Raw genomic sequence first — 230,686 nt, forward strand, 5'->3', positions numbered from 1 at the left:
AGGGCGTAGATCACTGCTCTGGCGCCGTGGATTAACAACGTCCGAAGATAACAGTCTCCCCGCTTGCTAATTCCGAGCAATGTCGGCTTGCCTCCGCTTGAATGCTGTTTTGGCACCAAGCCCAGCCAAGCTGCGAGCTGACGCCCGCTGTCGAAACTCTTGGCATCGCCTACCGCTGCGACCATTGCACTAGCGGTGAGCGGTCCGATACCAGGGATTTTTTCCAACTTGCGCGACAGTGGATTGCAACGATGCCACAACTGGATCTGCAGTTCCGTCTCATCGACTTGCCGATCAAGTACTTTCAGATGCGCCAGGAGTCGTTGCACCAGATTCTGGAAAACGCCACGTAGTTCGTCTTTCGCTTCCTCAAGCAGCAATGGGACACGTTGATATAGATGTGTGATTCCCTGCGGAATAACCAGGCCAAACTCAGCTAGAAGACCGCGGATCTGATTCGCTTGTGCCGTGCGTGCGCGAACCATTCCCAGCCGAGCTCTATGCAACGCCAACACCGCTTGCTGCTCGACATGTTTGATCGGCACGAAACGCATCGTCGGGCGCGTTACCGCTTCACAAATCGCTTCCGCATCTGCCGCGTCATTTTTATTGGACTTCACGTAGGGCTTGACGAATTGCGGCGCCATGAGCTTGACAGTGTGCCCTTGGCGCTGCAGCTTACGAGCCCAATAATGAGCGCTGCCACATGCTTCCATACCAATGAGACACGGCGTCAGATTGGCGAAGAATACTGCCATCTCATCCCGTTTGATCTGCTTTTCAGTACTGCCTTGCCATGGTCATCGATCCCATGAACTTGAAATACGTTTTTTGCCAGATCGATGCCAATAGTTGTAACCATCATGATGGACGCCTCCCTCGATAAGTGGTTCCTCGACACGTCCACTTTGGAACATCTGATGCCGATACGGGTGGGGGCGTCCATCCCATTGAAACCAGTCTATCACTGAGTTTCCAAGGCGCATTCATTGTCGGTGCACACGCCATCTCTGGCCGAATCGACTGAACGCCACTCCCGCGACGACACCAACGCAGGGTCCAAACGTCCAGATCAACAGTGTCACTGTTGATGCATGAAGCGGAAACTGTTCAAAGAACGTCGTCAGCAAACTCAATAGGGCAAGTCCAAAGGCGAGCGCACGGTACCTTCCGCCGGACAAGAATCCGCCGAGCGCGCCAGCGCAAAACGAACTGAGACCGATCGACAATTGAAGTGCGTACCACAGCGGATGACTGCTGTCGAAAGGCGCCTCCAGCCATCGTCCGGGATTCTCGCTCTGGCGTGACAGGAAGCTAAAACCGACCAGCACGAGCAGCGGGACAATCGTCTTCAGGCCGAGTTGCGCAAGCCATCCGACCGTGAGGCCCAACCATAGTTTCGCTTTTTTGGGCGGCTCTGCCGGAGGTGATTCGCGCATCTTGTGGGTGGCTGGCCTTGGTGAAAGAACGGGTGGTGTGCTTGTGCGCTGCTGGCTAAAAACAGTCTCGACGTCAGATCATGTACGGGGGCCGTTCTGCGCGAACGGGGATTGCCAAGCGTCCGCTTTTTGCCGATCACGGCCGCTGCATGGCCCAGTGTACGAGAATGTTACTATTCATGCAATCTTTCACGTTTCGGCCGTGTTTTGCAAGCCCCGCTAGCGGGAGAAGATGTCGGTAGCGCGGTGCTGGTTCGCCCCAGTTCGCGTTTTTACACAGCCTGGACACGGTGCGGACAGCCATCTCCATCTGGCGCCAAAATTTCACGCCGGTTTCACCGTCGCCATCCTATCCTGCGCCCTGGTCCACCTTTTCATCGCAAACACATTGAACAAGATCATCGCGTCACTGGGACTGCTTCTGAGCCTGTCAGTCATCGCCAGCCCGCTACAGGCAGCGCCGGATGTTGGTGCGGAAGTCGCCAGGCTCTTGCGTGAGCAGGGACTGCAGGGCGCGGTCTGGACGACGCTGGACCGGCAAGGTGCTGCTGGCGTCAGCAACGCACGGACCGGCGCACCGATGGCTGTCACTCAGGCGGTGCAGGTCGGTTCCATTGCCAAGACGGTGCTCGCCGTCGGCATCCTGCGCCTGGTCAGCGAAGGCCGCCTGTCCCTCGATGCACCGGTCGCGCAACTGCTGCCTGGCATACGGTTCGACAATCCCTGGGAAGCGAGCGACCCGGTGCGCGTGCGCCACTTGCTCGATCATACGGCCGGGCTGGACGACGCGCGTCTGTGGCACGTGTTCAGCATGCGCGCCGCCGCCGATACGCCACTCGCCGCGGCCTTCCCGCCCGACACGGGTTTGCTGCGTGTGCGGCAGCGTCCCGGCACGCGCTGCTCGTACTCGAACCTGGGCTACACGCTGCTCGGCATGGTCGTCGAGGCCGTCGCCGGCCAGGCCTACGAGTCCTATCTGGACCTTGTACTGCTTGCGCCACTGGGAATGCACGACAGCAGCTTTGCCTTCCATACGCAGGAGCGTGAGCCGCGCCTGGCCATGGGGCACTTCGAGCATGGCGTCGCGCATGCGGCGGTGCCTACTTACGTACGGCCAGCCGGCCAGTTCACCACCACCGCCGCCGACATGGGCCGCCTCGCGCGTTTCCTGATGAGCGATGGCCGGCTTGCGGGTCAACCGTTTATCGATGCGGCGCTGCTGCGGCAGATGGGCGAGCCGCTTACTACCGAAGCGGCCCGCGCGGGCTTGCGCGCGGGCTTTGGCCTGGGCTTGCGCCGCGTCGATCGGCACGGTGTCCTGGCCAAGTGCCACGGTGGCAGTACGGTCGGCTTCCGCGCCATGCTGTGCCTGTTTCCGGATACACAGCAGGCATTCTTTATCGCCATCAATTCCGATAGCGAAGTCGCCGACTACGCGAAATTCGACGCCATGCTGATCCGCGCGCTCATGCCCGCCGCGCCGCGCACGCCGCCGCTTGCTGCGCCGCGCTTCGCGAACGGCGCACGGGACGGCTGGTATGTGGCCACGCCGAATCGTTTCCACACCTTCCGCTTCATCGATACGGTGTTCAACCCGGTTCACGTCAGCAGCGACAGGCAGTCGCTCACGCTCGTGTCACCGCAGTCCGCCGCGCTCACGCTGCAGCACGTGGAAGGCGGGCTGTTTCGTGCGCCTGACAAGCAGCAGGCATCGCACGCCTTCATGATCGCACCGGCAGGACCGGCAGTCATGAGCACCGGGACCCAGAGCTACGAGCAGGTGCCGCCGTGGTATCTGCCCTTGCTGTGGTTCAGCACAAGCGCCGGCGTGCTCGGGCTTGCCTATATTATCGTCACGCCGCTCCTGCGGCTTGCCAGGCGCCGCATGGCGTGGCGCGATCCCCTGTTGGCGCCCTTCGTCGGCGTGCTGGCCCTGCTGCTGCCGCTTCCCTTGTTCTATCAGCAGTCCTTCCTGCAGCTGGGAGAGCTCACCGCTGCCAGCGCGCTGCTCGCTGTCGTTACCGCGGCGCTGCCTGCGACGATGCTCGCCGGGCTGGGGGGCGTGCTGCGGCGGCGCCACAGTGCGCGCGCGGACGCGATCGCGATGCTGGCGGTTCTGCAGTTGAGCGTGCTGCTCGCATGCTGGGGCCTGCTGCCGCTGCGCCTGTGGGTATGAGTACCAGCGCCACGCCGACGCGGGCTATACTGGCGCGCATTGCTCCGTGCGAGCAGCCCTGCGGCCAGTCGAACCGCCTTTTTTGCAGCCGCAGCCGAAGCTGTCTGTCCGTCCTGGCATGGGAACCATGAACCGTAGCGCCTTGAGCATCCTGGTGGTGGAAGACCACCCGACCATCGCGCGCCAGATCGTCGATTTTCTGGACGGTCTGCGCTGGCACACCGATCACGCCGCCACCGGCCGCCTCGCCATCGATCTGGCCACGCGCGAGCACTACGACGTCGTCCTGCTCGACCTGAACCTGCCCGACATCGACGGCGTGGAGGTTTGCCGCGCGATCAAGCAAAGCGCGCACTGCAACGTAGCGATCCTGATGCTCACGGCGCGCGACGCCTTCGAGGACAAGGCACGCGGCTTTCATGGCGGCGCGGACGACTACCTGACCAAGCCTTTCGATTTGCGCGAACTGGCCCTGCGCTGCGAAGCGCTGGCCAGGCGCCGACAACGCCATGTCAGCGCGACGATACGCGTCGGTGATCTCACGCTCTTGCCGCGGGAAAGGCGCGCCCTGTACGGCGAGCTGCCACTGGCGCTGACGCAGACGGGCTTCAGGATCCTGGTGTTGCTGGCTTCCGCCTACCCGCATGCGCTCTCCCGCTCGGCCCTGATGCACGAGCTTTGGGGGGCGCAACCGCCTGACAGCGACGCCCTCAAATCGCATATCTATGCGCTGCGCAGGCAGCTCGACCTGGCGGGCGGCTTGAACATGATCGCCACCATCCCCCAGCTGGGCTATCGACTCATGGCGCCAGCGGCCGACCATGTTTAGGTCGATTCGCCATGGCCTGTTTGCCGCACTGGCCGGCTTTACCGTATTGATCTGCGTGTGCTACACGGGGCTGATCCTGGTCATCGCGTATGTGACCGAAGACATGCTGATCGACCGCCTCCTGCAGCGCGAGGCCGACACGGTCATTGCGCACGCGCGCCAGCACGGCACGGCCGGCCAGCCATCGAACGAGATGATCCGCGCGTATGCCAGCGTGGCGGCGCTGCCTCTCCCGGTGCGCGAGGCGGTGCGCTCTGGTCGCCGGCGTGCGGAGATCTTCACCGATACCGGCCGCCACTACCATCTGCGCACCATCGTCCTGGCAGCGGGTTCTGGCACGCAAAGCCTCTACCTGGTGGCCGATGTCACGCCACTGCTGGTGGTGTCGAAACTCGTGCGCGAAGTCGGGGGCGTGCTGGCCGCCGTGGCGCTTGGCCTGATTGGCCTGGCCTTGTTGCTGGCCTACCTGCTTTCCAGGCGCCTGGTCGCGCCCCTGCAGCGATTGGCGAGCGAGGTACGCGACATCCGGCCGGGAGCGCCAATCGAACTGGGCGCCCGCCGGCGCCGCGATGAAATCGGCTACCTCGCAGACCGACTCGGTAGCACGATCGCGGAACTGCACGCCGCCCTGGCACGCGAACAGGCATTTACGCGCGATGTCAGCCACGAGCTGCGTACACCGCTGACGGTGATGAAGAATACCTTCGTCCAGTTGGGCGTCCAGCCGCCTGGCGAACGCGACGTGGCGCAGCTGCGTGCCGGCGTCGATGCCATGGCCGATACCGTCGGCGTGCTGTTCGCCCTGGCGCGCGCCGAGCATATCGCGGACCAAACGTTCGACCTGCGCGGATGTATCGAGGAATGCCTGTTGCGCCTGGTCGATGACGACTGGACCGGCGAACGCCTGCTGCTCGATCTGCCGGATCGCCTGCAGGTGACCGGCAACCGCCATCTATCGACCCTGCTCATGAATAATTGCCTCGGCAATGCACTGTTTCATGGCGGGCCAGCCTCCAGGCTGGAACTGACGTTTGCGCAAGGGCGGCTGACCGTGAAGAACAGCGTGGATCCCTGCGCGGGCGGCGCGATGCAAGGCTTCCTGCACGGCCAGAATCTGCTGCTGCGCATTGCCGCCGCCATGGACTGGGACGTGTGCCTGCATGCCGGTGTGCGGGACTACCGGGTGGAGATCGTGCCCCGGCGCGATAGCTGAGCATCGAACGATTTCCCCTTGCATGAGAACCTTGCGATCCATGCAGGTAAGGCGATCCTGAGTCCGACAGGCTGCTAGGCGTCGGCGGCCACCAACTGCTCGAACTGCGCCAGCGGCATCGGCCGCGCCAGCAGATAGCCCTGCAGCGCGGTGCAGCCGGCCGCGTGCAGCACGGCCAGTTGCGATTCCGTTTCCACGCCCTCGGCGGTGCTTTGCAGACCGAGCTTGCGGGCGAAGGCGATGATGATTTCGACGATGGCGGCCGATTTCGGGTCGCTGTCGCAATCGCGCACGAAGGACTGGTCGATTTTCAGGCTGACCAGGGGAAAGCGGTGGATGTAGCTGAGCGAGGAAAAGCCGATGCCGAAGTCGTCGATGGCGAAGTGCAAGCCGCCCCGCTGCAGCGCAAGCATGGTCTGCAGGGTCTGTTCCACGTTGTCCACCAGCGCGCTTTCGGTCAGCTCCAGCACCAGCCGGCGCGGGTCGGCGCCCGCTTCGGCCAGCAGCGCCAGCGCGTGGCGGGCGAAGTCCGGCTGGCGCAACTGGTGCGCGCTGACGTTGATCGACAGTGTCAGCAGCGACAGCCGGGGATCGCGCGCCCACTGCGCCAGGCACGCGCTGGCCTGGCGCAGCACCCAGTCGCCGATCGGCACGATCAGGCCGGTCGCTTCGGCCACCTCGATAAACGCGCCGGGGCTCACCAGGGCGCCGCGCGGATGGTGCCAGCGCAGCAGCGCTTCGGCGCCCACCACGTGGCGCTGCAGGTCGAACTGGGCTTGAAAGTACAGCTCGAACTGCGCCGCCTCGATCGCCGTACCGAGCTGCGTGGTCAGTTCGGCGCGCCGCTCGACAGCCTGCTGCATCGACTGGTCGAAAAACCGCACGGTGTTGCGCCCGGCCGCCTTCGCTTCGTACAGGGCGATATCGGCTTGCTTGAACAGGCTGTCGGGCGAGGACCCGGCCGCGCCGTCGAACAGCGTCACCCCCATGCTGGGCGTGATGCTGTGGCTATAGCGGTCGAGCCGGTAGGGGGCGCTCAGCACCGCCGTCAGGCTGGCACACACGCGGGCCGCCTCGGCGCGCGCCTCCTCCAGGCAGGACCAGGCGGCGTCGAGGATGACGATGAATTCGTCGCCGCCCAGGCGGCCGACGAAGGCGCTGGCGCCGACGCTGGCGCGCAGGCGCTGCGCCACTTGCTGGAGCAGCAGGTCGCCCACGTCGTGACCCTCGGTGTCGTTGAGGGTTTTGAAGTAATCGAGATCGATCACCAACAGGCTGCCGCAGTGCCCCGTGCGCGCGCCGGCGGCCAGCGCCAGCGCCAGCCGGTCCTGCAGGAAGCGGCGGTTGGGCAGTCCCGTCAGGTAGTCGTGGTTGGCCGAGGCGGTCAGGCGCCGCTCGAGGTCCTTGCGCTCGGTCAGGTCGGTATTGGTGCCGGCGACCCGGGTGGCGGCGCCGGCGCCGTCACGCACGATGAAGCCCTTGCTTAGCACTGGCACGTAATGGCCCTGGCGATGGCGCATCGAAAATTCGATGGCGTAGCTTGATTCACCACTGGTCAGGATGTTTTTGAGAAAACTGTCGACCCGGTCGCGGTCGCCCGCGTGCACCAGCGAGGACCACAACTGGGGGCTGGCCGGCAGCGCGTCGGCGGGGTAGCCCAGCATGTCCCACCAGCGCGGCGAGTAATACAGCTGCTGTGTCACCAGGTCCCAGTCCCAGCTGGCCTCGTCGGAGCCGCGCAGCACCAGTTGCAGGCGCTGTTCGGACCGTTGCAGGGCCTGCTCGGCGGTTTTCAGCGCCGTGCAGTCGGTAAAACACACCACCGCCGAGTGCAAGGCGCCGTGGGCGTCGAACACGGGATAGGCGTTGCAGATGAGCCAGCGGATGGCCCCGCCCTGGCGTACGCCCAGCACCAGGTCGGTGACGGCGCTGCGCTCGCGCAGGGTGCGGGCGGCGGGAAATTCGTCCACCGCCATCGGCGTGCCGTCGGGGTGGATGAAGTGCCACACGGGGTCGCGCGTCACTTTGCCGCGCAGCTCGGCGGCGCCACGGCCCAGCAAACGCTGGGCAGCCAGGTTGGCCGCCACGATGGCCGAATCCTTGTCGTGCACCACCACGCCGGCTGGCAAATGGTCCAGTAACATCGTATCAAGGACGATGGTGGTCGATGTCTGCAAAGACCTCCCTGCGTAAAGGTGAACTATTTACCAGGGTCTATTTTGCCATTGCCTTGGCGCGGCGGGCGCACTGCTGCGGCAGCGGCCGCGGGGATGGTTCAATGGGCCGGCGCCAGCCTGGCTGGCGCGGCGTCCGCCAGCACCGCCTTGTTCTCTTTGACCAGGCACCACAACAGCGCCGAGACAGCCAGGCAGGCGCCGCAGATATAGAACAGTACGTTGGTGTCGGCGGCGTCCCTCATGACGTAGCCCACGCCCGTCGACAGCAGTTGCGGCAGCACCACCGACAAATTAAACATCCCCATGAAAAAGCCCATGCGGCGCTTGTCGACCTTTTCGCTCATGATGGCGAACGGCAGGCTGACCACGGCGCTCCAGCCGATGCCCACCAGCGCCATCAGCGCGTACAGGCGGTGCGGCGTGGTGGCCATGGTGGCGATGGCGAAGTAGGCGGCGGCCATGATGGCCATGCAGGCGACCTGGGTGCGCACGCGGCCGATGCGGCGGGCGACGGGCGCCAGCACCAGCGCCGGCAGCACGAAGCCCACCACGTTCATGACGGCGAACGAGATGGCGATCACGTGGCCCGACTGGGCGGCGATGCTGGCCGGGGCGACATCGCGCACGACGATGTGCTGCTGGATAAACGCGATGATGTAGACGAACATCGACTGCACCCCCAGCCAGGCGAAGCCATGGGCAAAATAGATGCGCCACAGCTGGCCCCATTCGGTGGGCGTGGCGACGATGGCCTCACCCTGGTTCTCGATACGCAGCGCGCGCGGCTCCGTCACGAACCACATCGGCAGCACCGAGAACGCCAGCACCACCACCACGCCGATCGAGATCAGCGCGTAGTTGTCGATGAAGGCGCCGATCAGGTAGGCCAGCACGCCAAAAAAACCGGAGATGGTCTGCATCCAGGTAAAGCCGCGGGTGCGGGCGTCGCCCTCGGGGGTGACGTCGGCAATGAGGGCGCGGGTGGGATTGAAGCCGATATTGATCGACAGGTCCAGCGTGAGGGCGACGATCACCGCCACCACCAGCAGGTTGCCGATGCCGAGCAGGCTGGCCACCTGGTCGATGCGGGGCAGCAGAAACACCATCAGCGCCGCCAGCACGCCGCCGACCACGATGAAGGGGCGGCGGCGGCCCCCCCAGAACCACACCTTGTCGCTGATCAGGCCGATAATGACCTGGCCGAGGATGCCGGCCAGCGGACCGGCCGCCCAGACGATGCCGATTTCGTGGATGTCGAGGTGGTACTTGGTCGAGAGCAGCCAGCTCAGCGCCGAGATCTGGATGCACAGGGCGAAGCCCATCGCCGTCGACGGCAGGCTGATGATGGCGTTGAAGGCCGGCGTCAGGCGCCGTTGCATGTCCAGCATGGTGTCTCCAGAAAGAAGGGTGTGTCTGTTCTTTGACTACAAAAGTATTGCTGTCTTTGCAGCAGTGCCGGCGATTCTACTATGGAACGGTTTAGATTGACACTCAGAAAAGCCCATGTTACTTTCCTACAAATATTGGCCCATCCTGCCTGCTCGCGCGTTCGCGGCGGCAGCGCACAAGGCCGCCAGGCCGGCGCCAAGTCCGGCTGGAACACTCCCGGAGACCCGATGGACCAGCACGCCGTTCTTTCCCCCCTTGCTCGCAAGCCGCGCCTGACATTCTGGCAGCTGTGGAACATGAGCTTCGGCTTTTTCGGCATCCAGTTCGGCTTCGCGCTGCAAAACGCCAATACCAGCCGGATTTTCTCCACGCTGGGCGCCCAGCCCGACGACCTGGCCCTGTTCTGGCTGGCCGCTCCCGTCACCGGCCTGCTGGTCCAGCCCATCATCGGCTACCTGAGCGACAACAGCTGGCACCCCACCTGGGGCCGGCGCCGGCCGTTCTTCTTCGCCGGCGCCGTCGCCGCCTCGATTGCCCTGGTCCTGATGCCCAATTCGCCGGTGCTGTGGATGGCGGTGGCGGTGCTGTGGCTGATGGACGCGGCGATCAACGTGTCGATGGAGCCGTTCCGCGCCTTCGTCGGTGACAAGCTCGATCCGGCCCAGCAGACCGCCGGCTACGCCATGCAGACCTTTTTTATCGGCTGCGGCGCCGTCATCGCCTCGCTGCTGCCGACCATTTTCTCGGACGGCTTCGGCGTCTCGAACGTGCCCGTCAACGGCATGATCCCCGACACCGTGCGCTTTTCCTTTTATGTGGGCGGCGCCGTGTTCTTCCTCGCCGTGCTGTGGACGGTGCTGACGGCGCGCGAAACGCCGCCCGCCGACCTGGCCGTCTTCCGCGCCCAGCGCCAGCGCAACCGCAGTTTCGGCGGCGCCGTGCGCGGCATTTTCGGCGGCCTGCTGCAGATGCCCAAGACCATGCTGCAACTGGCGCTGGTGCAGTTCTTTACCTGGATCGCCCTGTTCGCCATGTGGATTTACACGGGCACCTCGATCGCCGATACCGTCTTCGGCAGCAGCGACCCGCAGTCGCCTGCTTACCAGGCGGCCGGTAACTGGGTCGGCGTCATGTTCGGCGTCTACAACGGTGTCTCGGCGCTGGCCGCCTTCATCTTGCCCGTGCTGGCCAGATGGACCAGCCGCAAGGCGGTGCACGCGGTCTGCCTCGTCATCGGCGGCGCCAGCCTGGCCAGCCTGTTTTTCATCACCACCAAGACCATGCTGCTCGTGCCGATGGTGGGCGTGGGCATCGCCTGGGCCAGCATCCTGACCATGCCCTACGCGATCCTGGCAGGCGCGCTGCCGCCGGCGCGCATGGGCTATTTCATGGGGCTGTTTAATATTTTCGTCGTCATCCCGCAGATTCTGTCGAGCCTGCTGCTGGGCTGGATGACCACCCACGCCTTCGGCGGCCACAGCGTCAAGACGCTGGTGCTGGGCGGCGCCTGCATGGCCATCGCGGGCGGCTTGACCTTGTTCGTGACGGACCGCGCCGACCCGGCCGCGTGAGGGGAAGGGCACAGCGGAACACCTCGACGCGCCCGCGTGTGATAGCGTATTGAACTTACGACAACTCATTCACAGCGAGACCCCCGATGTCCATCCTCACCGTCGCCACCGTTCCCTTCGCCGGCCAGCGCCCCGGCACCTCCGGCCTGCGTAAAAAAGTCACCGAATTCCTGCAGCCGGGCTACCTGGAAAACTTCGTCGAAGCGATTTTTAATACGCTGGGCGACTGCCGCGGCAAGACCCTGGTAGTGGGCGGCGACGGCCGCTATTTCAACCGCACGGCCACCGGCATCATCGTGCGCATGGCCGCCGCGCACGGCTTTGCCCGCGTGCTGGTGGGGCAGAACGGCATCCTGTCGACGCCGGCCGTGAGCTGCGTGATCCGCAAGCACGGCGCCTTCGGTGGCCTGATCCTGTCGGCCAGCCACAACCCGGGCGGCCCGGACGGCGACTTCGGCATCAAGTACAACGGCGACAATGGCGGCCCGGCGCCGGAAAAATTCACCGACGCCGTGTATGCGGCCACCGGCACGCTGGCACAGTACCGCATCAGCGACGCCGCCGCGCCAGCGCTCGACGCCATCGGCAGCACGCAGTTCGACGGCATGCAGGTCGAGGTGATCGACTCGGTGGCCGACTACGCCGCGCTGATGGGCGAATTGTTCGACTTCCCCGCCATCGCCCGCCTGTTCGCCAGCGGTTTTACCATGCGCTACGACGGCATGCACGCCGTCGGCGGGCCGTACGCCCACGCCATCTTCGAGTCAATGCTGGGCGCACCCGCCGGCACCGTCATCAACGGCACGCCGCTGGAGGATTTCGGCGGCCACCATCCAGACCCGAACCCCGTCAGCGCCGCCGAACTGATCGACATCATGTTCGGCGCCGACGCGCCCGACTTCGGCGCCGCCTCCGACGGCGACGCCGACCGCAACATGATCGTCGGCCGCGCCCTGGCGGTGACGCCCTCGGACAGCCTGGCCATCCTGGCCGCCAACGCCACCATCGCCCCCGGCTACCGGGACGGTTTGCGCGGCATCGCCCGCTCAATGCCGACCTCGACCGCCGCCGACCGCGTCGCCCGCGCGCTCGGCATCCCCAGCTACGAAACCCCCACCGGCTGGAAGTACTTCGGCAACCTGTTAGATGCCGGCATGGCCACCCTGTGCGGCGAAGAGAGCTACGGCACCGGCTCGAACCACATCCGCGAGAAGGACGGCATCTGGGCGATCCTGTTCTGGCTCAACCTGCTGGCGGCGACCAACAAGCCCGTCGACACCATCGTGCGCGAACACTGGGCGCGCTTTGGCCGTAACTATTATTCGCGCCACGACTACGAGGCGGTCGAGGTGGCGCCGGCCGAGGCAATGATGGCGCAGTTGCGCGAACGGGTGGCCACGCTGGCCGGCACGCAACTGGGCTCCTTCACCGTCGCGCTGGCCGACGATTTTGCGTACACCGATCCGGTCGATCATGCGCTCGCCACCGGCCAGGGCATCCGCATCGTCATGACGGACGGCTCGCGCATCGTGTTCCGCCTGTCCGGCACCGGCACCGAGGGGGCGACGGTGCGCCTGTACCTGGAACAATACGAAGCCGACCCGGCCCGCCACGAGCGCGATCCGCAGCAGGCGCTGGCGCCGCTGGCGGCGATCGCCGAGCAGCTCTCGCAACTGCAATCGCGCACGGGGCGCAGCACGCCCACCGTCATCACCTGATTATTTACTTTACCGGATCACGCATGAAACTACACGCACTTGTCCTCTCACTGCTGGGTTTTGCCACCGCGCTGCCCCTTGCCGCGGCCCCCGCCAGGCCTTTTTCATGGGACAACGCGACCGTGTATTTCGTGCTGACCGACCGCTTCAACAACGGCGACCCGTCCAACGACCACGCCTACGGCCGCAAGGACGACGCGGCGCCCCTGCGCGGCTACATGGGCGGCGATTTTGCCGGCATCACGGCGAAAATCCGCGCGGGGTATTTTACTGACCTGGGCGTGGACGCCATCTGGATCTCGCCCCCCGTCGAACAGATCCACGGCGCCACCGACGAGGGCAGCGGCAAGTCCTACGGTTTTCACGGCTACTGGGCGCGCGACTTCACCAGCATCGACGCCAGCCTGGGCAGCGAAGCGGCGCTGCACCAACTGGTCGACAGCGCGCACGCGCGCGGCATCCGCGTGATCCTCGACGTGGTGATGAACCACACCGGCCCCGTCACCGCCGAGGACCCCGTGTGGCCCGCCGACTGGGTGCGTACCAGCCCCACGTGCACTTACAAGGATGCCGCCAGCACCATCGACTGCACCCTGGTGAGCAATCTGCCCGACATCCGCACGGGCAGCAAGCAGGCCGTCAAGTTGCCGCCGGCGCTGGTGGCGAAGTGGAAGCGGGAAGGGCGCTATGACCAAGAGACGGCGCAGCTGGACGCGTTTTTCAAGCGCACCGGCTACCCGCGCACGCCGCGCTATTACCTGGTCAAGTGGCACGCCGACTGGATCCGAAAATACGGGTTCGACGGCCTGCGCGCCGACACCGTCAAGCACACCGAGCCCGATGTCTGGGCCGACCTGAACCGGGTCGCCAGCGCCGCCTTCGAGGACTGGAAGAAGGCCAATCCGGCCAAGCGCATCGACGACACGCCGTTCTTCAGCACGGCCGAAGTGTACAACTACACGATCGGCCATGGCCGCAGCTTCGACCTGGGCGGCGGCACCCTCGTCGATTACTACGGGCAGGGCTTCCACAGCATGATCAACTTCGGCATGAAGCAGGACGCGCAGCAGGATCTGGAACCGCTGTTCGCCAGTTATGCGCAGGCGCTGGGCGGCCCGCTGGCGGGCGTGTCGGTGCTCAACTACCTCAGCTCGCACGACGACGGCGAGCCCTTCGACGCCGCCCGCGTGCGCGCCATCGATGCCGGCACCCGCCTCTTGCTCACCCCCGGCGCCGCCCAGATTTACTATGGCGACGAAAGCGCGCGCCGGCTCGACATTGCCGCCGCCAGCGGCGACGCCAGGCTGCGCAGCTTCATGAACTGGGACGAACTGGCCCGCAACGACGCGCGCGGCGCGGTCGGCGTGGCCGACGTGCGCCGGCACTGGGCCACGCTGGGGCGCTTTCGCCAGGCCCACGTGGCCATCGGCGCCGGCCAGCACCAGATGCTGCAGGCCTCACCCTACGTCTTCAAGCGCAGCTACGACAAGGCGGGGCTGCGCGACACCGTGGTGGTGGCGCTGGGCCTGCCGCCGGACCAGCGCACGGCCATTCCCGTGCGGGGCGTGTTCAAGGACGGCCAGCGGCTGCGCGACGCCTATTCGGGCACCAGCGCCATCGTCGCCAATGGCGTGGTGGCGTTCCCCACCGCGTCGGCCATCGCCCTGATTTCCGAATAAACCCATTTTGATGTAATAGATGCAATGGGGTATGCTACGCCGACCCCGCAACCGCCCCACCACTGATGAGCAAACCTATCGACGCCGAACAGAAGTACAGCCGCACCGCCTACGCCGACGGCCCCCGCCTGCTGGCCGATATCGGCGCCACCCACGCCCGCTTTGCGCTCGAGACGGCGCCCGGCGTGCTGCGCGCCGTGCGCGTGCTCATGTGCGACGATTATTCGGGCATCGTGCCGCTGCTCCATTCCTACCTGGCCGACCATGCCGGCACGCGCATCCATCACGCCGCCTTCGCGCTGGCCAATCCCATCAGCGGCGACCTGATTCGCATGACCAACCGCGACTGGCAGTTTTCCACCGACGAGGTGCGCCGCGAACTGGGCCTGTCGACCCTCCTGATCGTCAACGACTTCACGGCGCTGGCGATGTCACTGCCGGTGCTGTCGGGCGACAGCCTGCTGCAGGTGGGAACGGGCGCGCCGGCCGCCAACGCCGTCGTCGGCGTGCTGGGGCCGGGCACGGGCCTGGGCGTGTCGGGCGTGATTCCCACGCTCGACGGCTTCGTCACGCTGGGCAGCGAAGGCGGCCACGTCAACTTCGCCCCGGCCGACGAGCGCGAGTTCGCGATCCTTCAATTTGCCTGGAAGGAGTGGCCGCACGTGTCGAACGAGCGCCTGATCTCCGGTCCCGGCATGGAAATCATTTACCGGGCGCTGGCCGAGCGCAATGGCGTGGCGGCGGCGCCGCGCACCTCGCCCGAGATCATCAGCGGCGCGCTCGAGCAGCATGACGCGCTGTGCCTGGAAACGCTCGAGTGCTTCTGCGGCATGCTGGGCGGCGCCGCCGCCAACCTGGCCGTGACGCTGGGCGCCTTCGGCGGCATTTTTATCGGCGGCGGCATCGTCCCGCGCATGGCCGAGTGGTTCGCCAGTTCGCCGTTCCGGGCCCGCTTCGAGGCCAAGGGGCGCTTCACCGATTACCTGGCGCAGATCCCCACCTACGTCATCATGACGCCCAACCCGGCCTTCTACGGCGTCGCCACGATCCTCTCCGAGCACCTGCGCGGCCGCAGCGGCGCCAACACCCTGATGGAGCGCGTGCAGCACCTGCAGCACGAACTGTCGCCCGCCGAACAGCGCGTGGCGACCTTGGTGATCGAGCATCCGCGCAAGGTGCTGGGCGAGCCGATCGCCGAAATCGCCCGGCTGGCCGAGGTCAGCCAGCCCACCGTGATCCGCTTCTGCCGCTCGCTGGGCTTTCTGGGCCTGGCCGACTTCAAGCTCAAGTTCGCCAGCAGCCTGACCGGCACCATCCCCGTGCGCCACAGCCAGGTGCGGGTGTCCGACAGCACCCACGACCTGTCGGCCAAGGTGATCGATAATACCGTTTCCGCCATCCTGAAATTTCGCGACCAGCTCGACGTGCTGTCGATCGACCGCGCCATCGGGCTGCTGCGCAAGGCCAAGCGCGTCGAGTTTTACGCGATGGGCAATGCGCGCGTCGTCGCGCTGGACGGCCAGCACAAATTTTTCCGCTTCCGCATTCCCACCGCCGCCTACGGCGACTCGCACCTGTTTCAACTGGCCGCCGACCTGCTCAAGCCGGGCGACGTCGTCATCGCCATTTCGACCTCGGGCCAACTGCCCGAGCTGCTGGCGGCGGTCGACACGGCGCGCGCCGCCGGCGCCGACGTCATCGCCATCACCAGCAGCAAATCGGCGCTGGCGAAAAAGGCCAGCATCTGCCTGGCGGTCGACCACAGCGAGGACAGCACCACCTTCCTGTCGATGATTTCGCGCATCCTGCAGTTGCTGCTGATCGACATCATGTCGGTCGGTATCTCGCTGGGGGCGCCCGAGGAGGGCCAGGCCGAGCAGAGCCGGCTGCTGATCTCGCACCTGGACAGCTGATCGGTTTACGGCCATCAATGCGAATGATTCTCGTTTACTTATCCTGAATCGTTCGCTATACTCGTTTCATCCAGCGCCGCGCTGGTTCAATGACACGGGAGGGCTGGATGGAAGACCGGGACGGGCAGCATTGTCAACACGTGGGCGTGGCCAGAAATGGCGCCGGCCGCATCACCGTTTGCTGCGAATGCAATGTGGTCCATGTCGAACTCGACTGCCTGACCCTGCGCTTTACGCCGGCCTCGTTTCGCGCCGTCGCCCAGTTGCTGGCGCACGGCGACGCGACGCTCGAGCAGGCGCGCCATGACGCCCGCGGCGCCGAGGGCGGCGCCATCAGCGGCGCCGTGGCCGACGGCCCGCGCCTGCACTAGGGGATCGCCATGTGCACATCGCCAGCGACGCAGACGCCGTCGGAGCAGGCGGCCATCGCGGCCGACATCGACAAGGCGCGCAGCAAGCCGAAACCCACCCAGCGGCGCCACCTGTGGGAGCTGCCCGCCAATGCCCATTGCCCCGTGATTGGCCTGTGCCTGCCCTTGTCGCTGTTGCGCCGGCTGGTCAACAAGGGCCTGGGCGGCAAGGCGCTGGCCGAGGACTACGACCTGCACGTGGGCGCGGTGGCCGAGTGCAAGGCGCGCAGCCGCGTCTCGGTGCTGCTCGAAGACGCCCTCGATCAGCGTTACTGCGTCATGCTGCACAAGTTCAAGGGCGCCCACACGGCGCTGGCGCTCAAGCAGTTGTGGCAGGCGGCCAGGGGCGGCGACGACATGGCCGGCGCTTTCTGGGCGGCGCTGACCCATCCGGCCTGCGACCATGCACAGCAGGACGCGCTGCTGCGCGAGGTGCACATGCTGCACCACCAGGCCTGCGCCGCCCCGCGCACGCCGCCGGCGCACAAGCTCGACGCGGTGCTCGCCCTGGCCGAACGCCGCGCGCAGCAGCTGGCCGAGAAGGCGGGCGAGCTGGCGCAGGCCAGGCTGCTGCTGGCGCACGCGCGCGCCGAGCTGGTGGGCAGGGACGCCGTCATCGCCCGCCTGGACGCGCAGTTGCGCGAGCAGGGCGCCGCCATGCACGACCTCGACGCGCGCGTGCGCCTGCAGGACAAATTGGACCTGCTCGAAGCGCGCGAGCGCGAGCGCCAGGCGCGCATGGCGCAATTGCGCGGCGAACTGGCCGCCGCCCGCCAGCAGCTGGCAGCGCGCGCGGGCGAACTCATCGACGACATGGAAGGCGACGCGCAGGTGGTGGCGCCGCCCGTGCGGCTCGACGACAAGACCGTGCTGTGCGTGGGCGGGCGCCACCGCAGCGTGGCCAGTTACCGCGGCATGACGGAGCAGACCGGCGCCAGTTTCGCCCACCACGACGGCGGGCTGGAAGACAGCGCGGCCATGCTCGACGCCAGCCTGGCCGCCGCCGACCTGGTCATTTGCCAGACCGGCTGCATCAGCCACAGCGCCTACTGGCGCGTGAAAAACCACTGCAAGCGCACCGGTAAGCAGTGCGTGTTCGTCGACAATCCCAGTGCCAGCAGTTTTTCCTTCGGCTTGCAGAAAATCGCCGTGCGCGTCGAGTAGCCGCCGTGCGCGGTGCTACTCGACGAACACCACGGCGGTCCGGGGCGGTATCAGGAAGCGGCCCGTGGCAGGGTCGAAGCGCGCCTGGCGCACCCGCGCGTCGGCCTTCTGGGCCGGGTGCAGCCGGTAGCGGCGCCCCTGTTCGCCCTCGGCCCGCACGCTGTGGGCGACCTTGTCGACATTGATGAAGTAGGCCAGCGTGCGAAAGCGCGCGCCCGGATAGCCATCGCCGTCGATGCGGGCGGCGATCAGCGGCGCCGCGCTGGGCAGGAAGTGCAGCCGTTGCTGCACGTCGGCGCTGCTGCGCATGCGCAGCAGGGTGGTGCTGGCGCGCACCGCCAGCAGATCGCGAAACACGTCGCGGGCGAAGCCGATGTCGGCGGCGGCGGGGCGCAGGCGGGCGTCGGCCAGCAGCGGCTTGATCAGCGCGTAATCCTTGCCGTTGTCGGGCGCCGGTGGCAGCCCCGTGCCAAAATAATTGCTCCGGTACGTCCAGTCGAGGCGGTTGAACCAGTCGCCCGAATTAAAACTGTTGCGGTCGAGGGACTTCGAGCGCAGGGTGTCGATGCCGGCGTGGTAGTAGGCCACGCCCTGGCTGAAGGCGACGATGGCGGCCCCCAGCATCTGCACGCGGGCGCGCTCGGCGGCCGAGGTGGCGCGCGGCAGCTTGAAGGCGTTGATGTCGTAGAGGGTCTGGTTGTCGTGGTTTTCCACGTAGTTGACCGCTTCGCCGGGGGCGAGGGCGTAGCCGGCCGGCTGGCCGTTGTAGTCGATCTCACCCAGCGTCCTGTCGGCGCCGTCCCAGGTGCGCAGGCGGTAGTCGCGCAGGGTGCCGGCCAGCCCCACCTTGACCAGGTCGGCGGCGCGCGCCAGCGCGCTGGCGGGGTGGCCGCCACCGAGCGCGTTGGGGTCGGTGACGAGGCCGTTGATGAAGCCCTGCTCGCTGATCAGGCGGGCTCCGCTGTCGCCGGCGGCGCCGCCGCGCACGGCGTCGCGCCCGCGGTCGCTGAAGCTGCCGATGCCGCTGCCGCCCAGCGACAGTTGCGCGGCCTGCACGAAGCGCGCGCCGTTTTCCACTTCGCCGAAATTCCAGCCTTCGCCGATCAGCTGCACGGGGTGGCCGACGGCCGCATCGACGCGCGCCTGCAACTGTTCCATCACGGCGCGCGGCTGGTGGCCCATCAGGTCGAAGCGGAACGAGTCGATCCGGTACTGGGTGGCCCACAGCAGCACCGAATCGATCATCAACTTACCCATCATGGCGTTTTCCGTCGCCGTGTTGTCGCAGCAGGTCGACTGGGCCACCGCGCCGGCGGCGTCGAGCCGGTGGTAGTAGCCGGGCACGATACGGTCGAGCACCGAGCGGGGGTGCTGGCCCGCGCGGTAGGTGTGGTTGTAGACGACGTCCATGCCGACCCGCAGGCCGATAGCGTGCAAGTTCGCCACCATGGCGCGCAGCTCGACGATGCGGCGCGCGCCATCGGCGGCGTCGCTGGCGTAACTGCCTTCGGGCGCGTTGAAGTGGAAGGGGTCGTAGCCCCAGTTAAAACAGTCGCGTTCGGCGAAACGCATCACCAGCGCCTGCTGCGTTGCGCTGGCGCGGCCGCCACGGGGCCGGGGCACGGCGCAAGCCTGTTCGGGCACGCTGGCGATGTCGTAGACGGGCAGCAGGTGGATGTCGGTCAGGCCCGCGCGCGACAGGGCGGCCAGGTGGCGCATGCCGTTCGAGGCGGTGTCGCCGAAGGCGGCATATTTGCCCCGGTGGGCGGCCGGCACGCTGGCGTCGTTGATGGAAAAATCGCGCACGTGCAGTTCGTAGACCACCATGTCGGTCAGCGCGGCGACCCTGGCGGGCGCCTTGCCGGCGTCCCAGCCGGCCGGCTTGAGCGCGGGCGCGGCCAGGTCGGCGACGTAGCTGCGCGCCGAGTCCAGGCTCAGGCTGACGGAATACGGGTCGGTGACGAGATTGCGCACCAGGCCCGTGCCATCGGCCACCACGTCGACCAGGTAAGTATAGTAGGCAGCGCTGGCGGCCGGCGCGGCGGCGCGCCACACGCCGGTCCCTTCGTCCCTTTGCATGGGCGCGATCGACGCAGCGGGGCCGGCGCCGCTGTCGTACAGGCACAGCGCGACCGCCTGCGCGGTGGGCGCCCATACAGTGAACACGCTGGCGCTGGCGCCAACCGTCACGCCCAGGTCGGCAGTGGCCGCCGTCGCATACAAGCGGTCGAGCGCGCCGGCGGCCTGGATGCGGGTGGCCGCCAGCACGCGCCCGGCGGCGTCCTCGCGCACCAGCACCAATTGGCCCCGGTGCAGGCTGCGCAGGGTGGCCAGGTCGGCGTCGAGGCGCAGTTCGGCGCCGGTTCCCACGTAGGCAAAGCGGGGCGCGGCGGCAGCGGCGGCGGCGCGCAGGGGCAGCGCGCCGTCGGCGCCGCGCACGGCCTGACCGGCATGGGCGACGATCGAGGCGGCGCTGGCGTGGTACAGCTTGAACACGCCCGTGTCGGCCATGCCGGGCCAGCGCAGCGATGCCTCGTCGAGCCAGACGGCGCGCGCTTCCAGGGTTTCCGTCGACCCGTGCAGGACCGTTTGAAACGGCCCGTCGCAGGCGGCCAGCGGCGCCGGCGCCGCCTGGGCCGCGCCGAGTGACAGGGCGCAAAACAGGGCGCTCACGCCCGCTACAACAAGGCCGGCGTGGCGCCCGTGGATGCTCATGGTGTTCCTGTACAGGGTAAACTTAATCGCGGTAGTTGTCGGTGAGGCGGTAGCGGGTGGCGTACCAGCCGAAGATCAGCGCGGCGACGAAGGCGAAGGCGGCGAAGAAAATCATCTGGGCGGCGATCACGCCGAAGCCGGTGCTCTTGATCCAGGCGACGACGGTGTCGTTCTTGACGCTGGCGTTGACGATCAGCACCCACAGGCTGCCCACCGTCACGGCCAGGCTCCAGAAGGCCATGATGATGCCCTTCATCGCTTTCGGCGCCTGGCTGTAGGCGAACTCCAGGCCGGTGGCCGAGACCAGCACTTCGCCCAGCGTCAGGATGGCGTAGGGCAGGATCTGCCAGGCCATCGAGGTGGGGCTGCCGCTGTCCATGTGGACCTGGATGGCGCCGATGACGACCCAGGCCAGCGCGGTGAACACGATGCCCGCGGTCATCCGGCGCAGCGCGGTCGGCTCGATGCCCAGCGCCCGGATCAGGGGGAACAGCGCGAGGTTGTTAAACGGGATCAGGATCATCACCAGCAGGGGATTCAAGGCCTGCATCTGCGCCGGCTGGAAGGTGAACTCGCTGCCGAACCAGTGCAAGGTGGGCTGGGTCATGGCGTTGGCCTGCACGATCCAGGTCGAGGCCTTCTGGTCGAACAGCGACCAGAACGGCGTCACCAGCGCGAACACGATCAGGATGCGCAGCACGGCGCGCACGCCGTCGACCGCTGCGGCCGGGTGGGACGCGCGCGCCCGTTCCAGTTGCAGCGACACGCCGACCCCGCCGAAAGCCAGCACCAGCACCAGCGCCAGGCAGGCGGCAATCACGAAGCCCCATTGCAGCGACATGGCCAGCGAGGCCAGCGCGCCGGCGGCGCCGATGGCGGCGACGATCAGGCCGGGACGGCCCTGGCCGGGCGCTTGTGCCAGCAGCGCCGTGCGCGCCACCCGCATGAACGAATCGGGATCGGCCGGCGCCGGTGCGATGTGCACGTACTTTTTGCGGCCCGACCAGAACACCACGGTGGCGATGAACATCAGGATGCCGGGAATGCCGAAGGCGACGGCGGGACCATACTGGCGCAGGAAAATCGGCATCAGCAGGGAGGCGAAGAAGGAGCCGAAATTGATGATCCAGTAAAAGGCGTCATAGACCAGCTTGGCCTTGTGCTTGTTGGTCTGGTCGAACTGGTCGCCGACGAAGGTCGACACCAGCGGCTTGATGCCGCCCGAGCCCAGCGCGATCAGGAACAGGCCGAAATAAAACCCGTTCAGGCTGTTTTCAAAGATGGCCAGGCAGGCGTGGCCGGCGCAGTAGACCAGGCTCAGCCACAGCACCGTGTTGTACTTGCCGAAGAAGCGGTCGGCCAGCCAGCCGCCCAGCAGGGGGAAGAAGTAGACGCCGATGACGAAGGTGTGGAACACGTGCTTGGCTTCGCCGGCGCGCTCGGCCTCCGGCAGGAACAGCAGCAGGGTGCTGATCAGGAAGGGCGTGAGGATGTTGCGCATGCCGTAAAAGCTGAAGCGCTCGCAGCCCTCGTTGGCGATAATGTACGGTATCTGGCGCGGCATGCGCCCCGTCCCGGTGCTGCTGACTGCTTGCGCGTCCACGGTTGCTGCCTGCGACATGGAATCCCCCTGTATTGACCAGACGCGATACTAGAATGAAGCTGCCGAACTGGCAACTGCTAATTGATCGGTGTGCGCCATCATGTAGTTTGACTACCGCAGCTGTGTCCGGTAGCTGCCGGATCGGTGCTAAGCCGTTGAAAAGACGGGTATTGAGCGGGGCTCCAGCGATTGTCGCGCGCCGGTCTCTGCTGTATATTATCTACAAATCCTTCATTCAGCGGAACTTTTCATGATCATCAACGACACGCCGTGGTGGCGCGAAGCCACCATTTACCAGGTTTATCCCCGCAGCTTCCTCGACACCAACGGCGACGGCGTCGGCGACCTGGCCGGCATCACCGAAAAACTGGGGTATATCGCCAGCCTGGGCGTCGATATCGTGTGGATTTCGCCGTTTTTTACCTCGCCCATGAAGGACTTCGGCTACGACGTGTCTGACTACTGCGACGTCGATCCTTTGTTCGGCACCCTGGCCGACTTCGACGCCCTGGTGGCGAAGGCGCACGGCCTGGGCCTGAAAATCATGATCGACCAGGTCTGGTCGCACACGGCCGAAGCGCATCCGTGGTTCACCGAGAGCCGCGCCAGCCGCGCCAATCCGAAGGCCGACTGGTACGTCTGGGCCGATCCGCGCGACGATGGCAATCCCCCCAATAACTGGCTGTCCGTGTTCGGCGGCTCGTCATGGCAGTGGGACAGCCGGCGCAAGCAGTACTATCTGCACAATTTCCTGGCCAGCCAGCCGGACATGAATTTTCATCATCCCGAGGTGCAGCAGGTCCACCTCGACAATCTGCGCTTCTGGCTCGAGCGGGGAGTTGACGGCGTGCGCATGGATGCCTGCAATTTTCACTTCCACGACACCGAGTTGCGCAGCAATCCGCCGGCCCTCACGCGCGACACCGCCACCGTCACCGATGTGAACCCGTACGGCATGCAGGCGCACGTCTACGACAAGACCCGGCCCGAGAACATCCCCTACCTGCTGCGCGTGCGCGCGCTGCTCAATGAATACGACGCCATCGCCATCGGCGAAGTGGGCGCCGACGATGCGCTCGGCGTGATGGCGGCCTACACGGCCGACGGCGACAAGCTGCACCTGGCCTACAGTTTTAATTTGCTCACGCCGCAGTTCTCGGCCGCGCACATCCGCACCCAGGTCGAGCAGTTCGAGGCGCGCGTGACGGGCGGCTGGGCCTCCTGGTCGGTGGGCAACCACGACAGCATCCGCGTGATGACGCGCTGGGGCGGCGAGCAGCCGTCGCCGGCGCTGGCGCGGGTGGTGCTGGCGATGCAGCTGGCCTTGAAAGGCACGCCCTGCCTGTACCAGGGGGACGAGCTGGCGCTGACGGAAGCCGATGTGCCGTTCGAGCTGCTGCAGGACCCGTACGGCATCACCTTCTGGCCCGAGTTCAAGGGCCGCGACGGCTGCCGCACGCCGATGCCGTGGACGAACGCCGCCCCGAATGGCGGTTTTACCACCGGCACGCCGTGGCTGCCGCTCGATCCGGCGCACATCGCGGCGGCCGAATCGGTCCAGGACGGCGACGCCGCCTCGCCGCTCAACGCGGCCCGCCGCCTGATCCAGTGGCGAAAAGCTCAGCCGCAGCTGACCCGCGGCGACATCGTGTTTTTTGACGCGCCCGAGCCGATCCTGGCGCTGCGCCGCGACCTGCCGGGGATGGCGTCGATGCTGGCGATTTTTAACCTGGGGCCGGCGCCGGTGACGTTCGACTGGGCCGCCGCACGGGGCGCCAGCGCCGTCGACGGGCACGGCCTGGCGGGCCAGGTCACCGATGGCCTGGTCAGCTTGCCGGCCTTCGGCGGCTGGTTCGGCGTGCTGCAGGCCTGAGCGTTCACAGCGCCGCCGGCTGACTCAATGCGTGCGCTCCAGCGGGCGCTTGTTGCTTCTCCACTGCGCCAGGCTCAAGGGCTTGTCGCCGGCGCCATCCTCGACCAGGATGGTGCCGCCTTCTTCCGCCACCAGGAAATCCTCCCAGCGGTGCACGGCGTCCTTGCCGTTCTCGACAAAACTGAGCTGGTAATACCGTTTGCCGTCGATCAGGCGCGGCGCGGCATCGTATTCGATGACGGCGCCACGGGCGCTGCCGCCCGAGGATTTTTCGATCGCGCTCGACCAGGCTTTCAGTTCCGGTAAGGCCATCAGGCTGGCGATGGCCTGCTGGCGCGCGTCGGCCGTGGCCACGCCGCTGGTGGGGGCCTGGGTTGGCGCGGGCGTTGGCGCGGCCTTTTCGCGGCAACCCGACAGGGCAAGGACAAGCGCGGCCGCAAGCAGGGCGCGGTGATGAAGAGGTCGGGCGAATGGGGTCATGGTGTCGATGGATGAGTTCATCGCAGTCTACGCCAAGCCTGGCATGCGGGCAATATTGGTGTCGCGGTGCGGACGCCTGGCGGCGCGCGCTTCGAGCACCATCAGCGACAGCAAGGCCGGTGGCCCCAGCAGCAGGCAGGCGGCCAGCCAGCCGCCCCGGCGCCGCGGATCGATGCGGGCGCGGCGCAGCCACAGATGGGCGCCCACGGCCGACAGCAGGCTGGCCGCGAGCGCCGCCAGCAGCACCGTCGGCGGGCGTGCCGAGGTGGCGGGGAGGACGTCGGCCACGGCGCCGCCGTCGAGCAGGCGTTCGGGCAGCGACACCAGCGTCTCGAGCACGGGCGAGAGCCACCAGGCGCGGTGCTCGAACAGGGTGCTGAAATCGTGGCCCACGGCGCGCTGCGCCACCACCTGCGCCGCGCCCGTCGCATCGACGAAGACCAGCGTCTGCCGCGCCGCCGGCCCGCCTTCGCCCATGCCGCGCCCCTGGTTGAACGACAGCAGCATGCCGTCGGGCAGTTCGGCGATATCGACGCGGTCAAGCTCGCTCAAGGGGCCGGGCAGGTCGACCCCAAACTGCGCCGCCAGGGCGCCGCGGGCACCGGCCGGCACGGCGCAGACGATCAGGCGGCGGTTGGTGAGCAGGTACTGGTGCTGTGCCAGCGCCTTGGGCGGCCCCGTCAAGGTCTCGGCGCCGCCCAGTTCTATCAGACGGTGCAACTGCTGCCCCTGCGCTTCGATCAGATACAGCGTTTGCGGGGTGAGCAGGTACGGTGCCGCCACCAGCGGCACGGACGAAAACGGCGCGCTATCGCCGGCACCGCCGGCGCCGAACCAGCCGCGCGAGCGGCCGGTGAACATGTCGCGGCCCCTGAATCGCATGGCGTCATGGCTGAACGTCCATTCGATCTTGTGCGTGCCATCGCCCCACTGCAGGCTCTTGCGGTTGCTCGACTGCTGGCGCACGGGGAAGTTGCGCGCCAGCGGCGCCAGGCTGGCTGCCGGTGCCCCTGTCAGCTGGCGGCGCCACTGGTCGGCGCGCGCATCGGTGGAGCGCGCCAGCACCGCCTCGAATGCCGCCCCGCTGCCCATCCGGGTCAGCGCGACGTAGCTGCCGGCGATCGGCAGCGCGCGCTTGGTCGGGTGCAGGTCGGCCGCCATCAATACCGTCTGGTAGAGCGTGGCGCCACTCCACAGCAGGGCAAAGTACAAGCCCAGTTGCAGGGGCAGTGCGGTCGCAATCAGTGCCGCCGGGCTGTCCGGTGGCGCCATGCGGTTCGGCTTGAAGCTGGAGTAGGCGACCCAGGCGAGCAGCACGATGCACAGCAGCGCCGGCGCCAGCATGGTCGCGCCCGAGGCCAAGTGCGCCATCAGCAGTGCCGGCAGCACCATCACGACGATGGCGGTTTTGGCGCGGCTGGTGACGGCGATGGCGCCGGCCAGCCAGGCGGCGAAGGTGATCAGCACGATGTGCAGTGCGGCCAGGTAGTGGCGCGCGTCGACGGTGCGTTCGCTGACGGCGCCGATGCCGGCCAGCGTGGCGACGGCGGGCAGCCCGACCGCCAGCACGATCAGGGTCAGCGAGGCAAGGGCGATGGCGCCGAAGATGCGTGCGCGCGAGAGGGGGCGATGGTGCAGCCATAGCCAGCGGCTGGGCTGGCTGTAGCCGAGCAGCTGGAACACGGCGAAGCCCGCCCCGGCCAGGCAGTAGAACGTCAGCAGCACGGCATGCACCTCCCAGCGCTGCTGCTGCAGGTCGAACAGGCGGTTGACGAACAGCAGCGCCAGCAGGTGCGCCGCCGTGAACAGCAGCGCGCCATTGCGAAAGCGCCGTAGCTCGCTCAGGTACAGGTCTTTCATGCGTGGCTTGCCTTGCGTTCAGTGCCGATATGGCTGTTGGACAAAAAGGCGTTGACCGCCCGTTCCAGGCTGACCGCCATCGACTGCGCCGAGCGCGCTCCCAGCAGCTTCAGGCGCGCGCCAAAATCGTCGCCCTGGTCGAACACGGTGAAATGGCTCAGGCCATCGATGCGGTCCTGTTGCAGCACGCCGGGCAGCTGTCGGCGGTCCGGGGCGCTGAAGGGAAATTCGGCGATCCACAAGCGCACCTTTTCGCAGAACGCGAACGGGGTGGACAGGTGGCGCAGCTGGCCTCGTTCGAGTATCACCAGTTGGTCGGCGAGCCGTTCGACTTCTTCCATCTGGTGCGAGCAGTAGACGATGGTGGCGCCGTCGTCGAGCGCGCTGGCCATCAGCGCTTCCAGGAAGGCGCGCTTGGCGACAACGTCCAGTCCCAGCGTCGGTTCATCGAGAATGAGCAGTTGCGGGCACTGCGCCAGCGCCAGCGCGAGGTTGACGCCGGCCCGTTCGCCGCGCGAGAGTTCGGCGATTTTCTGGGTGGGCAGCACATTGAAGTTGCTCACCACGGCCGCATAGCGCTCCCCGTTCCACGAGGGGTACTGGCGGCGCTGCATGGCGGCGAGCTCGCTTACCCGCATCCAGGCCGGCAAGGTATGTTCCTCGTTGACGAAGCCGATGCGCGCGCGCAGTGCCGGTGTCAGGCGGGCGCTGTCGCAGCCGAGGATGGTGGCAGTGCCGGCACTGGGCGACTCGAAGCCCAGCAGCAGTCGAAACAGCGATGACTTGCCGGCGCCGTTGGCGCCGACGACGGCGTGAATGCCGCCATCGGCGATCGCCAGCGTCAGGTGGTCGAGCGCCAGCTTGCCCCGGTAGTGCAGGCACAGGTCGCGGGTGTCGATGACGTTCATGCGCTTTTGCGCGCCGGTTCGGGATGCGGCAGGACCGCCTCGAGCGCGCTCGCCGCGCGCGACAGGATGTCCTGCGCGGAGTAGTCCAGGCCGATCACGTCGCCGGCGAAGCGCTGCACGGCGTCGTCAAGGCGGCGCGTGCGCTCGGCGTCCGCCAGGCGCTGGCGCGGCGCGGCCACGAACAGTCCCAGGCCGGCGCGGGCATCGAGCCAGCCTTCGGCCGTCAGTTCCGCGTAGGCCCGCGCCACCGTGTTCGGGTTGATGGTCAACTGCTGCGCCAGCCCGCGCACGCTGGGCAGGGCGGCGCCCAGCGGCAGCGCGCCGCTGGCGACCAGGCGACGCACGCCATCGACGATCTGGTGGTGGATCGGGCGGCTGTCGCCGGCGACGATGTGCAGCATTAGCGGGGTACGGCGGCTCATGGCGGCTCCTGGGTAACTGTACTATTTTAATTAGTACAGTAGCAGCGAGCCGGCGGCGCCGTCAACAAGATCCCGATACATATGTCGCCGCGCCGCGCCCATAAAAAATGGCCACCCGAAGGTGGCCATTGTTTTTCAGCGATGGGGTCCGCGGACCCCGGGGCTGGCAATTACATCATGCCGTCCATACCGCCCATGCCGCCCATGCCGCCCATACCGCCGCCCATGCCGCCGCCAGCCGACTTGTCGTCAGCCTGTTCGCAGACCATGGCGTCGGTGGTGAGCATCAGGCCAGCGATCGATGCGGCGTTTTGCAGCGCCGAACGGGTCACTTTGGCTGGATCGAGCACGCCCATTTCGACCATGTCGCCGTAGGTGCCATTGGCGGCGTTGTAGCCGTAGTTGCCGGTGCCGGCCAACACAGCGGCGACGACCACCGACGGCTCTTCGCCGGCGTTTTGCACGATCATGCGCAGTGGCTCTTCCATGGCGCGCAGGACGATCTTGATGCCGGCGTCCTGGTCAGGGTTGTCGCCCTTGACGTTGATGTTGGCGCGCGCGCGCAGCAGGGCAACGCCGCCGCCTGGCACGATGCCTTCTTCAACGGCAGCGCGGGTGGCGTGCAGTGCATCTTCGACGCGGGCTTTCTTTTCTTTCATCTCGACTTCGGTGGCAGCGCCAACCTTGATCACGGCAACACCGCCGGCCAGCTTGGCCACGCGCTCTTGCAGTTTTTCACGGTCGTAGTCCGAGGTCGCTTCTTCGATCTGCACGCGCACTTGCTTGACGCGCGCTTCGATCGCTTCGGCTTGACCGGCACCGTCGATGATGATGGTGTTTTCCTTGCCCACTTCGATACGCTTGGCCTGGCCCAGTTCGGCCAAGGTCACTTTTTCCAGCGTCAGGCCGACTTCTTCGGCGATCACCTGGCCGCCGGTCAGGACAGCGATGTCTTCCAGCATGGCTTTACGACGGTCACCGAAGCCTGGCGCTTTGACGGCGCAGGTTTTCAGGATGCCGCGGATGTTGTTGACCACCAGGGTGGCCAGCGCTTCGCCTTCGATGTCTTCGGCGATGATCAGCAGCGGACGGCCCGCTTTGGCAACTTGTTCCAGGATCGGCAGCAGATCGCGGATGTTCGAGATTTTTTTGTCGCACAGCAGGACGAACGGGTTGTCCTGGATGGAGACCTGTTTTTCCGGGTTGTTGATGAAGTACGGCGACAGGTAGCCGCGGTCGAACTGCATGCCTTCGACGATGTCGAGTTCGTCGTTGAGCGACTTGCCGTCTTCGACGGTGATGACGCCTTCCTTGCCCACTTTTTCCATCGCTTCAGCGATACGCTCGCCGATCGATGCATCCGAGTTGGCCGAAATCGAGCCGACCTGGGCGATTTCCTTGGTGGTGGTGCATGGCTTGGCGATGATCGCCAGCTGTTCGACGGTGGCAGCGACTGCCTTGTCGATGCCGCGCTTCAAGTCCATCGGGTTCATGCCGGCGGCAACGAACTTCATGCCTTCGCGCACGATGGCCTGGGCCAGCACGGTGGCGGTGGTGGTGCCGTCGCCGGCGTTGTCGCTGGTGCGGGAAGCGACTTCCTTGACCATCTGCGCGCCCATGTTCATCAGCTTGTCTTTGAGCTCGATTTCTTTGGCAACCGAAACACCGTCCTTGGTGATGGTTGGCGCGCCGAACGAACGCTCGATGACGACGTTGCGGCCTTTCGGGCCCAGGGTGACTTTGACTGCGTTGGCGAGGATATTGACGCCTTCAACCATTTTCGAACGGGCGCTGTCGCCAAATACTACGTCTTTAGATGCCATGTGTGTTTCTCCGGTGAGGAATGATTAGGGTGAGACAGTGGCTGCTGATTACTTGACCAGCACGGCCATGATGTCTTCTTCGCGCATGACCAGCAGCTCTTCGCCGTCGACCTTGACGGCTTGGCCCGAGTATTTGCCGAACAGAACGCGGTCGCCGACCTTGACTTCGAGGGCGCGTACTTTGCCGTCGTCCTGGACCTTGCCGTTACCGATGGCGAGCACTTCGCCCTGGTCCGGTTTTTCAGCGGCTGCATCTGGAATGATCAGGCCGGACGCGGTTTTGGTTTCCTGGTCGAGACGTTTGACGATGACGCGGTCGTGCAAAGGGCGAAGGTTCATATAAGACTCCTTAAAAATCAATGGGTTGACTGACGTTCCCGGATAATTCCGGCGCCGGTCGGGTCGTTCGGATTGCGGCACCCTGGGGATGCAGCTTGCTTAATTCAGTAAAACTTCTGTTAGCACTCTCTGCCAACGAGTGCTAATTATAGGGACGATACCCCCCTATTTCAAGCTCTCGTTCTGAACTATTTCGCCATTTACCCCCGCGCGTGGCGCTGCGCGAGCCCGCTGCCGGGCAGCGCCGAAGCAGGGCGGCGTGCCGATCCTGTCAGTTTGAAGGGGGTCGGCGTACTGATTCGATTGACTGCGGTTCACCCCGGGTTCTATAGTGACGGGATGATTTCTGAATTCCAAGACCTATCCCTCAAGATCGACCAGCTTGCCGACCTGACGGCGGCGTTGCGGCGTGAAAACGCCTCGCTGCGCCAGACCAATGTCGAGCTCGCCGCCGAAAACGCCACTCACCGCCAGCGCCTGGCCGAAGCGCGCCAGCGCATTGGTGCGCTGATCGCACAGATCCCCGTGCCCGTCAGCGCCGCGCCCGCCGCCAGCGCCGCCGACGCGGTGAGCGCCGCCGTGGAGGTGGCCAAATGATCCAGCTCGACGTGAGCATCATGGGCCACCCGTATCGGCTGGCCTGCCGCGAAGGCGAGGAGCACGCGCTGAAAGAAGCGGTCAGCTACCTCGACGGCAAGATGAGCGCCCTGCGCGACTCCGGCAAAGTCAAGGGCAATGACCGCATCGCCGTGATGGCGGCGCTGTCGGTGGCCGCCGAACTGCTGTCGACCAAATCGGGAGAAGGACCGTTTTCGGGCCTGTCGCTGATGGAAGTCAAGCAGAAAATGGAAGCGATGAACACGGTCCTCGATGGCGCCCTGACGCCGCAAGAAAATCTGTTTTGACGGCCAAATTCGTTTGACTTGTCGGTGTATCGGAGTAAACTTCGTTCCACCCTGCGGTGTTCGCGATTGCCATATATTCCTTGAACCATTTATGTGCACCGGTTGCGGGATTATGTTTGATGGGAGTGAGCGTCGCTAGTCCGACGAACCCGAAATTGAACTAACTGTGACCACCTTGAACCGTTTGGTTCGGGATGCCGGCAAAGACGGCACAGGCGGGGTAATAACAATCGAATAAAAGCGGCAAGCGGCTTTTATTTGGGAATGACAGCTAAAAATCACTGGTCCCGCCAGAGGATTTTTAGAGGTCCATGCAATAAAAACAGGCAGTTGCCCGGCCTTGCCTGCACTCCTTCTCTCTTCTTATTTTTTTCCGCATGCCTTACTGGTTAATGAAATCCGAGCCGGACGAGCTCAGTTTTGACGACCTGCTGGCGGCCCCCGATCGCACGCTGGCCTGGTGCGGGGTGCGCAATTATCAGGCGCGTAATTTCATGCGCGACCAGATGAACGTGGGCGATGGCGTGCTGTTTTATCATTCCAGCTGCGCCGTTCCCGGCGTCGCCGGGCTGGCCGAAGTGGCCTCCGTGGCCTATCCGGACGCCTCCCAGTTCGACCCTGCCAGCCCGTATTTCGACCCCAAGGCCAGTCCGGCCACACCGCGCTGGGTGTCGCGCGATATTCGTGCGCTCGAGCGGGGACGCCTTGTGCCCCTCACCGCTTTGCGCGCCATGGCGTCCCTCGAGGCCATGGTGCTGCTGCAAAAAGGCAGCCGCCTGTCCGTCTCTCCCGTCAGTGCGCCCGAATGGCACGCCGTCGTGGCGGCGCTGCGGGCCGGCGACGGTCTGCCAGGTGCGCCATCGACGGCACGCTAGACAAATACATGGCGCGCCAACCCACGCCGTCAAAACAAGAATAATGAAGCGGTCAATATGTCAAATTAACTATTGCTGCAAGAAAACATCACGCCTACTATCGGGTGTCCGACGGTCGCGAGCGCAAGCTGCTGCCCGATCGCTCAGCCATGGTCACCGCGTCGCCGCTGCGGTTGGCGCGCGCCGAATCTCATCTTGTAGGAATCGACATGTTTTCAAAAAATCTTATGATCGGCCAGCGTCTCGGGCTTGGATTTGGTGCCGTCATCGCGCTGCTGTTGCTGATGGGGACCCTGTCGTATCTGCGCATGGGAGCACTGTTCGACGACATTCGCCTGACCAACGAGGACCGTTTTCCCAAGACCGAACTGCTGCACCAGGTCAAGGACGAGCTGAACGAAACGGCGCGCAATATGCGCAACCTGCTGCTGCTGAGCGACCCCGAGATACTCAAGGGCGAATACGCCAACATCGAGGAATCGTCGCGCGCCATTAGCGCCGCCCTCGACAAGCTCGACAAGATGATCAGCGCGCCGGAGGGGCGCGCCCTGTTTGCCGAGATCAGCGCCAGGCGGGCCGATTTTGTGAAGGAGCGCACCGCCTTCCTCGAGCTGACGAAGGCGCAGAACAAGGACGAAGCGCTCAAGCACCTGAGCGACAAAGTGCGCCCCGCCAATCTGGCCTATTTTGCCGTCCTCGACAAGATGCTGGCCTTTCAGACCAAGCTGATGGTCGACTCGGCCCAGGAGTCCGAGCGTGAGGCTACCAACTCGAAAATCGTGCTGCTGACCCTGGCGGCATCGGCGACCGTGATCGGCGCGCTGATCGCCTGGCTCGTCACGCGCAGCATCGTGCGCCCCATCGCCGAAGCGGTGGTGGTGGCGCGCCGGGTCGCCGACGGCGACCTCACCAGTACTTTCGTCGTCACCGGCCGTGATGAAACGGGCTTGCTGCTGCAAGCCCTGTCGGACATGAATGACGGCTTGCACAAGATCGTCGGCGAGGTGCGCCTTGGCACCGACACCATCGCCACCGCCTCCTCGCAGATCGCCGCTGGCAACCTCGACCTGTCGGCGCGCACCGAGCAGCAGGCCGCCTCGCTGGAGGAAACCGCCTCGTCGATGGAGGAGATGGCCGCCACCGTCAAGCAGAACGCCGACAACGCGCGCCAGGCCAATCAACTGGCCATTTCCGCCTCGCAGACGGCCGTCAAGGGGGGCGACGTGGTGGCGCAGGTGGTCGGCACCATGGGCTCGATCAACGATGCCTCGCGCAAGATCGTCGACATCATCGCCGTCATCGACGGCATCGCCTTCCAGACCAATATCCTGGCCCTGAACGCCGCCGTCGAGGCGGCCCGCGCGGGCGAGCAGGGACGCGGCTTTGCCGTGGTGGCCTCGGAGGTGCGCAACCTGGCGCAGCGTTCGGCCACCGCCGCCAAGGAGATCAAGGGCTTGATCGACGCCTCGGTGGCCCAGGTCGACATCGGCCAGGGGCTGGTGGAGCAGGCTGGCAGCACCATGACGGACCTGGTCTCGAGCGTGCAGCGGGTCACCGACATCATGGGCGAGATCAGCTCGGCCAACCACGAGCAGGAAGCGGGCATCGCCCAGATCAACCTGGCCATCACCGACATGGACGTCGTCACCCAGCAGAACGCGGCACTGGTGGAAGAAGCCTCGGCCGCCGCCGCCTCGCTGCAACAACAGGCGGCGCAACTGGCCGGTGTGGTGAGCGTATTCAAAACGGCCGCTGGCAGTGCGCCTGCGCCGCTGCGCCCCGCCGCCCGCGCACCGGCGCCCCGCGCCGCCGCCGCCAAGCCACGCCCAGCGGCGGCCACCCCACGCCTGGCCAGCGCCGCTGCGACCGATGAATGGGAACAGTTTTAAGGTGACCGACGGGGGCGCCTGCCCCCGTTTTCTCAGCGGCCCCGTGTCGCCAGCGCCGTTCCCCACCCACACAATTGCGTACAGCGCAAGCGAACCTCGTGCGGCGCCCGTACTTACAACAGATCGCATCACTACGCCGATCTAACTATTGCCCTAGATAAACATGCGGCCTACTATCGTCGCATGGATGTGTTCGAGCGTGCCTGCTGCGCGCCACCCGCGCGAGCGTTCGCGGTGGCAGGGAGGCTGACCGAATGACGCCATTCGCCACGACGGGGCCGCGGCCCCTCCACCGCTGTTGACGCATGATATAAATGAGATTCCCATGAAAAATTTCACCATCGGCCGCCGTCTCGGACTCGGTTTCGCCGTTGTTATCGCGGTGATGCTGCTGATGGCGGGGCTGGCCTACCTGCGCATTGGCGAAGTCACCGCCGAGATCCATATGAGCAATGCCGACCGTTTTCCCAAGACCGTGCTGGTGCACAAGATCCGCGACGAGCTCAACGAAACGTCGCGCAATATGCGCAACCTGCTGCTGCTGTCGGATGTGTCGACCCTGAACCAGCAATACACGAGCATGGAAAAGAGCTCGCGCGTGATCACCGCCACGCTCGCCACGCTGGACAAGACAGTCACTTCGGCGGAAGGGCGCGCCATGCTGGCCGACATCGCCAAGCAGCGCGCCGCCTTCATCAAGGAGCGCGACATCCTCATCGAGCTGGCCCAGGGCTGGCGCAAGGAGGAGGCGATGAAGCACCTGGCCGAAAATGTGCGGCCGGTGAACCAGGCCTATTTTGACGCACTCGACAAATTGTCCGACTTCCAGGCCAAGTTGATGCTGGCCTCGGGTGAACACGCCGAGGCGACTGCCCGCGCCACCCGGCTGATGGTGCTGGTGCTGGCCGGTGTCGCCAGCGTGCTGGCCGCCGCCGTCGCTTTCCTGGTCAACCGCAGCATCACCGGCCCCATCGAGCAGGCGGTGGCGGTGGCGCGCATGGTCGCCGACGGCGATCTGACCAGCACCATCACGGTCGACCGCGGCGACGAAACGGGCAGGCTGCTGCAGGCTTTGTCGGACATGAACGGCAACCTGCAAAAAATCGTCGGCGATGTCCGTACCGGCACCGACACCATCGCCACCGCCTCCGCGCAGATCGCCGCTGGCAACCTCGACCTGTCGGCGCGCACCGAGCAGCAAGCCGCCTCGCTGGAGGAAACCGCCTCGTCGATGGAGGAGATGGCCGCCACCGTCAAGCAGAACGCGGACAATGCGCGCCAGGCCAACCAGCTGGCCATCGCCGCCTCGCAGACCGCCGTCAAGGGCGGCGCGGTGGTGGCCCAGGTGGTCGGTACCATGGGCTCGATCAACGATGCCTCGCGCAAGATCGTCGACATCATCGGCGTCATCGACGGCATCGCTTTCCAGACCAATATCCTGGCCCTGAACGCCGCCGTCGAGGCGGCGCGCGCGGGCGAGCAGGGACGCGGCTTTGCCGTGGTGGCCTCGGAGGTGCGCAACCTGGCGCAGCGTTCGGCCACCGCCGCCAAGGAGATCAAGGGTTTGATTGCCGCCTCGGTGACCCAGGTCGACATCGGCCAGAGCCTGGTGCAGCAGGCCGGCAGCACCATGACGGACCTGGTGGCGAGCGTGCAGCGGGTCACCGACATCATGGGCGAGATCAGTTCGGCCAACCACGAGCAGGAAGCGGGCATCGCCCAGATCAACCTGGCCATCACCGACATGGACGCGGTGACGCAGCAGAACGCGGCGCTGGTGGAACAGGCGGCGGCGGCGGCGGCGTCGATGCAGGATCAGGCGGCCCACCTGGCCGAGGCGGTCAGTGTCTTCAAGCTGGCGGGCGGCCACGTCCAGCCGGCGGCGGCTGCGCCGGCGCGGCCGGCGCAGCCGCCCACGCTGATGGTGGTGCCGAAGGCGCAAGGGGAGGCGCAAGGCAAGCCGCCAGCGGCGCCGGCGAAAGCGGGCGCGCCGCGCCGGCTGGCCGCGGTCAGCGCGGCCGACGAGTGGGAGCAGTTCTGACCGCATTGCCCCATTTGCACGGTTGATCGGCAGCGGGCCCGGGTCGAGCGTAAAATGCGCTCACCCGGGCCTTGCCCGTCAACGACCCGCGATGCGGTCACATGTCAAAATGAGTATGCAATGAGCTGGACCCTGATAGCGGCCCTTTGTGCAATGGGCGTGTTCGGCGGCTTCGCCGCCGGTTTGCTGGGCATCGGCGGCGGCATGATCCTGGTGCCGTTCATGACGATGGTGTTTACGTCGCTGGGTTTTCCGCCCGCGCTGATCGTCCACATGGCCATCGCCACCTGCCTTGCCACCATCGTGTTTACGTCGATTTCCTCGGTGCGCGCCCATCACCTCAAGGGCGCGGTGCGCTGGGATATCGTGCGCCAGTTCACCCCCGGCATCCTGGCCGGCTCGTGGATCGGGCCGTGGATCGGCAAGCAGATGAACCCGATGGTGATGGCGCTGTTCTTCGGCGCCTTCGTGGCGGTGGCGGCGACCCAGATGCTGATCGATACCAAGCCGGCTTCGCAGCACCCGCTGCCGGGCAAGCCGGCCATGTTCGCCGCCGGCGGCGGCATCGGCATCCTGGCCGGCCTGGTGGGCGCCGGCGGCGGCTTCGTCTCGATTCCCTTCATGAGCTGGTACAGCGTGCGCATCCACAACGCGGTGGCCACCAGCGCGGCGCTGGGCTTTCCCATCGCGCTGGCGGGGACGCTGGCCAACATCTGGTTCGGCCTGGGCGAGGCGACGCTGCCGGCGCACTCGCTGGGCTTTATTTATGTGCCCGCGCTGGCGATCATCGCGACCGCCAGCGTGTTGATGGCGCCACTGGGCGCGCGCACCGCGCACCGCTGGCCGGTGCGGCGCCTGCGCCGCTCGTTCGCATTCATCCTGTACGCGCTGGCGCTGTACATGCTGTGGAAGGGCGCGGTGCTGTACCGCGCCTGAAGGGGCAAGGCACGCGCCTCAGCGCGCTGCCTGCCCCGCGAAATGGGGATGCCGATAGGCCCAGGCCAGCATCAGCAGGCCGCCCACGATCATCGGCAGCGACAGCATCTGCCCCGAGGTGACGGGCAATCCCGCCACCGTCACCTGCCAGTCCGGCACGCGGAAATACTCGGTGAAAAAGCGCGCGCAGCCATACAGGGTGGTGAACAGCGCGCCCACCGCCAGCCGTGGCCGCGCCGAGCGCGAATACAGCCAGACGATGACGAACACCAGCAGGCCGTCGATGAGCATCTGGTAGATCGGCGATGGATGGCGCAAGCCCTCGAGGAACACGGGCGCGGGCTGCAGCGCATAGCGCGTGTCGGGCCAGCGCATCGCCCACGGCAGGGCGGCGTCGGCCACGCGGCCGGGCAGTTCGGCGTTGATGAAGTTGCCGAGGCGGCCGGCGGCGTACCCGAGCGGCACCAGCGGGGCGATAAAATCGAGCACGTCGAGCACATTGCGGCCCACCTTGCGCGACCACAGGGCCATCGCCACCAGCACGCCGATGAAGCCGCCGTGGAAGGACATGCCGCCGTGCCAGACCTTGAACACTTCCAGCGGATCGTTGAGGAACAAGCGGGGCGTGTAAAAGAACACCTCGCCCAGGCGGCCGCCGATGATCACCCCCAGCATGCCGTAAAACAGCATGTCGTCGAGGTCTTCCTTTTTCCAGCCCTGGGCGGCAATGTGCGGCTGGGCGATGCGCACGCGGCCCAGCGCCAGGAACAGGCCGAAGGCGAGCACGTACATCAATCCATACCAGTGCACCTGCACGGGGCCGAGCGAAAATGCCACGGGGTCGGGCATCGGGTGAGTGAGCATCAGTGTGTCTTTCTTAATAGTTCCAAAAATCCCTGCAGCACGGGCGAGCTGTTGTCACGGCGCCACGCGCAGCCCGTCTCGACCAGCGGCGTGGCATCGCGCAACGGGCGGTAGTCGACGCCGGGGCGCATCAGGTTCGACACGGATTGTGGCACAAGTGCCATGCCCATGCCCGCTGATACCAGGCTGACAATGGTTTGCATCTGGATCGCCTGCTGGCCGATGGCCGGCGTCAGACCGGCGCTGGCGAAGCAGCCGAGGATGGCGTCATGCAGGGCAGGGGCGATGGGGCGGGGGAAAATGATCAGTGGCAGGGACGGGGCCTCGCGCAGCGCCACCGGGCCGGCCGGCAGCAAGCCGGTCGGCAGCGCCAGGATCAGCGGCTCATCGAGCAGTTTCAGGTAATCGAGTTCGGCGCGGGCCTTGTCCGGCAAGGGCGGGATCAACAGGCCGACGTCGATGCGGTTGTGCAGCAGGTCGTCGACCTGCACATCCGAGGTCGCCTCCTGCAGCACGATCTGCACCTGGGGAAAGGCGGCCCGGTAGTTGCGCAGGAACGGCGGCAACACGCTGTAATCGGCCGAGGAGACGAAGGCCAGCGCCAGCCGGCCGCTCTCGCCGGCGGCGGCGGCGCGTACCAGTGCCGCCAGTTCGCCCGACTGGGCCAGCAGGCGCCTGGCCTCGGGCAGCAGGGCCGCACCGGCGGGCGTGAGCGCCACGCTGCGCCGGCTGCGCTCGAACAGCGCGGCGCCCAGCAGGGCTTCGAGCCCCAGGATCGCTTGCGACAGGGGTGGCTGGGTCATGTGCAAGCGCACGGCGGCGCGGCCGAAGTGCAATTCTTCAGCGACCGTGACGAAATAGCGCAACTGGCGCAATTCGAGGTTCATAGCGATGTCATTGGATGGAGCGGCAATCGGGATGCCGTATGACGCAAAACAGGAGCGCCATCATACCGCGCGCGGCCGGCGGTGTATTTTCAGCCTACTTGCGCTTTTTCTCGAACGACGCCGCCACCCGCGCCTTGCGGCGTGCCTCGTCGACGTCATGGGCCTTCTTTTTATCCAGGCCCAGCATTTTTTCGATGAATTCGAACCAGATGAAGGCCGCGCCCATCGCCCCGATCACCCACCACCACGACATGTCGGCGAACTTCCACACTTCGAAATAGCGCAGGGGGATCAACGCTGCAATGATGATGATAAGTGGCATGGGAACTCCTTGAATACGCCATCTTACAAAGGTTTTAGTGCAGCAGGGCAAATAAACGCACGGCGCGGGCGACTTGTGGTCAAGCCGCCTCTGCATAAAGCGTGTTCGAATGTAACGCTGACAAGGGCAGGGTGTAATCTTGTTAGAATATGCCATCTGGTCCTTACTTTTGGAGATTTGCAATGAAACGTTCGAAGATGCTGGGCATGCTGTTCACCGTTGTGGCGACCTCTCTGGCATCGACCAGTGCGATGGCCAACGCCGATCTGGCCAAGGCCAAAAATTGCATGGCATGCCACGCGGTCGCCACCAAGCTGGTGGGTCCCGCTTTCAAGGACGTCGCCGCCAAGTATTCCGGTCAGAAAGATGCTGAAGCTAAACTCGCGGCCAAGGTCTTAAAAGGCGGCAGCGGTTCCTGGGGTGCGGTGCCGATGCCGGCCAACCCGCAGGTGAGCGACGCCGAGGCGCATACGCTGGTCAAGTGGGTGCTGTCGCAGAAGTAAGCGAAGCGGACACAAAAAAACGCGCCGAGGGCGCGTTTTTTTATGGGGGACACGATGGGGGCTGGCAGCGCTTGCCAGCCCTTGCCGCGTTTAACGCACCACTTCGATCTTGGTTTTCTTGCCGCCCTTGTAGGTGAACAAGGTCAGCGCGCCATCCTTGATGTCGCCGAAGTTGTCGAACTGAATCAGACCGGTCACGCCCTGGTACTTGATTTTTTTCAGTTCAGGCAAATAGACGGCAGGATCGGCCGACTTGGCGTTTTGCATGGCGGTCGCCATCGTCATCACCGCGTCGTACACATACGGTGCGTAGATCTGCACGTCGGCATTGTATTTTTTCTTGTAGCGGGTCACGAAGTCGGCCATGACTTTCTCTTGCGCGCCCTCGACACCGCCCGCTTCGGCGCACACCATGGTGCCTTCGCCGATGCCGTCGCCGGCCAGGCGGGCCACCGCTTCCGTACAGACGCCGTCGCCACCCATGAACTTGGCGGTGATGCCCAGTGCTTTCATTTGCTTGAGCATGGGGCCGCCCACCGAATCCATGCCGCCGAAGAAGACCAGGTCGGGCTTTTTCGCCTTGATCGAGGTCAGGATGGCGGTGAAGTCGGTGGCTTTGTCGGTGGTAAATTCTTTGCCGACCATTTTGACGCCGGGGAACTTGGCCTTGGCGCCCTTGATGAATTCGTCGGCGACGCCCTGGCCGTAGGCGGTGCGGTCGTCGATCACGGCGATGCTTTTGGCGCCGAGTTTGTCGACGGCGTAACGGCCCAGCGTGCCGCCGAGCTTGTTGTCATTGGCGACGACGCGGAAGGCGCCCTTGAAACCTTGCTTGGTGTAGACGGGGATGGTGGCCGACGGCGAAATCTGCGGAATGCCGGCATCGTTGTAGATGCGCGAGGCCGGTACGGTGGTGCCGGAATTGAGGTGGCCGATCACGCCGTTGACCTTAGCATCGACCAGCTTCTGGGCCACGGCCGTGCCTTGCTTCGGATCGGCGCCGTCGTCTTCCGTCAGCAGTTGCAGGGTGACCTTCTTGCCGTTGATCGTAAAACCCTTGGCATTGAGTTCTTCAATGGCCATGCGGGCGCCGTTCTCGTTGTCCTTGCCCAAGTGGGCGCTGGGACCCGAGATGGGTGCGACGTGCCCGATCTTGACCACCTCTTGTGCGCTGGCGCTGCCGGCAAAGGCGAGGGCAATGGCGAGAGGAATCAGCTTGGTGGTGAACTGCATGGACATTCTCCAAAGGTTGTTGATCAGAATTTACGTAAGGGCAAACGGTACAACAAATTGTCGGCTTCGCAAAGTGGTAAACGCAGCCGTGCAGACCCGCTGCCCGGCGGGCCCGGCAAGTTTGTCAGCAGATGCAAGTGGCGCGGCGCGGGCGCCCCCGTCTACCCGTGCCCGACTTCGCGCGCGATGATTTCACGCACCGCCGCGCGCACGCCCTGGCGGATCTCGCCCATCGCCTGTTGCATGGCACGCTCGACGGCAGATTCGATCTGGCCGTGGAGGTTTTCCATCAGGTGCTCGAACAGGCGGCGTTCGAGCGCCTCCCAGTCGACCTGCGCTGCCGCGGGCGGCTCCTGGAACACTTCCGTGAGGACGGGAATGCCGGCATCGAAGGGGGGGGAATTGCTCATGGCTGGCCTGCAACAAAGTGGGTCAAGGGAAATGCCTGTTTTTTGTAGGCGACGTAGCGCTTGCGCCCTTCGGCAGCGTCGGCCTCGTCGAGGGAAATGATTTCAAATACACGCTGGAAACGCTCGACGCGCTGGGGCGTGCGGCGACTCAGGTTGACCAGCATGTCGCCATGGGGGAAATCGGCCCCATCGTCGTCGGTGACGAGTATCGGCGTCTGCGCCGCCAGCGCGTCACCGGCCAGCACGTGCGGCAGAAAATCGGTGTCGGACACGCTCCACAGGGCCGCGTCCAGCTGCGTCGCCTGGGCGGCGTCCTCGGTCAGCAGCACCAGCTTGCCGCCGGCCGCGTAGGCCTTGCGGGCCAGGCGGCAGGCGTAGGCGAGCTTGTCGGGGATATTGGTGTGAAAATCGATACGGGTCATGCGCGCCTTTGAAAGGAAAAGCTGACCATGGTCAGAATTGAAAACCGGGCGGCGCATTCTCGGCCGCCGGCTTTGGCGATGCTGGTGCCGGCGCCGGTGGCGCCATGACGGGATCGGGCGTTGGCGGCGGCGCCGCGGCCAGTGCCGGCGCCGCCCGCCAGCCCGCCGGCAAACGCGATTGCAGCGGATAGCTGGCCGCCGTCAGCGCTTCCTGCCAGGCCTGTGCTTCGAAGCCGATCTGCTTGCCCGCGCCGACCAGCAGCAGGGGCAGGCGGGCATCGCTGCCCGCCGCCTTGAGTTGCTGCTGGTCGTCGTTGGAGTGGACGGTTTTTTCCGTGAACGGCACGCCCCGCTGTTGCAACAGGGCGCGGCCCTGGTCGCAGGCCTCGCAGGACGAGGTGGTGTAGAGGACCACGGGATGGCGCCGCACCGCCTCGCTCAAGGCGTAGGGCAGGGACGGCAGGCTGGCGCCACCCCCGCCGGGCACGGCGGCGACGGCGGGCCGGGCAGGCGGCCTGGCGCCAGCGCGGGCGGGCGCCGGTTCAGGCGGCGGCTGGTCGCTGAAGTGGGTGACACCGTTGGCGTCTTTCCAGCGATACATTTGCGCACTGGCGCTCGCGGCCGCCAGCGCCAGCACCAGCGCGCACAGGCAGGCCGCCGGCAGGCGCTGCGCCCCCCGCTGCTTGCTGCCGGCTTGCCGCCTCACCCACGTCACCGTCATACCGTCTCCAAAAAACCCGGCCGGGGCCCGTCAGGAACCCATGCCGCTGTGGCGCAACAAGGCGTCGATGCTCGGTTCGCGCCCGCGGAAGGCCTTGAACGATTCGAGCGCGGGGCGCGAGCCGCCGACGGCCAGGATTTCTTGCTGAAAACGCTTGCCCGTATCGGCCGACAGGCTGCCGCCACCGGCCGCCACCGCTTCTTCGAAGGCGGCGTAGGCGTCGGCGGACAAGACTTCCGCCCACTTGTAGCTATAGTACCCGGCTGCGTAGCCGCCGGCAAAAATATGCCCGAACGAGTGTTGGAAACGGTTGAAGGCGGGCGGCATCATGACGGAAAACTTTTGACGGACGTCATTGATGAGTTCCTGCACGCTTTGCTCGCTGGCGGGATCGAAGTCGTAGTGCAAATGCATGTCGACCAGGGAAAACTCCACCTGGCGCAGCGTCTGCATGCCCGACTGGAAATTTTTGGCGGCCAGCATCTTGTCGTACAGGGCGCGGGGCAGTGGCTCGCCCGTCTTGACGTGGCCGGTCAGCTGTTGCAGTACTTCCCACTCCCAGCAGAAATTTTCCATGAACTGGGACGGCAATTCCACTGCATCCCACTCGACGCCGGAAATGCCGGACACGCCGATTTCATCGACTTGCGTGAGCATGTGGTGCAGGCCGTGACCGAATTCGTGGAACAGGGTGGTGACCTCGTCGTGGGTGAACAGCGAGCTTTGCTGCACGCCGTCGACGGTGGCGGGCGGGGTGAAGTTGCAGGTGAGATAGGCAATCGGCGTTTGCACGGCGCCGCCGATGTCGAGCCGGCGACCGCGCGCATCGTCCATCCAGGCGCCGCCGCCCTTGCCGGCGCGGGCGTACAGGTCGAGGTAGAACTGGCCGATCAGTTCGCCGTCGCGCTCGATGCGGAAGAAGCGCACATCGGGATGCCAGACGGCGGCCGTGTCAGGCCCAATCGACACGGAAAACAGTTGTTCGACCAGCTTGAACAGGCCGTCGACCACTTTCGGTTCGGGGAAGTACTGTTTGACTTCCTGGGCGGAAAACGCGTAACGCTGTTCCTGCAGTTTTTCCGAGGCGTAGGCGAGGTCCCAGGCTTCGAGCTGGGCGATGCCCAGGTGTTCGCTGGCGAAGGCGCGCAGTTCGGCCAGGTCTTTCTCGGCGTAGGGGCGGGCCCGGCGCGCCAGGTCTTCCAGGAATTCGATGACGTGCTCGGGGCTCTGGGCCATTTTCGGCACCAGCGACACTTCGGCGAAGTTGCGGTAATCGAGCAGTTTGGCTTCTTCGTCGCGCAGTTTGAGCAAGGTGGCGATGTTGGCCGTGTTGTCCCATTTTTCCAGCTCGGAAAACACGGTGCCCATTTCGGACGCCTTGGTGGCGCTGGCGCGGTAAATGGTTTCACGCAGGCTGCGCTTGTGGGCAAATTGCAGCACCGGGAAATAGCTGGGGTAGTGCAGTGTGAACAGGTAGCCCGTCTTGCCGGCCGCTTCGGCGGCGGCGTGCGCGGCCTGGCGGGCATCGTCGGGCACGCCGTCGAGGTCGGCCACGTCGGCCACCACGAGCTGGTAGTCGTTGGTGGCGTCGAGCACGTTTTCAGAGAAGCGGGTGCTCACGGCGGCGTGCTGTTCCTGGATGTCGGCAAAGCGCGCTTTTTTCGATTCGGGCAATTCGGCGCCGCCCAGGCGGAAGTCGCGCAGGGCGTTGTCGATGATTTTCTTGCGCGCCGGCGCCAGGTTGACGGTGTCGGGGTTGGCCTTTAATTGCTTGTACTTGGCGAACAGGGCCTCGTTTTGCGACAGCGCCGTCCAGAACTCCGTCACCTTCGGCTGGTTGTCGTTGTAGACGGCGCGCAATTCCGGCGTGTCCATCACGCTGTTGAGGTGGTTGACGATGCCCCAGGCGCGGCCCAGGTGCTCGGTGGCCACTTCCAGCGGGGTGACGAAGTCGTCCCAGCTGACGGTGTCGGCAGGCTGCTCGAGCCGGCTTACCACGGCGCTCGCCTCGGCGATGAGCGCATCGACGGCCGCGGACACGTGTTCTGGGCGGATGGCGTCGAAGCGGGGCAGGCCCGAAAAATCGAGCAAGGGGTTGGAAATGGTTTCAGTAGTCATGATGGGTGCTTTCCAATGTCAGATTCAGACGCCGACGAAGCGCACAGCGTGTGCGCCCCGGCCGGATTTTTTCGTGCCGTTCGTTCAGCCCGGCTCGCGCTCGGCCGCTTCCACGGTATTCATCAACAGCATGGTGATCGTCATCGGCCCGACGCCGCCCGGCACCGGGGTGATGAAGGCGGCCACCTGGGCCACCGCCGCGGTGTCGACATCGCCGCACAGCTTGCCCGCATCGTCGCGGTTCATGCCCACATCGATGACGATGGCGCCCGGCTTGACCATGTCGGCCGTCAAGGTGTTGCGGCGACCGACGGCGGCCACCACCACATCGGCTTGCCGGGTGTACAGGCCCAGGTCCGGCGTCGCACTATGGCAGATGGTGACGGTGGCGTTCGCTTGCAAGAGCAGCAGGGCCATTGGTTTGCCCACCGTGTTGCTGCGGCCAATCACCACCGCGTGCTTGCCGCGCAGGTCGACGCCGGTGCTCTCGATCAGTTTCATGCAGCCGTAGGGCGTGCAGGGGCGAAAGCCGGGCAGGCCCGTCATCAGTTCGCCGGCCGACAGCACCGAGTAGCCGTCGACATCCTTGGTGGTCGAGATCGCCTCGATCACCTTGTGCGGGTTGATGTGGCGCGGCAAGGGCATCTGCACCAGGATGCCGTGGATGGCGGGGTCGACGTTCAGGGCGGCGATGCGCGCCAGCAGGTCCGCTTCCGTCATTTCCGCTTCGTATTTTTCCAGCACCGAGTGAAAGCCCACGTCGGCGCAGGCCTTGACCTTGTTGCGCACGTAGACCTGGCTGGCCGGGTCGGCGCCCACCAGGATCACCGCCAGGCCCGGTTGCTTGCCGCGGGCGGCGAGGGCGGCGGCGCGACGGGCGATCTCGCTACGCAGGGTGTGGGAAAGGGCGACGCCATCGATCAGTTGTGCGGACATAGGGATATATAAGTAGAAGAAGCGGAGAGGAACCGCGATTATAAGGCGCACGCCAGGTTCGCGCCGCGCCCGTACGCACTGGCGCCGCGGGAAAAAGCGGTGTCGTTCCACAATATGAAATCATATATCGCCATTTGAGATATTTCAGAAGTGCTGTTAGAATCTTTATACTAGGATAGGCTTCCACTTTATGACCTGGTAAATACACCAGACAACCGTCCGCCGGCTGATGCACCGCATCGCCAGCCTGGTAGGGCGCCCACCACAAGGAGACGCATCAATGTCAGCTCAACTCGATCAGTTGACGGCCCAGGCCGCCAACGACCCGGACACCCTCGAAACCAAGGAATGGCTCGAAGCACTCGAAGCCGTGATTGAAAACGAGGGACCGGAGCGTGCCCATTACCTGATGGAGCGGCTGGTCGACCTGGCCCGTCGCCGTGGCGCCCACATCCCGTTTTCCAGCAATACCGCCTACGTCAACACCATTCCCACCCACCTGGAAACCCATTGCCCCGGCAACCTGGAATACGAAGAGCGCCTGCGCTCGTGGATGCGCTGGAACGCGATGGCGATGGTGGTCAAGGCCAACCGCGTCGACGGTGACCTGGGCGGCCACATTTCCTCGTTCGCCTCGCTGGCCAATATGCTCGGCATCGGCTTCAACCACTTCTGGCACGCCCCCACCGACACCCATGGCGGCGACCTGCTGTACATCCAGGGCCACTCCTCGCCCGGCGTGTACGCGCGCGCCTTCCTCGAAGGACGCCTGTCCGAAGACCAGTTGCTCAATTTCCGCCGCGAAGTCGATGGCAAGGGCCTGTCCTCGTACCCGCACCCGAAACTGATGCCGACCTTCTGGCAGTTCCCCACCGTGTCGATGGGCTTGGGCCCGCTGATGGCGATCTACCAGGCGCGCTTCCTGAAATACCTGCACGCGCGCGGCATCGCCGACACCGGCAACCGCAAGGTGTGGGTCTTCTGCGGCGACGGCGAGATGGACGAGCCCGAATCGATGGGCGCGATCGGCATGGCCGCGCGCGAGCGTCTCGACAACCTCGTCATGGTCGTCAACTGTAATCTGCAGCGCCTGGACGGTCCCGTGCGCGGCAACGGCAAGATCATCCAGGAACTCGAAGCGGACTTCCGCGGCGCTGGCTGGAACGTCGTCAAGGTGGTGTGGGGTCCCGGCTGGGACGCCCTGCTGGCCAAGGACAAGGACGGCATCCTGCAGCGCGTGATGATGGAAACCGTCGACGGCGAATACCAGAACTACAAGGCCAAGGACGGCGCGTACGTGCGCAAGCACTTCTTCGGCAAGCACCCGGAGCTGCTGAAAATGGTCGCCAACATGACCGACGACGACATCTGGCGCCTCACCCGGGGCGGTCACGACCCGCATAAAATCTACGCCGCCTTCAAGGTCGCGCAAGAGAACAAGGGCACCCCCACGGTCCTGCTGGTGAAAACCGTCAAGGGCTTCGGCATGGGCAAATCGGGCGAAGCGCGCAACACGGCGCACCAGACCAAGAAGCTCGACGACGACGCCATCCGCGAAATGCGCGACCGCTTCGCCATCCCGATCCCGGACGACCAGCTGGCCGACATCCCTTTCTTCAAGCCGGCCGACGACGCCCCGGAAATGGTGTATCTGCACGAGCGCCGCAAGGCGCTGGGCGGCTACCTGCCGCAGCGCCGCCCGAAAGCGGACGAGAAGCTGACCATTCCCCCCCTGTCGGCGTTCCAGAACGTGCTCGACGCCACCGCCGAAGGCCGCGAAATCTCCACCACGCAGAGTTTTGTGCGGATCATTTCGACGCTGCTGCGCGACCCGAGCCTGGGCCAGCGCATCGTGCCGATCCTGGTCGACGAATCGCGCACCTTCGGCATGGAAGGGCTGTTCCGCCAGATCGGTATTTTCAACCAGCAGGGCCAGTTGTACGAGCCGGTCGACAAGGACCAGGTGATGTACTACCGCGAAGACAAGGCCGGCCAGATTCTGCAGGAGGGTATCAATGAAGCGGGCGGCATGAGCTCGTGGATCGCCGCGGCGACGTCGTACTCGACCAACAACCGCGTCATGATCCCGTTCTACACCTTCTACTCGATGTTCGGCATGCAGCGCATCGGCGACCTGGTATGGGCCGCCGGCGACATGCGTGCACGCGGCTTCCTGATGGGCGGCACGGCAGGGCGCACTACCCTCAACGGCGAAGGCTTGCAGCACGAAGACGGCCATAGCCACATCTTCGCCGCCACCGTCCCCAACTGCATGCCCTACGACCCCACCTTCGCCCACGAAGTGGCGGTGATCGTCCAGGACGGCCTGCGCCGCATGGTCGACGAGCAGGAAGACGTGTTTTATTACATCACCCTGATGAACGAGAACTACCCGATGCCAGGCCTGCACCAGGGCACCGAGCAGCAGATCCTCAAGGGCATGTACCTGTTGCAGGAAGGCCCGCAAGAGGCCAAGGCGCGCGTGCAGCTGATCGGCTCGGGCACCATCCTGCGCGAATCGATTTTCGCCGCCGAGCTGTTGATGAACGACTGGGGCATCGCCGCCGACGTCTGGTCGGCGCCATCGCTGACCATGGTGGCCCGCGACGGCGCCGATTGCGAGCGCTGGAACATGGTCAACCCGACCGCCGAACAGCGCGTGCCGTATGCGACCCAATTGCTGCAATCGACGACCGGTCCGATCATCTCCACCACCGACTACGTGCGCCTGTTCTCCGACCAGATCCGCCCGTACGTGCCGACCGGTCGCCATTTCACGGCGCTCGGCACGGATGGCTTCGGCCGCTCCGATTCGCGCGTCAAGCTGCGCGAATTCTTCGAGGTCAACCGCTACTACGTCACGGTGGCCGCGCTCAAGGCGCTCGCCGACGAAGGCGTGCTGCCGCTGTCGACGGTGGCCGAAGCGGTGGCCAAGTACGGCATCAATCCGAACAAGCCCAATCCGGTTACCCAGTAATGCTCGTGGTGGGGAGGCAGCCTCGCGGGGACTGCCTCCCTTCACGTCCCAACAAATAGAAAACGGAGTCATGCCATGAGCATTGTGGAAGTCAAGGTCCCGGATATCGGCGATTTCAAGGAAGTGGAAGTGATCGAATTGATGGTCAAGGTGGGCGACACCATCAAGGTCGACCAGTCGCTGCTGACGGTCGAGTCGGACAAGGCCAGCATGGAAATTCCATCGTCGGCGGCCGGCGTGGTGAAAGAAATCAAGGTCAAGGTCGGTGACAAGGTGGCCGAAGGTTCGCTGGTGCTGATGGTGGAAGCGGCCGACGCTGCCGCTGCCCCCGCCGCTGCTCCCGCTGCTGCTGCCGCCGCCGCCCCTGCGGCTGCCGCCCCGGCTGTCGCTGTGGCGCCAGCCGCTGCCGCGCCGGCGGCCGCCGGCGGTATCGTCGAAGTCAAGGTGCCCGACATCGGCGACTTCAAGGAAGTCGAAGTCATCGAACTGATGGTCAAGGTGGGCGACACCATCAAGGTCGACCAGTCGCTGCTGACGGTCGAATCGGACAAGGCCAGCATGGAAATTCCCTCGTCGACGGCTGGCGTGGTGAAAGAAATCAAGGTCAAGGTGGGCGACAAGGTGGCCGAAGGCTCGCTGGTGCTGCTGGTCGAAGCCAGCGGCGGCGCCGCCGCCGCGCCGGCCGCTGCTGCTGCTGCTGCACCTGCCGCTGCTGCTGCTGCCGTACCTGCTGCTGCTGCCGCCGCCGCCGCCGCCCCTGCCGCCGCCACGGCGACTGTCGCCGCGCCGGCCGCCGCCGCCGCGCCCTCGGCCGCCCAGGTGGACGCCTCCAAGGCCCACGCTTCTCCCTCGATCCGCAAGTTCGCCCGCGAACTCGGTGTCGATCTGGGCCGGGTCGGTGGCAGCGGTCCGAAAGGCCGCATCACCCAGCTCGACGTGCAGAACTTCGTCAAGGGTGTGCTCGCCGAAGGTCCCGTGGCCAAGGCGCCGGCCGCCGCGCCTGCCGCCGGTGGCGGCCTGACGCTGCTGCCATGGCCGTCGCTCGACTTCAGCAAATTCGGCACGACCGAAGAGCTGCCACTGTCGCGCATCAAGAAGATCAGCGGCCCGAACCTGCACCGCAACTGGGTCATGATCCCGCACGTGACGCAGTACGACAAGTCGGACGTGACGGACCTGGAACAGTTCCGCGTCGAGTCAAACGCCGCGCTGGCCAAGGCCAAGTCGACCGTCAAGCTGACCATGCTGGCGTTTGTCATCAAGGCCGCCGTCACCGCCCTGAAGAAATTCCCCGCGTTTAATGCGTCGCTGTCGGCCGACGGCGCCAGCCTGATCCTCAAGCAGTACTACAACATCGGCTTCGCCGCCGACACCCCGCAAGGGCTGGTGGTGCCCGTGCTGAAAGACGCCGACAAAAAAACCGTGTCGCAGATCGCCACCGAGATGGGCGAACTGTCCGCGCAGGCGCGCGACGGCAAGCTCAAGCCGACCGACATGCAGGGCGCGTCGTTCACCATTTCGTCGCTGGGCGGGATTGGCGGGACGTATTTCACGCCGATTATCAATGCGCCCGAAGTGGCGATCCTGGGCCTGTCGAAAACGGCGATGGAACCGGTGTGGGACGGCGAGGCATTCCAGCCCCGCCTGATGCTGCCCTTGTCGCTGTCGTATGACCACCGCGTCATCGACGGCGCCATGGGCGCGCGTTTTACTGCCTACCTGGCCGATATCCTGGCCGACCTGCGCAAAACCCTGCTGTGATTGGAGCATCGATGAGCACTATTGAAATCAAAGTCCCCAACATCGGCGATTTTAAGGAAGTCGAGATCATCGAAATCCTGGTCAAGGCGGGCGACACCATCAAGGCCGACCAGTCCCTGATCACGGTCGAGTCCGACAAGGCCAGCATGGAAATTCCCTCGTCGGCCGCCGGCGTGGTCAGGGAGCTCAAAGTCAAGGTGGGCGACAAGGTGGCCGAAGGCTCGCTGTTGCTGATGCTTGAAGAGGCCGCCGCTGCCGCCGCACCCGCTGCCGCTGCACCTGCAGCCGCCGCACCTGCAGCCGCCGCACCTGCCGCACCGGCGGCTGCGCCGGCCGCCACCGCGCCCGCCTCGGCGTCCTTTGCCGGCAAGGCCGACATCGAATGCGAGATGATGGTGCTGGGCGCCGGTCCCGGCGGCTATTCGGCCGCCTTCCGTGCCGCCGACCTGGGCATGGACACGGTCCTGATCGAGCGCTATCCGACCCTGGGCGGGGTGTGCCTGAACGTCGGCTGCATCCCCTCGAAAGCGCTGCTGCACGTGGCGGCGGTGATCGACGAGACGGCCACCATGTCCAAGCACGGCATCAGCTTCGCCGCGCCTGCCATCGACATCGACCAGCTGCGCGGCTGGAAAGAGAAAGTGGTCAGCAAGATGACCGGCGGCCTGGCCGGCATGGCCAAGGCGCGCAAGGTCAAGGTGGTGCAGGGCGTCGGCCAGTTCGTCGGTCCGCACCACATCGAAGTGACGGCCGGCGACGGCAGCAAGACCGTCATCGCCTTCAAGCAGGCCATCATCGCCGCCGGTTCTTCGGTGGTGAACCTGCCGTTCGTGCCGGAAGATCCGCGCATCGTCGATTCGACGGGCGCGCTGGAACTGCGCGCGATTCCAAAGAAAATGCTGGTCATCGGCGGCGGCATCATCGGCCTGGAAATGGCCACCGTGTACTCGACGCTGGGCGCGCGCATCGATGTCGTCGAAATGCTCGACGGCCTGATGCAGGGCGCCGACCGCGACATGGTCAAGGTCTGGCAGAAGTACAACGAAGCGCGCTTCGACAACATCATGACCAAGACCAAGACGGTGGGCGTGGAAGCGCTCCCCGAGGGCATCAAGGTGACGTTCGCCGCCGCCGAGGAAGGCGCCACGGCGCCGCCGCCGCAGCTCTATGACATGGTGCTGGTGGCGGTCGGACGCAGCCCGAACGGCGCCAAGGTGGCCGCCGACAAGGCCGGCGTGACCGTCAGCGAGCGAGGCTTCATCGCCGTCGACAAGCAGATGCGCACCAACGTGCCACACATCTTCGCCATCGGCGACCTGGTCGGCCAGCCCATGCTGGCCCACAAGGCGGTGCACGAGGCGCACGTGGCGGCCGAGGCGGCGCACGGCGAGAAGGCCTTCTTCGACGTCAAGGTGATTCCGTCGGTGGCCTACACCGATCCCGAAGTGGCATGGGTCGGCATCACCGAGGACGAGGCCAAGGCCAAGGGCATCAAGCTCGAGAAGGGCCACTTCCCGTGGGCCGCTTCCGGGCGCGCCGTCGCCAATGGCCGCGACGAGGGCTTCACCAAGCTGCTGTTCGATGCCGAGACCCACCGCATCGTCGGCGGCGGCATCGTCGGCACCCATGCGGGCGACATGATCGGAGAAATCGCGCTGGCCATCGAAATGGGCGCCGACGGCGTCGATATCGGCAAGACGATCCACCCCCATCCGACGCTCGGTGAGTCGATCGGCATGGCGGCCGAAGTGTACGAAGGCGTGTGCACCGACCTGCCACCGCCGCGCAAGCGCTAAAGTTCCCGGCCCGGTCGCAACGACCGGGCCGCCTGGCGCAGCAGCGGCCAGTCCTCGCGTCAACCATCTCCCCTTCAAATTCGTGTAAGCTTCGGCCCCCGTTCGGGCCAACGCCGATGCGCCATGTTGCGCGCTTCACGGCGTACTTGCGTCAATTTGCACGATGAATAATCAGGAACACACTATGCCGGCTGCTTACCTCACGACGCTGCGATATTGGCGCGATGTCGAGGCCCTGACAGTGCCGGACCTGCCCAGGCCCGGCAAGCGCCCGCAACTGCTGTGCCGCTACGGCGACGCGCTGCCCTGGGCCGCCACGCAGGCCACCCCCGCACCGGCCGTCCACAAGTATTTCGCCTATTTCGGTCTGGTCGACAAGCGCGTGCTGGAAGACGAACTGGCCGGCTTGTTCGGGGCGCAGGCGCAGGCGCAGTCGTTCAGCGGCAACCACCAGCGCGCCGTCATCGGCAAGACCTTCCTGTGCGCCATCGAGATCGGCGCCGACGGCGGGCCCAACCCCGCTTCGCTGCAAGTGGCGGCGTTTTGCGTGGCCATCGCCGGGCGCGTGACCGGCGCCGCGATCGGCCATGCGACCTTCGCCGCCGCCTTCCAGGAGCGCGTCGCGGCCATCGGCGGGGTGGTCGACGCCGCCTGGTTCGAGCAGGTCAACGCGACGCTGATCGAGGCGCTCGGGTGGCAGCCGCGCCAGTGGCCGGCGCGCGAGCAGCTGTGCCTGCACAAGGTGGCGCTGGTCGACGGCAAGGGCAAACGGCTGGCCCGTGCGCCCGAGCTGGACCCCGTCAACTCCTTCTACCTGGACGATCTCGAACGGATCATCCAGGCTGCTGAAAACGGCGCCGGCGCCGGCCAGGTGCGCCACTACCTGGAAGGCCAGCACCAGGCCGACGCGCGCGTCGACGTCACCGGCTTCGCCGCGCTCGACGCCGCGCTGGCCGCGCAGCGCTTTCCGGCCGGCCGCTGGCCCAGCCAGTTTCCCCTGTTCCTGATGCAGCAGGTGGCCGTCAACCGCGCCATCGAGGCGCTCGACGACGGCGGCATATTTTCCGTCAACGGGCCACCGGGCACCGGCAAGACCACGCTGCTGATGGACGTCATCGCCGCCCGCCTGGTCGCGCGCGCCGAGCTGCTGGCCCGCTTCGACGATCCCCAGCAGGCGTTCACCGCGTGTGCCGAGGCGATCGCCTACCCGGCCAACGGCGCCGGCGCCGTCTATCGGGGGCAGCAGTACGAGGTCGATGCCAGCCTGCTCGACGGCGGCATCGTCGTCGCCAGCGCCAACAACCAGGCGGTGGAAAATATCACGCTCGACCTGCCCAGCCTGGAAAAGGTATTTCCCCAGCCCCTGCAGGCGGGGCGCTCGCGCTTCGACTATTTTGCCGCCAGCGCCGAGTCGATTCTCAATGAGCCGCCCCGCGCCGCCGGCGCCGCCGAGGCCGAGCCGGACGACGAGACGGCGCCGGCGCGCGCGCGGCTGGCCTGCTGGGGCCTGATCTCGGTCCCGCTGGGCAATCGCAAGAACCGCAAGCTGGTGGCGGCCCGGCTGGGCCGCTTCGGCGAGGCCGGCCTGTTCAAGGAACTCGACAAGCTCGCCCTGGGCGCGCTCGACTGGAACAGCGCCCGTACCGCCTTTTATACGGCAGTGGCGCGGGTCGACGCCCTGCAGGACGCCATCGCCCGCCACGACGTGCTGTGGGCGGCCGCCGCCGAGGCCCGCGCCGCCCTCGCGCTGGCCCAGGCCGACCGGCTCGCCGGCGCGCGCCGCCAGCGCGCCGCCGCTGCCGCACTGGCGGCGATCGAGGCGTCCACCCAGGACAGCGTCGCCGCCCTTGCGGCGAACGGCCAGGCGCGCGCCGCGCTGGCGCGGGCCTGGCCGTGGTGGCGCCAGCTGTTCGCCCGCATCCTGCGCCGCGACGATTTCAACCGCTTCCAGGTGCAGCACGCGGCGCTGGCGGCCGATGCGGGCGCGCTCGGTCCCGGCCGCGCCGCCGCGCGCCGCAGCCGGCTCGAAACGCTGGCCGAAGCGCACGCGGCCGCCGCCGCACTGCAAGGGGCCGAAGCGGCGCTGGCTGCGGCCAAGCGCGCGCTGGGCCTGATCGACGAGCAATTGCAGACGCTGCGCACGCAGCTGGGGCCGGCCGCGTTCGATCCGCTGGCCTTCCAGGCGCTGTCGGTGGAGGCGCAGCAGAAGTCGCTGCCGCGCAGTAATCCGGCCTACCATGCGGCGCGCGCCGAGGTGTTCGTCGCCGCCATGCATCTGCACAAGGCGTTTCTGAAAAATGCCGGTAACGGCTTCCGCTCGAATTTTCAGCTGGCCCTGGCGATGCTCGAGCAGCAGCCCTTTATCCAGCCGCACCTGGCCACCATGGCGCCCCATCTGTGGGCCACTTTCTTCCTCGCCGTGCCGGTCGTGTCGAGCACCTTCGCCTCGGTGGCGCGCTGCTTTGGCGACCTGGGCGAGGGGCAGATCGGCCTGCTGCTGGTGGACGAGGCGGGGCAGGCGGTGCCCTCGCACGCGCTGGGCGCCGTCTGGCGCGCCCGGCGCGTGCTGATGGTGGGCGACCCGATGCAGGTCGAGCCGGTCATCAAGATGGATCGCACGCTCGACCTGGCCATGCTCACTTACCACGGCGCGCCGCCGCAGCACCTGTTGACGGCCCATTCGGCCCAGCACCTGGCCGACCGCGGCAACCGCCATGGCGCCAGCGTGGTCCAGTACGACGGCAGCGCGCTGTGGGTGGGCGCGCCGCTGCGCGTGCACCGGCGCTGCGTCGAACCGATGTTTTCGCTGGCGAACCGGATCGCCTACAACGACAGCATGGTGTCCGGCCTGGCCGGCGCCGACGAAGAAGCGGCCAGCGCGGCGCGGCCGCTATTGGGCCCCTCGGGCTGGCACGACGTGCGCGGCGCCGACTTCGACCAGCATTACAGCGCGGCCGAAGGCAATGCGGCGCTGGCGATGGTGAGCGCGTATGCCCGCCACGGCTGGGTCGACGGGGCCGACGGCTTGCCCGACCTGTTCCTCATTTCGCCGTTCAAGTCGGTCGCCGACGAACTGCACAGCGCCTTGCGGCGCCGCGCGGGCGCCTGGGCGGCGGGCGTGGACGAGCTGGTGCTGGCGGCGTGGCTGAAAAGCCACGTGGGCACGGTGCACACGTTCCAGGGCAAGCAGTGCGAATCGGTGGTGTTCGTCCTCGGCGGCGGCACGGCCGGCGCGCGCAACTGGGCGGGCAGTCGCCCCAACCTGATCAACGTCGCCGTCACCCGCGCCCAGCGGCGCCTGTACGTGATCGGCGACCGCCAGGCGTGGTCGCAGACGGTGTTTGGCAAGATGCTGGCCGAGGCCTTGCCGGCGATCGGGCCCCAGGCGCCGCCCGGGGGCACGGCGGTGTAAGATCGGGGCTCACCGTCAATGGAGTCCTTTCATGCCTGCTCTGTTCGCTCCCAAGGCTGCGCAAACCCGGCCGCCGATGCTCACCGCCCTCATCAAGGTGTTTGGCGTGACCGCACTGCTGCTGCTCATTCCCATGGCAGCCATGCAACTGAGTGAGGAAGTGCGGTGGGGCATCGGCGACTTTGCCGCCGCGGCGGCGCTATTGGCCGCTACCGGCAGCGCATACGTGATCGCGGCGCGGTACCTGGCCAGTGCCAGGGCGCGCATGCTGGCAGGCGGCGCCCTGGCCGTCGTGATGCTGGTGGTGTGGGCTGAACTGGCCGTGGGACTGCTACGGTAGCAGCCCGTCGGCACAGGCGCTGATCACACGTTCTTCAGCACGCTCCTGTAAAACAGGTCGAGCCGCTGGTCGAGTTCGTGCTCGACCTGGGCGGGCGCCACCGCGGCAGGCGCAAACAGCATGCGCTCGTAGGGGTCGCCGATGATGCAATTCATCAGGTAGACGGGCAGCAGGGTGACGTCGAGTTCATCGCGCAGCTGGCAGCGGATGTCGGCGCGCGAGAAAAATGCCAGCAGCATCTTGCGCGTCTGCTGCGGCCCCCCTTCAAAAAAGGTCTGCGCCAGTTCCGTATTGGCGGGCGCGTCCGCCACCACCATGCGGTGCATGGCCAGTGCTTCGGGACGGCTGATCAGGTCGAGGAAGTGCAGGGCGAAGTCGCGCACGCTTTCCTTCAGGGGGCGCGGGTCGGCCAGCATTTCGTGGGGCCGGTAGAATTTTTCGCGATTCGCTTCCAGCACCGCCGTGAGCAACCCCGCCTTGCCGCCGAACTTGACATAGATGGTGCGCACGGCCACGTGGGCTTCGCGCGCCAGCATCTCCAGGCTGACGTTGGGATAGCCGTGCTTGATGAACAGGGCGCCCGCCGTGTGCACCAGTTCCTGCTGGCGCGCGGCCCGATCGCTGCTGCGGGGGCGCCCGGCGGCGCACTTGACGGCGGCGCATTTGCTGTCGTCGTCAGGCGCGACGGTAAGGGGGGAGTCGGTAGTCATGGTCAGACTGTAGACCAAAATAAAATGAAATGCAATCGTTTCATTTCTTGACTTCGCCATTTATCTCACGAATAATGCCTCTCTTCTAATGTCGATCATTCACCCGGAGTTTCCATGTCTGCCAACCTCAACAAAGCCGATCCCCAGCCGCTCGCCGCCGTTGCCGGGGGGCAGGACGCCCCCGCCGCCGCGCCCGCCAAGGCGCCGCCCAACAAGCGCGTGATCGGCATCGTCGCCGTGATCGCCCTGATCGCCATCGGCGTGGGCGGGCGCATGTGGTACCGCAGCCACTACTATGTGGAAACGGAGAATGCCTTCGTTTCCGGCCACGTCACCCCGGTGTCGTCGCGCGTGTCGGGCGTGGTCACCCGCGTGCTGGTCGAGGACAACCAGGTCGTCGCCGCCGGCGCCGTCATCGCCGAACTCGATCCGGCCGACCAGGGCGTGAAAGTCGAGCAGATCCAGGCGCAGATCGCCAGTGCCGAGCAGCAGGTGCTGCAGGCCGACGCCACCATCGCCCAGACCCGCGCCCAGGCCAGCGCCGCCCAGTCGCAGGTGGTGCAGTCGCAAGCGGCCCTGCAGCGCACGCGCCAGGACGCCGAGCGCTTCGGCCAGCTCTACAACACCCAGATGAAGGCCGTCTCGAAAGCCGAGCTCGACGCTGCCAACGCGGCCCGCGCCGGCGCCACCGCCGACGTCGCGGCGCGCCGCGACAACGTCGTCGCTGCCCAGGCCCAGATCACCGCCGCCCAGTCGGCGCGCGAAGTGCTCAAGGCGCAGGTCAAGGTGCTACAGACCCAGTTGAAGGACGCCCGCCAGACGCTCGGCTACAACCGGGTCATCGCACCGGTGGCCGGCCGCATCGGCAAGCGCAGCGTCGAAGTGGGCGCGCGCGTGCAGCCGGGCCAGCAATTGGCCGCCATCGTCCAGGACGACCTGTGGGTGACCGCCAATTTCAAGGAAACCCAACTGGCCGAACTGGCCCCGGGCCAGCAGGTGCATATCGTGATCGATGCGCTGCCCAAGCACCCGCTGAGCGGCCGGCTGGACAGTTTTTCGCCCGCGTCGGGCAACCAGTTCGCCCTGCTGCCGGCCGATAACGCCACCGGCAACTTCACCAAGATCGTCCAGCGCGTGCCGGTGAAAATCACCCTGCGCCCGGAAGACGTGAAGGCCCTGAACGGCCGCCTGGCGCCGGGCATGTCGGCGCTGGTGGAGATCAAGCTCAATCAGGACAAGCAGCCGGCCGCGGCCGCGCACTGAGCCCGATTGACCCATCAACCATCAAGAGACAACCATGGCCAGCACTGTTGAAACGCCGCGCGGCGTCATGATGCCAGCGCAAGCCGGGCAGAAGGTCGACCTGCGCACCTGGATCGCGGTCGCCGCCGGCATGCTGGGCGCCTTCATGGCGGTGCTCGACATCCAGATCACCAACTCCTCGCTCAAGGACATCCTGGGCACGCTCTCGGCCACCCAGGAAGAAGGCTCGTGGATTTCCACCGCCTACCTGTGCGCCGAGATCGTCGTCATTCCGCTCGCTGCCCTGCTGGTGCGGGTGTTCAGCATGCGCGGCTACATGATCGGCACCACCGCCGCCTTCCTGCTGTTTTCCACCCTGTGCGGCAGCGCCTGGAGCCTGCAGTCGATGATCATCTTCCGCATGCTGCAAGGTTTCACGGGCGGCGCCCTGATCCCGATGGCGATGACGCTGGTGATGGCCAAGCTGCCGCCCTCGAAGCGCGCCGCCGGCATGGCCATTTTCGGCCTGACCGCCACCCTCGCGCCCACCATGGGCCCCACCCTGGGCGGCTACCTGTCCGAGCTGTACGGCTGGCCGTCGATCTTTTACATCAACTGGGTGCCGGGCCTGCTGCTCATCCTCGGTATCTGGTGGGGACTGGACAAGGAAAAAATCCACCTCGAGCTGCTCGCCAAGGCCGACTGGCTGGGCATCGCCTTCATGGCCACGGGCCTGGCCAGCCTCACCATTTTCCTGGAAGAGGGCAATTCGAAGGACTGGTTCGATTCGAGCTTCATCATCACCTTCGCCGGGCTGGCGCTGGTGGGCATCGTCGGCTGGGTCGCCACCAGCGTGACGCGGGCCGACCCCTTCGTCAACCTGCGCTTGTACGGCGAGCGCAATTTTCTGGTGGCCACCGTGCTGTCGGCCTGCGTCGGCATGGGCCTGTACGGCGCCTCGTTCCTGCTGCCGCTGTACCTGGGCCAGATCGCCAATTACACGCCGATGCAGATCGGCGAAGTGATCATGTGGGCCGGCCTGCCGCAACTGTTCATCATGCCGTTCGCCGCGGCCCTGTCGTCAAAGGTCGACAACCGCATCCTGTGCTCGGTCGGCCTGGCCCTGTTCGGCGGCTCGTGCCTGATGAATGCCTACATGGACGCCAGCACCGGCTACGACCAGCTGCTGTGGTCCCAGGTGGTGCGTGCGCTGGGCCAGCCTTTGATCATGCTGACGCTGTCGAACTTTGCCATGCAGGGCATCGCGCCGAAAGACATGGCGTCGGCCTCGAGCCTGTTCAACATGACGCGCAACCTCGGTGGCTCGGTCGGCATCGCCATGCTGGCGACGGTGCTCACCAACCGCGAGCATTTCCATTCGGCGCGGCTGGGCGAATCGATCTCGCTCTACAGCAGCGCCACCCAGCAGCGGCTCGACCAGCTGACCCAGGCCTTCATCGGCCGCGGTGTCGAAGCGAGCACCGCGGCCAACCAGGCCATTGCCGCCATCGACCGCATCGTGCGCCGTGAATCGTTCGTGATGGCCTATAACGACGGCTTCGTGATCATGGGCACGGTCCTGCTGGCCTGCATCGTCGTGCTGTGGTTCGCCAACAAAGTGAAGTCGCCGGGCGGCGCCGGTGGTGGTGGCCATTGAGCCGGCCGCACCCCCGTCACCGTCCACGCCACAGTAAAAAAACATTAAGAATAGCGAGCCTCCCATGACTACCACGAAAACCCCCCTCTTCGCCCGCAGCGCCGTCGCGCTGGCGGTGTTGGCCAGCGTCGCCCTGGCCGGTTGCAGCACCGTCGGCAGCGCCTTCCACGAGCCGGCGGCCGTTGCCGCGCCGGCCTACCGCCACGCCGCCAGCGGCGCCGACAGCGCCCGCCTGCCGGCCAACTGGTGGAGCGTGTTCAACGACGCCACCCTCGATCAGCTCGAGCAGCGCGCCGTGCGGGACAATCCCGGCGTTGCCGCCAGCGCCCAGCGCCTGTTGCAGGCGCAGGCGCAGCTGGGCGTGTTCCGGGCGGCGCAGGCGCCGACCCTGTCGGTGGGCGGCTCGGTCGCCAACTCGCACAGCTCGAAAGAGACTTCGCAGGCCATCGCGCTGGGTCGCCGCACCATCGAGGGCAATAACTACCAGGTGGGCGCCCAGCTGTCCTATGAGCTCGACCTGTGGGGCCGCGTGCGCCGCGTGGTCGAAGCGGCCGACGCCCAGGCGCTGGTGGCCCAGGACGACCGCGACGGCGTCATCCTGCTGCTGTCGGCCCAGGTGGCCGGCACCTACTGGCAATTGCGCGGGCTCGATACGGAAATGGCCATCGTCAAGCGCGCCCTCGCCACCCGCCTCGAGTCCGAGCAACTGATCGAGGCGCGCTTTAACGGCGGCCTGTCGAACGAGCTCGATCTGTCGCGCGCGCGCGTCGAGCGGGCCAACGCCGAAGCGGACGTGCACGAATTGCAGCGCCAGCGCAACGCGCTCGAGCACGCGCTGGCGACCCTGGCCGGCCTGTCGCCGTCGGCGCCGCTGATCGCCGCCATCGGCAGCGCCGAGCTGCCAGCGCCGCCCGCCATCCCCGTCGGCCTGCCCGCCAGCCTGCTGGCGCAGCGTCCCGACCTGGCCGCCAGCGTGGCCGGTCTGCGCGCCTTGAACGCCCAGGTGGGCGTGGCCGAAGGGGCGTTTTATCCCTCGCTGAGCCTGACCGGCAATTTCGGCTACGCGTCGGAAAACCTGAAAAACCTGGCCAGCGGCTCGGCCCGCCAATTTTCGGCCGGTCCGCTGTCGATCTCGCTGCCGATTTTCGATGGTGGCCGCAACAAGGCCAACCTGGCCGTGGCCAAGGCGCGCTACGACGAAGCGGTGGCCAATCACCAGTCGCGCCTGTTGACGGCCTTGCGCGAGGTGGAAGACGCCTTGTCGGACGTCGAGCAGCGCCAGTTGCAGGCGCAGGCCCAGGCGCGGGCCGGCAGCGCCGCCGCGCGTGCCTTGCTGGTGGCGCAGGCGCGCTTTGAACGGGGCGTGTCGAACTACCTCGACGTCACCGACGCCCAGCGCAGTTCGCTTGCCGCCGATCGCGCCGCCGCTGCCATCGCCACCCAGCGCCTGCTGGCGGCGGTGGCGGTGGCCCGTTCGCTGGGCGCCGGCTGGCAGCAGCAGGCGCCGCTGGCGACGATTGCGCAGGGACCGCAGGCCGGCCAGCGCTGATGGGCTGAGCTGCATCGGCCCCATCGCAGTAACGGAAAGGCAGCTCTGCAACAGAGCTGCCTTTTTTTCATGCAACTTGCCGTTCTTTCCATCCACAAAAACAAATCCGGGCGGACGACTCGATTCCCCTCAAGACTGGCCGATAGGCATTGCATGGACTTATCGAGGACCGTGCCATGTTCAAGTCGATGTTTGCCGCGATCGTTTGCCTGTGTGCCCACGGCGCCGGCGCCGCCACCCTGACCGCGCAGGAGACCCGCTGGTTGCAGGCGGCCGCCCCCGTGCTGGCGTATTCGCAGGAACTGAAGTTACCGATCGATATCGTGGTCCAGCCCGCGGCCGGCCCGAATGACGTGCCCATCGCCATGGGTTTTGATGGACAACGCTGCAAACTGGTGCTGTCGATGCGCGGCAACGACGACGCCGACGCCATCCTGGCCGACGCCGCGCCCGAACAGCGGGCCACGATGATCGAAGCGATGGTGGCCCATGAAGTGGGGCATTGCTGGCGTTACGCGCACGGCGTCTGGCACGCGCTGCCGGCCGGCTTCATCGACGGCGCTGCCGGCAGCGCACCCGAAGAAGCGCGCCTGGCCGCCTTGATTCGCGAAATGCGCGAGATGCGCCGCGAAGAAGGATTTTCCGACCTGGTGGCGCTGGCGTGGACGGCGCGCCGCCATCCGCGCCACTACCAGGCCGTGCGGGACTGGCTGGCCGGCCTGCGCCAGGCACAACCGGTGCCGCGTGGCGGCCACGACACCCTGGCCTGGGTGGCGCTGGCGGCCGATCCCGCCGTGTTTGCCTTGGGTGCGACGCCGTTCGATGCCGTCGACGGCGTGTGGCTGGCGGGATTGCGGCGCGACGACGCCGACCTATAAGAACCGGCTCCAGGGCTGGCCCTGGACAGGCGTGATTGTCATGGTAAATCCGATAAGTGTACGATGCCGCACAGATTGGCCGGGCCAGCCGGCGTCTAATGGGGGCATACAAGCACAGTCAAGGAACCACCATGCAAAGCACATTCAAAACGACCATCCTGGCAACCCTGCTGGCCACCGCCATGAGCGCCAGCTACGCCGCCGCGCCCACCGCCGCCCTCAATCACGACCCGGCGACCTACCGCAACGTGACGCAGAAAGCGGCCGCCGACTTCAAGCTGGCCACCAATGCCTGCAAGGACATGAGCGGCAACGCCAAGAACGTCTGCATGGAAGAAGCCAAGGCGGCCCGCGCGCACACGGAAGCTGACGCAGTGGCCCAGTACAACAACACCAGCGCTGGCCGCGCCAAGGCCAGGAACGCCGTCGCCGACGCCGATTTCGCCGTTGCCAAGGCCAAGTGCCAGGACGCCAGCGGCGCCGAAAAAGACAGCTGCCTGGCCAATGCCGGCGCCGTGCACACGGCCGCCATCGCCGAAGTGAAGGCGGACCGCGCCGTCGCCGGCGCCACGCCCGTCACCACCGCGCCCGCGCCGGCCGGCAGCGCCGCCGCCGCCGCCGTCGAAAAATGCGCGGAAGTGGCCGGTGCCAGGACTGGCTGCCTGATCGACAACCGCAGCGGCGCCGTCACCACCCTCGGCGCCACCACCACCACCACCACCACGGTGGCGCCGATGTCTTCTGAAAAAATCGCCGACCAGGGGCGCGCCGCCGCCGCCACCGTGGTCGAAAAAACCAGGGAAGTCGCTGCCACCGTGGCCGAAAAAACCCGTAGCGCCGTCGCCAGGACGGAAGTGGCCGCAGACAAGGCGGAAGTCAAGTCCGCGGTCGCGGCCCGCAAGACCGGCGTGGTCGTGGCCGATTCGGTCATCACCACCAAGGTCAAGGCCGATATCTTCAAGGAGCCCGAACTGAAATCGATGGCGATCCACGTCGAGACGGAGAAGGGCGTGGTCATGCTCAGCGGCTTCGTCGATGCGAAAGCCGATGCGGACAAGGCGGTCACGCTGGCCCGCAATATCGAGGGTGTGACGAGTGTAAAAAGTGCGATCAAAGTAAAATAAAGCGATCAAACGACCGGCGAGATGACCGGCCGGGCCCGGTGATTTTCCAGGTGGACGCAAGGCCAGGCGCGAGCGGTGTTCGCGCCGGGCAATGGCGGATCGCTCAGGGCCGCTGTCGGGTTTCCACACAATGCTTGCGTCTGCGATTCGTTTCGCGGGGCAGGCATTTTTTGTTGACTGGCGGGGCAGGCCTCGGGCGCCGGCGCTGGCGTATAATTTTGCGGTGAACAGACTAGAAACCTTCGGCCTTATTGCCGCGCAAGCCGAGCGTGGCGAGATCAGCTTTCCGACCAGCGTCAATGCCGTGCTGCGCCTGCAGCGCGCGCTTGACGACCCCGACTGCCATCTCGACGAAGCCATCAAGCTGGTGCTGGGCGAACCGCAACTGGCGGCGCGCACGGTGGCGCTGGCCAATTCGGTCGCCTATGGCGGCGGCCATGGCGGCATTGCCGTCACCAATGTGCGCGCCGCGCTGGGCCGCACCGGCATGCGCAACCTGCAACTGCTCGTTGCCAGCCTGGTGGTGCGCCAGTTCGGCAGCCGCATCGTCAACCGCGAGCTGCGCGCCAAGGCCGAGCAGCTCTGGCAGCACACCGCCCACGTGGCCGCGCTGGCGCGCGTGCTGGCGCAACGGGTGACGTATGTCGATCCCGATACCGCCGTCTTTGCCGCCATCGTCCACGAGGTGGGCGCCTTCTACCTGCTCTCGCGCGCCGATGAATTTCCCGGCCTGCTCGATGCCGACCCGGAAAACTGGATCGCCCTGTGCGAAGAGGTGGTCAGCGCCGAGGTACTGCGCAAGCTCGCCGTGCCGCCCGTGGTGGCCGAGGCCATCGGCGGCTTGCGCCATGGCCTGATGGGCATGCCGCCCGTCAGCCTGCTCGACACCCTGCTGCTGGCCAACGCGCTCGCGCCCGTGGCCTCGCCGCTGGACGCGTCGCCGCGCGTGCCCGACGGCATCGTCCACGAGCACAGCGCCCTTGACCTGGTGTTTGACCGGGCCAGCATGGACAGCATCCTCGCCGAAGCGGCCGAACAGCATCGCCAGATGAGCGCGGCGCTGCTGGTGTAAGTATTTAAAGGCGGATGCTGGCGAACCAAGTCGTAAGGATTAGGTCAAAAACCACACCCTTGCCGTGAGCTCGCCATGCATCGCCTGGATTTGCAACAATTGCCCTGTATTACGCTCGACGCCGGCGGCGCCGTCACCAGCTGGAACGCACAATGGGCCGCCGCGCTGGGCGAAGCCGATCTGGCGGGGCTGCGTCCTTGGCTCGAGTTGTTGCATGCGCCGCCCGGCGACCGCGGCGGCGACCGCGTCGGCAAGCACGTCGATGTCCACATCGGCCCCGCCGGCGCCAGTGTGCGCAGCATGCTGTTCCAGCCGCTGCTGGGGACCGACGGTGCGCTGCGCCAGTGGCTCGGTTATCTGCTGCCCTTGCCGGTGGCGCGCAGCCACCGCGAGCTCATCGAGGAACTGCCGCTGCGTACGCTGATCAAACTGGGCAGCAACCTGTTTTTCGTCGTCGACGACGAGGGCAAGCTGGTGCTGTGGAACCGGCGCGTCGAAGACACCGCCGGCCGCAACGCCGACGCGCTGCGCGACAGCCCCGTCAGCGCGCTGTTCGCGGCGGCCGACCAGGCGCTGGTCGAGCAGCAACTGGTGCAGGTGTTGCAGTGCGATGCCGAAATCCAGCTCGAAGCGCAGCTCGCCACGCCCACCGGCACCATTCCCTACATGATCTGGGGCTCGCGCCTGCATTGCGAGGGCCGCTATTACATGGTGTCGATGGGCATTGATATTTCCCAACGGCGCCAGGACGAGCAAAACCTGCGCCTGCGCGAGCGTGCCTTGCACGCGAGCACCAACGGCATCGTCATCACCCGCGTTGGCGGCGCCGATAACCTCATCGAATACGTCAATCCCGCCTTCGAAGCCATGACCGGCTACAGCGCCGCCGAAGTATTAGGACGCGATTCGCGCTTCATGGCGGCGCCTGGCGTCGACCAGGGCGAGCGCGACCGCTTGCGCGAGGCCATCCTCAAGCAGCGCGGGCACAGCGTGGTGTTTCGCAACCGCCGCAAGAATGGCGAAATATTCTGGAATGAACTGAGCGTCACCCCCGTGGCCGATGAGCGGGGCACCGTCACCCACTTCGTCGGCGTGCTCAACGACATCACTGCCAGCAAGCAGCACACCACCACGCTCGAACACGAGGTCAACCACGATGCCCTTACCGGCCTGGCCAACCGCAACCTGCTATGGGACCGCATCGGCCAGGCCCTGTATCTGGCGCAGCGCAACAAGTCGCTGGTGGCAATCCTGCTGGTCGACCTGAACAAATTCAAGGACATCAACGACAGCCTGGGCCACGATGCGGGCGACGAAGTGCTCAAGGTGGTGGCGCGGCGTCTGCAGGCGTCGGTGCGCGAAAGCGACACGGTGGCGCGCCTGTCGGGCGACGAATTCGTGCTGGTGCTGAGCAACCAGCCTTCGCTGCGCTACACCTTGCGCATGGTCCAGCGCGTGCGCGCCAGCCTGGCGAAAGCGGTCATGTTTGAAGGCAAGGAAGTCACCGTGTGCGGCAGCATCGGCGTGAGTCTCTATCCGCATGACGCCAGCACCCCGTTCGACCTGGTGCGGGCGGCCGACACCGCCATGTACCATGCCAAGGCGGCCGGCGGCAGGGACGTGCACTTCTTTTCCGCGGCCATGAAGTCGACCACCGAGGCGAAACAGAAAATGGAGTCGGACCTGCGCTACGGGATCGCGCGCGACCAGTTATTTCTCATGTTTCAACCCCGCATCTGCCTGCACACGGGCGGCATCTGCGGCGTCGATGCGCTGCTGCGCTGGCGCCATCCCGAACTGGGGGTGCTGCTGCCCACCGATTTTCTCGCCGACGCCGAAGAAAACGGCCTGATCGTGCCGCTGGGCCAGTGGGTGCTCGAGCGCGTCTGCCACACCTTGCAGCGCTTCAAGGTGCTGGGGTTTCCCCACCTGCCCCTGTCGATGAAGTCGGCCTACCGCGAATTCGTGCAGGAGAATTTCGTCGACCATATCGGCGAGCGCCTGGCCGCCTTCAAGGTCGCACCGGCCTGCCTCGAACTCGATTTGCGCGAGGCGCACCTGATGCGCAATCCCCACCTGGGCAGCACGCTGGCGCGCCAAAGCGCCGAACTGGGCATTCGCCTGGGTGTCGACGACGTGGGCGACGGCGAATCGAATCTCGCCTATCTGCACCACTTGCCGCTTCACCATATCCGCATGGCACATGCACCCGTGCGCGACATTTCCACCGCCGAGGGCAGCGGGGCGCTGGCGCGCTGCATCATCGGCCTGGGCCACAACCTCAATGTCAGGGTGATCGCCAAGGGGGTCGAAACGCCCGGGCAACGGGACTTCCTCGCCGCGCAGGGCCGCGACGAAATGGAAGGCCATTTCTTCAGCGTGCCGGTGGAGCAGGACGCGCTCGAACAGATGCTGGGGGCGCTGGCGGACTGAACCTGCGAGAGGTGCCGGCGCCGCCGTCCCGTCAGGCCAGGCGCAGCGCCTTTTGCACGGCGCCCTTGAGAGCGTCGAGGTCATACGGTTTCAACAGGTGCACGGCGTCCTTGAACGGGGTGTCGCCGCCCCTGCCGGAGGCGAAGACCACCGCCATGCCCGGTTTCATCTGGCGGGCGCGGGTGGCCAGCATGTCGCCGGGGATGCCGGGCAGCTGCAGGTCCGTGATGAGCACGTCGGCGCCGTCCTGGGCCAGCAGCGCGAGCGCCGCTTCGGCGTCGCCCGCCTGCGCCACCTCGTAGCCGACATGCTCGAGCAGCTCGGCCGTCATGGCCCGCAGCGGCGCGTCGTCCTCGACCAGCAGGATGCGCACGGGCGCGGCCGGCGCGCCGGGCTGCTCGCCCGCGCGCGGCGCGCCGGTGGCCAGCGCCAGTTGCTGCTGCTTGTGCGCGAGCACCTGGCGGATTTTTTGCGCCAGCGCCGCCCGCGTATAGGGCTTGCCCAGCAGGTCGACGCCCGCATCGAGCCGGCCGCCGTGGACGATGGCGTTTTCCGTGTAGCCGGAAGTAAACAGCACCGCCAGTTGCGGCAGCAGTTCGCGCGCCTTGCGCGCCAGCTCGGGACTGCGCAGGGGGCCGGGCATGACGACGTCGGTAAACAACAGGTCGATCGGCATGCCGCTGGCGACGATGGCCAGCGCGCTGGTGGCGTCGCCCGCCTTGAGCACGCGGTAACCGAGTTCGCCCAGCAGCTCGACGACGGTGTTGCGCACGTCCTCGTCGTCTTCGGCCACCAGGATGGTTTCGCTGCCACCCGTGATGGGCTGCACGGGGGCCGGCACGGCCGCCTGTTCCGCCTCGTTCGAGCGGGGCAGGTAGATCTTGACGGAGGTGCCGTTGCCCACTTCGCTGTAGATCTTGATATGGCCGCCCGATTGCTTGACGAAGCCGTACACCATCGACAAGCCCAGTCCCGTGCCCTTGCCCTCGGGCTTGGTGGAGAAGAAGGGTTCGAAGGCCTGCTGCAGGACGGCCGGGGCCATGCCGGCGCCCGTGTCGCTCACGGCGATCATCACGTACTGGCCGGCGCCCACGTCGTCGTGGGCGCCGGCGTAGGCGTCGTCGAGGGTGGCGTTGCTCACCTCGATGGTCAGCTTGCCCCTGCCGTCCATGGCGTCGCGCGCGTTGATGCACAAATTGAGCAGGGCGTTTTCGACCTGGGCGGTATCGACCAGCACGTTCCACAGGCCGGCCGCGATGACCGTCTGCAGTTCGATCTCTTCGCCGATGGTCCGGTGCAGCATGTCGTCCATGCCGGCCACGTAACGGCTCAGTTTGACGACGCGCGGCTCGAGCGCCTGGCGGCGGCCGAAGGCGAGCAGCTGGCTGGCCAGTCGGGCGCCACGGGTGACGCCACCGATGGCGTTTTCCACCCGCTTGAGCGCGCGCGGATTGCTGGCCACGTCCGACAGCAGCAACTGCAGGTTGCCGGAGATGACCTGCAGCAGATTGTTGAAGTCGTGCGCCACGCCGCCGGTCAGCTTGCCGATGGTTTCCATTTTTTGCGACTGCTGCAAGGCCTGCTCGGTGCGGCGCATCGCCGCCTGCGCCTCGCGCTCGGCGGTGACGTCGCGGCCCACCGCGTGGATATGCTCCTGGTCGGGCGAGGCAGCCCACGAGATGATCCGGTAGCTGCCGTCGTGGTGGCGGTAGCGATTCTCGAACTTGAAGGTGGTCTTGCCCGAGGCCAGGCCGGACACTTCGTCGAGCGTCGCGGCGATGTCGTCGGGGTGCACCAGTTGCAGGAAGGAGCTGCCGGCCACTTCCGCCTCGCGCCAGCCCAGCAGCGCCGTGAAGGCGGGATTGACCGCTTCGATGGTGGCCTGGAAGTCGGCCACCAGCATCAGGTCGGTCGAGAGCACCCACATGCCGTCGCGTTCGGCGGTACGCTTGCGGATCTCGGCCGACAGCATGTCGTTCATGTTCGCCAGCAGCAGCGAGGCGAGCTTCTGGTCTTCGATATCGGTGTTGGTGCCGACCCAGCGCTGCACCACCCCGGCCGCGTTCCTGACCGACTGGGCGCGCGCGATGTGCCAGCGGTAGGCGCCGTCGGCGCGGCGCAGGCGGAACTCGCGTTCGTAGCCGACGCCGCTGGCGCAGGCGGCCTGCCAGGCGCTGGCGGTGTCGGCCAGGTCGTCCGGGTGCACCATCGCCGCCCAGTTGCCGCCATCGAGCGCGCCTGGCGCGACCCCGGCGTAGGCATACACCATGTCGTTGAACCAGTTGAGCACGCCGTCGGCGGGCGCCGCCCAGACCTGGTTGGGCAGCGCCTGCGCCAGCGCGCTGAAGATATGGCTGTTCTCGCGGGCGGCGTTTTCGGCCAGCACGCGGGCGCTCACGTCCGAACCCTGCACGAAGATGCCGAACACCTGGCCGTCATCGTTGCGCATGGGCTGATAGATGAAATCGAGGAAGCGTTCGCGCGCCGGCGCCAGCGCGGTGGCGGGGCTGCGAAAGGCGACGGCGTTGCCAAAAAACGGCTCGCCGCTGGTGTACAGGCCATCGAGCAGGGCGACAAAGCCCTGTTCGGCGGCCTCGGGCAGGGCGGCCGCCACCGATTTTCCGATGATCTCGCGGTGGCCCGCCAGGCTGTGATAGGCCTCGTTGGCCAGGGTGATGACGTGCTCGGGTCCGCTCAGCATGCACATGAAGCCGGGCGCCTGGGCGAACATCGCTTTCAGGCGCGCCATTTCGCCCTGCTGATAGCGCTCGGCGCGCACCCGCGCCGTGGTTTCGACGACCACGGCGATTTCGCCGATCGGCCGGCCGTCGTCGCCGTAGGCGGGCGAGTAGTCGAGATTGAACCAGGTGGTCTGCGCCACGCCGTCGCGCTGCAGCACCAGTTCCTGGTCGCGGTACGACACCGTTTCGCCGGCCAGCACGCGCGCCAGGATGGCCGTGTTGAACTCGGCCAGCTCCGGCCAGGCCTGGGCCACCTTCATGCCCAGGGTATGCGGATGCTTGTCGCCGGCGATGGCGGCGTAGGCATCGTTATAGATCATCACGCCGTCCGGCCCCCACAGGGAGGCCAGGGCGATGGGCGCATGGAGCAGGAACGTCACCAGCGCGCGCTGGCTGGCCGGCCAGGCGTCGATGGGGCCGAGGGCGGTGCCGGACCAGTCGAAATCGCGTACCAGCCCGGTCATGGAAGGCGTGGCGGGCAGGTGGGGCGGCAAGTCGGCGTTATTCGGCATAGAAGAGGCGGAGTCAAGCGGTCGGGGGAGGGCCGATTATACGGGATAGGGGCGCGCGCACAGCAGCCCTGGCGGGTGGCCGATGCTGCGCCGCCACGCACTGCGACAGCTTGAACTTTGCGCGGTTCTGTCGCCCAGTTCAACACCATCCGGGAAGGGCGCGACCGATCCCGCCTCCTGACGTTATTTTTAATGCGATTCTCGGCCCAGGTGTGACATCTGCGGAAGCTGCTGGAGCATCGCCACCTTGAGCCCGCTGACGCGTGAGTGCTGCCTTGGCCGTATTTGGCCGCGGCTGCGGCAGGGTGCGCAGGTAAGCGATTGCGCTTGCACGCAGATCGATCAGGATGTGCACGAGCACCGGCAGGAGCAGGTAGTCGATGCCGTCGAGCTGGCCGGTCATGAAACGCCGCGTCCCGGCATGGAAAAACGCCACGATCACGGGCAGTACAAGGCCGACCATGGCCGTTGGCACGAACGCGGCAAGGAAATCGGACGACACTGGCACTGGCGCGGCGAGCGAGATCCGGCCAGGAACGCGCTGTTGTGGGCGGGAGACTCACCGCCCAGCACGGACTGAGGAGCACGCAAGGTGATAGACGCCAAACGACGGGGGATCCGCCTCGGCGACGCGGCCGCGCGTCGCTGATCTTGAGCGCATCCTTATTGCGACAACATCGGACCGACACGGTCGATCAAACCGGTCTCGCATCTGGTACTGACAAGCGCCCTTGGTGCAGCGCACCCCAAAAGAAAAAAGCCCCCGAACGTAAATTCGGGGGCTTTCTGCTTTACTGCTTGTTCTTGGTAGGCCGTGCGGGATTCGAACCTGCGACCAACGGATTAAAAGTCCGCTGCTCTACCAGCTGAGCTAACGACCCAAGCGAGGCAAAATTATAGCTGATGGTGGCGGATTAAGCTAGGGCTGGAAAACGATATTTGTAAAATCGTTTGCGGACCGGCCCGTTTACGCCAGCGCCGCCGTCACCTTGAGCACCTCGTCGGCCGTCGTCAGCCCCGCCACGATCTTCATCGCGCCGGCAATGCGCAGCGGCTTCATGCCGTCGCTGATGCCCTGGCGGCGCAGGGCGGCCAGGTCCGTGCTCTTGCCGATCAGCTTGCTGAACGGCTCGGTGATGCTGAGCAGCTCGTAGATGCCGCTGCGGCCACGGAAACCCGTCTGGCGGCACGCGGGGCAGCCGACGGGGCGGTAGACCACGGCGGGCCGGGCGATGTCCCAGGCGCCGCCGATGCTGTGCCAGATGGCGTCGTTCAGTTCGCCATCGGGCGACTTGCAATGGGGGCACAGGGTGCGCACCAGGCGCTGGGCCAGCACGCCGATGACGGTCGCTTCGAGCAGGTAATGGGGCACGCCCAGTTCCAGCAGGCGCATGATGGCCGAGGGGGCGTCGTTGGTGTGCAGCGTCGAGAGCACCAGGTGACCCGTCAGCGCCGCCTGGATGGCCATCTCGGCCGTGCCCAGGTCGCGAATCTCTCCCACCATGATGATGTCGGGATCCTGCCGCATCAGCGCCTTGACGCCGTCGGCGAACGACAGGTCGATGCCCGGCTGCACCTGCATCTGGTTGAACGCCGCTTCGACCATCTCGATCGGGTCTTCCACCGTGCACACATTGACTTCGCTCGTGGCCAGCGCCTTGAGCGTCGTGTACAGCGTCGTCGTCTTGCCCGAGCCGGTGGGGCCGGTGACAAGGATGATGCCGTGCGGGCGCTTGGTCAGCGCGTCCCAGCGGAGTGTGTCCTCGACGGGGAAGCCCAGCTCCGGCAGGGTCTTGACCACCACGTCCGGGTCGAAAATACGCATCACCAGCTTTTCGCCAAAGGCCGTCGGCAGCGTCGACAGGCGCAGCTCGACTTCCTGGCCCCCATTCGTGCGCGTCTTGATGCGGCCATCCTGGGGCCGGCGCTTTTCGATGACGTCCATGCGGCCGAGCAGCTTGATGCGCGCCGTCATGGCGATCATCACCACTGCCGGCACCTGGTAGACCTGGTGCAGCACGCCATCGATGCGAAAACGGATGGTGGCGACGTCGCGCTTGGGTTCGAGGTGGATGTCGGAGGCGCGCTGCTCGAACGCGTATTGCCACAGCCAGTCGACAATGTTGACGACGTGCTGGTCGTTGGCGTCGAGTTGCTTGTTGAGCTTGCCCAGCTCCACCAGTTGCTCGAAATTGTTGCGCAGGGCGACGTCCTGCCCGCTCGTCTTGTTGGCGCTCTTGATCGACTTGGCCAGCGCGAAAAACTGCGCGATGTACTGGGCGATGTCGAGCGGGCTGGCAAACACCAGCACGATCTTGCGGCGCGACAGGCGCGCAATTTCTGCTTCCCAGGCGATGCTGAAGGGCTCGGCCGTGGCCACCGTCAGCGTGGTGGCCGTCAATTCGAGCGGCAGGATGTTAAAGCGCGCCGCGTAGCTGGCCGACATGACGTCGGCCACCTGGGTGAAGTCGATTTTCAGGGGATCGATGCGGCAAAACGGCAGCGCCGCCTTGTGCGCCACCCATTCGCACAGGGCGTCGAGCGTCATCTGGCGGTGCGGCGCCCTGGCCGAGATGAGCTTGCACTGGGCCACAGCCGTGAGCGGGTGCATGCCGGCCGCACCGTTCTTGAGGATGCCCTGCGCCTCCGCGTAATGGGCCTTGCTGCCCGCCTTTTCGACGATGCCGTCGGCCAGCAGCCAGGAAAAAATCGCCTGCAGATCGAGGGCGGCGGGACGACTGCCCGGCACGCTGGAGGATACGGTTGCGGCTGGTTTCAAGACGAACTCCCATCTGCGGCGAAGAGAAGGTTTATGGCGCGGCCAACAAACCCTTGAGCCAGGCTTTCGCCGGCAACTTGGTGGCGGCGACGATGGCGGCCGCGCGCGTGGCCAGCGCGGCCCCGTCGATCGTCGGCTTGCTGGCGAAACACAGGGCGACGACGTTGCCGTCGTGGACCTCGGGCAGGCAGATTACGTGCGCAAAGGCGAACTTCATCGCCTTCAGGTTCTTGTTGAAGCTGGGGTGGTCGCCGAACAGGTTCACCGTCATGATGCCGGCCGGCGTCAGGCAGGCGCAGCAGGACTGGTAGAACTCGGGGGTGTCGAGCACGGGCCCCTTGGCGGTGGCGTCGTACAGGTCGCACTGGAGCACGTCGAAGCGGCCCGCGTTGGCGGGATCGTTGACGAAATCGAGCGCGTCCATTTCCAGCACCGCCAGGCGCGGGTCGGGCGGCGGCATCTTGAACATCGATTCGCAGACGGCAATGACGGACGCGTTCAGCTCGACCGCCGTGACCTGCGCGTCCGCAAACGTTTTATAGCAAAACTTGGTGAGGGCGCCTGTCCCCAGGCCCAGTTGGGCAATGTCGCGGGGGGCGTCGATGAACAGCATCCAGGCCATCATCTGCTGGGCGTATTCGAGTTCGGGCCAGTCGGGCTTGCGGATGCGCATGGCCCCTTGCACCCATTCGGTGCCGAAGTGCAGATAGCGCACGCCGTCCTGTTCGGACAGGGTGACGGGGGCGAATTTGGGCTTGCGCGCGGGGCGGCGCGAGGATTCGGCTTGTTCGATGGATTTTCTTCTGATGAGCATAGGGCGACCTGATTCGATCGCCCTATTATCAATGCTGGGGTTCCCCTAGCGCAAGCTCCGCGCTAGTGGTTCAATAGCTCTCTGGCTCGACATTCACGCGCAGGCGCACGCGCTGGCCCGGGTCGCGCTGCATCACGCTGGTGTAGTTGCGGCCATGGTAGTCGTAGGTGACGTCGTAGCCGACCGTGCGCGATTCGTACGCATCGACGTTGCGGCACTGGCGCACGGCCTGTTCCTGCATGACGGTCTGGCCGACCGGGCGGCCGTCGTTGTCGACGCGGTCACCGACCAGGGCGCCGCCGATGGCGCCGGCCGCGGTGGCGGCGGCACGGCCGGAGCCGCCACCGACCTGGTTGCCCAGCAGGGCGCCGGCGATGCCGCCAATGATGGCGCCGCCCGCACTACGCTGTTGCTGTTGCTGGACCGGCTGCTGGACGTAATCGGTACGGCACTCCTGGCGCGGCTGGCGCACTTGCTCGACACGGGGCGATACACGCACGACACGGCCGTAGTCCTCGAACTCGACAGCGTGCGCCAAGGGAAGGGCAGCGACGCCCAAGACGGTCATCAGCAGTTTTGCGTGCATCTTCATATCAGCCTCGTAGGTGGAATCGTGAAACAGGTTAGCCAAATCGGCCATGTTTGTATACTAGCGCGTTGGTCGTACCAGTTAAGTCCATTGTGGCAACAAAATGTAACAAGGCGTCAATACGAGGGCACACAATCCGTGCGTAAATGAATCTGTTTTTTTACAAATATTTCGCCGACGATCACATTCGGGTTGATTCAGTTACCACAAAACGTTACCCTTACTGGAAAACAGTGGGCGCGTTGGCGCCAAGCAACGATATTGGGAGAAACGCGTGGTCCGTGACGACGACGCACGCACGCACGAGAACGCCACGTCATACCACCGGTTATCCGGGCCGATCTGAGGGAAAAATGAGTTTGTTGCTAACAGTGCCGCCACATCTTGTGCAGTCCATTCGCGCCTTTCGCGTCAACGAACTGCAGGAGGAGGCCGCGCGCCTGGGACATCACTTTCTGTATGCCCACTGTGCCGATGCGCTGACCAAGCAGCAGGTCTGTGCCCGCATCGGCGAGAGTTTCTATTTTCCCAAGCCATGCAGCAAGAATTTCGATGCGCTGCGCGAATGCCTGACCAACACCATCCACAATGCGGGGCCCCAACCGGGTTTCCTGGTGGTGCTCGAGCAACTGCCGAACACGCAAAAATTCGACAAGGAAGCGCGCGAAACCCTGCTCGACGTGTTTCGCGACGCGGCCGATTTCTGGGCCGAGAAAAAAGTCCCGTTCCGCGTCTTTTACTCGTTCGAATAGCGCAGGAGGGGGTGGTGCGCGCGTGCTGCGCTGCAACATAATGCGCGGCGTTTCTTGGTCCGGCCTGCTGGCCGGGTTACAATGCGCGCTATGAAAAACATCGTGATCCTCATTTCCGGCGGCGGTAGCAATATGGCGGCCATCGTGCGCGCCTGTGCGGCCGAGCAGTGGCCGGTGAAGATTGCCGCGGTGATCAGCAATAAAGCGGACGCGGGCGGCTTGAAATTTGCCGCCGAGCAGGGTATTCCCACCGTGGTGGTGCCCAATACCGCCTACGCCAGCCGCGAGCTGTTCGACGCCGCCCTGCGCGACGCGATCGACCAGTTCGCGCCGGACCTGGTGGTGCTGGCCGGCTTCATGCGCATCCTGACGGCGCCGTTCGTGGCGCACTACGCCGATCGCATGCTCAATATCCACCCGTCGCTGCTGCCGAAATACCCGGGCCTGCACACGCACCGCCAGGCGCTGGCCGCCGGCGACGCCAGGCACGGCGTCACGGTGCACATCGTCACCGCCGAACTCGACCACGGACCCGTGCTGGGCCAGGCCGAGATCGACATCTTGCCTGGTGACACAGAACAAACCCTGGCAGCTCGCCTGCTGATCGAAGAACACCAGCTCTACCCGCGCGTGATCCGCAGTCTGATCGAACAGCGCCGCCGTCCCACCCCACACTAGTCGTCAATTAAGGAACATCATGAGATTGCCTCCAGCGATCCTCGCCAATACCGAAGAGGTATTGCGCGAGATCTTACGTTTTACGTCGCCCGCCGACACAACCTTGTCGCGTTACTTCAAGGATCACCCGCGGCTCGGTTCGCGCGAACGGGGCGCCGTCGCTGAAGGCATCTATGCCATCTTGCGCAACAAAAGCTTTTTCACCGACTTCGCCGAAGCGGGCCAGAGCCCGACCATGCGCCGTCTCACCATCCTCGGCCTGGCCGAAGCGGTGGGTGTCGATTCGCTGGGCGGCCTGACGGAAGAAGAAACCGAATTTCTGAACCGCATCGCCCAGATCGACCGCACGCTGATGCCCGCGCAAATGCAGTCGAACCTGCCGAAATGGTTGTTCGACAAATTCGTCGCACAGTACGGCGAAGCCGAAACACTGGCGCTCGCGCATGCGCTGAACCAGCCGGCGCCGCTCGACTTGCGCGTCAACACCATCAAGGCCACCCGCGACGAAGTGGTGGCGCGCCTGCTCGAGGCGCCGATTGCCGCCGAGCCCACCCCGTATGCGCCGCTGGGTCTGCGCGTGCTGAAAAAGCCCTCGCTGCAAAATCTGCCCCTGTTCAAGGAAGGCGCCATCGAGGTGCAGGACGAGGGCAGCCAGGTGCTGGCGCAGATCGTCGGCGCCAAGCGCGGCGAAATGGTGGTCGATTTCTGTGCCGGCGCGGGCGGCAAGACGCTGGCGCTGGGCGCGCTGATGCGCAACACGGGCCGCTTGTACGCCTTTGACGTGTCGGAAAAGCGCCTGGCGAAACTCAAGCCACGCCTGGCCCGCAGCGGCTTGTCGAACGTGCACCCGGTGCAGATCGCCCACGAGCGCGACGCCAAGGTCAAGCGCCTGGCTGGCAAGATCGACAAGGTGCTGGTCGACGCGCCCTGCTCGGGCCTGGGCACGCTGCGCCGCAATCCTGACGTCAAGTGGCGCCAGAAGGAAACCGCGATTGCTGAAATGCAGGAAAAACAGGCGGCCATCCTGGACGGCGCCGCCCGCCTGCTCAAGGGCGGCGGCCGCCTGATCTACGCCACCTGCAGCCTGCTCGACGAAGAGAACGACTGGATCGTCGAACAATTCCTCAAGCAGCACGAGGAATTCACGCTGGTGCCCATGCACCAGGTGCTGGCCGAGCAAAAAATCGACCTCGAGATGGGCGATTACCTGAAAATGCTGCCGCACAAGCACCACACCGATGGCTTCTTCGCCGCCGTGCTCGAGCGTAAACCGTTGCCGCCACGGCCGCCGAAGCCGGTGGAAGGTGAGGACGTCGCCGCTGACGCCGACGCCGCCGACGCGGCCGACGCCTAAGCCCGTCACAGCGTCCGCCCATGCGACTGCCGCAACTGTTATCCGACCTCATCGGTGACCTGCAAGAGCCGGGCGTGCTCTGGCAGGCAGTCGCCATCGTTGCCAGCATGGTGCTGGGCTGGGCACTCGCGCGCGTCATTCGCGCGCAGGTGCGCCAGCGCAGCGCCGTGGCCAACCCCGGCAATGAAGGGCGCAACGCCGCCGTGCGCAGTTTTACCCGCGTGCTGGGTCCGCTGCTCATTCTCGGCGCGCTGGCGCTGTCGCGCTACATCCTCGCGCACTACCAGCACGTCAATATTCTCAACGTGGCGGTGCCGCTGGCCTCCTCGTTCGTGCTGATCCGTACCGCCTTTTATCTGCTGCGCCGCGTGTTCGCCCGCGGCAGTGAGCAGTTGGGCGCAACGTTTCAGACGTTCGAGAAAGTGTTCGCGCTGGTCGTGTGGGTGGCGGTGGCGCTGTACATCACGGGCGTGTGGCCGGACATCCTCCATTACCTGGACCGCACCACCTTGCCCATCGGCCGCAACAAGGTGGCGCTGGCCGACATCCTGCAGGCGGGCGCCTCGGTGGTGGTGCTGCTGATGCTGGCGTTGTGGGCCGGCACTGCGCTCGACGAGCGCCTGATGGGCGTGCAGGGCTTGAACATGTCGCTGCGGGTGGTACTGGCGCGCGTCAGCCGGGCCGTGCTGATCGTCGTCGCCGTGCTGGTGAGCCTGTCGATGGTGGGTATCGACCTGACCGTGCTGTCCGTGTTCGGCGGCGCGCTGGGGGTGGGGCTGGGCCTGGGTCTGCAAAAAATCGCCAGCAATTATGTGTCCGGCTTTGTGATTTTGCTCGAGCGCAGCCTGTCGATCGGCGACATGATCACGGTCGACAAATACAGCGGCATCGTCAGCCAGATCAACACCCGCTACACGGTGCTCAAAGGACTCGATGGGATCGATACGGTGTTGCCGAACGAGATGCTGATTTCCTCGGTGGTGCAAAACCAGTCCCTGTCTTCGCGCAATATCCGCGGCAGCACGGTGCTGACGGTGGCCTACGGCAGCGATCTCGACGTCGTCATTCCGCTGCTCCAATCGGTGGCCGCCGGCGTGCCGCGCGTGCTCGAGACGCCCGGGCCGGGCGTGTCGCTGAACAGCTTCAAGCCTGAAGGCTTCGAGCTCGAGCTGGGATTCTGGATTGTCGATCCGGAAAGCGGCCGTGGCGGCGTGATCTCGGAAATCAATCAGCGCATTTACAGGCTTGTCGAATCAGGCGATATCAAGTTGGCAAAAGCCGCGCTTACTGCAGAGCAAGTCGATCGACAAATCGCCACGGCGCTTGGAAATATCTCACAAACTGTCACGAATTGATCACGTGAAACGTCATTTCCCCTGAAGGAAGCGCGTAAAATGACCGTTGCTGACCGGCTCACCGAAAGTCGGCATGACCTTGGTTCTTAGACGCTACTGGAGAGGTAATGGATTTGTTAAGCAGCATGATGCAAGCGGTACTGGGTTTTCTGGACGGCGGCATCTTTAAACTGTCGGCGTGGCAAGTAGTTGTTTATACGCTCGTTGTAACGCACATCACGATCGCCGCGGTGACGATCTATCTGCACCGCCACCAGGCCCACCGGGCGCTGGAACTGCACGCGCTGCCCAGCCATTTTTTCCGTTTCTGGCTGTGGCTCACCACCGGCCAGGTCACCAAGGAATGGGCCGCCATCCACCGCAAGCACCACGCCAAGTGCGACACCGAGGAAGACCCGCACAGCCCGGTCACGCGCGGCATCAAAAAAGTGTTTTTTGAAGGCGCCGAGCTGTACCGCGACGAGTCGAGAAACCTGGAAACCATGGCCAAATATGGCCACGGCACGCCGACCGACTGGATCGAGCGCAACCTGTACACCCGCTTCAGCATGCAAGGCGTGGCCATCCTGCTGGTGCTCAACATCGCCCTGTTTGGCATCATCGGCTTGTCGATCTGGGCCGTGCAGATGATGTGGATTCCGATCATGGCCGCCGGCATCATCAACGGCATCGGTCACTGGTGGGGCTATCGCAACTACGATTGCGCGGATGCGGCCACCAACATCGTCCCGTGGGGCATCCTGATCGGTGGCGAAGAGCTGCACAACAACCACCACACCTATGCCACCTCGGCCAAGCTGTCGAGCAAGTGGTATGAGTTCGATATCGGCTGGCTGTATATCCGCATCCTGGAAACGCTGGGCCTGGCGAAAGTGCGCAAGATCGCGCCGGAGCCAAAATTCGCGCAAGGCAAGCTGGTCGCCGACTTCGATACCTTGCAGTCCGTCATCGCCAACCGTTATGACGTGATGGCCAAGTATGCCAAGTCCTTCAAGCACGCCTGGCACGAAGAGATCGACCATTTGCGCAACAAGGCGGCGCTGGAAAAGCGTTTCCTGAAGTCTTCGCGCAAGTTGCTGCAACGGGAGCCGGCCAAGCTGGAGCCGTCGCACAAGCTGCAACTGACGGAATTGTTCGAGCACAGCAAGGCGCTCGAAACCATGCACACGATGCGCGTCGAACTGGGCGCCATCTGGGAACGCTCGCACTTTACGCGTGACCAGTTGCTGCACCAACTGCAAGACTGGTGCGCGCGCGCCGAAGCGTCGGGCATCAAGTCGCTGCAGGAGTTTTCCCTGCGCTTGCGCAGCTACGCGTAAGCAAGCGCTCGCTTGAAACAAAAGAAAGGCTCCCGCGGGAGCCTTTCTTTTTGCGCCGGCGCTGATCGTCAGGCCGCCGCCGCCAGCCCCGTTGGTGCGCGCCCGATGCGCATTGCCGGCCACTTCAGGTAGGTGATCGCGCGCCAGACCCACTCGGCCGGGCCGTAACGGAAGTTTGCCAGCCACAGGTGACTAAGGGCAATCTGCGTCGTCAGCAGGCAGGCGGCCACCCCCAGTTGCGCTGCCCGGCCCATGCCGTACAGCGCCATGCCGTGACCGAGGAACAGCAGCGACATCACCAGCGATTGCATGAGGTAATTGCTCAGCGCCATGCGGCCGAACGGTGCCAGCACCTTGATGCGGGACAGCGGTGAGCGGCTGTGCAGCATCAGTACCACCATGCCCACGTAACCGAGGCAGGCGGGCAAGTTGCCCAGCACGTGGAGGGCGTCGGCCAGCATGAAGCCGTCCTGGTCCGCACCGGGCACGTGGCTGGTGGCGATCAGGCTGCCGGCGATGCCCATGCCGATGCCCAGTGGCAGCAGCAGGTAGGCGAACTTGCGGAACAGGGGCAGGTGGGCGGCGGTGTTTTCCATCACCCCGGAACGGATGAACCAGGTGCCGAGCAGGAACATGCCGATCAACAGGGTGGCGAAGCCGGACTCACCGCCAGCGTGCTCAGCAAAATGCGTGGCGCGAAATTTCACCAGTTCGATGTAACTGCCCGAGCTCATCACTTTTTGTTCGACCACCACCTTGTCCGCCTGTTTTTTCAGGCGCTCGGCCTTGTCCTTGGCCGCTTCCGCTTTCTTTTCCGCTTCTGTCTTCGGTGCGACAGCAGCCTTGGCGCCTGCCTTGTCGCTGGCGGCCGGGGCCGGCCTGGCGACGGGCGCTGATGCGCTCGCCACCACGGGGGGGGCCAGTTCGACAGGTTTAAAATAGAAATACAGGCCGCCGGCCAGTTGCATGGTCGCAAACAGGGTAAAAATCGCCACCCCCGCGCGCCATGGACGGGCGGCGACGGGGTCGTGGAATTTTTGCGCCAGCACGGCCAGGATGGTAAACAGCAGGGTGGCGGCAGTGAGCGGACCGCGCGGCTGCACGGGCAGGCCGGGGACGAACCAGAACACCAGCGCGGCGATGGCGGCAATGGTGGCCATCAAGGCAATGCCGAAGGCGCCCGCCGACAGGCGCACGATCTTCTTGTCGCTGCGCAGGTAGAGGGCGACGATGCCGGAGAACGCCAGCGCGAACGCGGCCGTGCCGCCCGCTTCATTGACCCCCGGGATAAAAGCGACGCCGATGGCCAGCACGATCGCCAGCAGCAGCCAGCGGGTCTTGGCGTACAGCACCACCAGCAGGTAGGTGGCGGCGACCGCGTAGCTGAACAGGATGTCGCCGGCGAACAGGAAAATGTGGTGGACGGCGCCGAACACGGCCAGCGCGGCGATGCGCCGCATATACGGCTTGAGAAAGCTGCGCCCGGCCGTTTCGGCGCGCGTGAGCATGACGGCAAAGCCCATGCCGAACAGCAGCGAGAAAATGGTCCAGAATTTGCCGGCGACAAAGTAGGCGACGAAGTAGGACGCCAGCCAGTCGATGCCCGTCAAGCCGGCCGGCATGCCCGTGCCCAGGGTCGACATGGCACGGTTGAAAAACTCGATGTTCATGACGCAAATGCCCAGCAGGGCGAAGCCGCGCACGACGTCGAGCGCGGCGATGCGCTGGCCGCTGGGCACTGGCGCCAGGGCCATCGCGGCGCTGTCAGGTTGGTCCGTGAGGGTGTGCATGGTGATGATCCCGTCATTGAAAGGTTATAGTCCTGTCATGGTAATCCTGCCGCCTGCGCGCCGAACGGGAATCCGACGAAGTGTCGAAAACACGGCGTGGAGTGCGACAGGCGGCGATGGACTCCACTTGCATGATAGGCAATTAACTCTATACTGGCGCATCACTTTCGCTCCGAGGATTTTATGTTGCACGCGCGCCACTGCCTGCCCATCCTGTCGTTCGTCGTGGCCGCCGCCGCCACCGCGGCCCCGCCCACGCAGACCATCAAGGTGGCCGGCCTGGCCCAGGGCGCCGAGATCCTGGTCGACCAGTGGGGCGTGCCGCACATTTATGCGCAAAGCCAGGACGACGCTTTTTTCGCCCAGGGTTTCAATGCCGCGCGCGACCGCCTGTTCCAGATCGACTTGTGGCGCCGCCGGGGGCTCGGTGAATTGTCCGCCGTGTTCGGCCCCGCCTTCGTCGCCCAGGACCGCGCCGCGCGCCTGTTCCTGTTTCGCGGTGATATGCAAAAAGAATGGAAGTCGTACGGGAAGGGCGCCCAGCGTATCAGTGAGCGTTTCGTGGCGGGCATTAACGCCTATATCGATTACGTGGCGCAGAACCCGGCGGCGCTGCCGTTTGAATTCCGGCAGGCCGGCTATGCGCCGGCGCGCTGGCGCGCCGAGGACGTGGTGCGCATCCGCAGCCATGGCCTGACCCGCAACCTGACCGCCGAGGTGGCGCGCGCCGGCGTGGTGTGCGCGGCCAGCCTGGAAGCGGACCTGGTGCGCAGCACCCCGCAGCCACCGTGGAAGACGACGGTACCGGCCGGCCTCGATCCCTGCTTGCCGGCCGGCTTGCTCGACGTGTTCAAACTGGCCACCGACAACGTTTTCTTTGGCAACGACAAATCGATCTCTCAGCGCGATGGCAATGCGGCCGAACCGCTGCGCCTGGCGGGCGCCGACCTCGAGGCGGCCCGCCTGGAGGGCAGCAACAACTGGGTGGTGGCGCCGTCGAAGTCCGCCACCGGCCGGCCCATCATGGCCAACGATCCCCACCGCGCCTATTCCGCCCCGTCGCTGCGCTACATTGCCCACCTGAGTGCGCCCGGCATGGATGTGATCGGCGCGGGCGAGCCGGCGCTGCCCGGCATCTCGATCGGCCACAACGGCACCATCGCCTTCGGCCTGACCATCTTCAGCATCGACCAGGAAGATTTGTATGTCTATGCACTGAACCCGGCCAATCCCGCCCAGTACCAGTACAAGGGGCAATGGGAGGCGCTGCGCGTGCACAAGGAGATCATTGCCGTGAAGGGCGGGGCGGCGGTGCCCGTCGAACTGGCGTTCACCCGCCATGGCCCCGTCATTTTCACGGAGGCGGGCAAGCAGCGCGCGTTTGCCGTGCGCTCGGGCTGGCTCGAGCCGGGCATGGCGCCGTATTTCGGCAGCATCGATTACATGATGGCGAAAAATTTCGCCCAGTTCAAACAGGCCATGCTCAACTGGGGCGCCCCCACCGAAAACCAGGTTTATGCGGACACGGCCGGCAATATCGGCTGGGTGGCCGGCGGCTTGACGCCGATCCGGCCCAACTGGGACGGCCTGTTGCCCGTGCCGGGCGACGGCCGCTACGAGTGGGCGGGCTTCCTGAGCGGCGACAAGTTGCCGTCGAGCCTGAACCCGAAGCAGGGCTGGTTCGCCTCCGCCAACGAAATGAATTTGCCGGCCGGCTATCCCTACAAGGAGCGCAAGATCGGCTTCGAGTGGCCCAACGACGCCCGCAAGGTGCGCATCGGCGAGGTGCTCGCCAGCACCGCGAAGGTGTCGATCGAGGACTCGATGCACCTGCAAAACGACCTGCTGTCGATTCCCGCGCGGCGCATGCTGGCCCTGTTAAAACCGCTCAAGACGGGCGAGCCGAAGGCGGCCGCCGCGCTGGCCCTGCTGCGGGGCTGGAACGCGACCGAGCATGCGCAGTCGGCGCAGGCGGCGCTGTTTGAAATCTGGTGGTCGCGCCACCTCAACCGCGAGTACGCGCGCGCCGTGCTGGACCCGAAATTCGTGCCCGCCGTGAATGCCGTCGACAGCACCGCGATGATGGCGGCGCTCGAGCGCCCGGCCGCGCGCTTCGGTCGCCAGGGCGGCGCGCGGCGCGACCAACTGCTCGTCTCGAGCCTGGGCGCGGCCTGGGCCGACATGGAGCGCCTGGCCGGCCCCGATCCCAAGGCCTGGCAATGGGGCAAGCTGCACTACAGTTATTATGCCCATCCCATGAGCACGATGGGCGACGGCAGCCTGCGCGGCAAGCTCAACGTGGGACCGTTCCCCGCCCAGGGCGGCGCCAACACCGTCAGCCAGTCCAGTTACCGGCCGGCCGACTTCTTGAAGGTCAATGGGCCGTCGTTCCGGGTCGTGGTCGACGTGGGCAACTGGGACAATTCGCGGGCGATGAACACGCCCGGCCAGTCGGGCGACCCGGACAGCCCGCACTACCGCGACCTGGCCGCCAGCTGGGGCAGTGGCAGCTATTTCCCCCTGCTGTATTCGCGCAAGGCCATCGAGGGCGTGACCGAATCGATCATCCGCCTGCAGCCCAGGTGAGGGGACGGCACAATAAAAAAGCCGCTCACTTGCGTGGGCGGCTTTTTTAAAAACGACGACAACGTGATCGGGATTACTTGATCTTCGTTTCTTTGTACATAACGTGCTTGCGTGCCTTCGGATCGAACTTCATGATCTCCATCTTGGCAGGCATCGTGCGCTTGTTCTTGTCGGTGGTGTAGAAGTGACCCGTGCCTGCAGTCGATTCCAGCTTGATTTTGTCGCGGCCAGTTTTTGCCATGATAGCTCCCTAATTAAACTTTGATGCCACGGGCGCGCATGTCGACCAGGACGGCATCGATGCCGACTTTGTCGATGACGCGCAGACCGGCGTTGGACAAGCGCAGGGAGACCCAGCGGTTTTCCGATTCCACGAAAATACGACGATTCTGCAAGTTAGGCAGAAAACGACGTTTCGTCTTGTTGTTAGCGTGGGAGACGTTGTTACCAACCATCGGGCCCTTGCCAGTTACTTCGCAAACACGTGCCATAACGCACTCCTTCAATAAACTTCCGCAATTCGGAAAAACGAGAGTATAGCGTGAAAACTATCGATGAATCAATCACTTGTGAAAAACAATTGTGTCTTGATAATGTCGCTAAATTTAACAATTGCCGTCACAATTGGCCGTGCTCGGCAAACGAGTGGACCTGCAGTCCTGCCACCACGAAATGGTCGAGCACGCGCACGTCCACCAGCGCCAGCGCCCGCGTGAGGGCGGCCGTCAGGCTCAGGTCCGAGCTGCTCGGTTCGGCGCTGCCGGACGGGTGGTTGTGCGCCAGCATCACGCCTGCCGCATTGTGGCGCAGGGCTGCCTTGACCACTTCGCGCGGATAGACGCTGGTATGGGTGAGGGTGCCGCGAAACATTTCTTCGCTGGCGATCAGGCGATTTTTGACGTCCAGGAACAACACGAGGAACACTTCGTGCGCGTGCTGATACAAGCTGGTGCGCAGATAGTGCTTGACGGTGTCGGGCGAGCCCAGCGTGGCGCCCCGTTCAAGCTCCTCGCCGATGGCGCGGCGGGCCAGTTCCATGACGGCGTTCAATTGGGCGAACTTGGCCGGTCCCAGCCCGTGCAGGCGGGAAAATTCGGTGACGGAGGCACCGAACATGGCCTTGATCGAGCCGAAGTGGCGCAGCAACTGTTCGCCCAGTTCGACGGCGCTGCAGCCTTGCACGCCCACCCGCAAAAACACGGCCAGCAGTTCGGCGTCCGACAGCGTGCGGGCGCCGTCGGCAATCAGGCGCTCGCGCGGGCGCTGGCGCACGGGCCAGTCTTTGATCGTCATGGTCGCTCCTCGGTTGTATCCCCGCAGGCAGATTAAACCGAAGCGCGCCGGTCGGCCTTGTTCCGGGGCAGGACCGTTCGGCCCGTGCCGCTGGGTCCGAATCACCATCTGGCTTACAATATCGCTTTGCACGCCAGCCCAATCGCCCCCAACTATCATGACCCAAGCGCCCCTCCCGGTCGTCACCGACGCCGCCTACCTGACCCTGCACTACCGCCTGGCCACCGCCGACGGCACCGACATCGTCAGCACCTTCAATGCCAATCCCGCCACGCTGATGCTGGGGCAGGGCCAGCTGGCGCCGTTCCTGGAGCAGCGCCTGATGGGCCTGGTTGAAGGCAGCCACGAGAAATTCGTGCTGGCCGCCGGCGAAGCCTTCGGCGAGCGCAGCGAAGAGATGGTGCAGGCAGTCTCGCGCGCCACCCTGGACGACAATTCCGCGCCCGGCGCCCAGTACGTGGTGGGCGACCTGGTCGATTTCGCCGCGCCCGGCGGCGGCCGCTTTGCCGGGGTGCTGCGCGAGTTCACCGACACGGGCGCGATTTTCGACTTCAACCATCCGCTGGCGGGCAAACCGCTGGTGTTCGAAGTCAAACTGATCTCCGTGCTGTAATCAAGGACCCCTATATATGGACAGCGAAATCCTTCTGGCCCAGCCGCGCGGCTTTTGCGCCGGCGTCGACCGCGCCATCGACATCGTCGAGCGCGCCTTGCAACAGTTCGGCGCGCCCATCTACGTGCGCCACGAAATCGTCCACAACGCCTACGTGGTGGCGGACCTGCGCAACAAGGGCGCGATTTTTATCGAGGACCTCGACGATGTACCGCCCGGTAACACCCTGGTGTTTTCCGCCCACGGCGTGTCGAAAGCGGTGCGCGAAGAAGCAGCCCAGCGGGGCCTGACGATTTTCGACGCCACCTGCCCGCTGGTTACCAAGGTGCACGTGGAAGTGGCGAAAATGCGCAGGCAGGAGTGCGAAATCGTCATGATCGGCCACCAGGGTCACCCGGAAGTGGAAGGCACCATGGGCCAGGCGGACGCCGGCATGCACCTGGTGGAAACGGTGGACGACGTTGCCACCCTGCAGGTGGCCAATCCGGACAAGCTCGCTTACGTGTCGCAAACCACCCTGTCGGTGGACGACACGGCCGCCATCATCGACGCGCTCAAGCAAAAGTACCCGAACATCATCGAGCCGAAGAAGGGCGACATCTGCTACGCCACCACCAATCGCCAGGAGGCCGTCAAATTCATGGCGCCCCAGGTGGAAGTGGTGATCGTCGTTGGCAGCCCGAACAGCTCGAATTCGAACCGCCTGCGCGAAGTGGCCGACAAGATGGGCACCCCCGCCTACATGATCGACAATGCCTCGCAAATCGATCCCCAGTGGCTCGAAGGCCGCCAGCGCATCGGCGTCACCGCCGGCGCCTCGGCGCCCGAAGTGCTGGTGCAGGCGGTGATCGACCGCCTGAAAGAACTCGGTGCGCGCAGCGTGCGGGCGCTCGAAGGCGTCGAGGAACACGTCACATTTCCTTTGCCCAAGGGCCTGGACGGACCCAAGCGGGTGCAGTGAGCATGATTTTGGGGCAGGGGGCAGGGAAGTTTCGCACCAAGTTGATTCAAGGGAAATAATATTCGGTAGACGGGTGATTTTCCCATGTTAGTTTTTTCAAAACCTCGCTATCATGACGACGCTCGCACTACGCCCCCAGCCGTAGTCGCTGTACAAACCATGTAACACCCGCGTGGCGCGCGTCGCCACACGGGGCGTTTTGTGAATCAGGCGCAGGCCAGGAGCGGCACCTCGGGTAGTCCCCGGGTGCCGTTTTTGTTAGATCTAAAAGAAAGAGAATCCCACCCCATGGATACATTTATCCAACAGATCATCAATGGATTGGTGCTCGGCAGTATGTATGCGCTGATCGCCCTCGGCTACACCATGGTGTACGGTGTTTTGAATCTGATTAACTTCGCCCACGGCGACGTGCTGATGATCGGCGCCATGGTCGGCCTGACCATCCTGAAATTGCTGGAAGTGTTCGCGCCCGGCCTGCCTGGCTATGTCGATCTGTTCATCGCCATTGCCGGCGCCGTGCCCGCCTGCATGCTGGTCAACATCATCATCGAGCGGGTCGCCTACCGCCGCCTGCGCAATGCGCCCCGGCTGGCGCCCCTGATCACGGCGATCGGCGTGTCGATCCTGCTGCAAACCTTCGCCATGATGATCTGGGGCCGCAGCCCGCTGCCCTTCCCGCAACTGCTCTCGAGCGAGCCGCTGATGATCGGCGGCGCCGTCATCTCGCAAACCCAGGTGCTGCTGCTGGTGCTGGCGGCGCTGGCCATGCTGGGCCTGGTGTTTTTGGTCGAAAAAACGAAAATGGGCCGCGCCATGCGCGCCGTCGCGGAAAACCCCCGCGTGGCCGGGCTGATGGGGGTCGATTCCAACAAGGTCATCGTCGCCACCTTCGCCATCGGCGCGGCGCTGGCCGCAGTGGCCGGGGTGATGTGGGGCGCCAACTATGCCTCGATCGCCTTTGCCATGGGCACCTTGCCCGGCTTGAAAGCGTTCTGCGCGGCAGTGCTGGGTGGCATCGGCAATATTTATGGCGCCATGATCGGCGGCATTTTGCTGGGCATTATCGAAAGTCTGGGCGCCGGCTACATCGGCGACCTGACCGGCGGCTTTCTCGGCAGCCACTACCAGGACATCTTCGCCTTCGTGGTGTTGATCATCGTGCTCACGATCCGGCCCTCCGGCATCATGGGCGAACGCGTCGCCGACCGCGCATAAGGAACCACCATGGCCCTGCTCAATTTTAACGTCCAAGACAAGCCGCGCCAGGCCTATGCCAGCATGGCAATCTTGCTGATCGGCCTGATCATCTTCCCTTTCGTCGCTGCGCAGTTCGGCAACTCGTGGGTGCGCATCATCGACATCGCCCTGCTGTACATCATGCTGGCGCTGGGCCTGAACATCGTGGTGGGCTTCGCCGGCCTGCTCGACCTCGGTTATATCGCTTTCTTTGCCGTGGGCGCCTACCTGACGGGCCTGCTGGCCTCGCCCCAGTTTGCCCAGTTGCTCGAATCGATCGTCAATTACAGTCCCGCCGTCGGCGCCGCCCTGGTGTCGCTGTTCGGCCCCGAGATCGTGCAAAACGGTATTCACTTGTCGGTATGGATCGTCGTGCCGCTGGCGGCGCTGGTGGCCGGCCTGTGCGGCGCGCTGCTGGGCGCGCCCACCCTGAAGCTGCGCGGCGACTACCTGGCCATCGTCACGCTGGGCTTCGGCGAGATCATCCGCATTTTCATGAACAACCTGAACGACCCGATCAACTTCACCAACGGTCCGCAGGGCATCAATGCGATCGACCCCGTGCGCATCTTCGCCGTCAACCTGGCCGGCGAACCCGGTTCGCGCGCGAACGTCATCCTGGGCGGCTTTTCGATGCCCTCGGTGAACGCCTACTATTTCCTGTTCCTGGTCCTGTGCATCGCCATCGTCTTCATCACCTCGCGCCTGCAGCACTCGCGCCTGGGCCGTGCCTGGGTGGCAATCCGCGAAGATGAAATCGCCGCCAAGGCGATGGGCATCAATACCCGCAACGTCAAGTTGCTGGCGTTTTCCATGGGCGCCTCGTTTGGCGGCGTGGCCGGCGCCATGTTTGCGTCATTCCAGGGCTTCGTGTCGCCGGAGTCGTTCTCGCTGACGGAGTCGATTGCCGTGCTGGCCATGGTGGTGCTGGGCGGGATCGGCCACATTCCCGGCGTCATCATGGGCGGCGTACTGCTGGCGGCCTTGCCGGAAGTGCTGCGCCACGTCGTCGAGCCCCTGCAGATGACCCTGTTCGGCAAAGTGATCATCGAGTCCGAAGTGCTGCGCCAGTTGCTGTACGGCCTGGCGCTGGTCCTGATCATGCTCAATCGCCCGGCGGGCCTGTGGCCCTCGCCGAAACACGAAGACCGGCCGGAAGCTGCCGAAACGAACAAGGGCGAAACGTTCCCGGCTTAAGTCGGGCGCGCACGAGGACACCACATGAGCGAACAAATTATTCTCAACATCGCCGGCGTCAATAAACGCTTCGGCGGCCTGGCAGCGCTGACCAATGTCGGCATCAAGATCATGCAGGGCCAGATCTATGGCCTGATCGGCCCCAACGGCGCCGGCAAGACGACGTTTTTTAACGTCATCACGGGCTTGTACCAGCCCGACTCGGGCACCTTTGAACTGGCCGGCAAGCCATATTCGCCGTCGGCGCCGCACGAAGTGGCGAAGGCGGGGATTGCCCGCACGTTTCAAAACATCCGCCTGTTTGGCGAAATGACGGCGCTGGAAAACGTCATGGTGGGACGCCACGTGCGCTCGCACCAGGGCGTGTTCGGCGCCGTGTTCCGCCACAAGGCGGCGCGCCTAGAAGAAGCGTCGATCCGCGCCCGCGCGCAGGAGTTGCTCGATTTCGTCGGCATCGGCCAGTTTGCCAACCGCACCTCGAAATTTTTGTCCTACGGCGATCAACGCCGCCTGGAAATTGCCCGCGCGCTGGCCACCGATCCCCAACTGCTGGCGCTCGACGAGCCGGCCGCCGGCATGAATGCCACCGAAAAGCTGGCCCTGCGCGAGCTCCTGGTCAAGATCAAGAATGAAGGCAAGACCGTGCTGCTGATCGAGCACGACGTCAAATTGATGATGGGTCTGTGCGACCGCATCACCGTGCTCGAGTACGGCAAACCGATCGCTGAAGGCGTGCCCAGCGAGATCCAAAAGAATCAGGCCGTCATCGACGCCTACCTGGGAGCGGCCCACAAATGAGCGACAATATCCTGGAAATCGCCGGTCTGAAAGTTGCCTACGGCGGCATCAAGGCCGTCAAGGGCATCGATCTGGAAGTGAACAAGGGCGAACTGGTCACCCTGATCGGCGCCAACGGCGCCGGCAAGACCACCACCCTCAAGGCGATCACGGGTACGCTGCCTGCCTGCAATGTTGAAGGCGTGATCAGCTACATGGGCACGCCCTTGACCGGCGTGCACTCGTTCCAGATGGTGCAAAAGAAGCTGGCCATGGTGCCGGAAGGGCGTGGCGTGTTCACCCGCATGACCATCCACGAAAACCTCTTGATGGGCGCCTACACGCGCGACGACAAGGCCGGTATCGAGCTGGACGTGGAAAAGTGGTACGCGGTGTTTCCCCGCCTGAAAGAACGCTCGGCCGCGCTGGCCGGCACCCTGTCGGGCGGCGAGCAGCAGATGCTGGCCATGGCGCGCGCCCTGATGAGCCATCCGAACCTGCTGCTGCTGGACGAACCGTCGATGGGCTTGTCGCCCATAATGGTCGAGAAAATTTTCGAAGTGATCCGCGACGTCTCGAAGCAGGGCATCACCATCCTGCTCGTCGAGCAGAACGCCAAGCTGGCGCTGGAAGCGTCGCACCGGGGCTACGTGATGGATTCGGGCAGCATCATCATGACGGGCGATGCGGCGTCGATGCTGCACGACCCGCGCGTGCAGGCGGCCTACCTGGGGGAATAAACCGCGGATTCAGCTGCGCGAGTGCCCATAAAAAAAGCCCCGAAATTCGGGGCTTTTGTTTGACGGCGGCGCCTGATTACTTGGCTTTGGCCGCCATGCTCTGTGCGGCCTGGGTGAACTGGGTCACGGCAGCGGTGACATTGGTTTCAACCGCCTGGGCCGCCTGCTTGGCGGTCTTGCTGAACTGCTCGTAACCGGCGTTGGCGTTGCCGAGCGAGGCCTTGAAGGCGGCGACGACGTTTTCCGAACCGGCCGGGGCGTTCTTGCTCATTTCGTCGACCAGGCTGATGACTTTGCTGTTGGTCTCGGCCAGCTGGGTTTCCGCGGCCTTGGTGAATTCAGCCTGGGTGCCGGCAGCGATGGCGGCAACCTGGCGGCTGTACGCCAGGGCTTTTTCGGCGCTTGGCTGGACCTGGGCAGCGCTGAGCGACAGGAATTCCTGGGCATCCTTGGCCGCCAGCAGTTGACGCGTGGTATTGGCCGACTCTTCCAGGCTCGCCTTGGCAGCGCTCATGTTCAGTTCCACCAGCTTTTCCATGCTCTCGAAGGCCTTGGCGGTCAGCGAGGAGAAAATGGCGTACTGCGATTCGAAGTTGGCTTTGGTGGCGTTCGAAAACTGCTCGGGAATAGCAAACATGTAGTTCTCCAAAAGAGGTGGTAGTACGGAGTTTGTAATGCGACTGTGCGGCAGAAACGGTGATCGGTGAAGCGGACTTGCGGGTTGATGCACTATGATTGTGCATTGCAACAGATGTACATTTTACTGAAATTTTGAGCGACGTCAAGCGGTTTTTGTGCACCGCAACATTTAAATTTTGCCCAATTTATTGCGTTAAATCAAAAGCTTACGCGGGGCGCATGAAAATTCATGCTGCCAATGCAAATTGGATGCCGGAATGCGGCACGGGCCGGCATGCTAGACTGACCATATTGCGCTCACCTCAAGGCTGACCTGGCGCAGCAGCCGTCCGCAATTTCGATCAGGCGCCTTGACCGATGTCCACTTCTTCCCCCTCCAGCCTGGCGTCGCCGGCACCCTGGCTCTCCCCGGTGCCGATTTTTTTCGTCCTGCTGTGGAGCACGGGTTTTATTGTTGCCAAGTTCGGCTTGCCGTACGCGCCGCCGCTGACCTTTCTGATGCTGCGCTGCGCGCTGGCGGTGTGCGTGCTGGTGCCGATGGTGCTGATCTGGAAAGCGCCGTGGCCCCGCGGCGCGGCAATTTTTCATATCGGGGTGGCGGGCCTGTTGTTGCAGGCCGGTTACCTGTCGGGCGTCTGGTGTGCCATCAAGCTGGGCATGCCGGCCGGCTTGTCGGCGCTGATCGTGGGCATGCAGCCGATTCTGACGGCGGCGGCGGCGCCCCTGATAGGCGAGCGGGTGCGTCCGCGCCAGTGGCTGGGCTTGTTGTTCGGCCTGACCGGCGTGGCGCTGGTGGTGGTCGCCAAGATCAAGTTGGTGGGATTGTCGCCGTGGGCGATCGGGTTTTGCGTGTTCGCGCTGTTGTCGATCACCATCGGCACCATGTACCAGAAGCGCTTCTGTCCCCGCTTCGACTTGCGCAGCGGCACGGTGATTCAATTTAGCGCCACGGCGCTGGCCTTGCTGCCGCTGGCCTGGCTGTTCGAAGGCCTCGACCCGTCCCTGAGCCAGGTGACGTGGACCCCGAATTTCATCGGCGCGCTGCTGTGGTCGGTGTTCGCGCTGTCGATCGGCGCCATTTTCCTGTTGTTCAAATTACTGCGCCGGAGCGAGGCCACCCAGGTCACCAGCTTGCTGTACCTGACCCCGCCCACCACCGCCATCATGGCCTGGATTGCCTTCGGCGAAGCGTTCAATCTGCTCGGTATCGCCGGCATGGTGCTGGCCGTCGTCGGTGTCGTCTTCGTCGTCAGAAAATAGGGAGTGTGCATGATTTCGAATGAACAACAACGCCTGGTCGACCAGGCCATCGTCAGCCGGCGCTCGATCCGCGCCTTCCTGCCCACCGCGGTCGCGCACGACGACATTGCCGCCATTCTCGAGGTGGCGGCGCGGGCGCCGTCGGGCACCAATACCCAGCCGTGGAAAGTGACGGTGGTGACGGGCCAGGCGCGCCAGCGGCTGGTCGAGGCCATTCTCGCGGTCGCCGCGGACCCGCAGGCGGCGGCCCAGCACACCGAGGAATATGCCTACTATCCGCGGCAGTGGACCTCGCCCTTCATCGAGCGGCGCCGCAAGGTGGGCTGGGACCTGTATGCGCTGCTGGGGCTGGGGCGCGAGAACAAGGCGGGCATGGCGGCCCAGCATGCGCGCAATTTTCGTTTTTTCGATGCGCCCGTCGGCCTCATTTTCAGTATCGACCGCGTGCTCGAACAGGGTTCCTGGCTCGACTACGGCATGTTTTTACAAAACATCATGGTGGCGGCCCGGGGCAGGGGACTCGACACCTGCCCGCAGGCGGCATTTACCCAGTTCCATCGGATCATTGCCCAGCAACTCGACTTGCCCGCCAATGAAACGGTGGTCTGCGGCATGGCGCTCGGTTACGCCGATCCCGGCAAGATTGAGAATTCCCTCGTCACCGAGCGCGTCCCGCTTGCGCAATTCGCCCGTTTTCTTTCATGAGTTGGTAGACTGATCTCGAAACGACGCGTGATCGAAACACCGTCGGCGCGATCATGCGGCGGTGCGGAAAAATCCTTGCCATTGCTCAGTGTTTTGCTACACTGCAACGAGTGTTTTTAGTTTGCCGCAAAGGAATGCCCGATGTTCAAGTATGCGCTAGCCGCCATCATTTCCGCCCTGATCGCACTGAGCTCGGCACCCGCGGCGCAAGCGGCGGCCCAGGGCCACACGGCATCAGGCAAGAAACCCGCCAGGCACCACGCGCTCGCCACCGGCGGGCGCGGCAAGGTACGGGCCGCCAGCGCCCGTCCCCGCACGGGAAAAGTCATCATCAATGTGCGCGGCAAGCGCGTCGCCAGCCTGCGCCCCGTGCGCAGTTCGCATCCGCTGGCGATCGCCCGCAGCGCCGGCGACGTCGCCGGGCTGAACCTCACGCCCGACCAGGTGGGGCTGGCCTCCAACGTCGCGTTCGTGCTCGACCAGACCAGTTCCGAGGTGCTGTTCGAAAAAAACGCCAACGTGGCCCTGCCGATCGCGTCGATCACCAAGCTGATGACGGGCCTGGTGGTGGTGCAGGCGCAGCAGGACATGCACGAAATGATCAGCATCACCGATGGCGACATCGACTATGAAAAGCACACCAGCTCGCGCCTGGGCGTGGGTGCGCGCATGAGCCGCGGCGACCTGCTGCACATCGCACTGATGAGCTCGGAAAACCGCGCCGCCTCCGCGCTGGGCCGCAACTATCCGGGCGGCATCAACGCCTTCGTCGAGGCGATGAACGCCAAGGCGCGCCAGCTTGGCATGCACGACACCCGTTACGTCGATGCCAATGGCCTGTCCAGCCGCAACATCGCCAGCGCCCGCGACCTGGCCAAGCTGGCCATCGCCGCCTACCAGGAGCCGCTGCTGCGCGAATACTCGACCGACCCGAAATACCAGGTCGATGCCGGGGGCCGCCTGATGCACTACTCGAACACCAATTACCTCGTTGCCAGTCCCGACTGGGACATCGGCTTGCAAAAAACCGGCTTTATCAATGAGGCGGGGCGCTGCCTGGTGATGCAGGCGATGATCCAGGGCCGCGCCGTGATCATGGTGTTTTTGGATTCCAAGGGCAAGCAATCGCGCACGGCCGACGCCGGCCGCATGCGCCGCTGGCTCGAACAGTTGCAGCAGATTCGCGCGCCCGGCCTGGGCTGAGCGAAAAAGACAGGGGCTGGCTCCACGGACCAGCCCCTGTGCAGCCGCGTTGAAGTTTGTTAGGCCATGAACGATGGTTCATGACGGCAGCCTTCTGCGCACAGCTCCGCATCCACCTTGTTCAGACAAGGGGCGCGTCCGTAAGTTCAATGTTTTTAAGCTGGAATGTAGCCCAGCGTGGCGGAGATGCGCGCGGCCGTCTGCACCAGGTCGTCGAGCCATTCTTCCTGCAGGCGGTCGGCCGGCGCCGAGATCGACAGGCCCGCGATGAGCTTGCCGGAGTCGTCGTGGATGCCGGCCGCCATGCAGCGCACGCCGAGTTCGAGTTCCTCGTTGTCGCGCGCATAGCCGCGCGCGCGCACCAGGCTCAGTTCCCGTTCGAGCTTGGCCAGGTCGGTGATCGAATTCTTGTTGTGGCCGGCCAGCCCCGTGCGGGTGGCGTAGGAACGGATCGCCTTCGGCTCGTCGACCGACAGGAACAGCTTGCCCGTCGAGGTCAGGTGCAGCGGGCCGCGCCCGCCGATGGCGCGCACCACCTGCATGCCGGAGCGCTCGGAAAACGCCCGGTCGATGTAGACGATCTCGTCGCCCTGGCGCACCGACAGGTTGATGGTTTGCTGGGTTTTCTTGTGCAGCGAACGCATGCTGTCGAGCGCCGCTTCGCGCACCGACAGGCGGCTCTTGACGACATTGCCCAACTCCAGCAGGCGCATGCCCAGCCGGTAAGTGCCCGGCTCGACCCGGTCGACAAACCGGGTGATCACCATGTCGTTGAGGATCCGGTGCGCCGTCGACGGATGCAGGCCCGACACTTTCGACAATTCCTTCAGGCTCACGGGGTCGCTGTAGCTGGCCAGGGCGTCGAGCAGGGCGACCATGCGCTCGATCACCTGGATCGAGGTCTTGGCGGGCTCTGCGACGATGGGTTCAAGTTTCATGATGTGGTTGGTGCAGTGCAGTATGCGTGCCCAACTTATATCACAATGTGAAAAGATTTGGCAAGCTTGCGCGCCCGTGGCGGACAGTTGCGGACATTTGCCGCGGCCGGCGCATAATGGCGGTTTGTCATTTCAGGAACGATTTCATGGTCGAACCAGTCAGTCAGTTCAAGAGCAAAAGTGGTTTCAAGCGCATCGTCGGCGCCTTCGGTTACTCCATGGACGGGTTTCGCTCGGCGTGGCGGAGCGAAGCGGCGTTTCGCCAGGAAATGCTGCTGATGGTGGTGGGCAGCGTGACGGCGCTCAGCATGAGTATTTCCGCCTTCGAAAAATTCATGCTGATCGGCGTGCTGGTATTGATGCTGATCGTCGAGCTGATGAATTCGGCCATCGAGGCCGTGGTCGACCGCATTTCGCTCGATCACCACCCCTTGTCGAAAAACGCCAAGGATTTCGGCAGCGCCGCCGTGGCCCTGTCGATCGGTCTGGCCGCCACCGCCTGGGGCGTGGTGCTGTTCAACCGATTTTACTGAGCATGCCATATGCGCCACCGGCATAAGCAAGTAGCAATCGCTTCGTTGGACAATAGCCCGGCTGGCCGTATTGTATGAAGCAGGAGGCCACGATGGCGCAGGAACTGTATCGCGAATTTCAAGTCATACTGGTGCCGGGACTGCATGACAGCAGCCCCGACCACTGGCAATCGCTGTGGCAGCAGCGCTACCCGGAATTTTTTCGCGTCGAGCAAGACCACTGGGATACCCCCGATTTGCCCGCCTGGACCGCGCGCCTTGATCAGGTGCGCGCCCGCGATCCCCGTCCCGCCCTGTTCATCGCCCACAGCTTCGGTTGCCTGGCCACGGTGGCGAGCATCAACGCCAACCCGGCCGGCGCCGCCGGCGCCTTGCTGGTGGCGCCGGCCGACCCCCATAAATTCGGCGTGGCGGGCGCGCTGCCGCCCGCCGCGCTGGCCGTGCCCACCACCGTGGTGAGCAGCCGCGACGATCCCTGGATGGCCGCCGCCGATGCCGCCATGTGGGCGCGGCGCTGGCACAGCGAACTGGTCGACGCCGGCGCGATCGGCCATATCAACGCCGCCTCGGCACTGGCCGACTGGCCATGGGGCCTGAATACCTTGCAGTTACTGTATGAACGGGCGCATGCGCCACAGCGGGCGCTGCTGGCATGATGGCAGTCCCGACCCTTTGATTCACACTGGAGACCACGATGACACTACGTTTGGGCGATACCGCCCCCGATTTCGAGCAGGATTCCTCCATCGGCAAGCTGCATTTCTATGACTGGGCGGGCGATGCCTGGGTGGTGCTGTTTTCCCATCCGGCCGATTTCACCCCCGTCTGCACGACCGAACTGGGCCTGACGGCCAAGCTGAAACCCGAGTTCGACAAGCGCAACGTCAAGGCGCTCGCCCTGTCGGTCGATCCGGCCGACAAGCACCAGGCCTGGATTGCCGATATCGAGCAGACCCAGCATACCGTGGTGGGCTTTCCCATCATCGCCGACCAGGACCGCAGCGTGTCGACCCTGTACGACATGATCCACCCGCAAGCGTCGGCCACGGCCACGGTGCGTTCGCTGTTCATCATCGATCCGGCCAAGAAAGTGCGCCTGACCATTACCTACCCGATGAGCACGGGCCGCAATTTCGACGAAGTGCTGCGCGTGATCGACGCCCTGCAACTAAGCGACAAGTACACGGTGGCCACGCCCGGCAACTGGAAAGATGGCGATGACGTCATCATTCCCCTGACGGTGCAGGATCCCGAAGTGCTGGCGCAAAAGTATCCGAAAGGCTTTACAGCGGAGCGCCCTTACCTGCGCCTGACGCCGCAACCGGGCAAATAAGGTTGATGGCAATGCTTATGCCATAAGCAAATAAGAAGTCGGTCTTTGCGCATAAGGCCGAGGCTGCTTAAGATGCACGAAACTAAGGATTCGTGCATGTTATTCAGCTACATTGTTTCGGGCTTTGCCGTCGGCCTGCTGGTCGGCATGACCGGGGTGGGCGGCGGCTCGCTGATGACCCCCCTGTTGACCCTGCTGTTCGGGGTCCCGCCCTCGGTCGCCGTCGGCACCGATCTCGCCTTTGCCGCCATCACCAAGACTGCCGGCACGCTCACCCACCGCGTGCGGGGCACCGTGCGCTGGGACATTGTCCGCCACCTGTGCATGGGCGCCTTGCCGGCCGCCGTCGCCGCCGCGCTGGCGCTCAAGCACTTTGGCGCCCTGAACGCGGAAATTGGCCAGCTGATCCGTTATTCGATCGCCGGCTCCGTGCTGCTCACCGTGACGGCGCTGCTGTTCAGAAAACAGATGATGGCATGGGTCAATGCCAAGCCCAGCCGCCAACTGCACGGCGCCAGCCTGCGCACGGCCACCATCGGCGCCGGCCTCGTGCTGGGCACCCTGGTCACCATTTCCTCGATTGGCGCCGGCGCCATCGGCGCCACCATCCTCGTCATGTTGTACCCGAAACTCAGTGCCGCCGAAGTGGCCGGCACCGACATCGCCTATGCCGTCCCGCTGACGGCGATCGCCGCCCTCGGTCACTGGTGGCTGGGCTCGATCAACTGGACCCTGCTGGCGAGCTTGCTGATCGGCTCGGTCCCTGGCATCGTCATCGGTTCAATGGCCGCCCGCGCCGTGCCGGAGCGCTTCCTGCGCGCGCTGCTCGCCGTCACCCTCACGGCCGTGGCCGCCAAGCTGATCTGGTAAGCGCCCCCAGGCGTATATAGCTTGCCGATCTAAACAAATGAAAATTGCTTCGTTTGTGATATGCGTTTTTCCTGCGATTATCGAGTCTTCATAGAAGAATCCGTAATAAGAGGACCGCATGCCTGCTCTTTCAATCTCCCCGCCACCCGTGCGCGGCGCGCCCTTTCGCGTCATGCCAGGGTTTGGCCTGTCGATCGGCTTCACGGTGTTTTACCTGAGCCTGATCGTCCTCATCCCCCTGTCGGCGGTGTTTTTCAAAACCTTCACCATGAGCTGGGAAGCGTTCTGGAACGCCGTGACGTCCGACCGCGTCGTCGCCTCCTATAAATTGTCGTTCGGCGCTTCGCTGATTGCCGCGGGCATCAATGTGGTGTTCGGCGGCATCGTCGCCTGGGTGCTGGTGCGCTATAAATTCCCCGGCAAACGCTTTGTCGACGCGCTGGTCGATCTGCCCTTCGCCTTGCCCACCGCCGTCGCCGGCATCACGCTCACGGCCCTGTATTCGCAGAACGGCTGGATCGGCCGCTACCTCGAGCCCCTGGGCCTGAAAATCGCCTTTACCCCGCTGGGCGTGGTGGTGGCGCTGACCTTCATCGGCTTGCCCTTCGTGGTGCGCACCGTCCAGCCCGTGCTGGAAGAAGCCGAGCGCGAACTCGAAGAGGCCGCCGCCAGCCTGGGCGCGAGCTCGTGGCAGATCTTCGCCCGCGTGGTCTTTCCGACCATCATGCCCGCCATGCTGACGGGGTTCGCGCTGGCCTTTGCCCGCGCCACCGGCGAATACGGCTCGGTGATCTTCATCGCCGGCAATATGCCGATGGTGTCCGAGATCACGCCCCTGTTCATCATCACCAAGCTCGAGCAATACGATTACGCCGGCGCCACCGCGATTGCCGTGGTGATGTTGCTGGCCTCGTTTGCGATGCTCTTGATGATCAATCTGTTGCAAGCCTGGGCCCGTAGCCGTAACGGCGGCGGGAGCAAGAAATGAGCGCCGTGATCTCTCCCGTCCCGCCCCAGCCGGCCGCAGCCGTGCCTTTGAAAAGCGCCGTCAAGCAGGTGCGCCGCGGTGAACTGCCCAGCGGCTCAAACGTGTTCGAGCCGGCCTGGATCCGCGTCTGCCTGATCATCGTCGCGCTGCTGTTTCTGACCCTGTTCCTGTTCGTGCCGCTGGTGGCCGTGTTTGCCGAGGCCTTCAAAAAGGGCTGGCAGGCCTACCTGGCGGCGATCACCGATCCGGACGCCGTCTCGGCCATCAAGCTGACCCTGATCGCCGCCGTCATCGCCGTGCCCTTGAACCTGGTGTTCGGCATTGCCGCCTCGTGGGCGATCGCAAAGTTCGAGTTCCGCGGCAAGAGCGTGCTGCTGACCCTGATCGACTTGCCGTTTTCCGTGTCTCCCGTCATTTCCGGCCTGATCTATGTGCTGATGTTCGGCGCCCAGGGCTGGTTCGGGCCCTGGCTGCAGGAACACGACATCAAGATCCTGTTCGCCGTGCCCGGCATCGTGCTGGCCACCGTGTTCATCACGTTTCCGTTTGTCGCCCGCGAACTCATTCCCCTGATGCAGGCGCAGGGCAACGAGGAAGAAGAAGCGGCGCTGGTGCTGGGCGCGTCCGGCTGGAATACCTTCCGCCGCGTCACCCTGCCCAACATCAAGTGGGGCCTGCTGTACGGCGTGATTTTATGCAATGCCCGCGCCATGGGCGAGTTCGGCGCCGTCTCGGTGGTGTCGGGCCACATCCGCGGCGAGACCAACACCATGCCCCTGCAAGTGGAAATTCTTTATAACGAATACAACTTCGCCGCCGCCTTCGCCATCGCATCGCTGCTGGCCTTGCTGGCCCTGGTGACGCTGGCGATCAAATCGGTGATCGAGTGGCGCCTGCACCAATCCCAGAACAATGACGACGACGACACCAGTATCGAGGAGCACACAGCATGACGATTGAAGTTCAACACATCCGCAAGCAGTTCGGCCAGTTCAAGGCGCTTGACGACGTTTCGCTGAAATTCCCGAATGGTGAGCTGACCGCGCTGCTGGGCCCGTCCGGCTGCGGCAAGACCACGCTGCTGCGCATCATCGCCGGTCTCGAGCATCCCGACGCCGGCCAGGTGCTGCTCGACGGCGAGGACGCCTCCAGCCGCCACGTGCGCGAGCGCCAGGTGGGCTTCGTGTTCCAGCACTACGCGCTGTTCAAGCACATGACGGTGTTCGAAAACGTCGCCTTCGGCCTGCGCGTGCGGCCCCGCAAGGAGCGCCCGTCCGAGCAGCAGATCCGCCACAAGGTCAAGGAACTGCTCGAACTGGTGCAGCTGGACTGGCTGGCCGACCGTTATCCGCCGCAACTGTCCGGTGGCCAGCGCCAGCGCATTGCCCTGGCGCGCGCGCTGGCGGTGGAGCCGCGCGTGCTGCTGCTCGATGAGCCCTTCGGCGCGCTCGACGCCAAGGTGCGCAAGGAACTGCGGCGCTGGCTGCGCCGCCTGCACGACGAACTGCACGTGACGAGTATTTTCGTCACCCACGACCAGGAAGAGGCGCTCGAAGTGGCCGACCAGGTGGTGCTGATGAACAAGGGTAAAGTGGAGCAACTGGGCACCCCGGACGCCGTCTACAACGCGCCCGCTTCGCCCTTCGTCTACGGCTTCCTGGGCAACGTCAACCTGTTCCATGGCCGCGTCCACGATGGCGTATTGGCCACCGGCGACGCCAGTTTCCTGGTGCCCGATCACGCCCTCGTGCAAGACGGCAAGGGCATCGCCTATGTGCGTCCGCACGATCTCGACATCGACCGCGAAGCGGTGGGCATCGATGGCATCGTGGTGCGCCTGCGCCGCTCGCACGCGATCGGCCCGCTGGCCCAGCTCGACCTCGAGCGCGCCGACAACGCCGAACTGATCGAAGCGGTGATCCCGAACGAGCGCTTCCGCCAGCTGGGCCTGAAAGATGGCGAGACGCTGGTGGTGCGCCCCCGCCGCATGCAGGTGTTCGTCGACCAGGGGGCGGCGATATGAACTTCCAACAATTGCGTTCCATCCGCGAGGCGGCGCGCCGCGGCTACAACCTGACGGAAGTGGCCAACGCCCTGTTCACCTCGCAGCCGGGGGTGAGCCGGCAGATCCGCGAACTCGAAGACGAGCTCGGCGTCGTCATTTTCGAGCGCAACGGCAAGCGCCTGACGGGCTTGACGGAGCCGGGCAAGGGCATCCTGAAAATCGTCGACCGCCTGCTGGTGGAGGCGGAAAACCTGCAGCAGGCCAGCCTCGAATACGCCGGCAAGAAAACCGGCACGCTGAGCATCGCCGCCACCCACACGCAGGCGCGCTACGCGCTGCCCCGGGCGGTGCAGTCGTTTCGCGAATCGTTTCCCGATGTGCGCATCGCGCTGCAGCAGAGCGCGCCCGACCACATCGCCGAATGGGTGTTGTCCGGCAAGGCCGACATCGGCATCGCCACCGAGGGCCTGTCGCAGTTCCCCGACCTGGTGTCGTTTCCCTGCTACCGCTGGAGCCACCTGATCGTGGTGCCGGACGGTCACCCGCTGCTGCAACACTCGCCCATCCGGCTGGAAGACCTGGCCCTGTATCCGCTCATCACCTACGACGTCGGCTTCACGGGGCGCGGGCACATCGATGCCGCCTTTGTCCACGCCGGCGTGACGCCCGACATCGTGCTCACGGCGATGGATTCGGACGTCATCAAACAGTATGTGTCGCTGGGCATGGGGGTGGGGCTGGTGGCATCGATGGCCTTCGATCACGGCCGCGACAAGGGCTTGCGCGCGGTCGAGGCCTCGCACCTGTTCGCGCCCAACGTGACGCGGCTGGCGGTGCGGCGCGGCGCCTACCTGCGCTCGTACGCCTACCACTTCATCGAGCAGTTCGCGCCCGAATTGACGCGCGCGGTGGTCGACCAGGCCCTGCAAGTGGCGTCGGACCAGGCAGCCTGAACGGAAGGGGCGGGCGCCCCGTTCGACATCGGCCAAACTCGCGCCACGGCGCCGGTGCTAAGGTGAATGTCGCCGCCGCCGCGCATGTCGCGGGCGGGTGTCGGGCTGCCGCAACGGCTTCGAATTTCGCATAAGCTTGCGCCAAAAAATTCGTTCGCACCGGCTGCCCAAACGCCTACCATCCGCAGCTTCGAACGACGGCTTGATCGACGTTTCCAGGAGACCGCCATGGACAGTCCCGCACTTTTTCAACTGATCGGCAACACCCCCGTCGTTCAGCTCACCCGGCTCGACACGGGACCTTGCCAATTGTTTCTCAAGCTCGAATCGCAGAACCCGGGCGGCTCCATCAAGGACCGGGTCGGCCTGGCCATCATCGAAGCGGCCGAACGCGACGGCCGGCTGCGCCCCGGCGGCACCATCGTCGAGGCCACCGCCGGCAACACGGGGCTGGGACTGGCCCTGGTGGGGCGCCTGAAGGGCTACCGGGTGCTGCTGGTGGTGCCCGATAAAATGTCGACCGAAAAAGTGCTGCACCTGAAGGCCTTGGGCGCCGAAGTGCGCAGCACCCGCTCCGACGTCGGCAAGGGCCATCCCGACTACTACCAGGACCTGGCGGCGCGCCTGGCGGGCGAGATTCCCGGCGCATTTTTCGCCGACCAGTTCAACAACCCGGCCAATCCGCAGGCGCACTTCGACAGCACCGGTCCGGAAATCTGGCAGCAGATGCACCACGAGCTCGACGCCATCGTGGTGGGGGTGGGCTCGGGTGGCACGCTTGCCGGCCTGACGCGCTATTTCAGGGCGGTGGCGCCGCACGTGGCGTTCATCCTGGCCGATCCGGCCGGCTCCATCCTGGCCCAGTACGTCGACACGGGCGAAGTGGCCGGCACCAGCGGCGCCTGGGCCGTCGAAGGCATCGGCGAAGATTTCATTCCCGCCATCGCCGACCTGAGCGCCGTCAGCCGCGCCTACACCATCAGCGACCGGCAAAGCTTCGACAGCGCGCGCGCCCTGTTGCGCGCCGAGGGCATCCTGGGCGGCTCCTCGACCGGCACCCTGCTGGCCGCCGCGCTGGCCTACTGCCGCGCCCAAACGACGCCCAAGCGGGTGCTCAGCTTCGTCTGCGATACCGGCACCCGCTACCTGTCGAAAGTCTACAACGACGGCTGGATGCACGACCAGGGCCTGCTCGAGCGGGCGCCGACGGGCGACCTGCGCGACCTGATCGGCCGCCGCGCCGACCAGGGCGAGGTGGTGGGCGTGGCCCCCGACGATTCCCTGCTGGTCGCGTTCAATCGCATGCGCGCGGCCGACCTGGCGCAGCTGCCCGTGCTCGACGGCGGCCGCCTGGTCGGCATCATCGACGAATCGGACCTGCTGCTCAAGGTCGCGCACGACGCCAGCGTCTATGCCAGCGCGGTGGCCGCGACCATGACGGCGCGGCTGGAAACGCTGCGCCCGGGCGACGGCCTGGCGGCCCTGCACGACACGCTGGGGCGCGGCCTGACCGCCGTGGTGGCCGACGAGGCCACCTTTTATGGCCTGATCACCCGCTTCGATCTTCTCAACCATTTGCGCAGGAGCCTGTCATGAGCGAATCCAAATTGCCGGTACAGCGCCTGGCCACCCGCGTCATTCACGGGGGGCAGGCGCCCGATCCATCGACCGGCGCCATCATGCCGCCCATTTACGCCACCTCCACCTACGTGCAGGACAGCCCGGGCGTGCACAAGGGCCTCGATTACGGCCGCTCGCACAATCCCACCCGCTGGGCGCTCGAGCGCTGCGTGGCCGACCTCGAGGGCGGCGCCCAGGCCTTCGCTTTCGCCTCGGGCCTGGCCGCCATCTCCACCGTTCTCGAACTGCTCGACGCCGGCGCCCATGTCGTCGCCGGCGACGACATGTACGGCGGCACCTACCGCCTGTTCGAGCGCGTGCGCCGGCGCAGCGCGGGGCTCGAATTCAGCTACGCCGACCTGAGCAATCCGGAAAACCTGCTGGCCGCGCTGCGCCCCGACACCAAAATGGTGTGGATCGAAACGCCCACCAACCCGATGCTCAAGCTGGCCGACCTGGCCGCCATCGCCCGCATCTGCCGCGCGCGCGGCATCATCGCCGTGGCCGACAACACCTTCGCCAGCCCGCTCGTGCAGCGCCCCCTCGAACACGGCATCGACATCGTGGTGCACTCGACGACCAAGTACCTCAACGGCCATTCCGACATCATCGGCGGCATCGCCGTCGTCGGCGCCGAGGCGCACCAGCAGGGCTGGCGCGAACAACTGGCCTTTCTGCAAAACGCGGTGGGCGCCATCGCCGGGCCGTTCGACAGTTTCCTGGCGCTGCGTGGCATCAAGACGCTGGCCGTGCGCATGGAGCGCCATTGCGCCAGCGCGCTCGAACTGGCCCAGTGGCTGGCGCGCCAGCCGAAGGTGCGCACGGTGTTCTATCCGGGCCTGCCCTCGCATCCGCAGCACCAGTTGGCGCAGCGGCAGATGGCCGGTTTTGGCGGCATCATTTCCATCGACCTCGATACCGATCTGGCCGGCGCCCGCCGCTTTCTTGAACGCTGCGAACTGTTCGCGCTGGCCGAAAGCCTGGGCGGGGTCGAAAGCCTCATCGAGCATCCGGCGCTGATGACGCATGCCTCGATTCCCGCCCTGCAGCGGGCCCGGCTGGGCATCGGCGACGGCCTCATTCGCCTGTCGGTGGGCATCGAGCACATCGAGGATCTGCGCGTCGACCTGCAACGCGCCCTCGCTGCCATTTGAACGGGCTTGCCCGCTTACCCTTCACCTTGAACCAGGATCCTATGGCTACTTTCGATATCACCGGCATCGCGCACTCGCTGCGCCAGGCCCGGCACGCATGGCGCGAAACGCAAAGTCGCGTGGGCGAACCGGGTAACCGCGAATTCCCCTCGCGCGACGCTCTCTCCGGCATCGTCGAGAGCCTCAAGGGGGTGCTGTTCCCGATGCGGCTGGGCCCGCCCGAGCTGCGCCAGGAGAGCGAAGACTTTCACGTCGCGCATGCGCTCGACGGCGCGCTGCACGCGCTGCTCAAACAGGTCAGCCGCGAATTGAAATACAACGCCGCGCTGCGCGCCACCGAAAGCGGGGCGCACGGCGGCGACATTGACGCCGCCGCCGTCACCGCCGTGCGCAGCTTCGCCGCCGCCTTGCCGGCCATCCGCACCCTGCTCGACAGCGACGTGCTGGCCGCCTATCAGGGCGACCCGGCCGCCCGCAGCGTCGATGAGGTGCTGCTGTGCTACCCGGGCATCCTGGCGATGGTCCATTACCGCCTGGCGCACCAGCTCTACGTGCTCGACCTGCCGCTGCTGGCGCGCATTGTGGCCGAACTGGCGCACGCCGCCACCGGCATCGACATCCACCCGGGCGCCACCATCGGCAGCGGCTTTTTTATCGATCACGGGACCGGCGTGGTGATCGGCGAGACCGCCATCATCGGCGAGCGCGTGCGCCTGTACCAGGCGGTGACGCTGGGCGCCAAGCGCTTTCCCACCGACGCCGACGGCAACTTGCAAAAAGGGCTGCCGCGCCATCCGGTGGTGGAGGACGACGTCGTCATCTACGCGGGCGCGACCATCCTCGGCCGCATCACGCTGGGCAAGGGCGCCGTCATTGGCGGCAATGTGTGGCTGACCCACGACGTGCCGGCGGGTGCGCGCGTCGCCCAGGCGGCCTCGCGCACGGACGAGCCGACCAACGGCGCCGGCTAAGCCTGGCGCGCGCCGCTTACTGGCCCGGATTGGGCAGGCGCGCGTGGATGGCGTCGATCGCCGCCACCACGTCCGCCGACAGCGTCACCTCGGCGGCGTCGATATTTTCTTTCAGCTGCGCCAGGCTGGTCGCACCGATGATGGTGGAGGCGACGAACCAGCGCGAATAGCACCAGGCCAGTGCCAGCTGCGCCGGGCTCATGCCATTTGCCCGCGCCAGTGCCGCGTATTCGGTCGCCGCGGCGATCACGCCGGGGCGCAGGTAGCGGGGACTCCAGCTGGCCGGGAACAGCGTCAGGCGCCCGCGCGCGGCCGGATCGTCGAGGTATTTCGCCGTCAGCTGGCCGAACGCCAGCGGGCTGTAGGCCAGCAGCGCGACATTCTCGCGGTAGCAGGTTTCCGTCAGCAGCGCCGTCTCGAAGCCGCGCGCCGTCAGGTTGTACAGGTTCTGGATGGTGGCGATGCGCGGCAGGCCCGCCGTGGCGGCCGCGCGGGTGAACGCAGCGACACCCCAGGCGCTTTCATTGGAGACGCCGATGTGGCGCAACTTGCCTTCATCGATCAGGCCTTGCAGGGCGCCCAGCGTGTCCTCGATCGGCACGCACGGGCGCTCGTTGGCGGGATCGAAGGCGGTGGCGCCGAAGATTGGCACGTTGCGGCTGGGCCAGTGCAACTGGTACAAATCGATGTAGTCGGTGCGCAGGCGGCGCAGGCTGGCCTCGACGGCGGCGCGGATATTGGCCGCGTCGAGATTGTGCGCGGCGCCGCGGATCCAGTCCTGGGCCGGGTTGGGGCCGGCGATTTTTGTCGCCAGCACGATGTCGGCGCGGCGTCCCGATTGCTGCAGCCAGTTGCCGATCATCGTTTCGGTGGACCCTTGCGTGGCCGCCTTCGGCATCACCGGGTACATCTCGGCGGTGTCGATGAAGTTGATGCCCCGCTCGAGCGCGTAGTCGATCTGGCTGTGCGCCTCGGCCTGGCTGTTTTGCTCGCCCCAGGTCATGCTGCCCAGGCAGACGCGGGACACGCGCAGGTTGCTATCGCCCAGTATGGTCGTCTTCATGGGGCCACCGTGCGCGCGGCGATGGCGGCGGCGCAATCGCGCACCAGCGCCGGACCGGCATAAATGAGCCCGCTGTAGAGCTGCACCAGGGCGGCCCCGGCGTCGATTTTCGCCCTGGCGTCGGCGCCCTGCATGATGCCGCCCACGCCGATGATGGGCAGCGCGTCGCCCAGTTCGGCGCGCAGCGCGCGGATCACCCGGTTCGACAGTTCGAACACGGGCGCGCCCGACAGGCCGCCCGCTTCCTGGCCATGCGGCATGCCGTCGACGGCCGTGCGCGACAAGGTGGTGTTGGTGGCGATGACGCCGTCGATGCGGTGGCGCAGCAGCGCGGCGGCGATTTCCTTGACCTGCTCGCCGTCGATGTCGGGAGCGATTTTCAGCGTCAGCGGCACGTAGCGCTTGTACTGGTCGGCCAGCTGCGATTGCGCCAGCTTCAGTTGCGCCAGCAGCGCGTCGAGTTCGGAGGCGCCCTGCAACTGGCGCAGGTTCTTGGTGTTGGGCGAAGAGATGTTGACGGTGACGTAGCTGGCGTACGGGTAGACCTTGCGCAGGCATGCGAGGTAGTCGTCGGCGGCGCGTTCGATGGGGGTGTCGGCGTTCTTGCCGATGTTCAGGCCCAGCACGCCTTCCTTGTTCTGATAGAACTTCGAGGCCTGCACATTGGCGACGAAGGCGTCGACGCCGCCATTATTAAAACCCATGCGGTTGATGATGGCGTGCGCGGCCGGCAGGCGGAACATGCGCGGCCGTGGATTGCCGGCCTGGGGGCGCGGCGTCACGGTGCCGATCTCGATCGAGCCGAAGCCCAGCGCGGCCAGGCCGTCGATGTAGGCGCCGTCCTTGTCCAGGCCCGCCGCCAGTCCCACCGGATTGGGAAAGTCGATGCCCATCACGGTGCGGCGGTCGTCGGCCGGTTTGGGCAGCGCCCGCGTCAGGCCCAGCGCGGCGGCGCGGCGCAGGGCGGGCAAGGTCAGGTTGTGGGCCGTTTCGGGGTCGAGCGCGAACAGCAGGGGACGGGTGAGGGCGTACAGCAGTTTGTCGGACATAGGCGGCGATCATGGAGGGACCGCCTATTTTAAGCCCTATCGATCCAATAAGTCCCATTGGCCGTCGATGCGCGCCTCGAGCGGGCGGAAGTTGGTCTTGTAAGCCATCTTGGGACTTTGCTCGATCCAGTAGCCCAGGTAGACGTAGGGCAGGCCCAGTTCGTCGGCCTGGGCGATCTGCCACAGCACGTTGTAGGTGCCGAACGAGGCGCCCGCCACATCGGGGTCGAAAAACGTGTACACCGACGACAGGCCGTCGGCCAGCACGTCGATGATCGACACCATGCGCAGGGTGCCGTCCGGTTCGCGGAACTCGACGAGCCGGGTGTTGACGCGGCTTTGCAGCAGGAACTGGGCGTACTGGTCGCGACTGTCCTGGTCCATGCCGCCGCCCACGTGGCGGGTGCTCTGGTAACGCAGGTACAGGGCGTAGTGCTCGTCGGAGAAGCCCAGCTTGGCGACGATGGCAGCCAGGCCAGCGTGGCGCACGGCGGCGCGGCGCTGGGCGCGGCTGGGCTTGAACTGGGCGGTGCGCACGCGCACCGGGATGCAGGCCTTGCAGCCGTCGCAGTAAGGCCGGTAGGTAAAAATGCCGCTGCGCCGAAAGCCCGTCTTGACCAGCTCCGAATAGACGTCGGCATCGATCAGGTGCGACGGCGTGGCCACCTGCGAGCGTGCCTGGCGGGCGTCGAGATAGCTGCACGGGTAGGGCGCGGTGGTGTAGAACTGCAGGGTCGAGAAGGGCAGATCGTTCAGGTGCGTCATGCGGAGGCTCGCGTAGTGACGTGCTTGCGCCCGGGTGGCGCAGGTGCAGCCTATTCTAACGAATCTTTGGCCGGCGCAGTGTCGGCAATCGCCGGTGTGAACGGATCGACGGGACGCCAGCCCGTAATGGCTGGCTGGCGGATTGCCGCCTTGACGTGTTCAAGAAAGCGCGCGCGCGAAATGGGCGCGGCGCCCAGCGAGGCCAGGTGCGAAGTTTCTTGCTGGCAGTCGATCAGTGCGACGCCGCGCGAGCGCAGGAAGGCCACCAGGTAGGCCAGGGCGATTTTCGAGCCGTCGCTGACGCGGGCGAACATCGATTCGCCATAAAACATGCGGCCGATGCACACGCCGTAGGCGCCGCCGGCCAGCTTGCCGTCCACCCACAACTCGGCCGAGTGGGCGTAGCCCATCTCGAACAGGCCCGTGTAGCCGGCGATGATGTCTTTCGAAATCCAGGTGCCGGGGCCATCCTTGCGGGGCGCCGCGCAGGCCCGCATCACGTCCTCGAAGGCGCTGTCGAAGCGCACCTGCCAGCGGCCGCCTTCAAGGCGGCTCTTTTCCACCTTGCGCAGCGTCTTGCGCAGGCTGTCGCTGACGTGGAAGCTGGCCGTGTCCAGCACCATGCGCGGGTCGGTGCTCCACCAGAGGATCGGCTGGCCCTCGGAAAACCACGGAAAGATGCCGCGCTGGTAGGCCGCCAGCAGGCGTTGCGGCGACAGGTCGGCGCCGGCCGCCAGCAGCCCCGGCGCGTCGATCGTCAGGGCCGTGGCGACATCGGGAAAGGGCGTGTTGGCCTCGAGCCAGGGAATCATGGCTTGCTCATGGCTGATTCATGGCTGATGCATGGCTGATGCATGGCCTACGCAAGATCGGCCTGGGTCCGCATTGGCGTGACGATGTCGTGCTCGTGAAACCGGTAGCTGCCGCCCTCGATGACGCGGCGGCGGTCGGCGAAAAACAGTTCCAGCGTGGTGCGGATGGTGGGGAAGGCCAGGTCGGCCCAGGGAATCTCGCGTTCGCCAAAGAGTTGCACCTCGAGACTCTCGATGCCGGCCGCGTAATCGAGGTCGACCAGGCGGGCCAGGTAAAACAGGTGGACCTGGTGTACGTGGGCCACGTTGAGCATTGCGAACAGGGGGCCCAGTTCGATGTTGGCGCCCGCTTCCTCGACGGTTTCACGGATGGCGGCGGCGGCAGTGGTCTCGGCATTTTCCATGAAGCCGGCCGGCAAGGTCCAATAGCCATACCGGGGTTCGATGGCGCGCCTGCACAGCATGACCTTCAGATCGCCCTCGTGTTCCCAGACGGGCAGGGACCCCACCACCAGCTTGGGATTTTGGTAGTGAATGGTGCCGCATGCGGTGCAGACGAAGCGGGGGCGGTTGTCGCCTTCAGGAATAGCCAATGCGACCGGGTGGGCGCATTCGGAGCAAAAGTTCATAAGTCGCCGAATAGTAGTGTTTCGCCTACTTTACACCGATTGGGGCGCTTCTGCCGCATCGCCACGACCGCCCCCGCAGCCTGCGGCGGGTCCATTGCATGCTGCTATCGCAAATTCGTCAAAGATTGATATTGCCTAAATCGGTCCCACCCCCTATAATAACGGCACAGACGCGGGGTGGAGCAGTCTGGCAGCTCGTCGGGCTCATAACCCGAAGGTCACAGGTTCAAATCCTGTCCCCGCAACCAAATTTGAAAACCGTCGATATGCGTCAAGCGTGTCGGCGGTTTTTTCTCGTGCGCGTCCGGTTTTTGTGTGCCTGCGCCGCACGCGCCGAAGGTCAGGCCGCTGGTGCGGCCAGGCTTTTCCACAGGTGCGCCGCCGCCATCGTGCGCTGCGGCGCCCAGCGCGCCAGCAGCGCTTCGGTGCGTGCCAGGTCTGGCTTGCTCTCTTCTTGCAGCAGGCGCTGCAGGGCGGTGCGGATGGCGACGTCGCCGTGCAGCGAGCAGTCGGCGTGGCCGTAGCCGCGCAGGAGGGTGTAATTGACGGTCCACGGACCAACGCCCTTGATCGCCAGCAGCGCCGCGCAGGTGCGCGCGAGATCGGCGTCGGGCGCGTGTTCGAGCGCAAGTGCGCCCTCGGCCACCAGGCGCGCCACCCGCAGCAGCGTGGCGGCCTTGGCGCCTGAAAATTTCTGACCGAGCAGGGCGTCGAGGTCGATCCGCGCCACCTCCTGCGGCCCCGGGTAGCACAACATGCCGCTGCTGTGGCGCACGCCGGCCTGGCGAATCAGGCTGCGGCGCAGGGCGATGGCGAAACCGAGGTTGATCTGCTGGCCGATGATGGCCCAGGTCAGCGCTTCGAACACGCTGGCCGATTGCACGATGCGCAGCGGGCCGTGGCGCAGCAGCAGGGGCGCCATCAAGGCGTCGTCGGCCGCTTGCGCCATGAACGGCGCCGGATCGATGCGCAGGCCGGTAATGCTGCGCAGGGCGGCCTGCGCCTGCGCCGCGGCGCTGGCCGACAGGGGGCCGTCCGCATGGACGGCGCAGCGCGCCTGGCCGGGCGCCAGGACGACGTCGAGCAGCACGGGCACGCCGTCGAGGACGACGGCCTTGCGCAGCCGGCGTTCACTGCCCCGGGCGTCGACCTGCTCGCTGACGGCCTCGCTGTCGCGGCTGTGAAATGCCAGCACCTCGTCGACGGCATAGTCGGCCGGCAGCGGCAGCACCAGGTGCGCGCTGGCGTTCATCGTCAGTCCTCGCGCACGCAGGCGGCGCTGCCGCCTTCCGCGCCGGCCTGGTTGAGCGCCGTCGCATGATTTAACTGCTGCGATCGGGGCACGCCGTTTTTCACCGCCGTCATCTCGGCCAGGATCGAGATGGCGATTTCGGCCGGGGTCTTGCTGCCGATGTAGAGACCAACCGGGCCATGCAGGCGGGCCAACTGGGCGTCGCTGACGTCGAACAGCTTGAGTCGCTCGCGCCGGCTGGCGTTGTTGGCGCGCGAGCCGATCGCGCCCACATAAAAGGCATCGGACTTGAGCGCTTCCATCAGCGCCAGGTCGTCCAGTTTCGGGTCGTGGGTGAGCGCCAGCACGGCGCTGCGCGCATCGAGCTGGGACTCGAGCACTAGGTCGTCGGGCATCAGGTGCACCACCCGCACACCCGCTACCTGCCAGCCGCTGCGGTATTGCTCGCGCGGATCGCAGACGGTGACGTGGTAGTCCATCGCCGTGGCGACTTGGGCGACGAAGCGCGACAGCTGGCCGGCGCCGATGATGAACAGGCGCCAGCGGGGCCCGTGCACACTGGTGAGGACGGCGTCGTCCAGTTGCAGCACGGCGCCGGCCGCGCCGGCGGCCAGGGTGACAGCGCCGGAGCGCAAATCGAGGCTGCGCGCCACCAGTTCGTGGCGGTCCAGCCGGGCCAGCAGTTCGGCGACGCCGCTGTCGGGCCCCAGCGGTTCGATCGCCAGCTCGATGGTGCCGCCGCAGGGCAGGCCGAAGCGGTGCGCTTCGTCGGCGCTGATGCCGTAGCTGACGATTTCCGGCAATTGGCGGGTGATGCCGAGCCTGCACACCTCGGCGATCAGATCGTCTTCGATGCAGCCGCCCGACACCGAGCCGACCACTTGGCCGGTGGCGCAGATGGCCAGCAGCGCGCCGATCGGCCGGGGGCTTGAGCCCCAGGTCTTGATGACGGTGACGAGTTGGCAGCGCTGGCCGTCGGCAATCCAGCCGGCGGCGGTTTTTAATACTTCAAGGTCAATGCTGTCCATGGGATCGAATATACTGGGCGCCAGGCAAAACAGCGCGATGGGGTGATGGATGAAGAGCGACCATGATACAAAAAAAGCGGGCGACACGCCGAAGTTCGGGCGTTTGCTGCTGGTGCTGATTGCCGCGGTGGCGTTTTGCGGCGTGCTCACGTACGTGATGGGGACCTGGTTTCCGGACTTTTGAATCTCGCGCGCCGCCATGCAAAACGGGGGCCGGATCGTTCGATCCGGCCCCCGCTGTGGTTTGCCCCACGTCCTGCGCCGCCTGCCGCCTACGGCATCAGGGCCTTCTTGGCCGACTGCTTCGACTTGATCTCGGTGGCGGTTTTTTCGATGGCCGCCAGGCGCGCCGCGGTGGCCGGGTGGTTGGCCACGAAGCCGTTGAGCACCGTGGCCGGATAGGTCGCCGCCAGCCGCTTCCAGAACGGCGCGGCGCCGTCGACGTTGTAGCCGGCGCGGGCGACCAGGTACAGCGCCAGGCGGTCGGCGGCGACGTCGGTGTCGGCGCTCATGGCCTTGATGCCGCCGCTGCCGATCAGCATCGAGGTATCGGGCTGGACTTTGACGAGGTTGTCGATAATGCCGCCCACCGTGCCGGCGTAGCGCTGCGAGGCGGGGTGGCCTAGCAGGCTGTGGGCCATGCCGTTGGCCAGCAGGAAGGCCAGTTCGTCGTCGCCGCGGGTAAAGCCGATCATGCCGCGGGTGACCATCACGCGCGTGCCGTCGTTGTAGGCATTGATATTGTCGGCGTTGCCCAGTTCGATGCCGAAGCCGCAGGCGCGGGTGACCGGCACCGTCAGCGAGCGCTTGTCGCCATCGCGCTCGATTCCCATCGGCAGCGACGACGTCGCCGCCAGCAGGGGACCGAACACGCCGCCGGCGGTGGTGGAGGCATTCGCGCCCGTGGGCAGCTTCTTGCCGCCGGCGGTGAGCAGGCGGTCGCCCCGTTTCAGGCCGGCCTGGGCGGCGCCGCTGCCGGCCAGTACGCCCGTCACTTGCAGGTGCTCGCCCATGCCGAAGGCGACGTGGGCCGCTTCGTTGTAGTCGCCCGGGTAGGAGTGGCGGTTCTTGGCGGTGAATCCGAGCAGATTGCGCGCCTGGCTCTTGCACAGGTCGGCGTTGGCGATCAGCAGGGGCGCGGCGACCCGGTACAGGCGGTCCTGCAAGGTGGCCATGCGATTGAGCTGTTCGGCCTCCTGCGCCATGCGTGGGGTCAGCACCTCGGGCTCGGGCTCCTTGCTCGCTGCTGGCGCTTGCGGCACCGGGCCTTGCTGCATCACGGGTGGGGTGCTGCAAGCGGCGAGGGCGAGGGCGAGTGTGGCCAGCGCCAACGAGCGACAGGTGCCGGGGCGCCAGGCGTGAATACGCTTCATGGGAAATCTCCTGTTTTTATTGTTTGCCGGTGCTGCCGAAGCCGCCAGCACCGCGTTCGCTGTGCTGCTGCGCGTCGAACTCGTCGACCACCTCGAAGCCCACCTGCAGTACCGGCACGATGATCAGCTGCGCCAGCCGTTCCATCGCTTGCAGGGTGAATGGCTGCTGGCCGCGGTTCCAGGTCGAGACCATCAACTGGCCCTGATAATCGGAATCAATCAAGCCTACCAGATTCCCCAGCACGATGCCGTTCTTGTGGCCCATGCCGCTGCGTGGCAGGATCATCGCGCAGTAACCGGGATCGGCCACGTGGATCGCCAGGCCGGTGGGAATGAGCACGGTGGCGCCGGCGTCGATGACGATGGCTTCATCGATGCAGGCGCGCAGGTCGAGGCCCGCGCTGCCAGCGGTGGCGTAGGCCGGCAGCAGGTCTTTCATGCGCGGGTCGAGAATCTTGATCTGGAGTGTTTTCATGCGTTCTTCATTAAAGTGGCTGGGGCAGCCGGCTGGCGATTTCGGCAATCAGGCGCCGCGCCAGCGTCAGCTTGTCGGCGCGCGGCAGCACGGTGTGGCCGGCGGCGTCGAACAGGATCACGGTATTGTCATCCTGGCCGAAAGTCTGGGGTCCGATATTGCCCACGAGCAAAGGGATGCCTTTTCGCAGGCGTTTGGCGGCGCCGTACTCGATCAGGTTTTCCGATTCGGCGGCAAAGCCGACGCAGTACGGCGCGCCCGTGGCCGCGGCGCTGGCCGATACCGCCGCCAGGATGTCGGCGTTTTCGCTGAACTGCAGTTGCGGCGCGCCGCCGGCGGTTTTTTTCATTTTTTGATCGCTGGCGTTGCTGACGCGCCAGTCGGCCACCGCCGCCACGCCAATGAACACCTGCTGGCCCGCCAGTTGCCCCATCACGGCGTCGTGCATCTGCCGGGCGCTTTGCACATCGATCCGGCGCACCCCGCGCGGCGCGGCCAGCGCGGTGGGGCCCGACACCAGCACCACCTCGGCGCCCGCTTCGTGCGCCGCCCGCGCCACGGCGTAACCCATTTTGCCCGACGACAGATTGGTGATGCCGCGTACCGGGTCGATCGCTTCGAAGGTGGGGCCGGCGGTGATCAAGACCCGTTTGCCGGCGAGGACCTTGGGCTGGAAGGCTGCCACCAGGTCCTCGAGCAGTTCATCGGCTTCGAGCATGCGCCCGTAGCCCGTTTCGCCGCATGCCTGGGCGCCGGCGGCGGGGCCGAACACCTTGATGCCGTCCTCGAGCAACTGGGCCAGGTTGCGCACGGTGGCGGGGTTTTCCCACATTTCGACGTTCATCGCCGGCGCGATGTGCAGCGGCAGCCGACGCGGGCGCGCCACGCACAGGGTCGAAAGCAGGTCGTCGCAGGCGCCGTGCGCCAGCTTGCGCATGAAATCGGTGGAGCAGGGGGCGATCAGGATGGCGTCGGCATCGCGCGTGAGGTCGATATGCGCCATGTTGTTGGCCACCCGCGCATCCCATTGATCGGTATAGACGGGATTGCCCGACAGGGCCTGCATGGTGACGGCGCCGATGAACTGGGTGGCCGCCGCCGTCATCACCACCTGCACGCTGGCGCCTTGCTTGACGAGGGCGCGGCACAGTTCAGCCGCCTTGTAGCAGGCGACCCCACCGGTCAGGCCGAGGACGATTTTCTTGCCTTGCAAATCCATGCTCGCTCCCCCGTTCAGTTCTTGTTGACGCGCCGCAGTTCGTCGAAGATGAACAGGAAGGCGCCCACGCAAATGGCGCTGTCGGCGATATTAAAGGCGGGGAAATGGCCCACCGCGGCCAGGTGAAAATCGAGGAAATCGATCACGTGGCCGTACAGCAGGCGGTCGATGACGTTGCCGATGGCGCCGCCCATGACCAGCGCCAGCGCCCAGCAGAACAGGCGCTGGCCGGCGTGCTTGCGCAGCATGTAAATAATGAAGCCCACCGCCACCACGCCGATCGCCGTAAAAAAGTAGCGCTGCCAGCCGCCCTGGTCGGACAGGAAGCTGAACGCGGCGCCCCGGTTATACGCGAGCACCAGGTTGAAGAACCCCGTGATGGCTTTTTCCTGGCCCAGCACGAACATCTTGGTGATGGCGATTTTCGACAGCTGGTCGCACAGGATGATGATGGCGGCGATGCCCAGCCATGGCGCGAGCGAAGCGCGGTTCTTGGCAGTGGAGAAGGTAGAGGTTTTTTTAGTGGCCATGGGGGCTCAGTCGATCAGGCGGTGGTGGATCGGATCAGGCGAAACGGCGGGTTTCGCCGGCGCCGAACAGGTTGCCGTAGCAGCGCTCGCACAGTCCCGGATGGTCGGCATGGTGGCCGACGTCGGGGCGGTAGTGCCAGCAGCGCTCGCACTTGGGCGCGCTCGACGCCGTCACCGCGATGGCTTCGTCATCGACGCTGGCGACTGCTTCGACGCGTGCCTGCGAAGTGATGAAGACAAAACGCAGGTCGTCGTCGAGGCTGGCGAGCAGGCGGTATTTTTCCGGCGCCGCCTTGATGGTCAGCTCCGCCTGCAGCGACGAGCCGATGGCGCCCGAGCCGCGCAGCGCTTCGAGGTCCTTGGTGACGTCGGCGCGCACCGCGCGCAAGGCCGCGTACTTCGCCAGCAGCGCTTCGCCATCGGCCACCTGCGGCAGTTCCCAGTAGGTCTGGGTAAAGATGGTGTCGTCGCTGTCGGCGTAGGCCTGCGGCGTGGCGAATGCCTGCCACGCTTCTTCGGCCGTGAACGTCAGGGTCGGCGCCATCACCCGCAGCAGGCTCTGGGCGATGTGCCACAGGGCCGTTTGCGCCGAGCGGCGTGCCGGCGAATCGACGGCGGTGGTGTAGAGGCGGTCTTTCAGGATGTCGAGGTAGAAGCCGCCCAGGTCTTCCGAGCAGTAGTTCTGCAGGCGCGCGATCACCGGGTGAAATTCGTAGCGCTCGTAGTGGGCCAGGATGTCCTGTTGCAGCGCGGCCATCGAGGCGATCGCGTAGCGGTCGATCTCGAGCAGGTCGGCCATCGGCACGGCCTGCGTGGCGGGATTGAAGTCCGAGGTGTTCGCCAGCAGGAAGCGCAGGGTATTGCGGATGCGGCGGTACGATTCGGTCACCCGCTTGAGGATCTCGTCGGAGATCGACAGCTCGCCGCTGTAGTCGGTCGAGGCGACCCACAGGCGCAGGATGTCGGCGCCCAGGGTATCGGAGATTTTTTGCGGCGCCAGCGTGTTGCCAAGCGACTTGGACATCTTCTTGCCTTCGGCATCGACCGTAAAACCGTGCGTGAGCAGCGCCTTGTAGGGTGGCACGCCGTTGAGCATCGAGGACGTCAGCAGCGACGAATGGAACCAGCCACGGTGCTGGTCCGAGCCTTCCAGGTACAGGTCGGCGGGGAACGCCAGTTGCGTCTTGTGCGAGCCACGCAGCACCGTCTGGTGGGTCACGCCGGAGTCGAACCAGACGTCGAGCGTGTCCTTGTTCTTGACGTACATGGTGCCGTCGATACCCAGGTCTTCCGGTTGCAGCGCCTGCCAGGCGTCGATACCTTTTTCTTCAAACAGCTTCGCGACTTTTTCGATCAGCGCCGGCGTGTCCGGGTGCAGCTGGCCGCTTTCCTTGTGCAGGAAAAAGGCCATCGGCACGCCCCACTGGCGCTGGCGCGACAGGGTCCAGTCGGGACGGTTGGCGATCATGCCGTGCAGGCGCGCCTGGCCCCAGTCGGGGAAGAACGTGGTCTGTTCGATGCCTGCCAGCGCGCTCTCGCGCAGGGTTGGTCCGCCATCCTTGGGCGTGAGGTCCATGCCGGCGAACCACTGCGAGGTGGCGCGGTAGATGATCGGCGTCTTGTGGCGCCAGCAGTGCATGTAGCTGTGATCGAACATCTTGACTTCGAACAGGGCGCCGGCGGCGGTGAGCGCCGCGCAGATCGGTTTCGACGCTTCCCAGATGGTCATGCCGGCGAACAGGGGCAGCGAGGCGGCGAAGTGGCCGTCGCCCAGCACCGGCGTGAGGATCTGGTCGTCCAGCATGCCGTGCGCTTTGCACGAAATAAAGTCTTCCTGGCCGTAGGCAGGCGCGGAGTGGACGATGCCGGTACCGCTTTCGGTGGTGACGTAGTCGGCCAGGTACATCGGCGAGAGGCGGTCGTAGAACGGATCGGCCTGGTGCAGCGGATGGTGAAAGCTGATGCCTTCGAGGGCCGCGCCCAGGCAGGTGGCGATGACGCTGCCTTCGAGCTTGTAGCGGGCCAGGCAGGCTTCGACCAGGTCGGCGGCCAGGATCAGCAGCAGGCTCTTGCCGTCGCGCTCGGTCTGCACCAGCGCGTACGTCACTTCGGCGTTGGCGTTGAGGGCCTGGTTCGACGGTATGGTCCACGGCGTGGTGGTCCAGATGACGACGAAGCCGTCGCCGGCGGGCAGGCTGGGCATGCCGAAGGCGGCCGCCAGTTTTTCAGGTTCAGCAAACGGAAAGCCGACGTCGATGGCGGGATCGCGCTTGTCCTGGTATTCGACTTCCGCCTCGGCCAGCGCCGAGCCGCAATCGAAGCACCAGTTGACGGGCTTGAGGCCGCGGTACACATAGCCCTTCTCGAGCAGCGTGCCGAGCGCGCGCAGTTCATCGGCTTCGTTGCCGAAGGCCATGGTCATGTAGGGATTGTCCCATTCACCGAGCACGCCCAGGCGGATAAAGCCGGCGCGCTGGCGGTCGATCTGTTCGTAGGCGTAGGCGCGTGCCTTGGTGAGCACGTCGGCGGTGGGCAGGTTCTTGCCGTACAGTTTTTCGATCTGGATCTCGATCGGCATGCCGTGGCAATCCCAGCCGGGCACGTAGGGCGCGTCGAAGCCGGCCAGGGTGCGCGCCTTGACGATCATGTCCTTCAAGATCTTGTTGACGGCGTGGCCCAGGTGGATGTCGCCATTGGCGTAGGGCGGGCCGTCGTGCAGGATGAATTTCGGGCGGCCGGCACTGGCCTTGCGCACCCGCTCGTAGAGTTTTTTGTCCTGCCACTGCTTGACCCAGCCCGGCTCGCGCTTGGCCAGGTCGCCCCGCATGGGGAAGACGGTGTCGGTCATATTGACCGGGTATTTGCTCTCGGGCTTCTTGGCCCCTTTTGGGTTCACAGCTTTGGTATCGGACATGGTTTTCTTTACAAGTGAATGCGGAAGGACGGTGTGGGCCGATGGCGCCGGCTGGCAGGGGGCCGGCGCGGCAGTGTGGCCAGTGAGTCTAAGCTGGACAGCGTCAAATTCGGTCGGTGGCCGTGAGCGCGCCGGCGCGGCTGGCAAACCAGTCGCGGGCGCGCTCGGCGTCGTTGTTGATGGCGTCCGTCAGGCTTGCCAGGTCGGTGTATTTTGCTTCGTCGCGGATTTTTTCAAGAAACTCGACCTGGACGAGCTTGCCGTAGCAATCGCCCTGAAAGTCGAATACGTGCACTTCCAGCAGCACGCGGCCGGAGTCGTCGACGGTGGGGCGCACGCCGATGCTGGCGACGGCCGGCAGGGCGGCCGGTCCCAGGCCATGAACGCGGACGATAAAAATGCCAGCCAGGGCGGCGCGGTGCGCCACCCGCAGGTTCAGGGTGGGAAAGCCCAGTGTGCGGCCCAGTTTCTGGCCATGGATGACGTGGCCGGACATGGCGTAATCGTGACCGAGCAGCTGCTTGGCTTGCACGAAGTCACCCGCGGCCAGCGCTTCGCGCACGGCCGAGGACGAGATGCGGCGCTCGCCGTGATTCACTGTTGGCAGGGTCTCGACGTGAAAGCCATGGCGTGCTCCCGCTTCCTTGAGCATGGCGACGGTGCCGCTGCGTCGGGCGCCGTAGCAGAAATCGTCGCCCACCATCAGCCACTTCACGTGCAAGCCTTCGACCAGCACGCGTGCGGTAAATTCTTCGGGCGTCAGGGCGGCGAACTGGGCGTTGAAATGCTCGACGATGACGCGGTCGATGCCTGCTGCCGCCAGCGAGCCCAGCTTGTCGCGCAAATTGGCGATGCGACTGGGCGCGCGTGATGGGTCGGCCGCGCGGGCGGCGAAAAATTCGCGCGGGTGCGGCTCGAACGTCATCACGGCCGCCTCGACGTCCAGTGCAGTGGCTGCGGCACGCACACGCCCCAGCAGGGCCTGGTGGCCGCGATGGACGCCGTCGAAATTGCCGATCGTCAGGGCGCACGGTGCGCGCGCCCGGTCATTGGGGAGTCCTCGGAATACCTTCATCTGATGTGCTGCCTATTGCTGCAAGCTAAATAGAGGATTATACGGTCAAGTTGCGGCTTTCACATCCCATCTGCCTTGCTGAGCAGGCCGAAGGGGGCGATGGACGTGGCAAAATGCAAAAAAGCGCTGCCGAGGGCAGCGCTTTTGCTCGCGGCATGACGACCTGCATCATGCCCGCAGCGGGGGGACTTAGCCCATCGGGTTATTGATGGCCATGATCCAGTAACGGGCCAGATCGGCCGTGCCGTCGTTGCCGCCCACCGATTTGAGGGTGGTGATGGCTTGCGATTTTTTACCGGCCACCGCCTGGGCTTGGCCCAGGTGCAACTTGGCATCTTCAGGGTTGCGCAAACCGCCCGCCTTGATGGCGTCTTGCATGATCTGCAGACCCTTGTCGGCTTGACCCGCTTGCACCAGGCCGTAGCCCATGGCGACCAGGCCATCGTTATCCTTGGCCTTGAGCATGGCTGCTTCTTCAGTGGCCTGATTTTTCTGGTTTTCGGCCAAGGTTTTTTCAGCCAGGTCTTTCAGGCGCTGGTGGCGGGCCGCTTCTGCGCCCACGCCCAGCAAGCCTGCCTTGTAACCCTTGCCGATCACTTTCAGGGCTTCAGCCGGGGCTTTCGCTTGCAGCACCAGTTGGGCCATCTCGACGAATTCGCTGGGCTTTTTCAGCAGGCTGTTGGCCAGCTTCAAGCGGTAGATGTCGACCGTCAGGCGGTTCGAGTAACCGGGCTTGGTGACCACGCGGTTGAGCAAATCGGTCCAGTACGATACTTTCGGGTACGAGGCCGCGAGCTTTTCGATGGTGCCGACGTAACCTGCCTTGTCGCCTTTTTTCAGCTGAATATTGGCCAACAGACCCAATTGGTCTTCGTTGAGCTTGCCGCCTTTTTCGATGTTACGCAGTTCCTGCTCCGCCTGGCCCAGATTGCCGGAGACGTAGTAGTTCTGGATCAGCAATTGGCGCAGCGCTGGATTGTCGCGCTCTTTGAGCTGGCGGTTGATGGCGGCGTTGGCCTTGCCGTAGTCCTTGGCGCGGATGTACAGGCCGACCAGGCCTTCGGAAAATTTGTCCTTCTCGCCAGCCGACAGGCGGCCCGACGCGATCAGGGTTTCAAACGACTTGGCAGCGGCTTCGTTGTCGCCGGCCGCCGATGCCGCCGCCGCGCGCACGCGCTCGATCAGGTAGCTCTCGTTGGCGGTCTTGTTGCTGACGTTGTCGGCGTCGCGCAATTTGGCGAGCGCTTCACGGTTCTTGCCCTGTTTCATCAAGGCCTGGGCGTCTTGCAGGGGCTTGCCCACTTCGGCGCGCATGGTTTCTGCGGCGAATGCGGTCGACAGGCCGATCACAGGGGTGGCGGCCGTGAAGCCGAGAGCGGCCATCACGAGGCCGAGGTGCGCGAGACGGAATTTTGGCATTGTGTGGAATTCTTTCTTCAAAATGAGAAACGGCAGGGGATACCTGCCGTGTTCGTTCTACGAATTACGATTACTGAAACTGCTCGTTGCCGACCATACCAATCTTGGTCACGCCGAGACGCTGGGCCGAAGCCATCACGCCGGCGACATACTTGTATTCCACCAGCTTGTTCGGACGCAAATGCACTTCCGGCTGATCCGCCTGGGCTGACACGGTGGCCAGCTTGGCGTCGAGCGCCGCACGGTCCGGAACGACAACGCCGTTCCAGGAAATCGTGCCGTCGAAGTCGACATCGATGTCGATGACGACCGGCTCGGTCAGTGGCGGATTGGACGGGCCGACTGGCAGGTTCAGATTGACCGAATGGTTTTGCTTCGGAATCGTGATAATCAACATGATAATCAAGACCAACATCACGTCGATCAAGGGTGTCATGTTCATTTCCATCATTGGTTCCGGATCAGCGTTTGCGCTGGCGGAACCTGAACCGACGTTCATACTCATGGTGTGTCCTTTAGAAATGTTGGGGCCCCGTCCCGCCCTGAATGACCGGGCGGGACGGGGAGGGGCTTAACCCTTGTCAGGCGGTTCGGTGATGAAACCGACCTTCTGGACCCCAGCACGTTGTGCCGTATAAATAACCTTGCCGATGAACTCGTACTTGGTTTCCTGGTCACCACGTACATGCACTTCTGGCTGCGGCAACTTGACAGATTCCTTCTTCAGGAACTCGAACAATTCATCCGTGTTCGCCAGCTTCTTTTGGTTCCAGTACATATCGCCGTCTTTGTTGACCACGATATTGACGTCTTCCGGCTTGGTCTTGGCAGCCTGGTTGGTCTCGGTTGGAAGATTAATCTTCTGCAACTTCAACACGACCGGGCTGGTAATCAGGAAGATGATCAGCAGAACCAACATGATGTCGACTAGCGGCGTCGTGTTGATCTCTGACATGACTGCATCTTCTTCTCCGCTATCGGAGCCGACGCTCATCGACATGATTTATCCAATCTTTTTGGTCGCGCCTGCCAGACGGCCAGCTTCGCTGGTCGACATTGCGCCCGAGATCAACACCGAGTGTACGTCAGCCGAGAACGAACGGACGTCTTCCATGGCGCTCTTGTTACGACGCACCAACCAGTTGTAACCCAGAACGGCAGGAACAGCGACGAACAGACCGAAGGCGGTCATGATCAGTGCTTCGCCAACTGGACCGGCGACTTTGTCGATCGATGCGTTACCAGTCATACCGATGTTGGTCAGCGCGCCGTAGATACCCCAGACGGTACCGAACAGACCGATGAACGGTGCGGTCGAACCGACGGTTGCCAGGAACGACAGGCCATCTTGCAGACGCGACTGGACTTTTTCAACAGCGCGTTGGATCTGCATGGTCACCCAGGTCGACAGGTCGATTTGCTCGAGCAGGGCGCCGTCGTGGTGCTGGGTGGCTTTGGTGCCGGTTTCAGCGATGAAGCGGAATGGCGAGCCGTCTTTCAGGGCAGCCGAACCAGCAGCGATCGACGAAGCTTTCCAGAACTTGGCCTGGGTTTCTTTCGATTGCTTGAAGATTTTCATCTGGTCAAGCAGCTTGGTGATGATGATGTACCACGAACCCATCGACATCAGCGACAGGATGATCAGGGTAGCGCGGGGAACGAAGCCACCTTCCCAGACGGCTTTGATACCGAACGGGTTTTCAACTTCTTCTTTGGTACCGGCTGGCGCGGCGACTGGCGCTGCAGCGGCAGCGTCAGCGGCAGGAGCAGCAGGAGCGGCAGCAGGTGCTGCGGCTTCAGCCGCTTTAGGAGCATCGGCAAATGCTGGTGCGGACACCAGTGCGCTCGCTGCGGTCAGCGAAAACAGGACAGCCGCCAGGACTGCGGACAAACGGGTATTCTTAAACATGCTTCCTCCAAATATATAAAATAATCAGTTCGCTGAACATAGAGACAACGAAAAATCACAGGCTGGGACGGTCAAACTGTCCCGGGTTTATTCCAGCGTCCAGACATATTGCATTTGCATCCACGCCTTTTCAGGCTTGCCGTCGGTGGTGCCCGGCTTGAAGCGGCATTTGCTGATACCCGTCACAGCGGCTTTGTCCAGGTCACGGAAGCCGCTCGATTTCAGGATCTTCGAATCGGCAACACGGCCATCTTCGGCGATCAGGAATTGCAGCGTCACAGTGCCGGTTTCTTCGTTACGCAAGGAGGCTTTCGGCCATTCCGGTTTTGCGCAGGTGTTGAAATCGGCCACTGCCGCGACGCGTGCAGGGTTCGGGTTCGCTGCCGGTGCAGGAGGCGCGGCTGGTGCAGGCGGCGCTTTTTGCAGTTCGTTCGAGGCTGGTTTCGCCTGCGAGGTCACCGCAATGGTGTTCTGCACCGGAGGAGGTTGCTGCACGTTCACCTCGACTGGCGGGATGAATGGTGGCGGCGGCGCCTTCATTTCTGGTGGAGGCGGTGGTGGCGGAATTTCTTTCGGTGGGGGAGGCGCCTGCTCCTCAATGATCTTGGTCTCTACCGCTTCAGCCATCTTGGTGACCATGCGCTTGCCGAGACCGGTAATGATCCCGTAGGCAACCAGCACGTGCAAGAGGATGACAATGGTGATCCCAGTGACATTCTTCCCGGGCTGCTTATCATGCGAAAAATTCATGCCTGCTTTCTCCAATACCAACTCTTTTTGTTCCTACTACTAAACCCACAAAACACGGCAAGACCTGCGACCGTATCCGGGACATCGGCGAATTATACCTACGAATTCTTTTTTGCACATACATTTTTCATGCCGCAAACGTCTGTTATCTCACAGTGAAAATGATGTTTACCGGACGTCATTTTGCACGCTGCGCTGCGGTGCAGCATCGGCCAAAATCGCCCCGGAAAAGCGCGACGTCCCACGACAATTCGCACCAAACAAGTGCAAATTGCGTCGAATTCGCAAATGGAAAACTTTCGCAATGAAAAAGCCACACTCAGCGTACACACTACGGTGTTGATATGGCGATATTACTAACTATAGGGGGAATGCCGGCGAGATGTCGTACGCTTGAACAGCGTGGGCACCGCAGCGCGGCAGTCACCCATATAGCATGGGGTGATGGAAGGGCGCTGTGTTGATATATCTATACAGGGCGCGGCAGGGGAAGGAACGCCTTGCGCGACGCGCTATATAAGAGGGGGACGGCGCGGGCGCCGCGCGCCGGGCGCCGCGCGCCGCGCGCCGCGCCGGGGGCGCGCTGTCGTGTCAGTGGCGTGCGCGTTTTTCGCGCCGCACTTCGAGGCTGCTGACGACGTGGCCGTTGGGGTCCACTGTTTCCAGGTGCACATCGAAGCCCCACAAGCGTGCCACGTGTCGCAGTACTTCCTGGGCCTGCTGGTTGAGCGGGCGCCGCTGGAACTGGCTGTGGCGCAGGGTGAGCGCGCGGTCGTCGCGTGTATTGACCTGCCAGACCTGGATGTTGGGCTCGCGGTTGCCCAGGTTGTACTGTTCGGCCAGTTGCTGGCGCACGTAGCGGTAGCCCTGCTCGTCATGGATGGCGGAAATCTGCAGTTTTTCCTTGCGGTCGTCGTCGAGCACGGCGAAGAAGTGAAAATCACGGATCAGCTTGGGCGACAGGTACTGGGCGATAAAACTTTCGTCCTTGAAATTGCGCATGGCGAAGTCGAGCGTGCTGCGCCAGTCGCTGCCGGCAATGGCGGGGAACCATTCCCGGTCTTCCGCAGTGGGTGCTTCGCAGATGCGGCGGATGTCACTCATCATGGCGAAGCCCAGCGCATACGGGTTGATGCCGTTGTAACACTGGCTGGTGGCCGAAGGCTGGAACACCACGTTGGTGTGGCTTTGCAAGAACTCCATCATGAAGCCGTCGCCCACGATGCCTTCTTTATAGAGCTGCTGCAAGATCGTGTAGTGCCAGAAGGTGGCCCAGCCTTCGTTCATGACCTGGGTCTGGCGCTGGGGATAAAAATACTGGGAGATCTTGCGGGTGATGCGCACCAGTTCGCGTTGCCATGGTTCGAGCAGGGGCGCGTATTTTTCGATGAAATATAAAAGGTTTTCCTCGGGTTCGGGCGGGAAGCGGGGCGGCGTCGCGTCGCTGGCCTGCTCGTCGCGCCGCGGCACGGTGCGCCACAAGGCATTCACTTGCGACTGGGCGTATTCCTCGCGCTCTTTCAGGCGGGCGTTTTCCTGCGCCAGCGACAGCTTGGCCGGCCGCTTGTAGCGGTCGACCCCGTAGTTTTGCAAGGCGTGGCAGGAATCGAGCAATTGTTCGACAGCATCGATGCCGTGGCGCTGCTCGCACTCGGCGATGTAGTTCTTGGCGAATACCATGTAGTCGACGATGGCGTCGGCGTCGGTCCAGGTGCGAAACAGGTAATTGCCTTTAAAGAAGGAGTTGTGGCCATAGGCGGCGTGGGCGATCACCAGCGCCTGCATGGTCAGGCTGTTTTCCTCCATCAGGTAGGCGATGCAGGGATTGGAGTTGATGACGATTTCGTAGGCCAGTCCCATCTGCCCCCGCTTGTAGCTTTTCTCCGTCGATAAAAAGTGCTTGCCGAATGACCAGTGATTGTAGGAGACGGGCATGCCCACCGAAGTGTAGGCATCCATCATTTGCTCGGCGGTGATGATTTCGAGCTGGTTGGGGTAGGTATCGAGCCCGAAGCTTTCAGCGACGCGGCGGATTTCTTCGTGGGCGTGTTCGATCAGGTCGAACGTCCATTCCGACTGCTCGGGCAGGGCGCGGGGGTGTTGGGGATCTCGGGGCATGGCGGCCTCACTTCGGCTGTTTCTTGAACAGTTCGCGGAACACCGGGTAGATATCGGCCGGCGTGACGATTTTCTGCATGGCAAAGTTGGCGTGATGGTCGCCCACTTCGGCGTACTGTTCCCACAGGTTCTGCTGTGGGCCGTCGGTGATTTCGACGTAGGTGTAGTACTGCACCTTGGGCATGACGGCGTTGATCAGCAACTGCTTGCACAGCACCGAGTCGTTGTCCCAGTTGTCGCCGTCGGAGGCCTGGGCGACATAGCTGTTCCAGTCGCCACTGCCGTAACGTTCGCTGAGGATTTTCTGCAGCAGGTGCAGGGCGGACGACACCACCGTGCCACCCGATTCGCGGGAATGGAAAAATTCGTTTTCGTCCACTTCGGCGGCGGCCGTGTGGTGGCGAATGAACACCACCTCGATTTTGTCGTAGGCGCGCTTGAGGAACAGGTACAGCAGGATAAAGAAGCGCTTGGCAGTGTCCTTGCGCCCCTCGTCCATGGAGCCGGAGACATCCATGATGCAAAACATGACGGCCTGGGTGGACGGCTTGGGCACCTTGATGCGGTTGCTGTAGCGCAGGTCGAAGGGATCGATGAAGGGGATCGCCAGCAGGCGCGTGTGCAGGTGATGCACGAGTTTTTTCAGTTCCAGCACGGCCGGGTCGTCCAGCGCGGCGCCGCCCTCGAGCAGGTCGGCCAGCGCCTGTTCGGCTTCGATCAGCTGCTTGCGCGGTTTGCCGCCCACGGCGATGCGCCGGCCCAGGGCGCCGCGCAGGGAGCGCAGCACGTGGATGTTGGAGGGGGTGCCCGAAATATTGTAGCCGGCACGCTGGTTCTTCATTTCCGGCGTTTGCGACAACTGGGTCTTGACCATGTTCGGCAGTTCGAGGTCTTCGAAGAAGTAATTCATGAATTCTTCGCGCGAGAGCTCGAAAATGAAATCGTCCTCGTTGGCCTGGTCGCTGTTGCCGGCCTTGCCGCGGCCACTGCCGCCGCCACTGCGGGGACGGTTGAACTGGTCGCCTTTCTGATATTCCTTGTTGCCTGGATTAATGGTTTCCCACACGCCACCGTGGGCATGGCCGAAACTGGGTTCGTTGACATCCTTGACGGGGATCGAGACTTTTTCGCCGTTCTCGATGTCGGTGATGGAGCGGCCCTTGATGGCGCGCCCGACCGCGTCCTTGATCTGGCTTTTGTAGCGGCGCAGGAAGCGCCCCCGGTTGATCGCGGACTTGTTTTTCCCCTGCAAGCGTCGGTCGATGAGATAAGTCAAAGTGCCTCCTGCTCTATTTCGCGGCGGAACCGGCAGCTGCCCCAGGGGCGATCTGCCGGCCCCCCTATCTTAAACCTTTGCGCTCAAGACGACTTCCGCACACGCAGATACCACTCGCACAGCAAGCGCACCTGCTTGGCCGTGTAGCCTTTTTCGACCATGCGGGCGACAAAGTCGGCGTGCTTGTTGGCGTCCTCGGCCGAGGCCTTGGCATTGAACGAGATCACGGGCAGCAATTCCTCCGTGTTCGAGAACATTTTTTTCTCGATCACGGTACGGAATTTCTCGTAACTGGTCCAGGCGGGATTCTTGCCGCCGTTGGTGGCGCGGGCGCGCAGGCCGAAGTTGACGATCTCGTTGCGGAAATCCTTCGGGTTCGAAATGCCGGCCGGCTTTTCGATTTTTTCCAGTTCGCTGTTGAGCGAATCGCGGTCGAACGATTCGCCCGTGTCCGGGTCGCGGAACTCCTGGTCCTGGATCCAGAAATCGGCAAACGTGACGTAGCGGTCAAAAATATTCTGGCCGTATTCGGAATAGCTTTCCAGGTAGGCCGTCTGGATTTCCTTGCCGATAAAATCGACATAGCGGTGCGCCAGGTGCTCCTTGATATACGACAGATAGCGCTGTTCCGTCTCCGGGGCGAATTGTTCGCGCTCGATCTGTTGCTCGAGCACGTACAGCAGGTGCACGGGGTTGGCCGCCACCTCCGTATTGTCGAAGTTGAACACCTTCGACAGGATCTTGAAGGCAAAGCGGGTCGACAGCCCGTTCATGCCTTCGTCGACCCCGGCATAGTCGACGTATTCGTGCATCGACTTGGCTTTCGGATCGGTGTCTTTCAGGTTTTCGCCATCGTAGACGAGCATCTTGGAGAAGATGCTGGAGTTTTCCGGGTCTTTCAGGCGCGACAGGATGGCGAACTGCGCCATCATTTTCATGGTGCCGGGCGCGCACGGCGCGGCCTCCAGCGAGGAATTGCGGATGAGCTTGTCGTAGATCTTGATTTCGTCCGACACCCGCAAGCAATACGGCACCTTGACGATATAGATGCGGTCAAGGAAGGCTTCGTTGTTGCGGTTGTTGCGGAACGTCTTCCACTCCGACTCGTTCGAGTGGGCCAGCACGATGCCGTCGAAGGGGATGGCGCCGAATCCTTCGGTGCCCTTGTAATTGCCTTCCTGGGTGGCCGTCAGCAAGGGGTGCAGCACCTTGATGGGCGCCTTGAACATCTCGACAAATTCCATCAAGCCCTGGTTGCCCAGGCACAGGCCGCCTGAATAGCTGTAGGCGTCCGGGTCATCCTGGGCGTAGTCTTCCAGCTTGCGGATATCGACCTTGCCCACCAGCGAAGAAATATCCTGGTTGTTTTCGTCGCCCGGTTCCGTCTTGGAAATGGCAATCTGTTTCAGGATCGACGGATAGCGCTTGACCACGCGGAACTTGTTGATGTCGCCGTTGAACTCGTGCAGGCGCTTGACCGCCCACGGGCTGGGAATGGTGCGCAGGTAGCGGCGCGGGATGCCGTAGTCTTCTTCGAGCAGGGTGCCGTCCTCGTCTTCGTTGAACAGGCCCAGCGGCGACTCGTTGACGGGCGAGCCTTTCAGGCAATAGAACGGCACCTGCTCCATCAACGATTTGAGTTTTTCGGCGATCGACGATTTGCCGCCGCCGACGGGACCGAGCAGGTACAGGATCTGCTTGCGCTCTTCGAGGCCCTGGGCGGCGTGGCGGAAGTAGGAAACGACCTGCTCGATCACTTCTTCGGTGCCGTAGAAGTCCTTGAAGGCCGGGTAGAGCTTGATGACCTTGTTGGCGAAGATGCGCGAGAGGCGGGTGTCGGTGCGGGTGTCGACCAGGGTCGGTTCGCCGATGGCGGCCAGCATGCGCTCGGGCGCGCTGGCATACGTCAATGGATCCTTTTTGCACAATGCCAGATAGTCGGAAAGGGAAAATTCTTCTTCCCTGGTACGCTCGTAGCGAGCGGCGTATTTGTCAAAAATCGTCATTTGAGGTCCTTTGTAGGTGCGTGCTGAATCCCTGATGCCGGCAAGAAAACTTGCCCAGGCCCGTACACTGGCGTCTCTCCTTGTAAGCCGACAGAACGTTTCGTGAAGGAAAAATACGAAACAAATTCCTGCGTCGACTCTATTATTTTAATAACCGGATTTCCGGTGATTTTGCGCGTTCTGACAACGTCTTCTTACGCCTATGAAATTTATTATGTGCCTAATAGAAGCGGATGTCAAAACAATGTCGTGGTACTGTATGTAACATCGGTAAGTATTTGATTTTAAATCTTTTAATCGTTTTTCTGTGGCATTTTCCAGGCCGCATTGCGGGGCCATTTGTCGTTTCATTTGCGCCCGTTCGCCGTGCCGAATTGAACCGTGATCGGGCGCATTCTTTGCGCCGATAAATGGGCCCGGCGATGCCATGCGTTGCCGGAGACCACGGAGAATTTTCTTGCGGCTGACACATACATGCTCGCGCGAAATCTCGTCGCCGGCTGAAGTTGTCGCGCGCTTGCGCTACACTGGGCCGACCTGTTCAGCGCCCACTATTTCGGAGAATCTCCCATGCAGCACCCACAGTTGAAATCCATTGTGCAAGAGATGCCCAAGGCAGAATTGCACATCCACATCGAAGGGTCACTGGAACCCGAGCTGATCTTTGAGTTGGCTCAACGAAACGGCGTCACCCTGGCCTACCCATCGGTTGACAAGCTGCGCGCGGCATATGCTTTCGATAATCTGCAATCGTTCCTCGATATTTATTATGCGGGCGCCAGTGTCCTGCTGACCGAGCAGGATTTCTACGACATGACGGCCGCCTACCTGCGCCGCGCGGCGGCCGACAATGTCCGCCATGCCGAACTGTTTTTCGATCCGCAAACCCACACCGACCGTGGCGTGCCTTTTGCCACCGCCATCGACGGCATCTGGCGCGCCTGCCAGGACGGTCCCATCAGCGCCACCATCATCATGTGCTTCCTGCGCCACCTGAGCGAAGAGGCGGCACTGGCCACCCTCGACGAAGCGCTGCCGCACCGCGACAAATTCATCGGCGTGGGCCTGGATTCATCGGAACTGGGCCATCCGCCGGAAAAATTCGCCCGCGTGTTCGCCCGCTGCCGCGAACTGGGCCTGCACCTGGTGGCCCACGCCGGCGAGGAAGGCCCGCCCGCCTACATCGAAACGGCGCTCGACGTGCTGCAGGTCGAGCGCATCGACCATGGCGTGCGCTGCCTCGACAGTGCGGCGCTCACCGCGCGCCTGGCGCGCGAACAGATCGCCCTGACCGTCTGCCCCTTGTCGAACATCAAGCTGCGCGTGTTCGATCACATGGGCCAGCACAATTTGCTCGAGCTGCTCGATGCCGGCCTGGCCGCCACCATCAACTCGGACGACCCGGCCTATTTTGGCGGTTATATGAACGATAATTTTCTTGCCGCCTTCGATGCCTTGCCGCTGGGCTTGTCGCACGCGCACCGGCTGGCACGCAACAGTTTTGTGGCCTCCTTCTTGCCCGAGGCCGCCAAGCAGGCGCACCTGGCCGAGCTCGACGCTTACTTCGCCGCGCTGTAAGGCGCGTTCCCCCCAACTTCGTTAGACACCATGTTGATTCAATCGTTCCGCATGACCGCCCGCGACTGGCGCGCCGGTGAATTGCGCTTCCTGCTCGTCGCCCTGATCGTCGCCGTGGCCTCGTTGTCGGCCGTGGGTTTTTTCATCGACCGCATGCGCAGCAGCCTCAACCGCGACGCGCACCAGTTGCTGGGCGCCGATCTGCTCGTCAATGCCGATCAGCCACTGCCTGCCGCGTGGCGCCAGGAAGCGGCGCGGCGCGGCCTGATCCTGGCCGACACCGTCACCTTCCCCAGCATGGCGCAGGCGGGGCAGGGTGAGCAGTCGAGCGCCCAGCTGGCCTCGATCAAGGCGGTCAGCACGGGCTACCCCTTGCGCGGACAATTAAAAATCACCACCAGCACCCAGCAAGCGGCGGACGGGCACGGCGTCAAAACGCTGGCCACCCCGGCGCCCGGCACCGTCTGGGTCGATCCGAACATCCTGAGCGGCCTGAAGACCTCGGTGGGGGCGACGCTGCAACTGGGCGACAAAGCGTTCACCATCACCGAACTGATCGCCGCCGAACCGGACCGCGGCCCCTCGTTCGCCAACTTCGCGCCCCGCGTGATGCTGTCGATGGCCGACCTGGCCGCCACCGGCCTGGTCGACAATGGGTCGCGCGTGACCTACCGCCTGCTGGTGGCGGCGCCGTCGAACAACGATCTGTCGGCCATCGGCGACTATGAGGCCTGGCTGAAAGGCCGCATCAGCGCCGACGCCATCAAGGGCGTGCGCATCGAGTCGCTGGAAAACGGCCGGCCCGAGATGCGCGCCACGCTCGACCGCGCCGACCGCTTCCTGTCGCTCGTCGGCCTGCTCTCGGCGATGCTGGCGGCGGTCGCCGTGGCGATGGCGGCGCGCCGCTTCATGCTGCGCCACCTCGACGCCTGCGCCATGCTGCGCTGCCTGGGGCTGTCGCAAAACCAGGTCAGCGCCCTGTACCTGATCGAATTCGTGCTGGTGGGGCTGGCCGGCAGCGTGCTGGGCGTGCTGGTGGGCTTCGGCGCGCACTACGTTCTGCTCGAGCTGATCGGCAGTTTTATCACCACCGACCTGCCGCCCGTGTCGATCCTGCCCGCCCTGCAAGGGGTGGCCACGGGCATGCTGCTGCTGGTCGGCTTCGCGCTGCCGCCCGTGCTGCAGCTGCGCAACGTGCCGCACAACCGGGTGCTGCGCCGCGAACAGGCGCCACCGCAGGCGATGGCGCTGGCCACCTATGGCCTGGGCATCGTCGCGTTCGTCGGCCTGCTGCTGTGGCAGGCCGGTGACCGCCAGCTGGCGCTGGTGACGGCGCTGGGCTTCCTGGGCGGCTTCGGCGTGTTCGCGCTGGCCGGCTGGCTGGGCCTGGCGCTGCTGCGGCGCCTGCGCGGGGCCATCGACGCGCAGGCCTGGCGCTTCGCCCTCAACGCCCTGCAGCGCCGGCCCGGCGCCACCATCGTGCAGGTGGTGTCGCTGGCGCTGGGCCTGATGGCGCTGCTGCTGCTGACGGTGGTGCGGGGCGACCTCACCAGCGCCTGGCAAAGCGCCACCCCGGCCGACGCGCCGAACCGCTTCATCATCAACATCATGCCTGACCAGCGCGCGCCCGTGGCGGCCCGCCTGGCCGCCGCCAAGGTCGACGGCGCCGTGCTCTATCCCATGATCCGCGGGCGCCTGACGGCGCTGAACGGCCAGGCCATCACGGCGGCCACCTACCAGGCCGACGATGCGCGCCGGCTGGCCGAGCGCGAGTTCAACCTGTCGACCATGCAGCAATTGCAGGCCTCGAACCAGATCGTCGCCGGCAAGTGGTTCAGCGACACCACCGGCCAGGCCGAGGCGTCCGTCGAGCAGGGCATCGCCAAGACGCTGCGCATCAAGCTGGGCGACGTCATGCGCTTCGATATCGCCGGCCAGATCGTCGAGGCCCGCGTAACCAGCTTGCGCAAGCTCGAGTGGGGATCGATGCGCGCCAATTTCTTTGTCATCATCAATCCCGAGGCGATGAAGGCGACGCCGCAAACGCTGATGACGGCGTTCCACCTGCCCGCCGGTTCGGCCAATCTCACCAACTCGCTCACGCGCGAGTTCCCCAACCTCACCGTGATCGACGTCAGCGGCATCATCAACCAGTTGCAGGAAGTGCTGGGGCAGGTGGTCACCGCCGTCGAGTTCCTGTTCTTGTTCACGCTGGTGTCGGGCGTGCTGGTGTTGTACGCGGCGCTGATGGGATCGCAGGACGAGCGCACCCGCGAGGCGGCCCTGCTGCGCGCGCTGGGCGCCACCCGCAAGCAGCTCTCGCGCGCCCAGTGGATCGAATTCGCGCTGGTGGGCGCGCTGTCGGGCTTCCTGGCCGCCAGCGGCGCGGCAGCATTGGGCTGGGCGCTGGCCACCTACCAATTCAAGTTCGAATGGGTGTTCAGCCCCGTGGTGTTCATGGCCGGCATTGCCGTCGGCGTGGCCTGCGCCATCGGTGGCGGCTGGCTGGGACTGCGCAATGTGCTGCGCCAGCCGCCGCTACAGACCTTGCGGGGCACCTGAAGCGCACCCTGCTGATATCATGGGGGCATGACTTCAGCTCCTACTCTCTACGACACCATCGGCGGTGCGGCCGTTCTGCGCGAACTGGTCGACCGCTTCTACGATCTGATGCAACTGGAAGGGGAATTTGCCGGCATCCACGCCATGCACCCCGTCCCCAACGACAGCTCGCGCGACAAATTATTCATGTTCCTGAGCGGCTGGATGGGCGGTCCCGACCTGTATATCGAGCGCTACGGCCACCCGCGCCTGCGCGCGCGTCACCTGCCGTACGCGATCGGCACCAGTGAACGCGACCAGTGGCTGCGCGCGATGGCCTGGGCGATGGAAGACGTCGGCATCGAGGAGAGCCTGCGCCTTCGCCTGATGGAGTCGTTCTTCCAGACGGCCGACTGGATGCGCAATAAGGCCGACTGATGAATCAAACCGAATTTCTCGTGCTGGCCGCGCTGGCGCTCGTCGTCGTCGCCTTGCAACTGGCGCTGCTGCTGCGCGGGCGCGGCACGGGCGCCGCCAACGACGCCCAGTTCGAACGCCTCGAACGCTCGCTGCGGGGCGAACTGCAAGCGAGCGCCCAGGCCACCCGCCAGGAGCTGGCGGCCACGCTGGCGCACCACCACGGCGCCGCCGCCCAGCAGCTCGAGGGCATGCGCCATCACATCGCCCAGCAGGGCGCCAGCGGCCGCGAGGAGCAGGCGGCCACGCTCAAGCGGCTGGCCGACACGCTGGCGCACAGCCTGCACACCCTCAACGAATCAAACGCGCGGCGCATGCTGGAAGTGCGCGCCACGCTCGAGAGCAAGATCGGCGAGCTGCAGGCCGACAACGGCGCGCGCCTGGAAGAGATGCGCAAGACGGTCGACGAAAAACTCCATGCCACGCTCGAGACGCGCCTGTCGGAGTCGTTCCGCCAGGTGTCGGAGCGGCTCGAGCGGGTCCACCAGGGCCTGGGCGAAATGCAGCAGCTGGCGATCGGCGTGGGCGACCTGAAGCGGGTGCTCACCAACGTCAAGACGCGCGGCACCTGGGGCGAAGTGCAGCTGGAAATGCTGCTCGAGCAGGTCCTCACGGCGGACCAGTATGCGAAGAACGTCGAGACCATTCCCGGCAGCGGCGCCCGCGTCGAGTTTGCCATCAAGCTGCCCGGCAACAGCGACAGCGGCGTGCCCATGTGGCTGCCGATCGACGCCAAGTTCCCGAAAGAGCAGTACGAGCGGCTGGTCGAAGCGGCCGACCGCGCCGACGCCGACGGCGTGCAGGCGTTTGGCCGGGAGCTGGAACGGGCGGTGCGGGGCGAAGCGAAAACCATCTGCGACAAATACCTGTCGCCCCCGCTGACGACCGATTTCGCCATCCTGTTCCTGCCCACCGAGGGTTTATACGCCGAAGTGATGCGCCGGCCCGGCCTGGCCGACGATTTGCAGCGCACCCTGCGCGTGTCGATCGCCGGGCCGTCGACGCTGGCGGCAATCCTGAGCAGCTTGCAGATGGGCTTTCGCACGCTGGCGCTGGAGAAGCGCTCGTCGGAAGTGTGGCAGGTGCTGGGCGCGGTCAAGACCGAGTTCGGCAAATTTGGCACAGTGCTGAGCAATACCCGCCTGACCCTGGAAAAAGCGGCGAAGAATATCGAGAACGCCGAGATGCGCAGCCGCCAGATGGCGCGCAAGCTCAAATCGGTGGAGGCGCTGCCCAGCGAAACGGCCGAGCTGATGCTGGGGGCCCAGGTGGCCGAGCCGGACCTGGACGGCGAAGGCCTGTCGTGAGCAGTGTCAAGCAGGGGAACGGCCATGCGTCATAAACAGTTGTCCGCCGCCGCCGCCGTCGCGCGCATCGGCGACGGCGCCACCGTCGCCACAGGCGGCTTCGTCGGCGTCGGCTTCGCCGAGAACATCGCCATCGCGCTCGAGCAGCGCTTTCTCGCCACGGGCGCGCCGCGCGCGCTGACCCTGGTCTACGCGGCCGGGCAGGGCGACGGCAAGCTGCGCGGCCTCAATCACCTGGGCCACGAGGGCTTGATCGCGCGCGTGATCGGCGGCCACTGGGCACTGGTGCCGGCGCTGCAAAAGCTCGCCATCGACAATAAAATTGCCGCCTACAATCTGCCGCAGGGCGTCATCAGCCAGCTGTTTCGCGACACTGCCGCCGGCAAGCCTGGCCTGATCACCACGGTGGGCCTGGGCACCTTTGTCGATCCCCGCTACGGCGGCGGCAAAATCAGTGAACGGGCGCGCGAAGATGTGGTGTCGCTGATGAACATCGACGGCGCCGAATACCTGTTCTATAAAACCCGCAAGATCGACGTCGCCATCCTGCGCGGCACCAGCGCCGACGCCTGCGGCAACGTCAGCATGGAACACGAGGCCCTCACGCTCGAAGCGCTCGCCATCGCCATGGCCGCCCACAACAGTGGTGGCCTCGTCATCGTGCAGGTCGAGCAGGTGGTGGCCAACGGCGCCTTGCACCCGCGCCAGGTCAAGATTCCCGGCATCCTCGTCGATTGCGTGGTGGTGGCCGAGCAGCCATCGCAGCACATGCAGACCTTTCATACCGCATACAGCGCCGCCTTCGCCGGCGACCTGCGCGTGGCCGTGTCGGCGATGGCGCCGATGCCCCTGTGCGAGCGCAAGATCATCGCCCGCCGCGCCCTGATGGAACTGCGCGAGGGTGACGTCGTCAACCTGGGCATCGGCATGCCGGAAGGGGTGGCGCGGGTGGCCGCCGAGGAAGGCCTGCTCGACACCTTCACCCTCACCACCGAGGCGGGCGCCATCGGCGGCATGCCGGCCGGTGGGCTCGACTTCGGCGCTTCCATCAATCCGCAGGCCGTCATCGACCAGCCCAGCCAGTTCGATTTCTATGATGGCGGCGGGCTCGATGTCGCCGTGCTGGGACTGGCGCAAGCGGACCGCGAGGGCAATCTCAATGTCAGCAAGTTCGGCAGCCGGCTGGCCGGCGCGGGCGGCTTCATCAACATCAGCCAGAACGCCCGCAAGGTGGTGTTTGTCGGTACCTTCAGCGCCGGCGGCCTGCAGGTGCTGGTCGAGCAGGGCCTGCTGCGCATCGTCCACGAAGGGCACACCCGCAAATTCGTCGACACCGTCGAGCACCGCACCTATGCGGGCCGGTTCGCCTGGGCGCGCGGCCAGAGCGCGCTGTACGTGACGGAGCGCTGCGTGTTTCGCCTGTGCGCGACGGGGCTGGAACTGATCGAGGTGGCGCCCGGCATCGACATCGAGCGCGATATCTTTGCGCAGATGGATTTCAGGCCCTCGCTGGGCGCCGGCCTGAAGACCATGGATGCGGCGATTTTTATCGCGTGACAGGTCAGATCGCTTGATACCTCAGATCAGGCCGTCGAACAGCATCACGTCGACCATGTCGCCCGCCGCCACATTGCCCTGTTCGTCAGGCAGCACCACCATGCAGTTCGCCTCCGACATCGAGCGCAGGATGCCCGACCCTTGGGCGCCCGTGATGGCCACCTGCTGCACGCCATCGTCGCCGGTGGCGAGGATGCCGCGCTGATACTCGGTGCGGCCGGCCTTCTTGCGGATGGGGTTCTTCGAGCGCACCTTCAGCAGCGGCAGCGGCGCCTGCGCGCCCATCATCGCCAGCAGGGCGGTGCGGGCGAAAAAGTAGAACGACACCATCACCGCCACCGGATTGCCCGGCAAGCCGAACAGGAAGGCGCTATGGCCGTTCGAGGTGATTTTACCGAAGGCCAGCGGGCGGCCCGGGCGCATGCCGATTTTCCAGAACGTGACGTCGCCCAGTTTGGCCATGATGTCGCGCGTGTAGTCGGCGGCGCCCACCGAGACGCCGCCCGAGGTGATGATGGCGTCGGCGTTTTCGCAGGCCGTGCGCAAGGCCGCTTCCAGCGCCGCCGGGTCGTCGCGCACGACGCCCATGTCGATGATGTCGCAGCCCAGCCGGGTCAGCATGCCATACAGGGTGTAGCGGTTGCTGTCGTAGACGCAGCCCGTGTCGAGCGCTTCGCCGATTGAGCGCAGTTCGTCGCCCGTTGAAAAGAACGCCACCCGCAAGCGGCGCTGCACGGGCACCTCGGCAAAGCCAAGCGAGGCCAGCAGGCCCAGGTCGGCGGGCCGGATGATGCGGCCCCGCTGCAGGGCGGGGCTGTCGGCGCGCAGGTCTTCGCCGGCGAAGCGGCGATTGTCGCCCGTGCCAATGGCGCCGGCGGCTATGGTGATGGCCGCGCCATCGTCGCTGATGGCCGCCACGTGCTCCTGCGGGATCACGCTGTCGCAGCCGGGCGGCATCACCGCGCCCGTCATGATGCGCACGCATTCGCCGGCCGCCGGCACGGCGTCGCTGGGGCGGCCGGCAAACACCGTCGCGATCACCCGCAAGGTGGTCGGCGCATCGGCCAGCAGGTCGGCGCCGCGCAGGGCGTAGCCGTCCATGGCCGAGTTGTCGTGCGCCGGCACATTGATCGGCGAGATCAGGTCGGTCGCCAGCACCCGGTCGAGCGATGCGCGCAAGGCGACTTTTTCGATGGCGCCGATGGGGGTGACGAAGCGGGCGATGATCTGCTGGGCGTCACGCACGGGCAGGGCGTCGGGATCGTAGGCGGACAGGCAGCTCACCACGTCCTTTAAGCGCGGCGGGCGGGCGCTGTCCAGGCTGTCGAGCTCGTCGCGGGTATTGATGTTGCGGAAGGCGTCGCTGTCGTCGAACAGCACCTCGGCCACCTTCAGGCCCGCATACCAGCCGTCCATCTTGCGCCCGCCTTCAGCGAGGTATTGCGACAGCACCGGCAGCAGGCTGGTCTTGACCAGGCAGAACACGGGATGGGGCTGGCGTCGCTGGCCCGCTTCCTGCGTCACCGCCAGCGCGACATCGGCGTCCTGCGCCTGCAGGGCGGTGAACAGGCGCTCGGCCAGGTCGAGCGGCACGAACGGCGAGTCGCACGGCGCCGTCACCAGGAACGGCGTGGCGCAGTGGCGCAGCCCCACTTCGAGGCCGGCCAGCGGGCCGGCAAAGCCGGTCGTCTCGTCGGGCCACACGGGCACGTCGAAGGCGCGGTAGGCGTCCAGGTTCTGGTTGGCGTTGATGGCGACCGCGCCCACTTGTGGCGCCAGCCGTTGCAGCACGTGGCCGGCCATGGTCAGGCCGCGGAACGCTTGCAGTCCCTTGTCGACGTGGCCCATGCGGGTGCCGCGGCCGCCCGCCAGGATCAGGGCGCTCAGTTGCTGATTTTTTTGCATGTTGATTTTTCCGTCGAGGGCTTCAGTGCCTGCTGGTTTATCCGCCAATATAGGACATCTCGACCCGCTTCAAGCCCGGCTCGGTGCCCTGGCCGGCCGCTTGGGTGTTCTGCGTGCGGGTGTCGGAGTAGCGGTCGGTGCGCGCGCGCCACAGGTGCGAGACGGCGGCGGCGATTTCGGCGTCGCTGCGGCCCGCGCGCAGCAAGCCGCGCACATCGTGGCCGCGGGTGGCGAACAGGCAGGTATAGAGTTGGCCTTCGGTCGACAGGCGCGTGCGCGAGCAATCCTTGCAGAAGGATTGGGTGACGCTGGAGATCATGCCCACTTCGCCGCCACCGTCGCGGTAGCGCCAGCGCGCGGCCGTTTCGCCCGTGTAGTTGGCATCGATGGCCACCAGCGGCATCTCGGCATCGATGCGCGCTACCACCTCGCGCGAGGCGATCACCTCGGCCATGTTCCAGCCGTTCGACGCGCCCACGTCCATGTACTCGATGAAGCGCAAGATGAACGGCGTGTTTTTGAAATACCGCGCCATCGGCAGGATCTGCTGGTCGTTCATGCCGGCCTTGACCACCATGTTGATCTTGATGGGGCCCAGTCCCGCCTGGTGGGCGGCGTCGATCCCCCGCAACACGTCGTCGACGGCGAAATCGACGTCGTTCATGCGCTTGAAGATGGCATCGTCGAGGGCGTCGAGCGAGACGGTGACGCGGTTCAGGCCCGCATCCTTGAGCGCGCGCGCCTTGCGGGCCAGCAGCGAGCCGTTGGTGGTGAGAGTCAGGTCGAGCGGCCGCCCGCTGGGGGTGGGCAGCGCCGCCAGCATGGCGATCAGGCGTTCGAGATCCTTGCGCAGCAGGGGCTCGCCGCCCGTCAGGCGGATTTTTTCCACGCCGTGGGCGACGAAGATCGACGCCACCCGGGTAATTTCCTCGAACGAGAGCAGCGCATTGTGCGGCAGGTAGGCGTAGTCCTTGTCGAACACTTCCTTCGGCATGCAATAGACGCAGCGGAAATTGCAGCGGTCGGTGACGGAAATGCGCAGGTCGTGCAGGGGGCGGCCCAGCGCGTCGTCGACCTGCCCGACCGGTGCGTCGAGCACGGCGGGCACGGTCATGGCGCGGGTGCGCTCCTGGTGCAGCAAGATGATTTTTTCAGACATGCCGATACGATAGCACGAGGCCCGCCAGCGCACAGGCGGCGATCAATTTGATGGGCCCCGTCCTGAAGCCGAACAGGGCGACGGCGGCCACCACGCCGATCGCCACCGCCTGCCAGTCGGGATGGCCATCGCGCACGAACACGTGCTGGCCGAAGAACAGCGCCAGGCTGACGATGACGCCGACCACGGCGGCGGCAATCGCCGTCAGCGGCGCCGTCATGCGCACGTCGTCGCGGCTGGCCTCCACCAGCGGCCCGCCGGCGAGGATGAAAATGAAGGAGGGCAGGAAGGTGAACCAGGTTGCCACCAGCGCACCGGCAGCGCCCGACCAGAACAGCGCTGCGGTTCCCTCGCCAAACAGCGCCGCCTGCCAGGCGCCGACAAAGCCGACAAAAGCGACCACCATGATCAAGGGTCCCGGCGTGGTTTCTCCCAGCGCCAGGCCGTCGACCATCTGCGCGCCGCTGAGCCAGTGAAAATGCGCGACCGCGCCCTGGTAGACGTAGGGCAGTACGGCGTAGGCGCCGCCGAAGGTGAGCATGGCGGCCTTGGTGAAAAACCAGCCCATCTGCGCCAGCGCGCCGGCGGCGCCGAAGCGCCAGGCCAGCCAGCCCCAGCTGAGCAGGCCCAGCCCCACGCCGACCCCTGCCGTGCGCGCCAGCCGTCGCCAGCCAAATTGCGCGTGCGGCGGCGGCGGGGTGTCGTCGTCGATCAGCGCCGGGCGCTGCTGACCGGCGGCGCCCGCAGGCGGGCCACCGGCCCGAAATAGCTGGGGGCGCAGGCGGGCGCCGGCCACGCCGATCAGCGCCGCCCCCAGCACGATCAGGGGAAACGGCACGCCGCCCACGGCGATGGCGATGAAGGAGAGCGCGGCGATGCCGAGCAGCAGGGGATGCTTCAGGGTGCGCCGGCCCAGCCGCCAGGCGGCCCCCAGCACGATCGCCACCACCGCCGGCTTGATGCCGTCGAGCACGCCGGCGACGGCGGGCACGGCGCCGAACGCCATATAAATGGTGCTCAGGGCGATCAGGATCAGCAGGGAGGGCAGCACGAACAGGGTGCCGGCGACGATGGCGCCGCCGCTGCGGTGCATCAGCCAGCCGATGTAGACGGCCAGCTGGGTGGCCTCGGGGCCGGGCAGCAGCATGCAGTAATTGAGGGCGTGCAGAAAACGCCGCTCGGAAATCCAGCGGCGCCGCTCGACCAGTTCCAGGTGCATCATGGCGATCTGGCCGGCCGGGCCGCCAAAGCTGATCCAGCCCAGCTTGAACCAGAAGCCGACCGCCTCCCACAGGCTGACGGGGGCGGGGCGATGGTCGGTGCGCGGCAGTTCGGAAAAAGTATTCATTCAATGTGAGTAAAAAAAAAGGGAAGCCATTGGCTCCCCTTTTTGTGGTCAGATCAATCCACGCTTATTGGCGTGTATCGACCTGGATCAGTGGCTCATCGGCTTGCGGCGGCAGCGGCTTGCGCTCGCGCGGCACGCGCACCGGCGGGGCGACCTTGGCGGCCGCTTCCTGGGCTGCACGCAGCTTTTCAGGATCGGTCGCCGCCAGGGTCAGGCCGGCCGAACCTAGCATGTCGCTCAGGTCGGCGATGGCTGGCGCGGGCGTCGGTGCTGATGCTGGCGCCACCGCTGCGACCGGCGCCGGCGCTACCACTGGCGCTGGCGCATCGACCACCGCTTCGATCGGCGCCGTCGCCGTCGTTGCTACTTCGACGGGGATGGCCACCTGCACGGGGCTGGCGACAGGGACGTCGACGATTGCTGGCGCTGGTGCGCTTGCCTCGACCACGGCTGGCGCGGCGATCTCGGCGACCGGCGCGAGTTGCTCGGCATCGGTCTGTACCAGCACCGGTACCGCGGCGACGCGTTCGGCCACCGGGGCTGGCTCGCTGATCACTGGTGCTGGCGCAGCAGGGGCGGCAACGACACTGGTAAACAGCGGCGCAGGCATCGCGACGCGGTCGGCCAGGGGCGTTGGCGCCGGTGCCGGTGCCGGCTCAGACACAGCGACCGGGGTCGGCGCAACAGCGGCCACTTGCTCGACCGGCAGTACCGGTTCGGGCGCGTCGGCCAGCACGGTCGGCTCCGGCGTCGTCACCACGTATTCCGACACCGGTTCCGGTGCGGCGGCGGCAGCGGCGGCGATTTCCTGGTCGGCGACCGGGGTGAACACGGGCGTCGCAGCGAGCGGGCTCTCGCCCTCGTTGTCGCCTGCTTCGATCTCGTTGCCTTCGGCATCGCGGTCACGGCGATTGCGGTTGCGGCCACCGCGGCGGCGGCGGCGGCGTGGTTCGTCGCCGTTCGCATCCGTCTCGATTTCCTCGCCGTTCGGGCCCATCGTGACGACCTTGGCGGCAATTTCATCGCTGTCGCTGGTCACTGGCGCCGGGGCGGCCACGACCGCTGGCGCATCGACGGCGCTGGTGGTGGCGGGCACGTCCGGATCCTGCGGCGTCCACATGGTTTCCGGCACCGCTGGCGCATCTTCCGCCTTGGCGTCGGTTTTTACGTCGGCCACCACGGTGCGGTAGTCGGCGCGCTCACGCGGCGGACGGGCGGCGCGGTCAGGGCGCTCGCCCCGTTCGGCGCGCTCGGGACGCTCGCCCCGTTCAGGACGTTCGCCACGTTCGGCGCGCGGCGTCGCTGCCGCTGCCGATTCTGTGCCGACGGCTTCGCGTGGCTCGCGCGGTTCACGCGCAGGCCGCGGTGCGCGCGGTGGACGGGCAGGGCGCCCTTCGGCGTCGACCGGACGGGTGAACTCGTCGGCTTGGGTGGCCTGGCCGCCTTTTGCAGCGCCCGCTTCACGTTCGGCCTTGCCGCCCGTGCTGCCAGTAGCATTGCGGCCACGGCCGCGGGGATTGCGGCCGCGCTCGCCGTTGGCGCCATTGCCGCGCTCGGCCGGCGCTGCCGGCTTGACGGGCGCTGCGGGGGCCACGGTCACCGGTGCGGTCACGGGCACGGCTTTCTTGCCCATGAAGAAGTTGATCACCTTGTCGAGGAAGCTCTCTTCGACCACGGCGGCCACTGGCGCAGGCGGCGCGACGGGCGCGGCGACGACGACGGGTTTGGCCTGTTCGCTGCGGTCGACGATCGGTGCCGGTTGCGCAGGGGTAATCGTCTTGACGACGGCTTCCTGGCGCGGCTTGACTTCTTCCTTCTGGCGCTTGCTGTAGGCCATGTCGGTGTCGGCCGATTCGGCCAGGTTGTAGCTGGCCTGGCTGTCTTCGAGGCGGGGATCGTCGTGCTTGATGCGCTCGAGCTTGTAGTGGGGGGTGTCGAGGTGTTTATTCGGGATCAGGATCACGCCGATACGATGGCGGTTTTCGATCTTCAACACTTCGCCGCGTTTTTCGTTGAGCAGGAAGGCGGCGACATCGACGGGCACTTGCACGTGGATGGTGGCCGAATTTTCCTTCATCGCCTCTTCCTGGATGATGCGCAGCACCTGCAGGGCGGACGATTCGGTATCGCGGATGTGGCCGGTGCCCGAGCAGCGCGGGCAGGTCACGTGGGAGCCTTCCGACAGCGACGGACGCAGGCGTTGACGTGACAGTTCCATCAGGCCGAAACGGGAAATTTTGCCCATCTGGACGCGGGCACGGTCATGGTGCAGCGCGTCTTTCAGGCGCGTTTCCACTTCGCGCTGGTTCTTCGCCACTTCCATGTCGATGAAGTCGATGACGATCAGGCCGCCCAGATCGCGCAGGCGCAACTGGCGCGCCACTTCTTCGGCTGCTTCGCAGTTGGTGTTGAAGGCCGTCGTTTCGATGTCCGAGCCGCGGGTGGCGCGGGCCGAGTTGACGTCGACGGAGACGAGCGCCTCGGTGTGGTCGATGACGATGGCGCCGCCGGACGGCAGGGGCACCGTGCGCGAGTACGCCGTTTCGATCTGGTGTTCGATCTGGAAACGCGAAAACAGCGGCACATCGTCGCTGTAACGTTTTACACGGTGCACCATGTCGGGCATCACGTGGCTCATGAACTGGTGCGCCTGCTCGTAGATCTCGTCGGTGTCGATGAGGATCTCGCCGATGTCAGGCTGGAAGTAATCGCGGATGGCGCGGATGACGAGGGACGATTCCTGGTAGATCAGGAAAGCGCCACTGCCGGTCTTGCCAGCGCCTTCGATGGCACGCCACAGTTGCATCAGGTAATTCAAGTCCCACTGCAACTCTTCGACGTTGCGGCCGATGCCAGCGGTGCGGGCAATCACCGACATGCCTTGCGGCAGGTCCAGTTTGTCCATGGTTTCGCGCAATTCCTGGCGCTCTTCCCCTTCGACGCGGCGCGATACGCCGCCGCCACGTGGGTTGTTGGGCATCAAGACCAGGTAACGGCCGGCCAGCGACACGAACGAGGTCAGCGCCGCGCCCTTGTTGCCGCGCTCTTCTTTTTCGACCTGGACCATGATTTCCTGGCCCTCGCGCAGCGCTTCCTTGATGCTGGCCGTGCGCACGTCGACGCCTTCGCGGAAATACGTGCGGGCGACTTCCTTGAATGGCAGGAAACCGTGGCGGTCTTCGCCGTAGCTGACGAAGCAGGCTTCCAGCGAGGGCTCGATGCGGGTGATGACGCCTTTATAGATGTTGGACTTGCGCTGTTCGCGCCCGGCGGTTTCGATATCGATATCGATCAGTTTCTGACCATCGACGATGGCAACGCGCAATTCTTCCTGCTGCGTCGCATTGAACAACATGCGTTTCATTTTTATTAACTCCGCGGCTCAGGGCCGCAACAAGCCGCCTTGTCAGGGCGGCGTGGTACACGGGATGTACGCGAGAAGGGGAGTTGGAGGGTGGGTATGCCTGTTCGCATGGCGCGACAACGAGACTCGTTGCGGCCATAACCGGGCGCGGTGAGGTCGATCGACATGCCGAGTGACGCAACGCCTGCAACGTGACCGGGGCGCCGGAATGGTCCGGGGGCTCGGTTCCGCCAGGCGGTGAGCAAATCAACGGGCCTGACCGTCAGCGATCCTGCAAAAGCTTCGAACCACAGGCGCAATACGCCATTATTCACAAGCCTTTGGGATGAGGCTTACATCGGGTCTGGCGAAAACGGCAAGCGTTATCGACGCCATCATCTGGCGAGCTGGCCATGAGGCGCAGCTTGCCAGTACTTATCCTTACAATTCCGAACTACCATTCCGGCCAGTTGTCTGCCAATCCGATTACAACAACGGTGCAACCTTGAGTCGCCGACAACCGTGCGTACACGTTTTTCCATCGAATTTGCAATTTGGCGAGGCCGATGGAGACGCCCCTGTGTAAAATATCGTTTTAATTCTTACACCAGCAGAGGTTTGACCGCCGCCTGTCGATTATATATTCAAAATGAAGGACTTAGACAGAATTTCTGGGAAGACAGGACAGACCAAGATGCCAAACGATCCCATTCCCCCTTCATCGGCACCGATACAGGCGCAATTCGTCACGATTGGCGAAGAAGATGCCGGCCAGCGCATCGACAATTACCTGCTGCGTATCTGCAAAGGTGTCCCGAAAAGCCACATTTACCGCATCCTGCGCTCGGGTGAAGTGCGCGTCAACAAGGGCCGCATCGACCAGTTGTATCGGCTGGTCGAAGGTGACCTGGTGCGCATTCCACCGATCCGGGTGGCCGAAAAGACCGCGCCCAGCGCGCCCGGCGCCGAATTTGCCATCCTGTTCGAGGACGCCCACCTGCTGGTCATCGACAAGCCGTGCGGCACCGCCGTGCACGGCGGCTCGGGCGTGTCCTACGGGGTCATCGAGCAATTGCGCGCGTCGCGGCCGGACGCCAAGTTTCTCGAACTGGTGCACCGCCTCGACCGGGAAACCTCGGGCGTCCTGATGCTGGCAAAAAAACGCTCGGCGCTCACCAATCTGCACGAGCAGATGCGCGATGGCGTCACCGACAAGCGCTACCTGACCATGGTGGGCGGCGACTGGAAGAACGCGCGCCAGCATATCAAGCTGCCGCTGCACAAGTACACCACCGCCGAAGGCGAGCGGCGGGTGGCGGTGCAGGCCGGCGGCATGGAATCGCACACGGTGTTTTCGCTGCTGCGCAAGTGGCCGCAGTTCGCCTTGCTGGAAGCGGAACTGAAAACCGGGCGCACGCACCAGATTCGCGTGCACCTGGCCTCGTCCGGCTTTCCCATTCTGGGCGACGACAAATACGGCGACTTCGCGTTAAATCGGGTCTTGTTAAAGGCCGATAGCAGTCGCGGCTCGCTCAAGCGCATGTTTTTGCATGCGCACCAGATCACCTTTATCCATCCCGACAGTGGCAAGTCGCAAACAATCAACGCGCCTTTGCCCCCAGAGTGTGAACGTTTCTTGGTAAGCTTAGGCAAACCGCTGCCCTCGCTTCGCTAGCGCCGTCCGACCCATCCGCCATGCTCCCGCGTGGGCGGCCGGGCCGGATGCGATACCGTGCAGCATCACAACCAACCCCCGGAAGGAGACGGCTGCCACAAGCGGCCGTGAACATGGCACGAAAGCAATTTGACCTGATCGTCTTCGATTGGGACGGCACCTTGATGGACAGCACCTCGACCATCGTGCGCAGTATCCAGGCCGCTGCGCGCGACCTCGGCTTGCCGATTCCCCGCGATGAGCAGGCATCGCACGTCATCGGCCTGGGACTACAGGAAGCGATGATGGCCGTGATGCCCGACATGGATCCTGCCATGTATCCAAAAATGGTCGAGCGCTATCGCTTTCACTATTTAACCAAGGACCCGGAACTGGTACTGTTCGAAGGCGTACGGGCCATGTTGACCGAGCTTTCCCAAGAGGGCTATTTTTTGGCGGTGGCCACCGGTAAAAGTCGCGTGGGGCTCAATCGGGCCATGAACGCTGCCGGCCTGTTGTCCGTGTTCGATGCCACCCGCTGCGCCGACGAAACTTTTTCGAAACCCCATCCGGCCATGCTGCAGGAACTGACGCGGGAACTGGGACAAGATCTCAGGCGCACCGTCATGATCGGCGACACCACGCACGATCTGCTGATGGCCAGTAATGCAGGCGCGGGCGCCATCGCGGTCGAATACGGCGCCCATCCGATTGCCCAGCTGCAAACCTGCCAGTCGCTGTACTCCGCCAGCAGCGTGGCGCAACTGCACCAGTGGCTCAGCGAGAACGCCTGATGAGCGATGCCGTCGAAGCGTTGCCGGTGGGGGCCTCGGACGAGCTGCTCGAAGGCGGCCTGGGCTTGCGCTTTGCCGTTCATGCCTACGGCGCCGACACCACCGGCTTTGTGATCCGCAAGGGCGGCAAGGTGTACGGCTACCTGAACCGCTGCGCCCACGTGCCGATCGAGCTGGACTGGGCGCAGGGCGAATTCTTCGAGTCCAGCAAGCTATTTATAATGTGCCAGACGCATGGCGCCATTTACGCGCCCGACACCGGGCATTGTGCTGGCGGACCCTGCAAGGGCGGGCGCCTGCGGCCGATTGCCGTGCGCGAGGCCGACGGCCTGATCGTCTGGCTGCCGGACGAGGTAGTACGCGCCCCCGGCACGCAATAACGCTACCGCAACAACCATCATCAACCGACGACGACGACTCATGAGCGAAGACAGCAGCAAGCAGCCCGATAGCCTGCCTACAGGCGGGGCCATCAATCCTGAATGGGAACGGACCACGCTGGAGAAATTGCTGATGGCGACCGTGCGCGAACAGCGCGCCGCCCGCCGCTGGGGCATATTTTTCAAACTGCTGACGCTGGGCGTGATCATGTTCGCCTTGTGGGCCTACCTCGACAGCACCGGCGCCGACATGGAAAACATGGGTCGCCACACCGCCCTGATTGAAATCGACGGCGCCATCGAGAGCGAGGGCAGCGGTTCGGCCGATGCCGTCATCCCTGCGCTGAACAAGGCCTTCAGCGACGTCGGCTCGGTCGCGGTGGTGCTGCGCATCAACAGCCCGGGCGGTAGTCCGGTACAGGCCGGCATGATCGTCGACGAGATCATTCGCTTGCGCAAGGGCTACCCGAACAAGCCCCTGTACGTGGTGGTCGACGAGATCTGCGCCTCTGGCGGCTACTATATTGCAGCGGCGGCCGACCGCATCTATGTCAACAAGGCCAGCCTGGTGGGATCGATCGGCGTGCTGATGGACGGATTCGGCTTCACCGGCACGATGGAAAAACTGGGCGTCGAACGACGCCTGCTGACGGCGGGCGAGAACAAGGGCTTTCTGGACCCGTTCAGCGCCCAGTCCGACAAACACAAGGCGCACGCGCAGGCCATGCTCAATGAAATTCACCAGCAGTTTATTGGCGTGGTGCGCAACGGGCGCGGCAAGCGCTTGAAAGAAACCCCGGAGATGTTCAGTGGCCTGTTCTGGACTGGCGCGCGCGCCATCGACATGGGCCTGGCCGATGCCTATGGCAGTGTCGAGAGCGTCGCCCGCGACGTCATCAAGGTCGAAGACATCGTCGATTACACGGCGCACGAAGGCTTGCCGGAGCGGGTATTGAAAAAATTCGGCGCGGCCGTGGGCGCCGGCGCGGTCAAGTCGGCGGTGTCCAACGTCAAGCCACAACTGCGCTGAAGGTAAATTTTCCTAATGGGTGCAGGAAACCCTTGCAAGTTCTCACCCATGGACTATATTGAACATGTAGTTCATCACAAGGGGCCGACATCGACAACACGGCGTTACCACATAGCTTGAACGGAACTACTTGCTGCATCGTGCATGCGGTCTAGAGCGAATTTTCATTCCTCGTTGGCACCTCTACGGAGGGCCGGAAATGGTGGCGCAATGCCGCCATTTCCTATTGGGCGCGCCATTTTGGGGGCATGACTTGCCGCTGGCCGGTGTCAGCGCACAGTCAAATTAATCGGCCGGCGAGGTGGTGCACGAGGCTGTAGTCGGCGTCTGGGCGCTGTCGGCGAGCCCCGCTGTGCGCGCACCATCGTCCTGGGCGAAGCCGCCCGCATCGAACCACTGCCGCAAGCCATGCTGGGCTCGTGCCAACCAGGCGACGCGCTCCGGCAGCACGGCTGCGGCAGCGCCGCTCCAGCGGGCGATCGCCACGTCGGCCGCATACCGGGCCGTTTGCGCCAGCGCCCAATGGGCGTGGGTCTCGGCTGGCGTGGTCGGCCACATGCCTGGCAGATCGCTGTCGCAGTGCTTGTCAGTCGTCATGATGTCCTCAAAATGCTGTATTGGATTCCTACTGCAGGGGTAGGGGTTTAGCAGGCACGGCTTAGGCCGATTCCTAATGAAAATCCACTGTATCAACTCGCTTGGACATCGGGTTTGAGATTTCTCAAACCTGTTGCTTTCCAAAGGAAAACATTGCATGGTTACTTTGCCAACGCCGTCTGCTGGGCCCCGGTCGTCAATTTTGTAACGCCGCAAGAGTGACGGCGGCGGCACCCATCTGTTAAAGTCTCGTCCATGAGTAAACTATCCCTCGACCGAATCTTGCAATCACAGGGTTTTGGTACGCGTAAATATTGCCGCGCCCTTATTGAAGAGGGTGATGTCGCCGTCGACGGCGTCTTGCATACGAACTACAAAACTGTTTTCGACACGGGAGCATTGACGCTCACGGTGTTTGACGAGCCGTGGCTGGTGCGCGAGCGCGTCTACATTGCCCTGTACAAGCCGGCCAATGTCGAGTGCTCGCGCAAGCCCAGTCACCACCCCGGCGTGCTGACCTTGCTGCCCGAGCAGTTCACCTGGCGCGATGTGCAGCCGGTGGGCCGCCTTGACCACGACACCACCGGCCTGTTGCTGATGTCCGACGACGGCCCTTTCATCCATGCGCAATCGTCACCCAAGCGCCACGTGCCAAAAATCTACCAGGCAACGACGCAGGACGCCGTGACCGATGCGCTGGTCGAGCAGTTGCTTGCCGGCGTGCAATTGCACGACGAGCCGGCGCCCCTGAAGGCGGTCAGTTGTGTCAAGCGGGGCGAATTCCAGCTCGAGATTGTGCTGGAGCAGGGCAAGTATCACCAGGTCAAACGGATGCTGGCCGCGGCGGGGAATCACTGTGCGGGCTTGCACCGGTCGGCGATCGGGGGGCTGACGTTGGAGTCGATTGCAATCACACAAGGTCAGTGGTGTTTCCTCGATCAATCGCAACTTGATCTGCTGGTTCAAACATAGTTTGCTTGCAGTCAATTGCGTTGCCCCGAGTTATTCCGGTGCTGGGTGGGGCATGAATTCGGATGAGGTTCAAGTATCGAATCTAATTGGCGCAGTTTAATGCCATCACCACAGCAGGATCCGGTTATATAAATATATGTCGGTTATTAGTTGATTGGCCATGCTAATTTTTCAATTAGCGGCGATATATTTTTTCTCTGAGTCATAGGGTGTAAAATGACAGGGATCTATTTTTTGCAAAAAAAGCAAAAAATAGTGAGTAGAAGCGTTGCATGTAACTTGTCGAGGCATGATTTGAAATCGATGCTGAAGCACCGAAAGCGTAGGTCATTGTGAAATACGGTCCGCCCATGCGCCGTCGACGCATCATTTGAATGCAATTTGTTCAAGCAGGGGTTGTCTGACGCTCAATGTAAAGTCGAAACTCACATCTGTGCCAGGCACGCTGCGCAAGTGTTCAGCAGCATCAGAGATACAGATTGTTTAATCATGGTGGCTGTGTCTTGTCGCGTCGAAAGACAACTGATTTTTGGACGGAAACTTTACGGGGAATTAAGATTTATCGCGAGTCGGCGCCTTGCAGCGGCGGGCCTATATTGGCTATAGCAGCCAATGCAGGCCCTTGCGTGGCCCGCCCTAGTCCGCCGCTCCTCCGCTACTCTACGTTGGCGAAGGTGATGACCAAGAAGAAGAGTTGGCGCGGCTTCGATGCTGGTCGCGCCTCGGTGCGAAGTGGGGTCGAAGGTATCGAACTCATAGTGCCGCCTTGCCTGTAAGTTCATTCCTAAAAAATAAACTACCGGACACAATTATTGCTTTTAAGTTTCAAAACGACTCCTGGCTCTCAGCCGATTCTGCGCCGTCGAAACAGCGTAAATCGTGAATAATGAGCTGTCCAATTCGCACGGACGGCGCTTACGACATGTGTCGCCCGATGTGGGTGAAACGCCGTGCCCCTGGTGTTTGCTGGCATCGAAGCGATCGACCTTGCGCAACGAACATCAGATATTTGTTTTACTTTGGCAATGTGTGTCGCGCCCTCGACTTTGCTTGAGTGCATAGTCCACACAATGTACAATGCCGCGTGTAAATTTTAAAATCGTCGGGTCCGTTGTTTTTCGATTCCGCACAGTTGAGAAAATTTCCTTGTTCGAGCGCGTACGGGTACGATGCGAAGCCTTGCAAGGCTTCGCCGTTTTTTGCTTTCTTCACTGGTTAATTGATAAATGCGCAAAATTTTTGGGTGCTTGATCGCTGCTGCAACGATCACTGGATGTTTCACGGCGCAGGCCCAGGAAGTAGGCGGCCGTTCGGAATCGTTCGGTCAGCCCGTCACATTGCCGGGAGAGGCCGCGACGGTTTCTGAGGCGCGTCCTGCTCGTACCGTGATACGTAATAGTGCCTCCGATACGTCGGCCGGTTTGGATACGGTCGGTGCCGGACGCAGTTCCGTTGGTGACAGTGAAGTTGCAGCGCGGCTGGCCCGAAGTGCACGACCACCTCAGGCCAACGAGTTCCAAAAATTTCTGGTTGAAAGTACCGGGCGCAGCGTTCCCCTCTTCGGTGGCGAATTCTTCAGCAATGCACCGTCAACTTTTGCGCCAGTCATGAATGCGCCGGTGCCATCGGACTATCCGCTAGGTCCAGGCGACGAGCTGCTAATCCGCGGCTGGGGCAGTATAGACATCGATTTTCGTGCCAAGATCGATCGTAACGGCGCGATCTCCATTCCAACCGTTGGGACCGTCTTGCTTGCTGGCGTGAAAGCTGGCGATGCGGAGAGCGTCGTTCGCGGGGCGATCGGCAGGCTGTACAAGGGCGTGACAGTCAATGTTAATTTTGGGCAGTTACGGGCGATCACGATCTATGTCGTTGGTCAAGCTATTCGACCAGGTACCTATACAGTGTCCAGTTTGTCAACTTTGGTCACCGCGCTGTTTTCCAGTGGCGGACCAAATGCAAACGGTAGCATGCGTCGCGTCCAGGTCAAGCGCGCCGGTAAAGTTGTAGCGGAGCTCGATTTGTATGCGTTCATCGCCAAAGGCGACAAATCTTCCGACATAAAGTTGCAAGATGGTGACTCTATTTACATTCCTTCCGCCGCTGGGTATGTCGCAGTGATCGGCAAGATCGGTAGTCCCGCTGTATACGAGTTGCGTGGTGGTAACGATACGATTGAATCGCTGCTAGACATTGCTGGTGGGTTGCCAGTGGTTGCAGACCCACGCCGTGCGTTTCTTGAGCGTATAGACCCTAGTACGAATCGCCCCCGTAGCGTCGAGCAGTTCGCATTGGAAGGAGCTGGCCTGAAGCGTACGCTGAAGTCGGGCGACGTTTTGAATATCACTTCGATCACACCTGAATTTTCTAACGCAGTTATCCTGCGCGGTAATGTAGATCAGCCAATTCGTGCGCCGTTTAAAAATGGAATGCGCGTCTCCGACTTAATACCGAGTCGTGACTATTTGGTAACTCGAAACTCGATTAGTCATCGTAACAACGCCGCCAATACCAACACTCCCCTTGGATTTTCGGCCAATGCGGTCGCTGCGGACGGTACGCCAACAAGCGTGCTCCGGCCCCCTGCGGTCGAGGTCAATGAGTCGATCGCGGCGCGAATCGGTCGCACGGTTGACGAGATTAATTGGGAATATGCGGTGGTAGAGCGGCAGAACCGTACCGATCTGAGTGTGAGCCTGATTCCATTTAATTTGGGTAATGTGTTCGCCAACCCTTCAGGCATGGACAATATTGTTTTGCAGCCCGGCGATACAGTGACTATCTTCTCGCAACAGGATGTGATGGTTCCAATGGATCGTCGTAAAGTATTCGTGCGGGTTGAAGGCGAAGTCAATGTGCCTGGCGTATACCAGATGAATTCAGGCGAAACCCTCCAGGCATTGCTGGCGCGCGCCGGCGGTGCAACCACGAACGCCTATCTTTTTGGCGTGGCATTCTATCGTGACCAGGTGCGCAAAGAGCAGGAAGCCAATCTCGAAAAGGCGGCAATTCGGATGGAGTCGCAAATTCAGTCCGAACAATCAAGGATCCTTGCCAATACCCGTAATTCGGCAGACGCAGCGCTCTTGGAGGTACAACGTCAGGCCGATCTGCAGGCAGCGAAAGAAACTGTCTCGCGTTTTCGCCGCCTCAAGCCTAGCGGCCGTATCGCGCTGGGACTCGAAACGAAGGAGCGTTCCTTTGCACGCTTGCCAGCGCTCAAGCTGGAGAGTGGTGATCGCTTGATCATTCCTGCCCGTCCCGAGTTTGTTCACGTATTCGGATCAGTCAATGCGGAATCTTCTCCTCTGTGGCGCGCAAATTCCCGTGTCAGCGATTACTTGAAGTTCGCAGGGCTTGCGCCAGGTGCGGACCGGGACAACGTCTTCATCATGCGTGTCGATGGAAGCGTCGTGTCAAGCGATTCAGGCGGCTGGTTCATGGGGCGCATTGGAGGAGTCGAAGTGATGCCTGGAGATAGCATCATCGTTCCCGAAAAGGTCGATAAGGAAACCAAATGGAGCAAATTTATGCAAGGTACTCGCGAATGGGCACAAATTTTTGCAAACTTTGGCCTGGGCGCCGCCGCAATAAAAACTCTGCGAAACTGAAGCGTGTCAAAAATATTGTTGCTAAATTTACCGTTCAATCATGAACGACTTACGAGAATAATCGGCTTATTGGTATGAATGAATCGCAGCGTAGTGCAGAAGGACCGGTACGTGCCGCTGATGAGCGTGGCTTCGATTTAATTGAACTCCTGATAATCTTTGCAAAATACAAGCGGTTTATCATAGGATTTCCTCTTACAATTGCGGTGATTGCAGCTGCAGTCAGTCTTATTTTACCAAATGTGTATATTTCTACGACGAGACTGTTGCCGCCACAACAGGCGCAATCCGGTGCCGCCGCGTTGCTGTCCCAACTTGGTGGTATTGCTAGCGTGGCCGGCAGTGCGGCAGGAATTAAAAATCCGAACGACGTGTATATCGGCATGCTGAAAAGTCGCACGTTGGCCGATCGATTGATTACGCAGTTTGAGCTTCTCAAAGTGTACGACACCAAGTCGATGGAGCACGCCCGAAAAAAACTCGATGAAAATACGACAATTATTTCTGGCAAGGATGGTTTGATTGCTATTTCGGTAGAAGATGAAGATCAGAAACTGGTGGCAAAATTAGCAAATGGATATGTCAATCAGCTGACAAACTTGACCACTGTGTTGGCAGTAACAGAGGCCTCGCAGCGCCGACTGTTTTACGAGCGGCAGCTCGGAATTTCGAAAGACAATTTAGCAGCGTCGGAACTTAAACTTAAAGGCGCGCTTGCGACGAGTGGCGTCATTAGTGTAGACAGCGAAAGTCGGGGTATCCTGGAAACAGTTGCCAAGCTGAGGGCCCAAGTATCGGCAAAAGAAATCCAGCTCAATTCAATGAGGGCGTTCGTCACCACGAACAACCCCCAGTATAAAGTGATTGCAGAAGACCTCAGCAGCCTTCGCAACGAACTCAACAAGCTTGAAAACGGTAGTTCAAATAGTGAAACGGATCCCAGAAGCGATTCAACCGGACTGCAAAACATAAAAGTATTGCGTGACGTCAAATACAATCAGATGTTGTATGAGTTGCTTGCCAAGCAGTATGAAGTCGCCCGGCTCGACGAAGCGAAAGATCCATCGCTCATTCAGGTCCTTGATCAGGCAATTGAACCTGAGCGTAAATTTAAACCAAAACGGGCGCTAATCGTTGTGGTTTCGGCACTACTGGCGTCTTTTTTAGCAATATTTCTTGCGATCATGTTTGAAGTGAAGGCGAGAGCCATGCAGGTTCCCCAGGTTGCCGTTAGATGGCTGGAATTACGTTCCCATCTTAAATTCAAACGATCGACAAAGAATTAGTGCGAATTTCACACCTGATTGCGGTGATGCGTAGGCAGATAGATTCATCCCTTTTAGTTATCTGAAGCAGCCAATGAAAATGATTACTCCCCAACTTAATTCGCAAGTGCATCCGCAGTCGCATGTTTCGGCTGGTGCCATCATCGGTGATGGATGTTCAATATCGGCTGGCGCGGTTGTGTGTGCAGGCGTAATACTGGGCCGTGCAGTGAGCGTTGGTGCAAACGCCGTTTTTGTTGAGCCAGATGTGGACTCGAAGGTGGCTTCGGCGAGGGTTGAAGATAATGTCAGGGTTGGCGCGAATGCGACGATTTACCCCGGAGTGGTACTGGCCTCGGGTTGCCTCGTTCGACCGGGCGCGGTGGTAGGTCGCTCGGTTCCACCCGGCGCGATCGTGGAGGGCAATCCAGCGAACATTACGGGTTACGTCGATGCAAACAATCAGTTTGTACAGAGATCATCGGGCGCCGTCGGTGGCAGTGCTCGGCCGGTTGAATCCACTGCGGTTCGCGGCGTGCAAGTGCATCACTTCCCTGTTATTCCCGACTTGCGTGGAAGCTTAACCGTCGGTGAATTTGAAAAGCAAATTCCTTTCCTGCCACGCCGTTTTTTTATGGTCTTTGGCGTTCCATCACGGGAAGTGCGCGGAGAACATGCTCACCATCAATGCGAGCAGTTCCTCATTTGCGTGAGAGGAAGTTGTGCTGTTGTAGCGGATGATGGAACGGAGCGCGTAGAAGTTATCCTTGATGCCCCTAATGTCGGCATCTACCTACCTGCTATGACGTGGGGAATCCAATACAAATACAGTGCTGATGCTTTGCTCTTGGTGTTTGCTTCTCACCATTATGATGCCGTGGATTACATCCGTGATTACGCCGAATTTCTGAGATTCGTCGCCAGCAATTAGTATCCATGTGATTCAACAATCTCGCGGCAGGCATGCGAACGAAAATTTGAATCATGGCAATCTCGAAAATATGGCATGTCGATAGGAGTGAAATGCTGCTCGCCACGGGCGAAGCGCATAGTTCCTTTGGTTTCGCATCCTACACAGAAGTAGCAGACAACGCTTGATCCATGCAACATTCTTAATTATACGAGGCACCCTTTGATCCCTTTCCTAGATCTGAAGTCAATTCAACAAGCGCATGCCGATGAACTGAAGCAGGCGTTTGCGCGCGTTTTAGAGTCCGGTTGGTACATCATGGGCGAAGAGCTAAAACAGTTTGAACGAGAGTATGCTGACTACTGTGGCACTGCGCATTGCGTCGGTGTCGCGAACGGCCTTGATGCCATCATCCTTGCATTGAAGGCCGTCGGCGTTGGTCCGGGCGATGAGGTTATCGTCCCCTCCAATACCTATATCGCTACTTGGCTTGCAGTAAGCCATCTTGGCGCTACACCTGTCCCCGTCGAGCCAGTTCCGGCGACTGGCAACATGGATCCCGCAGCACTGCGTTCGGCTCTGACGGAGCGTACTCGCGCGATTGTTCCGGTCCATTTGTATGGTCAAGCCGCTGAACTGGATCAAATATTGGCATTTGCGCGCGAGCATGGATTAAAAGTAGTTGAGGATGGTGCGCAATCGCATGGCGTGCTATATAAGGGAAAACGCGTTGGATCGCACGGCGATGCTGTGGCCTGGAGTTTTTATCCAGGCAAAAATTTGGGCGCGCTTGGCGATGGCGGCGCGGTGACGACTAACGATCCCGAGATAGCAGAACGGATTCGTGTTTTGCGCAATTATGGTTCGCGGGTCAAGTATCATAACGATGTCATTGGCTACAATTCCCGCCTCGATGAATTACAGGCTGCGCTACTGCGCGTTAAATTGCCGTACCTTGATGCCGACAATAGCCATCGGAAAGCAATCGCTCAATACTACTTGGGGGCGCTGAACAGTATTCCTGGTTTGATTTTGCCCGCACTCGCCGAAGGGTGCGAATCGGTATGGCATTTGTTTGTTATTCGCCATCCCGATCGTGATGGGCTCGCTGCGCACCTGGCGAAGCACGAAATTGGCACGGTGATACATTACCCTATTCCACCACACATGCAGCCCGCATACGCATCCTTGAATATTGCTGAGGGTTCGCTCCCTGTATCAGAGACAATGCATCAACAGGTGCTGAGTTTGCCGATCGGTCCGACGATGACGCTTGCCGACGCTGAAATCGTGGTTAAGGTAATCGTCGGTTATTTCGGTCGATAGTCAGCATCGGAATGAGTTTAATCAAGACTAGCCTGTTGAACGGTATCGCGGTAATCGTGAGAATGGCAACAGGGATAATACTCAACAAAGTTCTTGCTGTGTATGTCGGGCCGGGCGGTTATGCGGCGATTGGCCAACTGCAAAATGTCAGCGCGATGGTGACGAGTTTCGCGTCCGGAGCCATCAACACAGGGGTGACGAAATTTACTGCTGAGCATTTTGATGACACCGAAAGGCGAAATTCCCTTTGGCGGACTGCCGGCACGATTACAGTCATTGGGTCAATGCTGGCGTCGGTATTGCTCTTGGTATTTAGTGCGCCACTCGGTAATTTATTGTTCCCGGGTGCACTTTATGAAGAGTCTCTAAAATGGCTGGCTGCTTGTCTAGTACTCATTACCCTGAATGCTTATATATTATCAATATTATCAGGCCTCAAGGAGGTGCGACGATATGTCAAAGCTAATATTGCGAGCTCAATTTTTGGACTAGTAATATCCGGGGGGCTCGCACTGCAAATGGGTTTGCGCGGTGCTTTGATTGCTTTGAGTCTTGGACAGGCATTCGCATTCCTAACCACAGTATATTTTTGCAGAGGCTTGGACTGGTTTAAACCAAAATTATTGTTTGGGAAGGTCGACGCCGCCGTTGCGCGTAATCTTGCTAAATTTGTTGCAATGGCATTAACTTCTGCAGCAGCGGTGCCATTGACTCAGATGTTAATTCGTTCACATCTTGTCATTTCATACAGTCCAGCGAATGCTGGACTTTGGGACGCGTTGAATAAGATCAGTGGCATCTATCTTGCGCTAATTACAACTACGCTTTCCCTGTATTATTTACCGCGTATCTCGGAAATAAGGGATGCGGAAGTACTTCGAGCAGAAATATGGTCTGGGTTTCGCCTTATCTTCCCTGTTACTTCGATTCTGGCAATATCTTTGTTTTTCCTGCGAGATCCACTTGTGCGCCTGTTATTTAGTCCTGAGTTTCAGGGTGTTACCAAATTAATGGGCTGGCAACTGGTAGGTGATGTAATCAAGGTAGTTAGTTGGCTATTGGGGTACGTGCTGATCGGTCGAGGCATGATGCTTCCGTACATTGTGACAGAAATATTATTCTCGATTACACTATACGGTCTGACAATTTATGCGACGCAATTGTTTGGATTTCCTGGTGTTTCGGTGGCGTACGCGGTAAATTACACTATTTATCTTATTGCAATGTACTGGCTTGTTTTAGTTCGGCAAAAAAATAGATTTGTCTGATTGTTGAATAACGCTACCGTACTCCAAGTTACCCCTGCGATCAATATTATGTAATGCTGGAAAGATATTTTTTGAAAAAATTAATTAATTTTGTTATTTTTTATTTTTATAGAATCTGCTAAGGCGTTGAGAGTTAGAAGATATTTGTGGGGTTAAAGCGATCAGGTGGAACGAAATTTTGAATGATGCGTTAGTGATGCGCGACTACGTAGTGGGGAATTTCGAAAAATTCGGATGGAGATTGCATGTCTAGTAGTGAATACGCGTTAGAGGCTAAATTTCTTGTTAGTGTAGTAGTAGCCACATACAACAGCGAGTTGACGATTGCTGAAACGCTCGAATCTATACTGCTGCAAGATTACCCATTGATTGAAGTCATTATTACGGATGATGGATCTTCAGACGGTACAATGGCGTCCGTGCACGATTGGGTAGAGCTAAATGCGCCAAAATTTGAGCGCATAGTTGTGCTCACCGCAAATTGTAACGAAGGAATATGTCGCAACGTTACGAAAGGGTATTCAAGAGCAAAAGGCGAATGGATAAAGCCAATTGCCGGAGATGACCTTCTGACGCCAGAATCCATCTCGACCTTTGCGCTCGCGGCGGCCAATTCCAACCATGCCGTGATCGTTTCGATGGTAGCTCCGTTTCATTCGACCCTTGATAATCGACGTGAATTTGGTGAGCCATTGCCGGTAGTGGCGGACGCGGAGCTGATCAAGGGGGATTCTAAGAAGCTTCTAGCTGAGCTCCATTGTCGGAATCAAATTCCTGCGCCTGGCGTTTTCCTAAAGAGGCAAGCGATAGATGAGTCGGGCGGAATTGACCTCGCATTCAAGCATCTGGATGATTGGCCTCTATGGATTAAATTGCTACGACTCAATTATACATTTGGCATGTTGCCTCGCGTACTCGTCCATTACCGTGTAAGTGAATTATCGATATCTGCATCTCGCAACTTTACTCTGGTAAATCGCGATCTCCTCAACGATTTGATTACATTTTATGCAGAGTATCAGCGTGACTTCGTGGGTACATTGGACCGCTGGGACCAATTCATACAGGTTCAGCGCATTCGCCAAGCAGTCGGTCCGCTTCGTACTTTCCCGCGATTGTATCGTTTGACCGGGTTGGTAAGGCTGCTAAGCCCACGTTATTGGTCTACTCGTATTCTCCGTTGAGAAGGCTTGGACAGGTGCCCATTCATTTTATATTTATCAACCCGATTCATTAGGATCGCACCCGATGGTCAGAACTTTTCTACTATTTCCGGTTATTCTGTTGCATCAGCAATTGAAATACCTGCGCTCAGTGTGGCGGCGGGCGCATTTCCGCGTTCACGGCGTTAGGCTAAGCGGCGGCAGCGTACTAGTTGTTGATCGGAATTGCAGTCTGACGCTAGCCCCCCATGTCTCCGTTGGATACGGTAGTCTAATTATCGTCGCATCGGATCCTCACGACCCTGAGAAACGTGGCGCTCTGGAAATTGGACGAGGAACTGCAGTAAATGAATACTGCAATATACGCGCATCTGGCAGCACAATTTCAATTGGTGAACAGTGCATGCTCGCCCAATTCGTGACTCTGGTTGGCACCAATCACGGCATGGACCTTGGGGTTCCAATGATGGATCAGGGTTGGAGTTTTTCAAAGCACGGGATCCGTATCGGAAATGACGTTTGGCTCGGTGCGCATGTTACGGTTTTACCTGGAATCACAATCGGTGACGGAGCCGTCATCGCAGCAGGCGCTGTCGTGAATCGGGACGTGGGGAAAAATGAGATATGGGCGGGTATACCAGCAAGAAAAATCAGGAGTCGTAATGAGAGTTCAGTTGTTCAATCGTCTTCAATCAATACCGCTTGTGGCGGTATGCGCTGACTTAGCAGCACCGTACTCTTGGCGTGGCGCCTTAGTATGAAAATAGTAATTGTGACTGTCGCACTTCTGTTGAATCTGCTCGTCTACTGGAGAGTTGCAGTCAGCGAAAAATCATGGGTCAATATTTTGACACCGCAGTTTTTACTCTCGATACCAATGATCTATGTATTCGAGATTATTTATCTGGTAAACGTAGAAAATTATCTGTCCACATTCGGATATCTTATAATTTTCTCTGCATACGTATTGCCGTTAATTTTTTTTGCTGGCGCGTACGTTTACGGTGCCCCCATAAAATTCTTCTTGCTCGATAAGACTGATGCCGTAAATTCAAAGTCGCGTGCCACTATTCTTTTGTTTAGTGCAGTCGTCTTATATTTGCCGGTCCTTAGAGAGTTCGGATCAGATATTTTTAACCCTAGAGCAATTTATACTGCAACGCGTACCGGGTTTGGAATTGCCTATTTTGGTTCAATTGTTCTATGTTATATATTCTTTATCTATATACTATTTAGGCCGGCAGGTACACGCATAGAAAAAATTATTGCGCTGTTGTTCACCATGGTGTTTGGATACCTTCATGGCAGTAAAGGGCAGATCATTACAGTTATTCTAATGGGATTGCTATACTACTCGGTCGTGCGTGGCGTCCGTTTGAAAATTATGGCTTTTTTGATATTTTTTTCGGTATTTTCACTGATGGGCGGTATAGTATTTTTCTCTATGTCGACTGGTCTAGAGTTTGGGGACTTACTACTATCAATGACCGGGTACTCTGATTACTCGCGCAATGCAGTAATGCTTATTGATGCTGACAAAGGTTTTCATTTCGGAAGAATATTTTTTGAGGATAATTTTTTCTCACGTATTCCAAGGGCAATCATGCCTGATAAACCGAAGGATTTTGGCAGTTTTTCGCTGGCGTTGCAGTACTTTCCTGAGCGCTTTTATCAGGATGAGGGAGCGCCTGCCTTCGGCATTGGCGCGCTTTACGCAGATTTCGGTATTTGGATTCTGGTTTTTCTTTCAATTTCAGGCTTTTTGAGCGGTCTTGCGGCGAAAACGCTGGTCGTCAGGCTGCGACGTCACCAGCGCCCTGGCGATTTCGCACTGCTATGTTTCTTTTGTGGAATTGTGATCATTCCAGTCGGCTCTGGTTATTTGTTGCCTGAGCACTTGGTGCTTGCGCTTTTGATGAACGGTGCGTTTCCGTTGATGTTGGTACGAAAGTATAAAAATGAATGAGCGGAAAACGCTATTGGTCATGGTGAGTGGTGACGTTATCGGTGGGCACGAGATGCAGCTTGTGCATCTCGTCGAGAAGACTGTTGGAATGTTCGATCATGTCCGTATCCTTTGCGGTTCTGATGAAACTTTCCAGTATTTTGGTGCGAAGCACGATGCTGTAGAGAAGGTTGACTTCAATGTACGCGGGAAAATCTGGCATCAGTGGCTAGGCGCGCCAACGATAGTTCCGGTACTTCGCGAATACGTGATGTCGGCAGACGTCGTTTTGGTCAGTGGCGGTACAATCGAAGCCTGCATAGCCGCTAGTCGGGCGAGCAAATTAATAGATCCCGCCATCCCAGTGATAGCCTATATGCCGATGTATATCGACCGGGCATTGACTCACGGATTGGTAGGTTGGGCATACAATTTTCTGGCCAAACAGCTCGCACGCACCATCGATCAATTCATTACCGTTAACAGGATCCAAGCGACGCTTCTTAAGCGTCATCTAGATCGGCCTGCCACTTATATCGAAAATGAGATCCGCGCTGTGTCAGCGCCGTTGACGAGTTATGGTCGTCGCTTGATTTTTGTGGGTCGATTTGATGATCGCCAAAAAGGGATCATAGATTTAATTAAGTTCGCGGATTCTCCGGGCAACCCGTACCGTGATCTCTACCTGATTGGCGATGGCCCGGATAAGGATTTGATTCTCCAGCGTGCCGAGCTTGCCTCGAACATTAAGGTCCATCTAATGGGGTGGATGGGTAGCGGCGCCATCGATGCCTTCCTCGGGCAAGAGGATTGCCTTGTAATGAACTCCGCTTGGGAGGGCGAGCCCCTGGTTATCCGCGAGTTTTCGGCCCGAGGTTTGCCCTGTGTGGTGCGTGATATTGCTGGCATCCGCGGTGTCACCAGGAAAATTCTTCGTTATCGTACACAAAGTGAGCTATTAGAGATATTACAGCAAGTGCATGCCGGCACGGCGCGTGCGCCCTGTGTGCGCCCTCCACAGTCGCTCGAACGCGCGACTATGAAACTGCGTAAAGTATTTTTTGTCGAATGATGAAATTTCAACTGGATTGTACAAGTAGATGAAAATTGCTGTTGATTATAGTTGGCTTGGGCCTACGGGCATTGGAAGAATGGCCGCCGAGGTGATCAGCCGTGCACCTCCTGAAATTGACATTCTCGGGATACGTGAAGGATGCCAGAATGCCCGCCCATATACGCCAATTGGTCTTGCCTTGGCGATTAGAACATCTGACGCAGATGCTTTCTGGTCACCGGGGTTTATGCCACCGGCGGCCACGTTCAGGACGCCATCGGCGATCACGATTCACGATCTTACTCATCTGCATTTTTACGGTACCAAGCACCGTTTTTATTACAATCATGTCATTTTGCCGCTGCTTAGAAAGGTCGACCTGATATTTACGGTGTCGGATTATACTAAGCTTGAACTGCAGGATTGGTCGGGGATCCCGGATGACAGAATCGTTCGTATCTATAACGGCGTTGATCCGTCATTTAGTCCTGACGGACCAGCGATTGATATTGGTCGACCGTATATTTTGTATGCCGGAAATCGTCGTGGTTACAAGAATGTTGATAATCTAATGGCGGCTTTTGCGCGTAGCGGTCTCGCGTCAGATGGGTTTATGCTCGGATTGACAGGGAAACGCGATGCGGCCAGCGAAGCCGTGGAGCGCTCCTTGGATATTGTTGGGCACGTCCATTATTTCGGTTTCGTAGCAGATGCGATGATGCCGGATCTTTACCGTGGCGCCCATGCAACCGCTTTTGTTTCGCATTACGAAGGATTTGGTTTGCCTATTGTAGAGTCGATGGCGTGTGGCGTGCCTGTGATTACATCGTTGAACTCTTCAATGCCAGAAGTGGCCGGTGATGCTGCAATTCTGGTAGATTCACATTCAATTGATGATATTGCAGACGGGCTCGCCAGAGTTTGCCGAAACATTTCACTGCGGGCAGCGTTGCAAGCCTCGGGATTGGCGCGGGCGGCCTGTTTTTCATGGGATAGCACTGGCAAGGATTATTGGAACGAATTACGGGCGCTAAAGATGCGTCGTTAGATGTTAGGCGTTATTATTTTTCCGATTGCAATACATCAATATGAATGAAATTAAGATGATTTCAGCTTTACCGAGGGTGTTGGTTCTATTGGCTTCCAGAAATGGCGCACCTTGGATTCAAGCGCAGCTAGACTCGATTATTAATCAGCGCGGAGTCGTAGTTTCGATTGTCGTGCAAGATGATTGTTCAAGCGATCAGACTTGCGAAATCGTAGAGTCAAAGTACTGCATCGGGCCACACGCTGTTGTCAGGCTGATAAGGAACTCCACACCAACTGGTTCCGCCGGTGGGAACTTCAAGAAACTGTTCAGGGAGATTGAATTTGATTCATTCGCCTATATAGCACTTGCTGATCAGGACGATCTGTGGCTTCCCAATAAACTGGAGCTCGCGGTGCGAGCATTATCTACATCGAATGCGAAGGGCTATTCTGCTGCCGTTGAGGCGTTCTGGCCGGACGGGAAAGAGGGCGTTCTATCACAAGTGGCCACAGTACGAGGGGCCGATTTTTTGTTCGAAGGCGCTGGCCAGGGTTGTAGTTTTGTAATTCCCAAGGAAACGTTTGCGAAAGTCCAGGATTTTTGCCGGAACAACGTTGTCGTCGTGAATCAATTTCACTACCATGATTGGATGATTTACCTGCTGGTTCGTGCGTGGGGCGAGCAGTGGATCTTTGATCCCGTACCAGGAATGCGATATCGCCAGCATGCGGGAAATGAAATCGGTGCGCGAGGCAGTTTGAACTCTGTGTTGAGGCGCTTGAAACTGCTGAGAGATGGCTGGTACAGAGTACAGGTGAGTTGTGCCCTGAAAGTTTATGCCTTGGCCGGCGGGGGCGACCGGATCGTAGGCCGTTTCAGTGATAGTTTTGCGGCCCCCGACTCTGTTCGACGCCGTCTTTATTTAATGTTCTTTTCGTTAATCCATAGCCGCCGGCGACTTGGGGATCGTTGTGCATTGCTGGGATTTTCATTGCTTGGATGGCTCTAAGTTACAGCCGTGCGGCCAGCGGCGTCCATCGTCGGTTATCGTTTTAGAACGATTGCTTTTCTCCGGACGCGGCCAGGCGTAAATGGATACGCTTAGTGATGAATTTCAATATGCGCCATTTTTACCTAGCAACACTTTCGCTGTACGTAACAAAATAACAACGTCATTAAACAATGACCAGTTTTTTACATACCAGGCATCGAGATACACCCTCGTCTCATAGCTGACGTCATTTCGACCGCTAATCTGCCACAAGCCAGTAATTCCCGGCTTAGCCTCAAGATAGTAATCTACCTGATTGCCGTACCGTTCAAGTTCGGCCTGTACAACCGGACGCGGGCCGACCAGGCTCATGTCACCTTTCAATACATTCCATAGCTGTGGCAATTCGTCGAGGCTGGTGCGGCGCAGGAAATGCCCGATTCGTGTGATTCGTGGATCTGCTTTCAGTTTGAAATCGCGCTCCCATTCCTCCCTTGCTGCCGGGTCGTTCGCCAACAGCTCCGCAAGAAGTTGGTCGGCGTTCTTTGCCATCGTGCGGAATTTATAACAAGGGAAAACACGACTTCCCTGGCCAATCCTCTTGTGACCGTAGAAAATCGGGAAGCCGGAACGCATGACGCTCACTGCGATCCATAGCAAGATGGGCAGCCCAGCCAGCAGCACCAGACTGGCAACAGTCAGATCAAACATGCGTTTGATCAATTGAGGCAAGCGGCGCGCGAGATTATTGCGTACGGTCAAAAGCAAGACTTCGTGGGCGAAAAAATGGTTGGCTTCCAGGCCATATAAGGGCAATCCCCTAATCGCTGGCACCAATTGCAGTTCACGGGTTGCTCGGCTGAGTTGCTGGATCAACCCCTGATACGTGTCCAGTCCACCTTGTTCAAGGGCCATCACGACATGCGGATTATCGAGGTAGGCGAGCGTCTGGGTGGGATCCGCGCCCACGGTAATGTAAGGCACGACGTGGCCGTCGCGATCATGGAACTTGAAATCGGGTTTGCTTATTCCAACTGGCAAAAGAAATGCCGTCAGGCGATAGCCCATCAATGGTTCATCGTGAAACGCCAAAGCTGTTTGAAACGCGTTCTCCCCCCACCCGATGATCACCATCGGGCGTATCCAGCCTCCGCTTCGCATCAGCAGGTATTTTGCCGCTGCCCGAAAGGTCAGTAAAAGGAGCGGTATCATGAACCAGTTAAGGAGAAATCGCGTCCGTGAAAATTCATACTTGCCGATTGAAAATACCGCTGCATTAATTACTGCAAGTGCCACCACCACCGTCAATAAATCTCGGATCTCGTTCGAAAATGGTTTTCGCTTCGAATAGCTTCCTTTTGATTCGAATGCGAATATTCCAAACAGCATAAATATAATGTACGATTGCAATAGACTGCCAACTCGAGCATCTGTTCGCCAATTGAGTATATCCTTTAGTGAGTTGAATTCAATCAAACCCACCATTATGATGGCAAGGACAAAGGCGGTTAACATGGCAAAAATATCTACCGCAATAAGTAGGTACTTTTCCGCGTTTGGGATAGTGTGCCATTTCTTTTTTGGCAAAAATACGGTATCGATAATTTTCATTGCTGTCGGGAATCCTGTACGCGAGTTCGGGGAGGCTGAGATGCTCCGTGCGCATCAATATTGATGCTTTCATCAATCACGATAAACTCGGGTGGCGCGATGTGCACACCGCGCAGCGGCAGCGTGCGTTCACAGCCACGTCTGTGCCTCTGCGGGGCAAATTGACAAGTCAGCAAGGTGGTCTGTGACCCATGCATCGTGAATGACGCACCATTTTAGTGACAATGGATCCTGCAAGCAATGACAATCCGTTACATCGATCGAAAACTAGGGAATCTTCCATGAGTGTGGTAATTGTGGCGTGTCAAAAATTCTGACGGCCTTAATTTCGTAGCATTGCGGTAGACCGCTATCGCAGCAGTGCAGTGTGAGTTATGGGCCGATCGCTTATCCAGGCGTCATCCCGAATGGTGTCGCTGACGGGGTTGTTCTCGCCCGGGACTGATGAGATTGCCTATTCACATTTTCTTGCGCGTTGGGCGATTTCGTATTCGGAAAATTGTATTTGTCAAGAGAAAAATCTTCGCCGTTTAATTCGTTTATTTTAGGCAATATTTTATGACGAGATTTTTATGTCCACTTACTACCGAACAGGGATGTTAAACATTCAAATCTGCCTAAAAGGTGGCCTGATCCAATCGATCTTTTGCCCAGTCGGCGCGACGAGGTCGCATTATTTGTTGGAGCAATGGTAAACTGCCGGCTTCCTGTTGCACTACGATCGCCTGCAACTGTTGCTTCTATACGAATGGGTAATTGTGTCAAAATTATTAGAGAATTGTGCAATCTGGACTTGCGCGGGCTGCGCTGTGCTGAGCGCTGTCGCTGCCAACGCTAGCACGCCGAATCTTCAGGGTCAGTCAGGTTACATTAATATGCCGAGCGCGCGCGTCGAAGCCGATGGCACCTTTTCAACTGGTTACAGCTATGACCGGCCGTATGGGGCACTGTGGGTTTCAGCAACGGTGTTGCCATTTTTGCAAATGACTGGCCGGTATGTTTCATTCAATGGAATCCCCGGTTTTTCTGATGTTGCGGGCGAGTATGGCAGCGGCTACGGGCGTTACAAGGACAAGGTTGTTGATACCAAGATTCGTTTGTTCGACGAGGCTGGTTGGCGACCGGCACTGGCGTTTGGCGCGACCGACATTCTTGGAACCGAGTTGTTTAAGGCGCAATATCTTGCCGCGACAAAGTCGTTCGATCTTGCCGGGAATGTTGAGGCGACACTGGGGTTTGGCCGTGGCCGCATCGATGGTGGCTTTGCCGGGGTGCGCTGGTCGCCCGTGGGATTGCGTGGATGGACTGTAGTTGCGGAATATGATGCGAACGATTACAGCCACGATTATTTGAGCGCTGCCACTGGCGCGGCTGCGCGCAGGAAAGGTCCATCTGCGGGCCTTGAATACCGGTGGGGCTGGCTCGGCGCGCAGATCGCCAGGCAGCGCGATCACTTTAGCGCCAATGCGTTTGTCTCGATCCCGCTGTCACAGCGAGAGTTTGTCCCGAAGTTCAACGAGCCGAAGGTTTTCGAGCAAAAGGACGCGCCCGCGCGCGCCTCTCTGGCCGATTGGCAGCGCGACGGCAAGCCGGCCGCCGCCTTGGTGCAGGCATTGGCGGCCCAGGATTTCAAAAATATTCGCTTGGTATTCGATGGTCCCGTATTGAAGCTGACCTTGAATAACAACCGCATCTCCAATCTTGGGCGCGCCATTGGCCGCGCCAGTCGGACCGCGCTCGCGTTCGCGCCGGCCGGCACCCGCTCCTTTCAGATAACGTACACGCAAAATGAGCAACCGGTGGCGACGTATGAGTTCCTCGACCTGTATGCCTTGAGCTATTATTTGGGCGGCACCATCGACCGCCAGGCCTTCCTGAAAACAGTGATCATTCGCCCGGCAATCCCAGGCGATCGTATCGATTCGCTCGATCAGCCATCGCTGATGGCGGGACTGGACGAAGTGACGTCGATGGGCGTCGATATCGGTCACGATGGCAACGCCGTTCAGGTGCGGACCGAGGATCGCGAAGCGAACCGTTTTCGCCTGGCGCCGAAGTTGGGCCTGTTCGTCAATGACCCCAGTGGCGCCTTGCGCTACGAAATCGATGCGGCTGCCTATTATGATCGTCGGCTGCGGCCGGGGATGTATCTGAACGGGGCAGTCACCGCAAAGTTGATCGAGACGGTATCTGGCGTCACGCAGGAATCGAACAGCTTGTTGCCCCACGTGCGTACGGATATTGCCGAGTATAAGCGCGGTTCCCGCTTCAAGCTGAACAAGTTGATGGTGAATCAATTCGAGATGCCCGCGGAAAACTGGTACAGCCGTGTTTCAGCCGGCTTTTACGAGGAAATGTTTCGTGGCGTTGGCGGTCAAGTGATGTATGCGCCGAAGGACACGCGCTGGGCGGCCGATCTGACGGTCGACCTTTTGCAGCAGCGTGGCTTTTCGGGCTGGCTCGATGCGCGCGACTACCGCACCGTCACTGCGCTAGGGGCATTACACTATCGACTGCCTTCCGATATTTCGCTGACGGCACGCGCCGGACGTTTCCTTGCCCGCGATACCGGGGTGCGCCTGGAAGCGAAGCGACGTTTCCTTTCTGGAATTGAAATTGGCGCGTGGTACACCCGTACCAATGGCAATGACACCACCGATCCCGGCACGCCGCGCAACCCTTATCACGACAAAGGTGTGTTTGTAAATATTTCATTAAGCAGCATGCTGACGAAGGATACCCAGGCCGCAGCCAGCATCGCCATTGCTCCCTGGACGCGCGATGTCGGTCAAATGGTTGCATCTCCGGGCGATCTGTACGACATGATCGAAAAGCCTCGGCGCGATCTGGCCATCTTCGACGGCCTCGGCAATCTGAGCGAGCGGCCCGACGAGCAGGCGCTCGCCGCCCTGTATGTCGATCCGAAGCCCCTGATTAACCCCTGGCCGGCCTTCCGCATGCGTCTCGAGCAGGCGTCGTCATCGAGCCCGACCATGCCGGAGTGGATTGGCGGCGGCGCCGCGGCAGGCGCGGCCTTGCTGGCCGGCGCCGCGCTCGACAAACCGGTCGACCGTTTCGTCAAGAAGCACCAGGAAAACCGCGTCATGCGTACTTTCGGCAACTTTGGCAAGGCCATGCCGCTCGTCCTGGTGGGCGGCGCCGGTGCGGCGCTGGCGTTCGGCGAAGAGCGTGCACAGAACATCGGCCTGATCTCGCTGGAAGCGGTGGCGGCCTCGATCGGCATCACCCAGGTCGGCAAGTATGCGGTCGGGCGCGCCCGTCCGGGCGCCGAGCAGGGGGCCTGGTCGCAGGTCGATGGCAACCGGTCGAATACGTCCTTTCCGTCAGGCCACAGCGCCGTGTCATTTGCCGCCGTCACACCGTTTGCCAAGGAATACGATGCGCCATGGCTGTACGGGGTAGCCGCGCTGAGCTCAGCCGGTAGGGTGGCGGCGCGCCAGCACTGGGTGTCCGATACCGTCGCCGGTGGCGTGGTGGGATACGCCGTCGGTAGCTGGTTGTGGCAGTCGCAACGGGAAAACCGCGGCTCGATCCTGTCGGTGATGCCGGGGCCGAAGTCGATCAACGTTGCCTGGAGCGGCGCGTACTGACCGTCCGGCGCAGCGCTGTCGGCACCGACAATCCGGCCCGGCCTTGTGCCCGGCCGGGTTTTTTTACGTCAAAAATTGTCGAACAGGAAAGCGCAGAAGACCGCCGCGCTGGCAAGACTCAACACCAGCACGGCAGCGGCGGCGCAGTCCTTGGCCATGCCGATGGCAGGGTGCTGGCCGGGATGCAAATGGTCGAGCGCCGCTTCGAAGGCGGTATTGAACAGTTCGGCGGCCAGCACCAGCGCGCACATGGTCAGCAGCAGGGCCCACCACAAGGGCGCGGGCTGCCGCCATAGCAACACGGCCAGTACGGCGGCGCACGCCAGGCACTGGAAGCGGAAGCTCGCTTCGCCGCGCCAGGCGGCCGCCAGCCCCTGAACAGCAAAGCCGAAACGGCGGTGGAATGGCTGGTTTTTCATCGATCTCAAGGCCAGTGGGGTGCTTGGGCTGGCAAACGCCAGGCGAAAAAAAACGGCCGATGAATCGGCCGCTTTGTCACCTGTTGCAGCGCCGAAGCGCCGTCAATTAATGGTGGGTGGTGGTGCTGTTGCTGTCCGAAGCGGCTACTGCGACAGCAGCGACGATGACGCCAGCGACAACAGCGGTGGTGACGGAAACGCCAGCGATGGTGGTTGCTGCGATCGATGCAGGTGCAACTGGAGCGGCAACAGTAGCTTCAGCGCCGGTTTGGGCGAAGGCTTGAACTGAAACCAGGCTCAGGATTGCTGCGGTAGCGAGAAATTTTTTCATGGAAAGTCCTTTAAATCGATTGGAGTTGTTGCGGCGATGTTCATTGTTACGTCCTTATTATAACCATTAAGGCCGCTGTGTCTGCAATATTCTGTTTCTCGCGTGAATCTTTGCAAAGTAATTGGCCGCGCCGTCGGCTCTATACGACAGATTGATAATTGAGCAATTCGTTAAATGGCCGTCACTGGCCGATATGCCGCCACTTCACATCGCTATTCTCTTGATTGCTTGCAAGCATCATCTTGCATAATGCTCCTTGTCGTCGCCGCGCCTGTTCTGGTGGGCGGGCGATGTACACGGAGCAACCATGGCAGAAGAAAGCGACGCAGAAAAAACCGAACCGGCCTCAGAGAAGCGCCTCGAGCAGGCGCGTGAGGAAGGCGACGTTCCCCGTTCGCGCGAACTGGCCACGTTCGCCGTGCTGATGGCGTCCGGCGCCGGCCTGTGGATGACGGGCGGCGGCATCCTGAAAAGCCTGAGCACCGCCATGGTGTCGGGCCTGGCCCTCACGCGCGAGCAGGTCTACAACCCGGACGTGCTGCTGCGCCGGGTCGGCGGCGACATCGCCGACGTGCTCATCACGTGCCTGCCGGTAGCGTTCGCCGTCATGCTGGTGGCGCTGGCCGCTCCCCTGATGATCGGCGGCTTCCTGTTTTCCGCCAAATCGTTCATGCCCAACTTTGGCAAGCTCAACCCCGCGCGGGGGCTGGGCAATATGTTCTCGAAGAACTCGCTGGTCGAATTGCTCAAGGCGATCGCCAAGACCATCGTGGTCGGCGCCGTCGCCTGGCTGGTGGTGATGAGCCAGAAAGACGCCGTCATGGGACTGGCGGTCGAATCGGTCAGTGCTGGCAGCATGCATGTGATCCAACTGCTCGGTGCGGCATTTCTGTTCATCGTGGGCGGCCTGGGCTTCATTGCCGCCATCGACGCGCCGTACCAGATCTGGCACTACGCCGACAAGATGAAGATGACGCGCCAGGAAATGATCCAGGAGCACAAGGAGTCCGACGGCAACCCGCAAATGAAGGGCAAGATTCGCCAGATGCAGCGCGAAATGTCGCGCCGCCGCATGATGGCCAATGTGCCCACCGCCGATGTCGTCGTTACCAACCCGACCCACTACGCAGTGGCGCTCAAATATGCCGACGGCCAGGGCGGGGCGCCGCGCGTGGTCGCCAAGGGCGCCGACGACGTCGCCGCAAAGATCCGCGAAATCGCCCGCGAAAACGGTGTCGCCCTGCTCGAAGCGCCGGCCCTGGCGCGCGCCCTGCACCAGCACACCGAGATCGACGACGAAATTCCCGAAGCGCTGTACGCGGCGGTGGCCGAAGTGCTGGCCTATGTGTTCCAGTTGCGCGCCTACAAGAAGGCGGGCGGGCGCTATCCGGACCGGCCGACCCGGCTGGCCGTGCCGCGCCAGCTCGATCCGCACGATCCGCTGTTCGAGAGCAAATTTGGCAAGCCCGCCAGCGACAATCCCGATAACAATACCGACACCGCTAACGGAGCGACTCCATGAACAACACCATCCGACTGCCCGCCTGGTTAAGCGGCCTGGCCAACAGCGGCAGCGCCCTGGCGGCGCCGGCCATCATCATCCTGCTGCTGTCGATGATGATCCTGCCGCTGCCGGCCTTCGTGCTCGATGTGTTCTTCAGTTTTAATATCGCCCTGTCGGTGATCGTGCTGCTCACCAGCCTGTACACGGTCAAACCGCTGGACTTCATGGCCTTCCCGACCATCCTGCTGGTGTCGACCATGCTGCGCCTGTCGCTCAACGTCGCCTCGACCCGGGTGGTGCTCACCGAGGGCCACACGGGCGGCGCCGCCGCAGGCAAGGTGATCGAAGCGTTCGGCCACTTCCTCATTGGCGGCAACTACACGGTCGGTATCGTGGTGTTCATCATTTTGACGATCATTAACTTTACCGTGGTCACCAAGGGTGCCGGCCGGATCGCCGAAGTGGGCGCCCGCTTTGCCCTCGACGCCATGCCCGGTAAACAGATGGCCATCGACGCCGACCTCAACGCCGGCCTGATCCCCGAGGACGAAGCGCGCCGCCGCCGCCTGGAAGTGTCGCAGGAAGCCGAGTTCTATGGCGCCATGGATGGTGCCTCGAAGTATGTGCGCGGCGATGCCGTGGCCGGCATCATGGTCACGGTCATTAATATCGTGGGCGGCCTGCTGGTCGGTATCCTCCAGCATGACCTGGGCTTTGCCCAGGCGGCCCAGACCTACACCCTGCTGGCCATCGGTGATGGCCTGGTGGCGCAGATTCCTTCGCTGATCATCTCGGTCGCCGCCGGTATCGTGGTCTCGCGCGTGGCCAGTGACCAGGACATCGGCGCCCAGTTGACCGACCAGCTGTTTGCCAAGCCGCAAGTGCTGTATATCACGGGCGGTATCATCGGCGGCATGGGTCTGATTCCCGGCATGCCCAACCTGGTGTTCCTGCTGCTGGGCGGCGGCCTGGCGGCGATTGCCTACGGCATCAACAAGAAGCGCGCTGCGAGGCCGGCCCTGGAAGAAGCGGCGGCGGCGGCCGCCGCCGCGGGCGCGGCAGGTGCGGCCGCCCCCGCCAATGAGCAGGAAGAAGCGAGCTGGCAAGACATCATGCCCGTCGACACGCTCGGTCTGGAAGTGGGTTACCGCCTGATTCCGCTGGTCGACAAGGCGCAGGGCGGAGAATTGCTCAAGCGCATCAAGGGCATCCGCAAGAAATTTGCCCAGGAAGTGGGCTTCCTGGCGCCGCCCGTGCACATCCGCGACAACCTGGAGTTGAAACCGTCGGCCTACCGTATCACCCTGAAAGGGGTGGAAGTGGGCAGCGGCGAATCGCTCAACGGCCAGTTTCTGGCGATCAATCCCGGCATGGCCAGCGGCACCTTGCCGGGCCTGGTGACGACCGATCCGGCCTTCGGCCTGCCCGCCACCTGGATCGATGCCAGCCTGCGCGACGAAGCGCAAAGCATGGGCTACACGGTGGTCGATGCGGGCACCGTCGTCGCCACCCACCTGAACCACCTGATCACTTCGCACGCGTCGGAGTTGCTGGGCCGGGCCGAAGTGCAGGCGCTGCTCGACCACCTCGCCAAGGAATCGCCCAAGCTGGTGGAGGACCTGGTGCCGAAAGTGGTGTCGCTGTCGACCTTGCAGAAAGTGCTGCAGAACCTGCTCATCGAAGGCGTGCACATCCGCGACATGCATTCGATCATCGAAACCCTGGCCGAGCATTCCGTCCACACGAGCGACCCCAACGAGTTGACCGCGCTGGTGCGGGTGGCCCTGGGCCGCGCCATCGTCCAGCAATTGTTCCCAGGGGCCGCCGAACTGTCGGTGATGACCCTCGACAATCGCCTCGAGCGCCTGCTGATGCAGGCCATGGGCGCGGGCGGCGACGGTAGCGGCATCGAGCCGGGCCTGGCCGACACCATCGCCCAGCAGGCCGGCAATGCCGCCGCCCAGCAGGAAGCGATGGGCCTGACCCCCGTGCTGCTGGTGCCGGCGCCACTGCGCGCCTTGCTGTCGCGCTTCCTGCGCCGCGCCTTGCCGCAATTGAAAGTGTTGTCGCACAGTGAAATCCCGGAATCGAAAACGATCCGTGTCACCAGCCTGGTGGGCGCGGGCTGACCGTTGCGCCGTTCGCAAAAAGGCAGGCCGTTGGTCTGCCTTTTTGCATTTATGCGGGCGCGCAAGTGCGCACTGGCGCCGAGGGGCCAGTATAATCGCGCCTGCGCCAGCCTGTAGCCAGTAACATTGTGGCCTGATGGCATCAAGCACTGCCAGCAATTTGTTAAAATTGCTTCTTATTTAATTTTAGTCGAGAGCAACATGATTCTAGTAACTGGTGGTGCCGGATTTATCGGTTCGAACTTTGTTTTACAATGGCTGCTGCAAACCGATGAGCCCGTTGTCAATCTCGACAAACTGACCTATGCGGGTAATTTGAACAACCTGGCCAGCCTGCGCGACGATCCACGCCACATTTTTGTCAAGGGCGACATCGGCGACACCGACACCATCGCCGCGCTGCTGCGCGAACACGCCGTGCGCGCGATTGTCCACTTCGCTGCCGAAAGTCACGTCGACCGCTCGATCCACGGTCCGGCCGCCTTCATCGAAACCAATGTCAACGGCACCTTTGGCCTGCTGGAAGCTGCGCGCGCCTACTGGTCGGCGCTGCCGGAACCGCAGAAAGCCGATTTCCGCTTCCTGCACGTATCGACCGATGAAGTCTATGGCACGCTGGGACCGAACGATCCGCCGTTCACGGAAACCACGCCCTACGCACCGAACAGCCCTTACTCGGCATCGAAGGCGGCGTCCGACCACCTGGTGCGCGCCTACCACCACACCTACGGCATGCCGGTGCTGACCACCAATTGCTCGAACAATTACGGGCCATATCATTTCCCGGAAAAACTGATCCCGCTGGTGATCACCAATGCCCGCGCCGGCAAGCCCCTGCCGATCTATGGCGATGGCCAGCAGGTGCGCGACTGGCTGTTCGTCACCGACCACTGCACGGCGATCCGCCGCGTGCTGGCGGAAGGCACGCTGGGCGAGGTCTACAACGTCGGTGGCTGGAACGAAAAAGCCAATCTGGACGTGGTGCACACCTTGTGCGACATCCTTGACGAACTCGATCCCAAGCCGGAAGGCAGCTACCGCGACCAGATCACTTACGTCAAGGACCGCCCCGGCCATGACCGCCGCTACGCCATCGATGCGCGCAAGCTCGAGCGGGAGCTGGGCTGGAAGCCGGCGGAGACGTTCGAATCGGGCATCCGCAAGACGGTGCAGTGGTACCTGGACAACCAGCCGTGGGTGAGCAACGTGCTCTCCGGCGACTACCAGAACTGGCTCGACAAAAATTATGCCCAGCGTGCGCTGGCAGAGGGGACCGCATGAGCAGCATCGTAAAACGCAAGGGCATCATCCTCGCCGGTGGTTCGGGCACGCGCCTGTATCCGGTGACCATGGCAGTATCGAAGCAGTTGCTGCCCGTGTACGACAAGCCGATGATCTATTACCCGCTCAGCACCCTGATGCTGGCCGGCATCGATGACATCCTGATTATCTCGACGCCACAGGACACGCCGCGTTTTCGCGAGTTGCTCGGTGACGGCTCGCAGTGGGGCATCAATCTCAGTTACGCAGTGCAGCCAACGCCCGATGGCCTGGCCCAGGCATTTATTATTGGCCGCGAATTTGTCAATAATCAGCCATCGGCGCTGATCTTGGGTGACAACATTTATTACGGTCACGATTTTCACAAGCAATTGCACGAGGCCTCGAGCCGCACCACCGGTTCGACCGTGTTTGCTTACCACGTGCACGATCCGGAGCGCTATGGCGTGGTGGAGTTCGACGCCGCGCGCCGCGCCGTCAGCATCGAGGAAAAACCGCTCAAGCCGAAATCGAACTACGCGGTGACAGGGCTGTACTTCTACGACAATCAGGTATGCGACATCGCCGCCAACATCAAGCCATCGCCGCGCGGCGAGCTGGAAATTACCGACGTCAACCGGGTCTATCTCGACCGTAACGAGCTGACCGTCGAATTGATGGGCCGTGGCATGGCCTGGCTCGACACGGGTACCCATGAGTCGCTGCTGGAGGCGGGCCAGTTCATCGCCACCATTGAAAACCGCCAGGGTTTGAAAGTGGCATGCCCTGAAGAGATCGCTTACCGGCAAGGCTATATCAATGCCACGCAACTGGAAGCGCTGGCTCAGCCCTTGAAGAAAAACGGCTATGGCCAGTACCTGCTACGCCTTTTGAATGACCAAATTTACTGATCATGCAGATTATTTCTACCAGTATTGCGGACCTCCTCATTCTCGAACCGACCGTGTACGGCGATGAGCGTGGTTTTTTTTACGAAAGTTTTAATGAGCGCAAGTTCCGGGAAATGACGGGCGTCGATACCCCTTTCGTTCAGGACAATCATTCCAAGTCCGCCAAGGGCGTATTGCGTGGGCTGCATTATCAGCTGCAGCAAACCCAGGGCAAACTGGTACGGGTGGTGGCCGGCGCCGTGTTCGACGTCGCCGTCGATATCCGCAAGAGCTCGCCCACCTTCGGCCAGTGGGTCGGCGTCGAATTATCCGCTGACAACAAGCGCCAACTGTGGGTGCCGCCCGGGTTTGCCCATGGTTTCGTGACCATCAGCGATCACGCCGAGTTCCTCTACAAAACCACCGATTACTGGGCGCCCGAATTTGAGCGCAGCATCTTGTGGAACGATCCTGCCATCGGCATCGACTGGCCGATGGATGTGGCGCCGCAACTGTCGGGCAAGGACAAGCTGGGCAAGCTGCTGGCCGATGCCGAGGTGTTTGCATGAAGATCCTCATCACTGGCACCAGCGGCCAGGTCGGTTACGAATTGCAGCGCAGCCTGCAGGGCCTCGGTGAAGTGATCGCCGTCGATCGCGCGCAGATGGACTTGAGTGACCTGCAGCAGGTGCGCGACGTGATCCGCGCCGTCAAGCCCACCCTGATCGTCAATCCGGCCGCCTACACGGCAGTCGACAAGGCCGAGAGCGAGCCGGCACTGGCGATGCGCATCAACGGCGAAGCGCCGGCCGTGATGGCCGAGGAAGCCCGGCGCCTGGGCGCCGGCATCGTTCACTACAGTACCGACTACGTGTTCGACGGCAGCAAGCCGGGCCCGTATGTCGAGACCGATCCGACCTGTCCCATCAATGTGTACGGCGCGACCAAGCTGGCCGGCGAACAGGCGATCGCCGCCGGCGGCGTGCCGCACCTGATCTTGCGCACCAGCTGGGTGTATGGCACGCGCGGCAAGAATTTTCTGCTCACGGTGCTGCGCCTGGCCGCCGAGCGGGACGAACTGCGGATCGTGGGTGACCAGTTCGGCTCCCCCACCTGGAGCCGCACGATTGCCGATACCACTGCGCTATTGCTGGCGCGCCTCGATGCCCGTGAAGGCTTGCTGGCGGCCATGGCGAGCGGGCAGGGCGGGATCTACCACCTCACCTCTGGTGGCAGTACTTCCTGGCATGGTTTTACCGAGCAGATCGTGGGGCACGCCTCGGTGGCGAAGAAGCCGACCGTGACGGCCATCCGTACCGAGGAGTATCCGGTGCCGGCCAAGCGGCCGCATAACTCCGTGATGGCCTGCGCTCGCCTGGCCGACCTGGGGGTCCATGTGCCCGAATGGCAGACCGCGCTGGCGCTGTGCCAGGGGTGATGCGTCTGGCGGGCGCTGCCGCCGCGACGAATAGCGCCCGAATCACCCGCCTTTTCCCCTGATGGTTTCCTAAGAGCATCGTCAATAATTGACACTGTGAGAAACGTCGGTGCCGCATGGGCGCGCACCGGCCGGCTTTCCCCAGGAGCATGCTCGATGAACGTCAAAAAATTTACCGCCGCCACCTCGCGTGAAGCCTTGCGCAAAGTGCGCGAGGCGCTCGGACCCGATGCCGTGATCCTGTCGAACCGCCCGGTCGACGGCGTCGTCGAGATCCTGGCGCTGGCCAATGACGACGTCGCTTCAATCTCCGCGCCGTCCCACGCCAGCGCGATGGACCAGCCCGCACCGAGCCTCGACCACGGCGCCCCTGTCAGCTATGCCAACCGGCGCGCACCGGCGCCGCCGCCGCAGGCCCAGGCCGACAGCATCGACATGGCCCGGATCAGCGCGATGATGTCGTCCGCCATCGCCCATGCGAAGGACAGCGCCGCCGCCGAGATGTCGGCCGTGATGCATGAAGTGCGCGCCATGCGGGGCTTGATGGAAACCCAGTTGGCGGCGATTTCCTGGGGCACCACCGCCCAGCGCGAACCGGCCAAGGCCAATGTGCTGCGCGACATGCTGGCGGCGGGCTTTTCCGCCACCCTGGCCCGTTACCTCATCGAAAAAATGCCGTCCGGTAAAAACGCCCAGGACAGCATGCGCTGGATTAAGACCGTGCTCGAACGCAATCTGACCAGCATGACCAACGAAGACGAAGTGCTCGACAAGGGGGGCGTGTTCGCCCTGGTCGGCCCCACCGGCGTGGGCAAGACCACCAGCACCGCCAAGCTCGCCGCCCGTTGCGTGATGCGCCACGGCCCGGAAAAGCTGGCGCTCATTACCACCGACGCCTACCGTATCGGCGGCCACGAACAACTGCGCATCTACGGCAAGATCCTCGGCGTGATGGTGCACTCGGTCAAGGACGAAGCGGACTTGCGCATCGCCCTGAAGGAACTGCGCAACAAGCACACGGTGCTGATCGACACGGTGGGCGTGTCGCAGCGCGACCAGATGGTGACTGAACAGGTCGCCATGCTCAGCGAAACGGGCGCCGATGTGAAGCGCCTGCTGTGCTTGAACTCTACCTCGACCAATGAAACCCTCAATGAAGTCGTACGCGCCTACCAGGGCAGCGGGCTGGCCGGTTGCATCATGACGAAGATGGATGAGGCGGCGTCGATCGGCAATGTGCTCGATGTCGTGATCCGCCAGAAACTGCGCCTGTTCTACATCTCGAATGGCCAGCGCGTGCCCGAAGACCTGCACCTGGCCGACCGCGCCATGCTGATCGACCGCGCCTTTCGCCTGACCCGCGACACGGGCGCCAGCCAGTTCGAGGACAGCGACCTGCCCCTGCTGATGGCCCAGGCCGGCACCATGCAGCACGGCCTGCGCGAGGTGTCACATGGCTAATTTCGATTTCGACCAGGCCGAGGGCCTGCGCCGCATGCTGGCGGGGCCGAAGCCCCGCATCGTCACTTTCCTGTCAGCCCATCCGCAAGACGACAAGGGCGCCATGCTGGTCAACCTGGGCGCCTCGCTGGCGCGCGCCGGCAACGACGTGCTCATCGTTGACGCCTGCCACACCGAATACGGCGTGGCGCAGCGCCTGGGCGTCTCGCACGGCGCCAGCCTGCTGCAGGTGGCGCGCCAGGAGTGCGCGCTCAATGAAGTGGTGCGCCAGGCGCCGCAGGGCTTTGCCGTCACCAGCATGAAGGGCCGCGACAGCGCCGAGCGTTGCGGCCTGGACGATGCGCGCCGGCTGGCGAAAAGCTTCGATGTGCTGGTCAAGCAGAGCGGCATGGTGATCGTCGACGGCGAATTTGGCGCCGACGGCAGTTTTCCCGTGCCCATCATGGACAGCGCCGAGATCGTCGTCCAGGTCGGCACCAGCGCGGCGTCCATCACCGCCGCCTACAGTTTGATCAAGCGATTGTCGCAGCAATTGGGGCGCCGCCCCTTCGGCGTGCTGGTCACCGGCGCGACAGAAGCCGAGGCCAAGGTTGTATACGATAATATGTGTTCTGCAGCAAGCCGTTACCTGGCCGTGCAACTGACTTCGATGGGGTCGGTGCCGGCCGACGAATACCTGCACCGTGCCGCCCGCCTTGGCCGCGCCGTCGTCGATGCCTTCCCCCTGGCTGGCGCGTCGGTGGCGTTCCGCCAGCTGGCCGGACGCTTCGCGCGGGCAGGCATGCCACCACTCGGCCATACAGGGGGACAGACCCGGTTTGGCGCTTAAGAAAACAGTCGCTTACATGTACAACGTCAAAGGGAAAGCCGACAAGAACCAGTTACTGACGGATAACATGCCGTTGGTGAAGCGGCTCGCCCATCACATGAAGGCGAAGTTGCCGCCCAGTGTGGAAGTGGACGACCTGGTGCAGGCCGGCATGATCGGCCTGCTCGATGCCATCTCGCGCTACGAAGAAACCCACGGCGCCCAGTTCGAGACCTACGCCGTGCTGCGCATCCGCGGCGCCATGCTCGATGAATTGCGCAACAGCGACTGGTTGCCCCGGTCGATGCGGCAAAACATGCGCAAGATCGAGGCGGCCATGGCCAGCCTGCAACAGAAGCTGGGCCATCCTCCCACCGAATCGGAAGTGGCCAAGCTGCTCAAGCTGTCGCTGGCCGACTACCAGGACATGCTGGCCGACGGCGGCGGCCACCAGTTGGTGTACTACGAAGACTTCCACGACAACGAGGGCAATGACAGCTTTCTCGACCGCTACGCCGTCGATGATGACGACCCCTTGCGCGCCTTGCTCGACACCGACTTCCGCCAGGCCGTCATCGATGCCATCGACGGCCTGCCGCCGCGCGAAAAAATCCTGATGGGCTTGTACTACGAAGAAGAAATGAATCTGAAGGAAATTGGCGCCGTCATGGGGGTCTCCGAATCACGTGTGTCGCAATTGCACACCCAGGCGGTGGCCCGCCTGCGCGCAACTCTCCGGGAGCAGGCATGGACTGGGCCAGCGTAATCGGGCTGGCGCTGGCGCTGGCCGGCCTGTTCGTCGGCCACGCCATCGACGGCGGCAAGTTCGCCTCGCTGGTGCAGCCGGCCGCCTTCGCCATCGTCGTCATCGGCACCGCCGGCGCCGTGCTGCTGCAGACGGAAGCGCCCACCTTCGTGCGCGGCCTCAAGATGCTGCGCTGGGTGTTTCGGCCGCCGCCGAGCCAGCGCCAGAAACTGGCCCGCGATATCGTCAACTGGAGCCAGATGGCGCGCCGCGACGGCATGCTGTCGCTGGAGCCGCAGATGACACGCACGAGCGACAAATTCGTCAAAAAAGGCCTGCGCCTGATGATCGACGGCATCCACCCGGACAAGCTGCGGGGCCTGCTGGAAACAGAGATCAGCGCCTACGAATTTTCCCAGCGCCAGGGCGCGCGCATCTGGGAGTCCGCCGCCGGCTATTCGCCCACCATCGGCATCATCGGCGCCGTGCTGGGCCTCATTCACGTGATGGAGAACCTGTCGGACCCGTCACGGCTGGGCGCCGGCATCGCCGTCGCCTTCGTCTCGACGGTGTACGGGGTGGGCCTGGCCAACCTGTTTTTTTATCCCGTAGGTAACAAACTCAAGTGCATCGTCGCCGAGACGGTGGCCCAGTACGAAATCTTGCTCGAAGTGTTTTACGATCTTGCCAGCGGCGACCATTCGCGCGTGATCGATGAGCGCGTCGCCAGCCTGCTCTCGCGCGACTAAGGTGCCATGGCGCGCAAAAAATACGTCGAGGATGCCGAAAATCACGAGCGCTGGCTGATTTCCTACGCCGATTTCATCACCTTGCTGTTCGCCTTCTTTGTCGTCATGTACGCCGTCTCGGTGGTCAACGAAGGCAAGTACCGCAGCCTGTCGGACGCCCTGGGCAGCGCCTTTGGCGGCAAGGGGGGGCCCGATGCCGGCGCGCCGCGCGCCGAAATCGCCGCGCCGATCGCCTTGCCCAATATCGTCGCCAAGCGGCGTGCCGAAGCGATGCGGCGCGAGCGCGAGCGCTTGACCAGCCTGGCGCGCGACCTCAGTTCGACCCTGGCGCCGCTGGTCAAGGAGGGCAAGGTGCGGGTGACGCAAAACAGCCGCGGCGTCAGCGTCGAGATCAATGCCAGCGTGCTGTTCGATTCCGGCGACGCCACCCTGACGGCCGATTCGCGCGAGGCGCTGGCGGCACTGGGGGTGTTTCTGCGCAACGATCCGCATGCCCTGCAGGTCGAGGGCCATACCGACAACCAGCAGATCCGGCGGCCTGCGTTCCCGTCGAACTGGGAACTGTCGGCCGCCCGCGCCGGCGCCGTGGTGCGCCTGTTCGCCGATGCCGGCGTGCCCGCCGAGCGCATGACGGTGGTGGGACATGGCTCGAACGTGCCCGTGGCCACCAACGACACCGCCGAGGGCCGTGCGCGCAACCGGCGGGTGGCGGTGACGATCCTGTCGGCCGTGCCCGATGCCAGCACGGAAATCGCGCCGCGCTGACCCGGTCCGTCGTTCCACCCCATTTGTAATTTAGAGCAAACCCACTTTGCCAAGCCCCTGGGAGCAGTGCACAATGCGGCCATTCTCAGCCTGGAGCAGTCGATGTTCAAACCCCTTCAACAGCGCGCGAAACTGTGCGTCACCATCGCCGGCGTGGCCGGTCTCCTCGCCATTGCCACCATGAGTGGCGGGGCCGGCGCCCGCGATGGCGTCAGCCCCGTGGTCAGCAGCAAGATCGCCGTCGAATCGCGCGACGGCCAGGTGCTCGCCACGCTCACCATCAACAACCAGGGCGAGCGCGCGGTGTACGTGCCGCGCGTGCTCACGCAAGAAGGCGAGCCGGAAGGCCGGCTGTTCGAGGTGCGCGACAGCTCGAACGGCGATCCGCTCGACTTCGTCGGCATGATGGTCAAGCGCCCGCCACCGACCAGGAAAGATTTCGTGGCAATCAAGCCGCACAGCAAGCTGACGACCACTTTCGATATCAGCAATTCCTACCGCTTCGTCAATGGCCGCCATGCCTACCAGATCAGCGTGGCGAGCAGCTATCTGACCGATTTGAACAAGCTTGAGCAGCACACGCAAATTGAGCCGACGTCCGCCATGTTCGCCCACGTAGGCCAGTAAGATACCTGGTCAAATTTGCATCGAGTGGTGTCCGCTGATGTGGCGTGAGACTGGGCGACAGTTTGCGCCAGAGGCGTGTATCTGATTGGTTTGCATACCCCGTGCGTTAATGATGTGAGCAGGCATTTTGGAAAATAACTTTGTCCGACTTTCCAATGCTCCAACATTAGTGCGTAGAATCGGGTTCCTACAAAATTCAAGGACCAACCCATGAACATTCATGCAACTGCCATCGTTTCTGCGAATGCTGTAATCGGCGACAATGTCGAAATCGGCCCTTTTACTATCATCCATGATGATGTGCGTATCGGTGACAATACGACGATTGGCAGCCACTGTGAAATAGGGCTACCCACCGCGCTGGCCAAAAATCCGACATTGACCATTGGAGCCAATTCGACGATTCGTTCGCATAGCATCCTTTATGCAGGTTCGACGTTTGGCGAGCGGTTGACAACGGGGCATCGTGTAACAATTCGTGAAGGTACACAAGCTGGCATCAACTTTCAGCTTGGTACACTTTCCGATATCCAAGGTGACTGCGTGATTGGCGATTACGTGCGTACACACAGCAATGTGCACATTGGCAAGCATTCGGTCGTCGGTAATTTTGTGTGGATCTTTCCGTATGTCGTGTTGACCAATGATCCGCATCCACCAAGCGATGTCTCGGTAGGCTGCACCATCGGCGATTACGCGGCGATTGCGACGATGTCGGTGATCCTGCCAGGTGTGTTAGTAGGCGAACATTCGCTGGTGGCGGCTGGCAGCGTTGTCGGAAAAACTGTCGAGCCGCACACGGTGGTGGGAGGCGCGCCGGCCAAGTTTCTTTGTGCCACTACGGTCATTAAACTGAAAGACGGCACCGAACGTCCCGCCTATCCGTGGCCGACGCATTTTCATCGCAGCTATCCGGAGGCAATTGTCGCAAAATGGCGCGATGAATTTCCCACGAATGGCGTTGTTGGACCAACCGGGCTTTGACCAATACGCTCTTGCAGATGCGCGGCCGGTTTAGTCGACGCCGCGCACCGCTTTAACCGACCACGTAGCGCCGTGACGGCCCGCCCGCGGTGGCCTGGCCGTTGGCGCCATAGAAGCCCGCGTCGGTGCTGCCGGTCGGGGTGCGCATGGCGTTCAGGGCCACCTGGGTCATGGTCAGCTGTTTGTTGATCAGCATGCCGTTGACGCGGTTGAGTTCCTTGGCGGCGCGGGTGCGGTTGAGCAGGTCGGTCCACTGGGCGCGCGCTTCGGCGCCCGCTTCGAGCAGCCAGTCGGCCATGCCCGTTTCGCTGGCGGCAAAGCCGACGCTGCCCAGCGCCAGGTGGCGCCGGCTGGCCAGGGCGGCCGCCTGCTGCACCAGCGCGGATTTTTGCGGGGTGATTTGATCGAGCCCATCGCTGTCAGCGCTGACGAGGAACTGCTGTTCCTGTTGCATCAAGCCGATCAGGGAACCGATCGTCTGTTGTTCGTCGAGCAAGGTGGCAAGTGGGCTGGTCATGGGCGTTTAGCGTTTGCGAGAGTGCAGCAGGTCGCGGACTGTTTCCAGCAGGCCGTCAGCCACCTTCTCGGAGTTGACTTGAAACTGGCCATCGGCGATGGCCAACTTGATGCGCTCGACTTTTTTGCTGTCGAACACGGCGCTGGCGCCGTTGGTGCCGGCCAGCGCCTGGCCTTGCGAGGACAGACGCACGCTATCGGTCGGCGGCTGGCTCGTGGCCGCCGCGCGCTCCGCATTGCGCGCGCCGGCAGCCGTGGTGCTGGTCGGCAGTGCTGGGGTGCTTTTCGGGGTGTCGTTAATTTTCACAGCATCTTCCTCTCTGGCCGGCGCAAGTAGCGCCGGGATATGACTAGGTAACGGCGTTGCAGTCCGAAACTTTAGCGCACATCAAGCGGACTTTCTGTAGCGACTAAAACATCACCTCGACCAGGCCGCCGAGTTGGGCAATTCCGCTGATGACGGCGCCGGCCGCCGTGCGCACCTGCACCACCTGGCCTTCGCCTGCCGTGCCGATCGCGCGTCCTTCGGCCGACACCTTAAAACCGGCGCCGCTCGAGACCACGCGCACCGCCTGGCCCTGCTGCACCACCGGCTTCGACTTCAAGCCTGTCAGGCGCAACGGCGCGCCTGACGGCAGCGACATCGTGCTGGTGCGGCCGATCGCCTGCCCCATGTCGGTGACGACGCCAGTGGGCAGCGCCGCCAGGTCGCCCTTGAGCATGACGAGCTGCGATTGCTCGATGGGCTGGCCCTGCGCCAGCGGCACGGCGGCGGCGACATACTCGCCCAGCACCGACACCTTTGCCTGAATATACACTTTCCATGCCGTCGGCGCACTGCAACGCAGGCCAACCGTGGTATTTCCCCACACCCGGGCGCCCGCTTGCAGGAAGGCTTCCGGGGCAGGGCAGGGCGCCAGTTGCATGCGCGAATCGAGCGGACGCAGCTCGACCGTGACCTGGCCCGGCAGGCCGGCGCCTTCCTTGAGCAGAAATTGTTCAGCCACGGTTTTCAGGACCGCCAGGTCCTGGTGGCCCGGGGTCTGGGCATGGCACAGCGGCGTCGCCAGCAGCAGCGCGGTGAGCAGGAGTAACAGGGGCGGTTTGGTCATGGCAGGAGCGGGATCAGCCGCAGGGCTTGGAGGAATGATGCCATCTTAGGCCTCATGATTCTTGGGTGAAACATCGAATAGCCCCCGTTTGGCGCGCCTTTTCCTTCGATTGAGTTGCCGTGCGTCTACGTACTATCGATCCTGTTCTCACAAGTGCACCCACCCGGAGCGGACATGGTTAGCAAACTCGACGATTATCTGCGGTTCAACGAAGCCGCCCTCAGCTTGCGCTCCCAGCGCCAGCAAGTGCTCGCCTCGAACATTGCCAATGCCGACACGCCCAATTACAAGGCACGCGACATCGACTTCGCCAGCGCCTTGCAGGGTGCCTTGCACAAAGCCACGCCGGCCGCGGGCAGCCTGGCCACCAGTTCGCCCCAGCACCTGCAGGCGGTGGCGAGGGGCAACGCCCTGGCGGACGGCACGCCGCTGCTGTACCGCCAGAACGCCCAGGGCGCGGCCGACAACAACACGGTCGACATGGACATCGAGCGCAACCAGTTCGCCGACAACGGCGTGCGCTACGAGGCAGGGATCACCATGCTCAACCACCAGATCCGCAATCTGATGGCGGCCATCCAGGGAGGCCAGTAAGCATGTCGCTATTTAATATCTTTAATGTGTCCGGGTCCGCCATGAGCGCCCAGGCCCAGCGCTTGAACGCCACCGCCAGCAACCTGGCCAATGCCGACAGCGTCACCGATGCGTCCGGCAAGGCCTACCGGGCCAAGCAGGTGGTGTTCGAGGCGGTGCCGATCGAGGGCGGGTCCACCGCCGTCAAGGTGGCGCAGGTGGTGGAAGACCCCAGCCCGCTCAGGCAGCAGTACGACCCGAAACACCCGATGGCCGACGACAAGGGCTATGTGTCGATGCCGAACGTGAACGTGGTCGACGAAATGGTCAACATGCTGTCGGCCTCGCGCTCCTACCAGACCAACGTCGAAACCATGAACGCGGCCAAGACCATGCTGCTCAAGACCCTGACCATCGGCCAGTAAACCTTTGACTGAACTCCTATGACAACGATCGACACCAACGCCGTATCCAGCGACCTGATGGCCACCATGAACGCCAAGAAGACCACCACGGTCGATGGCAGCGTGGAGGCGGACACGAATAAATTCATGACCCTGCTGGTGACCCAGCTGAAAAACCAGGACCCCATGAATCCGCTCGACAATGCGCAACTGACCAGCCAGCTGGCGCAGCTGTCGACGGTGACGGGCGTGAACAAGCTCAACACCACGCTGGAGTCCTTGAAGAGCAGCTACCAGTCGTCGGAAGCGATGCAGGCAAGTAATATGATTGGCCACAGCGTGCTGGTCGAAGGCACCTATGTCGACCTCGCCACCAGCCAGGGCGTGATGGGGGTCGACCTGGCCACCGCCGCCGATTCCGTCAAGCTGATCGTCACCGACACCACCACCGGCAAGGACGTCGACACCGTTGATCTGGGCGCCAAGGCGGCCGGCACCTATCCGCTGCTGTGGGACGGCATGCCCGAAGGCGCCACGGCGGCCCTGAAAGACGGCCGCTACCTGATCCGCGTCGAAGCAACCGCCAAGGGCGAATTGCTCAAGGACGCCAAGGCGCTCTCGCTCGACACCGTCGCCAGCATCACCTCGAACGCCACCAGCGGCGTCAAACTGAACCTGCCGACCAAGGGCATCGTCTCGATGGCCGATATCAAGCAAATTTTGTAAGTCGTTCGCAATCCATCTACCTCATCTATAGCAGGAGCACACCATGTCTTTTCAACAAGGTCTTAGCGGTCTGAACGGCGCTGCAAAATCGCTCGACGTCATCGGCAACAACATCGCCAATGCCAGCACGGTCGGCTTCAAGGGGTCCCAGGCCCAGTTTGCCGACGTGTATGCCAATTCGCTCAATGGCGCCGGCGGCAACCAGGCCGGGATCGGCACCAAGGTTTCGCAGATTGCCCAGCAGTTCACCCAAGGCAATATCGAATCGTCCAACAACCCGCTCGACATCGCCATCAATGGTGCCGGCTTCTTCCGCACCACGGTGGCCGGCGCCACCCAGTATTCGCGCAATGGCCAGTTCTCGCTCGATAAAGAGGGCTATATGGTCAATGCCCAGGGCGCCAAGCTGACCGGCTACCAGACCGGCCCGACCGGCAACCTGCTGGCCGGCTCGCCGGTGCCGATCCAGATCAGCACGGCAGACTTGAAGCCGGTCGCCACCACCACCGTCAAGACCGAGCTGAACCTCGATTCGCGCGCGGAAAATCCCACCAAGTCGCCGTTCGACGTCAACGACACGGCCACCTACAACAAGCAGATCCCCATCGATGTCTACGATTCGCTGGGCAATCCGCACGTGATGAGCTCGTACTATGTGCGCACCGATGCGGGCAAGTGGGACGTCTACATCGCCAATGACGGCATGGAAATCAATAATTTGAGAGTGGCCGCCGCCGCCCAGGGCACCACCGCCCCGTTCAGCGCCGTCAATACCGCCCGCGACGCCTGGCGCGCCGCCGTGCAGGCCGTGCCGGCCAATCCGACCACCATCGCCACCGCCCTGAGCACCTACGCCGCCGCCGCCTCGGCCATGGTGGTCGCCGCCGCCGCCGATCCTGCCATCGGCAACGCCACCGCGGCCCAGCAGGCCAACATCGCCAGCGCCGCCGTGCTGTCGGGCAATGTGTTGGGCAACACGCCGGAAGACGTCGACAAGGATATCGCCGCCGCGGTCAGCCTGCAGCCAACCAAGGTCGGCACCCTGCTGTTCGATGCCAAGGGCACCTTGTCGTCGACCACCGCGCCGCTGTCGGTGAACCTGACGATTTTTCCGCCCACCGGCGCCGCCGCCGTGCTGCCGCTGACCTTGAACTACACGGGATCGACCCAGTACGGCGCCGCCACCAGCGAAAAGCAATCGATCCAGGACGGCTACACGGCCGGCCACCTGCAGCGCTTCTCGGCCAGCGCCGACGGCATCATCCTGGGACAGTACAGCAACGGCCAGTCGCAGGCGCTGGGGCAGGTGGTGCTGGCCAATTTCGCCAATCCCAATGGATTGTCGCCTTTGGGCAACAATGCCTGGGCTGAAACCAGTTATTCCGGCGTCGCCCTGATCGGCACGCCCACCTCGGGCAGCCTGGGCGTGCTGCAATCGTCGGCGGTGGAAAATTCCAACGTCGACCTGACGGCGGAACTGGTCAACATGATCACGGCGCAACGGGTCTACCAGGCCAATGCGCAGACCATCAAGACCCAGGACTCGGTGCTGCAGACGCTGGTCAATCTGCGTTAATGACTGGCATGTTGCTGGCGGCGAACGCGTAATCAAGGGATCATCATGGACCGTCTCATTTATACCGCCGGCAGCGGCGCCAAGCACATCCTCGAGCAGCAGGCCACCGCCTCGCACAACCTGGCCAACGTCAGCACCACGGGCTTTCGGGCCCAGGTCGACGCGTTTCGCGCCGTGCAGGTCGAGGGTGGCACCTTGCCGACCCGGGCCTTCGTGGTCAATTCGACCAGCGGCACCGATTTTTCCGCCGGGCCCCTGCAGGCGACCGGGCGCGACCTCGACGTGGCCATCCGCGGCAAGGGGTTCATTGCGCTCACCATGGCCGACGGCAGCGAAGCGTACACCCGCAGCGGCGCCCTCAACATGAATGAAAACGGCCTGCTCACGGGGCTGGGCGGGAATGCCGTGGCGGGCGACGGCGGGCCCATTTCGGTGCCGCCGGACGTCAACGTCGCCATCGCCGGCGACGGCACCATCTCGACCATCGAAAAGGGCACCAAGCCGGGCACCCCCACCGTGCTGGGGCGCCTGAAGCTGGTCAATCCGGCCGAGGCCGACCTGGTGCGGGGCGACGATGGCCTGTTCCGCCTGAAAGACGGCAAGCCGGCCGAGGTCGATCCGACCGTGTCGGTGGCCGGCGCCATGCTCGAGGGCAGCAATGTCAATCCCATCGACTCGATGGTCAGCATGATCTCTTTGGCACGTTCGTTTGAGATGCAAATGAGCATGATGAAGAACGCCGAGAATAACGCCGCAAAAGCGACTCAGATCCTTGCTTTGAGTTAACGCTCTGCGCCGTATAGTGATCGTGTGCATGGCGCCTTTCGTCTGCCACGTTACTGGAGAAGCGCATGATTCGTTCCCTTTATATCGCCAAGACGGGCCTGGAAGCACAGCAGACCAATCTGGACGTCATCAGCAATAACCTGGCCAACGTCAGCACCAACGGCTTCAAGCGCTCGCGCGCCGTGTTCGAAGATTTGCTGTACCAAAATGTCCGCCAGCCGGGCACCCAATCGTCGCAGCAGACGGCGCTGCCATCGGGCATGCAGATCGGTACCGGCGTGCGCACGGTCGCCACCGAGCGCATCCACACCCAGGGCAATCCCCAGTCCAGCGGCAATTCGAAAGACCTGATGATCAACGGCTCGGGTTTTTTCAATGTCCTCATGCCCGACGGTACCGCCGCCTACACGCGCGACGGCTCCTTCCAGAGCGACAGCAACGGCCAGCTCGTCACCTCGTCCGGTTTCGTCATCCAGCCGGCCATCACGGTGCCCGCCAATGCGCTCTCGATCACGGTCGGTCGCGACGGCGCCGTCTCCGTCACCACCGCCGGCACGTCGGCGCCCACCCAGATCGGCACGATCCAGGTGACCACCTTCGTCAACCCGGCGGGCCTGGAGTCGAAAGGGGAAAACCTGTACGTCGAGACGGGTTCCTCCGGCAGCCCCAACACCAATACCCCCGGCACCAATGGCGCCGGCGTGCTGATGCAGGGCTATGTCGAAACCTCCAACGTCAACGTGGTCGAGGAAATGGTCAACATGATCCAGACCCAGCGCGCTTACGAAATCAACAGCAAGGCGATCACGACGTCCGATCAGATGCTGGCCAAATTGTCCCAATTATGAAAACCTTTCTTGTCCTTCCGCTGGCCCTGGTCGCACTGCTGGCCGGTTGCGCCACCACCCCCACCACCATCACCGCCCGCGCCGCTCCCGTGCGCGGCGTGGCGGGCGACCTGCCGCCGCCGTCGAACGGCGCCATCTACCAGGCGTCGACCTTCCGACCCATGTTCGAAGACCGCAAGGCGCGCCATATCGGCGATATTTTGAACATCGCGATTGTCGAAAAAACCGCCGCCGTCAAGGCCGGCGCCAGCTCGGGCAACAAGTCCGGTTCCGTCAGCGCCGGCGTGCCCGGCCTGCTGCAGGGGCGCTTCGGCGCCACCGTCGCCGCGACGACCGCCAACAAGTTCGCCGATGGCGACAACCAGAGCGCCAGCAACACGTTCACGGGCAATATCGGCGTGACGGTGACGGAAGTGCTGCCGAACGGTAACCTGATCGTCTCCGGCGAAAAACAGGTGGCGATGAACAAGGGCGTCGAGTTCATCCGTTTTTCCGGCATGATCAATCCCGACACCATCCAGATGGGCAATACCGTCTCGTCCACCGTGGTGGCCGATGCGCGCGTCGAGTACCGCACCAACAGCCAGATCGACCGCGCCGAAATGACGGCGATGGCCTCGCGGTTCTTCCAGTCCTTGTTGCCATTCTGATGGGTGCCGCGATGACATGGAACGCTCCCCTGGCCGCCTGCGCACTCGCGCTGGGCCTGCTGCTGGCGCCGGCGGCGCAGGCCGAACGCCTGAAGGACCTGACCAGCATCGGCGGTGTGCGGCAGAATCAGTTGTCCGGCTACGGCATCGTGGTCGGCCTCGACGGCACCGGTGACCAGACCACCCAGACCCCGTTCACCGTGCAGTCGATCATGGCGATGCTCCAGCAGAAGGGCGTCAACCTGCCCGCCGGCACCAGCCTGCAGCTCAAGAACGTCGCCGCCGTGATGGTGACGGCTTCGCTGCCCGCGTTTGCCCAGCCGGGCCAGACCATCGACATCACCGTGTCGTCGATCGGCAATGCCAAGAGCCTGCGCGGCGGCACCCTGGTGATGACGCCCCTGCAAGGGGCCGACAACCAGGTCTACGCCATGGCCCAGGGCAACGTGCTGGTGGGCGGCGTGGGCGCGGCCGCCGGCGGCGCGCAAGTGCAGGTCAACCACCTCGCCGTGGGCAAGATTTCCGGCGGCGCCACCGTCGAGCGCGCAGTGGCGAACAGCCTGGGCGCTGACAACCAGATCCGCCTGGAACTCAACAGCACCGATTTCCTCACCGCCAGCCGGGTCGTCGAAGCGATCAACAACCATTTCGGACCGGGTATCGCCACCGCGCTGGACGGCCGCGTGATCCGCGTCCGGTCGCCCTCGTCGTCCGACCAGCGGGTGGCCTTCCTGGGCATCCTGGAAGGCCTGGAAGTGAGCCCGGCCACGGCCAATGCCAAGGTCATCATGAACGCCCGCACCGGTTCGGTGGTGATGAACCAGGCCGTGACGCTGGAAGCGTGCGCGATTTCGCATGGCAACCTGTCGATCACCATCACCCCGGACGCCCAGGTCAGCCAGCCCAATCCCGCCTCCAAGGGCCAGACCGTGGTGGTGCAGACGCCCACCATCGAAATCAAGAAGGATCCGGGCAAGGTCTTGCTGGTCAAGGGCGGCGCCTCGCTGGCCGAGGTGGTCAAGGCGATGAACGCGATCGGCGCCTCGCCACAGGATTTGCTGTCGATCTTGCAAGCTCTGAAAGCGGCAGGCTCCCTGCGCGCCGAGCTCGAGATCATTTAAAGGGGGTTCGACCATGGTAGCGGCCACCAACGATCTGTCGTCCCGCCTGGCCTTCGATAGCGCCGGCCTGGGCGGTTTGAAGCAAGCGGCCAAGGCCGGTTCGCCCGACGCCCTGAAGGCGGCGGCGACCCAGTTCGAGGCGATGTTCATCAACATGATGATGAAAAGCATGCGCGACGCCACCCCCCAGGACGGCGCGCTCGACAGCCAGCAGACCAAGACGTTTACCGCCATGCTCGACCAGCAGACCAGCCAGAACCTGGCCAAGCGGGGCATGGGCCTGGCCGATGTGCTGGTGCGACAGTTGAGCTCGCAAGCGGCAAACGCCCAGGCACTGGCGATCGGCGCCGAGCCGGGCGCGGCCACGCAATCGGGCATGCCGGCGCCGCTCAGCGCGGAGGCGATGATGAGTACGCCCGGTGCGCTGGCGGCGCGGGCCAGCGCGAGCGTGCCCTCGGCCTCGTCCGGCCTGTCGTCCGGCATCAGCGCCTCCGGCCGGGTCCAGGCGCCGCACGTGCGCTCGTTCCAGGACAAGGTGGGCGCCGATGCGGAAGCGGCCAGCAAGGCCACCGGCATTCCCGCCAAGTTCATGATCGGCCAGGCGGCGCTGGAGTCGGGCTGGGGCAAGCGCGAGATCAAGAACGCCGATGGCAGCAGCAGCCACAACCTGTTCGGCATCAAGGCCGGCCCCGGCTGGACCGGCAAGGTGGCCACCGCCGTCACCACCGAATACGTCAACGGCGTGCCGCAGACGCGGGTGGAAAAATTCCGCGCCTACGAGTCGTATGCCGACAGTTTCAAGGATTACGCCAATCTGCTGGCGAATAACCCCCGTTACGAAAAAGTGCTCGCCAGCGCCGGCGACGCCACCAAGTTCGCCCAGGGCCTGCAAAAAGCGGGGTATGCCACCGATCCCCTGTATGCTGCAAAATTGGGCAAAATCATTGCAAACTCGCTGGGCTGAGCGGTCACCGTTGACGGCCAACAATGCTTATTATCGAAACGACAAGTCAAGTTTTGCCCGATCATGCCGTTACCAGCTGTATCGCAGGCAAAGGAAAGTAATCAATCATGGCTGGAGATCTTCTCAATATAGGCAAGTCGGGGCTGTTTGCCGCCCAGGCCGGCCTCGCCACGACTGGCCATAACATTGCCAACGCCGGCGTGGCTGGCTACAGCCGCCAGACGGTGATCCAGGGCTCCCTGGGCGGGCAGAACGTCGGCTACGGCTTTGTCGGCAGCGGCACCCAGGTGACCGACATCAAGCGCTTTTCCGATTCTTTCCTGAATGCCCAGGTGCGCAGCGCCCAGGCCACCAGCAGCGCCTTGACGGCGTACGGCAGCCAGGCCAGTCAGATTGACAACATGCTCGCCGACAGCACCAGTGGCCTGTCGCCCGCCTTGCAGGATTTCTTCAAGTCGGTGCAGGATGTCAGCGCCAGCGCCGGCTCGACCGCCTCGCGCCAGGCCTTCCTGTCGAGTGCCGATTCGCTGGCCACGCGGTTCCAGAGCATGAGCACGCAGCTCGACGATATCAAGAGCGGGGTCAACACCCAGATCACGGCCAATGTCGCCTCGATCAATTCCTACGCCGGCCAGATCGCCACCCTGAACTCGCAGATCGGCGCCCTGTCGAGCACCGGCGCCACGCCGAACGACCTGATCGACGCGCGCGACCAGTTGCTGCTCGAATTGAACAAGCACGTCAAGGCCACTTCCGCGCCCGGCAGCAGCAACACCGTCACCGTGACGATCGGTTCCGGCCAGCCGCTGGTGGTGGGCGAGCGCGCGTACCAGCTGGCCGCCGTTCCCAGCCCCGACGATGCCTCGCGCATGGCGGTGGCGTATGTGACGGGCAACCGCACCACGGTGATGGCCGATGCCGCCCTCACCGGTGGCGAGCTGGGCGGCCTGCTCGAGTTCCGCAGTTCGACCCTGGACGGCGCCCAGAACGCCCTGGGCCGGGTGGCCATCACCCTGGCCGCCAGTTTCAACGCCCAGCAGGCGCTGGGCCAGACCGCCAGCGGCAAGCTGGGCGACAAACTGTTCGCCGACGCCACGCCGCTGGTGCTCAGCAACGACAACCCGGTTGCCGATCCGGTGTCGCCGACGGCCGTCGCGGTGACGGTCAGCGACGTCTCCAAGCTCACCACCAGCGACTATTCGGTCGACTACGACAGCGTCAACAGCCGCTTCACGGTGACCCGGCTGTCCGACAAGCAGCGCACCGACCTGCCGGCATATACACAGCCGGGGCCGCAGTCGGTCGACATCGACGGCCTCAGTTTCAGCATCTCCGGCATCCAGGCGCAGGGCGACAGCTTCACGGTGCGCCCGACCGCCAACGGCGCCGCCAACTTCAAGCTGCTCACCCACGACGTGGGCGCCATCGCCGCCGCCGCCCCCGTTATTTCCGGCGCCACCATCGGCAACAAGGGCAGCGTCAAGGTGGGCGAAGCGACCGTCGACAAGACCTTCCTGACCACGGCGGCCAGCTTTGCGCCCTCGACGCTGAGCTACCAGGTCAATACCAACTCACTGAGCGGTTTTGCCGCCGGCCAGGTGGTGACGGTCAAGACGGCGGCCGGTTCGACCGCCTACACGGCCGGCACCAACACCATTCCTTATGTGGACGGCGCCACGTACAGTTTCGATGGCGTGTCGATGAGCATGTCCGGCACCCCGATCGACGGCGACAGCTTCACGGTGGCGCGCACGGCCATCGGCGGCAACGACAACCGCAACATGCTGGCAATGGGCCAGCTGCAATCTAAAACCCTGCTCGACAATGGCTCGGCCACCCTGCAGGGCGCGTTTGCCCAGTTGGTCAGCACGGTGGGCAACAAGACCCGCGAAGTGCAGGTGAGCAATGCTGCCGCCACCACGTCGCTGGCCCAGGCCACCGCGATTCAGCAAAGCGTGTCGGGCGTCAATCTTGACGAAGAAGCCGCCAACCTGCTCAAGTACCAGCAGGCCTACCAGGCGGCAGGCAAGGTCATGCAGATCGCCAGTTCCCTGTTCGACACCTTGCTGTCGCTCGGCCGCTAACCAAGGATTATCATGCGTATCAGCACCAATTCGATGTACGCCGCCTCAAGCACCCAACTGGGCACGCTGCAGACCCAGCTGGCGCGCACGCAAATGCAGTTGTCGACCAACAAGAAGTTGCTGGCGCCGTCGGACGACCCGATCGCCTCGGCGCGCGCGCTCGAAGTGACGCAGTCGCAGTCGATCAACAGCCAGTTCGCCACCAACCGCGCCAACGCCCGCTCGTCGCTGTCGCAGGAAGAGGTGGTGCTGTCGGGCGTGCAATCGCTGATCCAGGACGTTCAGGGCATCGCCGTGGCCGCCGGCGGTGGCACCAATGCCGCCGCCGACCGCACCACCTACGCCAACGAATTGCAGGGTCGGCTGGACGACCTGATTGCGCTGGCCAACAGTTCCGACGGCAATGGCGGTTACGTGTTTTCGGGCTTTCGCTCATCGACCCCGCCGTTCGTCAAGAATGGCGCGGCGGTCGACTACAACGGCGACCAGGGCGAAGTGCAGCTGCAGGTGGCCGGCGCGCGCAAGCTGGCCATCAACGACGCGGGCAGCTCGGTGTTTACCGGCATCGCCACCGCCAACGGCACCTTCGCCACCGCCGCCAATCCCAGCAACACGGGCACCGGCGTGGTCAGTAGCGGCAGCGTGGTCAACCCCAGCGCGCTCACGGGCCGCAACTACAGTCTCGATTTCGCCGTCACCAACACGGGCGCGACCACCTACACCATCACCGACCAGTCGGCCGCGCCGCCTGTCGCCATGGTCAGTGGCGCCAGTTATCTTGCCGGCCAGGCGATCACGGTGGCCGGCCAGCAGTTCGACATCAAGGGCACGCCGGGCGATGGCGACCAGTTCACCGTCAAGCCCAGCGACCGCCAGTCGCTGTTTACCACCGTCAGCAAGCTGATCGACACCCTGCGCGCGCCGGCCACCACCGACAAGGAAAAGGCGACGCTCGACAAGGGCCTGCAGGACGCCATCGGCAACCTGGCGCTGGGCCTGGACAATGTGCTGGCGGTGCGCTCGTCGGTGGGCTCGCGCATGAAAGAGCTCGATTCGCTCGACTCGATCGGCAGCGACATCGATCTGCAATATGCGGCCACCTTGTCGGGCCTGCAGGACCTGGACATCGTCTCGGCCATCTCGATGTTTTCGCAGCAGACCCAGACGCTGCAGGCGGCGCAAAAAACCTTCACGTCCATCTCGGGGCTGTCGCTGTTTAATTACATCAGCTGATCGCGCCAGCGCTGGCGCGCTCACCCGTCCCCCGGTCCAGGCTGGCGGGCGGGTTTTTTCATGGCGGTGCGCCACTTTCACTGTGGTCCCAGGCATCATTAGTAGTTGATATTTCTCAAACGCGCGCAAGAACTTGGGAGGTCGGCACCGGTCCAACGCATATCGATGTTCGCTGGAGTTGGAGGCATCATGGATCCCTGCCTGATCGTCTATTACTCGCGTTCCGGGGTCACGGCCACCGTGGCCCGGGCCATTGCCGAAGTGTGCGGCGCCGAGCTCGAAGCCTTGCGCGCGGTGCAACCCATCACTGGCGTGCCCGGCTATCTGCGCGCCGCGTGGCAAGCCCTGAGCGGGCAACCGGCGCCCATTGCGCCCTTGCGGCACAGTGCCGACGCCTATCCGCTGCTGTTGCTGGGGACACCCGTGTGGGCGGGTCACATGAGTTCACCGATCCGGCAGTACATCCTGCAGCAGCGTCCGTATTTTCGCGACGTGGCGCTGTTTTGCACCATGGGCGGCAGCGGCGGCGCGTCCGTCATGCAGGCCATGGCGGGCCTGTGTCAGCGCGAGCCGCTGGCCACCCTGTGCCTGCGCGAGCAGGACGTGCGGGCCGGCCGCCATGTCGATGCCGTGCGCGACTTCGCCGCCTCGCTGGCGCTGCGCCGCCTGCAGCGTGGCGGCGCCGATGGCCAGGCCGCCGGCCAGCAAGCGCCCCTGCAAACGCCCGCCTCGTCGGCGCCGGGCGGTTCTGCCGTTTCGGGCAGTGCCCCATGAGCACGCCCACGCTCCTGTCGGCCGATGCCGACCTGCACCAACTGCCGCCCCACGAGGCGGCCAGCGGTATGACTGCGCTGGGCCAGGCGCTGTTGCAGGTGCTTGCACAACGGCACAGCGAACGGGAGTTTGCGCCCACCCCGCTGTCAACCGCGCTGCTGGGACAGTTGCTGTGGGCCGCTGGCGGGGTCAACCGCGACGACACGGGCTTGCGCACCAATCCCACGGCCAAGAACTGGCAGGAAATCGATGTTTATGTCGCCCGCGAGGACGGCCTGTTTTTGTACGAGGCCGCTGGCAATGCCTTGCGCAAGTTAAGCAGCGACGACCTGCGCGGGGCCACCGGCTGGCAAGACTTCGTCGCCCAGGCCCCCGTCAACCTGGTTTATGTCGCCGACCTGGCCCGCATGGACCACGCGCCCACAAGGGAGCAAAAATTCTATGCCGCGCTCGATACGGGCTACATCAGCCAGAACGTCTACCTGTTTTGCGCCGCCCAGGGCCTGGCCACCGTGGCGCGTGCCTGGGTCGACCGTCCCGCGCTCGCCGGCGCCATGCACTTGCGCGAAGGGCAGCGGATTATCCTGGCGCAGTCGGTCGGCTATCCCCGCCATCCGAAGCGGAGCGCTGGGCTGCCCCATTAAACATCGGCGCCAGGCATCAGCACTGTCGAGGGATAGTCAGGTAGGTCGTCATCGCCTGTCGCTGCGCGCCCCCAGCACCTTACTCGTAACGCAGGGCATCGATCGGATTCAAATTCGCCGCCTTGGCAGCGGGCATGATGCCAAACACGATGCCGACCATGCTCGAGAAGCCGAAGGCCATCAGCACCGCCCACCACGGCACCACGGCGTCCGGAAAATCGGGAATCATGCGGGAGGCGCCAAAGCCCAGCGCATAGCCCAGCACCAGGCCAATCAGGCCGCCCAGCACGGACAGCAAGGTCGCCTCAAGCAGAAATTGCAGCAAGATATGGTGGCGCTGCGCGCCCAGCGCCTTGCAGATGCCAATTTCGCGCGTGCGTTCGGTGACCGACACGAGCATGATATTCATGATGCCGATGCCACCCACCAGCAACGACACGCCGACAATCCCGCCCAGTACCATGGTCATCATGGCGATGATGGCATTGAAGGTTTCCGTCATTTCCTGGGACGTCTCGACCTTGAAATCATTGGCTTGGCCTGGCTTCAGGCGGTGCGTGTTGCGTAGCAGGGAATTGAGGCGTCCTTGCACGATTTCGAGTTGCTCGATTTCATTGACGGTAAAACTGATATTGATGTCCAGCCTGGAATCATTGCCGGCAATGGCCATGCCGACCGAAAACGGGATCAGGATATAGTCGTCGCGCGACATGCCCAGTGTTTCGCCCCGTTCCTCGCCCACGCCGATAATCTTGAACCATTCGTCGCCCACTTCGATGAACTGGCCGATGGGGCTGCCACTGAGCTTCAGGTTTTCCAGCACTTTGGCGCCGATAAAACACACCCGCCGGCGCGACACATCGTCGCTGCCGCTGATGAAGCGGCCCGTGGCAGGAAAAACCTGGTTGGCCTTTTCATAGGCGCTGGTGACGGCGCGCACCTGGGTGAAGGCGGACTGGCCCGCATGGCGCACCGTGGTGCCAAACTGGCCGAACGGCCCGAACTGGGGCGAAACGTGGCTGATGTCGTCGATATGGGCGATGATGGTTTCATAGTCCTTCAGGCCCAGCACGTTGTGCTTGCCCTGCAGCGCTTCTTCGAACGGGGTATAGGACTTGATCGACAGGCCGTTGGCGCCCATGTCCTTGAACTGGCTGCTGATCGAGGCCGACAGGCCCTGCACCATCGATACCACGGCAATCACGGAGGCGACGCCGATGATGATGCCCAGCGAAGTCAGAAAGCTGCGGAAACTGTGTGCGCGGATGCTCTGCAGGGCCGACCGCAAACTTTCCAGGATGCTAAACACCGGCCCGCTCCCCGTGGCCCTGGCGGGGCGGGTTCTGCACGTCGCTCTGGACGCGGCCGTCGTGCAGGCGTACCGCACGGCGGCAATGGGCGGCGATATCGGCTTCGTGGGTGACCACGATGACGGTCTGGCCTTCCCCGTGCAGGGTGTCGAACAGGGCCATGATGTCGGCCGCGGTGCTCGAATCGAGGTTGCCGGTGGGCTCGTCGGCCAGCAGGATCGATGGTTCGCTGCACAGCGCCCGGGCGATGGCCACGCGCTGGCGCTGGCCGCCCGACAACTGGTTCGGCAAGTGGTCCTGGCGTTTTTCCAGGCCGACCCGCGCCAGTGCCTCGCGCGCGCGGCGCGCCCGTTCGGCCGGGCGCATGCCGCGGTAGATCAGCGGTTGCATGACGTTTTGCAGCGCCGTGGCGCGGGTGAGCAGGTTAAAACTCTGAAAGATGAAGCCGATTTCCAGGTTGCGCGTGTGCGCCAGTTCCGCCTCGCTCATGCCGGCCACGTCGCGCCCGTTGAGAAAATACTGGCCGTGGGTGGGCGTGTCGAGGCAGCCCAGGATATTCATCATGGTCGACTTGCCCGAGCCCGAGGCGCCGATGAAGGCAATATAGTCGTTGCGCATGATGCGCAGGTCGATCCCGTTGAGCGCGCAGATGGTCTCCTCGCCCATCTGGTAGTGCTTGGCGACCCCTTGCAGGCGGATCAGCGCGTCGTCCCCGTTCATGTCTTCGACTTGGCCGCTGCGCCCGCCCCGTCGACGCTGATGCGCTCGCCCTGTTTCAGGCGCCGCAGGGTTTTATACGGGCCCGTGATCACCGGATCGCCCGCCGCCACGCCGCTGAGGATCTGCTGCTGGCTGTCGTCGGACAGGCCCAGCGTCACGATGCGCCGGTCGGCCTTGCCATCCTTGATCACAAACACGTAGTTTTCCGTCTTGACGGCGATCCGGGTCTTCTTGTCGCCCTTTTTGGGCGCCAGTTCGGTGTTCTCGTCGTTGTTCGACAGCACCGCCTGCAGGGGCAGCGACAGCGATTTACCGCTGCTGGCGGTAAAAATCTCGGCCCGGCAGGTCATGCCCGGGCGCAAAATCAAGCCCTTGCTGTCGGCCAGTTTCACCTTGATGTTGTAGTTGCGCGCCAGCGAGGTGTTGCCCTGGCCCTGGGCCGTGGCATTTTGTTTGGGCGAGAGGGGAATGGCCAGTACGGTTCCCTTGATCGCCACCTCGGGATAGGCGGCGGTATGGATGGCCACCTCCTGGCCCACGCCCACCTGGGCGATGTCGGCCTCATCGACGTTCACTTCGGTGATCATGGTGTCCGTGTTGGCAATCGTCAGCAGGCTCGACCCGGCGATGCCCACCTGGCTCGCTACCGCTGTTTCGCCCACCTTGATGTTCAGGGCGGTGATGGTGCCGGCGATGGGCGCGGCGATATTCGTCTTGGCCAGCCGCTCCCTGGCCTGCTTCAGGATGGCATCGACCTGCTCCAGGCGCGAACGGGCATTGCGCAGATCGATGCCGGCCAGTTCGACGGCATACCGGGCGTCGTCGATGGCCGAATCGGCCAGCATCTTCATCTTGTGCAGTTCGACCTTGCGGCGATACTGGTTTTGCTGGTTCGCCAGGTTCAGTTGTTGCTGCTCGATGGCGATGCGCTGTTGCCGCACCGCCGCCTCTTGCTGCGCCACTTCGGCGCGGTAGCTCTGGTCGTCCAGGTGCATCAGCAAATCGCCCCTGGCCACATGCTGGCCTTCCTTGACGAAGATGGTGCTGACCTTGCCGATCACTTCCGGCGACAGCAGCACCTGCTCTTCATAGAGCAGGTGGCCGGAGGCGAGGATCGACGACTTGATGTCGTGGTAAGCGATCGCCTCGACGTCGACGGCCTGGGCGGGATCGCTGCGGGTCACCTTGAGGAGCACCGGCACGCACAGCAGCACCAGCACGCCCGCCCCCACGAGATACTTGCGCTTCATGCTGCCTTGCTCAGTGCAAATGCGAGCCAGGCGCCGTAGATGATCACGTAGGGAATCAGCACCACCTTGAGCGCCACCGCGCGCGCGACCCGGGCCCAGCTCTGGAAGCCGATCACCATCAACACGGCGCTCCAGATGCTGATCACATTCACGCTTTCCAGCAGCGAGGCCATCGGGTCGCCCATCGGCCGGTGGAACAGCAGGGTGTTCAGCGACAGTGGGTTGAGCTCGTAGATGCCCAGTTGGCCACCGGACGAGAGCAGGATCTGGATGGCGCCCAGTGGCAGTGTCAGCAGCGCCGGTACCGAGGCCCAGGCCGCCAGTGCAAAGCCGGCGCCGAAGGTGAATTCCTTGGCGTAGATTTTTCCGATAAACATGAAGTACACACCGACGAGGGCGAACATGACGGGCAGGCCGACCAGCGCCTGCGCCATGCCGGACACCATCAGCACTTGCCGGCTCATCACGGCGCGCGATTTCTCCCGCTGCGCCGCATCCTTGATGCCGGCAAACATTTGATCGAGCAGCCAGTCCACATCGACGATTTTGAAGTACCACAACAACAAGCCAGCCGAGCACAGCATCAGCAACAGCAGGGGCAACCAGGCGGCGCGGCGCTGCCGCAGCGCGGCGAATGCCTTGCCGGGCTCGTAGAACATGGCAATCAGGGCGGCGAAGGGCGAGGTGTTGCCGGTGTTGGCGGAGGTGGACAGTTCCATGATTTCCCGGTAAAGAAATGTGATCGAGACTGCGCTTGGGCAGTGCCCCCAGCGTGGCGTAACAGGCTGGTGAGCATTAGCATAACATGCCGTATTGCACTAAATGACAATCTTTTTATCGGCGCCGCCAGGCGCGGCGCTACTGTGGCAGCGGCGCCGGCGGCCGTGGCGCTGGCGTACGCGCCGTGGCAGTGCGTCCCAGCGAGCGGGTCGCCTCGATGCCCTGGTTGAACCAGTTCTGCAGCGGCATATTGAGGTAGGGCAGGGTGGTGGCGATGATCAGGAAGCCCACGGTGAGGGTGACGGGAAAGCCCACCCCGAACAGGTTCAGTTGGGGCGCCGCCCGCGTCAGGATGCCCAGCGCCACGTTGGTGAGCAACAGCGCGGCGACGATCGGCAGCGACAACTGCAGACCCGTGGTGAAAATTCGCCCACCCCAGCGCGCCAGTTCGAGCGGGGCGCCGGACGACATCGGCGTGGCCGAGATGGGCATGGTGATGAAACTTTCCGCCAGCGCTTCGAGCAGGACCAGGTGGCCGTTCATGGCCAGGAAGGCCATGGTGGCGATCAGGGTCAGCATCTGGCTGACGGCGGACGAGCGGCCGGCCGTGTTGGGGTCGAAAAAACTGGCAAAGCCCAGACCCATGGTCAGGCTGCTGACCTCGCCGGCCATTTCAATGGCGGCAAACACGATGCGCATGGTAAATCCCATCGCCAGGCCGATCAGCATTTCCTGCACCAGGATCAGCATGCCGGGCATCGACATGGGGTCGACGGCGGGGAAGGCGCCGATGGCCGGCGCCATGATGACGGCCAGCAAAACGCCCAGCGACACCTTGACGGACACGGGCACGGCCGTGTTGCCGAACAGGGGCGAGGCGGCGATCAGGCCGAGGATGCGCGAGAGCGGCCACAGCAACGCTGCCAGCCAGGCGTTCAGCTCGACGCTGGTGAGCGTGATCACGGGGAGACGAAGCGGGCGCGCAAGCTAGCCGATCAGGCCGGGAATGCCGTTGAACACCTGGCGCATGTAGTCGAGCATGACGGCCAGCATCCAGGGGCCGGCGACGATCAGGGCGACGAAGATGCCGATCAGTTTCGGGATGAACGACAGGGTTGCTTCGTTGATCTGGGTGGCGGCCTGGAAAATGCTGACGATCAGGCCGATGATCAGGGCCACCAGCAGCATGGGCGCGGCGACCATCAGCGTCACTTCCATGGCGTTGCGGCCCATTGTCATGACGGATTCGGGAGTCATGGCGTCTTTCTGTGGGGGTCTAGTAAAAACTCTGCGACAAGGAGCCCAGCATCAGCTGCCAGCCATCGACCAGCACGAACAGCATCAGCTTGAAGGGCAGCGAGATCACGGCCGGCGACATCATCATCATGCCCATTGACATCAGCACCGAGGCCACCACCATGTCGATGATCAGGAAGGGGATGAAAATCGCAAAGCCGATCTGAAAGGCCGTTTTCAGCTCGCTGGTGACGAAGGCGGGAATGAGTATGCGCAGCGGAATGTCTTCCGGCCCTTGCAGCGCCGGTGAACGCGAAATCTTGACGAACAGGGCCAGGTCCGCCTGGCGCGTCTGCTTGGTCATGAAGCTCTTCAGGGGCTCGACGCCTTTCTGCATCGCTTCCATCATCTGGATCTTGTTCTCTTGCAGGGGCAGGTAGGCATCCGTGTAAATCTTGTCGAAGGTGGGCCCCATCACGAACAGGGTCAGGAACAGGGCCAGTCCCACCATCACCTGGTTTGGCGGCGCCGACTGGGTGCCCAGCGCCTGGCGCAGCAGGGACAGGACGATGATGATGCGGGTAAAGCTGGTCATCATCAGCAGCGCCGCCGGCAGGAAGGTCAGTGCCGTCATCAACAGCAGCGTCTGCACCGGCAAACTGTAGGCGGTGCCGCCGCCTGGCGCGGGACTGCTGGTGAAGGCGGGGATGCCCGGTGCGGCCAGCGCCAGCGCGGGGACGGCCAGGGCGGCCAGGCCAGCGGCCAGCCACAGGTTTTTTTTCGATGCGATTGCCGTAGTTGCCATTACTTTAAGATCCATTGCCTGCGTCGCCATTGCGTCGGTCGAGCGTCTGTTTCAGCCATGCGGCAAAGCTCGGCGCACCTGGCTGGTGGGGATGCAGTGCGGCGCCCGCACCGGCTTGCCCGTCGCCTTGTTTCGGCATGGTTGCCAGTGCGTTGACCCGCCCGGGCGAGGCGCCCACCACGATCCACTGATCGCCCACTTCGACGACGATGATGCGTTCGCGTCCGCCCAGGTTCAGGCCGCCCACCATGCGAATATGGGCGGAGCCGCCCGTCGCCCTGGGGCCGTAGCGCTTCATGGCCCAGGCAAACAGGGCCAGCAGGCCCAGCACCACGCACAGGGCGAAAATGGTTTGCAACAGGCTGCCGGCGGCGGCGCCGGCGAAGGGCTGGACGGCGCCGGTGGCCGGCACTGGACCGGATACCGGCACTGGACCAGATGCCGGCACTGGACCGGATGCCGGGTCAGGCGCCGGCGTGCTCGCCAGGTCGGACGCCGCGCTGGTGGGGACGGTGGCAGTCGCCGGCGCCTGTCGCGCCTGGGCTGCGCCGCCCAGCAAGCAGGCGGCCAGCACGCAGGCGAAGAGGCGAGCGCGGCATGCCATCATTTGTTGAGTTTTCTGATCCGCTCGGAGGGCGTGATGATGTCGGTCAGGCGGATACCGAACTTGTCGTTGACCACCACCACCTCGCCCTGGGCGATCAGGCAGCCATTGACGAGCACATCCATCGGCTCGCCGGCCAGGCCGTCGAGCTCGACCACGGAGCCCTGCGCCAGTTGCAGCAGGTTCTTGATGGCGATCTTGGTGCGGCCCAGTTCCACCGTCAGCTGGACCGGGATATCGAGAATGAAATCGATGTCGTTGGGGGTGTCGCTACGGGTGCCCTTGCTGGAAAAATCCTTGAACACGGCCGCGCTGGCGGCCTGGTTCTGCAAGGCTTCGGCTTCCGCCTTGGCCTGCTCGGCAATCGCCGCGCCCCAGTCGTCGTCCATGCTTTGGTCGTCTTGATTGTCGGACATCGTGTTCTCCTGAGTTTCTGCAATATTGCTGCAACTGTTGCAACTGGTGCTGCTAGCGGCCGCCAGGCTGGCGCGGTCAATGGGGGGATTATTTCAATGATTCGCTGTTGGCCAGCAGCTTTTCGACCTTGAGCGCGTACTGCCCGTTCAACACGCCGTAGGTACAGTCCATCACCGGCACGCCATCGACGGTGGCCTGGATCAGTTCCGGCACGTTCAGGGGAATGATGTCGCCCACTTTCATGTTCAGGATATCGTCGAAGGAAGCGCGCCCGGTGCCCAGCGTGGCCACCATTTCCACCTCGGCCACCTGGATCTGCTGCGTCATCAGGCGGATCCAGCGCTTGTCCACTTCCAGCGCTTCGCCCTGCAGGCTGGAGGTGAGCGCGTCGCGGATCGGTTCGATCATCGAGTACGGCATGCAGAAGTGGATCTGGCCCGACACGGAGCCAAGCTCGACCGTAAACGTCGATGACACCACCACCTCGTTGGGTGTGGCGATGTTGGCAAACTGGGTGTTCATTTCCGAGCGGATGTACTCGAACTCGACGGGGAAGACGGGCTCCCACGATTTCGTGTAGGCCTCGAACACGATATCGAGAATGCGCAAGATGATGCGCTGCTCCGTTTGCGTGAAGTCGCGGCCCTCGACACGGGTGTGAAAGCGGCCATCGCCGCCGAACAGATTGTCCACCAGCAGGAACACCAGGCCCGGATCGAACACCATCAGGGCGGTGCCGCGCAGGGGCTTCATGTGGATCAGGTTCAGATTGGTGGGCACCACCAGGTTGCGGATGAATTCGCTGTATTTCGACACGCGCACCGAGCCGACCGACACTTCCGCGCTGCGGCGCAGGAAGTTGAACAGGCCCACCCGCAGCAGCCGGGCGAAGCGCTCGTTGATGATCTCGAGCGTCGGCATACGGCCGCGCACGATGCGTTCCTGGGTGGCCAGGTTATAGGTGCGGACACCCGAGGTTTCTTCGGGCGCGGCAGCGTCGTCCTGATCGCCGTTGACCCCCTTGAGAAGGGCATCAACTTCTTCCTGTGACAGGAAATTGTCGGCCATGAATCGTGTATCCGGTAAAAACTGCTGCTAACGGTGAAGGCTACTGGATAATGAACGCGGTAAACAACACGTCATCGACTTTTTGATCATCGCCCTTGGGCGTGAACGGCTCCTTGATGGAGGTGACGATTTCCTTGGCCAGTTGCTGCTTGCCCTCGACGGTGGAAATCTCCGAGGCCTTTTTGCCCGACAACAGCAGCAGTATGCGATTGCGCACCTTGGCCATGTTTGCCTTGATCAATTCCGCCTCTTTGGGCCCCTGCACCTGCAAGGTCATGGCAATTTGCAAGTACTGCGGCTCGCCTTCCGGCTGCAGATTGACCGTAAACGATTCGACTTGCAGGTATTCGGGCGGCTCGACCTTTTCCGTCTTGTGCGCCGGTGTAGCATGCTCGGCTTTCGGCTTCATCAGGAACCAGCCGGCGCCACCGCCACCGGCGAGCAGCAACACGGCGGCAATGATGATGATCTTCTTTTTCGATCCGCCTGCCGGCGCAGCGGCTGCCGCAGCTTTTGGGTCAGCTTTCATAGATGCATTTCACTTTCAAGGTACCAACAGCGGCGGGAATAGTTCACGCCGGTATTATGTCATTATCGGGAAAAAATAAGGCGGGCCATGCCTTGAAAAGAGACGTTTAATGCGCGCAACTTCAGTGCCAGTCACGGTTGCACGGCCTGCTTGCTAATTGATTGACAACTTATGTCCGTCGAATCAGCAATGTGGCAGCGCTTCGACGGGGCCGCGCTGCCGCCCGTGCTCAGGCAAAGGTGTCGACCGCGCCGCCGCCGCCCAGGATGCGCCCCGCGCGCGGCGCCACGTCGGCACCGGCCGCACTGGCCTTGCCGTCGCCACCGCCACCGCCACCGAAGCGGGCGCGCGCGCCCTGGCCGCTGGCCTGCTCGCCCTGGCGTTGCTGCGCCGAGCCATCGTTGACGCTGGCATTGCCCAACGACAAGCCGCTTTCGCTCATCATTTCGCGCAGGCGTGGCAGCGCCTGCTCGAGCGCTTCCCGCACTTCCGGCTGGGCCGCCGAGAACGTCACCTGGGCCTGGTCATTGCTCACGCTGAGCACCACCTGCATCGGTCCCATGTCGGGCGGATTGAGCGTCAAGGTGGCGCTGTGCTCCTGGCCCGCGGCCATCCAGATGATTTTCTGCCCCACCTGCTTGTCCCACGCGGGGGTGCCGACGGTGGCGGCCAGGCGGTCGGTCGGCGCGCCGGCCGCCTGCACCATCGACAGCGAGGCTTGCTGGACCGGCGCCGACAAGGGCGCGCCCGGCGCCGGCTCGCGCGCAGCGAGCGGATCGACGCTGCGCTCGGGAACGCGGGCGCTGACGGCATCGACGCTGGTCTGCAGCGTGCCGGCGAACGACCCCGCCTTGGGGGCGGCATCGAGTCCGGCGGCCGGTGCGGCGACGCCGGCGGGCGCGCCGGCCAGCGCCGCGCGCGCGTCCGCGGCTTTGCCGGGGGGGGCGCCGACGACGGCCGCATCGGCGGCGTTGTCGCCATCGGCCGACGCAGCGGCGCCTGCCCGGGCGCGCTCGAACAACTGCGGCAGTGCCTGGGCCACGTCGGCGGCCTTCGCGGGTGCGGCGGCGTCCGGAGCCGGGGCGGCGGCCGCCAGCACCGGCACCGCGGCCGGCACGGCGACCGGCGTCGCCACGGGTAGCGCACTGGCAGCAGCGGTGGTGTCGGCGGCGGCCAGCGGGTCGGCGCGTTTGGCGTCAGGCCGGCTCGAGGGCTGCGCCGTTGCCGGCTGGTTGAAACTGGCGACGATGGCAATCAGCGCGGCCATCGGACTGGCCGCGCCGAGATCGGCGTCGTCCTCGCTGGCGCTGGCGGAGGCGCCGGGCGCATCGGCCGCCTTGGCGCTGCCGCCGGCGGGCGCCGTGGTGGCGGTGGCGGCGGCATCCGCCGCGGTCAATGGATCGGCCGCGCGGTCTGCATCGGCCGCGCTGGCAGCATTCGCCGCCGTGGCCGTGGTCGACGCCGACGTTGACGGCGCGCTGCGCACGGGCGCGACGGGCGCCGGACTGGCCGCCGGCGCGGCCGGCACTGCCGCCGCGCTGTTGCTCGTCTTGACGGGGGTGCTGGAAGAGGGCGGCTGGGCCGCCGCCTGCTGCTGGCGCTGCTGCAACTGGCGCGACAGCGCCTGGGCGAACTGGGTGCCGTCGGCGGCCGCAGCGCCGGACTGGCGCTGCGGGATGCCGCCGTTGCTGGTGGTCGGGGGGGCGGCAAGCGTGGTGAGTGTCGAATTTTGCATGATCTGTCAGTCGTCGGTAAGAACCTGGGTCTAAGTGCCTATCCCAGTAGATTGGAGTCGCTGCTGCCGCGCCTGGCAAGCGGGGGCGGCGTTGCTCGTCGTTGCATGGCTAGCCATGCCGCCTCCTCGCGCCTGGCCCGCGCTTGCCAGTCATCGCCATCCGCTTCCTCCCCTCTACTGAGATAGGCACTAAGTGCAGCGCCAGTCATCTTTTATAGTAGGCCTGGCGGGCCGCGTGTTCGTCCATCTGCTTCTGGTCGCGCTTGTTCTCGACACGCAGCGTTTCGGCCGCGGCCCGCTCGCTCAGGGTGCGGTAGGACAGGCGTTTGCGCTCGCACACCTGCCACGTCGTTTTTGCCATCACGCTCTTCGCTTGCGCCTGCTTGACCACCTCGTGCTGGCCGTTGATGGCGTTGTCCAGCTTGCCCATGAACGCGACAAAATTGTGGTACGCCAGCGGGGTGATGCCGTTCATTTGCGCCGCTTCGAGTTTGCTGGCGTAGTCGTCGCGGTAGCCGTGCAACATCGTCAACTTCTGCTGCGCCTCGTCGACCGCCGCCAGTTCGGCGCCCAGCTTCTTGGCGGCGGCGTCGGTGTCACGCTGGGCCAGGCCGATCAGGGTTGTCAGTGCGGAGAGATTGGCCATGTTGCACAGTATAGAGCGGCGTCCTTACAGCCGATCAGCCGAACAGAGTGGTAAGTTGGCCCAAGCTCTGCAACATGTCTTCCTTGTCGTGGATCTCCTGGCACAGGAAGGTCTCGATCTTGTCGTGCAGGGCGATCGCCTGGTCGAGCACGGGATCGCTGCCGGACACGTAGGCGCCCACGCTGATCAGGTCGCGCGAGCGTTCGTAGCGCGAATACAGTTGCTTGAGTTTGCGCGCCGCCTGCTGGTGGGCGGTCGAGGTGATGCCATGCATGGCGCGGCTGATCGACTGTTCGATGTCGATGGCGGGATAGTGGCCCGCTTCGGCCAGGTGGCGGTCGAGCACGATGTGGCCGTCCAGGATACCGCGGGCGGCGTCGGCGATCGGGTCCTGCTGGTCGTCGCCCTCGGAGAGCACGGTATAAAAGGCGGTGATCGAGCCGCCGCCCTCGATGCCATTGCCGGCCCGTTCGACCAGCACCGGCAGCTTGGCGAATACGGACGGTGGATAGCCCTTGGTGGCGGGCGGCTCGCCGATCGCCAGCGCGATCTCGCGCTGCGCCATGGCGTAGCGGGTCAGCGAATCCATGATCAACAGCACGCTCTTGCCCTGGTCGCGGAAATGCTCGGCGATGGCCGTCGCATACGCCGCGCCCTGCAAGCGCATCAGCGGCGGGCTGTCGGCGGGCGCGGCCACCACGGCCGACCGGGCGCGCCCCTCCGGTCCCAGGATCTGTTCGATGAATTCCTTCACCTCGCGGCCCCGCTCGCCGATCAGGCCGACGACGATGACGTCGGCGGTGGTGTAGCGGGCGATCATCCCCAGCAGCACCGATTTGCCCACGCCGGTGCCGGCGAACAGGCCCAGGCGCTGGCCCCGGCCCACCGTCAGCATGGCGTTGATCGCCCGTACGCCGACGTCGAGGGTGTCGGTGATGGGCGCGCGGTCGAGCGGGTTGACGGGGCGCGCGTTGATCGGCGCCATTTCATCGGTGCCCAGCGGCCCCAGGCCGTCGAGCGGGCGGCCGGCGCCGTCGACCACGCGGCCCAGCAGCTTGATGCCAACCGGCAGATGGCGCGCGCGGTCGCTGGGCCGCCGGCGTGGATGGAGCACGCTGCCCGGGCGGGGAATCGAGGGCTCGACGGGGAACACGCGCGCGCCCGGTACCACGCCTTCGACGTCCGATTGCGGCATCAGGAACAGGCGCTCGCCGTCGAAGCCCACCACTTCGGCTTCGATGCGCACGCCCGAGGGCATCGGGATGGTGCAGGCGCTGCCCACCGCCAGGCGCAGGCCCACGCACTCCATCACCAGTCCGGCGACGCGGGTGACGCGGCCCGACACCTGCATCGGCTCGACGAAGCCGACCAGCGAATCGCAGTCGCGCAGGAAGGTTTTCCAGCGCGCCGTGTGGCCGTCGATGTCGGGCAAGCCGGTGGCGTAGGTGGCGTCCATGCCGCCGCGGGCGGGCACTTTGGACGCGCTCGTCATGCCAGCCAGTCGATGTCTTTGCCCAGCGCGCTCGAGAGCCGCTCCCAGCGCGCGCCGACGGTGGCGTCGATCTGGTTGGTGGCGGTGTCGATGCGGCAGCCGCCGCGCAGCATGGTCGGATCGCGCGACAGGCGCCAGCCGCCCTTGTCGAGTTCCTCGCCCAGGCTGTCCTTGACCAGGTCGGCGTCGAGCGGATGCAAAATGAGCAGGGCCGGCTGCTGTACCACCGGCAGGTAGTCAATCGCCTGGCGCACCACGCCCAGCACCAGTTCCGGCTTGATCTCGAGCGCGCTTCTGAGCATGGTCTTGGCCAGGTGCAGGGCAAGTTCGAGCATGTCGGCGGCGATGGTCTCGTCGGCGGCGGCCAGCGCACCGGAAAATTCGTGGGCGATCGATTGCAGGTGTTCGAGTTCGACCGCCGCCTCGGCGCGCCCCAGCGCCAGGCCGTCGGCGTAACCGGCGGCGTAACCGGCATCGTGGCCCGCCTGCTCGCCCAGCAGGCGCGCGTCTTCGCTGATCTGCGCCAGTTCTTCTTCGGTCGGCCCCATGTTGACGGGCTCCGGCGGCGGCGGCGGCGTGCGCGCGGCCAGCGTGCTGGCGCGGTTGTCGCCGAACGAGTTCATCTCCCAGCGCTGGTAGGCCGTCTGCTGCTCCTTGGGGGTGCCGGGTTTGGGAAAATCAGACAAACGAATCCTCGCCTTTTCCGCCCAACACGATCTGGCCCTCGTCGGCCAGGCGGCGGACGATCTGCAGGATCTGCTTCTGCTGCGCTTCGACTTCGGACAGGCGCACCGGGCCCTTTGATTCGAGGTCTTCGCGCATCATCTCGCCGGCGCGCTGGGACATGTTCTTGAAAATTTTCTCGCGCAGGTCCTGCGAGGCGCCCTTGAGCGCAATGATCAGCATTTCCGACTGCACTTCGCGCAGCAGCAACTGGATGCCGCGGTCGTCGATGTCGATCACGTTATCGAACACGAACATCTCGTCCATGATCTTCTGCGCCATGTCGTTGTCGTAGTTCTTGATGTTGTCCATCACCGAACCTTCCTGCTCGCCGCTCATGAAGTTGAGGATCTCGGCGGCGGCGCGCACCCCGCCCAGCGACGACTTCTTGATGTTCTCGTTGCCCGACAAGAGCTTGGTGAGCACGTCATTGAGTTCGCGCAGCGCCGCCGGCTGCACGCCGTCGAGGGTGGCGATGCGCAGCACGACGTCGTTGCGCAGGCGGTCGGTGAAGTGGGCCAGGATCTCGCAGGCCTGGTCGCGCTCGAGGTGGACCAGGATGGTGGCGATGATCTGCGGGTGTTCGTTGCGGATCAGTTCCGACACCGAGGAGGCGTCCATCCACTTCAGGCTTTCGATGCCCGAGGCGTCCTTGCCGCCCAGGATGCGCGAGAGCAGCACCGAGGCCTTGTCGTCGCCCAGCGCCTTGGTGAGCACCTGGCGGATGTACTCGTCCGAATCGAGGCCGACCGTCGAATTGAGCGCCGTCTGTTCGACGAAGGACTCGAGCACCGTCACCACCTGCTCGTGCTGCACGCTTTTCATGGTGGCCATGGCCGCGCCCAGCTTCAACACTTCGCGCGGACCGAGGAACTTCATCACTTCGGCCGCCTCCGCTTCGCCGATGGCCAGCATCAAAATGGCCGCCTTCTGGATACCGTTATCATTCATTTGCGCCTACCCATGCTTTGACGACGTTGGCGACCACGCGGGGGTCTTCCACCGCCAGCTTCTTCGCCAACGCCAGATTTTCGCGGTAGCCGTTCTGGACCTGCACCGCCTCTGCCGCTTCCTGTTCTTCGCGCACCTCTTCGCTGGCGAGTTCTTCTTCGGTCTTTTCCTCTTCCGCCACGGGGGGCGGCACCGGGTCGGCGGTGAGGGCGTCGAGCTTGCGCATCAGGGGGCGCAGCAGCGGCCCCAGGAAGCGGAACCACAGGAACAGCATCACGCCGGCGGCCAGCAGGAACTTGCCCACTTCCTTGGCCATCTCGATGTTGGCGCTGTCCTTCCACCACGGCGTGACGGGCTGCGGCTCTTCCGGCTTGTCGACGCCGTCGAACGGCGCGTTGGTGACGTTCATGGTGTCGCCGCGCTCCTTGTTGAAGCCCATCGCTTCGCGCACCAGGTCGTTGATCTGCGCCACTTCGGCCGCCGTCAGGGGTTTGATGGTGACCTTGCCCGTCTTGGCGTCGACCAGGCGGCGGTAGTTGACCACCACCCCGACCGACAGGCGCTTGATGCCGCCCATCGGTTTTTGTTCATAGCGCACCGTCTTGTCGACTTCAAAGTTGGTGGTGCTGTCCTTGCGCGTGGGACCTGCCGCCGGCGCCGCGCCGGGCGCGCCGGGCGCGGCCGTGATGGGGGCGGTGGCCGCGCCGGGCGGCTGGTTCGACAGCGCACCGGGCACGCCGCCCGCATTGGCGCCGGCGCCCGCGCCCGCCTCCGACGACTGCTGGCTGCGGATCGCCTGCGGCTCCGGCGGCGAATTCGGCTTGAAGCTCTCGGCGGCGGTGTCGGTCTGGGCGAAGTCGATATCGGCGGTCGCTTCGGCGCGCACATTGCCCTTGCCGACCAGCGGCTCGATCAGCGACTGCACCTGGTTGACGATACTCTGCTGGAGCTGGGTGACGTATTTGAGCTGGTTCGGGTCGAGGGCCTTGGCGCCGGCCGGCTTGTTCGAGGTGTCTGACAGCAGGTTGCCGGCCTGGTCGACGACGGTGACGTTGGCCGGCGGCAGTTCCGGCACGCTCGAGGCGACCAGGTGGACGATGGCGCTGACCTGGGCGGCGTCGATGGTACGGCCCGTTTGCAGGTTCAGCAGCACCGACGCGGTGGGCTTTTGCTGGTCGCGCACGAACACCTGCGGCTTGGGCAGCGCCAGGTGGACGCGGGCGGCGCTCACGGCCGCCAGCGACTGGATCGAGCGCGCCAGTTCGCCCTCGAGCGAGCGCTGGTAATTGACTTGTTCGAGAAATTGCGAGACGCCCAGCTTCTGGTTTTCCATCAGCTCGAAGCCGACGTTGCCCCCCTTGGGCAGGCCTTGCGCGGCCAGTTTCAGGCGCACGTCATGGACCTGGTTGGCGGGCACCAGGATCGCGCTGCCGCCTTCGGAAAACTTGTACTTGACCGCCATCTGGTCGAGCGAGGCGGTGATGGCGCCGCCGTCCTTGTCGCTGTAGTTGGCGAACAGGACCCGGTATTCCGGCTGCTGGCTCCACATCCACACGGCCACCATGACCGCCACCACGACGGCGGCAGCGACACCGATGGCGATATTGCGGCCGAACGGGGTCTGCAGGAACGATGGCCGTTCGGTGGTGAGATCCAGAGTGTCCGCTGCTGCTGCCATGGTCATTGCATTCCGCGGGTTCGCGCCAGAGGTGTGCGCGGCGCCCAAAGGGGTGAAGGATTCCCACGCCAGGGTGACGAGAGTGGGGCTTGACCGACATTATGGTTGCCCCAACGAAAAATCAATCGCTCAAACAGAGCGTGGTTTGGCGTCCTGCTCGTCAGAAATTGCCGCACTGGCACTGCTATTGTGTAAGCCTGAGTCAGCTTGTACACATTGTACTCTCGTGACGTCTAGCAACAAAGGAGCATGCAAGATGAGCATAGGCGCCCTCGGCGGCATCGACAGCGGCCGCATCCAGGCAATGATGGAGCAACTCAAGGCAGCGGCCACCCGGCCGGCCGCCGGACCGGTCGCGCCTGCCGGGGTGGCGGAGGCGGGCGGCGCCACCAAGGTCAGCTTTTCGGATGCCTTGAAATCCTCGCTCGAGTCGGTCAATGCCAGCCGGGTCAAGGCCGAGGAACTCGGCCACGCGTTTGCCGCCGGCGACGACAAGGTGAACTTGTCGGACGTGATGATCTCGATGCAGAAGGCGAGTATCAATATGCAGGCGACGGTGCAGGTGAGAAACAAGATGGTGGCGGCGTATCACGAAATCATGAATATGCAGGTGTAAGGGGCGCTCGGGCTGTTCAACTGGCCACCTGGCCCTCCAGCGCCCGCTGCTGCAACAACTGGCGGATCTCCGGCACGCACGAGCCGCAGTTGCCGCCCGCCTTGACGCAGGCCGTCACCGCCGCCACCGTCGTCAGCTGTTCGTGCTCGATCGCCGCGCAAATGGTGTTGCGGCCCACGCCGAAGCACGAACACACGGTGGGCCCCGCGTCGACGCCCGGCGTCAAGGCCTGGCCGCTGAGCAGCCCGGCGCGCTCGGGCGGCGACAGTTCGCCCTGGCCGAACAGGCCCGCCAGCCAGGCGCGCGCGGGCAGGTCCGGGCGCGGCGAGATGAACACGCACTGGGCGATCCTGCCGTCGATCAGATGCACGCCCCGGTAGATGCCGCCGGCGCGGTCGGCGTAGTCGATCCAGTCGGCGTCGGCGCCGTCCACGCCCAGCAACTGGCGGGCCCACGCCGCATGGTCGGCAATCGTGCCCCGTCCGGCCAGCTCGAAACGCGCAAACCCATCGCCGCGTATCCTGGTCCAGTGCGCCGCCAGCGCCAGGTCGATGTCCGTGCGACTCAACACGAAGCCATGCCACGACACGCCGAAGGGCTCGACCCTGACGGGCGTGTGCTTGAATTCAGGCTCGCCCGAGACGGGATCGACGGCGGGATTGCACACCGTGCCCACGCGGGCGTCCGAGGCGGTCTGGCCGTTCCAGTGGATGGGGATGAAGATGTCGCCGCGGGCAATGCCGCCGCCGTGCTGCACGCGCGCCACCATCGCGCCCCAGCGGCTCGACACGCGCGCCAGTTCGCCCGCGCGCACCCCCGCCAGCAAGGCGTCTTGCGGGTGCATGTCGATGAACGATTCGGCCGTGTGGCCGGCCAGCCGCGCCGCCTTGCCGGTGCGCGTCATGGTGTGCCACTGGTCGCGCACGCGCCCCGTGTTCAGGGCCAGCGGATAGTCGTCGTCGACGGCGTTGGCGGGGCCACGCGGCACCGTGGCGATGAACCTGGCGCGGCCGCCGGGGTGGGCGAACACGCCGTCGCCGAACAGGCGCGCCTGTCCCGCCGGCCACTGCGCCGGTAACAGCGCGTCGTACTGCGCGGCGTCGAGCTGGTCGACCCCGCGCAAATTGAACAGGCGCGCCGTTGCGCCCTCGTTGGCGACCACCGACAGGCGCGCATGTTCCTGAAAAATCGCCGCGGGAGCGTCGAAATCGAAGCCGTCGTAGCCCATGCGCTGGGCCACCTGGCACAGCACCTGCCAGTCGGCGCGCGCTTCGCCCGGCGGCGCCAGGAAGGCACGCTGACGCGAGATGGTGCGCTCCGAATTGGTGACGGTGCCGTCCTTCTCGCCCCAGCCCAGCGCCGGCAGCAGCACATCGGCAAAGGCATTGGTGTCGGTGCCGGCGACGATGTCCGATACCACCACCAGCTCGCATCGCTCCATGGCGCGCTGCACCTGGTTGGCGTCGGGCAGGCTGACGAGCGGATTGGTGGCGATGATCCACACGGCCTTGACCTTGCCCGCCTCGATGTCGCGAAACAGGTCGACCGCCTTCAGGCCCGGTTTGTCGGCGATCGCCGGCGACCCCCAGAAACCCTGCACGATGGCGCGGTGGGCGGGGTTGTCGAGCTCCATGTGGGCCGCCAGCATGTTGGCCAGCCCGCCCACTTCGCGCCCGCCCATTGCATTGGGCTGGCCGGTGAGGGAAAACGGCCCCATGCCGGGCTTGCCGATGCGGCCCGTGAGCAGGTGGCAGTTGATGATGGCGTTGACCTTGTCGGTGCCGGACGAGGACTGGTTGACGCCCTGCGAATAGGCGGTGACGGTGTTGGCGGTGGCGGCAAACCAACGATAAAAAGTCAGCACCTTGTCGACGTCGATGCGGCAGGCGCGCGCCACGCTGTGCGGGTCGCACGGCCGGGCCGCGTCGAGCGCGCCGTGCAGGCCGTCGGTATGCGCCTCGACATACGCGCTGTCGGCGGCGCCCTCGGCGGCCAGGTAGGCCAGCAGGCCGTTGAACAGCCACACATCGGTGCCCGGCTTGATGGCCAGGTGCAGATCGGCCCCTTCGCAACTGGCGGTGCGGCGCGGATCGATCACCACCAGCTTGAAGTCGGGTCGCGCCTCCTTGATGCGGGCGATGCGCTGGAACAGGACCGGGTGGCACCAGGCGGCGTTCGAGCCGGCCAGCACCACCATGTCGGCCAGCTCCAGGTCGGCGTAGCAGCCGGGCACGATGTCCTCGCCGAAGGCGCGCTTGTGGCCGGCCACGCTCGAGGACATGCACAGGCGCGAATTGGTGTCGATGTTGGCGCTGCCGATATAACCCTTCATGAGCTTGTTGGCGACGTAATAATCCTCCGTCAGCAGCTGGCCGGAGACGTACAGGGCCACCGCGTCGGGGCCGTGCTGGTCGATAATCCGGCGAAAGCCGTCCGCCACCCGCGCCAGCGCGTCGTCCCAGCCGACCCGGCGCAGCACGCCGTCTTCGCGCACCATCGGCTGCAGCAGGCGGCCAGCGAGGTCCACCGTCTCGCCCAGCGCCGCGCCCTTTACGCACAGGCGGCCGCGGTTGGCGCTGTGGCCTTCATCGCCGGCGACGGCAACCGTGCCGTCCGGCGCCGGCGTGGCCTTGACGCCGCAGCCGACCCCGCAGTAGGGACAGGTGGTGTGGATGGCGCGGGGGAGCGGGGTGGGATGCATGGCGGGCCTCCTCAGGCTGCGTTCTTGCAGAGCGCCTCACCGAACAGCAGGTGCTGGCGGATCGCGGCGATGCTGCTGCGGTTCTGGATCAAATCAAAATACCACGGGCCATCGGCGACGTCGCCGTACAGCACCGCGCCGGTGAGGCGGTCGCCCTCGAGCACCAGGCGCTTGTAGATGCCGCGGCGCGGGTCGCGCAGCACCAGGTCCTCGCTGGCGGCGCCGCCAATGAAATCGCCCACCGAGTACAGGTCGATGCCCGTCACTTTCAGCTTGGTCGGCGTGGCCGTCTGCACGTAGCGGCGGTGGCCGTGACCGGCCAGGTGGGCGCCGGCGACCCTGGCCTGCTCCCACAGGGGCGCCACCAGGCCGAAGGTGGCGCTGCGGTGCTGCACGCATTCGCCGACGGCGTAGATGCGTGGATCGTACGTTTGCAAGGTATCGTCGACGACGATGGCGCGCTCGCAATGGATGCCGGCGCCCCTGGCCAGGGCGATGTTCGGGCGCACCCCGGCCGTCATCACCACCAGGTCGGCCGGCAGCGCGGCGCCGTCGCGCAAGCAGACGGCGCGCACCGCGTCCTGGCCGATGATCGCCGTGGTCTGGGCATCCATGCGAAAGACTATGCCGCGCTGTTCTAATGCCTGTTGCAACAGGCGCGCGGCCGGCTTGTCGAGCTGCTGGTTCATCAGGGCGTCGCTGGCGTGGACCACGGTGACGTGCATGCCGCGCCGGTGCAGGCCGTTGGCCGCTTCCAGGCCCAGCAGGCCGCCGCCAATGACCACCGCGTGGCCGCCCCGTGCGCTGGCGGCGAGCATGGCGTCGACGTCGCCGATGTCGCGAAAGCCGATCACGCCGGCCAGCGTGTGGCCGGGCACGGGAATGATGAAGGGGGTCGAGCCGGTGGCCAGCAGCAGGCGGTCGTACCAGACTTCGCGGCCCGCTTGCGAGCGCACCAGGCGGCGCTTGCGGTCGATGTGCACGACCGGGTCGCCCGTGTATAAAGTGATACGGTTTTGCTCGTACCAGCTCCTGGTATGTATCACGATCTCGCTGCGATCCTGCTCGCCCGCCAGCACGGGCGAGAGCAGGATGCGGTTGTAATTGGTGTGCGGCTCGGCGCCGAACACGGTGATGTCGTACAGTTCGGGCGCCAGTTTGAGCAGCTCTTCGACGGTGCGCATGCCGGCCATGCCGTTGCCGACCACCACCAGCGCCTGGCGCGGCGGCGCTGCCAGGCTCACTGGCCGACCCACACGATGCCGTCGATCACGCGGGCGCGCCACGCCGGCACCGAGTGCTGGGGCGCTTCCAGGCAGTGCCCCGTGCGCAGGTCGAAATGCTGCTTGTAGATGGGCGAGGCGACCACCAGGCGCTCGCCCAGGTTGCCGACCAGGCCGCGCGAGAGCACGGCGGCGTTCGAATTGGCGTCGTAGTTGCCGATGGCGTAGACGGCGTCGTCGCCGGCGACGCGAAACACCGCCACCTGCTGGCCGTCGACCAGCGCGCACACGCCGCTGTCGGGCAGGATGTCGTCGAGGGCGCAGACGGCGGTGAGCGGGGCGGGGGGAAGGTCGCGCTGCATGGGGTTTCCTTGAAGGGTCATCAGGGGTCAGGCCGAAGTGGCGATGGGGATCACGGTGCGCTGCTTTTCTTCGAAGCTGGCCGGGCGGATCTGGCCCCGCTCCGACAGGAACACGATGTTGGCGTCGGGCGTGTCGCTGTTGACGAAGTGGCGGAAGCGCTTGCGCGTTTCCGGGTCGTCGATGGCCGCTTTCCACTCGCAGGCGTAGGTGTCGACGACGCGCTGCATGTCCGCTTCGAGCTCGGCGCCCAGCCCCAGGCTGTCGTCGATCACCACCTGCTTGAGGTAGGCCAGGCCGCCTTCGAGGTTGTCGCGCCAGACGCTGGTGCGCTGCAGGCGGTCGGCGGTGCGCACGTAGAACATCAGCAGGCGGTCGACGTAGCGCACCACGGCCGCTTCGTCGAGATCCACGGCGAACAGTTCGGCGTGGCGCGGCTTCATGCCGCCATTGCCGCACACGTACAGGTTCCAGCCTTTTTCGGTGGCGATCAGGCCGATGTCCTTGCCCTGCGCCTCGGCGCATTCGCGGGTGCAGCCGGAGACGCCGAACTTGATTTTATGGGGCGCCCGCAAGCCCTTGTAGCGGTTCTCGAGCGCGATGCCGAAACCCATGCTGTCGCCCACGCCGAAGCGGCACCAGGTCGAGCCGACGCAGGATTTGACGGTGCGCAGCGACTTGCCGTACGCGTGGCCGGACTCGAAGCCGGCGTCGATCAGCTCCTGCCAGATCAGCGGCAACTGGTCGACGCGGGCGCCGAACAGGTCGACCCGGGCGCCGCCCGTGATTTTCGTGTAGAGGCCGAATTTTTTGGCGACCATGCCGACCGCGATCAGGCCGTCGGCCGTCACTTCGCCGCCCGGCATGCGCGGCACCACCGAATAGCTGCCGTCCTTCTGGATATTGCCCAGGTAGTAGTCGTTGGTGTCCTGCAGCGCCGCGTGCACGGGCGTGAGCACGAAGTCGTTGTAGGTCGAGGCGAAGATGCTGGCCGCGGCCGGCTTGCAGATATCGCAGCCGCGGCCATTGCCGTGGCGCGCCAGCAGGGCGGGGAAGGTGCGGATGTTGCCGATGCGTACCAGGTGCAGCAGCTCCTGGCGCGAATAGTGGAAATGCTCGCACAGGTGGTTGTTGACGGCCAGGCCCTGCTTTTTCATCTCCGCCTTCATCACCTGGGTGACCAGCGCCACGCAGCCGCCGCAGCTGGTGCCGGCGCCGGTGCAGCTTTTGAGGGCGCCGATGGTGACCGCGCCATCGCGCACGGCGGCGCAGACGGCGCCCTTGGAGACGTCGTTGCACGAGCACAGCTGGGCCGTGTCGGGCAGGGCGTCGACGCCGATGGCGGGGCGGGCGGCGCCATCGGCGACGGGCAGGATCAGGAACTCGGGCGAGGCCGGCAGTTCGATTTGATTCAACATCATCTGCAGCAGGGTGCCGTATTCGGTGGCGTCGCCCACCAGCACGGCGCCCAGCAGGTACTTGCCGCAGCCGGAGACGACGATCTTCTTGTAGACCTGCCTGCGCTCGTCGGTGAACTGGTAGCTGCGTGCGCCGGCGCTGGTGGCGTGCGGGTCGCCGATGCTGGCCACGTCCACGCCCATCAGCTTGAGCTTGGTGCTCATGTCGGCGCCGGCAAAGCTGCCAGCCTGGCCCGTGAGGTGGCGCGCGGCCGTGCGCGCCATGTCGTAGCCGGGCGCCACCAGACCGAACAGCTGGTCGTTCCAGGCCGCGCATTCGCCGATGGCATAGATGTCGGCATCGGACGTCAGGCAGTGATCGTCGATGGCGACGCCGCCGCGCGCGCCGATGGTCAGGCCGAGCGCGCGCGCCAGTTCGTCGCGCGGGCGGATGCCGGCCGAGAAGACGATCATGTCGGCATCGAGGTAGCTGCCGTCGGCAAAGCGCATGCGGTGGGTGCCGTCCTCGCCATCGACGATCTCGAGCGTGTTCTTTTGGGTGTGCACCGTCACGCCCAGTTCCTCGATGCGCCGGCGCAGCACGCGCGCGCCGCTGTCGTCGATCTGCACCGCCATCAGGCGCGGGGCGAATTCGACGACGTGGGTGGCCAGGCCCAGGTCGACCAGGGCCTTGGCGCATTCGAGTCCCAGCAGGCCGCCGCCTATCACCACCCCGCTGCGCGAACGGGCGCCGCATTCGCGCATCGCTTCGAGGTCTTCGATGGTGCGGTAGACAAAGCAGTCCTTGCGCTCTTTTCCGGGCAGCGGCGGCACGAAGGGATACGAGCCGGTGGCCAGCACCAGCTTGTCATAGCCGAGCACCGCGCCGGAAGCGACCGTGACGGTCTTGTTGACCCGGTCGATGGCGACGGCGCGCGTGTTCAGCTGCAGCAGCACATTGCCCTGCTCAAAAAAGCCGGGCGCCACCAGCGACAGTTCGTCGGCGGTTTTGCCGGCAAAAAATTCCGACAGGTGCACCCGGTCGTAGGCGGCGCGCGGCTCTTCGCACAGCACCGTCACGTCCAGCTGCGGGTGCGAGGCCAGCGCGAGCGACTCGAGAAATTTATGGCCCACCATGCCGTGGCCGATGACGATGATTTTCATGCTGCTTCCTTCAGGCCGCGGCGGCCAGTTGCGTGGTGTGGCTGGCGCCAAAGCGGGCGGCCAGTGCGCACAGGGCGGAGATGATGACCAGACCCGACAGAATTGACAGGGTCTGGCCGATGCTGCCGGTGCCTTTCATCAGAAAGCCCGCCAGCACCGCGCCCACGTTGCCGCCGGCGCCGATGATGCCGGCCACGCCGCCCAGCGCGCGGCTGTCGATGAAGGGCACCAGCGCGTAGGTGGCGCCGCAGGCCATGTGGGTGAACAGGCCGAACACCAGCATGGCGACGATGGCGATGGCGGCGCTGCCGGCGTTGGCGAACCACAGCAGGCCGATGCCTTCGCCGATCATCATCACGAACAGCACGGTGACGCGGGAATTGAGGCTGCCGCGGGCGGCGCTTTTGTCGGACAGGTAACCGCCCAGCGCGCGCGCGAACAGCGCCAGCAGGCCGAAGCTGCCGGCGGCCATGCCGGCCGCGCCGATCGACAGGCCAAAGTGGTCGACGTAGTACACGGCGGCGATGTTATGAATGAAAATCTCGATGCCGAAGCAGGCGCCGTAGGTGACGAACAGCAGCCACACGCGGTGGTTGGCGGCGGCCGCCTTGAAACTGGCCCAGCCGCCCTTCTTGTTGCCCTCGATGGCGATGCCGGCGCGGCGCAGATCGGCGTAGTTCCCTTGCGGGCAGTCCTGGGTGAACTTGTAGTAGAGCACGGCCATGATCAGCATCATCACGCCCGGCACCATCAGCGCCAGGCGCCAGCCCAGCGTGGCGCTGGCGCCGGCCATGACGATGGCCGTCATCAGCAGCGGCATCACCGCCTGGGCGGCGCCGCCTCCGGCATTGCCCCAGCCGGCGGCGGCCGCGTTGGCGGTGCCGACGACCTTGGGGGCGAACATCACCGAGGTGTGGTACTGGGTGATGACGAAGCTGGCGCCGACGGCGCCGATGCCGAGGCGGAAAATCAGGAAGCTCTCGTAGCTTTGCGCCAGCGCCACGCCCAGCACGGGAATGGCGCCCACGGCCAGCAGGGCGGTGTAGGTCAGGCGCGGTCCGTAGCGGTCGCACATGGGGCCCACCAGCAGGCGCACCAGGATGGTGATGGCGACGGCGGCGATATTGATGTTGGCGATCTGCGCCAGCGACAGGTGAAACTCGCCCTTGATCACGGGCATCAGCGGGGCGCAGGCGAACCAGGCGAAAAAGCAGACGAAGAAAGCCATCCAGGTCAGGTGGAAGGCGCGCATCGGCGGCGTGGCAAAGGAGAACAGCTTGATGGTGGTGGCTTTGTTGGCCATGATCGGTCCCGGTTGGTCGAATAAAACAGCGTGAAAAAAAAGGCGTCCGCGCAACCGGGTGAGGATCACCTGGTTGGGCGGACGCCGTTGTCCGTGCTTGTCCTTCGTTGGACGGGTGCTGCGCATTGCGATGTTCGGGTGGATCGCCGTTGACCCACGGGAGGGATAATGCAGGAAACGTGCCAGATGGGCTTGCCCGGGGCGGTCGCTGGCGGCGCCTCAAAGCGGTGCGTGCGCGCCCGAAAAAGAGGCGTTGCCCCGTGCGCGGCCTTGTGCTGGCGCCGTTGCCAACTGCTGGAATGGTCACGTGGGCGGTGAGGAGGCGCCTAAATATGTGTCTGATCGCCATTTCAGGCGCCACCGATTTGCACTATGATGTGGCTAGAAAGTAATGCGATCGGCCGGGTAAGGACGCTGCGGCCCGGTCAGCGCGTTGCACCGATCAATCTGTTAAGGCGGCTGATGGACACTCTTGAGCAATTTGTAGAAAAATTTAGCAATGCAGTTGATTTCCAGGAGGCCGTCGAGCTCAACGCTGACACCGACCTGAAGGCGCTGGCCGAATGGGATTCGCTGGCGGCGCTGGGTGTGATCATCATGTTCGACATGGAATACAACAAGGCCATCACCGGCGCCGACCTGGTGGCATGCAAATACCTGCGCAACATTTATGAACTGATCGGCTGAGCATGGCGCAGGTCAAACTTCATAACGTGCGTTACGCCGGCATGACGACCTGCGTGCCCCACCGTGTGGTATCGAATATGCGCGACTGCCCGCCGCACATGCGCAGCGCCCGTGAGCGCCTGGTGCGCAATATCGGCATCGAGGAGCGGCGCATCTGCTCGCCCTGGCAGACCTTCTCCGACCTGGCCTTCGACGCCGCCGAAAAGCTGATCGCCGAACTGGACTGGCAACGCGACGAGATCGACGCCCTGATCATCGTCAGCCAGTCGCCCGACTACCTGATTCCATCGACGGCGATCATCATGCAGGACCGTCTCAAGCTCAAGCATTCGACCATCGCCTTCGACATCAACCTGGGCTGCTCCGGTTATGCCTTCGGCCTGCACGTGCTGGCCGCGATGATCGCCGGCGGCGGCGTCAAAAAGGCACTGCTGCTGATCGGCGACCGCGCCGCCGCCGTGGTCGACCCGCTGTTCTCGGACGCTGCCAGCGCCACCGCGCTCGAATACGATCCGACGGCGCCACCCATGTTTTTCGACCTCAATAGTGACGGCAGCGGCCACCGCGCCATCATGCTGCCCGCTGGCGGCCATCGCGAGCCTTACGGTTTGCAGCATGCGGTGCCATACAGGGACGAGGACGGCCAGTGGCGCAGCACGGCCGAGCTGGAGCTGGACGGCCCGGCCGTGCTGAGTTTTTCCACCCAGGTGGTGCCGCCGGCCGTGAGAAAGCTGCTCGAGTTTGCCGACTGTCCCCTCGAGGACGTCGATTATTTCGTGTTCCACCAGGCCAACCGCATGATCAACGAAACCATCCGCAAGAAGCTGGGCGTGGTGCCGGAGAAGGTGCCGTCGTCGTTGCGCGACTTCGGCAACACCAGCGGCGCCTCGATTCCCGTGACGATGACGGCGCGCATCCGCGAACAACTCGACGGCCAGTCGAAGCGCCTGTTGCTGTGCGGCTTCGGCGTCGGCCTGTCATGGGGCACCTGCCTGGTCGACATCGACCATGCGGTATTCCCGGAGATGATCGAGTCTTGAGCGCCGCCCCAACGAACTCGCCCTTTTCCCTCGAAGGCAAACAGGTACTGGTAACCGGCGCCTCGTCCGGCATTGGCGCGGCCACCGCGGCGCTGTGCGCGCGCATGGGCGCCCAGGTGCTCGCCTGCGGGCGCGACGCCGGACGGCTCGATGCGGTGGTGGCAGCGTTGGCCGGCAGCGGCCACCGCGCCATCGTCGGCGACCTGACCGACCCTGCCGCCCGCGATGCGCTCATCGACGCCGCGCCGGTGCTCGACGGGGCCGTGTTCTGTGCCGGCTCGGCCACACTGGTGCCGTTTCGCATGGTCTCGCAAAAACACATGGACGCCATGTTCGCGGTGAACTTCGTTGCCCCCACCATGCTCTCGCAAGCGCTGCTGGCGAAGAAGAAGATCGGCGCCGGCGGCTCTCTCGTCTACGTGACGGCGATCGCCGAGCGCCTGGCGCCGCACGCGACGGCGATGTATTCGGCGGCCAAGGCGGCGCTCACCGCGGTGGCGCGCACCATCGCCATCGAGCACGCCAGACAGGGTATCCGCGCCAACTGCGTCTCGCCCGGCTACGTCGATACGCCCATGCTGGCATCGCTGCAAAGTGGCGTGAGCATCGAGAGCAAGCTGGTGTTGACGCCGCTGGGTACGGTGAGCGCGGACGAAGTGGCCGGCGCCATCGCTTTCCTGCTGGTGCCTGCCAGCCGTCGTATTTCGCGCACCACCCTGACCATCGACGGCGGCATTTCGCTGCACGTACGTTAAGGGAGCCAGATTGACCGATCATCCATTTCACTTGAGAGACAAGCGCATCCTCGTCACCGGGGCGTCGAGCGGTATTGGCCGCGCCATCGCCATCGAGTGTGCGCGTGCCGGCGCCACCGTCATTGCCAGCGCGCGCGATGTGCAGCGACTGGCCGACACCATGGCGGCCATGGGCGAGGGTGAACACATCTCGATGTGCGCCGACCTGGCCGACGCCGGGCAGATGGCGGCGCTGGTGGCCAGGGCCGGTGCCATCGACGGCGTGGTCCACGCGGCCGGCATCCAGGGACTGACGCCCATGCGCATGATGCGTCAGAGCTTTCTCGACCAGGTCATCGGCACCAATTTCATGGCGCCGGCCATGCTGACGCAAAAGCTGCTGGCGGCCAAATCGCTGCGCAACGGCGCCTCGATCGTGTTTCTGTCGTCGATCGCGGCGCACACCGGCACCGTCGGCGTGGGCGCGTATTCGTCCTCCAAAGGCGCCATCGAAGGCCTGATGCGGGTGCTGGCGCTGGAAACCGCGCCGCGCGCCATGCGCGTCAATGCGCTCGCCCCTGGACTGATCGACACACCGCTGGTCAACGGCGACCGCGCCTTCCTGGAAGAGAAGGGCAAGGCCTACCCGCTCGGGCTGGGCCAACCGGAAGACGTGGCCTACGCCGCCATCTACCTGTTGTGCGACGCCAGCCGCAAGGTGAGCGGTATCTCCCTGCATCTCGACGGTGGCATCCCATGGACGTGAACGAGACCGCCGCGGCGGCGCCGCACGACGTCATCGTCATCAGCGCCGGCGGTTTCGGCCGCTCGCTGGTCAATACCAGCCACGGCGACCCTGCCAGCGGCGTGCTGTGGCGGGTCACCGGCTACCTCGACAACCGGCCGGCGCTGGCGGCCAGATGCACACTGCCGATCCTGGGCGACCCGATGAGCTACCAGGCGCGTGCCGGCGAGAGCTTCATCTGCGCGCTGGGCGACCCGCTGCAGCGGCGCCTGTACGCCGCACCGATACTGGCGCAGGGCGCGCCCTTCATGAACTTGTGCACCGGCCTGTTCAGCGCGGACGGCATCGAGATGGGAGTGGGCTGCTTTTTCGAGCCGCAGGTGCGCTGCGGCGTCGATACGCGTTTTGGCGACTTCGTCATCGTGCAGTCGACGTCGGTGATCGGCTACGAAGTGACGGTTGGCTCGTACACCACCATCGGCGCGTTCGTGTTTGTGGGCGGCGGCGCGCAGATCGGCGAGAACGTCACCATCCATCCCCATTCGACCATCCTGCCGAGAGTGAAGATCGGCGCCGGCGCGGTGGTCGGCGCCGGCAGCGTCGTCATGGCCAACGTGCCGGCTGGCGTGACGGTGCTGGGCAATCCGGCCAAAATTTTCAGGTTTAAATAGATGCAATCGAAAATGCCTGCCGCGGCGTATATCGACCAGCAATGGTTCGAGCGCGAGCGCGACCTGCTGTTCAAGCCTTTATGGCAGTTCATCGGCCTGAAGATGATGCTCGAGCAGCACAACGCGTTCATCACGCGCACCCTGTGCGGCATCCCGATCGTGGTGCAGAATTTTCACGGCGAACTGCGCGCGTTCGAGAACGTCTGCCTGCACCGGCAAAACCCCATCCAGATCGAGCCTCAGGGGGTACGCCCGCTGGTGTGTTATTACCACGGCTGGGCTTTCGGCAGCGACGGCGCGCCGGCCAAGATCCCGTTCGAGGACACCCTGTACCGCTATCGGCCCGAGGAGCGCGCCTGCATGCACTTGCGCCGCTTCGCCCTCGAATGCGTGGGCAACCTGGTGTTCATCAACCTGTCGGCCGAGCCGATGCCGATCAAGCAGCAGTTCGGCACGGCCTTGCTGGCGAGCATGGCGCAATCGTCGCTGGCCTACGACGGCGAAGTGATGATGACCACCTACGAGGGCAAGTTCAACTGGAAGCTGGCCTACGAAAACCTGCGCGACAGCGTGCACCCGAAATTCCTGCACGCGCGCTCGCTGTACAAGGAAGTGAAATTTGAACCCCTGATCAACGAGGCAGCGCTGGCCGCCTTGAAGGTGCAGCAGGCCGGGCCGGCGCCGGACGCGGCGCGCGCGCGCGCGCTGCTGCGCAGTTTCAGCGGCGGCGGGCGCGATACCGCGATCGACCCCTTCGTCCACCAGGACTGGTTCGACAACGTCGAGCGCTACCGCGACCAGGACTGGTACTACAACTGGCTGGCCTTTCCCAACCTGCACATCGCCTCGCCCACGGGCGGCCATTCCTTCATCATCGAACAGCACGTGCCGGTGGGGCCGGGCCGCACCGACCTGATCGTGCACGCCGTGCTGGCGAAAAAGAAAAAACGTTTTTCCGGTTCGCTGGCGGTGCTGCACGCGACCATGATGGGCCTCGAGCGCATCCTGCGCGAAGACATCGGCGTGCTGGAAGATATCCAGCGCACCCTGCATCCGGGCGCCCGCCCGGCCCACCTGGGCGACTACGAATTCATCAACGCCGGCATCGAACACTGGTACCTCGACCTGATGGAGGGGCGCTTTGCACTGTAAAACCTCACCGTCGAAGTTCGTCATCGGCGCCATGCCGGAACTGGCGTGGGTGGCCGCCGCCTGGCGCGAAAACGCGCCCGGACTGGACATCGTCGAGGTGGCCGTGGACGGCAACGATGCCGCCAGCGTCATCGCCGCCGCCCTGGCCGGTGCCGGCGAGGGCGACAGCGCCTTCGTCGTATATGGCGCCGCGCAGCTCAACATGCGCCGCCTCGAGCTGATGGCGCAGGTCAAGTCGCTCGGTATCGCCATGCCGCCACTGGTCTGCCGCGGCGCCATCGTCGCCGCCACCGCCTCGGTCAGCGAAAACTGCCAGGTGGGCGCGGGCGCGGTGATCGGGCCGGGCTGCCGCATCGGCTATAACAGCGTGATCGGCGCCGCCGCCATCATCGGCAGTGGCGCCGTCATCGGCACCTCGGCGTTCATCGACGACGGCGCGCAGATCGGCCGCGGCGCCGCGGTCGCCGCCCATGCCGCCATCGGTCTCGGTGTGGTCATCGGCCATGGTGTCAAGGTCGGCAAGTTCTCCATCGTCGACAAGCCGGGCATCTACACCGCCGATATCGGCGCCCGCACCTTCATCCACGCCAGCCACGCCCGGCCCATCGTGGTGGTGGGGCAGTAGGGCACCCATCGGTTTCGTCTACATCATTGCGAAAGAGTCAACTGCATGCCATCGTTCCAGTCAGATACCATCACCTCCCGCCTCGGGCTCGGCGCGTTCGAACCCGAACAGGCTTTTCTGGCGGCGGTCGAGCTGTACCGCCAGGATCCCCTGTTCGCCGTGCCGGCGCGCGTGCGCGACATCCTTGCCCGGCGCGGCGCCGATGCGCCGATCGTGCTGCTCGGGCGCAGCGATTTTGGCGGCAACCTGATTCATGCCCTGCGCGAAAAAGCGCGGGTGCTGTTCGTGGTCGACGACTTTCGCGCCCACCGCGGCCAGCAGTTTCACGGACTGGACTACATCTCGTCCGACCGTTTCCTGGAGATGGCGCGGCAGGACCCCGACCTGATCGGCGTGAATGCCTGCCGCTTCGATTATTCGCGGCGCTTTTTCGATGGACTGTGCCGCGACCGCGGCATCGCGCTGGCGAACTTCGAGCAGATCGTCCGCGCTTGCGACCTCAATGAGGTGCTCGATCATCGGGTACACGACTGGGGCGGCGTGATCGCCAGCCGCACCGCCCAATACCAGCAGCTGGCCGCGCGCATGGCCGATCCGTATTCCGTCGAGACGCTCTATTCAGTGCTGACGTTTCACCTTAGCGGCAACCCCGAGTGGTTTCTCAACGTCGCCCGGCCGTACTCGACCCTGTACGTGCGCTCCGGCCTGTTCGCCTTCGACAGTGGCGAGAAAATGGTCGATTGCGGCGCCTCCATCGGCGAATCGACCACTGCGCTGATGCACGCCACCGAGGGCAGCTTTGCGCGCTCGTGGATGATCGAGCCGGACCGCATCAACGTGGCCACGCTGCAGGGTTTCATCCGCAAATATGCCGACACCGCGCACGCCGCCAAGATGTCGCTGCACGCCGTCGCGGTTGGGGAGGAGAGAGCGCGCGCGCCGTTCGAGCATCTCGGCCACCACGGTGGTTCGGTGTTGCCGCCTACCCGCGCCGACGCCTGTCCTGAGGCCGATTACGTGGCCGTCGAGCGCATCGACGACATCGTTGACGATGCGCCCACCATCATCAAGATGGACATCGAGGGTTTTGAATTGCCGGCATTGAAAGGCGCCGAACGCACCATCCGCGCCGCGCGGCCGAAGCTGCTGGTGTCGGCTTACCACCGCTCGACCGACCTGCTCGACATCCCGGCCTGGATCGACACCATCGCGCCCGATTACCGCATTGGCCTGCGCCATCATACGGAAGACCGCTGGGATACCTGCTTGTATTTTTATTGAAGCGGCTTCACTGTCCGGCGATCAGTGCGACGATGCGCTCGATCTGGCCGGATTCCAGGTCCGGGTAAATGGGCAGGCAGATCACCTGCGCTGCCGCGCGCGTGGCGTGCGGCAGGTTGGCAGGGTCTGCCGACGCCATCGGCCGGTACATGGGAAAGTCGCTGATCAGGGGGTAAAAATAGCGGCGTGCGACGATGCCGGCGTCGCGCAGTTTGTGGTGCAGGGCGTCGCGGTCGAGGCCATAAGCGGGGCCGACCAGGATGGGGAAATAGGCGCCGTTGGGCGTGACACTGCCGTCGTGCGGCAGGCAGGTGATGCCGGCCACGCCTGCGAGCGCGCACCGGTAGTGCTCGTCGATCTGGCGGCGGCGCGCCAGCGCGGCGTCGATATGCGTCAGCTGCAGCAGGCCGAAGGCGGCATTGAACTCGCTCATCTTGCCGTTGATGCCGGGCGCAACGACGGTCACTTCATCGACGATGCCGAAGTTTTTCAGGTTGTCGATGTGGCGCTTGGTGGCCGCATCCGGGCTGACGATGGCGCCGCCTTCGAAGGTATGAAACACCTTGGTGCCATGAAAACTGAGCACCGCCAGGTCGCCGTGGCGCAGGATGCTGGCGCCGTCCTGGCGCACGGCGAAGGCGTGGGCGGCGTCGTAAATCACTTTCAGATCGTGGCGGCGGGCGATGGCGTCGATTGCCTGCGTGTCGCACGGGCGGCCGTAGCAATGGACCGGCATGATGGCGGTGGTCTCGGGCGTGATGGCCGCTTCGATGCGCGCCGGGTCGAGGTTGAAGGTGGCCGGGTCGATGTCGGCAAATACCGGCCTGATCCCGTTCCACATCATGGCGTGGGCGGTGGCGACGAAGGAATACGGGGTGGTGATGACCTCCCCCTTCACGCCCAGCGATTGAAGCGCCGTCATCAGGGCAATGGTGCCGTTGGCAAACAGCGAAATATGCCCGACGCCCAGGTACTCGCACAGCGCCGCTTCGAGTTGCTGGTGAAACGGGCCGCCGTTGGTGACGTACTTGTTGGCCCAGATCTGCTCCAGGTAGGGCATCAGCTCGGCCAGCGGCGGCAGCAGCGGCTGGGTGACGTAGATGGGGGGCGTGGCGTCGCTCATGATGGCTGCGGCAGACTGATCTGCAAAGGGGCGGGTGGCTGCTGCGCGCACCAGCGCTCCCACATGGCGCGTAGCGCCAGTTCAGTGGCCAGCGCGACGGCTTCCATCGTGTCGGGCGTCGGTTCGCCGAAGCGCTCGCGCAAACCGGCGCGCGTGAGAGCGAGCGCGTCCAGGTCGCGCGCCTGGGCGGTGCCGATGGCGACGAATTCGGCGGCGTCGCCGGCGATGAATTCCGGCAGTCCGCTATGGCGCATGATACTGGCGCCCTGGCGCCCGGCGGCGGTGGCGCCGAGCAGTGTCACCGTCGGCACCCCCATGTACAGCGCGTGCAGCGTGGTGGTGCCGCCGGAATACGGAAAGGTATCGAGGCAGACATCGACCAGGTGATGGAGCGCGAGGTAAGAGGCCATGTCGGCGCGCGGATGAAAATCGAGGCGCTCGCGCGCCACCCCGTTCAGGGCGAACTGCGCGACCAGTTCCTCGCTGCCGCCGGCGGGCATGGCCGCCAGCAGCATGCGCGAACTCGGCAGCGCGCGCAGCACGGCCGCCCACAGCGCCACCACTGGCCGGCTCAGTTTGCTGGGGCGGTTGAAGCTGCCAAACGTGAGGTAGCCATTGTCGAGGGCAGGCAGGCGGTTCACCGGCGGCGCCAGCGCTGATGGAAGGAACGGCGCCGAGACGGGCAGGTGCACCAGTTTCTCGATGAACTGGTGGTCGAACTGACCGGGCGGCAGCATGAACGGGTCGGTGATGTAGTAATCCATGGCCGTCAAGCCGGTGGTGGCGGGATAGCCG

General features: G+C 63.8%; 201 protein-coding genes, 2 tRNA genes, 1 other RNA gene and 1 pseudogene (1 of these 205 cut by a window edge). 116 read left to right on the top strand and 89 right to left on the bottom strand.

What is annotated here, in order from left to right; translation table 11 throughout:
* Nucleotides 1-865 (bottom strand): annotated as a pseudogene (locus tag ACP7EY_RS02265) (IS110 family transposase); the annotation flags it as partial.
* 121 nt (nt 866-986) lie between these two features.
* The gene (locus ACP7EY_RS02270; protein ID WP_426190050.1) at nt 987-1,439 is read right to left on the bottom strand and encodes a hypothetical protein; all 453 of its coding nucleotides are present in this window, start codon (nt 1,437-1,439) and stop codon (nt 987-989) included.
* Between the two features lie 388 nt (nt 1,440-1,827).
* Here ACP7EY_RS02270 and ACP7EY_RS02275 point away from each other — a divergent pair, with 388 nt between their 5' ends.
* From ACP7EY_RS02275 to ACP7EY_RS02285, 3 genes are all read left to right on the top strand, one after another.
* Nucleotides 1,828-3,615, top strand: coding sequence for a serine hydrolase domain-containing protein (locus ACP7EY_RS02275; protein ID WP_426190052.1), 1,788 nt, complete (start codon nt 1,828-1,830; stop codon nt 3,613-3,615).
* 127 nt (nt 3,616-3,742) lie between these two features.
* Entirely contained in the window at nt 3,743-4,444 is a 702-nt protein-coding gene (locus ACP7EY_RS02280) for a response regulator transcription factor (protein WP_426190054.1), read from the top strand.
* Nucleotides 4,437-5,657, top strand: coding sequence for a sensor histidine kinase (locus ACP7EY_RS02285; RefSeq protein ID WP_426190056.1), 1,221 nt, complete (start codon nt 4,437-4,439; stop codon nt 5,655-5,657). Before ACP7EY_RS02280 ends, ACP7EY_RS02285 begins: the two co-directional genes overlap by 8 nt.
* A gap of 74 nt (nt 5,658-5,731) precedes the next feature.
* On the opposite strand, the gene ACP7EY_RS02290 is transcribed toward ACP7EY_RS02285, so the two are convergent.
* Nucleotides 5,732-7,834, bottom strand: coding sequence for a putative bifunctional diguanylate cyclase/phosphodiesterase (locus ACP7EY_RS02290; protein ID WP_426190058.1), 2,103 nt, complete (start codon nt 7,832-7,834; stop codon nt 5,732-5,734).
* A gap of 98 nt (nt 7,835-7,932) precedes the next feature.
* Nucleotides 7,933-9,222 carry an MFS transporter gene (locus ACP7EY_RS02295; RefSeq protein WP_426190060.1) on the bottom strand — a complete coding sequence of 430 codons (1,290 nt, stop codon included), beginning with the start codon at nt 9,220-9,222 and terminating at the stop codon, nt 7,933-7,935.
* Between the two features lie 228 nt (nt 9,223-9,450).
* Between ACP7EY_RS02295 and ACP7EY_RS02300 the strand changes: the two genes are divergently transcribed.
* The 6 genes from ACP7EY_RS02300 to ACP7EY_RS02325 all read left to right on the top strand — a co-directional run bounded on the left by ACP7EY_RS02300 (nt 9,451) and on the right by ACP7EY_RS02325 (nt 17,678).
* Nucleotides 9,451-10,794, top strand: coding sequence for an MFS transporter (locus tag ACP7EY_RS02300; protein WP_426190062.1), 1,344 nt, complete (start codon nt 9,451-9,453; stop codon nt 10,792-10,794).
* Nucleotides 10,795-10,880: 86 nt separating this feature from the next.
* Nucleotides 10,881-12,512, top strand: coding sequence for an alpha-D-glucose phosphate-specific phosphoglucomutase (locus ACP7EY_RS02305; protein WP_426190064.1), 1,632 nt, complete (start codon nt 10,881-10,883; stop codon nt 12,510-12,512).
* A gap of 23 nt (nt 12,513-12,535) precedes the next feature.
* The gene (locus ACP7EY_RS02310; RefSeq protein WP_426190066.1) at nt 12,536-14,191 is read left to right on the top strand and encodes an alpha-amylase family glycosyl hydrolase; all 1,656 of its coding nucleotides are present in this window, start codon (nt 12,536-12,538) and stop codon (nt 14,189-14,191) included.
* A 65-nt stretch (nt 14,192-14,256) separates the two neighbouring features.
* A complete protein-coding gene (locus ACP7EY_RS02315; protein WP_426190068.1) occupies nt 14,257-16,104 on the top strand; it encodes a glucokinase in 1,848 nt (615 codons plus the stop codon).
* Between the two features lie 107 nt (nt 16,105-16,211).
* Nucleotides 16,212-16,475, top strand: a complete 264-nt coding sequence (locus ACP7EY_RS02320) for a hypothetical protein (protein WP_426190070.1) — start codon at nt 16,212-16,214, stop codon at nt 16,473-16,475.
* A gap of 9 nt (nt 16,476-16,484) precedes the next feature.
* Nucleotides 16,485-17,678: a DUF2325 domain-containing protein gene (locus tag ACP7EY_RS02325; RefSeq protein WP_426190072.1), complete on the top strand. Its 1,194-nt coding sequence runs from the start codon at nt 16,485-16,487 to the stop codon at nt 17,676-17,678.
* Nucleotides 17,679-17,693: 15 nt separating this feature from the next.
* Here the strand turns inward: ACP7EY_RS02325 and ACP7EY_RS02330 are convergent, their stop codons facing one another.
* Both ACP7EY_RS02330 and ACP7EY_RS02335 read right to left on the bottom strand, forming a co-directional pair.
* Nucleotides 17,694-20,393 (bottom strand): alpha-1,6-glucosidase domain-containing protein, encoded by a 2,700-nt coding sequence (locus ACP7EY_RS02330; RefSeq protein WP_426190074.1) that lies wholly within the window; start codon nt 20,391-20,393, stop codon nt 17,694-17,696.
* Nucleotides 20,394-20,415: 22 nt separating this feature from the next.
* Nucleotides 20,416-21,957 (bottom strand): oligopeptide:H+ symporter, encoded by a 1,542-nt coding sequence (locus ACP7EY_RS02335; protein WP_426190738.1) that lies wholly within the window; start codon nt 21,955-21,957, stop codon nt 20,416-20,418.
* Between the two features lie 289 nt (nt 21,958-22,246).
* Here ACP7EY_RS02335 and ACP7EY_RS02340 point away from each other — a divergent pair, with 289 nt between their 5' ends.
* Complete coding sequence (locus tag ACP7EY_RS02340) at nt 22,247-23,869, top strand: alpha-amylase family glycosyl hydrolase (protein WP_426190076.1); 1,623 nt, start codon at nt 22,247-22,249, stop codon at nt 23,867-23,869.
* Between the two features lie 24 nt (nt 23,870-23,893).
* Here ACP7EY_RS02340 and ACP7EY_RS02345 read toward each other — a convergent pair whose 3' ends face one another.
* The 6 genes from ACP7EY_RS02345 to groES all read right to left on the bottom strand — a co-directional run bounded on the left by ACP7EY_RS02345 (nt 23,894) and on the right by groES (nt 29,701).
* Complete coding sequence (locus tag ACP7EY_RS02345; RefSeq protein WP_426190078.1) at nt 23,894-24,370, bottom strand: hypothetical protein; 477 nt, start codon at nt 24,368-24,370, stop codon at nt 23,894-23,896.
* Nucleotides 24,371-24,376: 6 nt separating this feature from the next.
* A complete protein-coding gene (locus tag ACP7EY_RS02350; RefSeq protein ID WP_426190080.1) occupies nt 24,377-26,209 on the bottom strand; it encodes a hypothetical protein in 1,833 nt (610 codons plus the stop codon).
* Complete coding sequence (locus ACP7EY_RS02355; RefSeq protein WP_426190082.1) at nt 26,206-27,117, bottom strand: ATP-binding cassette domain-containing protein; 912 nt, start codon at nt 27,115-27,117, stop codon at nt 26,206-26,208. Before ACP7EY_RS02355 ends, ACP7EY_RS02350 begins: the two co-directional genes overlap by 4 nt.
* The gene (locus ACP7EY_RS02360; RefSeq protein WP_426190084.1) at nt 27,114-27,539 is read right to left on the bottom strand and encodes a GntR family transcriptional regulator; all 426 of its coding nucleotides are present in this window, start codon (nt 27,537-27,539) and stop codon (nt 27,114-27,116) included. Before ACP7EY_RS02360 ends, ACP7EY_RS02355 begins: the two co-directional genes overlap by 4 nt.
* Nucleotides 27,540-27,709: 170 nt before the next feature.
* Entirely contained in the window at nt 27,710-29,362 is a 1,653-nt protein-coding gene (gene groL / locus ACP7EY_RS02365; protein ID WP_426190086.1) for a chaperonin GroEL, read from the bottom strand.
* A 48-nt stretch (nt 29,363-29,410) separates the two neighbouring features.
* The gene (groES, locus tag ACP7EY_RS02370; RefSeq protein ID WP_426110287.1) at nt 29,411-29,701 is read right to left on the bottom strand and encodes a co-chaperone GroES; all 291 of its coding nucleotides are present in this window, start codon (nt 29,699-29,701) and stop codon (nt 29,411-29,413) included.
* 339 nt (nt 29,702-30,040) lie between these two features.
* Here groES and ACP7EY_RS02375 point away from each other — a divergent pair, with 339 nt between their 5' ends.
* From ACP7EY_RS02375 to ACP7EY_RS02405, 7 genes are all read left to right on the top strand, one after another.
* Nucleotides 30,041-30,298: a DUF904 domain-containing protein gene (locus tag ACP7EY_RS02375; RefSeq protein WP_426190088.1), complete on the top strand. Its 258-nt coding sequence runs from the start codon at nt 30,041-30,043 to the stop codon at nt 30,296-30,298.
* On the top strand, nt 30,295-30,606 hold the full coding sequence (locus ACP7EY_RS02380; RefSeq protein ID WP_426190090.1) for a cell division protein ZapA: 312 nt from the start codon (nt 30,295-30,297) through the stop codon (nt 30,604-30,606). Before ACP7EY_RS02375 ends, ACP7EY_RS02380 begins: the two co-directional genes overlap by 4 nt.
* A gap of 45 nt (nt 30,607-30,651) precedes the next feature.
* Nucleotides 30,652-30,832, top strand: a non-coding RNA gene (gene ssrS, locus ACP7EY_RS02385) — 6S RNA.
* A gap of 151 nt (nt 30,833-30,983) precedes the next feature.
* Nucleotides 30,984-31,481: an EVE domain-containing protein gene (locus ACP7EY_RS02390; RefSeq protein ID WP_426190092.1), complete on the top strand. Its 498-nt coding sequence runs from the start codon at nt 30,984-30,986 to the stop codon at nt 31,479-31,481.
* A gap of 209 nt (nt 31,482-31,690) precedes the next feature.
* On the top strand, nt 31,691-33,370 hold the full coding sequence (locus ACP7EY_RS02395; protein ID WP_426190094.1) for a methyl-accepting chemotaxis protein: 1,680 nt from the start codon (nt 31,691-31,693) through the stop codon (nt 33,368-33,370).
* A 325-nt stretch (nt 33,371-33,695) separates the two neighbouring features.
* On the top strand, nt 33,696-35,411 hold the full coding sequence (locus tag ACP7EY_RS02400; RefSeq protein WP_426190096.1) for a methyl-accepting chemotaxis protein: 1,716 nt from the start codon (nt 33,696-33,698) through the stop codon (nt 35,409-35,411).
* 120 nt (nt 35,412-35,531) lie between these two features.
* Nucleotides 35,532-36,347, top strand: a complete 816-nt coding sequence (locus ACP7EY_RS02405; RefSeq protein ID WP_426190098.1) for a sulfite exporter TauE/SafE family protein — start codon at nt 35,532-35,534, stop codon at nt 36,345-36,347.
* 18 nt (nt 36,348-36,365) lie between these two features.
* On the opposite strand, the gene lgt is transcribed toward ACP7EY_RS02405, so the two are convergent.
* The 3 genes from lgt to ACP7EY_RS02420 form a co-directional block, all read right to left on the bottom strand.
* The gene (lgt, locus tag ACP7EY_RS02410; RefSeq protein WP_426190100.1) at nt 36,366-37,211 is read right to left on the bottom strand and encodes a prolipoprotein diacylglyceryl transferase; all 846 of its coding nucleotides are present in this window, start codon (nt 37,209-37,211) and stop codon (nt 36,366-36,368) included.
* Nucleotides 37,211-38,098: a LysR family transcriptional regulator gene (locus ACP7EY_RS02415; protein ID WP_426190102.1), complete on the bottom strand. Its 888-nt coding sequence runs from the start codon at nt 38,096-38,098 to the stop codon at nt 37,211-37,213. The genes lgt and ACP7EY_RS02415 overlap by 1 nt, the downstream gene beginning before the upstream one ends.
* Before the next feature lie 94 nt (nt 38,099-38,192).
* Complete coding sequence (locus tag ACP7EY_RS02420; protein ID WP_426190104.1) at nt 38,193-38,420, bottom strand: TIGR04438 family Trp-rich protein; 228 nt, start codon at nt 38,418-38,420, stop codon at nt 38,193-38,195.
* Nucleotides 38,421-38,602: 182 nt separating this feature from the next.
* Here ACP7EY_RS02420 and ACP7EY_RS02425 point away from each other — a divergent pair, with 182 nt between their 5' ends.
* Entirely contained in the window at nt 38,603-38,923 is a 321-nt protein-coding gene (locus tag ACP7EY_RS02425) for a c-type cytochrome (RefSeq protein WP_426190106.1), read from the top strand.
* Between the two features lie 90 nt (nt 38,924-39,013).
* On the opposite strand, the gene ACP7EY_RS02430 is transcribed toward ACP7EY_RS02425, so the two are convergent.
* The 6 genes from ACP7EY_RS02430 to folD form a co-directional block, all read right to left on the bottom strand.
* Nucleotides 39,014-40,156, bottom strand: a complete 1,143-nt coding sequence (locus tag ACP7EY_RS02430) for a branched-chain amino acid ABC transporter substrate-binding protein (protein ID WP_426190108.1) — start codon at nt 40,154-40,156, stop codon at nt 39,014-39,016.
* 161 nt (nt 40,157-40,317) lie between these two features.
* Nucleotides 40,318-40,566: a hypothetical protein gene (locus ACP7EY_RS02435; RefSeq protein WP_426190110.1), complete on the bottom strand. Its 249-nt coding sequence runs from the start codon at nt 40,564-40,566 to the stop codon at nt 40,318-40,320.
* Complete coding sequence (locus tag ACP7EY_RS02440; RefSeq protein WP_426190112.1) at nt 40,563-40,988, bottom strand: DNA polymerase III subunit chi; 426 nt, start codon at nt 40,986-40,988, stop codon at nt 40,563-40,565. The genes ACP7EY_RS02435 and ACP7EY_RS02440 overlap by 4 nt, the downstream gene beginning before the upstream one ends.
* Nucleotides 40,989-41,019: 31 nt before the next feature.
* The gene (locus ACP7EY_RS02445; RefSeq protein WP_426190114.1) at nt 41,020-41,709 is read right to left on the bottom strand and encodes a DUF4124 domain-containing protein; all 690 of its coding nucleotides are present in this window, start codon (nt 41,707-41,709) and stop codon (nt 41,020-41,022) included.
* Nucleotides 41,710-41,739: 30 nt separating this feature from the next.
* Nucleotides 41,740-43,827 (bottom strand): M3 family metallopeptidase, encoded by a 2,088-nt coding sequence (locus tag ACP7EY_RS02450; protein ID WP_426190116.1) that lies wholly within the window; start codon nt 43,825-43,827, stop codon nt 41,740-41,742.
* Nucleotides 43,828-43,911: 84 nt separating this feature from the next.
* Nucleotides 43,912-44,763, bottom strand: coding sequence for a bifunctional methylenetetrahydrofolate dehydrogenase/methenyltetrahydrofolate cyclohydrolase FolD (gene folD, locus ACP7EY_RS02455; protein WP_426190118.1), 852 nt, complete (start codon nt 44,761-44,763; stop codon nt 43,912-43,914).
* 280 nt (nt 44,764-45,043) lie between these two features.
* Here folD and aceE point away from each other — a divergent pair, with 280 nt between their 5' ends.
* The 5 genes from aceE to ACP7EY_RS02480 all read left to right on the top strand — a co-directional run bounded on the left by aceE (nt 45,044) and on the right by ACP7EY_RS02480 (nt 55,049).
* Nucleotides 45,044-47,740, top strand: coding sequence for a pyruvate dehydrogenase (acetyl-transferring), homodimeric type (aceE, locus tag ACP7EY_RS02460; RefSeq protein ID WP_426190120.1), 2,697 nt, complete (start codon nt 45,044-45,046; stop codon nt 47,738-47,740).
* Nucleotides 47,741-47,815: 75 nt separating this feature from the next.
* On the top strand, nt 47,816-49,501 hold the full coding sequence (aceF, locus tag ACP7EY_RS02465) for a dihydrolipoyllysine-residue acetyltransferase (protein ID WP_426190122.1): 1,686 nt from the start codon (nt 47,816-47,818) through the stop codon (nt 49,499-49,501).
* 11 nt (nt 49,502-49,512) lie between these two features.
* Nucleotides 49,513-51,297: a dihydrolipoyl dehydrogenase gene (lpdA, locus tag ACP7EY_RS02470; RefSeq protein WP_426190124.1), complete on the top strand. Its 1,785-nt coding sequence runs from the start codon at nt 49,513-49,515 to the stop codon at nt 51,295-51,297.
* Between the two features lie 184 nt (nt 51,298-51,481).
* Entirely contained in the window at nt 51,482-54,709 is a 3,228-nt protein-coding gene (locus tag ACP7EY_RS02475; RefSeq protein ID WP_426190126.1) for a DEAD/DEAH box helicase, read from the top strand.
* A 31-nt stretch (nt 54,710-54,740) separates the two neighbouring features.
* A complete protein-coding gene (locus ACP7EY_RS02480; RefSeq protein WP_426190128.1) occupies nt 54,741-55,049 on the top strand; it encodes a hypothetical protein in 309 nt (102 codons plus the stop codon).
* 23 nt (nt 55,050-55,072) lie between these two features.
* Here the strand turns inward: ACP7EY_RS02480 and ACP7EY_RS02485 are convergent, their stop codons facing one another.
* Nucleotides 55,073-55,759, bottom strand: a complete 687-nt coding sequence (locus ACP7EY_RS02485) for a TetR/AcrR family transcriptional regulator (RefSeq protein WP_426190130.1) — start codon at nt 55,757-55,759, stop codon at nt 55,073-55,075.
* A 114-nt stretch (nt 55,760-55,873) separates the two neighbouring features.
* Between ACP7EY_RS02485 and ACP7EY_RS02490 the strand changes: the two genes are divergently transcribed.
* The 7 genes from ACP7EY_RS02490 (at nt 55,874) to ACP7EY_RS02520 (ending at nt 65,714) form a co-directional block, all read left to right on the top strand.
* Nucleotides 55,874-57,022 carry an HlyD family secretion protein gene (locus ACP7EY_RS02490; protein ID WP_426190132.1) on the top strand — a complete coding sequence of 383 codons (1,149 nt, stop codon included), beginning with the start codon at nt 55,874-55,876 and terminating at the stop codon, nt 57,020-57,022.
* A 34-nt stretch (nt 57,023-57,056) separates the two neighbouring features.
* A complete protein-coding gene (locus ACP7EY_RS02495) occupies nt 57,057-58,658 on the top strand; it encodes a DHA2 family efflux MFS transporter permease subunit (protein WP_426190134.1) in 1,602 nt (533 codons plus the stop codon).
* A 64-nt stretch (nt 58,659-58,722) separates the two neighbouring features.
* Complete coding sequence (locus ACP7EY_RS02500; RefSeq protein WP_426190136.1) at nt 58,723-60,207, top strand: efflux transporter outer membrane subunit; 1,485 nt, start codon at nt 58,723-58,725, stop codon at nt 60,205-60,207.
* A gap of 176 nt (nt 60,208-60,383) precedes the next feature.
* Nucleotides 60,384-61,085, top strand: coding sequence for a hypothetical protein (locus ACP7EY_RS02505; protein WP_426190138.1), 702 nt, complete (start codon nt 60,384-60,386; stop codon nt 61,083-61,085).
* A 131-nt stretch (nt 61,086-61,216) separates the two neighbouring features.
* Nucleotides 61,217-62,209 (top strand): BON domain-containing protein, encoded by a 993-nt coding sequence (locus ACP7EY_RS02510; protein WP_426190140.1) that lies wholly within the window; start codon nt 61,217-61,219, stop codon nt 62,207-62,209.
* A gap of 223 nt (nt 62,210-62,432) precedes the next feature.
* Nucleotides 62,433-63,281, top strand: a complete 849-nt coding sequence (locus ACP7EY_RS02515) for an HDOD domain-containing protein (RefSeq protein ID WP_426190142.1) — start codon at nt 62,433-62,435, stop codon at nt 63,279-63,281.
* Nucleotides 63,282-63,356: 75 nt separating this feature from the next.
* Entirely contained in the window at nt 63,357-65,714 is a 2,358-nt protein-coding gene (locus ACP7EY_RS02520; RefSeq protein WP_426190144.1) for an EAL domain-containing protein, read from the top strand.
* 31 nt (nt 65,715-65,745) lie between these two features.
* Here the strand turns inward: ACP7EY_RS02520 and ACP7EY_RS02525 are convergent, their stop codons facing one another.
* Entirely contained in the window at nt 65,746-68,967 is a 3,222-nt protein-coding gene (locus tag ACP7EY_RS02525) for a PAS domain S-box protein (RefSeq protein WP_426190146.1), read from the bottom strand.
* Between the two features lie 247 nt (nt 68,968-69,214).
* Here ACP7EY_RS02525 and ACP7EY_RS02530 point away from each other — a divergent pair, with 247 nt between their 5' ends.
* Nucleotides 69,215-69,547 carry a hypothetical protein gene (locus ACP7EY_RS02530; RefSeq protein WP_426190148.1) on the top strand — a complete coding sequence of 111 codons (333 nt, stop codon included), beginning with the start codon at nt 69,215-69,217 and terminating at the stop codon, nt 69,545-69,547.
* Between the two features lie 225 nt (nt 69,548-69,772).
* Here the strand turns inward: ACP7EY_RS02530 and ACP7EY_RS02535 are convergent.
* The 4 genes from ACP7EY_RS02535 to ACP7EY_RS02550 form a co-directional block, all read right to left on the bottom strand.
* Nucleotides 69,773-69,848, bottom strand: a tRNA-Lys gene (locus tag ACP7EY_RS02535).
* An 86-nt stretch (nt 69,849-69,934) separates the two neighbouring features.
* Nucleotides 69,935-71,746, bottom strand: a complete 1,812-nt coding sequence (locus ACP7EY_RS02540) for a GspE/PulE family protein (protein ID WP_426190150.1) — start codon at nt 71,744-71,746, stop codon at nt 69,935-69,937.
* Nucleotides 71,747-71,777: 31 nt separating this feature from the next.
* Nucleotides 71,778-72,560, bottom strand: coding sequence for a spermidine synthase (locus tag ACP7EY_RS02545; protein ID WP_426190152.1), 783 nt, complete (start codon nt 72,558-72,560; stop codon nt 71,778-71,780).
* A 70-nt stretch (nt 72,561-72,630) separates the two neighbouring features.
* The gene (locus tag ACP7EY_RS02550) at nt 72,631-73,152 is read right to left on the bottom strand and encodes a glycine zipper 2TM domain-containing protein (RefSeq protein ID WP_426190154.1); all 522 of its coding nucleotides are present in this window, start codon (nt 73,150-73,152) and stop codon (nt 72,631-72,633) included.
* Between the two features lie 350 nt (nt 73,153-73,502).
* On the opposite strand from ACP7EY_RS02550, the gene ACP7EY_RS02555 reads away from it, so the two are divergent.
* From ACP7EY_RS02555 to ACP7EY_RS02575, 5 genes are all read left to right on the top strand, one after another.
* Nucleotides 73,503-73,901, top strand: coding sequence for a barstar family protein (locus tag ACP7EY_RS02555; protein WP_426190156.1), 399 nt, complete (start codon nt 73,503-73,505; stop codon nt 73,899-73,901).
* Between the two features lie 90 nt (nt 73,902-73,991).
* Complete coding sequence (gene purN / locus ACP7EY_RS02560; RefSeq protein ID WP_426190158.1) at nt 73,992-74,579, top strand: phosphoribosylglycinamide formyltransferase; 588 nt, start codon at nt 73,992-73,994, stop codon at nt 74,577-74,579.
* A 19-nt stretch (nt 74,580-74,598) separates the two neighbouring features.
* Nucleotides 74,599-75,933 (top strand): RsmB/NOP family class I SAM-dependent RNA methyltransferase, encoded by a 1,335-nt coding sequence (locus ACP7EY_RS02565; protein ID WP_426190160.1) that lies wholly within the window; start codon nt 74,599-74,601, stop codon nt 75,931-75,933.
* A gap of 20 nt (nt 75,934-75,953) precedes the next feature.
* Nucleotides 75,954-77,288 carry a mechanosensitive ion channel family protein gene (locus ACP7EY_RS02570; protein ID WP_426190162.1) on the top strand — a complete coding sequence of 445 codons (1,335 nt, stop codon included), beginning with the start codon at nt 75,954-75,956 and terminating at the stop codon, nt 77,286-77,288.
* A gap of 125 nt (nt 77,289-77,413) precedes the next feature.
* Nucleotides 77,414-78,607, top strand: a complete 1,194-nt coding sequence (locus tag ACP7EY_RS02575) for a DesA family fatty acid desaturase (RefSeq protein ID WP_426190740.1) — start codon at nt 77,414-77,416, stop codon at nt 78,605-78,607.
* Nucleotides 78,608-78,675: 68 nt separating this feature from the next.
* On the opposite strand, the gene ACP7EY_RS02580 is transcribed toward ACP7EY_RS02575, so the two are convergent.
* Nucleotides 78,676-80,397: a DUF418 domain-containing protein gene (locus ACP7EY_RS02580; protein ID WP_426190164.1), complete on the bottom strand. Its 1,722-nt coding sequence runs from the start codon at nt 80,395-80,397 to the stop codon at nt 78,676-78,678.
* Between the two features lie 183 nt (nt 80,398-80,580).
* Here ACP7EY_RS02580 and ACP7EY_RS02585 point away from each other — a divergent pair, with 183 nt between their 5' ends.
* Nucleotides 80,581-82,983: a penicillin acylase family protein gene (locus ACP7EY_RS02585; protein WP_426190166.1), complete on the top strand. Its 2,403-nt coding sequence runs from the start codon at nt 80,581-80,583 to the stop codon at nt 82,981-82,983.
* 73 nt (nt 82,984-83,056) lie between these two features.
* Here ACP7EY_RS02585 and rpmG read toward each other — a convergent pair whose 3' ends face one another.
* The 3 genes from rpmG to radC form a co-directional block, all read right to left on the bottom strand.
* A complete protein-coding gene (rpmG, locus tag ACP7EY_RS02590; protein ID WP_197422130.1) occupies nt 83,057-83,227 on the bottom strand; it encodes a 50S ribosomal protein L33 in 171 nt (56 codons plus the stop codon).
* A 10-nt stretch (nt 83,228-83,237) separates the two neighbouring features.
* Nucleotides 83,238-83,474: a 50S ribosomal protein L28 gene (gene rpmB / locus ACP7EY_RS02595; protein ID WP_426190168.1), complete on the bottom strand. Its 237-nt coding sequence runs from the start codon at nt 83,472-83,474 to the stop codon at nt 83,238-83,240.
* 127 nt (nt 83,475-83,601) lie between these two features.
* A complete protein-coding gene (gene radC / locus ACP7EY_RS02600) occupies nt 83,602-84,276 on the bottom strand; it encodes a RadC family protein (RefSeq protein ID WP_426190170.1) in 675 nt (224 codons plus the stop codon).
* 157 nt (nt 84,277-84,433) lie between these two features.
* Here radC and ACP7EY_RS02605 point away from each other — a divergent pair, with 157 nt between their 5' ends.
* The 6 genes from ACP7EY_RS02605 (at nt 84,434) to ACP7EY_RS02630 (ending at nt 89,803) form a co-directional block, all read left to right on the top strand.
* Nucleotides 84,434-84,889, top strand: a complete 456-nt coding sequence (locus ACP7EY_RS02605) for an FKBP-type peptidyl-prolyl cis-trans isomerase (protein ID WP_426190172.1) — start codon at nt 84,434-84,436, stop codon at nt 84,887-84,889.
* Nucleotides 84,890-84,905: 16 nt separating this feature from the next.
* Nucleotides 84,906-85,850, top strand: a complete 945-nt coding sequence (gene ispH / locus ACP7EY_RS02610; RefSeq protein WP_426190174.1) for a 4-hydroxy-3-methylbut-2-enyl diphosphate reductase — start codon at nt 84,906-84,908, stop codon at nt 85,848-85,850.
* A 288-nt stretch (nt 85,851-86,138) separates the two neighbouring features.
* The gene (locus ACP7EY_RS02615) at nt 86,139-87,068 is read left to right on the top strand and encodes a branched-chain amino acid ABC transporter permease (RefSeq protein WP_426190176.1); all 930 of its coding nucleotides are present in this window, start codon (nt 86,139-86,141) and stop codon (nt 87,066-87,068) included.
* A 9-nt stretch (nt 87,069-87,077) separates the two neighbouring features.
* Nucleotides 87,078-88,286 (top strand): ABC transporter permease subunit, encoded by a 1,209-nt coding sequence (locus tag ACP7EY_RS02620; protein ID WP_426190178.1) that lies wholly within the window; start codon nt 87,078-87,080, stop codon nt 88,284-88,286.
* Between the two features lie 24 nt (nt 88,287-88,310).
* Nucleotides 88,311-89,084, top strand: a complete 774-nt coding sequence (locus ACP7EY_RS02625; protein WP_426190180.1) for an ABC transporter ATP-binding protein — start codon at nt 88,311-88,313, stop codon at nt 89,082-89,084.
* Nucleotides 89,081-89,803 (top strand): ABC transporter ATP-binding protein, encoded by a 723-nt coding sequence (locus tag ACP7EY_RS02630; protein ID WP_426190182.1) that lies wholly within the window; start codon nt 89,081-89,083, stop codon nt 89,801-89,803. Before ACP7EY_RS02625 ends, ACP7EY_RS02630 begins: the two co-directional genes overlap by 4 nt.
* Nucleotides 89,804-89,879: 76 nt before the next feature.
* Here the strand turns inward: ACP7EY_RS02630 and phaP are convergent, their stop codons facing one another.
* Nucleotides 89,880-90,440 carry a TIGR01841 family phasin gene (gene phaP, locus ACP7EY_RS02635; protein ID WP_426190184.1) on the bottom strand — a complete coding sequence of 187 codons (561 nt, stop codon included), beginning with the start codon at nt 90,438-90,440 and terminating at the stop codon, nt 89,880-89,882.
* A gap of 359 nt (nt 90,441-90,799) precedes the next feature.
* Here phaP and ACP7EY_RS02640 point away from each other — a divergent pair, with 359 nt between their 5' ends.
* The 3 genes from ACP7EY_RS02640 (at nt 90,800) to ACP7EY_RS02650 (ending at nt 93,610) form a co-directional block, all read left to right on the top strand.
* The gene (locus ACP7EY_RS02640) at nt 90,800-91,702 is read left to right on the top strand and encodes a DMT family transporter (RefSeq protein ID WP_426190186.1); all 903 of its coding nucleotides are present in this window, start codon (nt 90,800-90,802) and stop codon (nt 91,700-91,702) included.
* A 9-nt stretch (nt 91,703-91,711) separates the two neighbouring features.
* Nucleotides 91,712-92,407, top strand: coding sequence for a nitroreductase (locus ACP7EY_RS02645; RefSeq protein WP_426190188.1), 696 nt, complete (start codon nt 91,712-91,714; stop codon nt 92,405-92,407).
* Between the two features lie 141 nt (nt 92,408-92,548).
* On the top strand, nt 92,549-93,610 hold the full coding sequence (locus ACP7EY_RS02650; RefSeq protein WP_426190190.1) for a serine hydrolase: 1,062 nt from the start codon (nt 92,549-92,551) through the stop codon (nt 93,608-93,610).
* A gap of 155 nt (nt 93,611-93,765) precedes the next feature.
* On the opposite strand, the gene ACP7EY_RS02655 is transcribed toward ACP7EY_RS02650, so the two are convergent.
* Nucleotides 93,766-94,548 (bottom strand): IclR family transcriptional regulator, encoded by a 783-nt coding sequence (locus ACP7EY_RS02655; RefSeq protein WP_426190192.1) that lies wholly within the window; start codon nt 94,546-94,548, stop codon nt 93,766-93,768.
* 146 nt (nt 94,549-94,694) lie between these two features.
* Here ACP7EY_RS02655 and ACP7EY_RS02660 point away from each other — a divergent pair, with 146 nt between their 5' ends.
* The 11 genes from ACP7EY_RS02660 to epsC all read left to right on the top strand — a co-directional run bounded on the left by ACP7EY_RS02660 (nt 94,695) and on the right by epsC (nt 104,975).
* Complete coding sequence (locus tag ACP7EY_RS02660; protein WP_426190194.1) at nt 94,695-95,081, top strand: diacylglycerol kinase; 387 nt, start codon at nt 94,695-94,697, stop codon at nt 95,079-95,081.
* A gap of 74 nt (nt 95,082-95,155) precedes the next feature.
* Nucleotides 95,156-95,737, top strand: coding sequence for an RBBP9/YdeN family alpha/beta hydrolase (locus ACP7EY_RS02665; protein ID WP_426190196.1), 582 nt, complete (start codon nt 95,156-95,158; stop codon nt 95,735-95,737).
* 38 nt (nt 95,738-95,775) lie between these two features.
* A complete protein-coding gene (locus tag ACP7EY_RS02670) occupies nt 95,776-96,414 on the top strand; it encodes a peroxiredoxin (protein WP_426190198.1) in 639 nt (212 codons plus the stop codon).
* 96 nt (nt 96,415-96,510) lie between these two features.
* Entirely contained in the window at nt 96,511-97,284 is a 774-nt protein-coding gene (locus ACP7EY_RS02675) for a sulfite exporter TauE/SafE family protein (protein WP_426190200.1), read from the top strand.
* A gap of 118 nt (nt 97,285-97,402) precedes the next feature.
* Nucleotides 97,403-98,272 (top strand): sulfate ABC transporter permease subunit CysT, encoded by an 870-nt coding sequence (gene cysT, locus ACP7EY_RS02680; RefSeq protein ID WP_426190202.1) that lies wholly within the window; start codon nt 97,403-97,405, stop codon nt 98,270-98,272.
* Entirely contained in the window at nt 98,269-99,225 is a 957-nt protein-coding gene (gene cysW / locus ACP7EY_RS02685) for a sulfate ABC transporter permease subunit CysW (RefSeq protein WP_426190204.1), read from the top strand. Before cysT ends, cysW begins: the two co-directional genes overlap by 4 nt.
* Nucleotides 99,222-100,295, top strand: coding sequence for a sulfate/molybdate ABC transporter ATP-binding protein (locus tag ACP7EY_RS02690; protein WP_426190206.1), 1,074 nt, complete (start codon nt 99,222-99,224; stop codon nt 100,293-100,295). Before cysW ends, ACP7EY_RS02690 begins: the two co-directional genes overlap by 4 nt.
* Nucleotides 100,292-101,230 (top strand): CysB family HTH-type transcriptional regulator, encoded by a 939-nt coding sequence (locus tag ACP7EY_RS02695; protein ID WP_426190208.1) that lies wholly within the window; start codon nt 100,292-100,294, stop codon nt 101,228-101,230. Before ACP7EY_RS02690 ends, ACP7EY_RS02695 begins: the two co-directional genes overlap by 4 nt.
* Nucleotides 101,231-101,458: 228 nt before the next feature.
* A complete protein-coding gene (locus ACP7EY_RS02700) occupies nt 101,459-102,826 on the top strand; it encodes a pyridoxal-phosphate dependent enzyme (RefSeq protein ID WP_426190210.1) in 1,368 nt (455 codons plus the stop codon).
* Nucleotides 102,823-104,004 carry a trans-sulfuration enzyme family protein gene (locus tag ACP7EY_RS02705; RefSeq protein ID WP_426190212.1) on the top strand — a complete coding sequence of 394 codons (1,182 nt, stop codon included), beginning with the start codon at nt 102,823-102,825 and terminating at the stop codon, nt 104,002-104,004. The genes ACP7EY_RS02700 and ACP7EY_RS02705 overlap by 4 nt, the downstream gene beginning before the upstream one ends.
* Before the next feature lie 41 nt (nt 104,005-104,045).
* The gene (epsC, locus tag ACP7EY_RS02710) at nt 104,046-104,975 is read left to right on the top strand and encodes a serine O-acetyltransferase EpsC (protein WP_426190214.1); all 930 of its coding nucleotides are present in this window, start codon (nt 104,046-104,048) and stop codon (nt 104,973-104,975) included.
* 16 nt (nt 104,976-104,991) lie between these two features.
* On the opposite strand, the gene ACP7EY_RS02715 is transcribed toward epsC, so the two are convergent.
* From ACP7EY_RS02715 to ACP7EY_RS02735, 5 genes are read right to left on the bottom strand one after another with little or no spacing between them, the layout of a single operon-like run.
* On the bottom strand, nt 104,992-106,038 hold the full coding sequence (locus ACP7EY_RS02715) for an aldo/keto reductase (protein ID WP_426190216.1): 1,047 nt from the start codon (nt 106,036-106,038) through the stop codon (nt 104,992-104,994).
* The gene (locus ACP7EY_RS02720) at nt 106,035-107,087 is read right to left on the bottom strand and encodes a quinone-dependent dihydroorotate dehydrogenase (RefSeq protein ID WP_426190218.1); all 1,053 of its coding nucleotides are present in this window, start codon (nt 107,085-107,087) and stop codon (nt 106,035-106,037) included. The genes ACP7EY_RS02715 and ACP7EY_RS02720 overlap by 4 nt, the downstream gene beginning before the upstream one ends.
* Nucleotides 107,088-107,123: 36 nt before the next feature.
* Entirely contained in the window at nt 107,124-107,852 is a 729-nt protein-coding gene (locus ACP7EY_RS02725; protein ID WP_426190220.1) for an arginyltransferase, read from the bottom strand.
* 50 nt (nt 107,853-107,902) lie between these two features.
* A complete protein-coding gene (gene aat, locus ACP7EY_RS02730; RefSeq protein ID WP_426190222.1) occupies nt 107,903-108,664 on the bottom strand; it encodes a leucyl/phenylalanyl-tRNA--protein transferase in 762 nt (253 codons plus the stop codon).
* Nucleotides 108,665-108,711: 47 nt separating this feature from the next.
* Nucleotides 108,712-109,293: an NUDIX hydrolase gene (locus tag ACP7EY_RS02735; protein ID WP_426190224.1), complete on the bottom strand. Its 582-nt coding sequence runs from the start codon at nt 109,291-109,293 to the stop codon at nt 108,712-108,714.
* 171 nt (nt 109,294-109,464) lie between these two features.
* Between ACP7EY_RS02735 and ACP7EY_RS02740 the strand changes: the two genes are divergently transcribed.
* A tRNA-Met gene (locus ACP7EY_RS02740) sits at nt 109,465-109,541 on the top strand.
* 92 nt (nt 109,542-109,633) lie between these two features.
* Here ACP7EY_RS02740 and ACP7EY_RS02745 read toward each other — a convergent pair.
* Entirely contained in the window at nt 109,634-110,545 is a 912-nt protein-coding gene (locus ACP7EY_RS02745) for a DNA-3-methyladenine glycosylase family protein (RefSeq protein ID WP_426190226.1), read from the bottom strand.
* Between the two features lie 2 nt (nt 110,546-110,547).
* A complete protein-coding gene (locus tag ACP7EY_RS02750) occupies nt 110,548-111,573 on the bottom strand; it encodes an XdhC family protein (protein ID WP_426190228.1) in 1,026 nt (341 codons plus the stop codon).
* Between the two features lie 49 nt (nt 111,574-111,622).
* On the opposite strand from ACP7EY_RS02750, the gene ACP7EY_RS02755 reads away from it, so the two are divergent.
* Entirely contained in the window at nt 111,623-111,757 is a 135-nt protein-coding gene (locus ACP7EY_RS02755) for a hypothetical protein (RefSeq protein ID WP_426190230.1), read from the top strand.
* A gap of 88 nt (nt 111,758-111,845) precedes the next feature.
* Here ACP7EY_RS02755 and ACP7EY_RS02760 read toward each other — a convergent pair whose 3' ends face one another.
* The 14 genes from ACP7EY_RS02760 to ACP7EY_RS02825 form a co-directional block, all read right to left on the bottom strand.
* A complete protein-coding gene (locus ACP7EY_RS02760; protein WP_426190232.1) occupies nt 111,846-112,946 on the bottom strand; it encodes a M48 family metalloprotease in 1,101 nt (366 codons plus the stop codon).
* Nucleotides 112,947-112,962: 16 nt separating this feature from the next.
* Nucleotides 112,963-113,421 (bottom strand): dUTP diphosphatase, encoded by a 459-nt coding sequence (dut, locus tag ACP7EY_RS02765; protein ID WP_426190234.1) that lies wholly within the window; start codon nt 113,419-113,421, stop codon nt 112,963-112,965.
* Nucleotides 113,422-113,431: 10 nt separating this feature from the next.
* Nucleotides 113,432-114,640, bottom strand: coding sequence for a bifunctional phosphopantothenoylcysteine decarboxylase/phosphopantothenate--cysteine ligase CoaBC (coaBC, locus tag ACP7EY_RS02770; protein WP_426190236.1), 1,209 nt, complete (start codon nt 114,638-114,640; stop codon nt 113,432-113,434).
* 14 nt (nt 114,641-114,654) lie between these two features.
* Entirely contained in the window at nt 114,655-115,170 is a 516-nt protein-coding gene (lspA, locus tag ACP7EY_RS02775; RefSeq protein ID WP_426190238.1) for a signal peptidase II, read from the bottom strand.
* Between the two features lie 34 nt (nt 115,171-115,204).
* Nucleotides 115,205-118,084, bottom strand: a complete 2,880-nt coding sequence (ileS, locus tag ACP7EY_RS02780; protein WP_426190240.1) for an isoleucine--tRNA ligase — start codon at nt 118,082-118,084, stop codon at nt 115,205-115,207.
* 103 nt (nt 118,085-118,187) lie between these two features.
* Nucleotides 118,188-119,159: a bifunctional riboflavin kinase/FAD synthetase gene (locus ACP7EY_RS02785; RefSeq protein WP_426190242.1), complete on the bottom strand. Its 972-nt coding sequence runs from the start codon at nt 119,157-119,159 to the stop codon at nt 118,188-118,190.
* A 189-nt stretch (nt 119,160-119,348) separates the two neighbouring features.
* Nucleotides 119,349-120,578, bottom strand: a complete 1,230-nt coding sequence (locus ACP7EY_RS02790) for a hypothetical protein (protein ID WP_426190244.1) — start codon at nt 120,576-120,578, stop codon at nt 119,349-119,351.
* Nucleotides 120,579-120,648: 70 nt separating this feature from the next.
* Nucleotides 120,649-121,083 (bottom strand): ExbD/TolR family protein, encoded by a 435-nt coding sequence (locus tag ACP7EY_RS02795; RefSeq protein ID WP_426190246.1) that lies wholly within the window; start codon nt 121,081-121,083, stop codon nt 120,649-120,651.
* Between the two features lie 66 nt (nt 121,084-121,149).
* Nucleotides 121,150-121,578 carry an ExbD/TolR family protein gene (locus ACP7EY_RS02800; RefSeq protein ID WP_426110204.1) on the bottom strand — a complete coding sequence of 143 codons (429 nt, stop codon included), beginning with the start codon at nt 121,576-121,578 and terminating at the stop codon, nt 121,150-121,152.
* A gap of 3 nt (nt 121,579-121,581) precedes the next feature.
* Nucleotides 121,582-122,487 carry a MotA/TolQ/ExbB proton channel family protein gene (locus ACP7EY_RS02805; RefSeq protein ID WP_426190248.1) on the bottom strand — a complete coding sequence of 302 codons (906 nt, stop codon included), beginning with the start codon at nt 122,485-122,487 and terminating at the stop codon, nt 121,582-121,584.
* Between the two features lie 87 nt (nt 122,488-122,574).
* A complete protein-coding gene (locus ACP7EY_RS02810) occupies nt 122,575-123,237 on the bottom strand; it encodes an energy transducer TonB (protein ID WP_426190742.1) in 663 nt (220 codons plus the stop codon).
* A gap of 591 nt (nt 123,238-123,828) precedes the next feature.
* Nucleotides 123,829-125,355, bottom strand: a complete 1,527-nt coding sequence (locus ACP7EY_RS02815; RefSeq protein ID WP_426190250.1) for a SpoVR family protein — start codon at nt 125,353-125,355, stop codon at nt 123,829-123,831.
* A 7-nt stretch (nt 125,356-125,362) separates the two neighbouring features.
* Entirely contained in the window at nt 125,363-126,631 is a 1,269-nt protein-coding gene (locus ACP7EY_RS02820; RefSeq protein ID WP_426190252.1) for a YeaH/YhbH family protein, read from the bottom strand.
* Nucleotides 126,632-126,714: 83 nt separating this feature from the next.
* Nucleotides 126,715-128,637 (bottom strand): PrkA family serine protein kinase, encoded by a 1,923-nt coding sequence (locus ACP7EY_RS02825; RefSeq protein ID WP_426190254.1) that lies wholly within the window; start codon nt 128,635-128,637, stop codon nt 126,715-126,717.
* Nucleotides 128,638-129,207: 570 nt separating this feature from the next.
* Here ACP7EY_RS02825 and ACP7EY_RS02830 point away from each other — a divergent pair.
* From ACP7EY_RS02830 to ACP7EY_RS02850, 5 genes are read left to right on the top strand one after another with little or no spacing between them, the layout of a single operon-like run.
* Nucleotides 129,208-130,215, top strand: coding sequence for an adenosine deaminase (locus ACP7EY_RS02830; protein WP_426190256.1), 1,008 nt, complete (start codon nt 129,208-129,210; stop codon nt 130,213-130,215).
* Nucleotides 130,216-130,245: 30 nt separating this feature from the next.
* Entirely contained in the window at nt 130,246-132,777 is a 2,532-nt protein-coding gene (locus ACP7EY_RS02835) for an ABC transporter permease (protein ID WP_426190258.1), read from the top strand.
* Between the two features lie 27 nt (nt 132,778-132,804).
* Entirely contained in the window at nt 132,805-133,194 is a 390-nt protein-coding gene (locus ACP7EY_RS02840) for a group II truncated hemoglobin (protein ID WP_426190260.1), read from the top strand.
* On the top strand, nt 133,194-134,540 hold the full coding sequence (gene rmuC / locus ACP7EY_RS02845) for a DNA recombination protein RmuC (protein WP_426190262.1): 1,347 nt from the start codon (nt 133,194-133,196) through the stop codon (nt 134,538-134,540). The genes ACP7EY_RS02840 and rmuC overlap by 1 nt, the downstream gene beginning before the upstream one ends.
* 24 nt (nt 134,541-134,564) lie before the next feature.
* Nucleotides 134,565-136,097 (top strand): acyl CoA:acetate/3-ketoacid CoA transferase, encoded by a 1,533-nt coding sequence (locus tag ACP7EY_RS02850; protein WP_426190264.1) that lies wholly within the window; start codon nt 134,565-134,567, stop codon nt 136,095-136,097.
* A gap of 21 nt (nt 136,098-136,118) precedes the next feature.
* Here ACP7EY_RS02850 and glp read toward each other — a convergent pair whose 3' ends face one another.
* The 4 genes from glp to ACP7EY_RS02870 form a co-directional block, all read right to left on the bottom strand.
* Nucleotides 136,119-138,002: a gephyrin-like molybdotransferase Glp gene (gene glp, locus ACP7EY_RS02855; RefSeq protein ID WP_426190266.1), complete on the bottom strand. Its 1,884-nt coding sequence runs from the start codon at nt 138,000-138,002 to the stop codon at nt 136,119-136,121.
* Between the two features lie 37 nt (nt 138,003-138,039).
* Nucleotides 138,040-139,161, bottom strand: coding sequence for a GTP 3',8-cyclase MoaA (gene moaA, locus ACP7EY_RS02860; RefSeq protein ID WP_426190268.1), 1,122 nt, complete (start codon nt 139,159-139,161; stop codon nt 138,040-138,042).
* Nucleotides 139,154-140,509 carry a chromate efflux transporter gene (chrA, locus tag ACP7EY_RS02865; RefSeq protein WP_426190270.1) on the bottom strand — a complete coding sequence of 452 codons (1,356 nt, stop codon included), beginning with the start codon at nt 140,507-140,509 and terminating at the stop codon, nt 139,154-139,156. Before chrA ends, moaA begins: the two co-directional genes overlap by 8 nt.
* Before the next feature lie 64 nt (nt 140,510-140,573).
* On the bottom strand, nt 140,574-143,873 hold the full coding sequence (locus tag ACP7EY_RS02870) for an Rne/Rng family ribonuclease (protein WP_426190272.1): 3,300 nt from the start codon (nt 143,871-143,873) through the stop codon (nt 140,574-140,576).
* A gap of 673 nt (nt 143,874-144,546) precedes the next feature.
* Between ACP7EY_RS02870 and ACP7EY_RS02875 the strand changes: the two genes are divergently transcribed.
* The 4 genes from ACP7EY_RS02875 to ACP7EY_RS02890 all read left to right on the top strand — a co-directional run bounded on the left by ACP7EY_RS02875 (nt 144,547) and on the right by ACP7EY_RS02890 (nt 147,710).
* Nucleotides 144,547-145,527, top strand: coding sequence for an RluA family pseudouridine synthase (locus tag ACP7EY_RS02875; RefSeq protein ID WP_426190274.1), 981 nt, complete (start codon nt 144,547-144,549; stop codon nt 145,525-145,527).
* A 113-nt stretch (nt 145,528-145,640) separates the two neighbouring features.
* Nucleotides 145,641-146,300, top strand: coding sequence for an HAD-IA family hydrolase (locus ACP7EY_RS02880; protein ID WP_426190744.1), 660 nt, complete (start codon nt 145,641-145,643; stop codon nt 146,298-146,300).
* A complete protein-coding gene (locus ACP7EY_RS02885) occupies nt 146,300-146,680 on the top strand; it encodes a Rieske (2Fe-2S) protein (protein WP_426190276.1) in 381 nt (126 codons plus the stop codon). Before ACP7EY_RS02880 ends, ACP7EY_RS02885 begins: the two co-directional genes overlap by 1 nt.
* Before the next feature lie 40 nt (nt 146,681-146,720).
* Nucleotides 146,721-147,710, top strand: coding sequence for a S49 family peptidase (locus ACP7EY_RS02890; RefSeq protein WP_426190278.1), 990 nt, complete (start codon nt 146,721-146,723; stop codon nt 147,708-147,710).
* Between the two features lie 285 nt (nt 147,711-147,995).
* Here the strand turns inward: ACP7EY_RS02890 and ACP7EY_RS02895 are convergent, their stop codons facing one another.
* Nucleotides 147,996-148,307, bottom strand: coding sequence for a hypothetical protein (locus tag ACP7EY_RS02895; RefSeq protein WP_426190280.1), 312 nt, complete (start codon nt 148,305-148,307; stop codon nt 147,996-147,998).
* Nucleotides 148,308-148,562: 255 nt separating this feature from the next.
* On the opposite strand from ACP7EY_RS02895, the gene ACP7EY_RS02900 reads away from it, so the two are divergent.
* The 12 genes from ACP7EY_RS02900 to ACP7EY_RS02955 all read left to right on the top strand — a co-directional run bounded on the left by ACP7EY_RS02900 (nt 148,563) and on the right by ACP7EY_RS02955 (nt 163,860).
* A complete protein-coding gene (locus ACP7EY_RS02900) occupies nt 148,563-149,279 on the top strand; it encodes a pseudouridine synthase (RefSeq protein WP_426190282.1) in 717 nt (238 codons plus the stop codon).
* Nucleotides 149,280-150,505: 1,226 nt separating this feature from the next.
* Nucleotides 150,506-152,890 (top strand): SLBB domain-containing protein, encoded by a 2,385-nt coding sequence (locus ACP7EY_RS02905; protein WP_426190284.1) that lies wholly within the window; start codon nt 150,506-150,508, stop codon nt 152,888-152,890.
* A gap of 74 nt (nt 152,891-152,964) precedes the next feature.
* Nucleotides 152,965-154,176: a GumC family protein gene (locus tag ACP7EY_RS02910; protein WP_426190286.1), complete on the top strand. Its 1,212-nt coding sequence runs from the start codon at nt 152,965-152,967 to the stop codon at nt 154,174-154,176.
* Nucleotides 154,177-154,249: 73 nt separating this feature from the next.
* On the top strand, nt 154,250-155,086 hold the full coding sequence (locus ACP7EY_RS02915) for a WxcM-like domain-containing protein (protein ID WP_426190288.1): 837 nt from the start codon (nt 154,250-154,252) through the stop codon (nt 155,084-155,086).
* Between the two features lie 201 nt (nt 155,087-155,287).
* Entirely contained in the window at nt 155,288-156,391 is a 1,104-nt protein-coding gene (locus tag ACP7EY_RS02920; RefSeq protein ID WP_426190290.1) for a DegT/DnrJ/EryC1/StrS family aminotransferase, read from the top strand.
* 11 nt (nt 156,392-156,402) lie between these two features.
* Nucleotides 156,403-157,659: an O-antigen translocase gene (locus tag ACP7EY_RS02925; protein ID WP_426190292.1), complete on the top strand. Its 1,257-nt coding sequence runs from the start codon at nt 156,403-156,405 to the stop codon at nt 157,657-157,659.
* Between the two features lie 245 nt (nt 157,660-157,904).
* The gene (locus tag ACP7EY_RS02930; RefSeq protein WP_426190294.1) at nt 157,905-158,843 is read left to right on the top strand and encodes a glycosyltransferase; all 939 of its coding nucleotides are present in this window, start codon (nt 157,905-157,907) and stop codon (nt 158,841-158,843) included.
* 382 nt (nt 158,844-159,225) lie between these two features.
* Nucleotides 159,226-159,543: an acyltransferase gene (locus tag ACP7EY_RS02935; RefSeq protein ID WP_426190296.1), complete on the top strand. Its 318-nt coding sequence runs from the start codon at nt 159,226-159,228 to the stop codon at nt 159,541-159,543.
* Between the two features lie 36 nt (nt 159,544-159,579).
* Nucleotides 159,580-160,788: a hypothetical protein gene (locus tag ACP7EY_RS02940; protein ID WP_426190298.1), complete on the top strand. Its 1,209-nt coding sequence runs from the start codon at nt 159,580-159,582 to the stop codon at nt 160,786-160,788.
* Complete coding sequence (locus tag ACP7EY_RS02945; RefSeq protein WP_426190300.1) at nt 160,781-161,839, top strand: glycosyltransferase family 4 protein; 1,059 nt, start codon at nt 160,781-160,783, stop codon at nt 161,837-161,839. The genes ACP7EY_RS02940 and ACP7EY_RS02945 overlap by 8 nt, the downstream gene beginning before the upstream one ends.
* Before the next feature lie 28 nt (nt 161,840-161,867).
* Nucleotides 161,868-162,869, top strand: a complete 1,002-nt coding sequence (locus tag ACP7EY_RS02950; RefSeq protein ID WP_426190302.1) for a glycosyltransferase family 4 protein — start codon at nt 161,868-161,870, stop codon at nt 162,867-162,869.
* Nucleotides 162,870-162,909: 40 nt separating this feature from the next.
* Nucleotides 162,910-163,860, top strand: a complete 951-nt coding sequence (locus ACP7EY_RS02955; RefSeq protein WP_426190304.1) for a glycosyltransferase — start codon at nt 162,910-162,912, stop codon at nt 163,858-163,860.
* Nucleotides 163,861-163,965: 105 nt separating this feature from the next.
* Here ACP7EY_RS02955 and wbaP read toward each other — a convergent pair whose 3' ends face one another.
* A complete protein-coding gene (gene wbaP / locus ACP7EY_RS02960) occupies nt 163,966-165,453 on the bottom strand; it encodes an undecaprenyl-phosphate galactose phosphotransferase WbaP (protein ID WP_426190306.1) in 1,488 nt (495 codons plus the stop codon).
* A gap of 710 nt (nt 165,454-166,163) precedes the next feature.
* On the opposite strand from wbaP, the gene ACP7EY_RS02965 reads away from it, so the two are divergent.
* A complete protein-coding gene (locus ACP7EY_RS02965) occupies nt 166,164-169,064 on the top strand; it encodes a YjbH domain-containing protein (RefSeq protein WP_426190308.1) in 2,901 nt (966 codons plus the stop codon).
* Between the two features lie 68 nt (nt 169,065-169,132).
* On the opposite strand, the gene ACP7EY_RS02970 is transcribed toward ACP7EY_RS02965, so the two are convergent.
* Together ACP7EY_RS02970 and ACP7EY_RS02975 are read right to left on the bottom strand one after the other, a co-directional pair.
* Nucleotides 169,133-169,483, bottom strand: coding sequence for a diacylglycerol kinase (locus ACP7EY_RS02970; protein WP_426190310.1), 351 nt, complete (start codon nt 169,481-169,483; stop codon nt 169,133-169,135).
* 106 nt (nt 169,484-169,589) lie between these two features.
* Nucleotides 169,590-169,814: a hypothetical protein gene (locus ACP7EY_RS02975; protein ID WP_426190312.1), complete on the bottom strand. Its 225-nt coding sequence runs from the start codon at nt 169,812-169,814 to the stop codon at nt 169,590-169,592.
* Between the two features lie 307 nt (nt 169,815-170,121).
* Here ACP7EY_RS02975 and flhB point away from each other — a divergent pair, with 307 nt between their 5' ends.
* The 13 genes from flhB (at nt 170,122) to ACP7EY_RS03040 (ending at nt 183,174) form a co-directional block, all read left to right on the top strand.
* Entirely contained in the window at nt 170,122-171,336 is a 1,215-nt protein-coding gene (gene flhB, locus ACP7EY_RS02980; RefSeq protein WP_426190314.1) for a flagellar biosynthesis protein FlhB, read from the top strand.
* The gene (flhA, locus tag ACP7EY_RS02985; RefSeq protein WP_426190316.1) at nt 171,333-173,447 is read left to right on the top strand and encodes a flagellar biosynthesis protein FlhA; all 2,115 of its coding nucleotides are present in this window, start codon (nt 171,333-171,335) and stop codon (nt 173,445-173,447) included. Before flhB ends, flhA begins: the two co-directional genes overlap by 4 nt.
* 201 nt (nt 173,448-173,648) lie before the next feature.
* The gene (gene rfbB, locus ACP7EY_RS02990; RefSeq protein ID WP_426190318.1) at nt 173,649-174,728 is read left to right on the top strand and encodes a dTDP-glucose 4,6-dehydratase; all 1,080 of its coding nucleotides are present in this window, start codon (nt 173,649-173,651) and stop codon (nt 174,726-174,728) included.
* Nucleotides 174,725-175,618 carry a glucose-1-phosphate thymidylyltransferase RfbA gene (gene rfbA, locus ACP7EY_RS02995; RefSeq protein WP_426190320.1) on the top strand — a complete coding sequence of 298 codons (894 nt, stop codon included), beginning with the start codon at nt 174,725-174,727 and terminating at the stop codon, nt 175,616-175,618. The genes rfbB and rfbA overlap by 4 nt, the downstream gene beginning before the upstream one ends.
* Nucleotides 175,619-175,620: 2 nt before the next feature.
* A complete protein-coding gene (gene rfbC, locus ACP7EY_RS03000; protein WP_426190322.1) occupies nt 175,621-176,166 on the top strand; it encodes a dTDP-4-dehydrorhamnose 3,5-epimerase in 546 nt (181 codons plus the stop codon).
* Nucleotides 176,163-177,035, top strand: coding sequence for a dTDP-4-dehydrorhamnose reductase (gene rfbD, locus ACP7EY_RS03005; RefSeq protein ID WP_426190324.1), 873 nt, complete (start codon nt 176,163-176,165; stop codon nt 177,033-177,035). Before rfbC ends, rfbD begins: the two co-directional genes overlap by 4 nt.
* 156 nt (nt 177,036-177,191) lie before the next feature.
* On the top strand, nt 177,192-178,496 hold the full coding sequence (gene flhF / locus ACP7EY_RS03010; RefSeq protein WP_426190326.1) for a flagellar biosynthesis protein FlhF: 1,305 nt from the start codon (nt 177,192-177,194) through the stop codon (nt 178,494-178,496).
* Nucleotides 178,489-179,325 carry a MinD/ParA family ATP-binding protein gene (locus tag ACP7EY_RS03015; RefSeq protein ID WP_426190328.1) on the top strand — a complete coding sequence of 279 codons (837 nt, stop codon included), beginning with the start codon at nt 178,489-178,491 and terminating at the stop codon, nt 179,323-179,325. Before flhF ends, ACP7EY_RS03015 begins: the two co-directional genes overlap by 8 nt.
* 16 nt (nt 179,326-179,341) lie before the next feature.
* A complete protein-coding gene (locus tag ACP7EY_RS03020) occupies nt 179,342-180,070 on the top strand; it encodes an RNA polymerase sigma factor FliA (RefSeq protein ID WP_426190330.1) in 729 nt (242 codons plus the stop codon).
* Nucleotides 180,052-180,798 carry a flagellar motor protein gene (locus ACP7EY_RS03025; protein WP_426190332.1) on the top strand — a complete coding sequence of 249 codons (747 nt, stop codon included), beginning with the start codon at nt 180,052-180,054 and terminating at the stop codon, nt 180,796-180,798. Before ACP7EY_RS03020 ends, ACP7EY_RS03025 begins: the two co-directional genes overlap by 19 nt.
* A 6-nt stretch (nt 180,799-180,804) precedes the next feature.
* On the top strand, nt 180,805-181,563 hold the full coding sequence (gene motD / locus ACP7EY_RS03030) for a flagellar motor protein MotD (RefSeq protein ID WP_426190334.1): 759 nt from the start codon (nt 180,805-180,807) through the stop codon (nt 181,561-181,563).
* 102 nt (nt 181,564-181,665) lie between these two features.
* A complete protein-coding gene (locus tag ACP7EY_RS03035) occupies nt 181,666-182,190 on the top strand; it encodes a hypothetical protein (protein WP_426190336.1) in 525 nt (174 codons plus the stop codon).
* Between the two features lie 210 nt (nt 182,191-182,400).
* A complete protein-coding gene (locus ACP7EY_RS03040) occupies nt 182,401-183,174 on the top strand; it encodes an N-acetyltransferase (protein ID WP_426190338.1) in 774 nt (257 codons plus the stop codon).
* A gap of 52 nt (nt 183,175-183,226) precedes the next feature.
* On the opposite strand, the gene ACP7EY_RS03045 is transcribed toward ACP7EY_RS03040, so the two are convergent.
* The 3 genes from ACP7EY_RS03045 to flgA form a co-directional block, all read right to left on the bottom strand.
* On the bottom strand, nt 183,227-183,691 hold the full coding sequence (locus ACP7EY_RS03045; RefSeq protein WP_426190340.1) for a flagella synthesis protein FlgN: 465 nt from the start codon (nt 183,689-183,691) through the stop codon (nt 183,227-183,229).
* A gap of 6 nt (nt 183,692-183,697) precedes the next feature.
* Entirely contained in the window at nt 183,698-183,997 is a 300-nt protein-coding gene (flgM, locus tag ACP7EY_RS03050; RefSeq protein WP_426190342.1) for a flagellar biosynthesis anti-sigma factor FlgM, read from the bottom strand.
* A 103-nt stretch (nt 183,998-184,100) separates the two neighbouring features.
* On the bottom strand, nt 184,101-184,802 hold the full coding sequence (gene flgA / locus ACP7EY_RS03055; RefSeq protein WP_426190343.1) for a flagellar basal body P-ring formation chaperone FlgA: 702 nt from the start codon (nt 184,800-184,802) through the stop codon (nt 184,101-184,103).
* 174 nt (nt 184,803-184,976) lie between these two features.
* On the opposite strand from flgA, the gene flgB reads away from it, so the two are divergent.
* From flgB to ACP7EY_RS03120, 13 genes are all read left to right on the top strand, one after another.
* Nucleotides 184,977-185,396 carry a flagellar basal body rod protein FlgB gene (gene flgB / locus ACP7EY_RS03060; protein WP_426190344.1) on the top strand — a complete coding sequence of 140 codons (420 nt, stop codon included), beginning with the start codon at nt 184,977-184,979 and terminating at the stop codon, nt 185,394-185,396.
* A 2-nt stretch (nt 185,397-185,398) separates the two neighbouring features.
* Nucleotides 185,399-185,800, top strand: coding sequence for a flagellar basal body rod protein FlgC (gene flgC / locus ACP7EY_RS03065; RefSeq protein WP_426190346.1), 402 nt, complete (start codon nt 185,399-185,401; stop codon nt 185,798-185,800).
* Between the two features lie 18 nt (nt 185,801-185,818).
* On the top strand, nt 185,819-186,505 hold the full coding sequence (locus ACP7EY_RS03070; RefSeq protein WP_426190348.1) for a flagellar hook assembly protein FlgD: 687 nt from the start codon (nt 185,819-185,821) through the stop codon (nt 186,503-186,505).
* A gap of 43 nt (nt 186,506-186,548) precedes the next feature.
* Nucleotides 186,549-188,081: a flagellar hook protein FlgE gene (locus ACP7EY_RS03075; protein WP_426190350.1), complete on the top strand. Its 1,533-nt coding sequence runs from the start codon at nt 186,549-186,551 to the stop codon at nt 188,079-188,081.
* Nucleotides 188,082-188,126: 45 nt separating this feature from the next.
* The gene (gene flgF / locus ACP7EY_RS03080) at nt 188,127-188,867 is read left to right on the top strand and encodes a flagellar basal-body rod protein FlgF (protein ID WP_426190352.1); all 741 of its coding nucleotides are present in this window, start codon (nt 188,127-188,129) and stop codon (nt 188,865-188,867) included.
* Nucleotides 188,868-188,932: 65 nt separating this feature from the next.
* Nucleotides 188,933-189,715: a flagellar basal-body rod protein FlgG gene (flgG, locus tag ACP7EY_RS03085; RefSeq protein WP_426190354.1), complete on the top strand. Its 783-nt coding sequence runs from the start codon at nt 188,933-188,935 to the stop codon at nt 189,713-189,715.
* A complete protein-coding gene (locus ACP7EY_RS03090) occupies nt 189,712-190,365 on the top strand; it encodes a flagellar basal body L-ring protein FlgH (protein ID WP_426190356.1) in 654 nt (217 codons plus the stop codon). The genes flgG and ACP7EY_RS03090 overlap by 4 nt, the downstream gene beginning before the upstream one ends.
* 11 nt (nt 190,366-190,376) lie before the next feature.
* On the top strand, nt 190,377-191,486 hold the full coding sequence (locus ACP7EY_RS03095) for a flagellar basal body P-ring protein FlgI (RefSeq protein ID WP_426190358.1): 1,110 nt from the start codon (nt 190,377-190,379) through the stop codon (nt 191,484-191,486).
* Between the two features lie 13 nt (nt 191,487-191,499).
* The gene (flgJ, locus tag ACP7EY_RS03100) at nt 191,500-192,450 is read left to right on the top strand and encodes a flagellar assembly peptidoglycan hydrolase FlgJ (protein WP_426190360.1); all 951 of its coding nucleotides are present in this window, start codon (nt 191,500-191,502) and stop codon (nt 192,448-192,450) included.
* Nucleotides 192,451-192,557: 107 nt separating this feature from the next.
* Nucleotides 192,558-194,534, top strand: coding sequence for a flagellar hook-associated protein FlgK (gene flgK, locus ACP7EY_RS03105; RefSeq protein ID WP_426190362.1), 1,977 nt, complete (start codon nt 192,558-192,560; stop codon nt 194,532-194,534).
* Nucleotides 194,535-194,546: 12 nt separating this feature from the next.
* Nucleotides 194,547-195,767 carry a flagellar hook-associated protein FlgL gene (gene flgL / locus ACP7EY_RS03110; RefSeq protein WP_426190364.1) on the top strand — a complete coding sequence of 407 codons (1,221 nt, stop codon included), beginning with the start codon at nt 194,547-194,549 and terminating at the stop codon, nt 195,765-195,767.
* Nucleotides 195,768-195,956: 189 nt separating this feature from the next.
* The gene (locus ACP7EY_RS03115; protein ID WP_426190366.1) at nt 195,957-196,541 is read left to right on the top strand and encodes a flavodoxin family protein; all 585 of its coding nucleotides are present in this window, start codon (nt 195,957-195,959) and stop codon (nt 196,539-196,541) included.
* Nucleotides 196,538-197,185 (top strand): nitroreductase family protein, encoded by a 648-nt coding sequence (locus ACP7EY_RS03120; protein WP_426190368.1) that lies wholly within the window; start codon nt 196,538-196,540, stop codon nt 197,183-197,185. The genes ACP7EY_RS03115 and ACP7EY_RS03120 overlap by 4 nt, the downstream gene beginning before the upstream one ends.
* Nucleotides 197,186-197,264: 79 nt before the next feature.
* Here ACP7EY_RS03120 and ACP7EY_RS03125 read toward each other — a convergent pair whose 3' ends face one another.
* The 17 genes from ACP7EY_RS03125 to fliF all read right to left on the bottom strand — a co-directional run bounded on the left by ACP7EY_RS03125 (nt 197,265) and on the right by fliF (nt 213,075).
* Nucleotides 197,265-198,494, bottom strand: a complete 1,230-nt coding sequence (locus ACP7EY_RS03125) for an ABC transporter permease (protein ID WP_426190370.1) — start codon at nt 198,492-198,494, stop codon at nt 197,265-197,267.
* Nucleotides 198,487-199,215: an ABC transporter ATP-binding protein gene (locus ACP7EY_RS03130; protein WP_426190372.1), complete on the bottom strand. Its 729-nt coding sequence runs from the start codon at nt 199,213-199,215 to the stop codon at nt 198,487-198,489. The genes ACP7EY_RS03125 and ACP7EY_RS03130 overlap by 8 nt, the downstream gene beginning before the upstream one ends.
* Nucleotides 199,212-200,465 carry an efflux RND transporter periplasmic adaptor subunit gene (locus ACP7EY_RS03135; protein WP_426190374.1) on the bottom strand — a complete coding sequence of 418 codons (1,254 nt, stop codon included), beginning with the start codon at nt 200,463-200,465 and terminating at the stop codon, nt 199,212-199,214. Before ACP7EY_RS03135 ends, ACP7EY_RS03130 begins: the two co-directional genes overlap by 4 nt.
* Nucleotides 200,462-201,184 (bottom strand): YIP1 family protein, encoded by a 723-nt coding sequence (locus ACP7EY_RS03140; RefSeq protein WP_426190376.1) that lies wholly within the window; start codon nt 201,182-201,184, stop codon nt 200,462-200,464. The genes ACP7EY_RS03135 and ACP7EY_RS03140 overlap by 4 nt, the downstream gene beginning before the upstream one ends.
* A 139-nt stretch (nt 201,185-201,323) precedes the next feature.
* On the bottom strand, nt 201,324-202,148 hold the full coding sequence (gene fliR, locus ACP7EY_RS03145) for a flagellar biosynthetic protein FliR (RefSeq protein WP_426190378.1): 825 nt from the start codon (nt 202,146-202,148) through the stop codon (nt 201,324-201,326).
* A gap of 24 nt (nt 202,149-202,172) precedes the next feature.
* Nucleotides 202,173-202,442 (bottom strand): flagellar biosynthesis protein FliQ, encoded by a 270-nt coding sequence (fliQ, locus tag ACP7EY_RS03150; RefSeq protein ID WP_426190380.1) that lies wholly within the window; start codon nt 202,440-202,442, stop codon nt 202,173-202,175.
* 19 nt (nt 202,443-202,461) lie between these two features.
* Complete coding sequence (fliP, locus tag ACP7EY_RS03155; protein ID WP_426190382.1) at nt 202,462-203,226, bottom strand: flagellar type III secretion system pore protein FliP; 765 nt, start codon at nt 203,224-203,226, stop codon at nt 202,462-202,464.
* Between the two features lie 4 nt (nt 203,227-203,230).
* Entirely contained in the window at nt 203,231-203,833 is a 603-nt protein-coding gene (gene fliO, locus ACP7EY_RS03160) for a flagellar biosynthetic protein FliO (RefSeq protein WP_426190384.1), read from the bottom strand.
* On the bottom strand, nt 203,830-204,246 hold the full coding sequence (fliN, locus tag ACP7EY_RS03165) for a flagellar motor switch protein FliN (protein WP_426190386.1): 417 nt from the start codon (nt 204,244-204,246) through the stop codon (nt 203,830-203,832). Before fliN ends, fliO begins: the two co-directional genes overlap by 4 nt.
* Nucleotides 204,247-204,334: 88 nt before the next feature.
* Complete coding sequence (gene fliM / locus ACP7EY_RS03170) at nt 204,335-205,315, bottom strand: flagellar motor switch protein FliM (protein WP_426190388.1); 981 nt, start codon at nt 205,313-205,315, stop codon at nt 204,335-204,337.
* 40 nt (nt 205,316-205,355) lie between these two features.
* Nucleotides 205,356-205,844, bottom strand: coding sequence for a flagellar basal body-associated protein FliL (gene fliL, locus ACP7EY_RS03175; RefSeq protein ID WP_426190390.1), 489 nt, complete (start codon nt 205,842-205,844; stop codon nt 205,356-205,358).
* A gap of 229 nt (nt 205,845-206,073) precedes the next feature.
* Entirely contained in the window at nt 206,074-207,579 is a 1,506-nt protein-coding gene (locus ACP7EY_RS03180) for a flagellar hook-length control protein FliK (protein ID WP_426190392.1), read from the bottom strand.
* 205 nt (nt 207,580-207,784) lie between these two features.
* Complete coding sequence (gene fliJ, locus ACP7EY_RS03185; protein WP_426190394.1) at nt 207,785-208,225, bottom strand: flagellar export protein FliJ; 441 nt, start codon at nt 208,223-208,225, stop codon at nt 207,785-207,787.
* A 34-nt stretch (nt 208,226-208,259) separates the two neighbouring features.
* A complete protein-coding gene (fliI, locus tag ACP7EY_RS03190; protein WP_426190746.1) occupies nt 208,260-209,681 on the bottom strand; it encodes a flagellar protein export ATPase FliI in 1,422 nt (473 codons plus the stop codon).
* 32 nt (nt 209,682-209,713) lie between these two features.
* On the bottom strand, nt 209,714-210,340 hold the full coding sequence (locus tag ACP7EY_RS03195) for a flagellar assembly protein FliH (RefSeq protein ID WP_426190748.1): 627 nt from the start codon (nt 210,338-210,340) through the stop codon (nt 209,714-209,716).
* Between the two features lie 55 nt (nt 210,341-210,395).
* Complete coding sequence (gene fliG / locus ACP7EY_RS03200) at nt 210,396-211,391, bottom strand: flagellar motor switch protein FliG (RefSeq protein WP_426190396.1); 996 nt, start codon at nt 211,389-211,391, stop codon at nt 210,396-210,398.
* Nucleotides 211,384-213,075: a flagellar basal-body MS-ring/collar protein FliF gene (gene fliF / locus ACP7EY_RS03205; RefSeq protein ID WP_426190398.1), complete on the bottom strand. Its 1,692-nt coding sequence runs from the start codon at nt 213,073-213,075 to the stop codon at nt 211,384-211,386. Before fliF ends, fliG begins: the two co-directional genes overlap by 8 nt.
* A gap of 250 nt (nt 213,076-213,325) precedes the next feature.
* Here fliF and fliE point away from each other — a divergent pair, with 250 nt between their 5' ends.
* Nucleotides 213,326-213,685 carry a flagellar hook-basal body complex protein FliE gene (gene fliE / locus ACP7EY_RS03210; protein WP_426190400.1) on the top strand — a complete coding sequence of 120 codons (360 nt, stop codon included), beginning with the start codon at nt 213,326-213,328 and terminating at the stop codon, nt 213,683-213,685.
* Nucleotides 213,686-213,701: 16 nt separating this feature from the next.
* Here the strand turns inward: fliE and ACP7EY_RS03215 are convergent, their stop codons facing one another.
* Genes ACP7EY_RS03215 through ACP7EY_RS03235 form a run of 5 tightly spaced genes read right to left on the bottom strand, consistent with a single transcriptional unit; the run spans nt 213,702 to nt 221,833 of the window.
* Complete coding sequence (locus ACP7EY_RS03215) at nt 213,702-216,386, bottom strand: molybdopterin-dependent oxidoreductase (protein WP_426190402.1); 2,685 nt, start codon at nt 216,384-216,386, stop codon at nt 213,702-213,704.
* 11 nt (nt 216,387-216,397) lie between these two features.
* Nucleotides 216,398-217,630 (bottom strand): NAD(P)/FAD-dependent oxidoreductase, encoded by a 1,233-nt coding sequence (locus ACP7EY_RS03220; protein WP_426190404.1) that lies wholly within the window; start codon nt 217,628-217,630, stop codon nt 216,398-216,400.
* Entirely contained in the window at nt 217,627-217,971 is a 345-nt protein-coding gene (nirD, locus tag ACP7EY_RS03225) for a nitrite reductase small subunit NirD (protein WP_426190406.1), read from the bottom strand. The genes ACP7EY_RS03220 and nirD overlap by 4 nt, the downstream gene beginning before the upstream one ends.
* Nucleotides 217,972-217,998: 27 nt before the next feature.
* Entirely contained in the window at nt 217,999-220,530 is a 2,532-nt protein-coding gene (gene nirB, locus ACP7EY_RS03230; RefSeq protein WP_426190408.1) for a nitrite reductase large subunit NirB, read from the bottom strand.
* A 10-nt stretch (nt 220,531-220,540) separates the two neighbouring features.
* A complete protein-coding gene (locus ACP7EY_RS03235; protein ID WP_426190410.1) occupies nt 220,541-221,833 on the bottom strand; it encodes an MFS transporter in 1,293 nt (430 codons plus the stop codon).
* Nucleotides 221,834-222,295: 462 nt separating this feature from the next.
* On the opposite strand from ACP7EY_RS03235, the gene ACP7EY_RS03240 reads away from it, so the two are divergent.
* From ACP7EY_RS03240 to ACP7EY_RS03275, 8 genes are read left to right on the top strand one after another with little or no spacing between them, the layout of a single operon-like run.
* Nucleotides 222,296-222,520 (top strand): acyl carrier protein, encoded by a 225-nt coding sequence (locus ACP7EY_RS03240; RefSeq protein WP_426190412.1) that lies wholly within the window; start codon nt 222,296-222,298, stop codon nt 222,518-222,520.
* A gap of 2 nt (nt 222,521-222,522) precedes the next feature.
* Entirely contained in the window at nt 222,523-223,560 is a 1,038-nt protein-coding gene (locus ACP7EY_RS03245; RefSeq protein WP_426190414.1) for a ketoacyl-ACP synthase III, read from the top strand.
* Nucleotides 223,557-224,315, top strand: a complete 759-nt coding sequence (locus tag ACP7EY_RS03250) for an SDR family NAD(P)-dependent oxidoreductase (protein ID WP_426190416.1) — start codon at nt 223,557-223,559, stop codon at nt 224,313-224,315. Before ACP7EY_RS03245 ends, ACP7EY_RS03250 begins: the two co-directional genes overlap by 4 nt.
* Before the next feature lie 10 nt (nt 224,316-224,325).
* Entirely contained in the window at nt 224,326-225,060 is a 735-nt protein-coding gene (locus ACP7EY_RS03255) for an SDR family NAD(P)-dependent oxidoreductase (protein WP_426190418.1), read from the top strand.
* Nucleotides 225,051-225,710: an acetyltransferase gene (locus ACP7EY_RS03260; protein WP_426190420.1), complete on the top strand. Its 660-nt coding sequence runs from the start codon at nt 225,051-225,053 to the stop codon at nt 225,708-225,710. Before ACP7EY_RS03255 ends, ACP7EY_RS03260 begins: the two co-directional genes overlap by 10 nt.
* Nucleotides 225,711-226,862, top strand: a complete 1,152-nt coding sequence (locus ACP7EY_RS03265) for an aromatic ring-hydroxylating oxygenase subunit alpha (RefSeq protein WP_426190422.1) — start codon at nt 225,711-225,713, stop codon at nt 226,860-226,862.
* Nucleotides 226,852-227,487: a hypothetical protein gene (locus ACP7EY_RS03270; protein WP_426190424.1), complete on the top strand. Its 636-nt coding sequence runs from the start codon at nt 226,852-226,854 to the stop codon at nt 227,485-227,487. Before ACP7EY_RS03265 ends, ACP7EY_RS03270 begins: the two co-directional genes overlap by 11 nt.
* Nucleotides 227,488-227,532: 45 nt before the next feature.
* Nucleotides 227,533-228,768, top strand: a complete 1,236-nt coding sequence (locus ACP7EY_RS03275; RefSeq protein WP_426190426.1) for an FkbM family methyltransferase — start codon at nt 227,533-227,535, stop codon at nt 228,766-228,768.
* A gap of 7 nt (nt 228,769-228,775) precedes the next feature.
* Here the strand turns inward: ACP7EY_RS03275 and ACP7EY_RS03280 are convergent, their stop codons facing one another.
* On the bottom strand, nt 228,776-229,891 hold the full coding sequence (locus ACP7EY_RS03280; RefSeq protein WP_426190428.1) for a DegT/DnrJ/EryC1/StrS family aminotransferase: 1,116 nt from the start codon (nt 229,889-229,891) through the stop codon (nt 228,776-228,778).
* Nucleotides 229,888-230,686, bottom strand: the 3' portion of a protein-coding gene (locus tag ACP7EY_RS03285; protein WP_426190429.1) for a tetratricopeptide repeat protein. 1,367 nt of this gene lie beyond the right edge of the window; 799 of the gene's 2,166 nt are visible here — the last part of the coding sequence; the start codon falls outside the window, past its right edge — the gene reads right to left on this strand; the stop codon is at nt 229,888-229,890. Before ACP7EY_RS03285 ends, ACP7EY_RS03280 begins: the two co-directional genes overlap by 4 nt.

The organism is Massilia sp. DWR3-1-1, from assembly GCF_049898325.1.
Classification (GTDB): Bacteria; Pseudomonadota; Gammaproteobacteria; order Burkholderiales; family Burkholderiaceae_D; genus JAFCUW01.

Coding starts and splice junctions, on each gene's coding strand:
- ACP7EY_RS02325 (WP_426190072.1), top strand. CDS start 16,485: ATGTGCACATCGCCAGCGACGCAGACGCCGTCGGAGCAGGCGGCCATC.
- ACP7EY_RS03045 (WP_426190340.1), bottom strand. CDS start 183,691: ATGACCAGCCCACTTGCCACCTTGCTCGACGAACAACAGACGATCGGT.
- aceF (WP_426190122.1), top strand. CDS start 47,816: ATGAGCATTGTGGAAGTCAAGGTCCCGGATATCGGCGATTTCAAGGAA.
- ACP7EY_RS02490 (WP_426190132.1), top strand. CDS start 55,874: ATGTCTGCCAACCTCAACAAAGCCGATCCCCAGCCGCTCGCCGCCGTT.
- cysT (WP_426190202.1), top strand. CDS start 97,403: ATGCCTGCTCTTTCAATCTCCCCGCCACCCGTGCGCGGCGCGCCCTTT.
- chrA (WP_426190270.1), bottom strand. CDS start 140,509: ATGAATACTTTTTCCGAACTGCCGCGCACCGACCATCGCCCCGCCCCC.
- fliG (WP_426190396.1), bottom strand. CDS start 211,391: ATGAATGATAACGGTATCCAGAAGGCGGCCATTTTGATGCTGGCCATC.
- ACP7EY_RS03275 (WP_426190426.1), top strand. CDS start 227,533: ATGCCATCGTTCCAGTCAGATACCATCACCTCCCGCCTCGGGCTCGGC.
- ACP7EY_RS02615 (WP_426190176.1), top strand. CDS start 86,139: ATGGATACATTTATCCAACAGATCATCAATGGATTGGTGCTCGGCAGT.
- ACP7EY_RS02475 (WP_426190126.1), top strand. CDS start 51,482: ATGCCGGCTGCTTACCTCACGACGCTGCGATATTGGCGCGATGTCGAG.
- ACP7EY_RS03260 (WP_426190420.1), top strand. CDS start 225,051: ATGGACGTGAACGAGACCGCCGCGGCGGCGCCGCACGACGTCATCGTC.
- moaA (WP_426190268.1), bottom strand. CDS start 139,161: ATGTCTGAAAAAATCATCTTGCTGCACCAGGAGCGCACCCGCGCCATG.
- ACP7EY_RS02690 (WP_426190206.1), top strand. CDS start 99,222: ATGACGATTGAAGTTCAACACATCCGCAAGCAGTTCGGCCAGTTCAAG.
- ACP7EY_RS02830 (WP_426190256.1), top strand. CDS start 129,208: ATGCAGCACCCACAGTTGAAATCCATTGTGCAAGAGATGCCCAAGGCA.
- ACP7EY_RS02955 (WP_426190304.1), top strand. CDS start 162,910: ATGAATGAAATTAAGATGATTTCAGCTTTACCGAGGGTGTTGGTTCTA.
- lgt (WP_426190100.1), bottom strand. CDS start 37,211: ATGCTCACTCACCCGATGCCCGACCCCGTGGCATTTTCGCTCGGCCCC.
- ACP7EY_RS02430 (WP_426190108.1), bottom strand. CDS start 40,156: ATGCAGTTCACCACCAAGCTGATTCCTCTCGCCATTGCCCTCGCCTTT.
- ACP7EY_RS02605 (WP_426190172.1), top strand. CDS start 84,434: ATGACCCAAGCGCCCCTCCCGGTCGTCACCGACGCCGCCTACCTGACC.
- fliP (WP_426190382.1), bottom strand. CDS start 203,226: ATGGCAACTACGGCAATCGCATCGAAAAAAAACCTGTGGCTGGCCGCT.
- ACP7EY_RS03095 (WP_426190358.1), top strand. CDS start 190,377: ATGACATGGAACGCTCCCCTGGCCGCCTGCGCACTCGCGCTGGGCCTG.
- ACP7EY_RS02340 (WP_426190076.1), top strand. CDS start 22,247: ATGATCATCAACGACACGCCGTGGTGGCGCGAAGCCACCATTTACCAG.
- ACP7EY_RS02900 (WP_426190282.1), top strand. CDS start 148,563: ATGAGTAAACTATCCCTCGACCGAATCTTGCAATCACAGGGTTTTGGT.
- ACP7EY_RS02950 (WP_426190302.1), top strand. CDS start 161,868: ATGAAAATTGCTGTTGATTATAGTTGGCTTGGGCCTACGGGCATTGGA.
- ACP7EY_RS02550 (WP_426190154.1), bottom strand. CDS start 73,152: ATGAAGATGCACGCAAAACTGCTGATGACCGTCTTGGGCGTCGCTGCC.
- ACP7EY_RS02675 (WP_426190200.1), top strand. CDS start 96,511: ATGTTATTCAGCTACATTGTTTCGGGCTTTGCCGTCGGCCTGCTGGTC.
- ACP7EY_RS02835 (WP_426190258.1), top strand. CDS start 130,246: ATGTTGATTCAATCGTTCCGCATGACCGCCCGCGACTGGCGCGCCGGT.
- ACP7EY_RS02270 (WP_426190050.1), bottom strand. CDS start 1,439: ATGCGCGAATCACCTCCGGCAGAGCCGCCCAAAAAAGCGAAACTATGG.
- ACP7EY_RS02875 (WP_426190274.1), top strand. CDS start 144,547: ATGCCAAACGATCCCATTCCCCCTTCATCGGCACCGATACAGGCGCAA.
- nirD (WP_426190406.1), bottom strand. CDS start 217,971: ATGCAGCGCGACCTTCCCCCCGCCCCGCTCACCGCCGTCTGCGCCCTC.
- ACP7EY_RS02795 (WP_426190246.1), bottom strand. CDS start 121,083: ATGAGTATGAACGTCGGTTCAGGTTCCGCCAGCGCAAACGCTGATCCG.
- ACP7EY_RS03265 (WP_426190422.1), top strand. CDS start 225,711: ATGCAATCGAAAATGCCTGCCGCGGCGTATATCGACCAGCAATGGTTC.
- ACP7EY_RS02825 (WP_426190254.1), bottom strand. CDS start 128,637: ATGACGATTTTTGACAAATACGCCGCTCGCTACGAGCGTACCAGGGAA.
- radC (WP_426190170.1), bottom strand. CDS start 84,276: ATGACGATCAAAGACTGGCCCGTGCGCCAGCGCCCGCGCGAGCGCCTG.
- ACP7EY_RS02360 (WP_426190084.1), bottom strand. CDS start 27,539: ATGAGCCGCCGTACCCCGCTAATGCTGCACATCGTCGCCGGCGACAGC.
- ACP7EY_RS02660 (WP_426190194.1), top strand. CDS start 94,695: ATGGTCGAACCAGTCAGTCAGTTCAAGAGCAAAAGTGGTTTCAAGCGC.
- ACP7EY_RS02850 (WP_426190264.1), top strand. CDS start 134,565: ATGCGTCATAAACAGTTGTCCGCCGCCGCCGCCGTCGCGCGCATCGGC.
- ACP7EY_RS03020 (WP_426190330.1), top strand. CDS start 179,342: ATGTACAACGTCAAAGGGAAAGCCGACAAGAACCAGTTACTGACGGAT.
- flhA (WP_426190316.1), top strand. CDS start 171,333: ATGAACAACACCATCCGACTGCCCGCCTGGTTAAGCGGCCTGGCCAAC.
- ACP7EY_RS02440 (WP_426190112.1), bottom strand. CDS start 40,988: ATGACCCGTATCGATTTTCACACCAATATCCCCGACAAGCTCGCCTAC.
- ACP7EY_RS03070 (WP_426190348.1), top strand. CDS start 185,819: ATGACAACGATCGACACCAACGCCGTATCCAGCGACCTGATGGCCACC.
- ACP7EY_RS02570 (WP_426190162.1), top strand. CDS start 75,954: ATGCGACTGCCGCAACTGTTATCCGACCTCATCGGTGACCTGCAAGAG.
- ACP7EY_RS03240 (WP_426190412.1), top strand. CDS start 222,296: ATGGACACTCTTGAGCAATTTGTAGAAAAATTTAGCAATGCAGTTGAT.
- nirB (WP_426190408.1), bottom strand. CDS start 220,530: ATGAAAATCATCGTCATCGGCCACGGCATGGTGGGCCATAAATTTCTC.
- ACP7EY_RS02375 (WP_426190088.1), top strand. CDS start 30,041: ATGATTTCTGAATTCCAAGACCTATCCCTCAAGATCGACCAGCTTGCC.
- ACP7EY_RS02725 (WP_426190220.1), bottom strand. CDS start 107,852: ATGACGCACCTGAACGATCTGCCCTTCTCGACCCTGCAGTTCTACACC.
- ACP7EY_RS02480 (WP_426190128.1), top strand. CDS start 54,741: ATGCCTGCTCTGTTCGCTCCCAAGGCTGCGCAAACCCGGCCGCCGATG.
- ACP7EY_RS02760 (WP_426190232.1), bottom strand. CDS start 112,946: ATGAAGCGTATTCACGCCTGGCGCCCCGGCACCTGTCGCTCGTTGGCG.
- ACP7EY_RS02895 (WP_426190280.1), bottom strand. CDS start 148,307: ATGACGACTGACAAGCACTGCGACAGCGATCTGCCAGGCATGTGGCCG.
- ACP7EY_RS02305 (WP_426190064.1), top strand. CDS start 10,881: ATGTCCATCCTCACCGTCGCCACCGTTCCCTTCGCCGGCCAGCGCCCC.
- rfbB (WP_426190318.1), top strand. CDS start 173,649: ATGATTCTAGTAACTGGTGGTGCCGGATTTATCGGTTCGAACTTTGTT.
- ACP7EY_RS02380 (WP_426190090.1), top strand. CDS start 30,295: ATGATCCAGCTCGACGTGAGCATCATGGGCCACCCGTATCGGCTGGCC.
- ACP7EY_RS03180 (WP_426190392.1), bottom strand. CDS start 207,579: ATGCAAAATTCGACACTCACCACGCTTGCCGCCCCCCCGACCACCAGC.
- ileS (WP_426190240.1), bottom strand. CDS start 118,084: ATGTCCGATACCAAAGCTGTGAACCCAAAAGGGGCCAAGAAGCCCGAG.
- ACP7EY_RS02805 (WP_426190248.1), bottom strand. CDS start 122,487: ATGTTTAAGAATACCCGTTTGTCCGCAGTCCTGGCGGCTGTCCTGTTT.
- ACP7EY_RS02525 (WP_426190146.1), bottom strand. CDS start 68,967: ATGCCGAATAACGCCGACTTGCCGCCCCACCTGCCCGCCACGCCTTCC.
- lpdA (WP_426190124.1), top strand. CDS start 49,513: ATGAGCACTATTGAAATCAAAGTCCCCAACATCGGCGATTTTAAGGAA.
- rmuC (WP_426190262.1), top strand. CDS start 133,194: ATGAATCAAACCGAATTTCTCGTGCTGGCCGCGCTGGCGCTCGTCGTC.
- ACP7EY_RS02940 (WP_426190298.1), top strand. CDS start 159,580: ATGAAAATAGTAATTGTGACTGTCGCACTTCTGTTGAATCTGCTCGTC.
- flhB (WP_426190314.1), top strand. CDS start 170,122: ATGGCAGAAGAAAGCGACGCAGAAAAAACCGAACCGGCCTCAGAGAAG.
- ACP7EY_RS02510 (WP_426190140.1), top strand. CDS start 61,217: ATGCAAAGCACATTCAAAACGACCATCCTGGCAACCCTGCTGGCCACC.
- ACP7EY_RS02735 (WP_426190224.1), bottom strand. CDS start 109,293: ATGAACTTTTGCTCCGAATGCGCCCACCCGGTCGCATTGGCTATTCCT.
- ACP7EY_RS02640 (WP_426190186.1), top strand. CDS start 90,800: ATGTCCACTTCTTCCCCCTCCAGCCTGGCGTCGCCGGCACCCTGGCTC.
- ACP7EY_RS02355 (WP_426190082.1), bottom strand. CDS start 27,117: ATGAACGTCATCGACACCCGCGACCTGTGCCTGCACTACCGGGGCAAG.
- ACP7EY_RS02280 (WP_426190054.1), top strand. CDS start 3,743: ATGAACCGTAGCGCCTTGAGCATCCTGGTGGTGGAAGACCACCCGACC.
- ACP7EY_RS02450 (WP_426190116.1), bottom strand. CDS start 43,827: ATGACTACTGAAACCATTTCCAACCCCTTGCTCGATTTTTCGGGCCTG.
- ACP7EY_RS03025 (WP_426190332.1), top strand. CDS start 180,052: ATGGACTGGGCCAGCGTAATCGGGCTGGCGCTGGCGCTGGCCGGCCTG.
- ACP7EY_RS02415 (WP_426190102.1), bottom strand. CDS start 38,098: ATGAACCTCGAATTGCGCCAGTTGCGCTATTTCGTCACGGTCGCTGAA.
- flgB (WP_426190344.1), top strand. CDS start 184,977: ATGGTTAGCAAACTCGACGATTATCTGCGGTTCAACGAAGCCGCCCTC.
- ispH (WP_426190174.1), top strand. CDS start 84,906: ATGGACAGCGAAATCCTTCTGGCCCAGCCGCGCGGCTTTTGCGCCGGC.
- ACP7EY_RS02400 (WP_426190096.1), top strand. CDS start 33,696: ATGAAAAATTTCACCATCGGCCGCCGTCTCGGACTCGGTTTCGCCGTT.
- groES (WP_426110287.1), bottom strand. CDS start 29,701: ATGAACCTTCGCCCTTTGCACGACCGCGTCATCGTCAAACGTCTCGAC.
- ACP7EY_RS03035 (WP_426190336.1), top strand. CDS start 181,666: ATGTTCAAACCCCTTCAACAGCGCGCGAAACTGTGCGTCACCATCGCC.
- ACP7EY_RS02505 (WP_426190138.1), top strand. CDS start 60,384: ATGTTCAAGTCGATGTTTGCCGCGATCGTTTGCCTGTGTGCCCACGGC.
- ACP7EY_RS03215 (WP_426190402.1), bottom strand. CDS start 216,386: ATGCATCCCACCCCGCTCCCCCGCGCCATCCACACCACCTGTCCCTAC.
- ACP7EY_RS02285 (WP_426190056.1), top strand. CDS start 4,437: ATGTTTAGGTCGATTCGCCATGGCCTGTTTGCCGCACTGGCCGGCTTT.
- flgA (WP_426190343.1), bottom strand. CDS start 184,802: ATGACCAAACCGCCCCTGTTACTCCTGCTCACCGCGCTGCTGCTGGCG.
- ACP7EY_RS02975 (WP_426190312.1), bottom strand. CDS start 169,814: ATGAAAAAATTTCTCGCTACCGCAGCAATCCTGAGCCTGGTTTCAGTT.
- ACP7EY_RS03015 (WP_426190328.1), top strand. CDS start 178,489: ATGGCTAATTTCGATTTCGACCAGGCCGAGGGCCTGCGCCGCATGCTG.
- ACP7EY_RS02655 (WP_426190192.1), bottom strand. CDS start 94,548: ATGAAACTTGAACCCATCGTCGCAGAGCCCGCCAAGACCTCGATCCAG.
- phaP (WP_426190184.1), bottom strand. CDS start 90,440: ATGTTTGCTATTCCCGAGCAGTTTTCGAACGCCACCAAAGCCAACTTC.
- ACP7EY_RS02720 (WP_426190218.1), bottom strand. CDS start 107,087: ATGTCCGACAAACTGCTGTACGCCCTCACCCGTCCCCTGCTGTTCGCG.
- ACP7EY_RS03140 (WP_426190376.1), bottom strand. CDS start 201,184: ATGGAACTGTCCACCTCCGCCAACACCGGCAACACCTCGCCCTTCGCC.
- ACP7EY_RS02870 (WP_426190272.1), bottom strand. CDS start 143,873: ATGAAACGCATGTTGTTCAATGCGACGCAGCAGGAAGAATTGCGCGTT.
- ACP7EY_RS02485 (WP_426190130.1), bottom strand. CDS start 55,759: ATGACTACCGACTCCCCCCTTACCGTCGCGCCTGACGACGACAGCAAA.
- flgC (WP_426190346.1), top strand. CDS start 185,399: ATGTCGCTATTTAATATCTTTAATGTGTCCGGGTCCGCCATGAGCGCC.
- ACP7EY_RS03040 (WP_426190338.1), top strand. CDS start 182,401: ATGAACATTCATGCAACTGCCATCGTTTCTGCGAATGCTGTAATCGGC.
- rfbD (WP_426190324.1), top strand. CDS start 176,163: ATGAAGATCCTCATCACTGGCACCAGCGGCCAGGTCGGTTACGAATTG.
- ACP7EY_RS02890 (WP_426190278.1), top strand. CDS start 146,721: ATGAGCGAAGACAGCAGCAAGCAGCCCGATAGCCTGCCTACAGGCGGG.
- ACP7EY_RS02810 (WP_426190742.1), bottom strand. CDS start 123,237: ATGAATTTTTCGCATGATAAGCAGCCCGGGAAGAATGTCACTGGGATC.
- ACP7EY_RS02315 (WP_426190068.1), top strand. CDS start 14,257: ATGAGCAAACCTATCGACGCCGAACAGAAGTACAGCCGCACCGCCTAC.
- fliE (WP_426190400.1), top strand. CDS start 213,326: ATGAGCATAGGCGCCCTCGGCGGCATCGACAGCGGCCGCATCCAGGCA.
- ACP7EY_RS03280 (WP_426190428.1), bottom strand. CDS start 229,891: ATGAGCGACGCCACGCCCCCCATCTACGTCACCCAGCCGCTGCTGCCG.
- ACP7EY_RS02715 (WP_426190216.1), bottom strand. CDS start 106,038: ATGAAGACGACCATACTGGGCGATAGCAACCTGCGCGTGTCCCGCGTC.
- ACP7EY_RS02565 (WP_426190160.1), top strand. CDS start 74,599: ATGAGATTGCCTCCAGCGATCCTCGCCAATACCGAAGAGGTATTGCGC.
- glp (WP_426190266.1), bottom strand. CDS start 138,002: ATGCAAAAAAATCAGCAACTGAGCGCCCTGATCCTGGCGGGCGGCCGC.
- coaBC (WP_426190236.1), bottom strand. CDS start 114,640: ATGGATTTGCAAGGCAAGAAAATCGTCCTCGGCCTGACCGGTGGGGTC.
- ACP7EY_RS02520 (WP_426190144.1), top strand. CDS start 63,357: ATGCATCGCCTGGATTTGCAACAATTGCCCTGTATTACGCTCGACGCC.
- epsC (WP_426190214.1), top strand. CDS start 104,046: ATGGCTACTTTCGATATCACCGGCATCGCGCACTCGCTGCGCCAGGCC.
- ACP7EY_RS02705 (WP_426190212.1), top strand. CDS start 102,823: ATGAGCGAATCCAAATTGCCGGTACAGCGCCTGGCCACCCGCGTCATT.
- ACP7EY_RS02970 (WP_426190310.1), bottom strand. CDS start 169,483: ATGAAAAACCAGCCATTCCACCGCCGTTTCGGCTTTGCTGTTCAGGGG.
- flgG (WP_426190354.1), top strand. CDS start 188,933: ATGATTCGTTCCCTTTATATCGCCAAGACGGGCCTGGAAGCACAGCAG.
- ACP7EY_RS02945 (WP_426190300.1), top strand. CDS start 160,781: ATGAATGAGCGGAAAACGCTATTGGTCATGGTGAGTGGTGACGTTATC.
- ACP7EY_RS02885 (WP_426190276.1), top strand. CDS start 146,300: ATGAGCGATGCCGTCGAAGCGTTGCCGGTGGGGGCCTCGGACGAGCTG.
- ACP7EY_RS02350 (WP_426190080.1), bottom strand. CDS start 26,209: ATGAAAGACCTGTACCTGAGCGAGCTACGGCGCTTTCGCAATGGCGCG.
- ACP7EY_RS02545 (WP_426190152.1), bottom strand. CDS start 72,560: ATGCTCATCAGAAGAAAATCCATCGAACAAGCCGAATCCTCGCGCCGC.
- ACP7EY_RS02390 (WP_426190092.1), top strand. CDS start 30,984: ATGCCTTACTGGTTAATGAAATCCGAGCCGGACGAGCTCAGTTTTGAC.
- ACP7EY_RS02300 (WP_426190062.1), top strand. CDS start 9,451: ATGGACCAGCACGCCGTTCTTTCCCCCCTTGCTCGCAAGCCGCGCCTG.
- ACP7EY_RS02745 (WP_426190226.1), bottom strand. CDS start 110,545: ATGAACGCCAGCGCGCACCTGGTGCTGCCGCTGCCGGCCGACTATGCC.
- ACP7EY_RS02880 (WP_426190744.1), top strand. CDS start 145,641: ATGGCACGAAAGCAATTTGACCTGATCGTCTTCGATTGGGACGGCACC.
- ACP7EY_RS02395 (WP_426190094.1), top strand. CDS start 31,691: ATGTTTTCAAAAAATCTTATGATCGGCCAGCGTCTCGGGCTTGGATTT.
- folD (WP_426190118.1), bottom strand. CDS start 44,763: ATGTCCGCACAACTGATCGATGGCGTCGCCCTTTCCCACACCCTGCGT.
- ACP7EY_RS02755 (WP_426190230.1), top strand. CDS start 111,623: ATGAAGAGCGACCATGATACAAAAAAAGCGGGCGACACGCCGAAGTTC.
- cysW (WP_426190204.1), top strand. CDS start 98,269: ATGAGCGCCGTGATCTCTCCCGTCCCGCCCCAGCCGGCCGCAGCCGTG.
- rfbC (WP_426190322.1), top strand. CDS start 175,621: ATGCAGATTATTTCTACCAGTATTGCGGACCTCCTCATTCTCGAACCG.
- ACP7EY_RS02935 (WP_426190296.1), top strand. CDS start 159,226: ATGCTCGCCCAATTCGTGACTCTGGTTGGCACCAATCACGGCATGGAC.
- ACP7EY_RS02295 (WP_426190060.1), bottom strand. CDS start 9,222: ATGCTGGACATGCAACGGCGCCTGACGCCGGCCTTCAACGCCATCATC.
- fliL (WP_426190390.1), bottom strand. CDS start 205,844: ATGAAAGCTGACCCAAAAGCTGCGGCAGCCGCTGCGCCGGCAGGCGGA.
- ACP7EY_RS03130 (WP_426190372.1), bottom strand. CDS start 199,215: ATGAACGGGGACGACGCGCTGATCCGCCTGCAAGGGGTCGCCAAGCAC.
- ACP7EY_RS02645 (WP_426190188.1), top strand. CDS start 91,712: ATGATTTCGAATGAACAACAACGCCTGGTCGACCAGGCCATCGTCAGC.
- dut (WP_426190234.1), bottom strand. CDS start 113,421: ATGAAAACACTCCAGATCAAGATTCTCGACCCGCGCATGAAAGACCTG.
- ACP7EY_RS02330 (WP_426190074.1), bottom strand. CDS start 20,393: ATGAGCATCCACGGGCGCCACGCCGGCCTTGTTGTAGCGGGCGTGAGC.
- fliJ (WP_426190394.1), bottom strand. CDS start 208,225: ATGGCCAATCTCTCCGCACTGACAACCCTGATCGGCCTGGCCCAGCGT.
- ACP7EY_RS02785 (WP_426190242.1), bottom strand. CDS start 119,159: ATGAAGGTATTCCGAGGACTCCCCAATGACCGGGCGCGCGCACCGTGC.
- fliN (WP_426190386.1), bottom strand. CDS start 204,246: ATGTCCGACAATCAAGACGACCAAAGCATGGACGACGACTGGGGCGCG.
- ACP7EY_RS02930 (WP_426190294.1), top strand. CDS start 157,905: ATGTCTAGTAGTGAATACGCGTTAGAGGCTAAATTTCTTGTTAGTGTA.
- ACP7EY_RS02750 (WP_426190228.1), bottom strand. CDS start 111,573: ATGGACAGCATTGACCTTGAAGTATTAAAAACCGCCGCCGGCTGGATT.
- ACP7EY_RS02575 (WP_426190740.1), top strand. CDS start 77,414: ATGATGCAAGCGGTACTGGGTTTTCTGGACGGCGGCATCTTTAAACTG.
- aceE (WP_426190120.1), top strand. CDS start 45,044: ATGTCAGCTCAACTCGATCAGTTGACGGCCCAGGCCGCCAACGACCCG.
- purN (WP_426190158.1), top strand. CDS start 73,992: ATGAAAAACATCGTGATCCTCATTTCCGGCGGCGGTAGCAATATGGCG.
- ACP7EY_RS02345 (WP_426190078.1), bottom strand. CDS start 24,370: ATGAACTCATCCATCGACACCATGACCCCATTCGCCCGACCTCTTCAT.
- ACP7EY_RS02840 (WP_426190260.1), top strand. CDS start 132,805: ATGACTTCAGCTCCTACTCTCTACGACACCATCGGCGGTGCGGCCGTT.
- ACP7EY_RS02445 (WP_426190114.1), bottom strand. CDS start 41,709: ATGACGGTGACGTGGGTGAGGCGGCAAGCCGGCAGCAAGCAGCGGGGG.
- flgL (WP_426190364.1), top strand. CDS start 194,547: ATGCGTATCAGCACCAATTCGATGTACGCCGCCTCAAGCACCCAACTG.
- rpmB (WP_426190168.1), bottom strand. CDS start 83,474: ATGGCACGTGTTTGCGAAGTAACTGGCAAGGGCCCGATGGTTGGTAAC.
- ACP7EY_RS02320 (WP_426190070.1), top strand. CDS start 16,212: ATGGAAGACCGGGACGGGCAGCATTGTCAACACGTGGGCGTGGCCAGA.
- ACP7EY_RS03115 (WP_426190366.1), top strand. CDS start 195,957: ATGGATCCCTGCCTGATCGTCTATTACTCGCGTTCCGGGGTCACGGCC.
- ACP7EY_RS03195 (WP_426190748.1), bottom strand. CDS start 210,340: ATGAACTCGTTCGGCGACAACCGCGCCAGCACGCTGGCCGCGCGCACG.
- fliQ (WP_426190380.1), bottom strand. CDS start 202,442: ATGACTCCCGAATCCGTCATGACAATGGGCCGCAACGCCATGGAAGTG.
- ACP7EY_RS02310 (WP_426190066.1), top strand. CDS start 12,536: ATGAAACTACACGCACTTGTCCTCTCACTGCTGGGTTTTGCCACCGCG.
- ACP7EY_RS03235 (WP_426190410.1), bottom strand. CDS start 221,833: ATGGCCAACAAAGCCACCACCATCAAGCTGTTCTCCTTTGCCACGCCG.
- ACP7EY_RS02335 (WP_426190738.1), bottom strand. CDS start 21,957: ATGCCGCGCCAGATACCGTACATTATCGCCAACGAGGGCTGCGAGCGC.
- flgJ (WP_426190360.1), top strand. CDS start 191,500: ATGGTAGCGGCCACCAACGATCTGTCGTCCCGCCTGGCCTTCGATAGC.
- ACP7EY_RS02925 (WP_426190292.1), top strand. CDS start 156,403: ATGAGTTTAATCAAGACTAGCCTGTTGAACGGTATCGCGGTAATCGTG.
- fliO (WP_426190384.1), bottom strand. CDS start 203,833: ATGATGGCATGCCGCGCTCGCCTCTTCGCCTGCGTGCTGGCCGCCTGC.
- fliF (WP_426190398.1), bottom strand. CDS start 213,075: ATGACCATGGCAGCAGCAGCGGACACTCTGGATCTCACCACCGAACGG.
- ACP7EY_RS02435 (WP_426190110.1), bottom strand. CDS start 40,566: ATGAGCAATTCCCCCCCCTTCGATGCCGGCATTCCCGTCCTCACGGAA.
- lspA (WP_426190238.1), bottom strand. CDS start 115,170: ATGGCCACTAAAAAAACCTCTACCTTCTCCACTGCCAAGAACCGCGCT.
- ACP7EY_RS03120 (WP_426190368.1), top strand. CDS start 196,538: ATGAGCACGCCCACGCTCCTGTCGGCCGATGCCGACCTGCACCAACTG.
- ACP7EY_RS03090 (WP_426190356.1), top strand. CDS start 189,712: ATGAAAACCTTTCTTGTCCTTCCGCTGGCCCTGGTCGCACTGCTGGCC.
- ACP7EY_RS03135 (WP_426190374.1), bottom strand. CDS start 200,465: ATGAAGCGCAAGTATCTCGTGGGGGCGGGCGTGCTGGTGCTGCTGTGC.
- ACP7EY_RS02700 (WP_426190210.1), top strand. CDS start 101,459: ATGGACAGTCCCGCACTTTTTCAACTGATCGGCAACACCCCCGTCGTT.
- flhF (WP_426190326.1), top strand. CDS start 177,192: ATGAACGTCAAAAAATTTACCGCCGCCACCTCGCGTGAAGCCTTGCGC.
- ACP7EY_RS02800 (WP_426110204.1), bottom strand. CDS start 121,578: ATGTCGATGAGCGTCGGCTCCGATAGCGGAGAAGAAGATGCAGTCATG.
- ACP7EY_RS02495 (WP_426190134.1), top strand. CDS start 57,057: ATGGCCAGCACTGTTGAAACGCCGCGCGGCGTCATGATGCCAGCGCAA.
- ACP7EY_RS02790 (WP_426190244.1), bottom strand. CDS start 120,578: ATGCCAAAATTCCGTCTCGCGCACCTCGGCCTCGTGATGGCCGCTCTC.
- ACP7EY_RS02625 (WP_426190180.1), top strand. CDS start 88,311: ATGAGCGAACAAATTATTCTCAACATCGCCGGCGTCAATAAACGCTTC.
- ACP7EY_RS02815 (WP_426190250.1), bottom strand. CDS start 125,355: ATGCCCCGAGATCCCCAACACCCCCGCGCCCTGCCCGAGCAGTCGGAA.
- fliI (WP_426190746.1), bottom strand. CDS start 209,681: ATGGACGCCACCTACGCCACCGGCTTGCCCGACATCGACGGCCACACG.
- ACP7EY_RS03245 (WP_426190414.1), top strand. CDS start 222,523: ATGGCGCAGGTCAAACTTCATAACGTGCGTTACGCCGGCATGACGACC.
- rfbA (WP_426190320.1), top strand. CDS start 174,725: ATGAGCAGCATCGTAAAACGCAAGGGCATCATCCTCGCCGGTGGTTCG.
- ACP7EY_RS02695 (WP_426190208.1), top strand. CDS start 100,292: ATGAACTTCCAACAATTGCGTTCCATCCGCGAGGCGGCGCGCCGCGGC.
- ACP7EY_RS02405 (WP_426190098.1), top strand. CDS start 35,532: ATGAGCTGGACCCTGATAGCGGCCCTTTGTGCAATGGGCGTGTTCGGC.
- ACP7EY_RS02420 (WP_426190104.1), bottom strand. CDS start 38,420: ATGCCACTTATCATCATCATTGCAGCGTTGATCCCCCTGCGCTATTTC.
- wbaP (WP_426190306.1), bottom strand. CDS start 165,453: ATGAAAATTATCGATACCGTATTTTTGCCAAAAAAGAAATGGCACACT.
- ACP7EY_RS02670 (WP_426190198.1), top strand. CDS start 95,776: ATGACACTACGTTTGGGCGATACCGCCCCCGATTTCGAGCAGGATTCC.
- fliM (WP_426190388.1), bottom strand. CDS start 205,315: ATGGCCGACAATTTCCTGTCACAGGAAGAAGTTGATGCCCTTCTCAAG.
- ACP7EY_RS02585 (WP_426190166.1), top strand. CDS start 80,581: ATGTTGCACGCGCGCCACTGCCTGCCCATCCTGTCGTTCGTCGTGGCC.
- aat (WP_426190222.1), bottom strand. CDS start 108,664: ATGATTCCCTGGCTCGAGGCCAACACGCCCTTTCCCGATGTCGCCACG.
- ACP7EY_RS02665 (WP_426190196.1), top strand. CDS start 95,156: ATGAAGCAGGAGGCCACGATGGCGCAGGAACTGTATCGCGAATTTCAA.
- flgK (WP_426190362.1), top strand. CDS start 192,558: ATGGCTGGAGATCTTCTCAATATAGGCAAGTCGGGGCTGTTTGCCGCC.
- ACP7EY_RS02915 (WP_426190288.1), top strand. CDS start 154,250: ATGAAAATGATTACTCCCCAACTTAATTCGCAAGTGCATCCGCAGTCG.
- motD (WP_426190334.1), top strand. CDS start 180,805: ATGGCGCGCAAAAAATACGTCGAGGATGCCGAAAATCACGAGCGCTGG.
- ACP7EY_RS02500 (WP_426190136.1), top strand. CDS start 58,723: ATGACTACCACGAAAACCCCCCTCTTCGCCCGCAGCGCCGTCGCGCTG.
- groL (WP_426190086.1), bottom strand. CDS start 29,362: ATGGCATCTAAAGACGTAGTATTTGGCGACAGCGCCCGTTCGAAAATG.
- ACP7EY_RS02910 (WP_426190286.1), top strand. CDS start 152,965: ATGAATGAATCGCAGCGTAGTGCAGAAGGACCGGTACGTGCCGCTGAT.
- ACP7EY_RS02580 (WP_426190164.1), bottom strand. CDS start 80,397: ATGCACACCCTCACGGACCAACCTGACAGCGCCGCGATGGCCCTGGCG.
- ACP7EY_RS02555 (WP_426190156.1), top strand. CDS start 73,503: ATGAGTTTGTTGCTAACAGTGCCGCCACATCTTGTGCAGTCCATTCGC.
- ACP7EY_RS02630 (WP_426190182.1), top strand. CDS start 89,081: ATGAGCGACAATATCCTGGAAATCGCCGGTCTGAAAGTTGCCTACGGC.
- ACP7EY_RS02905 (WP_426190284.1), top strand. CDS start 150,506: ATGCGCAAAATTTTTGGGTGCTTGATCGCTGCTGCAACGATCACTGGA.
- ACP7EY_RS02650 (WP_426190190.1), top strand. CDS start 92,549: ATGTTCAAGTATGCGCTAGCCGCCATCATTTCCGCCCTGATCGCACTG.
- ACP7EY_RS02620 (WP_426190178.1), top strand. CDS start 87,078: ATGGCCCTGCTCAATTTTAACGTCCAAGACAAGCCGCGCCAGGCCTAT.
- ACP7EY_RS03075 (WP_426190350.1), top strand. CDS start 186,549: ATGTCTTTTCAACAAGGTCTTAGCGGTCTGAACGGCGCTGCAAAATCG.
- ACP7EY_RS02425 (WP_426190106.1), top strand. CDS start 38,603: ATGAAACGTTCGAAGATGCTGGGCATGCTGTTCACCGTTGTGGCGACC.
- flgF (WP_426190352.1), top strand. CDS start 188,127: ATGGACCGTCTCATTTATACCGCCGGCAGCGGCGCCAAGCACATCCTC.